Origin of the sequence: Pseudomonas sp. BMW13 (genome assembly GCF_013357275.1) — a bacterium.
GTDB lineage: Bacteria > Pseudomonadota > Gammaproteobacteria > Pseudomonadales > Pseudomonadaceae > Aquipseudomonas > Aquipseudomonas khazarica.
In genome coordinates, this window is sequence record NZ_SUKD01000015.1 from 1 (window position 1) to 165,037 (window position 165,037).

At 66.0% G+C, this 165,037-nt stretch carries 155 protein-coding genes, 3 tRNA genes, 2 pseudogenes and 1 riboswitch; of the genes and pseudogenes, 103 read left to right on the forward strand and 57 right to left on the reverse strand.

Translation table 11 applies throughout. The features are described from left to right. Positions 1–120: 120 nt before the first annotated feature. Positions 121–609, reverse strand: a complete 489-nt coding sequence (locus E4487_RS24540; RefSeq protein ID WP_037057118.1) for a hypothetical protein — start codon at positions 607–609, stop codon at positions 121–123. Positions 610–931: 322 nt separating this feature from the next. Here E4487_RS24540 and mgtE point away from each other — a divergent pair, with 322 nt between their 5' ends. From mgtE to E4487_RS12655, 4 genes are all read left to right on the forward strand, one after another. After that, positions 932–2,374, forward strand: coding sequence for a magnesium transporter (mgtE, locus tag E4487_RS12640; RefSeq protein WP_037057120.1), 1,443 nt, complete (start codon positions 932–934; stop codon positions 2,372–2,374). A gap of 482 nt (positions 2,375–2,856) precedes the next feature. Beyond that, positions 2,857–3,108, forward strand: a complete 252-nt coding sequence (locus E4487_RS12645; protein ID WP_047589573.1) for an OadG family protein — start codon at positions 2,857–2,859, stop codon at positions 3,106–3,108. Between the two features lie 23 nt (positions 3,109–3,131). Next, on the forward strand, positions 3,132–4,910 hold the full coding sequence (gene oadA / locus E4487_RS12650; protein WP_037057126.1) for a sodium-extruding oxaloacetate decarboxylase subunit alpha: 1,779 nt from the start codon (positions 3,132–3,134) through the stop codon (positions 4,908–4,910). A gap of 10 nt (positions 4,911–4,920) precedes the next feature. Further along, positions 4,921–6,057 carry a sodium ion-translocating decarboxylase subunit beta gene (locus E4487_RS12655; protein ID WP_037057128.1) on the forward strand — a complete coding sequence of 379 codons (1,137 nt, stop codon included), beginning with the start codon at positions 4,921–4,923 and terminating at the stop codon, positions 6,055–6,057. Between the two features lie 70 nt (positions 6,058–6,127). On the opposite strand, the gene E4487_RS12660 is transcribed toward E4487_RS12655, so the two are convergent. Continuing rightward, positions 6,128–6,454 carry an Arc family DNA-binding protein gene (locus E4487_RS12660; protein ID WP_037057131.1) on the reverse strand — a complete coding sequence of 109 codons (327 nt, stop codon included), beginning with the start codon at positions 6,452–6,454 and terminating at the stop codon, positions 6,128–6,130. Between the two features lie 386 nt (positions 6,455–6,840). Here E4487_RS12660 and phnC point away from each other — a divergent pair, with 386 nt between their 5' ends. From phnC to phnP, 13 genes are all read left to right on the forward strand, one after another. Continuing rightward, positions 6,841–7,665 (forward strand): phosphonate ABC transporter ATP-binding protein, encoded by an 825-nt coding sequence (gene phnC / locus E4487_RS12665; protein WP_037057134.1) that lies wholly within the window; start codon positions 6,841–6,843, stop codon positions 7,663–7,665. A 54-nt stretch (positions 7,666–7,719) separates the two neighbouring features. Beyond that, positions 7,720–8,721 (forward strand): phosphonate ABC transporter substrate-binding protein, encoded by a 1,002-nt coding sequence (gene phnD / locus E4487_RS12670; protein WP_175253513.1) that lies wholly within the window; start codon positions 7,720–7,722, stop codon positions 8,719–8,721. A gap of 194 nt (positions 8,722–8,915) precedes the next feature. Next, on the forward strand, positions 8,916–9,707 hold the full coding sequence (gene phnE / locus E4487_RS12675) for a phosphonate ABC transporter, permease protein PhnE (protein ID WP_037057140.1): 792 nt from the start codon (positions 8,916–8,918) through the stop codon (positions 9,705–9,707). A gap of 20 nt (positions 9,708–9,727) precedes the next feature. Further along, positions 9,728–10,450 (forward strand): phosphonate metabolism transcriptional regulator PhnF, encoded by a 723-nt coding sequence (gene phnF, locus E4487_RS12680; protein ID WP_080757062.1) that lies wholly within the window; start codon positions 9,728–9,730, stop codon positions 10,448–10,450. 11 nt (positions 10,451–10,461) lie between these two features. Further along, positions 10,462–10,911 (forward strand): phosphonate C-P lyase system protein PhnG, encoded by a 450-nt coding sequence (gene phnG / locus E4487_RS12685; protein ID WP_150609000.1) that lies wholly within the window; start codon positions 10,462–10,464, stop codon positions 10,909–10,911. After that, positions 10,911–11,522 carry a phosphonate C-P lyase system protein PhnH gene (gene phnH / locus E4487_RS12690; protein ID WP_037057147.1) on the forward strand — a complete coding sequence of 204 codons (612 nt, stop codon included), beginning with the start codon at positions 10,911–10,913 and terminating at the stop codon, positions 11,520–11,522. Before phnG ends, phnH begins: the two co-directional genes overlap by 1 nt. Next, on the forward strand, positions 11,522–12,598 hold the full coding sequence (locus E4487_RS12695) for a carbon-phosphorus lyase complex subunit PhnI (RefSeq protein WP_175253514.1): 1,077 nt from the start codon (positions 11,522–11,524) through the stop codon (positions 12,596–12,598). Before phnH ends, E4487_RS12695 begins: the two co-directional genes overlap by 1 nt. After that, the gene (locus E4487_RS12700) at positions 12,598–13,467 is read left to right on the forward strand and encodes an alpha-D-ribose 1-methylphosphonate 5-phosphate C-P-lyase PhnJ (RefSeq protein ID WP_037057161.1); all 870 of its coding nucleotides are present in this window, start codon (positions 12,598–12,600) and stop codon (positions 13,465–13,467) included. The genes E4487_RS12695 and E4487_RS12700 overlap by 1 nt, the downstream gene beginning before the upstream one ends. Continuing rightward, entirely contained in the window at positions 13,464–14,273 is an 810-nt protein-coding gene (gene phnK, locus E4487_RS12705; protein ID WP_037057164.1) for a phosphonate C-P lyase system protein PhnK, read from the forward strand. Before E4487_RS12700 ends, phnK begins: the two co-directional genes overlap by 4 nt. A gap of 170 nt (positions 14,274–14,443) precedes the next feature. Next, entirely contained in the window at positions 14,444–15,160 is a 717-nt protein-coding gene (gene phnL, locus E4487_RS12710) for a phosphonate C-P lyase system protein PhnL (protein WP_047587856.1), read from the forward strand. Beyond that, entirely contained in the window at positions 15,150–16,295 is a 1,146-nt protein-coding gene (locus tag E4487_RS12715; RefSeq protein ID WP_047587854.1) for an alpha-D-ribose 1-methylphosphonate 5-triphosphate diphosphatase, read from the forward strand. The genes phnL and E4487_RS12715 overlap by 11 nt, the downstream gene beginning before the upstream one ends. Beyond that, complete coding sequence (gene phnN, locus E4487_RS12720) at positions 16,295–16,891, forward strand: phosphonate metabolism protein/1,5-bisphosphokinase (PRPP-forming) PhnN (protein ID WP_175253515.1); 597 nt, start codon at positions 16,295–16,297, stop codon at positions 16,889–16,891. The genes E4487_RS12715 and phnN overlap by 1 nt, the downstream gene beginning before the upstream one ends. Further along, a complete protein-coding gene (gene phnP / locus E4487_RS12725; protein ID WP_175253516.1) occupies positions 16,882–17,631 on the forward strand; it encodes a phosphonate metabolism protein PhnP in 750 nt (249 codons plus the stop codon). The genes phnN and phnP overlap by 10 nt, the downstream gene beginning before the upstream one ends. 81 nt (positions 17,632–17,712) lie before the next feature. Here the strand turns inward: phnP and E4487_RS12730 are convergent, their stop codons facing one another. The 3 genes from E4487_RS12730 to E4487_RS12740 form a co-directional block, all read right to left on the reverse strand. After that, a complete protein-coding gene (locus E4487_RS12730; RefSeq protein WP_175253517.1) occupies positions 17,713–18,330 on the reverse strand; it encodes an NAD(P)H-dependent oxidoreductase in 618 nt (205 codons plus the stop codon). Further along, the gene (locus E4487_RS12735) at positions 18,323–19,717 is read right to left on the reverse strand and encodes a class II fumarate hydratase (RefSeq protein WP_175253518.1); all 1,395 of its coding nucleotides are present in this window, start codon (positions 19,715–19,717) and stop codon (positions 18,323–18,325) included. Before E4487_RS12735 ends, E4487_RS12730 begins: the two co-directional genes overlap by 8 nt. An 85-nt stretch (positions 19,718–19,802) precedes the next feature. Beyond that, positions 19,803–20,813, reverse strand: coding sequence for a DUF2804 domain-containing protein (locus E4487_RS12740; RefSeq protein ID WP_047587846.1), 1,011 nt, complete (start codon positions 20,811–20,813; stop codon positions 19,803–19,805). 277 nt (positions 20,814–21,090) lie between these two features. Between E4487_RS12740 and E4487_RS12745 the strand changes: the two genes are divergently transcribed. The 5 genes from E4487_RS12745 (at position 21,091) to E4487_RS12765 (ending at position 25,515) form a co-directional block, all read left to right on the forward strand. Further along, positions 21,091–21,588, forward strand: a complete 498-nt coding sequence (locus E4487_RS12745) for a DUF2059 domain-containing protein (RefSeq protein ID WP_047587844.1) — start codon at positions 21,091–21,093, stop codon at positions 21,586–21,588. A gap of 11 nt (positions 21,589–21,599) precedes the next feature. Next, the gene (locus E4487_RS12750; protein WP_037056937.1) at positions 21,600–21,893 is read left to right on the forward strand and encodes a BolA family transcriptional regulator; all 294 of its coding nucleotides are present in this window, start codon (positions 21,600–21,602) and stop codon (positions 21,891–21,893) included. Positions 21,894–22,166: 273 nt separating this feature from the next. After that, the gene (locus E4487_RS12755; RefSeq protein ID WP_047587840.1) at positions 22,167–23,105 is read left to right on the forward strand and encodes a rhodanese-related sulfurtransferase; all 939 of its coding nucleotides are present in this window, start codon (positions 22,167–22,169) and stop codon (positions 23,103–23,105) included. Between the two features lie 3 nt (positions 23,106–23,108). Then, positions 23,109–23,741 carry a DsbA family protein gene (locus E4487_RS12760; protein WP_175253519.1) on the forward strand — a complete coding sequence of 211 codons (633 nt, stop codon included), beginning with the start codon at positions 23,109–23,111 and terminating at the stop codon, positions 23,739–23,741. Further along, entirely contained in the window at positions 23,734–25,515 is a 1,782-nt protein-coding gene (locus tag E4487_RS12765) for an ABC transporter ATP-binding protein (protein ID WP_152488380.1), read from the forward strand. Before E4487_RS12760 ends, E4487_RS12765 begins: the two co-directional genes overlap by 8 nt. 455 nt (positions 25,516–25,970) lie before the next feature. Here E4487_RS12765 and E4487_RS12770 read toward each other — a convergent pair whose 3' ends face one another. Next, positions 25,971–26,834, reverse strand: a complete 864-nt coding sequence (locus E4487_RS12770; RefSeq protein WP_175253520.1) for a LysR family transcriptional regulator — start codon at positions 26,832–26,834, stop codon at positions 25,971–25,973. 95 nt (positions 26,835–26,929) lie between these two features. Here E4487_RS12770 and E4487_RS12775 point away from each other — a divergent pair, with 95 nt between their 5' ends. From E4487_RS12775 to E4487_RS24870, 9 genes and pseudogenes are all read left to right on the forward strand, one after another. After that, positions 26,930–27,667: a CTP synthase gene (locus tag E4487_RS12775; RefSeq protein ID WP_047587861.1), complete on the forward strand. Its 738-nt coding sequence runs from the start codon at positions 26,930–26,932 to the stop codon at positions 27,665–27,667. After that, entirely contained in the window at positions 27,664–27,990 is a 327-nt protein-coding gene (locus tag E4487_RS12780) for an antibiotic biosynthesis monooxygenase (protein WP_175253521.1), read from the forward strand. The genes E4487_RS12775 and E4487_RS12780 overlap by 4 nt, the downstream gene beginning before the upstream one ends. Before the next feature lie 233 nt (positions 27,991–28,223). Then, positions 28,224–29,309, forward strand: coding sequence for a 4-hydroxyphenylpyruvate dioxygenase (gene hppD / locus E4487_RS12785; RefSeq protein ID WP_175253522.1), 1,086 nt, complete (start codon positions 28,224–28,226; stop codon positions 29,307–29,309). 4 nt (positions 29,310–29,313) lie between these two features. Beyond that, complete coding sequence (locus E4487_RS12790; protein ID WP_175253523.1) at positions 29,314–30,453, forward strand: homogentisate 1,2-dioxygenase; 1,140 nt, start codon at positions 29,314–29,316, stop codon at positions 30,451–30,453. A gap of 78 nt (positions 30,454–30,531) precedes the next feature. Continuing rightward, positions 30,532–31,518: a fumarylacetoacetate hydrolase family protein gene (locus E4487_RS12795; protein WP_175253524.1), complete on the forward strand. Its 987-nt coding sequence runs from the start codon at positions 30,532–30,534 to the stop codon at positions 31,516–31,518. A 99-nt stretch (positions 31,519–31,617) separates the two neighbouring features. Next, complete coding sequence (maiA, locus tag E4487_RS12800) at positions 31,618–32,268, forward strand: maleylacetoacetate isomerase (protein ID WP_037056904.1); 651 nt, start codon at positions 31,618–31,620, stop codon at positions 32,266–32,268. Between the two features lie 91 nt (positions 32,269–32,359). Next, positions 32,360–33,820: a sodium-dependent transporter gene (locus tag E4487_RS12805; RefSeq protein WP_047587824.1), complete on the forward strand. Its 1,461-nt coding sequence runs from the start codon at positions 32,360–32,362 to the stop codon at positions 33,818–33,820. Positions 33,821–35,045: 1,225 nt separating this feature from the next. Beyond that, positions 35,046–35,231: pseudogene (locus tag E4487_RS24865) on the forward strand (HAMP domain-containing protein); the annotation flags it as partial. Further along, the gene (locus tag E4487_RS24870; protein ID WP_373921525.1) at positions 35,226–36,089 is read left to right on the forward strand and encodes a methyl-accepting chemotaxis protein; all 864 of its coding nucleotides are present in this window, start codon (positions 35,226–35,228) and stop codon (positions 36,087–36,089) included. The pseudogene E4487_RS24865 and the gene E4487_RS24870, both read left to right, overlap by 6 nt. 23 nt (positions 36,090–36,112) lie before the next feature. On the opposite strand, the gene E4487_RS12815 is transcribed toward E4487_RS24870, so the two are convergent. Continuing rightward, a complete protein-coding gene (locus tag E4487_RS12815; RefSeq protein ID WP_150609028.1) occupies positions 36,113–36,526 on the reverse strand; it encodes a VOC family protein in 414 nt (137 codons plus the stop codon). 61 nt (positions 36,527–36,587) lie between these two features. On the opposite strand from E4487_RS12815, the gene E4487_RS12820 reads away from it, so the two are divergent. Further along, positions 36,588–36,890 carry a putative quinol monooxygenase gene (locus tag E4487_RS12820; RefSeq protein ID WP_175253526.1) on the forward strand — a complete coding sequence of 101 codons (303 nt, stop codon included), beginning with the start codon at positions 36,588–36,590 and terminating at the stop codon, positions 36,888–36,890. 54 nt (positions 36,891–36,944) lie between these two features. On the opposite strand, the gene E4487_RS12825 is transcribed toward E4487_RS12820, so the two are convergent. From E4487_RS12825 to E4487_RS12860, 8 genes are all read right to left on the reverse strand, one after another. Further along, entirely contained in the window at positions 36,945–37,718 is a 774-nt protein-coding gene (locus E4487_RS12825; RefSeq protein WP_037056891.1) for an SDR family oxidoreductase, read from the reverse strand. A 97-nt stretch (positions 37,719–37,815) separates the two neighbouring features. Next, the gene (tsaA, locus tag E4487_RS12830; RefSeq protein ID WP_175253527.1) at positions 37,816–38,514 is read right to left on the reverse strand and encodes a tRNA (N6-threonylcarbamoyladenosine(37)-N6)-methyltransferase TrmO; all 699 of its coding nucleotides are present in this window, start codon (positions 38,512–38,514) and stop codon (positions 37,816–37,818) included. A 10-nt stretch (positions 38,515–38,524) separates the two neighbouring features. After that, entirely contained in the window at positions 38,525–38,740 is a 216-nt protein-coding gene (locus E4487_RS12835) for a hypothetical protein (RefSeq protein ID WP_175253528.1), read from the reverse strand. Between the two features lie 43 nt (positions 38,741–38,783). Next, positions 38,784–39,497, reverse strand: coding sequence for an rRNA pseudouridine synthase (locus E4487_RS12840; protein WP_037056883.1), 714 nt, complete (start codon positions 39,495–39,497; stop codon positions 38,784–38,786). A 75-nt stretch (positions 39,498–39,572) separates the two neighbouring features. Further along, on the reverse strand, positions 39,573–40,895 hold the full coding sequence (gene rimO, locus E4487_RS12845; RefSeq protein WP_037056882.1) for a 30S ribosomal protein S12 methylthiotransferase RimO: 1,323 nt from the start codon (positions 40,893–40,895) through the stop codon (positions 39,573–39,575). 95 nt (positions 40,896–40,990) lie between these two features. After that, the gene (locus tag E4487_RS12850) at positions 40,991–41,539 is read right to left on the reverse strand and encodes a cytochrome b (protein ID WP_047587813.1); all 549 of its coding nucleotides are present in this window, start codon (positions 41,537–41,539) and stop codon (positions 40,991–40,993) included. 134 nt (positions 41,540–41,673) lie between these two features. Continuing rightward, a tRNA-Met gene (locus E4487_RS12855) sits at positions 41,674–41,750 on the reverse strand. 115 nt (positions 41,751–41,865) lie between these two features. Next, a tRNA-Met gene (locus E4487_RS12860) sits at positions 41,866–41,942 on the reverse strand. Positions 41,943–42,534: 592 nt separating this feature from the next. On the opposite strand from E4487_RS12860, the gene E4487_RS12865 reads away from it, so the two are divergent. From E4487_RS12865 to E4487_RS12885, 5 genes are all read left to right on the forward strand, one after another. After that, a complete protein-coding gene (locus E4487_RS12865; RefSeq protein WP_175253529.1) occupies positions 42,535–43,755 on the forward strand; it encodes an EAL domain-containing protein in 1,221 nt (406 codons plus the stop codon). Between the two features lie 215 nt (positions 43,756–43,970). Next, complete coding sequence (locus E4487_RS12870; RefSeq protein ID WP_175253530.1) at positions 43,971–47,156, forward strand: YadA-like family protein; 3,186 nt, start codon at positions 43,971–43,973, stop codon at positions 47,154–47,156. A gap of 62 nt (positions 47,157–47,218) precedes the next feature. Next, positions 47,219–48,145, forward strand: a complete 927-nt coding sequence (locus tag E4487_RS12875; protein ID WP_175253531.1) for a hypothetical protein — start codon at positions 47,219–47,221, stop codon at positions 48,143–48,145. A 207-nt stretch (positions 48,146–48,352) separates the two neighbouring features. Continuing rightward, on the forward strand, positions 48,353–49,306 hold the full coding sequence (locus E4487_RS12880; protein ID WP_175253532.1) for a LysR family transcriptional regulator: 954 nt from the start codon (positions 48,353–48,355) through the stop codon (positions 49,304–49,306). Between the two features lie 46 nt (positions 49,307–49,352). After that, positions 49,353–50,315, forward strand: a complete 963-nt coding sequence (locus tag E4487_RS12885; RefSeq protein ID WP_150609042.1) for a LysR family transcriptional regulator — start codon at positions 49,353–49,355, stop codon at positions 50,313–50,315. A gap of 13 nt (positions 50,316–50,328) precedes the next feature. Here E4487_RS12885 and E4487_RS12890 read toward each other — a convergent pair whose 3' ends face one another. Further along, entirely contained in the window at positions 50,329–51,276 is a 948-nt protein-coding gene (locus E4487_RS12890) for an AraC family transcriptional regulator ligand-binding domain-containing protein (protein WP_175253533.1), read from the reverse strand. A gap of 285 nt (positions 51,277–51,561) precedes the next feature. Between E4487_RS12890 and E4487_RS12895 the strand changes: the two genes are divergently transcribed. Genes E4487_RS12895 through E4487_RS12910 form a run of 4 tightly spaced genes read left to right on the forward strand, consistent with a single transcriptional unit; the run spans position 51,562 to position 57,624 of the window. Further along, positions 51,562–53,424 carry a DUF1302 domain-containing protein gene (locus E4487_RS12895; protein WP_175253534.1) on the forward strand — a complete coding sequence of 621 codons (1,863 nt, stop codon included), beginning with the start codon at positions 51,562–51,564 and terminating at the stop codon, positions 53,422–53,424. Positions 53,425–53,437: 13 nt separating this feature from the next. Next, positions 53,438–54,796 carry a DUF1329 domain-containing protein gene (locus E4487_RS12900; protein WP_175253535.1) on the forward strand — a complete coding sequence of 453 codons (1,359 nt, stop codon included), beginning with the start codon at positions 53,438–53,440 and terminating at the stop codon, positions 54,794–54,796. A 13-nt stretch (positions 54,797–54,809) separates the two neighbouring features. Further along, entirely contained in the window at positions 54,810–56,201 is a 1,392-nt protein-coding gene (locus tag E4487_RS12905) for a DUF1254 domain-containing protein (RefSeq protein WP_175253536.1), read from the forward strand. A 25-nt stretch (positions 56,202–56,226) separates the two neighbouring features. Next, positions 56,227–57,624: a DUF1254 domain-containing protein gene (locus E4487_RS12910; protein WP_175253537.1), complete on the forward strand. Its 1,398-nt coding sequence runs from the start codon at positions 56,227–56,229 to the stop codon at positions 57,622–57,624. A gap of 47 nt (positions 57,625–57,671) precedes the next feature. Here E4487_RS12910 and E4487_RS12915 read toward each other — a convergent pair whose 3' ends face one another. After that, a complete protein-coding gene (locus E4487_RS12915) occupies positions 57,672–58,586 on the reverse strand; it encodes a LysR family transcriptional regulator (RefSeq protein ID WP_175253538.1) in 915 nt (304 codons plus the stop codon). Positions 58,587–58,794: 208 nt separating this feature from the next. Between E4487_RS12915 and E4487_RS12920 the strand changes: the two genes are divergently transcribed. The 4 genes from E4487_RS12920 (at position 58,795) to maiA (E4487_RS12935) (ending at position 63,541) form a co-directional block, all read left to right on the forward strand. Then, the gene (locus E4487_RS12920; protein WP_175253539.1) at positions 58,795–60,156 is read left to right on the forward strand and encodes an aromatic acid/H+ symport family MFS transporter; all 1,362 of its coding nucleotides are present in this window, start codon (positions 58,795–58,797) and stop codon (positions 60,154–60,156) included. 82 nt (positions 60,157–60,238) lie between these two features. Further along, entirely contained in the window at positions 60,239–61,546 is a 1,308-nt protein-coding gene (gene hmgA / locus E4487_RS12925) for a homogentisate 1,2-dioxygenase (protein WP_150609059.1), read from the forward strand. A gap of 18 nt (positions 61,547–61,564) precedes the next feature. Continuing rightward, on the forward strand, positions 61,565–62,875 hold the full coding sequence (gene fahA, locus E4487_RS12930; protein WP_175253540.1) for a fumarylacetoacetase: 1,311 nt from the start codon (positions 61,565–61,567) through the stop codon (positions 62,873–62,875). Between the two features lie 18 nt (positions 62,876–62,893). Then, positions 62,894–63,541: a maleylacetoacetate isomerase gene (maiA, locus tag E4487_RS12935; RefSeq protein ID WP_175253541.1), complete on the forward strand. Its 648-nt coding sequence runs from the start codon at positions 62,894–62,896 to the stop codon at positions 63,539–63,541. A gap of 100 nt (positions 63,542–63,641) precedes the next feature. On the opposite strand, the gene E4487_RS12940 is transcribed toward maiA (E4487_RS12935), so the two are convergent. From E4487_RS12940 to E4487_RS12950, 3 genes are read right to left on the reverse strand one after another with little or no spacing between them, the layout of a single operon-like run. Then, positions 63,642–65,189, reverse strand: coding sequence for a DHA2 family efflux MFS transporter permease subunit (locus E4487_RS12940; protein ID WP_175253542.1), 1,548 nt, complete (start codon positions 65,187–65,189; stop codon positions 63,642–63,644). Positions 65,190–65,191: 2 nt separating this feature from the next. Next, positions 65,192–66,340, reverse strand: coding sequence for an HlyD family efflux transporter periplasmic adaptor subunit (locus E4487_RS12945; protein WP_175253543.1), 1,149 nt, complete (start codon positions 66,338–66,340; stop codon positions 65,192–65,194). Then, a complete protein-coding gene (locus tag E4487_RS12950; RefSeq protein WP_175253544.1) occupies positions 66,340–67,797 on the reverse strand; it encodes an efflux transporter outer membrane subunit in 1,458 nt (485 codons plus the stop codon). Before E4487_RS12950 ends, E4487_RS12945 begins: the two co-directional genes overlap by 1 nt. Before the next feature lie 194 nt (positions 67,798–67,991). Between E4487_RS12950 and E4487_RS12955 the strand changes: the two genes are divergently transcribed. Then, positions 67,992–68,588: a TetR/AcrR family transcriptional regulator gene (locus tag E4487_RS12955; protein ID WP_175253545.1), complete on the forward strand. Its 597-nt coding sequence runs from the start codon at positions 67,992–67,994 to the stop codon at positions 68,586–68,588. 81 nt (positions 68,589–68,669) lie between these two features. After that, a complete protein-coding gene (gene dinB, locus E4487_RS12960; RefSeq protein ID WP_037053613.1) occupies positions 68,670–69,728 on the forward strand; it encodes a DNA polymerase IV in 1,059 nt (352 codons plus the stop codon). Positions 69,729–69,786: 58 nt separating this feature from the next. On the opposite strand, the gene E4487_RS12965 is transcribed toward dinB, so the two are convergent. The 4 genes from E4487_RS12965 to E4487_RS12980 are packed head-to-tail and all read right to left on the reverse strand — an operon-like array spanning position 69,787 to position 74,402. Then, positions 69,787–70,185 carry an META domain-containing protein gene (locus tag E4487_RS12965; RefSeq protein WP_037053611.1) on the reverse strand — a complete coding sequence of 133 codons (399 nt, stop codon included), beginning with the start codon at positions 70,183–70,185 and terminating at the stop codon, positions 69,787–69,789. A gap of 2 nt (positions 70,186–70,187) precedes the next feature. After that, positions 70,188–70,619, reverse strand: coding sequence for a hypothetical protein (locus E4487_RS12970; RefSeq protein ID WP_175253546.1), 432 nt, complete (start codon positions 70,617–70,619; stop codon positions 70,188–70,190). Between the two features lie 27 nt (positions 70,620–70,646). Further along, on the reverse strand, positions 70,647–71,642 hold the full coding sequence (locus E4487_RS12975; RefSeq protein ID WP_175253547.1) for a 2-hydroxyacid dehydrogenase: 996 nt from the start codon (positions 71,640–71,642) through the stop codon (positions 70,647–70,649). Positions 71,643–71,651: 9 nt separating this feature from the next. After that, positions 71,652–74,402 (reverse strand): response regulator, encoded by a 2,751-nt coding sequence (locus tag E4487_RS12980; protein WP_175253548.1) that lies wholly within the window; start codon positions 74,400–74,402, stop codon positions 71,652–71,654. Between the two features lie 115 nt (positions 74,403–74,517). Between E4487_RS12980 and E4487_RS12985 the strand changes: the two genes are divergently transcribed. Further along, entirely contained in the window at positions 74,518–75,228 is a 711-nt protein-coding gene (locus E4487_RS12985) for a response regulator transcription factor (RefSeq protein WP_175253549.1), read from the forward strand. After that, the gene (locus E4487_RS12990) at positions 75,225–76,625 is read left to right on the forward strand and encodes a sensor histidine kinase (RefSeq protein ID WP_175253550.1); all 1,401 of its coding nucleotides are present in this window, start codon (positions 75,225–75,227) and stop codon (positions 76,623–76,625) included. Before E4487_RS12985 ends, E4487_RS12990 begins: the two co-directional genes overlap by 4 nt. A gap of 129 nt (positions 76,626–76,754) precedes the next feature. Here the strand turns inward: E4487_RS12990 and E4487_RS12995 are convergent, their stop codons facing one another. Then, complete coding sequence (locus tag E4487_RS12995; protein WP_175253551.1) at positions 76,755–78,839, reverse strand: TonB-dependent receptor domain-containing protein; 2,085 nt, start codon at positions 78,837–78,839, stop codon at positions 76,755–76,757. Positions 78,840–79,306: 467 nt separating this feature from the next. On the opposite strand from E4487_RS12995, the gene E4487_RS13000 reads away from it, so the two are divergent. The 6 genes from E4487_RS13000 to E4487_RS13025 all read left to right on the forward strand — a co-directional run bounded on the left by E4487_RS13000 (position 79,307) and on the right by E4487_RS13025 (position 86,622). Continuing rightward, positions 79,307–80,269 carry a siderophore ABC transporter substrate-binding protein gene (locus tag E4487_RS13000; protein WP_175253552.1) on the forward strand — a complete coding sequence of 321 codons (963 nt, stop codon included), beginning with the start codon at positions 79,307–79,309 and terminating at the stop codon, positions 80,267–80,269. A gap of 122 nt (positions 80,270–80,391) precedes the next feature. Further along, positions 80,392–81,297 (forward strand): cysteine synthase CysM, encoded by a 906-nt coding sequence (gene cysM / locus E4487_RS13005; RefSeq protein WP_037053597.1) that lies wholly within the window; start codon positions 80,392–80,394, stop codon positions 81,295–81,297. Continuing rightward, positions 81,297–82,655 (forward strand): 23S rRNA (uracil(1939)-C(5))-methyltransferase RlmD, encoded by a 1,359-nt coding sequence (rlmD, locus tag E4487_RS13010; protein WP_175253553.1) that lies wholly within the window; start codon positions 81,297–81,299, stop codon positions 82,653–82,655. Before cysM ends, rlmD begins: the two co-directional genes overlap by 1 nt. 133 nt (positions 82,656–82,788) lie before the next feature. Beyond that, positions 82,789–85,032 carry a GTP diphosphokinase gene (relA, locus tag E4487_RS13015; RefSeq protein ID WP_037053592.1) on the forward strand — a complete coding sequence of 748 codons (2,244 nt, stop codon included), beginning with the start codon at positions 82,789–82,791 and terminating at the stop codon, positions 85,030–85,032. A gap of 93 nt (positions 85,033–85,125) precedes the next feature. Then, the gene (gene mazG, locus E4487_RS13020; RefSeq protein ID WP_175253554.1) at positions 85,126–85,956 is read left to right on the forward strand and encodes a nucleoside triphosphate pyrophosphohydrolase; all 831 of its coding nucleotides are present in this window, start codon (positions 85,126–85,128) and stop codon (positions 85,954–85,956) included. A 126-nt stretch (positions 85,957–86,082) separates the two neighbouring features. Beyond that, positions 86,083–86,622 carry a DUF2058 domain-containing protein gene (locus tag E4487_RS13025; protein ID WP_047592844.1) on the forward strand — a complete coding sequence of 180 codons (540 nt, stop codon included), beginning with the start codon at positions 86,083–86,085 and terminating at the stop codon, positions 86,620–86,622. Between the two features lie 18 nt (positions 86,623–86,640). On the opposite strand, the gene E4487_RS13030 is transcribed toward E4487_RS13025, so the two are convergent. Next, complete coding sequence (locus tag E4487_RS13030) at positions 86,641–86,913, reverse strand: Rho-binding antiterminator (protein ID WP_175253555.1); 273 nt, start codon at positions 86,911–86,913, stop codon at positions 86,641–86,643. A 129-nt stretch (positions 86,914–87,042) separates the two neighbouring features. Beyond that, complete coding sequence (locus E4487_RS13035; protein WP_037053585.1) at positions 87,043–88,290, reverse strand: OprD family porin; 1,248 nt, start codon at positions 88,288–88,290, stop codon at positions 87,043–87,045. Positions 88,291–88,611: 321 nt separating this feature from the next. Here E4487_RS13035 and E4487_RS13040 point away from each other — a divergent pair, with 321 nt between their 5' ends. Both E4487_RS13040 and E4487_RS13045 read left to right on the forward strand, forming a co-directional pair. Then, on the forward strand, positions 88,612–89,754 hold the full coding sequence (locus tag E4487_RS13040; protein ID WP_037053584.1) for a DUF5610 domain-containing protein: 1,143 nt from the start codon (positions 88,612–88,614) through the stop codon (positions 89,752–89,754). Positions 89,755–89,802: 48 nt separating this feature from the next. Then, complete coding sequence (locus tag E4487_RS13045; protein ID WP_037053582.1) at positions 89,803–90,039, forward strand: glutaredoxin family protein; 237 nt, start codon at positions 89,803–89,805, stop codon at positions 90,037–90,039. Positions 90,040–90,133: 94 nt separating this feature from the next. On the opposite strand, the gene E4487_RS13050 is transcribed toward E4487_RS13045, so the two are convergent. From E4487_RS13050 to mobA, 3 genes are all read right to left on the reverse strand, one after another. Beyond that, positions 90,134–90,210 (reverse strand) — tRNA-Pro (locus E4487_RS13050). Positions 90,211–90,332: 122 nt separating this feature from the next. Further along, on the reverse strand, positions 90,333–90,554 hold the full coding sequence (locus E4487_RS13055; protein ID WP_037053581.1) for a YgdI/YgdR family lipoprotein: 222 nt from the start codon (positions 90,552–90,554) through the stop codon (positions 90,333–90,335). A gap of 91 nt (positions 90,555–90,645) precedes the next feature. Further along, a complete protein-coding gene (gene mobA, locus E4487_RS13060) occupies positions 90,646–91,230 on the reverse strand; it encodes a molybdenum cofactor guanylyltransferase MobA (RefSeq protein ID WP_175253556.1) in 585 nt (194 codons plus the stop codon). A gap of 66 nt (positions 91,231–91,296) precedes the next feature. Between mobA and moaB the strand changes: the two genes are divergently transcribed. From moaB to E4487_RS13165, 22 genes are all read left to right on the forward strand, one after another. Next, a complete protein-coding gene (gene moaB, locus E4487_RS13065; RefSeq protein WP_037053578.1) occupies positions 91,297–91,836 on the forward strand; it encodes a molybdenum cofactor biosynthesis protein B in 540 nt (179 codons plus the stop codon). Next, positions 91,833–93,047: a gephyrin-like molybdotransferase Glp gene (gene glp, locus E4487_RS13070; RefSeq protein ID WP_175253557.1), complete on the forward strand. Its 1,215-nt coding sequence runs from the start codon at positions 91,833–91,835 to the stop codon at positions 93,045–93,047. Before moaB ends, glp begins: the two co-directional genes overlap by 4 nt. A gap of 149 nt (positions 93,048–93,196) precedes the next feature. Continuing rightward, positions 93,197–93,820 carry a C40 family peptidase gene (locus tag E4487_RS13075; protein WP_175253558.1) on the forward strand — a complete coding sequence of 208 codons (624 nt, stop codon included), beginning with the start codon at positions 93,197–93,199 and terminating at the stop codon, positions 93,818–93,820. 82 nt (positions 93,821–93,902) lie between these two features. Further along, on the forward strand, positions 93,903–94,427 hold the full coding sequence (locus E4487_RS13080; RefSeq protein ID WP_150609100.1) for a C40 family peptidase: 525 nt from the start codon (positions 93,903–93,905) through the stop codon (positions 94,425–94,427). Between the two features lie 9 nt (positions 94,428–94,436). Next, positions 94,437–94,757: a hypothetical protein gene (locus tag E4487_RS13085; protein ID WP_037053569.1), complete on the forward strand. Its 321-nt coding sequence runs from the start codon at positions 94,437–94,439 to the stop codon at positions 94,755–94,757. Positions 94,758–94,796: 39 nt separating this feature from the next. Then, a riboswitch (cobalamin riboswitch) is annotated at positions 94,797–95,007 on the forward strand. A 179-nt stretch (positions 95,008–95,186) separates the two neighbouring features. After that, complete coding sequence (cobO, locus tag E4487_RS13090) at positions 95,187–95,798, forward strand: cob(I)yrinic acid a,c-diamide adenosyltransferase (protein ID WP_047592834.1); 612 nt, start codon at positions 95,187–95,189, stop codon at positions 95,796–95,798. Beyond that, complete coding sequence (locus E4487_RS13095) at positions 95,798–97,090, forward strand: cobyrinate a,c-diamide synthase (protein WP_175253559.1); 1,293 nt, start codon at positions 95,798–95,800, stop codon at positions 97,088–97,090. The genes cobO and E4487_RS13095 overlap by 1 nt, the downstream gene beginning before the upstream one ends. After that, the gene (bluB, locus tag E4487_RS13100; protein ID WP_175253560.1) at positions 97,087–97,740 is read left to right on the forward strand and encodes a 5,6-dimethylbenzimidazole synthase; all 654 of its coding nucleotides are present in this window, start codon (positions 97,087–97,089) and stop codon (positions 97,738–97,740) included. Before E4487_RS13095 ends, bluB begins: the two co-directional genes overlap by 4 nt. Positions 97,741–97,743: 3 nt before the next feature. After that, positions 97,744–98,652: an adenosylcobinamide-phosphate synthase CbiB gene (cbiB, locus tag E4487_RS13105; RefSeq protein WP_175253561.1), complete on the forward strand. Its 909-nt coding sequence runs from the start codon at positions 97,744–97,746 to the stop codon at positions 98,650–98,652. Next, the gene (cobD, locus tag E4487_RS13110; protein WP_150609114.1) at positions 98,645–99,655 is read left to right on the forward strand and encodes a threonine-phosphate decarboxylase CobD; all 1,011 of its coding nucleotides are present in this window, start codon (positions 98,645–98,647) and stop codon (positions 99,653–99,655) included. The genes cbiB and cobD overlap by 8 nt, the downstream gene beginning before the upstream one ends. Beyond that, a complete protein-coding gene (locus E4487_RS13115) occupies positions 99,655–101,106 on the forward strand; it encodes a cobyric acid synthase (RefSeq protein ID WP_175253562.1) in 1,452 nt (483 codons plus the stop codon). The genes cobD and E4487_RS13115 overlap by 1 nt, the downstream gene beginning before the upstream one ends. Positions 101,107–101,160: 54 nt before the next feature. After that, positions 101,161–101,682 (forward strand): bifunctional adenosylcobinamide kinase/adenosylcobinamide-phosphate guanylyltransferase, encoded by a 522-nt coding sequence (cobU, locus tag E4487_RS13120; RefSeq protein WP_150609118.1) that lies wholly within the window; start codon positions 101,161–101,163, stop codon positions 101,680–101,682. Next, positions 101,679–102,734: a nicotinate-nucleotide--dimethylbenzimidazole phosphoribosyltransferase gene (gene cobT, locus E4487_RS13125; protein WP_175253563.1), complete on the forward strand. Its 1,056-nt coding sequence runs from the start codon at positions 101,679–101,681 to the stop codon at positions 102,732–102,734. Before cobU ends, cobT begins: the two co-directional genes overlap by 4 nt. Then, complete coding sequence (locus tag E4487_RS13130) at positions 102,734–103,306, forward strand: histidine phosphatase family protein (RefSeq protein WP_175253564.1); 573 nt, start codon at positions 102,734–102,736, stop codon at positions 103,304–103,306. The genes cobT and E4487_RS13130 overlap by 1 nt, the downstream gene beginning before the upstream one ends. Then, a complete protein-coding gene (locus E4487_RS13135; RefSeq protein ID WP_175253565.1) occupies positions 103,303–104,034 on the forward strand; it encodes an adenosylcobinamide-GDP ribazoletransferase in 732 nt (243 codons plus the stop codon). The genes E4487_RS13130 and E4487_RS13135 overlap by 4 nt, the downstream gene beginning before the upstream one ends. Before the next feature lie 73 nt (positions 104,035–104,107). Then, a complete protein-coding gene (locus E4487_RS13140; protein WP_037053548.1) occupies positions 104,108–104,512 on the forward strand; it encodes a MarR family winged helix-turn-helix transcriptional regulator in 405 nt (134 codons plus the stop codon). A 58-nt stretch (positions 104,513–104,570) separates the two neighbouring features. Further along, the gene (locus E4487_RS13145) at positions 104,571–105,776 is read left to right on the forward strand and encodes an MFS transporter (RefSeq protein ID WP_037053546.1); all 1,206 of its coding nucleotides are present in this window, start codon (positions 104,571–104,573) and stop codon (positions 105,774–105,776) included. Beyond that, entirely contained in the window at positions 105,773–105,898 is a 126-nt protein-coding gene (locus E4487_RS24545; protein ID WP_256663111.1) for a hypothetical protein, read from the forward strand. Before E4487_RS13145 ends, E4487_RS24545 begins: the two co-directional genes overlap by 4 nt. 62 nt (positions 105,899–105,960) lie before the next feature. Beyond that, positions 105,961–106,512 (forward strand): glutathione peroxidase, encoded by a 552-nt coding sequence (locus tag E4487_RS13150; RefSeq protein WP_037053543.1) that lies wholly within the window; start codon positions 105,961–105,963, stop codon positions 106,510–106,512. A gap of 126 nt (positions 106,513–106,638) precedes the next feature. Next, on the forward strand, positions 106,639–107,568 hold the full coding sequence (locus E4487_RS13155; protein WP_037053541.1) for a triacylglycerol lipase: 930 nt from the start codon (positions 106,639–106,641) through the stop codon (positions 107,566–107,568). Between the two features lie 45 nt (positions 107,569–107,613). Beyond that, complete coding sequence (locus E4487_RS13160; RefSeq protein ID WP_175253566.1) at positions 107,614–108,675, forward strand: lipase secretion chaperone; 1,062 nt, start codon at positions 107,614–107,616, stop codon at positions 108,673–108,675. A gap of 12 nt (positions 108,676–108,687) precedes the next feature. After that, on the forward strand, positions 108,688–110,436 hold the full coding sequence (locus E4487_RS13165; protein ID WP_175253567.1) for a hybrid sensor histidine kinase/response regulator: 1,749 nt from the start codon (positions 108,688–108,690) through the stop codon (positions 110,434–110,436). Here the strand turns inward: E4487_RS13165 and E4487_RS13170 are convergent, their stop codons facing one another. The 5 genes from E4487_RS13170 to E4487_RS13190 form a co-directional block, all read right to left on the reverse strand. After that, entirely contained in the window at positions 110,437–111,048 is a 612-nt protein-coding gene (locus E4487_RS13170) for a response regulator (protein ID WP_175253568.1), read from the reverse strand. It abuts the gene before it with no gap. A gap of 63 nt (positions 111,049–111,111) precedes the next feature. Then, positions 111,112–112,386 carry an OmpP1/FadL family transporter gene (locus E4487_RS13175; protein ID WP_037053532.1) on the reverse strand — a complete coding sequence of 425 codons (1,275 nt, stop codon included), beginning with the start codon at positions 112,384–112,386 and terminating at the stop codon, positions 111,112–111,114. A 153-nt stretch (positions 112,387–112,539) separates the two neighbouring features. After that, entirely contained in the window at positions 112,540–113,019 is a 480-nt protein-coding gene (locus E4487_RS13180) for a hypothetical protein (RefSeq protein WP_037053528.1), read from the reverse strand. A 199-nt stretch (positions 113,020–113,218) separates the two neighbouring features. After that, positions 113,219–114,073, reverse strand: coding sequence for a sulfurtransferase (locus E4487_RS13185; RefSeq protein WP_175253569.1), 855 nt, complete (start codon positions 114,071–114,073; stop codon positions 113,219–113,221). Next, entirely contained in the window at positions 114,055–114,312 is a 258-nt protein-coding gene (locus E4487_RS13190) for a hypothetical protein (RefSeq protein WP_175253570.1), read from the reverse strand. The genes E4487_RS13185 and E4487_RS13190 overlap by 19 nt, the downstream gene beginning before the upstream one ends. Before the next feature lie 119 nt (positions 114,313–114,431). Here E4487_RS13190 and gdhA point away from each other — a divergent pair, with 119 nt between their 5' ends. Together gdhA and E4487_RS13200 are read left to right on the forward strand one after the other, a co-directional pair. After that, entirely contained in the window at positions 114,432–115,769 is a 1,338-nt protein-coding gene (gene gdhA, locus E4487_RS13195; RefSeq protein ID WP_037053524.1) for an NADP-specific glutamate dehydrogenase, read from the forward strand. A 92-nt stretch (positions 115,770–115,861) separates the two neighbouring features. Continuing rightward, the gene (locus E4487_RS13200) at positions 115,862–116,542 is read left to right on the forward strand and encodes a spermidine synthase (protein ID WP_175253571.1); all 681 of its coding nucleotides are present in this window, start codon (positions 115,862–115,864) and stop codon (positions 116,540–116,542) included. Positions 116,543–116,584: 42 nt separating this feature from the next. Here the strand turns inward: E4487_RS13200 and E4487_RS13205 are convergent, their stop codons facing one another. Further along, positions 116,585–117,646, reverse strand: coding sequence for an SMP-30/gluconolactonase/LRE family protein (locus E4487_RS13205; RefSeq protein ID WP_175253593.1), 1,062 nt, complete (start codon positions 117,644–117,646; stop codon positions 116,585–116,587). 131 nt (positions 117,647–117,777) lie between these two features. Here E4487_RS13205 and rnd point away from each other — a divergent pair, with 131 nt between their 5' ends. The 8 genes from rnd (at position 117,778) to E4487_RS13245 (ending at position 126,234) form a co-directional block, all read left to right on the forward strand. Continuing rightward, on the forward strand, positions 117,778–118,911 hold the full coding sequence (rnd, locus tag E4487_RS13210) for a ribonuclease D (protein WP_134677964.1): 1,134 nt from the start codon (positions 117,778–117,780) through the stop codon (positions 118,909–118,911). Then, complete coding sequence (locus E4487_RS13215; protein ID WP_047589720.1) at positions 118,908–119,201, forward strand: YcgL domain-containing protein; 294 nt, start codon at positions 118,908–118,910, stop codon at positions 119,199–119,201. The genes rnd and E4487_RS13215 overlap by 4 nt, the downstream gene beginning before the upstream one ends. A 3-nt stretch (positions 119,202–119,204) precedes the next feature. Beyond that, positions 119,205–120,137, forward strand: a complete 933-nt coding sequence (locus tag E4487_RS13220; protein WP_175253572.1) for a D-2-hydroxyacid dehydrogenase — start codon at positions 119,205–119,207, stop codon at positions 120,135–120,137. Between the two features lie 86 nt (positions 120,138–120,223). Then, positions 120,224–120,673 carry a YcgN family cysteine cluster protein gene (locus tag E4487_RS13225; RefSeq protein ID WP_175253573.1) on the forward strand — a complete coding sequence of 150 codons (450 nt, stop codon included), beginning with the start codon at positions 120,224–120,226 and terminating at the stop codon, positions 120,671–120,673. A gap of 100 nt (positions 120,674–120,773) precedes the next feature. After that, positions 120,774–122,000 (forward strand): hypothetical protein, encoded by a 1,227-nt coding sequence (locus E4487_RS13230; protein WP_175253574.1) that lies wholly within the window; start codon positions 120,774–120,776, stop codon positions 121,998–122,000. A 127-nt stretch (positions 122,001–122,127) separates the two neighbouring features. Then, positions 122,128–122,652, forward strand: coding sequence for a sigma-70 family RNA polymerase sigma factor (locus E4487_RS13235; protein WP_175253575.1), 525 nt, complete (start codon positions 122,128–122,130; stop codon positions 122,650–122,652). Next, complete coding sequence (locus tag E4487_RS13240; RefSeq protein WP_175253576.1) at positions 122,649–123,599, forward strand: FecR domain-containing protein; 951 nt, start codon at positions 122,649–122,651, stop codon at positions 123,597–123,599. Before E4487_RS13235 ends, E4487_RS13240 begins: the two co-directional genes overlap by 4 nt. A gap of 97 nt (positions 123,600–123,696) precedes the next feature. Beyond that, positions 123,697–126,234, forward strand: coding sequence for a TonB-dependent receptor (locus E4487_RS13245; RefSeq protein WP_175253577.1), 2,538 nt, complete (start codon positions 123,697–123,699; stop codon positions 126,232–126,234). 3 nt (positions 126,235–126,237) lie between these two features. Here E4487_RS13245 and E4487_RS13250 read toward each other — a convergent pair whose 3' ends face one another. Beyond that, complete coding sequence (locus tag E4487_RS13250) at positions 126,238–126,588, reverse strand: YajD family HNH nuclease (RefSeq protein WP_037053485.1); 351 nt, start codon at positions 126,586–126,588, stop codon at positions 126,238–126,240. Between the two features lie 75 nt (positions 126,589–126,663). Here E4487_RS13250 and E4487_RS13255 point away from each other — a divergent pair, with 75 nt between their 5' ends. Further along, positions 126,664–126,972 (forward strand): hypothetical protein, encoded by a 309-nt coding sequence (locus E4487_RS13255; RefSeq protein ID WP_152488436.1) that lies wholly within the window; start codon positions 126,664–126,666, stop codon positions 126,970–126,972. Here the strand turns inward: E4487_RS13255 and E4487_RS13260 are convergent. From E4487_RS13260 to E4487_RS13275, 4 genes are all read right to left on the reverse strand, one after another. Then, on the reverse strand, positions 126,969–127,439 hold the full coding sequence (locus E4487_RS13260) for a Crp/Fnr family transcriptional regulator (protein ID WP_037053474.1): 471 nt from the start codon (positions 127,437–127,439) through the stop codon (positions 126,969–126,971). The genes E4487_RS13255 and E4487_RS13260 overlap by 4 nt on opposite strands. A 142-nt stretch (positions 127,440–127,581) precedes the next feature. Beyond that, entirely contained in the window at positions 127,582–129,204 is a 1,623-nt protein-coding gene (locus tag E4487_RS13265; RefSeq protein WP_037053473.1) for a methyl-accepting chemotaxis protein, read from the reverse strand. Positions 129,205–129,444: 240 nt separating this feature from the next. Beyond that, positions 129,445–130,809 (reverse strand): TIGR01777 family oxidoreductase, encoded by a 1,365-nt coding sequence (locus E4487_RS13270; protein ID WP_175253578.1) that lies wholly within the window; start codon positions 130,807–130,809, stop codon positions 129,445–129,447. After that, complete coding sequence (locus E4487_RS13275; protein ID WP_175253579.1) at positions 130,809–132,845, reverse strand: S9 family peptidase; 2,037 nt, start codon at positions 132,843–132,845, stop codon at positions 130,809–130,811. Before E4487_RS13275 ends, E4487_RS13270 begins: the two co-directional genes overlap by 1 nt. A gap of 101 nt (positions 132,846–132,946) precedes the next feature. Here E4487_RS13275 and E4487_RS13280 point away from each other — a divergent pair, with 101 nt between their 5' ends. The 5 genes from E4487_RS13280 to E4487_RS13300 all read left to right on the forward strand — a co-directional run bounded on the left by E4487_RS13280 (position 132,947) and on the right by E4487_RS13300 (position 136,424). After that, the gene (locus E4487_RS13280) at positions 132,947–133,420 is read left to right on the forward strand and encodes a hypothetical protein (RefSeq protein WP_037053471.1); all 474 of its coding nucleotides are present in this window, start codon (positions 132,947–132,949) and stop codon (positions 133,418–133,420) included. Positions 133,421–133,482: 62 nt separating this feature from the next. Beyond that, positions 133,483–133,929 (forward strand): HIT family protein, encoded by a 447-nt coding sequence (locus tag E4487_RS13285; protein ID WP_175253580.1) that lies wholly within the window; start codon positions 133,483–133,485, stop codon positions 133,927–133,929. A gap of 4 nt (positions 133,930–133,933) precedes the next feature. Continuing rightward, complete coding sequence (locus E4487_RS13290) at positions 133,934–134,707, forward strand: class II glutamine amidotransferase (RefSeq protein ID WP_037053469.1); 774 nt, start codon at positions 133,934–133,936, stop codon at positions 134,705–134,707. A 16-nt stretch (positions 134,708–134,723) separates the two neighbouring features. Then, positions 134,724–135,248 carry a DUF2937 family protein gene (locus E4487_RS13295; RefSeq protein WP_175253581.1) on the forward strand — a complete coding sequence of 175 codons (525 nt, stop codon included), beginning with the start codon at positions 134,724–134,726 and terminating at the stop codon, positions 135,246–135,248. 120 nt (positions 135,249–135,368) lie between these two features. After that, positions 135,369–136,424, forward strand: a complete 1,056-nt coding sequence (locus E4487_RS13300; RefSeq protein ID WP_150609146.1) for a DUF2167 domain-containing protein — start codon at positions 135,369–135,371, stop codon at positions 136,422–136,424. A gap of 87 nt (positions 136,425–136,511) precedes the next feature. Here the strand turns inward: E4487_RS13300 and E4487_RS13305 are convergent, their stop codons facing one another. Further along, positions 136,512–137,690: a VWA domain-containing protein gene (locus E4487_RS13305; protein ID WP_037053464.1), complete on the reverse strand. Its 1,179-nt coding sequence runs from the start codon at positions 137,688–137,690 to the stop codon at positions 136,512–136,514. Between the two features lie 165 nt (positions 137,691–137,855). Next, positions 137,856–138,701 (reverse strand): MoxR family ATPase, encoded by an 846-nt coding sequence (locus E4487_RS13310; RefSeq protein ID WP_037053463.1) that lies wholly within the window; start codon positions 138,699–138,701, stop codon positions 137,856–137,858. A gap of 204 nt (positions 138,702–138,905) precedes the next feature. On the opposite strand from E4487_RS13310, the gene cysK reads away from it, so the two are divergent. Further along, complete coding sequence (cysK, locus tag E4487_RS13315; RefSeq protein WP_037053461.1) at positions 138,906–139,877, forward strand: cysteine synthase A; 972 nt, start codon at positions 138,906–138,908, stop codon at positions 139,875–139,877. 171 nt (positions 139,878–140,048) lie between these two features. Here cysK and E4487_RS13320 read toward each other — a convergent pair whose 3' ends face one another. Continuing rightward, complete coding sequence (locus tag E4487_RS13320) at positions 140,049–140,939, reverse strand: DMT family transporter (RefSeq protein WP_047586597.1); 891 nt, start codon at positions 140,937–140,939, stop codon at positions 140,049–140,051. 194 nt (positions 140,940–141,133) lie between these two features. On the opposite strand from E4487_RS13320, the gene aceK reads away from it, so the two are divergent. Both aceK and E4487_RS24550 read left to right on the forward strand, forming a co-directional pair. Further along, the gene (aceK, locus tag E4487_RS13325) at positions 141,134–142,852 is read left to right on the forward strand and encodes a bifunctional isocitrate dehydrogenase kinase/phosphatase (RefSeq protein WP_175253582.1); all 1,719 of its coding nucleotides are present in this window, start codon (positions 141,134–141,136) and stop codon (positions 142,850–142,852) included. 92 nt (positions 142,853–142,944) lie between these two features. Further along, complete coding sequence (locus tag E4487_RS24550) at positions 142,945–143,076, forward strand: PA1414 family protein (RefSeq protein WP_256663112.1); 132 nt, start codon at positions 142,945–142,947, stop codon at positions 143,074–143,076. A gap of 18 nt (positions 143,077–143,094) precedes the next feature. Here the strand turns inward: E4487_RS24550 and E4487_RS13330 are convergent, their stop codons facing one another. The 10 genes from E4487_RS13330 to E4487_RS13375 all read right to left on the reverse strand — a co-directional run bounded on the left by E4487_RS13330 (position 143,095) and on the right by E4487_RS13375 (position 154,706). After that, on the reverse strand, positions 143,095–143,826 hold the full coding sequence (locus tag E4487_RS13330) for an MBL fold metallo-hydrolase (protein WP_175253583.1): 732 nt from the start codon (positions 143,824–143,826) through the stop codon (positions 143,095–143,097). Positions 143,827–143,918: 92 nt separating this feature from the next. Next, positions 143,919–145,259: a cytosine permease gene (locus E4487_RS13335; RefSeq protein WP_175253584.1), complete on the reverse strand. Its 1,341-nt coding sequence runs from the start codon at positions 145,257–145,259 to the stop codon at positions 143,919–143,921. A gap of 237 nt (positions 145,260–145,496) precedes the next feature. Beyond that, on the reverse strand, positions 145,497–147,098 hold the full coding sequence (locus tag E4487_RS13340; RefSeq protein WP_175253585.1) for a 5-guanidino-2-oxopentanoate decarboxylase: 1,602 nt from the start codon (positions 147,096–147,098) through the stop codon (positions 145,497–145,499). 16 nt (positions 147,099–147,114) lie between these two features. Further along, entirely contained in the window at positions 147,115–148,509 is a 1,395-nt protein-coding gene (locus E4487_RS13345) for a YjiH family protein (RefSeq protein WP_150609176.1), read from the reverse strand. Between the two features lie 66 nt (positions 148,510–148,575). Further along, on the reverse strand, positions 148,576–149,535 hold the full coding sequence (speB, locus tag E4487_RS13350) for an agmatinase (protein ID WP_150609178.1): 960 nt from the start codon (positions 149,533–149,535) through the stop codon (positions 148,576–148,578). Between the two features lie 159 nt (positions 149,536–149,694). Further along, positions 149,695–150,417: a class II aldolase/adducin family protein gene (locus E4487_RS13355; protein ID WP_218952942.1), complete on the reverse strand. Its 723-nt coding sequence runs from the start codon at positions 150,415–150,417 to the stop codon at positions 149,695–149,697. Continuing rightward, positions 150,414–151,928 (reverse strand): amino acid ABC transporter permease/ATP-binding protein, encoded by a 1,515-nt coding sequence (locus E4487_RS13360; protein ID WP_175253586.1) that lies wholly within the window; start codon positions 151,926–151,928, stop codon positions 150,414–150,416. Before E4487_RS13360 ends, E4487_RS13355 begins: the two co-directional genes overlap by 4 nt. 48 nt (positions 151,929–151,976) lie before the next feature. Further along, positions 151,977–152,777 (reverse strand): ABC transporter substrate-binding protein, encoded by an 801-nt coding sequence (locus E4487_RS13365; RefSeq protein ID WP_175253587.1) that lies wholly within the window; start codon positions 152,775–152,777, stop codon positions 151,977–151,979. Between the two features lie 42 nt (positions 152,778–152,819). After that, a complete protein-coding gene (locus E4487_RS13370; protein WP_175253588.1) occupies positions 152,820–153,854 on the reverse strand; it encodes an isopenicillin N synthase family oxygenase in 1,035 nt (344 codons plus the stop codon). A gap of 9 nt (positions 153,855–153,863) precedes the next feature. Continuing rightward, the gene (locus E4487_RS13375) at positions 153,864–154,706 is read right to left on the reverse strand and encodes a sugar phosphate isomerase/epimerase (protein WP_037053427.1); all 843 of its coding nucleotides are present in this window, start codon (positions 154,704–154,706) and stop codon (positions 153,864–153,866) included. A 246-nt stretch (positions 154,707–154,952) separates the two neighbouring features. Between E4487_RS13375 and E4487_RS13380 the strand changes: the two genes are divergently transcribed. From E4487_RS13380 to E4487_RS13390, 4 genes and pseudogenes are all read left to right on the forward strand, one after another. Then, entirely contained in the window at positions 154,953–155,846 is an 894-nt protein-coding gene (locus E4487_RS13380) for a LysR family transcriptional regulator (RefSeq protein WP_175253589.1), read from the forward strand. Between the two features lie 118 nt (positions 155,847–155,964). Further along, positions 155,965–156,246: pseudogene (locus E4487_RS24875) on the forward strand (PAS domain-containing protein); the annotation flags it as partial. Positions 156,247–156,489: 243 nt separating this feature from the next. Then, entirely contained in the window at positions 156,490–157,530 is a 1,041-nt protein-coding gene (locus E4487_RS13385) for a methyl-accepting chemotaxis protein (protein ID WP_373921526.1), read from the forward strand. Between the two features lie 72 nt (positions 157,531–157,602). Next, positions 157,603–158,196, forward strand: a complete 594-nt coding sequence (locus E4487_RS13390; protein ID WP_150609188.1) for a tRNA-uridine aminocarboxypropyltransferase — start codon at positions 157,603–157,605, stop codon at positions 158,194–158,196. A gap of 87 nt (positions 158,197–158,283) precedes the next feature. On the opposite strand, the gene E4487_RS13395 is transcribed toward E4487_RS13390, so the two are convergent. The 3 genes from E4487_RS13395 to E4487_RS13405 are packed head-to-tail and all read right to left on the reverse strand — an operon-like array spanning position 158,284 to position 163,192. Then, positions 158,284–159,642: an HlyD family type I secretion periplasmic adaptor subunit gene (locus E4487_RS13395; protein ID WP_175253590.1), complete on the reverse strand. Its 1,359-nt coding sequence runs from the start codon at positions 159,640–159,642 to the stop codon at positions 158,284–158,286. A gap of 12 nt (positions 159,643–159,654) precedes the next feature. Next, positions 159,655–161,814, reverse strand: coding sequence for a type I secretion system permease/ATPase (locus E4487_RS13400; protein WP_134677990.1), 2,160 nt, complete (start codon positions 161,812–161,814; stop codon positions 159,655–159,657). A gap of 22 nt (positions 161,815–161,836) precedes the next feature. Continuing rightward, positions 161,837–163,192 (reverse strand): TolC family outer membrane protein, encoded by a 1,356-nt coding sequence (locus tag E4487_RS13405; RefSeq protein ID WP_037053415.1) that lies wholly within the window; start codon positions 163,190–163,192, stop codon positions 161,837–161,839. A gap of 447 nt (positions 163,193–163,639) precedes the next feature. Between E4487_RS13405 and E4487_RS13410 the strand changes: the two genes are divergently transcribed. After that, on the forward strand, positions 163,640–165,037 hold a 1,398-nt coding region (locus E4487_RS13410), incomplete at its 3' end, for a retention module-containing protein (RefSeq protein ID WP_175253591.1).

The following is a 165,037-nucleotide window of genomic DNA, read 5'->3' on the forward strand; positions in this document are numbered from 1 at the left end:
GACTCATAGCTCAGCTGGATAGAGTACTCGGCTACGAACCGAGCGGTCGGAGGTTCGAATCCTCCTGAGTCCGCCATACCAAAAGGGCCTGCAGCGATGCAGGCCCTTTTTCTTTGCGCGTCATTTCTTCACGCAGCCGGCCTCGTCGAAGCTGATCAGCTGGTTGTCGCCGCGCTTGTCGCGGTAGTGATAGCGCTGCCTGCCGTTCTGCCGGGTGATCCTGTCCGGCTTGCCCAGGCTGCTTTCCACGTCGGCGCTGCTCATGCCGCTGCGCACCTCGCGGCGGATGATCGCCTGGCGCTTTTCGCTGCTGCTGAGCAGGTTGCCGCAGCCGTCATCCTGCTCGCCGACGATCACGGGCGCCCTGGAGCGCGTCGTGGGTGTCGCGGTGCGCGCCCTGGGGACGGCCAGGGGGATGGGTTTGCCGCTGCCGGGGGAGTGGTTGCGCACCTCCTGCCTGTACTGCGTCTGCTCGGGGGCGCAGCCGTGGCGGGTGAAGGTGATCTGCCCGTTGCTGTCTTCGCAGCGGAACACGCTGGTGGCCGAGCTGTCTTGAATAGGGTGGAGCAGGGCGGCAGCGCACAGCGCCGCGATGTGCAGTCCTCGCATGATTCGTCCTCCTTGACGTTCACCGGGCCAGCTTAAGCGGTTATTTCTCTTTCGTCAGGGTGTCCTGGGCCTAGTGACTGGCGTCACTGACTCAGGTTTTCACGCGGGATCGAAGTTTGCGATGCAAGCAATTGTTCTTGCCGCGCTTTTGTCACGTACAAAGCGGTTCTGCGGTGTTATCATTCGCCGCGTCAGCCCCGCCGGGGCTTGTGGAATACCACCATGGACTTACCCAGTAGTTACTCAATACTCCCATCGCACAATCGTGTAACACCTGATTGATCCCCTTTGGCGTGCCCGCCAACTGGGGGTGGAGCGCGCTATGACTGAAGTAGAAGCCAAAAAGCCGCAGGAAAGCTTGCAGGATCGCCTGGCACAGGTGGTCGAACTGCTGCATCGGCACAAGCTGGTCGAGGACCTGACCCACCGTCAGGAAGGCCAGCACCATGACCGGGTCGAGAGCCTGGTACACCGACAGAATCTCGCCGAGCTGCAGCGCAAGCTCGACGATGTGCACCCCGCCGACATCGCCCACATTCTCGAGGCCCTGCCGCTCGACGACCGTCTGACCGTCTGGCAGCTGGTCAAGGCCGAGCGCGATGGCGACATCCTGCTGGAAGTCTCCGACGCCGTACGGGAAACCCTGATCGCCGACATGGACGATCACGAGATTCTCGCGGCGGCCAAGGATCTGGATGCCGATGAGCTGGCCGACCTGGCCCCCGAACTGCCGCGCGATGTCGTCCATGAACTCATGGAATCGCTCGATGCGCAGCAGCGTGAGCGCGTGCGTTCGGCCCTGTCCTACGAAGAGGATCAGGTCGGCGCGCTGATGGACTTCGAGATGGTCACCATCCGCGAGGACGTCAGCCTGGAGGTGGTGCTGCGCTACCTGCGTCGTCTCAAGGAGCTGCCAGGCCATACCGACAAGCTGTTCGTGGTCGACTACGACGGCGTGCTCAAGGGCGTCCTGCCGATCAAGCGCCTGCTGGTCAATGATCCGGAGAAGCAGGTCGGCGAAGTCATGGCCGACGATCCGGTGAGCTTCCACCCGGACGAGGACGGCTACGACGCCGCTCAGGCCTTCGAACGCTACGATCTGATTTCCGCGCCCGTGGTGGACAAGAACGGCAAGCTGATCGGTCGTCTGACCATCGACGAGATGGTCGACCTGATCCGTGAGGAAAGCGAAAGCGAAGTGCTGAACATGGCCGGTCTGCGCGAGGAGGAAGACATCTTCGCCTCGGTGTGGAAGTCGGTCCGCAACCGTTGGGCCTGGCTGGCGATCAACCTGGTGACGGCTTTCCTCGCCTCGCGGGTGATCGGCCTGTTCGAGGGCTCCATCGAGAAGCTGGTGGCGCTGGCGGCGCTGATGCCCATCGTGGCCGGCATCGGCGGCAACTCCGGTAACCAGACCATCACCATGATCGTGCGCGCCATGGCGCTGGGGCAGATCAGCACCGGCAACACCGCGCGGCTGGTGCGCAAGGAGCTGGGGGTTTCCCTGATCAACGGCATCCTCTGGGGTGGGGTGATCGGCGGCGTCGCCTACTCCCTCTACGGCAGTTGGTCGCTGGGTGTGGTGATGACGGCGGCGATGACGCTCAACCTGTTGCTGGCGGCGCTGATGGGGGTGCTGATCCCCATGACTCTGGCGCGCCTCGGGCGCGACCCGGCCATGGGCGCCAGCGTGATGATCACCGCCATGACCGACAGCGGCGGTTTCTTCATCTTCCTGGGCATGGCGTCGATCTTCCTGCTGTAGATCGCGCCACCGCCCGGCCATTCGGACGGTTCGTGTGCTGCGAGCCGTCTGCCCCTGCCGCGATTGCCGTTCCTGGCAGTCGCTTGCCACTCCCATCGAGCGATGACCTGAGGCACTGGCTGCCCCTGGCAGCCTGACATGGGCCGTCGCCGGCAGTGGCGCCCGGCGTCAGATTGTCGCTGCCTGGATGCGCGGCGATGCACTGCCCGGGTTGCGCGTCGGTCATGCGCTTCCGCTCGTCCATCCCCGGCGTGGCGCGGGAGGCGGGGTGGCCTGGTTCAGGCGGCGTTTCGGGGCGCTTCTCCTCCTTTGGTAGTGCTTGTGAGAAAAACACTACATATCAGGCATTTCAGGCCGGCTGGAGGTTTGCCTCAAACGCGCGTTTCAGGCTAAGGTTCGGCAGCTCTGTCCAGGCGCTGACCCCGGACGCTCCTAATCGATAACGAATGCAGCCCATGAGCTGCTGGCCAAAAGGAGCCAAGATGACCCCCAGTGAACTTCTTCTCGAGGGTGTCGAGCTCATGCTGTTCGGCATGGGTTTCGTGTTTGCCTTTCTGGTACTGCTGGTCGGCGTGGTCAGCCTGATGTCACGCATGATCGGCGTCTTCGCAGCGCCCGCTGCTGCAGCCCCCACCCCGGTATCCGTTGCCAGGCCGGCCAGTCACGAGCCGGATGCGCAGACGCTGGCCGCCATTCAATCCGCCATTGCCCAGCACCGCGCGCGTCGCGGTTGATCAGGTTCAGAGGGAGTACCTGTATGACAGCCGTAAAACAAGCACTCGGCATTACCGATGTGGTGCTGCGTGACGCCCATCAGTCGATCCTCGCGACCCGCCTGCGCCTCGAAGACATGCTGCCGATCGCGCCCAAGCTGGATCAGGTCGGCTTCTGGTCGGTGGAGTCCTGGGGCGGCGCGACCTTCGATGCCTGCATTCGTTACCTCGGCGAAGACCCCTGGGAGCGCATCCGCGAGCTGAAGAAGGCGATGCCCAATACGCGTCAGCAGATGCTGCTGCGTGGGCAGAACCTGCTGGGCTACCGGCACTATGCCGACGACGTGGTGGAGAAGTTCGTCGAACGTGCGGCGGTCAATGGCGTCGATGTGTTCCGTGTCTTCGATGCGATGAACGACCCGCGCAACCTGGAAACGGCCCTCAAGGCCGTGAAGCAGCAGGGGCGGCATGCCCAGGGGACCATCTCCTACACCACCAGTCCGGTGCACACCCTGCAGATGTGGGTCGACCTGGCCAAGCAGATCGAGGACATGGGCGCCGACTCGGTGGCCATCAAGGACATGGCCGGCATTCTCACGCCCTACACCGCGTTCGAGCTGGTGTCGCGCCTGAAGAGCAGCCTGGCGATCCCGATCCACATGCAGTGCCACGCCACGGCGGGGCTGTCCTCGGTGGCCATTCTCAAGGCGGTGGAGGCCGGTATCGACAACGTCGACACGGCAATCTCCTCGCTGTCGATGACCTACGGTCATTCGCCTACCGAATCGGTGGTGGCGATGTTCCAGGGCACCGAGCGCGATACCGGGCTCGACCTGGAGCTGCTCGAGGAAATCGCCGCCTACTTCCGTGAGGTGCGCAAGAAATACGCGAAGTTCGAGGGCAACCTCAAGGGTGTCGACTCGCGCATCCTGGTCGCCCAGGTGCCGGGTGGCATGCTCACCAACATGGAGAGCCAGCTCAAGGAGCAGGGCGCCCAGGACAAGTTCGACCAGGTGCTGGCCGAGATCCCCCGGGTTCGCGAAGACCTCGGTTTCATTCCGCTGGTGACGCCGACCTCGCAGATCGTCGGCACCCAGGCGGTGATCAACGTGCTCACCGGCGAGCGCTACAAGTCCGTGACCAAGGAAACCGCCGGTGTGCTCAAGGGCGAGTACGGCGCGGCGCCGGCCGCCTTCAATGCCGAGTTGCAGGCGCGTGTGCTCGATGGCGCCGAGGCGATCACTTGCCGTCCCGCCGACCTGCTCGACGCCGAGATGGACAAGCTCACCGCCGAGCTCAAGGGCATCGCTGAGGAGAAGGGCATCAAGCTCGCCGCCGACGCCATCGACGATGTGCTGACCTACGCCCTGTTCCCGCAGATCGGCCTGAAGTTCCTGGAAAACCGTGGCAATCCGGCCGCCTTCGAGCCGGTGCCGACCGGCAAGGAAAGCCTGGCCCGCGAGCCGGGCAAGCCCGAGGTCTACACCGTCGAGGTGAACGGCAAGGCCTTCGTCGTGCAGGTCAACGAAGGCGGCGACATCGAGGGGCTCAAGCCCGTCGGTGGCGCGTCGAGCGCCGCGCCGGCAGCAGCAGCGGTGACTGCCGGCGCCGGCGAGCCGCAGGCGGCGCCACTGGCCGGCAACATCTTCAAGGTGCTGGTGCAGCCAGGCCAGGCCGTGGAGGAGGGGCAGCTGGTGATCATCCTCGAAGCGATGAAGATGGAAACCGAAATCCGCGCCTTCAAGGCCGGCACGGTCGGGGCGGTCAACGTCAAGGTCGGTGATGCGGTGGCGGTGGGCGACAGCCTGCTGACCATCGGCTGAGGGGCGCGCCATGGAAAAGCTGCTCAAGCTCTGGCAGAGCACCGGCCTGTACCATCTGGAACCTGGCCAGGCCTTCATGATCGCGGTGTGTCTGCTGCTGATCTACCTGGCCGTGAAGAAGGGCTTCGAACCGCTGTTGCTGGTGCCTATCGGCTTCGGCGGGCTGCTGTCGAACATCCCGGTGGCCAACATGGCCGAAGGCGCGGGGTTCCTGCACCTGATCTACGAAGTGGGCCTGCCGACCAGCATCTTCCCGCTGCTGATCTTCCTCGGTGTCGGCGCCATGACCGACTTCGGACCGATGCTGGCCAACCCCAAGACCCTGCTGCTCGGCGCCGCGGCGCAGTTCGGTATCTTCGGCACCCTGATGGGGGCGCTGGCGATCACTGCGCTGGGTATTCCGGGCATGGAGTTCACCCTCAAGGAGGCTGCGTCCATCGCCATCATCGGCGGGGCGGACGGGCCTACCTCGATCTTCGTCACCTCCAAGCTGGCGCCTGACCTGCTCGGCCCCATTGCCGTCGCGGCATACGCCTACATGGCCCTGGTGCCGCTGTTGCAGCCACCGATCATGCGCGCCCTGACCACCAAGGAAGAGCGCTCGATCGTGATGCAGCAGCTGCGTCCGGTGGGGCAGACCGAGAAGATCATCTTCCCCATCGTGCTGTGCATCCTGATCGGCATGCTGCTGCCGGACGCAGCGCCGCTGATCGGCATGTTCGCCCTCGGTAACCTGCTGCGTGAATGCGGTGTGGTCGAACGCCTGGCCGATACTTCGCGCAACGCACTGATCAACATCGTCACCATCTTCCTTGGCCTGACCGTGGGCTCCAAGCTGTCGGCGGAAGCCTTCCTGCAGCTCAAGACCCTGGGCATCCTGCTGCTGGGCATGGTCGCCTTCTGTGCCGGTACCGCGGCCGGTGTGCTGATGGCCAAGCTGATGAATCTGTTCAGCAGCAACAAGGTCAATCCGTTGATCGGTTCGGCCGGGGTATCCGCGGTACCGATGGCTGCGCGGGTCTCGAACAAGGTCGGGCTGGAGTCCAACCCGCAGAACTTCCTGCTGATGCACGCCATGGGGCCGAACGTGGCGGGGGTGATCGGTTCGGCGGTGGCGGCGGGGGTGCTGCTCAGCTTCGTCGGCTGACCGACAGGCGACCGGCGTGTCGCAGGCATAAAAAAACCGGCTCAAGGCCGGTTTTTTTCATGGGTTCGCTTCAGGCTTCTTCGGCGGCCATTTCCACGTCATGGGCGATCAGCGCGACCAGGGCGTTCTGCTGACGGCGCGACAGCTGGCGGAAGCGCTGCAGCAGCTCACGCTCGTGCAGGCTCAGCTCGGGGCTGTCGAGACGCAGGCTGAGATCCTCATCCAGAGCGCCTTCCTGAAGCATGCTCTGCTCCAGACGGGCGATGATTTCAGAGTTCATGCTGCGGTGATGGTTGCGTGCTACGTCAGCGATACGCTCACGCATGCCATCTGGCAAGCGAACGACGAATTTGTCAGCCGTGCGGCTGGAATAAGTAGCCTGTTTCATAGGGCGCATACATTACCGGTTAGTTCAGGGAGCGATACTGGTGGTCAGTGTCGAGATTGTCACCGGTTTGACAGTGTTTCGCACTAGCCGTTCAACCGGTACCGCGTTCTGCGTCATTATGACCATTCGGTCATCTGAACAGTTCCTTGACGCCAAATACGTGTCGCATTGTGGTGCAGGTGGAGGCTTTATGCCAGCACCGACTGTCAGAATTGCGCAGTATTCGGCAGAAGTCGCGTTCGTGCTGTGCTCGGTATTTGAAATTTAAAGTTTCGGTCACTCAATTGTCATCCCCGGTTCACTGGGCTGACACAGGCTCTGGCTACCTTGGTCTACACCAGATGGCAGCCGGGTGCTGCCTTCTCATATCGACAATGATAGTAGAGAGCCAGCATATGAGCGCAGCCATTCGAGTCGACCGTCTCAACAAGACCTTCGGGCGCAAGCAGGCCCTGTTCGACCTGGCGCTTTCCGTGCAGCCAGGGGAGATGGTCGCCCTGATCGGGGCGTCCGGCTCGGGCAAGTCGACCCTGCTGCGGCACCTGGCCGGCCTGGCGCGTGGCGACGATGGTTGCATCGAGGTGCTCGGCCGCCAGGTACAGGCCGAAGGTCGCCTGAGCGGCGATGTGCGCCGTCTGCGTGCTGACATCGGCTACATCTTCCAGCAGTTCAATCTGGTCGGGCGCCTCAGCGTGCTGCAGAACGTGCTGCTCGGCGGCCTGGGGCGCATGCCGCGCTGGCGTGGCAGCCTCAGCCTGTTCAGCGCCGAGGAGAAGCAGCGGGCCATGGACGCGCTGGAGCGCGTCGGCCTCGCCGAATTCGCCGCGCAGCGGGCTTCGACCCTGTCCGGCGGCCAGCAGCAGCGGGTGGCGATCGCCCGAGCGCTGTGCCAGCAGGCCGAGGTGATTCTCGCCGACGAACCCATCGCCTCGCTCGACCCCGAGTCGGCGCGCAAGGTGATGGAGATTCTCGCTGACATCAATCGCCGCGACGGCAAGACCGTGGTGGTGACCCTGCATCAAGTCGACTACGCCGTGCGCTATTGCCAGCGCGCGGTGGCCCTCAAGGGCGGGCGCATTCATTTCGACGGCCCGACCCAGGACTTCAATCCCGATTTCCTCAACGACCTCTACGGCGGCGACCTCGACATCAGTCTGCTGCTGCCGCAAGGCCAGCGCCCGCGTGCGCTGGAGCGTCCCCTGGCACTGGCCAAGGCCTGACGCCGCTGCCTCCATCCGAAACAACAACGCCAACCCGCAACAGGAGTGTGCTCCATGTTCAAACGCATCGGCCAGGTGCTGGCTGCCTCTGCGCTCGTAACCGGTTCCCTGCTGGGCTCGGCCCAGGCTGCTGAGGAACTCAACTTCGGCATCATCTCCACCGAGTCCTCGCAGAACCTGAAATCCATGTGGGATCCCTTCCTGGCCGACATGAGCAAGCAGACTGGCGTGAAGATCAACGCCTTCTTCGCTCCTGACTACGCCGGGATCATCCAGGGCATGCGCTTCGACAAGGTCGACGTGGCCTGGTACGGCAACAAGTCGGCCATGGAAGCGGTGGACCGTGCCGGTGGCGAGATCTTCGCCCAGACCGTCGCGGCCAATGGCGCCCAGGGCTACTACAGCCTGCTGGTGGCGCACAAGGACAGCCCGATCAGATCGGTCGAGGACATGCTCAAGAATGCCGCGAACCTGACCTTCGCCAACGGTGATCCGAACTCCACCTCTGGCTACCTGGTGCCGGGCTACTACGTGTTCGCCCAGAACAACGCCGACGCCGGCAAGATCTTCAAGCGCTCGCTCAACGGCAGCCATGAGGTCAATGCCCTGTCGGTCGCCAACAAGCAGGTCGATGTCGGCACCTTCAACAGCGAAGGGATGGAGCGCCTGGAAGTCACCGCGCCGGACAAGGCCGCACAGCTGAAGGTCATCTGGAAGTCGCCGCTGATTCCGTCCGACCCCATCGTCTGGCGCAAGAACCTGCCTCAGGAAACCCGCGACAAACTGCGCAATTTCTTCATGACCTACGGCGCCAAGCCGGAGGAGAAGAAGGTGCTCGCCGGTCTGCAGTGGGGCCAGTTCCGCGCTTCGGATAACGACCAGTTGCTGCCGATCCGTCAGCTCGAGCTGTTCAAGAAGCGCACCGAAGTGGCCAACAGCACCACGCTCAACGAGGCCGACAAGCAGGCTCAGCTCAAGGAGCTGGATGCCGAGCTGGCCAAGCTGCAGCAACGCATGGCCGAACTCGAGAAGAAGAGTGGCGCCAGCGCCGGCTGACCCCGAGAGCCGTCCCGCCCTGGCGGGGCGGCTCGTTCCGTGAACCTGTCCATCACCTCGCGAGCTGAAACCCTGCAACACCGATGGCGGCCCCGCAGATACAGGCGAGAGCACTCCGAGCCAGGTTTTGCAGCAACAGGGCCGACGCGCAGCAGGTTGTGAACAGGTTCTGAATGAGTGATCGAGAGTTACCCATGACTACATTGACCACCGCCACCCCGATCGCCGATGGCAAGCGCAGCTGGCTGCAGCTGATCGGCTGGGGGCTGTTCTTCGCCGTGCTTGCCTGGTCCTGGCAGGGCGCGGAAATGAACCCGCTGGCGCTGGTGCGCGATGCTGGCAACATGTCCACCTTCGCCGCCGATTTCTTCCCGCCGGACTTCAGCAACTGGCGGCACTATCTCAAGGAGATGGTGGTCACCGTACAGATCGCCCTGTGGGGCACCGTACTGGCCATCGTCTGCGCCATCCCGCTGGGCATCCTCTGTTCCGAGAACATCGTGCCCTGGTGGGTCTACCAGCCGGTACGCCGGGTGATGGATGCCTGCCGTTCGATCAACGAAATGGTCTTCGCCATGCTCTTCGTCGTCGCGGTCGGCCTCGGCCCCTTCGCCGGCGTGCTGGCGCTGTTCATCAGCACCACCGGGGTGCTGGCCAAGCTCTTCGCCGAGGCGGTCGAGGCCATCGACCCGGGCCCGGTGGAAGGCGTGCGTGCCACTGGCGCCAGCGCGCTGCAGGAGGTGATCTTCGGGGTCATCCCGCAGGTCCTGCCGCTGTGGATCTCCTACTCGCTGTACCGCTTCGAGTCCAACGTGCGCTCGGCCACGGTGGTCGGCATGGTCGGCGCCGGTGGTATCGGCGTGATCCTCTGGGAGGCCATCCGCGGCTTCCAGTTCGGCCAGACCTGCGCCGTGCTGATCGTGATCATCCTGGTGGTGAGCTCCATCGACATCCTCTCTCAACGCCTGCGCAAGCTCTTTATCTGAAGGAGAAGGAGGGCGCCTGCGTGCGCCCTTTTCGAACGATGAACTTGTCTAGACAAAACGAGCCGCTGTACCGCGAACTGGCTGGCGTGCTGCGCGAGGAACTGCAGCGCATGAGCCCGGGCGACTACCTGCCGGGTGAGATGCAACTGGCCGCGCGCTTTTCCGTCAACCGCCACACCCTGCGCCGGGCGGTGGACGAACTGGTCCTCGAAGGCCGCCTGTTGCGCCGTCAGGGCAAGGGCACCCAGGTGCTGGCCAGGCCGCTGGTCTATCCCGTGGAGGCGGGCAGCGCCTTCAGCCAGTCGCTGTCGGCCCTCGGGCACCGGGTCGAGGCACGCCTGATCGAGCGCCTGTGCCGTACCGGCAGCAGCGAGGAGTGCCGTCATCTGCAGTTGCCCGATGGCAGCGAGCTGATCGAACTGGCCACCCTGCGCCTGCTCGACGGCCAGCCGCTGAGCCTGATTCGCCACCGCTTCTGCGCCAGCCTGGCGCCGCTGCTGGCGGACTACCAGGGTGGCTCGCTGCGCCAGTACCTGGCCGAACGCGACCTGCCGCTGGTGCGCACCTTCAGCCTGATCGGCGCGCGTCTGCCCAGCCGCGAGGAGGCCGCGCACCTGCTGATGCCGCGCCATGCGCCGCTGCTCAGCGTGCTCACCCTGTCCCGCGATCCTTCTGGTCGAGCGGTGGAGCTGGCGCAGTCCAGCAGCCGCGCCGACCGCTTCCAGTACCAGGTAGCGACCTGATGGAGACCCGCATGAACGACCTTGACTCGAACACCGTCGCGCGCCAGCGCTGGATGGGGGTGTTGGCCCGCGCCGGCCAGGCCCTCGATGCCCATGAAGCGGCGCTCAGGGATAGCGCCTACCAACTGATCCGCGCGCCCGAGGTGGGCATGACCCTGGTGCGCGGGCGCATGGGCGGCACCGGCAGCGCCTTCAACCTGGGCGAGATGACCGTCACGCGCTGCGTGGTGCGCCTGGCTGACGGGCGTACCGGCTACAGCTACCTGGCCGGTCGCGACAAGCGCCGCGCCGAGCTGGCGGCCCTGGCCGATGCCCATCTGCAGGGCAGCGACCAGGCCCGCTGGCTCAGCGACCTGATCGAACCCCTGGCCCGCCAGCAGCGCGAACAGCGCCTGGCCCGGGCCGCCCGCACCGCCACCACCCAGGTGGAGTTCTTCACCCTGGTCAGAGGAGAGGATTGATGAACACGCCGCACAGCTCGCACTGGCTGCAACCGGCTTTCGATGACCCGGTGCTGGATGCCCAGGTCAGTTTTCGCGCCGCACTCAATGCCCTGGCCGAGCCAGGACAGCCGCGCACCATGGATCGCGCTCACCCACTCGGTGATCTGGCACCGGCCACCTATGGCCTGTGCCTGGCCTTTCTCGACAGCGACACGCCGCTGTGGCTGGCGCCGCGTTTCGATACGCCACTGATTCGCGCCAACCTGGCCTTTCACTGCGGCTGCCCGATCGTCGACGACCGCGAGATCGCCCTGTTCGCCCTGCTCGACGAGAGCGAGCTGGTCGATCTGTCCGACTTCGACAACGGCAGCGAGCGTTACCCCGACCAGTCCTGCACGCTGCTGATCCAGCTCGATGACCTGCACGCCGGCGCAGCCCTGCGCTGGCGCGGGCCGGGCATCAAGGACGTGCGCAGCGTCAGCCTGCAGCTGCCGGCCGGCTTCTGGCCGCAGCGCCAGGCCCGTAGCGCATTCCCGCGCGGGCTGGACTGCTTCTTCGCTGCAGGCGCCGAGGTCATCGGCCTGCCGCGCAGCACCCATGTGCTGATCGAAACCGAGGAGGCAGCCTGATGTATGTCGCCGTCAAAGGTGGCGAACGCGCCATCGACAACGCCCACCAGCTCCTGGCCAGCCGCCGTCGCGGCGATAGCAGCATCGCCGAGCTGGAGGTGGAGCAGATTCGCCAGCAACTGCCACTGGCCGTCGCCCGTGTGATGAGCGAAGGCTCGCTGTACGACGAAGAGCTGGCCGCGCTGGCCATCAAGCAGGCCGCAGGTGACCTGATGGAAGCCATCTTCCTGCTGCGCGCCTACCGCACCACCTTGCCGCGCTTCGGTGCCAGCGAGCCGCTGAACACCACGCAGATGCAGCTGGAGCGACGCATCTCCGCGACCTTCAAGGACCTGCCCGGCGGCCAGCTGCTCGGCCCGACCTTCGATTACACCCATCGCCTGCTGGACTTCGCGCTGCTGGCCGAGGGCGAGTATCCGCCGCCGCCGGCCGGCGCGCAGGACGAGCCGAGGCCCTGCCCGCGGGTGCTGGATTTCCTCGCCGAGGAGGGGCTGATGGCACGCGAACAGGACAATGCCGCGCCGGTGCCGGACATCACCCGCGAGCCGCTGGCGTTCCCCTCCAGCCGCGCCGAGCGCCTGCAGGCACTGGCGCGGGGTGACGAGGGCTTCCTCCTGGCGCTGGGCTATTCCACCCAGCGCGGCTACGGGCGCAACCACCCCTTCGCCGGGGAGATCCGCATCGGTGACATCGAGGTGTGGATGACGCCGGGCGAGCTGGGCTTCGCCGTGCCGCTGGGCGACATCGAAGTGACCGAGTGCGAGATGGTCAACCAGTTCGTCGGCGAGAGCGCCGAGCAGGCGCAGTTCACCCGTGGCTATGGCCTGGCCTTCGGCTACGCCGAACGCAAGGCCATGGGCATGGCGCTGGTCGACCGTGCCCTGCGCGCCGGCGAGTACGGCGAAGAGGTGCAGGGCCCCGCGCAGGAAGAGGAATTCGTGCTGATGCACTGCGACAACGTCGAGGCCGCCGGCTTCGTCTCGCACCTGAAGTTGCCGCACTACGTCGACTTCCAGGCCGAACTGGAACTGATCCGCAAGCTGCGTCGCCAGGCGCCGGCAGAGGAGAACCGCTGATGAACCCTTCGACCACCAGCGGCGCCCGCGAGGCGTCCGCGTACAACTTCGCCTACCTGGACGAACAGACCAAGCGCATGATCCGTCGCGGCCTGCTCAAGGCCGTGGCGATCCCCGGCTACCAGGTGCCGTTCGGCGGCCGCGAGATGCCGCTGCCCTATGGCTGGGGCACCGGTGGCATGCAGCTGACCGCCGCCATTCTCGGTCGTGACGACGTGCTCAAGGTCATCGACCAGGGCGCCGACGACACCACCAACGCAGTCTCGATCCGTCGCTTCTTCGCGCGTACCGCAGGCGTCGCCACCACCGAGCGCACGCGGGAGGCCAGCGTCATCCAGACCCGCCACCGCATTCCGGAAACGCCGCTCGCAGCCGGGCAGATCATGGTCTACCAGGTGCCGATTCCCGAGCCGCTGCGCTTCATCGAGCCGTCGGAGAGCGAAACGCGCACCATGCATGCGCTGGAGGACTACGGGGTGATGCACGTGAAGCTGTACGAGGACATCGCCACGTTCGGCCACATCGCCACGGCCTACGCCTACCCGGTGACGGTGGACGAGCGCTACGTGATGGATCCGTCGCCGATCCCCAAGTTCGACAACCCCAAGCTGGACATGAGCCCGGCACTGATGCTGTTCGGTGCCGGCCGTGAGAAGCGCCTGTACGCGGTGCCGCCCTATACCCGTGTCGTCAGCCTGGACTTCGAGGATCACCCTTTCGCCGTGCAGCAGTGGGACGAGTGCTGCGCGTTCTGTGGCAGCAGCGAGTCGTTCCTCGACGAGCTGATCGTCGACGACGCCGGCAGCAAGCGCTACGTCTGCTCCGACACCGACTACTGCCGCCAGCGCACCGAGGAGAGCCTGCAATGAGCGCCGCCGAACGTCTGCAACCTGCCCTGGAAACGGCCGAGCCGCTGTTCTCGGCGCGTGACCTGACCCGCCTGTACGGCCCGGAGAAGGGCTGCCAGGGCGTGAGCTTCGACCTCTATCCCGGCGAAGTGCTGGGCATCGTCGGCGAGTCCGGTTCGGGCAAGTCCACCTTGCTCAGCCTGCTGTCCGGGCGCTGCCTGCCGGATCGCGGCGCGGTGCGCTATCGCGGTCACACGGGGCAATGGCTCGACCTCTACAGCGCCAGCGAAGCCGAGCGGCGTACCCTGCTGCGCACCGAGTGGGGCTTCGTCGAGCAGAACCCGCGTGACGGCCTGCGCATGGCGGTGTCGGCTGGCGCCAACATCGGCGAACGGCTGATGGCCCAGGGCGTGCGCCACTACGGCGAGCTGCGCGCCGCCGGGCTCGACTGGCTGAGCCAGGTGGAGATCGACCCGGCACGCATCGATGACCTGCCGCGCACCTTCTCCGGCGGCATGCAGCAGCGCCTGCAGATCGCCCGCAACCTGGTCTCCGCGCCGCGCCTGGTGTTCATGGACGAGCCGACCGGCGGGCTGGACGTGTCGGTGCAGGCTCGCCTGCTCGACCTGCTGCGCGGCCTGGTACGCGAGCTGGACCTGGCGGTGGTGATCGTCACCCACGACCTGGCGGTGGCGCGGCTGCTCGCCGACCGACTGATGGTGATGCGCCGCTCGCATGTGGTGGAGGCGGGGCTGACCGACCAGATCCTCGACGATCCGCAGCATCCCTATTCGCAACTGCTGGTGTCGTCGGTGCTGCAGCCCTGAACGTACCGCGCACTGGGGAAACGTAGGGTGGATGACGCTCTTCTCATCCACCAGCGAATCACCACCGGTGGATGGATAAAGCGCCATCCACCCTACGACAGATGGGCGTTTCTCCCCTCTCCCGCGACTGGGGGAGGGGGCAGACCGTGCCTAGCGTATTCGAGGTGTGTATGAACAACCTGATCGAGGTCACCGGCCTCAGCAAGACCTTCACCCTGCACCAGCAGAACGGCGTCGTCCTGCAGGTGCTGCGTGACCTGAACTTCAGCGTGCGTGGTGGCGAGTGCCTGGTGCTGCACGGCCAGTCCGGCGCGGGCAAGTCGACCCTGCTGCGCACCCTGTACGGCAACTACCTGGCTGCCGGCGGCAGCATCCGCATCCGTCACCAGGGCGAAGCGGTGGAGCTGGTCGGCGCCGAGCCGCGCCAGGTGCTGGCGGTACGCCGGCAGAGCCTGGGCTACGTCAGCCAGTTCCTGCGGGTCATCCCGCGGGTCTCGACCCTGGACGTGGTGATGGAGCCGGCCCTGTCGCGCGGCTGGGCGCGCAGCGATGCCGAGGCGCGGGCCAAGGCGCTGCTGAGCCGGCTGAACATCCCCGAGGCGCTCTGGCAACTGGCGCCGGGCACCTTCTCCGGCGGCGAGCAGCAGCGCGTCAACATCGCCCGCGGCTTCATGGTCGAGTGGCCGCTGCTGCTGCTCGACGAGCCCACCGCCTCGCTGGACGAGACCAACCGCCAGGTGGTGCTGCAGCTGATCGCAGAGGCCAAGGCCGCTGGCAGCGCACTGATCGGCATCTTCCACGACCGTGCTGCCCGCGAGGCGGTGGCCGATCGTTACCTGGACATGAGCGCCGCTGCGGCGCAACCGGAGTACGTGTATGTCGTCTGAACAGATTCTCAGCAATGCCCGCATCGTCACCGCCGATCGCGAGTTCCTCGGCTCCGTGCTGCTGCGCGACGGGCTGATCGCCGCCGTCGACGAGGGCGCCAGCCAGCTGGCGCAGGCCCAGGACCTGGGGGGGGACTACCTGTTGCCGGGGTTGGTGGAACTGCACACCGACAACCTGGAGAAACACATGAGCCCGCGCCCTGGGGTGGACTGGCCATCGGCGTCGGCGGTGCTCACCCACGACGCCCAGATCGTGGCCGCCGGCATCACCACGGTGTTCGATGCGCTGTCCATCGGTGACATCAACCCGCGTGGTCGACGCATGCAGCAATTGCCGGCGATGATCGAGGCCATCGCCGCCGCCGAGGCGGCCGGGCAGACCCGCGCCGAGCACCGCCTGCACCTGCGCTGCGAGCTGTGCCACCCCGATGCGCTGAGCCTCTATCGCGATCTGGTGGAGCACCCGCTGGTGTCGCTGGTGTCGGTGATGGATCACTCGCCGGGCCAGCGCCAGTTCGCCAAGGTGGAGAAGTATCGCGAGTACTACATGGGCAAGTACCACCTGAGCCCGGCGGAGATGGAGGAGTTCCTCCAGGAACAGATCGCCAATTCGCGCCAGTACAGCGACCGCCAGCGCCGCGCCATCGTCGAGGACTGCCATGGCCGGGGCATCTCGGTGGCCAGCCATGACGACGCCACCCTGGCCCATGTGCAGGAGTCGGCCGACTTCGGCATGGCCATCGCCGAGTTCCCGACCACCCTGGAGGCGGCCGAGGCCAGCCACCAACTGGGCCTGAAGGTGCTGATGGGGGCGCCGAACGTGGTGCGAGGCGGTTCGCACTCCGGCAATATCGCCGCCGCCGAACTGGCGCGTCACGGTGTGCTGGATATCCTTTCCAGTGACTACTATCCGGCCAGCCTGCTGCACGCCGCCTGGCTGCTGGCGGGGCAGGACAACGACTATGATCTGCCTGCGGCCATCGCCACCGTGAGCCGCGCACCGGCCAGGGCGGCCGGCCTGGACGACCGTGGCGAGATTCGCGTAGGGTTGCGCGCCGACCTGCTGCAGGCCAGGGCGCATGGCGAACAGCCGGTGATCCAGCAGGTATGGCGGCAAGCACGAAGGGTGTTCTGATGCAGGGCAGGTTGATCTATCTGATGGGGCCTTCGGGCTCGGGCAAGGACAGCCTGTTGCAGGCCGCCCGTGCGCCGCTGGAGGCGCACGGCTGCCGTTTCGCCAGGCGGGTGATCACCCGTAGCGCCGAGTCGGTGGGCGAGGACGCCGTGGGCGTGACCCCGGCCGAATTCGAGCGCCTGGAAGGCGAGGGCGCCTTCGCCCTGAGCTGGCGTGCCAACGGCCTGGCCTATGGCATCCCGAGCGAGATCGACGCCTGGCTGAACAGCGGGCAGGACGTGCTGATCAACGGTTCGCGCGGCCATCTCGAGGCCGCCCGTCAGCGCTACCCGCAACTGCTGGCGATCCTCCTGCGGGTCGATGAGTCGGTACTGCGCCAACGCCTGCTGGCCCGTGGCCGGGAGACGCCGGAGCAGATCGAGCAGCGCCTGGCGCGCAGCCGCGGATTTGCCCTTGTGGGAGGGGATTTAGCCGCGACTGTCGCCGCTGAAGCGCCTCCCACGGAGTCCTTTGCAATCGTGGACAACTCCGGCCCCTTGCCACAAACCGTCAAGCGCCTGCTGCAACTGCTCGACGAGGCGCGCCAATGCGCCTGACCCTGCTCGGCACCGGCGATGCCCGCCAGGTGCCGGTGTACAACTGCAGCTGCGCGGCCTGCGACGCGGCGCAGGTCTACCCGTCACGCCGCCGCCGGCCCTGCTCGGCATTGATCGAATGCGGGACGCAGCGCTGGCTGATCGACAGCGGCCTGAGCGACCTGACCGAGCGTTTTCCGCCGCACAGCTTCAACGGCATCCTGCAGACGCATTACCACGCCGACCACGCCCAGGGGCTGCTGCACCTGCGCTGGGGCCAGGGCCTGGTGATCCCGGTGCATGGCCCGGATGACCCGGAGGGGCTGGCCGACCTGTACAAGCACCCCGGCATTCTCGATTTCAGCCAGCCCTTCGCGGCCTTCGAGCGTCGCCAGCTGGGCGAATTGACCGTCACCGCCGTGCCACTGACCCACTCCAGGCCGACCTTCGGCTACCTGTTGCAGGGGCAGGGCAGGCGCATCGCCTACCTCACCGACACCGTCGGAGTGCCCGAAGCCAGTTGCGCCGAGCTGCAGCGGGCGCCGCTGGATCTGCTGGTGCTCGATTGCTCCACCGCGCCGCAACCGGTGGCGCCGCGCAATCACAACGACCTGACCCGCGCCTTGGAGATCATCGCTCGCCTGCAGCCGGCCCATGCGGTGCTGACGCACATCGGTCACAGCTTCGATGCCTGGCTGCTGGACCACCCCGATGCCTTGCCGGCAGGTGTCAGCCTGGCCAGCGACGGCCTGGTGCTGTAGCCCGGATGCAATCCGGGGATGTGCGGGGTATGGGTGTCCGGCAGCGAATCGCTGTGGTGGATGGGTGGAGCGTCATCCACCCTAGGTTCGGGCGCCCAGCATTTCGGCCTTGCGCAGCCAGCCCTGGCGCTGCTCTTCGGTAGATGGCCGCACGGGGGCGAACTCGCTCAGGCGACGGGTCCTGATGCCGCAGAAACCGAGAATGGTGCGCACCATCTGCCGATGCGCCGGGGCGCCGTAGATCCAGCGGAAGTACCAGCGCGGCGTGTCCATGGTCACCAGCAGGTCGGCGCTGCGTCCGCTGAGCAGCTTGTCCCAGAGCTGCGAGCGATTGCGGTACTTGAAAGCGAAGCCGGGCAGGAACACGCGGTCGAAGAAGCCCTTGAGCAAGGCCGGCACGCCACCCCACCAGACGGGGTAGACGAACACCAGGTGCTCGGCCCAGTGGATCAGGCGCTGCGCTTCGAGCAGGTCCGGCTCCAGGTTCTGGCTCTGGTCATAGCCGTCGCGCAGTATCGGGTCGAACTGCATTTCCCCGAGCCTGAGCTGGCGCACCACGTGTCCCTTGCCGCGTGCGCCGTGGCTGAATGCCTCGGCCAGGGCGTGGCAGAGGCTGTCCTGCTTCGGCGAGCCGAGAACCAGCAGGATGCGCTTGCCGTCTCCTTCCAGCGGCGTTGCGCCGCTCTTGCCCTCACTCATGCCTGCCGGCTCCGAGCATGTCCTGTGGGCGTACCCACTGGTCGAACTGCTCGTCGTTCAGGTAGCCGAGCTGCAGCGCGGCCTGGCGCAGCGTGCTGCCTTCGTTGTAGGCCTTCTTGGCGATCTCGGCGGCCTTGTCGTAGCCGATGTGCGGGTTGAGCGCGGTGACCAGCATCAGGCCGTTCTCCAGGTGGGCGGCCATCTGCGCGGCGTCCGGCTGCAGGTCGGCGACGCAGTGCTGCTGGAAGTTGCGGCAGCCGTCGGCCAGCAGGCGGATCGACTGCAGCAGGTTGTGGATGATCACCGGCTTGAACACGTTGAGCTGCAGATGACCCTGGCTGGCAGCGAAGCTGATGGTGCTGTCGTTGCCCAGCACCTGGCAGGCGAGCATCGACAGCGCTTCGCACTGGGTCGGGTTGACCTTGCCGGGCATGATCGAGCTGCCCGGTTCGTTGGCGGGCAGGCGCACCTCGGCGAGACCGGCGCGCGGCCCGGAACCCAGCAGGCGCAGGTCGTTGGCCAGTTTCATCAGGGCCACGGCCAGGGTCTTCAGCGCGCCGGAAAGCTGCACCAGCGGCTCATGGCCGGCGAGGGCGGCGAACTTGTTCGGGGCGCTGGTCAGCGGCATGCCGGACAGCGCCGCCAGTTCGGCGGCCATCGCCTCGGCGAAGCCGGCCGGGGCATTCAGGCCGGTGCCGACGGCGGTGCCGCCCTGGGCCAGTTCGCACACCGCAGGCAGCGCCGCGCGGATGGCAGCCTCGGCGTGGCCGAGCTGGGCGACGAAGGCGGACAGCTCCTGGCCGAAGGTGATCGGCGTGGCGTCCATCATGTGCGTGCGCCCGGTCTTGACCAGGCTGGCGTGGCGCTGCGCCTGCTCCTGCAGGCCGTCGCGCAGTTCGGCCAGGGCCGGCAGCAGGCAATGGCGAACGTCCTGCACCGCGGCGATGTGCATGGCGGTGGGGAAGCAGTCGTTGGAACTCTGCGCGCGATTGACGTGATCGTTGGGGTGCACCGGGGTCTTGCCGCCGCGCTGGCCGCCAGCCAGTTCGTTGGCGCGGCCGGCGATCACCTCGTTGACGTTCATGTTGCTCTGCGTGCCGCTGCCGGTCTGCCAGACCACCAGCGGGAACTGCGCGTCGTGCTGGCCTTCGAGCACTTCGTCGGCGGCCTGCTCGATCAGCCGGGCGATGTCGGCTGGCAGTTCGCCGTTGCGGCTGTTGACCCGCGCAGCAGCCTTCTTGATCAGGGCCAGGGCGTGCAGCACGGCCAGCGGCATGCGTTCCTGGCCAATGGCGAAGTTGATCAGCGAGCGTTGGGTCTGCGCGCCCCAGTAGGCGTCGGTGGGGACTTCGATGGGGCCGATGCTGTCGGTTTCGGTGCGGCTCATGGCGTTCTCCGGGGCAAATGCGAGGGTGCTGGCAGTTTAGGTCGCGCTGCCGGAGACTGGTTCCGCAACTTCTCTATCGCCCCGATTACCAGCGGGCGTGAGTCTCTCCCAGCCAGCCCAGTGCGCCGTCCACCGGTACCCGCTCGCCCTTGGGCCCGCGCAGTACGCCGGTGAAATGACCGAAGTGCTGGACGGTGTTGGCATGGAACGGGCCGATCTTGGGGCAGGCCTTGTGCAGCTGGCGTGGAGCGAAGCGCAGGGATACGCGGTCGTCTTCGCTGTCCAGGCGCCAGGGGGTGAGGGGCGCGTGCGAGGTCCGCTCGATATGCATCGGGCTGCCCAGTTGCTGCACTTCGCCGCCGAACCACAGCGAGTTTTCCGACAGGCCGCTGTGGTCCAGCCAGCCCGAGCCGAAGTTGCCGGCGATGCCGCCAGCGGCGGCGAACGCGGCGCGTTGCCAGTAGCTGTTCAACGGCCAGACGCCACGGCCGAAATCGAGGGCGGCAAAACTCTGCCCCGGCGTGCAGCTATAGTGCTTGCGCCCCAGCTGCAGGCTGCCGGCGGTGGGCAGTCCCAGTTGCCGGCTGGTGGCGTGGAAGCCGCCATTCTGCATGGGCGCGACCAGGTTGACCGATTCCAGGTGGGCCGGGCGCTGGATATCCAGCGCCACCTGCATGGGCTGGCCACCGATATCGGGCGCCGCAGCCGTCAGGCGCAGGCGGCCGGAGTGCTCATCGATGCGCAGCTGCAGCCGGGAGTGGCTGAAGGAGTGGCTTTCCAGGGGCAGGTCGGGCAGTTGGCAACCGAGGGCGAAGGGGCGGAGCTGGGTGTGGGCCACTGCCTGGCCGCTTTCCAGGTCGAGGAAGTAGGCGGCGCCGTAGCCGAGGTAGTCGAGATCGGCCAGGGTCAGCGAGAGCATCCACTGCGGGGTGGTGATGCACCAGTGATTCCAGCGCTTGCGCCGTCCGGCGTGACCCCGCAGGGCGCAGTCGACCAGGGGGCGATTGGACCAGCCAATGGCTTCGTCCAGCAGCTTGCCCTTGCTGTCGCAGAGCGGCTGGAGCCGAAAGGGCGCATGTGAGGCGAAGCTGTTCATCGAGCACATCCATGTTTGTGCGCGGGCTGGCGATCAATTGCCGTGTCGAGGAGTGCGCACGCCTTGCTGGAGATAATGGCTGGAGGCAGACAGAATGCCGAGCCTGCCCAAGCATGAGCAAGTACTGGCACTTTGGCAACTGACCAGTGGGTGCGCCGGTGGGCAACACGGCTGTGAGCCAGCGCACAGTTCGTGACGCTTGAGCGAAATCGGCGCAGGGCACAAAATGCCGGCACCGTAGTCTACCCAGACTCATTCATCACCGTTGGAACCTCTCATGCCCCGTTTCCACCAGTTGTGTGCCGCCGTACTGCTCGCCGCCGGCTCGTCCCTGGCCATGGCCGATGCCGCCAGCCATGCCGCCGATGCCGAGCGCTTCCTCAAGCTGGCCCACGCTGACAAGCTGACCGTGCCGGTGTATGGCCAGGTGCAGCAGATGTTCGCCCAGCGTTTCGCCCAGGCGCCGGAAGGCAAGCAGGCCGTGCTGGAGAGCTACCAGGCCAAGGCCAATGCCGCACTGGACAAGGCCGTGGGCTGGGACAAGCTGAAGCCGGACATGGTCAAGCTCTACACCAGCAACTTCGACGAGAAGGAGCTCAAGGAGCTGATCCGCTTCTACGAGTCGCCGCTGGGGCAGAAGGTGTTGCAGAAGATGCCGATGCTGACGGCGCAATCGGCACAGATCACCCAGGGCAAGCTGGAAACCGCCGTGCCTGAGGTGAACAAGCTGCTGGCCGACATGAGCAACGAGCTCGGCCTGCCGAAACAGCCCTGATGGAGCCCAAGATGTCCAAGCAAGACCTGATCGTCACCGCCCTGGCCGGGTTGCAGCCCGAGCACCTCGAGGTGCTGGACGAGAGCCACATGCACAGCCGTGGCCTGGAAACCCACTACAAGGCGGTGATCGTCAGCCCGGCGTTCGCTGGGTTGAACGCGGTCAAGCGGCATCAGAAGGTCTATGCCACGGTCGGTGAGCTGATGGGCCAGATCCACGCCCTGGCGCTGCACACCTACACCCCGGAGGAGTGGGCCGCGCAGGGCACGGCGCCCGCTTCGCCGACCTGCCGCGGCGGGCATTGACCTGGCCCGGATGAAACCTGCAGCAGCATTGCCGCAGATTTCTCGGGCGGCGCTGCGCTCAATCAGGTCAATGCCGGGCTAGCCGAAGACGCAATCCGGGGCGGCGAGCATTTCCGGATTGCATCCGGCTACGCGGCAGGCTGTCGCGCCCTGTCGCCAACTTGCCCCGCTGATTGGCCGCTTTGCTACAATCGCCCCCGCGCCGGCCCATGCCGGCGTTTTTCATGTCACCCGGTCCGCCCTTTACGTGGGCGACTACTGAGAGAACTGTTCATGACTGACAAGATCGTCGTGGCGGCGCTGTATAAATTCGTCTCCCTGGCGGATTATCAGGCGCTGCGCGAACCCCTGCTGCAAACCCTGCTCGACAACGGCATCAAGGGCACCCTGCTGCTCGCCGAAGAGGGCATCAACGGCACCGTTTCCGGCACCCGCGCGGCCATCGACGCGCTGCTCGCCTGGTTCCGCCAGGATGCCCGTCTGGCCGATATCGATCACAAGGAATCCTACTGCGACGAACAGCCGTTCTATCGCACCAAGGTCAAGCTGAAGAAGGAGATCGTCACCCTCGGTGTGCCGGGCGTCGATCCCAACCAGCGTGTCGGTACCTACGTCGAGGCCAAGGACTGGAATGCCCTGATCAGCGACCCCGAGGTACTGCTGATCGATACGCGCAACGACTACGAGGTGTCGATCGGTACCTTCGAGGGCGCGATCGACCCCAGGACCAAGACGTTCCGCGAGTTTCCCGAGTACATCCGCCAGCACTTCGACCCGAGCAAGCACAAGAAGGTGGCGATGTTCTGCACCGGCGGCATCCGCTGCGAGAAGGCCTCCAGCTACATGCTCGGCGAAGGTTTCGAGGAGGTGTACCACCTCAAGGGCGGCATCCTCAAATACCTCGAGGACGTACCGCAGGAAGAGACCAAGTGGCAGGGCGACTGCTTCGTCTTCGACAACCGCGTGACCGTGCGCCACGACCTGTCGGAAGGCGACTACGATCAGTGCCATGCCTGCCGCACGCCGATTTCCGTGGAAGAGCGCCAGTCCGAGTTCTACAGCCCGGGCGTCAGTTGCCCGCATTGCTGGGACTCGCTGCCGGAGAAGACCCGTGAAGGCGCGCGCGAGCGGCAGAAGCAGATCGAGCTGGCGCGTCAGCGTAACCAGCCACACCCGATTGGCCGAGACCCCCGCCAACTGAACGAGGCCTGAAGCATGACCAGCCGCCTGCTCTACGTGATGGACCCGATGTGTTCCTGGTGCTGGGGCTTTGCGCCCGTCGCCGAAGCGCTTGCCGAGCAGGCCGCCGCAGCCGGTGTTGCGCTGCAGATCGTGGTAGGTGGCCTGCGGCGCGACCAGATTGCGGTCGATACGGCAGCGCGGGTGCGTTACCTGGGGTACTGGCAGGCGGTCAATGCCAGCACCGGGCAGCTGTTCGACTTCGAGCGCGGCCTGCCGGAGGGCCTGGTGTACGACACCGAGCCGGCCTGTCGCGCCCTGGTCACCGCACGCAGCCTGGATGCGGACAGTGCCTGGACACTGCTCAAGCTGATCCAGCAGGCCTTCTACACCGAGGGTGCCGATGTCACCCAGGCCGGCGTGCTGGTGCAACTGGCGGAGCAGGCGGGCATCCCGCGCATCGAGTTCGCCGAGGCGTTCGACAGCCAGGCGATGCACGATGCCACGCTGGCCGACTTCACCTGGGTGCAGGACCTCGGCATCGCCGGCTTTCCCACCCTGCTCGCCGAGCGCGACGGCCAGCTGGCGCTGCTGACCAACGGCTATCAGCCGCTGGAAGCCCTGTCACCCCTGCTGGGACGCTGGCTGGAGCGTGCCGGCCATGCCTGATAGGTTGAGCTGGGCGCAGATTCGGCGCCTGGCCCTGCGTCACAAGAAGGCGCTGCTGCTGGCCAACCTGGTGGCGGTGCTGGCGACCCTGTGCAGCGTACCGATTCCCCTGTTGTTGCCGCTGCTGGTCGACGAAGTGCTGCTGCATGATGGCAACGCCGCGCTCCAGGTGATGGACCGTTTCCTGCCGGCCGGCTGGGAAACGGCGGCCGGCTACATCGGCCTGATGCTGTTGCTGACCCTGCTGCTGCGCAGCTCCGCGCTGATCTTCAACGTGTTGCAGGCGCGCCTGTTCGCCAGGTTGTCGAAGGACATTGTCTATCGCATCCGCGTGCGCCTGATCGAGCGCCTCAAGCGCATTTCCCTCGGCGAGTACGAGAGTCTGGGCGGCGGCACCGTGACCACCCACCTGGTCACCGACCTGGACACCCTGGACAAGTTCGTCGGCGAGACCCTGAGCCGCTTTCTGGTGGCGATGCTGACCCTGCTCGGCACGTCGGCCATCCTCATCTGGATGCACTGGCAGCTGGCGCTGCTGATCCTCCTGTTCAACCCGCTGGTGATCTACGCCACGGTGCTGCTGGGCAAGCGCGTCAAGCACCTGAAGAAGCTGGAGAACGACAGCACCTCGCGCTTCACCCAGGCGCTGACCGAAACCCTGGAAGCGATTCAGGAAGTGCGCGCCGGCAACCGCCAGGGGTATTTCCTCGGGCGTCTCGGCGGCCGTGCCCGCGAGGTGCGTGACTATGCCGTGGCCTCGCAGTGGAAGAGCGATGCGTCCAGCCGCGCCAGTGGCCTGCTGTTCCAGTTCGGCATCGATGTGTTCCGCGCGGCGGCGATGCTCACCGTGCTGTTCTCCGACCTGTCCATCGGCCAGATGCTCGCCGTGTTCAGCTACCTGTGGTTCATGATCGGCCCGGTCGAGCAGCTGCTCAGCCTGCAGTACGCCTTCTATGCCGCGGGCGGTGCGCTGACGCGCATCAACGAGCTGCTGGCGCGCCAGGACGAGCCGCAGTACGTCGGCCAGGTCGACCCGTTCAAGGGCCGCGACACCGTCGGCATCGAGGTACAGGGGCTGACCTTCGCCTATGGTGACGAACCGGTGCTGGACCGTCTCGACCTGTCCATCGGCCCCGGCGAGAAGGTGGCCATCGTCGGCGCCTCGGGCGGCGGCAAGAGCACCCTGGTGCAGCTGCTGCTCGGCCTGTACACGGCGCAGGCCGGCACCATTCGCTTCGGCGGCAGCAGCCTGGAGGAAATCGGTCTGGACTGCGTGCGCGACAACGTCGCCGTGGTGCTGCAGCATCCGGCGCTGTTCAACGATACGGTGCGCGCCAACCTGACGATGGGTCGCGAGCGCAGCGACGAAGCCTGCTGGCAGGCGCTGCGTATCGCCCAGCTGGCCGACACCATCGCGCTGCTGCCGCAGGGCCTCGACAGCGTGGTCGGGCGCAGCGGCGTGCGCCTGTCCGGCGGGCAGCGCCAGCGCCTGGCGATTGCCCGCATGGTGCTGGCCGAGCCCAAGGTGGTGATCCTCGACGAAGCCACCTCGGCGCTGGACGCCGCGACCGAATATGCCCTGCACGAAGCCCTGGCGCAGTTCCTCGAGGGGCGCACCACGCTGATCATTGCCCACCGCCTGAGTGCGGTGAAGCAGGCCGACCGCGTGCTGGTGTTCGATGGCGGCAGCATCGCCGAGGATGGCGACCACCAGCAGCTGATCGCCGAGGGCGGGCTGTACGCCAAGCTGTACGGGCACCTGCAGCAGGGCTGAGCCGGCAGGGGCTTTGGCGCGGCGCTGCAAGCAGGTTTTCGTGGCTGCAGCGGAATGCCGCCCAGCCGCTCCTGCAGGTGGGCGATGTTGACTGAGCGCTGCCACTGAGGCCCCGGATTTCATCCGGGCTACAGCGCGGCTCGAATCAGGTAGCCCGGATGCAATCCGGGGCGCCGTGCAGGCGGATACCCGCGGGCGCTGGCCTGTCGCGGCTGAATCCCCTCCCACGTGGGGTGTCCGGCTGCTCTGTTTCGTTCAGTAGCGTCGTAGGAGCGGCTTCAGCCGCGATGCTCTTTTGCACACCCGGTCCCCGCAGATTGCATCCGGGCTACCGCTTCGTAGCCCGGATGCAATCCGGGGCGCTGTGCAGGCAGATACCCGCGGGCACTGGCCTGTCGCGGCTGAAGCCCCTCCCACGTGGGGGGCCGTGAGGCGGGTATCTGCGAGTGCTTGTCTCAGGCGCTGGTCTTCAGCGCCTTGCCCAGTTCCTCGAACAGCGTCTGCACCGAGCGCAAGGCGCGGCAGTCGGGGCGGGTCAGCAGCCAGAGTTCGGTGTCGCAGCCGGCCAGGGGTTCGCTGAGCGCCCGCAGGTCGGGCTGGCTGCGCAGGACGAAGTCGGGCAGGGCGGCAACGCCGAGCCCGGCACGGGTCAGCTGAGACACGGCGTACATGCTGCTGCAGCGGTAGCTGGGCATGACCCCCGGCAATTCGCGCAGGCGCCAGAGCACGGTGGTGTGGTCCGGCATCGACTCGTCCGGGGCGATCCAGCTCTGCCGCGCCAGGTCGCTGCGGTCCTGCCGGTCGTCACGTGCGCAGACCACGTAGGACACCTGCGCCAGCCGCCGGCCAACCAGGTGCTCCGGTGGCTGGTTGGTCAGGCGCAGCGCCAGGTCGGCATCGCGCCTGCTCAGGTTGGCGAAGTCGTTGGAGGTCACCAGCTCCAGCGACAGCGCCGGGTAGTTGGGCATGAAGCGCGCCAGTGCCGGCAGCAGCAGGCTGCTCAGGACCGCGTCGGTGCAGGTCAGGCGCACCGTGCCGCTGACCACGTGCTTGCCCTGTTCCAGGGCCACGCGGGCGGCGTCCAGTGCCTGTTCGGCGTGCTCGGCCTGCTCGGCCAGGGCCCGCGCGGTCTCGCTGGGCTCGTAGCCGCGCCGGCTTTTCTCGAACAGCGCCACGCCCAGTGCGGCCTCCAGCCGCCGTACGGCGCGAAACACCGTCGAGACGTCCACCTGCAGCAGTTCGGCGGCACGGGCCAGGGAGCGGCCACGCACCAGGGCGAGTACCAGGGAAAGGTCGGCGTGGTCGATCTGATATTGCATCGCTGCAATTCCTGCTTGTCAGTTTGCCAATTATTATTGCGTAAGCGCCCTCTTATAGTGGCAGGTAAACCGCCATGCAAGAGGGGGAGATGCGCATGTACAGCAAGTGTCGAGTCAGGGTCGCCCTGGTGGGTGAATTCAATGCGGCGATCACCGCGCACCGGGCCATTCCCGAGGCGCTGCGGCTAGCTGCCGAAGCCCTGGGCGTGGCGGTCGAACACGACTGGCTGGGCACCGACAGCATCGTCGACGATGCGGCCCTGATGGCCTATGACGGCATCTGGTGCGTACCGGGCAGCCCCTATGTCAGTGCCGACGGGGCATTGCGTGCGATCCGCTTCGCCCGTGAGCAGGGCGTACCGTTCCTCGGCACCTGCGGCGGTTTCCAGCATGCGCTGCTCGAATACGCGCGCAATCGCCTGGGCTGGGCGGATGCCGAACACGCCGAGCTGTCGCCGCAGGCGCAGACGCCGTTGATCGCGCCGCTGGCCTGTGCCCTGCAGGATGTCAGCGAGCGTGTGCACCTGGTTTCGGGATCGCGTATCGCCGAGCTGTACGGTGTGCGCGAAATCAGCGAGCAGTACCTGTGCCGTTATGGCCTGGTCGATGCTTTCGTCGAGCCACTGATGGCGCAGGCGCTGAAGGCCTCCGGGCATGACGAGGCGGGTGCGGTGCGCGCCATCGAGCTGGAGGACCATCCGTTCTTCATCGCGACCCTGTTCCAGCCCGAGCGGGCCGCACTGCAAGGTCGCCTGCCGCCGCTGGTGGCCGGGCTGGTCGGGGCCTGCGCGGTGCAATCGGTGCACGAGGCCCATCTGGAGCAGGCTTCGTGATCGCGGCCACGCCGGAGCCTCCCTATTACGTGGTGATGTTCACCTCGCAGCGGACGCCGGTCGATGCCGGCTACGCCGAGGCGGCGCAGCGCATGCTCGAACTGGCCGCCCGGCAACCTGGCTTTCTCGGCGTGGAGTCGGCGCGCAGCGACGGGCTGGGGATCACCCTGTCGTACTGGCAGAGCGAGGAGGCCATTCGCGCCTGGCGCGAGCATGCCGAACACACGCAGGTCCGCGAGCATGGACGCAGCACCTGGTACACGGCTTTCGTCACGCGCGTGGCCAAGGTGGAGCGCGCCTACGCTTTCGCGCGCCCGGACTGACGGCCGCGGCAAGCCCACTCGCCAGGCTGTAAAGAAAAGCTTACGTTTTACGGGGCTGTGGATGCTCCGCCCGCCAGGTTTTCAGGGCTGTAAGGAATAATTGCCATTGCTGCACCCGGCCACCGCGGCGAGATGCCGCAAGCCATCTTGAGAGCGGCTCTGCGCTCGGTTGTCATGAGGTTGTCCGCAACGCATTCGTGCGCTTGCCATAACAATGACAATCAGGAGGCAGAATGAACGCCGTGGCCAAGATCGAGCAGCACAACCCCATCGGGACCGACGGTTTCGAGTTCGTCGAATTCACCGCGCCGAGCGCCGAAGGCATCGAGCAACTGCGTCAGTTGTTCACGGCCATGGGCTTTACCGAAACCGCCAAGCATCGTTCGAAGGAAGTCTGGCTGTTCCAGCAGAACGACATCAACATCGTCCTCAATGGCAGCCCTACCGGCCATGTCCGTGCCTTCGGCGAGAAACACGGGCCGAGTGCCTGCGCCATGGCGTTCCGCGTGAAGAATGCGGCTCAGGCGGCTACCTACGTCGAGCAGCAGGGCGCCACGCTGGTCGGCAGTCACGCCAACTTCGGCGAACTGAACATCCCCTGTGTCGAGGGTATCGGCGGCTCCTTGCTGTACCTCGTGGATCGCTATGGCGACAAGAACATCTACGACGTCGACTTCGAGTACATCGAAGGCCGTAGCCCCAACGACAATGCTGTCGGCCTGCAGTGCATCGACCACCTGACCCACAACGTGCGTCGCGGCCAGATGGACGTGTGGTCCGGCTTCTACGAGCGCATCGCCAACTTCCGCGAGATTCGCTACTTCGATATCGAGGGCAAGCTCACCGGCCTGTTCTCCCGCGCCATGACCGCGCCTTGCGGCAAGATCCGCATCCCGATCAACGAGTCGGCCGACGACAAGTCGCAGATCGAGGAATTCATCCGCGAATACCATGGCGAGGGTATCCAGCACATCGCCCTGAGCACCGACGACATCTACGCCACCGTGCGCCAGCTGCGCGCCAATGGCGTGGACTTCATGACCACCCCGGAGACCTACTACGAGAAGGTCGACAGCCGCGTCGCCGGTCATGGCGAGCCACTGGACCAGCTGCGCGAGCTGAACCTGCTGATCGATGGCGCACCGGGCGATGACGGCATCCTGCTGCAGATCTTCACCAACACGGTGATCGGCCCGATCTTCTTCGAGATCATCCAGCGCAAGGGTAACCAGGGCTTCGGCGAGGGCAACTTCAAGGCGCTGTTCGAATCCATCGAAGAGGACCAGCTGCGGCGCGGCGTGATCAAGGCCGAGGAGTGATCCCATGAGCCGCAAATGGATCAGCTTTCCCCTGCGTGAGGGTGATTGTTCGCGGCAGGCGCATTGCGACCTGCCGCAGGACACCTACGAGCGCGAGATGGGCCGCGAGGGGTTCTTCGGCCCCACCGCACACCTGCATCACAAGCATGCGCCGACGGGCTGGATCGACTGGGAAGGGCCGCTGCGCCCGCACGCCTTCGACTTCAACGAGGTGCCCTGCGAGCGAGACTGCCCGCTGGCTGCGCCGCTGACCCTGCACAATGCCGACGTCAAGTTGCGCGTCTGGCGTACCCACGGCGCCATGCGCCACCTGGTGCGCAACGCCGATGGCGACGAGCTGCTGTTCGTCCATGAAGGGGCCGGGCACCTGTATTGCGACTTCGGCCATCTGCCGTACCGTGACGGCGATTACCTGCTGATCCCGCGCGGTACCGCCTGGCGCATCGAGGCGAGCACGCCGAGCTACTTCCTGCTGATCGAGAACACCGACGGTGCCTACCAGCTGCCGGACAAGGGCCTGCTCGGCCCGCAGGCGATCTTCGACCCGGCGGTGCTGGAGCATCCGCACATCGACGATGCCTTCAAGGCGCAGCAGGACGAGAACACCTGGCAGATCCGCATCAAGCGGCGCGACCAGATCAGTACCGTGACCTATCCCTACAACCCGCTGGACGTGGTCGGCTGGCATGGCGACAACACCGTGGTGCGTCTCAACTGGCGCGACATACGCCCGCTGATCAGCCATCGCTACCACCTGCCTCCGTCGGTGCACACCACCTTCGTGGCCAACGGTTTCGTGATCTGCACCTTCACCCCACGCCCGGTGGAGTCCGATGCGGGCGCGCTCAAGGTGCCGTTCTTCCACAACAACGACGACTACGACGAGGTGCTGTTCTACCACCGTGGCAACTTCTTCAGCCGCGACAACATCGAGCAGGGCATGGTCACGCTGCACCCGTGCGGCTTCCCCCATGGCCCGCATCCCAAGGCGCTGAAGAAAAGCCAGGTCGATCCGGCGACCTTCATCGACGAGGTGGCGGTGATGATCGACACCCGTCGTGCGCTGGAGGTGGGCGAGGCCGCCGCAGCCGTGGACGTGCCCGAGTACGTCAATTCCTGGCGCGCGCCGGGTACCCAGGGTTAAGGGGCGGGCATCGATCGCCCCGCTCCCACGAGAGGGAGCGGGGCTGCCCGCACGCCAACAGACGAATAGGTAGCAAGCATGAAACTCGCATCACTGAATCAGGGTCGCGACGGTGTTCTCGTCGTGGTCTCCCGTGACCTGAGCCGCGCTGTGCGCGTGCCGCAGGTCGCCGCCACCCTGCAGGCCGCACTGGACGACTGGAACGCGCTGCGGCCCAGGCTGGAGGCGGTCTATCAGCGTCTCAACGACGGTATGGAGGAGGGCGCCTTCGCCTTCGACCAGGCGGCCTGTCACAGCCCGCTGCCGCGTGCCTACCACTGGGCCGATGGCAGTGCCTACGTCAATCACGTGGAGCTGGTACGCAAGGCCCGCGGCGCCGAGATGCCGGAAAGCTTCTGGCATGACCCGCTGATGTACCAGGGCGGTGCCGATGCCTTCATCCCACCGCACAGCCCGATTCGCCTGGCCGACGCAGCCTGGGGCATCGATCTGGAGGCCGAACTGGCGGTGGTCACCGACGACGTGCCGATGGGTGCCACGCCGGCCGAAGCGGCGGGCCACATCCGCCTGCTGATGCTGGTCAACGACGTGTCGCTGCGCAACCTGATCCCCGGCGAACTGGCCAAGGGCTTCGGTTTCTACCAGAGCAAGCCGTCGTCGAGCTTCTCGCCGGTGGCCGTGACCCCGGACGAACTGGGCGACAGCTGGAGGGATGGCAAGGTGCATCGGCCGCTGGTGTCGCACATCAACGACGCGCTGTTCGGCCAGCCGAACGCCGGCGTGGACATGACCTTCAACTTCCCGACCCTGGTCGCCCATGCCGCCAAGACCCGTCCGCTGGGGGCCGGCAGCATCATCGGCTCGGGCACCGTGTCGAACTACGACCGCAGCGCCGGTTCTTCCTGCCTGGCGGAAAAACGCATGCTGGAGATCGTCGAGCAGGGCGAGGCGAAGACGCCTTTCCTGGCCTTCGGTGACCGGGTACGTATCGAGATGTTCGACGCCAGCGGCCAGAGCATCTTCGGTGCCATCGATCAGGTGGTGGAGCGTTACGACGCCCGCTGATCCGTCGGCGCGACTGCAGGAGCGGCTTTCGCCGCGATGTTCGGTTGAATCGCGGCTGCAGCCGCTCCCACGCAGGTTGCGTTTCGAAAGGAATTCGCAATGTTGAAACTCTATGGCTACTGGCGCTCCAGCGCCGCCTACCGCGTGCGTATCGCCCTCAATCTCAAGGGCCTGGCCTATCAGCAGTTGCCGGTGCACCTGCTGCGTGACGGTGGCGAGCAGCATGCCGCCGAATACCGCGCACTGAACCCGCAAGGCCTGCTGCCGCTGCTGGTCGACGAACAGAATGGTGGCGTGCGCATCGCCCAGTCGCTGGCGATCCTCGAGTACCTGGAAGAGATCTTCCCGGTACCCTCGCTGTTGCCCGCCGATCCGGCCGAACGTGCGCAGGTCAGGGCGCTGGCCCTGCACATCGCCTGCGACGTGCATCCGCTGAACAACCTGCGCGTGCTGCAATACCTGGGCAACCAGCTGGGCGCCGACGACGCGGCGAAGAACGCCTGGTACCGGCACTGGGTCGCGCTGGGCCTGGCCGCGGTGGAGGAAGGGCTGGCGCCGTTCGACGGGCGCCTGTCGCTCGGCGCGCATCCGGGTTATCTGGAAGCCTGTCTGATCCCGCAGCTGTATAATGCGCGGCGTTTTAACTGTGACCTTGCCGCGTACCCACGCATTGTCGCCATGGCGGCGCGCTGCGAACCCCTGGAGGCCTTCCGACTGGCCGCCCCGGAGGTGCAGCCCGACGCTCAGTGACACCTCCGGCTTTCATCCAAGCCTTGCATTCCGCCGTGCCACAAGCACGGCGGGTCCGATCCCGTCACAGATAAAAACAAACAGGTGACGCATGACTCGTGAAAAACCGAAGAATCTCTGGCTCTCGCGCTGGGGCTTCATCCTCGCAGCAACCGGCTCGGCCGTCGGCCTGGGCAATATCTGGAAATTCCCCTATATCACCGGTGAGTACGGCGGCGGTGCCTTCGTGCTGATGTACCTGGCGTGCATCCTGGCCATCGGCATTCCGGTGATGATGACCGAGATCGCCATCGGCCGGCGTGGCCGTGGCAGCCCCATCGACGCCATCGGCCGCGTGGTGCGCGAGAACAACGGCAGCCCGCTGTGGAAGGCCGTCGGCGGCATGTCCATGCTCGCCGGCTTCATGATCCTGTGTTTCTACGTGGTCGTCGCCGGCTGGGCCTTCGCCTACACCTGGAAGATGCTCGACGGCTCCCTGGCGGCCACCAGCGTGGAAGCGCTCGGTGGGGTGTTCGAGGCGCATAACGCCAACCCCTGGCAGCTGGGTGGCTGGAGCGTGCTGGTGGCGCTGCTGACCCTGTGGATCGTGGCCAAGGGCGTGCAGAAGGGCATCGAGAATGCGGTGCGCTGGATGATGCCGGGCCTGGCCCTGATGCTCATCGTGCTGGTCGGCTATGCCCTGACCAGCGGCAGCTTCAGCGCCGGCTTCGGCTTCCTGTTCCATTTCGATGCCTCGAAGATCACGGGCGAAGCGCTGCTGGCGGCGCTGGGCCATGCCTTCTTCACCCTGAGCCTGGCCTCCGGGGCGATCCTCACCTACGGCTCCTACATCCCCGACGGCCAGTCCATCGCCCGCACCACCTTCATGGTGGCCATCTGCGACACCTGCGTGGCGCTGCTCGCCGGCCTGGCGATCTTCCCGATCATCTTCGCCAACGGCATGAGCCCGAGCGCGGGCCCGGGGCTGATCTTCATGAGCCTGCCGCTGGCGTTCCAGCAGATGCCGTTCGGCACAGCCTTCGGCGTGCTGTTCTTCGCCATGGTGTCGATCGCTGCGCTGACCTCGGCGATCTCCATGATCGAGGCCACCGTGGCCTACCTGAACGAGAAGCACGGCGTCAGTCGCCTGCGTGCCGCGATGGTGTCCGGGGCGGTGCTGCTGCTGATCAGCCTGCTGGCGATGCTGTCGTTCAACCTGCTGTCCGGCTGGACGCCGCTGGGCAAGAACTTCTTCGACTGGCTGGACTACCTGACCTCGCGCTGGATGATGCCCCTGGGCGGTATCTTCATGGTGATTCTCGCGGGCTATGCGCTGCGTGGCGAGATCATGCGCGATGAGCTCGACCTGCCGCCGGCCGGCTATGCGCTGTGGCTGTTCATGGTGCGCTACGTCAGCCCCGTGCTGATCATGGTGGTGTTCCTGCATGCGCTGGGCTGGCTGCTGTTCGACCCGGTCGCGCAGTGGTACTGGATCGCCGGTGCCATCGGCGCTCTGGCCGTGGTGGGTGAGGTATTGCGTCCACGCGTGATGCCGGTGCTTGCCGGCCGCTGAACACGGACAGGCAGGGTGTCAGCCAAGGCGCAGCTTCTGATGGAGCTGCGCCTTTTTCATTTGCCGCATGGCGCGCGGCAGGGGGCGGGAAGTCGCCAGTTATACGGCGCCAGTAAGCGGATATTTGCCGAAATGCGCCTGCCGGCGAGCGGGCAGTGGCTATCCTCAGACTGTGCGTTTGGCCAATTGCCAGCACTCAAGCGGTGCCAGGTACCTGCCGATACGTTGTTCTCGGCATGGCACAGCAGTTGCCTGTTCAGTCGATCAGGTCGCACCCACGAGGTGCGGCTGCAATAAGAAGAACTGGAGCGACCCCCATATGTTCAAGCCTGCCGCGCGTCTGTTTGCCAACCTTGCCGTGGGCAAGAAACTCCTCATCGGTTTCGGCCTCGTGCTGCTGCTCACCGCCGCCATGACCGGCAGTGGTTATCTCGCCGTCCAGGCGGTGCTCCAGGGGCACGCGCAGGTCGGCCAGCTGGCGCAGGTCAATCAGGAAATCCTCCAGGCGCGTCGTCTGGAGCGCAACTTCGCCATCGAGCAGAGCCCGGAGAGCGCCGAGCGTGTGCGCGAGAGCCTGCGCAAGGTGCAGGGTATGCTCGAGCAACTGGCGCAGCAGAGCGTGGAAAGCAGCCGCGTACAGACCATGCAGCAGGCCACCGCCGAATACCTCAAGCAGTTCGACAACTACGTCGAGCAGCAGGGCAAGGCGCGCGAAGCCCGCCAGGACATGCGCACCGCTGCCGCCGAGGCGCGCGACCAGTTCGAAGTGATCGAACTGGACATGTATGACGCCGTGCGCGAACTGCGCCTGCAAGGTGACCGGCTGCGCGGCAGCGATCCGCTGACCCTGGCGGAAACCGCCTCCGGCCTGAGCAAGCGCATGCTCGATCTGCGCGGCCAGGAAAGCCTCTACATCATCGACGGCTCACCCAAGGCGCTGGAAGAGTGGGAGTACGTCAGCGAAGACCTGCAGACCGTCGCCCGCAGCCTCACCGTCTGGCTCAACGACGATCAGAAGGCGGCCATCGATACCGCCTTGCAGGCACTGACCCTGTACCAGCGCTCCTTCCTCTACTACCAGCAGCTGCGCGAACAGAACCATACGACTGAGAAGGCCATGATCGAGCGCGCGCGCTCGGTGGTCGACCTGGCGGACTCGGCCCAGGTCAGCGCTGAGCAGAGCATGCTCGGTGGCAGCCAGCGCGCCTTGCTGATGCTCGGCGTCATGGGCGCTGCGGCCATCGTGCTGGGTATCTGTGCCGCTTTGCTGATCACCCGCCTGATCGTCGGCCCGCTGCGCCAGAGCGTGAGCTTCGCCCAGCGTATCGCCTCCGGTGATCTCAGCCAGGACATCCCGCAGGACCGCCGCGACGAGGTCGGGCAACTGCTCGCGGCGATGCAGGACATGACCCTGAGCCTGCGCAACCTGGTGGGCCGCATCGGCGGTGGCGTCGGGCAGATCGCTGCAGCGGCCGATCAGCTGTCGGCGATCACCGCGCAGACCAGCGCCGGTGTGCAGACGCAGAAGCTGGAAACCGAGCAGACCGCCACGGCCATGCACCAGATGGCCGCCACCGTGCAGGAAGTGGCGCAGAACGCCGAGCAGGCTTCGCTGGCCGCGCGTGACGCGGACCTGGAGGCGCAGCAGGGCAATCGCGTGGTGCAGCAGGCCGTCGAGCAGATCGACAGCCTGGCCGGTGAAGTGGAGCACTCCGCTGAGGCCATCGCCGCGCTGAACAAGGAGAGCGCACGCATCGGCAGCGTGCTGGAAGTGATCCGCAACGTCGCCGAGCAGACCAACCTGCTGGCGCTCAATGCCGCCATCGAGGCGGCGCGTGCCGGCGAGCAGGGGCGCGGCTTCGCGGTGGTCGCCGATGAGGTACGGGCGCTGGCCAAGCGTGCGCAGGACAGCACCGAGGAAATCGAGACCCTGATCGCCAGCCTGCAGCGCATGGCCAAGGACGCCGTGCAGCAGATGGACAGCAGCCGCGACCTGACCCGCCGCACCGTGGAGCTGGCCGGCGAGGCGGGGGATGCCCTGGGGCGCATCACGCAGGCGGTCAGCACCATCGAGCAGATGAACCAGCAGATCGCCGCGGCTGCCGAAGAGCAGAGCGCGGTGGCCGAGGCGATCAACGAGAGCGTCACCCGGGTGCGCGACATCGGCGAGCAGAGCGCCACGGCGACCGAGCAGACCGCTTCCTCCAGTGCCGAGCTGGCGCGTCTGGGCGTGGAACTGCAGGGCCTGGTCGGGCAGTTCCGTACCTGAGTGACCCGCTTGCGGCTGCCTGATCAGGCAGCCGGGCTGAAGCGCTGGCCCGATATCGCCGGGTGATAGAGCGGCTGGACCTTGTTGCCGGCAGGGTCCAGCAGGTGAAAGCTGCGCGCGCCGTCGCCATGCTCGAACGGGCTGTCCAGCAGCGTCACGCCGCAGGCCTTGAGGTAGTGGTACCAGGCATCCAGCTCCTCGACGCTGTCGACGATGAACCCGTAATGATCGACCAGCGGCACGCCATGGCTCTCGGCGTAGGCGCGGCCGAGCGAAAGGTTGTCGTTGCCACAGGTCAGGTAGACCAGGTCCTCGTTGGCGCGATGCAGCAGTTGCATGCCCAGCACATCCACATAGAAACGCTCGCAGGCTTCCAGGTTGGGTACCAGCAGGGCCAGGTGGCGCAGGCCATTGAGGCGGGACGGGCGTTCGAGCATTTCTTTGCACTCCGTTATGTATACAATAATTATTCAAATATAAAACATATTGGAGGGTGCAGTGTACGTGCTATTGCTCAAGACCAGACTCAAGCCTGGCCGGTTCGACACGTTCATGTCTGCCATGCAGGTCAACGCCGCCGCCTCGGTGCGTGATGAGCCGGGCTGCCTGACCTTCGACCTGATGCGTGACCGCAGCGATCCCGATCTGGTCTGGCTGTACGAGGTGTATGTCGACGAGGCGGCTTTCCAGGCACATACGCACACTGCGCATTTCCTGGCCAGCCGCCCGCTGGTGGAGCCACTGATCGAGCGTCAGGACGCTATCGAGGCCGATATGCTGGCGCTCAATCCGTCGCGCTGAAGGGCGCACGGCCAGCCGCGGGCGTGATGCGCAGCGCGACCGCCGGCACAGCCTTCAGCCCAGGTGAAATCCGCCGTCGATGGGGATGACCGTACCGGTCATGTAGGCACCTGCGCTGCCGGCCAGGGTCAGGGCCAGGGCGGCCATCTCTTCCTCACGGCCCCAGCGCTGCATCGGAATCACGGCGGTATCGGCGGCCAGGGCGGCTTCATCCTCGGCGATGAAGCGGGTCATCTTGCTCGGGAAGCGCCCCGGAGCGATCACGTTGACGTTGATATGCTCGCTCACCAGTTCCTTGGCCAGCATGCGTGACAGCTGATGCAGGGCGGCCTTGCTCGGTCCGTAGGCATAGGCCTGTTCGCCCATGGCGCTGATGCCGGCCACCGAACCGATGTTGATCACCCGCGCCGGGCACGCTGCCGAGCCAGCCTCGCGCAGCAGGGGCAGCATCTGCTGGATGCAGCCGAACACCGAGGTAACGTTGAGCTGCATGACCTTCTCCCAGCCCTTGGCCGGGTAGCTCTCCAGCGGCGCGCCCCAGGTGGTGCCGGCATTGTTGACCAGGATATCCAGACGCTGGATGCGTTCGCCCAGCTCCCGCGCCAGCGCCTGCACGCCTTCTTCGCTGGCCAGGTTGGCGGCGATGCCGGTGCACTGGCCGAGCTGCGACAGCTCGGCGGCGGTCTGTGCGCAGGCCTCGCCGTCACGTGCGCAGACATAGACATGGGCGCCGGCTTCGACGAAGGCCTTGGCGATCATCAGGCCGATGCCGCGGGTGCCGCCGGTGACCAGGGCGGTACGCCCGGCAAGAGAAAAGTACGGATGCATGAAAAGGCCTCGCAGGATATTGAGGCCTTCACCCTAGGGCGTTGCAGCAGGTAAAGCAGGCATCATTGCCAACCGAAATGCCTGCTCATGTGTCTGATCAGGTGGCGGCCGTCTGCACATCGAGTACCCGAATTCGCCCCGGCTCCGGGTAGTGCCAGTGCACGTCCAGGTCCCAGAAGCGCGCGCCGTAGCGCCGGTCCGGCTGGGGTTGCTGGTAGGCCGGGCGCGGGTCCTGGGCCAGGCACTGTTCGATCAGCTGCACCAGGGGTTCGCCAAGGCGCAGGGCATGCTGCTGTGCCTGCCGCAGGGCGGCGTCCTGCCAGTCCACCGGAATCAGTGGCGGTGGCGCGTCGGCCATGCCGTTGTGCGCCTCGGCCACGCTGTCGGCGTAGGGCACGTAGGGCTTGATATCCAGCACCGGTGTGCCGTCGAGCAGGTCGATGCCGGACAGGTGCAGGCGCCCTGGTTCGACCCGTTCCAGGCGCACCACCGACTGACCGATACCATTCGGGCGGTGGGTGGCGCGGGTGCTGAACACGCCCACCGACTGGTTGCCGCCCAGGCGCGGTGGGCGCACCTTCAGGCGCGGCTTGTCTTCCAGTGCCTGGTGAAAGAGAAACAGCAGCCAGACATGGCTGACCTGTTCCAGCCCCTGCACGGCATCACCCTGATCGAAGGGCGGCAGCAGCTCCAGCACGCCGCGCGCAGCGGGGGCCAGATGCGGTTGGCGCGGGATGGCAAACTTTTCCTTGAAGCAGGAGTGGACGATACCGACCGGGGAAACCAGATGCTGCATGGCCCGACTCTCAGCGCCTGCTGACCGGGGCGTCGTATGCCACCCGGCAGCCCGCATCGCGGAACGGCCCGGTGAAGCGGATCCAGCCTTCGCCCGGGCTGGTCTGGGCGCAGGTCAGGTGGCCGTCGCTCTTGCTCTGCCAGAGGAAGAACGGCGCTGGCGCAGCGAAGCCGGGCAGGCTCAGGGCGAGCAGGGCGAGCAGGGCGATGAGGAGCAGGGTACGCATGATGGTGGTCTCCAGAGCGTGATGGGCACAGCCTAACACGGCCTCAGAAGCGTTCCTTGTCGCCCAGGTAGCGCCACTGCCCGAGCGGCAGCTTGGCCATCGGCACGCCGCCGATGCGGATGCGCTTCATCTCCCGTACCTGCAGGCCAAGCGCGGTGCACAGCGTGCGCAGCAGATCCGGCGCCGGGTTCTTCAGGGCGAAGCGCAGGCGTTGCTCGCTCTGCCAGCTGGCCTTGCACGGCGGGTATTGCACGCCCTTGTGCAGCAGGCCTTTCTTCAGGCGTTCCAGGCCGTTGGCGGGCATCTCGCCGCTGACCTCGACCAGGTATTCCTGTTCCAGTCTGGCGCCGTCCTCGCGCAGCTTGCGCTGGGCACGCCAGTCCTGGCTGAGCACTACCAGGCCGCTGGCGCCGTTCTGCAGCGGCAGGCTCTGTTCCTGGCGCAGGAAGTGACCGTGCAGGATGCGCTGGGCATGCGGGTCGTCCGCCCAGTGCTGGGCGGCACCGAGCTGGTGTTGCAGTGCGGCGGCGCTGCTACCGGCCGGCACATGTAGCAGCAGGCTGACCGGGTCGACCGGATCGAGGCTGGCACCGGGCAGCAGTTCCACCCGCTGCTGCTCGTCCACCTTGTGTTGCGGCGCCTCGATTACCTGGCCGTCGACGCTGACCCAGCCGCCGGTGATGTACAGGTCGGCTTCGCGGCGCGAGCAGCCGAACAGTTCGATGACGCGTTTGGACAGGCGGGTAGGTTCGCTCATGGCAGGGCTCTGGCAGGGAGGGGGGACAGATAGAAAGAAAAAGCCCCGCCGGAGCGGGGCTTGCAGGCAGTAGGCTCAGACCAGCTCGCCCCACATGTCGTATTCATCGGCATCGACGATGCGCACGCGCACCTTGTCACCGGGCTTCACGTTGGTGGCGTCGATGAACACGCTGCCGTCGATCTCCGGAGCGTCGGCCCAGGAACGGGCGACGGCGCCTTCGCCGTCCACTTCGTCGACCAGCACGTCCATCTCCAGGCCGATCTTGGCCTGCAGGCGTGCCGAGCTGATGGCCTGCTGGTGCGCCATGAAGCGCTCCCAGCGCTCCTGCTTGACGTCGTCCGGCACCGGCTCCAGGCCCAGGTCGTTGGCCGGGGCGCCTTCCACCGGCGAGTACTGGAAGCAGCCGACGCGGTCGAGCTGGGCTTCGCTCAGCCAGTCGAGCAGGTACTGGAAGTCTTCCTCGGTCTCGCCCGGGAAGCCGACGATGAAGGTGGAGCGGATGGTCAGCTCGGGGCAGATCTCGCGCCACTTCTTGATACGGGCCAGGGTCTTGTCTTCGAAGGCCGGGCGCTTCATCGACTTGAGCACTTTCGGGCTGGCGTGCTGGAAAGGAATGTCGAGGTAGGGCAACAGCTTGCCGGCCGCCATCAGCGGGATCACGTCGTCAACGTTGGGGTAGGGGTAGACGTAGTGCAGGCGCACCCATACACCCATGGCCGACAGGGCCTCGCACAGTTCGAGCATGCGGGTCTTGACCGGCTGCCCGTTCCAGAAGTCCAGCTTGTACTTCAGGTCCACACCGTAGGCGCTGGTGTCCTGGCTGATCACCAGCAGCTCCTTCACGCCAGCCTTGACCAGGCGCTCGGCTTCGCTGAGCACGTCACCGACCGGGCGGCTGACCAGCTTGCCGCGCATCGACGGGATGATGCAGAAGCTGCAGCTGTGGTTGCAGCCTTCGGAAATCTTCAGGTACGCATAATGACGCGGTGTGAGCTTGATGCCCTGCGGCGGCACCAGATCGATCAGCGGGTTGTGCTCGGTCTTCGGTGGAATCACCTCGTGCACCGCACTGACCACCTGCTCGTACTGCTGCGGGCCGGTCACGGCCAGCACGCTGGGGTGCACGTCACGGATGCTGTTCTCGGCCACGCCCATGCAGCCGGTGACGATCACCTTGCCGTTCTCGGCGATCGCCTCGCCGATGGCATCCAGGGATTCGGCCTTGGCGCTATCGATGAAGCCGCAGGTGTTGACCACCACCACGTCGGCATCCTGGTAGGTCGGCACGATCTCGTAACCTTCCATGCGCAGCTGGGTCAGGATGCGTTCGGAGTCGACGGTCGCCTTGGGGCAGCCAAGAGAGACGAAACCGACTTTGGGTGTGGCGGTGGACATGCGGGCTAACCTCTACGGGCGCCTGCGGGCGCCTCTGATCAAAAAGTGCGCAATTCTAGCGGCGCTCAGGGCGCTTGACCAGAGGCGTCTTCACCTCAATTGCGTCCGGGCAGCATGCGGGTCAGGGTGTTGTCGCGCATCACATAGTGATGGTACAGACCCGCGACGGCATGCAGGCCGATCAGCCAGTAGCCGGCGGTGCCGGCCAGCTCGTGCAGCTCCTTGATCTGCCCGGCCAGTGCCTTGTCCGGGCCGATCAGTGCGGGGAGCTCGAGGCCGAAGAAAGGGATGGGCTTGCCGGCGGCGCTGAGGATCAGCCAGCCGGCCAGCGGGGCGCCGATCATCAGGGCGTACAGCGCCAGGTGCATCAGCTTGGCGGCCAGTGCCTGCCAGGATGGCTGCGGCGGTACGATCGCCGGCGTGCTGCCCAGGGCCCGGGCCAGCAGGCGCAGCCAGACCAGAGCGAAAACGCCGAGGCCGAGCATGAAGTGCCATTGCTTGAGCAGTTCGCGGGTATCGCTGCCCTTGGGAAAGTTGCCCTTGAGTTCGATGCAGGCGTAGACGGCGGCGATCAGGATCAGCATCAGCCAGTGCAGGCCGATGGACAGGCTTCCATAGCGTGGTGGGGTGTTCTTCCAGTTCATTCAGGCTTTCCTCGGTCAATGTCCTGCGTCTGTGGCAGGTACGCCAAGAATAGGCCGATTGCCTTAAGCGAAGCTGAGGGAGGTCAATGCCGGAAACGAAAAAGGCCACTCGATGAGTGGCCTTTTTCTGAAGGTGGTTGCGGGAGCAGGATTTGAACCTACGACCTTCGGGTTATGAGCCCGACGAGCTACCAGACTGCTCCATCCCGCGCCGGCAATTCTACGCTTGCTTGAAACGTTGTCAATCGATTTGTTGCTTTTGATCGAAAAAGTTAATTTTTCGCCAAAGCAAAAAGGCCACTCATTGAGTGGCCTTTTCGTGAAGCTGGTTGCGGGAGCAGGATTTGAACCTACGACCTTCGGGTTATGAGCCCGACGAGCTACCAGACTGCTCCATCCCGCGTCTGTGGGTCGGCATTCTACCGACAGATATCTTCCTGTCAACCGCTATTTGCTAGAAAACTGTTTTCAACTCAGATGCTTAGCGTCAAACGCTCGTTGGACTTCAGGGGCCAGGCCAGGCTGGGCAAGGCCGCGAGGGGGGGCTGCGCAGCGAATCCATGGGGTTGCTCGACCCCGATGCGTGGGCCCCCCAGTCTACGGTCGGCAGCCCCCGGTGACGCTGAAGTCAAAAGGTGGCTTGCCGGTGCGGATCACCAGAACCTTGCCGAGGCGCTTCTGGCTCCAAGTCCTCTCGCGGTGGGGCAGCAAACCCGTTCAACGCAGTACGAAGTCAAACTTGGCGCAAACGCTGGTCGTTTGTTCAAGAATGTTTAACGGTGATTCTCGATTTTCGATATTGATGGTGAATTTGAAAATAATTACCGTGAGCTGAAACAAGTTTTAGTGATGCCTGGCTGAATATCGAGTGTCGCCACTCATGTTTTGCCGGCCGTGGAAGGTATTGCCCTGTATGAGCGAAAGTTTGCAGCGGGTGGTAATGACGAGTCGAACTTCAAAGGGAGAAGACACCGGCGCAGCCACGGAGGCCGTGTATGTCAAAGTTGGGTGATACTTGCATCGAGACTGGTTTTGCCGGGTTTACACATATCTTCGTCATGTTGCGAAATCTCGAACATGTTCGCACGGTCTATGGTGACGATTTCGTACATGCGCTGGTTAAGGAGATTTCGTTTCGGGGGCATAGTCGGGGCGCCATCATTTCCATGGTGGGTGAGGGCGCTTTTCTCATGCACATGCATGTGGGCTTTCCAACCAGTTACAACCTTGCCCAGCAGGAACTCGAGCGCTGGCAGTTGGTCTTGAGCGCACCACCCTTTGAGATAGAGGGTACTCCGATATTCCCGGTACTCTCGGTCGGTTTTGTCACGCTCGATCTGTTTGGTGCTCCATCTCTTGCGGAAATCAACCAGATAACTCCGCCCGCACCGATGCCGTTGCCGGAGGTGCATTGCTCCACCGACTGGCGCCTCTCCTATGAGAGTGACATGGAGTTTGCGGCTTGCTTCTACCGGGGCCTGGGCAGGCAGGATTTTGCGCTCGCCTTTCAGCCGATCGTGTCGCTTGGCGAGGCTGGGGAGACGCTGTACGAGGAGGGCCTGCTGCGTTCAGTCGAGAACCTGGCGCATAGAACGACTGCTGGGGAAGACACGATCAGCACGCTCGAGAAGCTGGGTTTGATTCGTCGTCTTGATCGCAGCGTGGTGCTGAGCCTGCTGGGCATGTTGCGGCAGGAACCTCAGGTGAAGCTTGGCTGCAACATATCTTCGAGCAGTGCAGTGGATGATGCCTGGTGGATATCCATTCTGGAGTTGCTGGCGCTGCGACCTGATCTGGCGTCCAGGCTGACGGTGGAAATTACCGAGTATCTGCCGATGCTCCATCCTGAGACGGCTGTTGATTTCGTTCGACGCCTGCAGACGCTGGGCTGCAGGATCGCAATAGATGATTTCGGTTCTGGATTCACGACGCTGGATTTCGTCAGGCGCGTTCAGCCGGACATCATAAAGATTCACGCGGGTTATCTCCATCGGGCGCGTGAAAGTGAACAATCCGTAGAGGTACTTAGTAACCTGGTCGGTATTTCATCACGGTTCGCCCCCAATGTTGTTATCGAGGGAGTCGAGAGCGAAGAAGACCTCGTCTTGGCCAGAGAAACTTCCGCGAACTGGGCGCAGGGGAACCTATTCAAGGCTCCCCAGTTGTGGCCGAGTTGGTCACGCCATCCTCTTTTTATTCGGAGTTCGTCGTTATGAGCGCCTCTGGAAGTTAGCAAATCCTGCGCGATACCGCCTGCACAACGTTCAAGTTTGCAGGCTGCTAGTTGATGGTGCTGCAAGTCGAATGGCTCGTCGTCATATGAATCAAGGTGCCTGTTCGCCTCGGGTTTCAATGCGCGCGTTCATGTTGGTTGGAGTGACCCTTATTGGTGTTGCAGATTGATAGAGAGTTTCTCTCGATAAGGGAACTTATGAGTCCGATTGATTGCTTAGTCCGGGATATCTTTCGCGGCCCCGTCAGGGTTGTATCCGTGTGGAGAACGCGTTACGGCACGTCCCGTTCGGTTGTTGTGCGGCGTGGCCTGCTGGCCGTCGGGCTGATTGGCGGCGTCGCATCGCTCTCTTCGGTTGAGGCCTATGAGGTGGCCGGTGGTACCGATTGCGTGGTCGCTGCCGATGACCGCATCGCGATCGGGGACGGCGCCAGCGCTTGCGAGAACGCGGCCATCGCCATTGGCAGCGCCGCTACGGTCACCGGTATGGACGGCATCGCCATCGGTTCGCAGTCCCAGGCCAGCGATATCAATGCGATCAATATCGGGGGCAACTTCAGCCTGTCTTCTGGTGCCAACTCGATTGGCATCGGCATGCAAGGCCAGGCGGCGGCTGGCAACGCCATCTACCTCGGGACCAACGCTCAGGCCATGGCGCTGAACGCAATGGCCCTGGGGGGCGAGTCCCAGGCATTGGGCGAGTCTTCCGTGGCCCTTGGTGCCTACGCCAATGCCGTTGGTTCCTACAGCCTGGCGCTGGGGGGCGGCGCGCAAGCTCAGTCGAGCGGCATGATCGTCATCGGCTCACTGGCCGGATCGGGGGCGATGGGCGAGCGGAACCTGATGGTTGGACAGAGCGCGGGCCAACAGATACAGGGGATCGACAATGCGTTCGTCGGCTTCGACGCGGGCTCCTACAGCGAAGGACAAAGCAATACCGGCATGGGGCATTTCACCTCGAACAATGTGCAGGGTGATTACAACTCGGCGTTCGGGGCCTGGGCGGGGCACAACGTCACAGGCACTGCCAATACGGCCATCGGTCTGGACGCCGGAATCGATCTGACGGGGTCTTACAACTTTGCCGGGGGAGCCGATGCCGGCAGGGATTCCAGTGGCAGTGCCAACGTCGCGACGGGCTATCAGGCGGGGCGGACCGTGAATGGCGACAACAACGTTGCCATCGGGTTATCTGCTGGCAGCAGTGTCATCGGTGCCGCCAATATCGCGCTGGGCGTTCGGGCTGGCTCGACTATCGAGACGTCGAACTCCGTCTCGATCGGCTATCAGGCCAGGGCATCCGCGACGGATGCCATTGCCATCGGCAGCAATGCCCAGGCGTCAGGCATTCAAGCGATCAGTATCGGCTTCGGCAACAGGGTCAGTGGCAACAAGTCCGGCGCCATTGGTGACCCGACGACCGTTTCCGGGACGGGGTCCTATTCGCTGGGCAACGACAACAGCATCAGCGCCGACGATGCGGGGGTGTTTGGCAACGGCAGTACGTTGCGGGCAACGGCTACCGGCAGTCGCATCATCGGTAACGGTAACGACCTGGATGTGGCTGATGCTTTCGTGATCGGCAACGTGGCGGATGTCACTGTGGCCGGAGGCGTGGCACTGGGTAATGGCTCCATCGCCGATACCGGCATGGGGATGGCGGGCTACAACCCGGCCAGCAATGCCATCGACCGCCTGGATGCGCGCATCGTCGCGACCGAAAGCACCACGGGGGCGTTGGCGGTGGGGGATGCCGGGAGTGCGGTCTTTCGTCAGATCACCGGTGTGGCTGCCGGTACCGAAGACAGCGACGCGGTCAACGTGGCGCAGTTGCGCAGTGTGAGTACGGCGGCCTATGCGGGATGGGGACTGAGTACCGGAGGCGGCGGGGCGATTAACCTGGCCCCGGGTGGTGAGGTCAATCTGCGCAACGCCGATGGCAACCTGGTCATCGGCCAGGCGACCCGCAACGGCCGTGAGGAGGTGACCTTCGACCTGAGCGATGACCTTGCGGTGACATCGCTGTCCGCCGGGAACGCCCTGCTCAATGGCAATGGCCTGACCATCGTGGGGGGGCCGAGCCTCACCGCCAGCGGCATCGACGCTGCCGGCACCCGCATCCTGAACGTCGCGGCAGGCGTGAATGGCGGCGATGCGGTGAACCTGTTCCAGCTCAACGAGACCAACGAACAGGTCACCCTGATCGATGGTCGGGTCAGCACGCTCGAGGGATCGCTGGCCACGCTCAACAATGGCGGCGGTATCAAGTACTTTCGCGCCAGCTCGAACAAGGCCGACGCGGTGGCGAGCGGTACGGACTCGGTCGCTGTGGGGCCCGATGCCCGGGCCAGCGGTTCCAGCGCCGTGGCGATGGGGAATGAGGCCGAGGCGTCGGGCCAGGGTGCGACAGCCGTGGGCAGCGCTGCCCAGGCGACTGGCGACAGCAGCGTGGCCATTGGCGCCAATGCCAGTGCCAGCCAGGCCAATTCGGTGGCGCTGGGCGCAGACTCGGTGGCCGATCGCGGGGCACAGGCGAACTACGCCGCCTTCGCGCTGAGCGGGACGCAGACTTCCGTGGGTGAGGTCGGTGTCGGCACTGCCGCAGGGAATCGGCAGATCACCGGGGTGGCTGCCGGCTCCGGGGACAGTGATGCCGTGAACGTCGCCCAGCTCAAGGGTGTCGACCAGAAGATCGCCGCGGTCAGCGGCGATGTGAGCCAGGTGACGAACGAGGTGAAGGTCGTCGATGCGCGTGTCACCCAGGTCGAGCGTGGTGATGCTGGCATGTTTCGGGTCAATCAGGGCAATGCACCGGTCGCGCCCCAGGCTGGGGGGCTGGACTCGGTCGCTGGTGGCTCGGGAGCCGTGGCCTCGGCTGGCAGCAGCGTGGCCATCGGCACCAGAGCCAGTGCCAGCCGGGAAAACTCCGTCGCCCTGGGGGCCAACGCGGTAGCGGATCGTGACAACAGCGTCTCGGTCGGCAGTGCCGGCGCGGAGCGCCAGATCACCAATGTCGCGGCGGGCACTCAGGACACCGATGCAGTCAACCTCGCTCAGCTGAACAGCAGCGTCAACGGCATCACCAGCAACGCCAACAGTTACACCGACCAACGTTTTGCCGAACTGAAGAACGACCTGCACGAGCAGGACGACATCCTCAGCGCCGGGATTGCCGGTGCCATGGCGATGGCCAGTCTGCCGCAGCCCTATGCCCCGGGCGCCAGCATGACTGCGGCGGGGCTGAGCAGCTATCGCGGCCAGTCCGCCCTGGCCATTGGTGTGTCACGCATTTCCGACAGCGGCAGGTGGGTGACCAAGCTGCAGGGCAACACCAACAGCCAGGGCGACCTGGGGCTGTCGGTCGGTATCGGCTACCAGTGGTGACCCTTGTTTCCCGAGAGCAGATGTAGCCGGCATTTCCAACATTCGAAGAACCAGAGGCACCTATGCTGAACATGACCGTTCCGAGCGGGAAAAAACCGCTGCTGCGCCCCTTCGGCATCACCCTTTTCGTGATGCTGACAAGTCTGGCTGGCTGCCGGAGCGAGCAACCCGCCACGCCGACCGTTCCGCGCAACTGGGTGAACATTCCGGCGCTGCCGATCATTCAGGATGCCGTGTTTTCGTTGTCGCCGACCTTCGCGGGGCAGCGCAACCACGCCGTGATGATGCAGGTGTGCGGACTGGCGCGTGGACAGGCCAAGCAGGAGCAGGTCAACGCATTTCTCGTTCAACAGAATGTCGATGTGGCCCATGTTCCCAAGCACGGTCACGACCTGTCGTTGCTGGTCAATTCTGACCGCTCTGCGCAGGCCACTGCCTGTGCCGCATACCTGGCGACCACGGTGCTGTCGCCGGTGGACGTGTCCGAGCTGACGGTGGCCGTCCCTCAGGGTGAGACGCAGAGCAAGGCGCCCGAACAGGGTAAGCAGCCGGTCTTGCAGGTCGACAATGCCCGCCTTGCCAACGTGTTGCCGCTCAAGCTGGCAGCAGCACGCGCCAACGCCGATGTGTTTGTTCTGATCGCTGCCGAGTTGCAGCGTCGTCCCGGTCTCACGGTCAACGAGTACCGCGAGCAGGCGACGCAGTTGTTCGAGAAGCTCGCGTCGGTCTATCTCGAGTGCATCGAGGCGCAGCTGCCGCCGGCAGGCTCCACGTACAAGCTGCTGCAGATGGACACTGATCGCTTCGCCTTCAGCAGCTCGGTGGGCAGTCTGTTCGAGTACGGCCGTGACGGCATGACCCTGCGCCAGAATGGCGTGATCTGGTACGGCCAGGGTGAGCTGATGGGGCAGGCCTATCCGTTGCAGGTGGCCTATTTCGAGCCGGCGATCGACGGTTTGCTGGCCCCGAGTGTCGAGCAACAGCCTTGAGATACTCCTGTGTGGTGCCTTGTCCCGAGATGAGCCGGTGTCACCGCGGAAATCATCAGGCAGCTGCGTATCCAGGCCGTACCTGACACGCCTCGCTCCGCTTGTCATCCCCGCTTTGCACCTGGACTACGCTTGACCTGAGGAAGTATCACCCCACTGTAGGCAAGGCCGCCTAACCCTGACCCTTGAGCGCGTGGAGTGGCTTCTATGGATAAGTTTGGCGCGATGCGAATCCTCTGCCGGGTGGTGGACCTGGGGTCGTTCAGTCAGGCCGCCAACTCCCTCGGCGTGCCCAGTACGCGGATTTCACAGCTCGTATCCGACCTGGAGAGCGAGCTGGGAGTACGGCTTCTGCAGCGAAGTACGCGGGTCATGAAGCTGACCGTCGACGGAGCGGCTTACGTGGAGCGCTGCCGGCAGATCCTGGACGATGTCGATGAACTCGAAGCGAGCATGAGCGGTGCGGTCAGTGCACCGAAAGGCTACCTGCGGGTGGATGCCCAGACCTCGATCTGCCGCTGGATTCTCGCGCCCCGCCTGACCGAGTTTCGCCGTCGCTACCCCATGATCCAGCTTCATCTGGGTGTCTATGACCGGGCTCGGCATCTGCTGGAAAACGGCATCGACTGCGCCATACGCAGTGGTCATCTCAATGACTCATCGCTCATCGCCCGTCACCTCATGGATGTGTCGTTCCAGCTGTATGCAAGCCCGGGATACCTGGAGCGCTTCGGTGTGCTGGATTCACCGGGGTGCCTCGAACAGGCCGATTTGCTCGGCTGGTTCAACTCCGAGTCGAATGCTGCGAAGCCCTGGTGTCTGTACTCGGAAGACGTCGAGTACGACCTGAAGAAGTCCCCCGGGCTGGTGTTCGACGACCCCGAGTCTGCGGTTTCTGCGGCGCTGGAGGGGGGCGGGATAACCCTTTCTCCGCGCTTTGCCGTGGACAGCCATATCGCCCAGGGACAGCTGGTCCCCGTGCTTCCGGCATGGCATTTCATGGCGCAGCCGGTGCATATCGTCTACCCGACCAGCCGCCACCTTTCGGCCCGGGTTCGGGCGTTCGTCGATTGGGCCGTTGAAGTGATGTGCCCGGACGGGGCATTTCCCCGGCCCGCCCTGGCGCGCTCCCAGCAGGCACCGGACCGGCGCCCTGGATGATGCGGCGTCCCTGGCCTGTCTATCGTTGTCGTTCAAGGTGACTCATATGGACAAGTTGAGTGCGATGAGGACCTTCAGTTGCGTGGTCGAGCATGGATCGTTCAGCCGGGCTGCCGATGTGCTGGGTATACCCAAGGCCCGGGTATCCCAACGGGTCGCCGATCTGGAGAAAGTGCTGGGTGTGCGCTTGCTGCACCGTACCACCCGTGCCGTCAGCCTGACTGCCGATGGCCTGGTGTATGCCGAACAGTGCCGGCAGGTCCTGGACAGCATCGAGGAACTCGAGGCGCGCCTCGCTGGGGGGACGAGCTCGCCCAGGGGGCGCTTGCGAGTGGAGACGCAGACGGCGTTCAGCCGATGGATACTGTCTCCGAAACTGATCGAGTTTCGCGATCGCTATCCGCAGATCCAGGTATTGCTCGGTGCCCACCATCAGGTGAGAAACCTGCTCGAGGACGGAATAGATTGTGCCATCCGCGGAGGCCCTGTTGATGACTCTTCGCTCAGTGCGCTCCACGTGATGGATGTGCATGCCGGCCTTTATGCCAGCCCGGGCTACCTGCAGGATTTCGGGCCCACTGCAGAGCCAGAGATGCTCGAGCGGGCCGACCTGGTGGGCTGGTTCGACCCGAGAACCAACACGCCGAGGCCCTGGTTCCTGCGTTCGGGCGCATCCGCGTACGATCTGAAGCGTCCGCCGAGGCTGCTGCTGGATGACCCTGAGTCCGCGGTTGCCGCCGCCACGATGGGCGCAGGCATCACGCCTGCTTCCCCGTTTGCCGTGGAACACCTGGTGAGGCAAGGTCGGCTGGTTCCGGTATTGCCTCAGTGGCACCTGCGACCGCAGCCCGTGCACATCGTCTATCCGGCCAACCGCTTCCTGTCGGCCAGGGTCCGGGCCTTTGTCGATTGGGCCTTTCAGATGATGAGCAACGACGCCAAGCTGCACCTGCGTCCGCACGACCTCGTGGTGATCAGCCATGCCGGGGCAGCTGCCTCGACCCCTTAGGCCGGTGCTGGCCTCAGTCATCCCCTCGCCAACGCCGCCGCGCATGCTGGTAGGCATCGAGATCGCTGTAGCCCAGACGGGTGGCAATCTCCGCAGGCACCACGCCCTGCAACTGCAGCTGCTGCTCCAGCTCCAGACGTACCAGATCGAGCAACTGGCGGAAACTCAGTCCCTGCTCCTCCAGGCGCCGACGCAATGTCCGCGAGCTCAGGTGCAAGGCGCTGGCTTGCTCCTCCAGCCCGGGTACGCGCCCCTCACTCAGCACACGGCGCATGCCCTGGGCTGCCTTTCCCGCCCAGCCACTGAGCTGATGTTGACGAGCCAGGCAGCGATCCAGCTCCTGGCAGACCACCTCGAACATCCCGGCATGACGAGTCTGCAACGGTACCTTGCGGTCGGCATGTGAATAGACCAGCCGGTTGCTTGGGCAGCCGAAACGCACGGATTCACCGAAGACCCTCCCGTAGTGTTCGTGGTAGCTCGGGCGAGGGTGGGCGAAGTCGATCCGCATGGGTTGCAGCTGGCCCGAGTTGGCCTCGTTGGTCAGCGTCATGCACATGGTGAAATAGTGCTCGATGATGAAGCGTGCCAGCATTTCCGGCGCCTCCACCCACACCTCTATCGCGGCGCCGGCCTGCTCCTCGACATAGTTCACATGGTCCATGTCCGACGCCAGACGCGCATAGCGGGCCCAGAAACGCAGCGCCTCGTCGACGTTCGCGCAGTACTTGCTGGCGTGCGCCAGCATGTGGCGATCCTGTGCGCTGAAGTGGGCGAACAGGTTCAGGCCGATGGCGGGGTCGTGCTGCTGCGCTTCGGTCAGCAGTTGCTCCAGGCTGAACATGCTGTAGTCGCCCTCGCGGCAGCGCTGAGTGCCACGCAGGTAGCGTTCCAGTACCTCCCCCAGAGCGCCGCGGTGATAGCGCTGCAGATTGGCCACTCCTAAGGGGATTCTGTCCATTTCGCGCCTGCCACTGAGTGAGCTCTACAGGCTTTCATTATCCGTGTATCGCCCAGTTGGGCAAACCGACAAGAGCAGCCAGGAGCGCGCACCTACTCACCGACAACTCAACACGTGTCGTCGTGGCCCAGCCTCCCGACGACAGCAATGGCGACGTTCTTCAGTCGGGCGAAGTCGTCGGGGCGTCACGGCTTGCGGGTCGAGCGATCGAGCACAGCTCGAGCTGCGATCCGCAAAAAACCGTCTGTTGCAACCTACAAGAACAAGAGAAGAGGTACTCATCCCATGAACGCCCATCATCTGCCCTGGCGGCAGGCACGCCTTGCCGTTGCCGCCAGCCTTGCCAGTTTCGCTTGTGTGCCGTCATCGGCGCTGACCTTCCAGCTCGGCGAAATCGAAGGCCAGTTAGACTCGAACCTCTCGGTCGGCGCGGCTTGGGCGCTGCGCAACCCCAAGCCAGAGCTGATCGTCTACCACAGCGGCGACGATGGTCGGCGCAACTTCGAGCAGGGCAAGACCTTCTCGAAGATCTTCAAGGGCATTCACGACCTGGAGCTCAGGTACGGCGACAGCGGCGTGTTCCTGCGCGGCAAGTACTGGTACGACGTCGAGCTCAAGGACGAGCATCGTGAGTACAAGGCGATCGACGACCGCGAAGCGAAGGAGGGGGCCAAGTCCGCCGGCGCCCAGGCGCTCGATGCCTTCATCTATCACAACTACCTGATCGGTGAGCTGCCAGGCGCCGTGCGCCTTGGCAAGCAGGTGGTGAGCTGGGGCGAGAGCACCTTCATCCAGGGCGGCATCAACAGCATCAATCCGCTGGACGTTGCCGCCCTCCGCCGCCCGGGCGCGGAAATCAAGGAAGGCCTGATACCGGTGAACCTGTTCTACCTGTCGCAGAACATCACCGACGACCTCTCCGTGGAGGGCTTCTATCAGCTGGAGTGGGATCAGACGGTGGTCGACAACTGCGGCACCTTCTTCTCCCAGACCGATGTGATCGCCGAGGGCTGCGATCAACTGCGCACGGGGCCGGCTCTCGATCGGAGCGCTACCGCCCAGACGGCGCTTGCCCCGTTCGGCATCGAGCTGACGGGGGAGGGCGTCAAGGTGCCGCGCAGTGCCGACCGCGATGCGCGTGACAGCGGTCAGTGGGGAGTGGCGTTGCGCTGGTTCGCCCCGCAGTTGAACAGTGAATTCGCCGGCTACTTCATCAATTACCACAGCCGTCAGCCTTATTTCAGTACCACGACCGGGCCGAATACCCGCAATCTCGATTTCGCTCCGCAGCTGTGCGCCCACCTCGGCATTCCCAGGCCGGGTTGCGCCGGTTTCATCGGCAGTGCTGCCGGGCAGGGCCTGGTGCAGGCATACCGTCTGGGAAGCGCGCGTTACTTCGCCGCCTTTCCGGAGGACATCCGCCTCTATGGCCTGAGCTTCAATACCAGCCTGGACAGCGGTACCACGCTGGCGGGCGAGATCAGCTACCGGCCGAACATGCCGGTGCAGATCAACCCGCTGGACCAGGTGCTGGCAGTGCTCGGGAGGGGAGCTGCCACGCCGCTGGTGAGTTCCGGCGACACGGCACTGGGCAACGACATGGACATCTATGGCTACCGCCGCAAGGAGGTCACCCAGGCGCAGATCACGGCCACGCATTTCTTCGATCAGGTGATGGGTGCCGACCGGCTGATACTGGTCGGTGAGGTTGCCAGCTCCTGGGTCGGCGGACTGGAGGGCAAGGGAGGCGTGCGCTATGGCCGCAGCACGCTCTACGGGCCGGGCGAGCTGTACCCCGACAATGCCCTCTGCACCGGTGCCACCAACGCCAGTTCGCCAGGCAACTGCACCGACGAAGGCTTCACCACGCGCCATGCCTGGGGCTATCGGGTACGGGCGATCTGGGAGTTCAGCAACCTGATCCCCGGTGTACAGCTCAACCCCAATCTGGCCTGGTCCCACGATGTCAGCGGCTACGGCCCGGAGCCGGGGTTCAACGAAGGGGCCAAGGCCATCAGCCTGGGCCTCGATGCCAGCTACCTCAGCACCTACAGCGCCAGCCTGTCGTACACCGACTATTTCGGCGGTGATTACAACGTCAACGTGGACCGCGATTTCGTGGCGCTGAGCGTTGGCGTGTCATTCTGAGCGGAGAGCGAACATGCACAAGACACCTCTGATCCTTGCCGTCCTGGCCGCCCTGATCTGTGGCAACGCTCAGGCAGCCGTCTCCGCCGAAGCAGCCGCCACGCTCGGCACCCGCCTGACCCCGGTCGGCGCGGAGCGCGCCGGCAATGCCGACGGTTCGATTCCCGAATGGACGGGTGGCCTGCCGAAGGAAGCCGGCCGCCTCGATGCCGCCGGCTTCCTGAGCAATCCATTCGAGGCCGAGCAGCCGCTGTTGGTCATCACGGCGCAGAACGCCGAGCAGCATCGCGAGCAGTTGAGTGCGGGGCAGATGGCGATGCTCAAGCGCTACCCGGACAGCTATCGCCTGCGGGTTTTTCCCACCCACCGCAGTGCCGCGCTGCCGGACGAGGTCTACCAGGCCATCGCCCGCAACGCGCGCCTGGCCAGGCTGGTGGAGGGGGGCAATGGTCTGCAGGACCTCGACACCGCCTATCCCTTCCCGATCCCGCAGAGCGGGCTGGAAGTGCTGTGGAACCACATTACCCGCTACCGCGGTGGCAGTACCCGGCGCAGCCACGTGCAGGCCACTCCGCTGGCCAGTGGCACCTTCACCCCGGTGCACTTCCGGCAGCAGCTCAGCTACCGCGACAAGATCAAGGGCTATGACCCGCAGAACCCGGGCAACGTGCTGTTCTACTACAAGCAGACGGTGACCGCGCCGGCGCGTCTTTCCGGTGACGTGGTGCTGGTTCACGAGACCCTCGATCAGGTCAGGGAGCCGCGCATGGCCTGGCTTTACAGTGCCGGCCAACGGCGTGTGCGGCGTGCCCCGCAGGTGGCCTACGACGGCCCCTATCCGGCCTCCGAAGGCCAGCGCGTGGCGGACAACCTGGACATGTTCAACGGCGCGCCGGATCGCTACGACTGGAAGCTGCTGGGCAAGAAGGAAGTCTACATCCCCTACAACAACTACCAGCTCGAATCGCCGCAACTGAAGTACACCGACCTGGTCAAGCCCGGGCACATCAACTCCGACCTGACCCGCTACGAGAAGCACCGCGTCTGGGTGGTGCAGGCCACACTCAAGGACGGGCAGCGCCACATCTATGCCAAGCGCGAGCTGTATATCGACGAAGACACCTGGCAGATCGCCCTGGCCGACCATTACGACGCACGCGGTACGCTGTGGCGCGTCGGTGAGGGCTACAGCAGCTACCGCTACGACCAGCAGATTCCCTGGATGGGCGTCGAGGCGCTGTATGACCTGCTCAATGGCCGCTACATCGCCTCGGGCATGCGCAACGAGGAGCGTGGCGGCCTGGAGTTCGGTTTCGAAGCGCTGGCAGCCGAGTACACCCCCACCGCGCTGCGCAATGCCGGCGTCCGCTGAAGGAGAGCCTGACATGTCACTGAACAAGAAATGGCGCCTGGGCTTGGGCATCGCTGCCGCTGTGCTGGGGGGCTTGGGTCTGGCTGGCTACAACCTGATCCAGCAGGCCAGGGACACCGCGCAGGCCTACCTGTTCGGTTTCCCTCTGGTGATGATGGAGGTCACCAAGCAGCACCAGATGCTGATCGGCACCAGTGCGATGAACCGCTTCAACCACGCCAAGCGCTTCCCTGATCCGGAGTTCAATGGCGTGGTGTCGCCGAACATCGACACGCTCTACAGCATCAGCCACTTCGACCTGCGCCGCGAGCCGCTGGTGATGGAGATTCCCGACACCCGTGGGCATTTCTACATGATGCAGATCATGGATGCCTGGAGCAATGTGGTGACCAGTCCCGGGACCCGCACCATCGGCACGGCCGCCAGGCGCTATCTGGTGGCCGGGCCGGATTGGCAGGGCGAGACGCCCGCAGGGCTGGAACTGATCCGGGTGCCGACCCAGCTGGCCTGGCTGATCGGCCGCATCAGAAGCGCCAATCAGCAGGAGTACCAGGCGGTCACCCAGTTGCAGGAGCGCTTCAGGCTGATGCCGTTGAGCACCTGGCAGGGACAGCCGGCGGGAGCAGCGGCGCCGGTGGCCATGGTCGAGCTGCCGCGACTGGCGCTGAGCCCGTCACCGGATCGCCAGGTCGCCAGCTGGAGCCAGGACGAGTTCTTCGCCACCTTCTGCCAGTTGCTCAAGGACAACCCGGCGAGCGCCGCCGACGCGCCGATGATGCAGCGCATCCGGGCGACCGGTCTGCTCGGCCCGGGTTGCCTGGCGCGCCTGTCACCCTTGCAGCGGCTCGGCAGTGCCCTTGGTTACGAGAAGGTGCTGGAGGTGATGGCCAACAGCAAGCAAGTGCTGGAACAGTTGCCGACCTTCAACGGCTGGCGGATCGGTTATGACCTGGGCGACTACGGTACCCGCTACGAGCAGCGGGCGATCGTGGCGAAGGTCGCCCTGGGTGCCAACCTGGCGGCGGACGCGATCTACCCCAACCTGTGGAATGACCAGCAGGGCCAGCCCCTCACAGGCGCGCATCGCTACGTGCTGCACTTCGGCAAGGAGCAACTGCCGCCAGTGCGCGCCTTCTGGTCGCTGACCCTCTACAACGGTCAGCAGTTTCTCAGTGCCAATGCGCTGAAGCGCTATGCCCTCAGCGGTGACAGCGACCTGCACTACAACGCCGATGGCTCGCTCGACCTGTATGTGCAGCACGAGCAGCCCCAGGCGCCCGAGCAGCTGAGCAACTGGCTGCCGGCCCCGGCGGAGGACTTCAGCCTGTTCCTGCGCCTGTACTGGCCCAGGAAAGCGGTGCTGGACAAGCAGTGGGTGCCGCCGGCCATCCAGCGTTTGCCATGAGCAACCTGAATACGGAAAAACGTTCATGAACGACCTGAAGCTGTCCCCCTGCCTGCTGCGCAAACCGCGTACGCTGTGGCGTCGCCTGCTGCTTCTGGGCGTGCTGGCTGCGCTGCTGAGCGGCGGTCTGGCGTGGAGCCAGCGCGAAACCCTGGGCCTGGCGGCTCGGGGCTATGTGTTCGGCTATCCGCTGGTGCTGGCTGACCTTACCCGGCACGACTTCGTCAGCGACATCGCGCCGGCCAATCGCCTGGTGCACATGCCGGCCTTTCCCGACGCGGATTACCGCGTGTTCGTGCGGCCCAACGTGGACACCCTCTACACCCAGGCCTGGCTGGACCTGGATGCCGGGCCCTGGGTGTTCGAAGTGCCGGCCAGCCAGCGCTACCTGCTGATGCAGTTTCTCGATGCCTGGAGCAACGTCTTCGCCAGCCTTGGCAGTCGCACACTCGGCAGCCAGGGCGGAAGCTTCCTGCTGGTCGGCCCGCACTGGGACGGGCAGGTGCCGGCAGGGCTGACCCTGCTGCGTTCACCGACGCGTCTCGCCTGGTTGCTGGGACGTATCCAGACCAACGGCAAGGCCGACTACCCGACGGTGCACGCGATCCAGGCCGGCGTGCGCTTGCGCAGCCTGCAGGACTGGCAGCAGGGCAGCGCCAGCCCGGCGCTGCCATTCGCCATGCCGCAGAGTTCCAGGCCAGCTCCGCTGTACCAGATGCGGGGGCTGAGCGCGCAGGACTTCTTCGCTCGCCTGGCCACCCTGCTGCAGGACAACCCCGCCGCGCCTGCCGACAGCGCCGCCGTCGCCGAGCTGCGCCAGCTTGGCGTACGCGCTGGTGCAGCACCGCAGTGGAACTGGCTGCAGCGACAGACCGTGCGCCTGGGTATCTGGCTGGCCGGGCGCGAGATGCAGCGGGCGCTGCAGGACACGCAAGGGCTGGTCAACGGCTGGCGTGAGCCACCGCTGCATATCGGCGACTACGGCACGGATTACGGGCTGCGCGCGGTGGTGGCGATGGCGGGTTTCGGTGCGAACCTGGCAGCCGACGCGATCTACCCGAACGCCAATCTCGATGGCCAGGGCCAGCCGCTGCAGGGGGGACGACGCTACCGCCTGCATTTCGCCGCCGGCGAGCTGCCGCCGGCCAGGGCGTTCTGGTCGGTGACGGCCTATGACGGTGACGGTTACCTGATCGCCAACCCGCAGCGTCGCTATGCGCTGGGTGACCGCGACCCGCTGCGCTACAACGCCGACGGCTCGCTCGACCTGTGGTTGCAGCGCGAGGCACCGGCCGCCGAGCAGCAGGGCAACTGGTTGCCGATTCCACCCAGCGGGCCGTTCAGCCTGACCGGGCGCATCTACCTGCCGGAGCGGCGCCTGCTCGACGGTCAGTGGCACATGCCGGCTATCGAGCGCCTGTGAGGCCCGACACGCCGGCAGCGCCGCATCGCGCGGGCACAGTGGCGTCATTACTGCGCCATGGAGCCCCATTTCTGTTGCGCGACGTAGGCCAGCAGGTAGTCGAAAAAAGCCTGGGCGGCGGGTGAGATCACACGATCCTTGCGCACCAGCAGGTGGAACTTGCGGCGTACCGTGGGCTCGCTCAGGGTCCGGGTCTGCAGCTGGTAGAGGCTGAGCAGGGAGCGCGCATAGGGCAGGCATACCGTTACACCCAGGCCGGCGCTGGCCATGCTCAGCGCCGTGGTCATGAAGGAGACTTCCTTCGTCGGCGCGTAGTTGAGCTGGTCCGACGCCGCGTGCAGTTCCCGGCGGAGGATCTGCGTGTACTCGCCTTCCAGAGAGATGAGCGGGTGGCCCAGAAACTCCGCCCAGGTCAGGTGCTCATGCCGGGTCAGCGGATGCTGTTGTGGCAGCACGGCGACGAAGGGCATGTCGAACAGCAGGTGCGCCGCGATGTCCCGGTTTTCCGTGCGCTCCGGGCCGATCCCGAAATCCACTTCACCACCCTGTACCCTCGGCAGCACGTCCTCGACCAGGCTGTCGGACAGGCGCACGTCGACCCCTGGGTACAGCTGCGAGAACGAGCTGACGACATCGGTGAGCAGCGTGCAGGCCATCAGTTGCGGCGCAGCGACGCGCACGGTGCCCGACTTGAATTCCTTGATATCCGTGATGGCCCGAAGTGCTTCGTCGAGGTCCTGGAGGATGCGTGCGGTCAGCGGCAGGAACTCTTTGCCGACGCTGGACAGCTCTACCTTGCGCGTCGTGCGGTTGACGATCTGCACCCCCAGCGCCTGCTCGAGCTCCTTGATCAGGCCACTGAGCGTGGGTTGGGTGATGTGCAGGGCCGTGGCGGCTTCGGTGAAGCTCCCGAGCTTGGCCAGCGTGACGAAGGCGCGCAACTGGCGCAAGGTAACATTCATCGTTTGTTCCGATAAGTTGATCGAAAAATACCATTTGTTCAATAAGTGCATCGGTCATCCAATGTACACGTATCTCGGTCAAGCGGAGACAAGTCATGTTCAATGATCCAACGCCGGGCAATGCAGGGCGCGCACGCCCTGGTCGCCGTGACGCTGGCGGCCCATCGCCGTTCCTCGAGCACGCGCCATCTGCACAAGGACCTCGCGTATGAGCGCCGTGCAGACCATCGACATTCCTTCGGTCATCGACAGCAACAGGCTCAGCCGCAGCCAGCTCTGGATCCTGATCATGGTGGGGCTCACCGTGGTCATGGATGGCTTCGACGTGCAGTCGATGGGCTACGTGGCCCCGGCCATCATTGCCGACTGGGGCGTGAGCAAGGCCGAGCTGGGGCCGGTGTTCGGCGCAGGGCTCTTCGGCATGCTGGTGGGTTCGCTCACGCTGAGCGTGCTGGCCGACAAGATCGGCCGCCGCCCCGTACTCATCTGGGCCACGGTGTTCTTCTCGCTGTGCATGCTGGTGACGGCCCACGTGACGAGCATTGGCCAGTTGCAGGTGATCCGCTTCGTCACCGGCCTTGGCCTCGGCGCCATCATGCCGAACGCGCTGGCGCTGGTGGGTGAGTTCAGCCCCCGGAACAAGCGCGTCACCCTGATGATGCTGGTGTCCTGCGGTTACACCGTCGGCGCGGTGCTGGGAGGCCTGGTGTCGGCCTGGATGATTCCCCTGTGGGGTTGGCAGTCGGTGTTCTATCTCGGCGGCATTTTCCCGCTGCTGATCGCGGCGCTGATGTACGTGTACGTGCCCGAGTCCATGCAGTTTCTGGTGGTCAAGGGCCGACGCCTGGATGAAGTGGGCAGGACGCTGCGCAGGATCGACCCCTCGCTGAAAGTGGATGGCAGTACCCGCTATGCCCTGGCGGAGACCGCGCAGGGTGGCGCCCCGGTGGTGGAGCTTTTTCGCGAGGGACGCGGCGTGGCGACTGTCCTGCTGTGGGTGGTGAACTTCATGAACCTGCTGAACCTGTACTTCCTCTCGAGCTGGTTGCCGACCATCGCCACCAGTGCCGGCCTGTCCACCTCGACGGCCGTCATGGTGGGCACCACGCTGCAGGTCGGGGGTGTGCTCGGCACCTTGCTGATGGGGCCGGTGATCGACCGCATCGGCTTCTTCAAGGTACTGGTGCCGTGCTTCGCCCTTGCCGCACTCAGCATCGCGCTGATCGGGCAGCCGGGCATCGGCTTGCCCCTGCTGTTCCTCGTGGTGACGGTGACCGGTTTCTGCATCATCGGCGGCCAGCCGGCGGTCAACGCCCTGGCCGCGACCTACTACCCGACCGCGCTGCGTTCCACCGGCCTGGGCTGGAGCCTGGGCATCGGGCGCTGGGGCTCCATCGCCGGTCCCGTGCTCGGCGGCCTGCTGATCCAGTTCGAGTGGAGCAACAGCGAGATTTTCCTGGCGATGGCCGTCCCCACGGTGATCGCCGCGCTGATGCTGTTCCTGTTCGCCCATACGGGAGGTACTGCGTCTGCACCTGCAGCACGGGTCGACGGCGACATCGTGCACTGATGGCCGGAGCCAGCCTCTGCTCCACGTTCCTGACGGCCGCCTGGCGGGGCAGGTCGTCATCTCGCATTGAAGGAGTGAAATCATGACCGTCAAACCTGATTCCGCAACCCGTGACGACCTGTGCTACCTGCACGGCTTCGGCAACGAGTTCAGCAGCGAGGCGCTGGCAGGTGCATTGCCGAGCGAACAGAACTCGCCGCAGCAGTGCCCCTATGGGCTGTACGCCGAGCAGTTCTCGGGGACGGCATTCACGGCGCAGCGCCATCTCAACAGGCGCTCCTGGCTGTACCGCATCCGGCCGTCGTCGATGCACCAGCCATTCGAGCGCATCGACAACGGCCAGCTGGTCAGTGATTTCAGTGACACCGAGGCTTCGCCCAACCAGTTCCGCTGGAACCCGTTGCCGCTGCCGAGCGAGCCGACGGACTTCCTCCAGGGCATGGTCACGATGGCCGGCAACGTCGATATCGCGGTGCATCTGTATGCGGCGAACCAGTCCATGGGCCGGCGTGCCTTCTACAACGCGGATGCGCAGATGCTGATCGTGCCGGAGCAAGGCCGCCTGCACATCACCACGGAGTTCGGCCTGATCGACGCCGAGCCGCAGGAGGTCGTGCTGATCCCGCGCGGCGTCCGTTTTCGTGTCGGCCTGCCGGATGGCAGCGCGCGCGGCTACATTTGCGAGAACTTCGGCGCGGACCTGAGGCTGCCGGACCTGGGGGTGATCGGCTCCAATGGCCTGGCTGCGGCGCGGCATTTCCAGGCGCCTGTCGCCTGGTACGAGGACGTCGAGGGTGAGCACGAGCTGATCGCCAAGTTCAGCGGCAACCTGTGGCGCGCGAAGATGGGCCACTCGCCGTTCGATGTCGTGGCCTGGCAAGGCAGCCATGTACCGTACAAGTACGACCTGCGGCGCTTCAACGCAATCGGCTCGATCAGCTACGACCACCCGGACCCGAGCATCTTCCTGGTCCTGTCCGCGCCCACTGCCGTGCCGGGGCTGGGCACCCTGGACTTCGTGATCTTCCCGCCGCGTACCCTGGCGATGGCGCATACCTTCCGCGCCCCCTGGTTCCACCGCAATGTGGCGTCCGAGTTCATGGGCCTGATTCACGGTGTCTACGACGCCAAGGCCGGGGGCTTCGCCCCGGGCGGCAGCAGCCTGCACAACCGCTTCACCGGCCATGGGCCCGACGCCGAGACCTTCGAGAGCTCATCCACGCGCAATATCGATCAGCCGGACTACATCAAGGACACGATGGCCTTCATGTTCGAGACACCGATGCCCCTGATCCCCACGCCCTACGCCATGCAGTCACCGCACCTGCAGCGCGACTACGCACAGTGCTGGCAGGGCCTGAAAAAGCACTTCAACCCGGACCGCAAGTAAGCGCAGGACAATCGACACATGGCTACCTTGAACGAAACCCATGACCCTTCGCTCGTCAGCTGGGTCGAGTCCGCCAACCTGAAGGGCAGCGACTTCCCCATCCAGAATCTGCCGTTCGCGGTTTTCCGCCGCCGCGGCAGCGACGAACCCTGGCGCGGCGGCGTCGCCATCGGCGAGCAGATTCTCGATATGCACGCCGCCTTCGCTGCCGGCATCTTCAGCGGTGATGCGGCCGCCGCCGCAGGCGAGGCCAGCCTGAACCGCCTGATGGACATGGGGCCGGCGGCGTGGTCCGACCTGCGTCTGGCACTGTCGCGGGCGCTGCGCCCCGGAGCACGCGAGGCCGTTGTGCTGCATCGCTGCCTGGTCGCGCAGGCCGATGCCGAATACAGCCTGCCGGCGCAGGTTGGCGACTACACCGATTTCTATACCTCGGTGCACCATGCGACCAACATCGGGCGGCTGTTCCGCCCCGACAACCCGCTGATGCCCAACTACAAATGGATTCCCATCGGCTACCACGGGCGTGCCTCCAGCCTGATCGTGTCCGGCGAGAACTTCCATCGTCCCTGCGGGCAGATCCTGCCGCCAGGCGCCAGCGCACCGGTCTTCGCGGCCAGCAGGAAACTGGACATCGAACTGGAGCTGGCGGTGTACATCGGGCGGGGCAACACCCATGGCCAGGCCATTCCCCTGGCCGAGGCCGAGAGCCATGTGTTTGGCGTGTCGCTGCTCAACGACTGGTCGGCGCGTGACATCCAGGCCTGGGAATACCAGCCGCTCGGTCCGTTCCTGGCCAAGAACTTCGCGTCCACGCTGTCGCCATGGATCGTCACCCTGGAGGCGCTGGCCCCATACCGCACCGCACCACCGGTGCGTGACGCCGAGGACCCAGAGCTGCTGCCTTACCTGAACGCCCCTGGCGACCGTGAGGAAGGCGCGCTCGACATCCAGCTGGAAGTCCTCATGCAGACCGCGCGGATGCGCGCCGAAGAGCAGGCCGCCACGCGGCTGAGCGCCACCAACTACCGCCACGCTTACTGGACCCTGGGGCAGATGGTCGCGCATCACACGGTCAATGGCTGCAACCTGCGCGCGGGCGACATCCTGGGCACCGGCACGCTGTCCGGCCCGACGCTCGACCAGGCGGCCGCGCTGATCGAACTCACGGTGGGCGGCAAGCAGCCTGTCGTGTTGCCCAATGGTGAGCAGCGTACCTTCGTGGAGGATGGCGATCGCATGGAACTGCGCGGCTGGTGCGAGAGGGCTGGCGCTGCGCGCATCGGCTTTGGCGAGTGCGCGGCCACCTTGCTGCCGGCGCTGGCCTGAGCGAAGGGGGCCTGAAGCGTGCTCAAGCTCTACACCTATTTCCGCAGTTCGGCGTCGTACCGCGTGCGTATCGCGCTCAACCTCAAGGGGCTGGCCTGGGATGCCGTGCCGGTGCACCTGCTGAAGGACGGTGGCCAGCAGCATGTGCCCGATTTCGCTGCGCTCAACCCGAATGAGCTGGTGCCTGTCCTGAGTGATGGCGATGCGACCCTGGTGCAGTCGCTGGCCATCATCGAGTACCTGGACGAGTGCCATCCTCAGCCGCCACTGCTCCCGGCAGATCCGCTGGGCCGCGCGCGCGTGCGGGCGCTGGCCCAGACGATCGCCTGCGAGGTCCACCCGCTGAACAACCTGCGGGTGTTGCGCTATCTGGAGCGGCAGCTCGATATCGACGCCGACGGCCGCAACGCCTGGTATCGGCACTGGGTCGAGCGTGGCTTCAGCGCCGTGGAACGCATGCTGGCCGAGTCTCCCGACACCGGTCGCTTCTGCCATGGCGACACGCCCTCGCTGGCGGATTGCTGCCTGCTGCCGCAGGTCTTCAATGCCGAGCGTTTCAGGGTGCCGCTGAGCGCCTATCCGACGATACGGCGGATCGTCGAGCAGTGCCGGCAGCTGGAGCCCTTCCAGTCGGCCGCCCCCGAGGCGCAGCCGGACGCCGAGTGAGCGGCCATCCGGCGAGGGAAACGTGGCACCGGCACCATCGCCATGCCGGACCAACCTGAACATCGGTTACCACTTCTGACGCGACGCTCGGCGGCTTGCCTCAGTGGCCGCTGCCCAGTGTCACGCTCCTGGGCTTGGGCGCCAGCCACACCGCGATGGCGGCCAGCACGAAGCCGACGGCGGCGGCCATGGAGAGGTTGAGCACGCCCAGCGTCGCGGCCTGCACTTCGATCAGCTGTTCGAGTGCCACGCGTGCCTGTTCGAAGCTCAGCCCCGCCTGCTGCAGCAGACTCATCGCCCCTTCAGGGTCGTTCAGACTCGCAGTCAGTTCGGAGCGGGACGTGCGGCCCTGCCAATCCCAGGCGGTCATCGCCACTGCCGTGCCGATGGCACTGGCGAGCGTGCGGAGAAAACTGAGTAGACCTGCGGCGGATGTCTGCTCCCTTTCCGGAACGCTGCTGACGGCGAGGGCACTGAGCCCGACGAAGAACAGGGACATGCCCAGGCCATGCAGAAGGTGGGGCATGACCAGCGTCCAGTAGCCGACATCGGTGTTCCAGTCGGCCCGCAGGGTCGAGACGAACGCCATCCAGAGCAGGCCGATCGAGATCGTGACGCGTGGATCGACCTTGCCGATCAGACCGGCGGCGATGGGCGAGGTCAGAACGGCGAAGAAGCCCAGCCAACCGACGACATAGCCGGCATGCGTCGCGGTATAGCCTGCCGTCTGCTGCAGCCAGAGTGGCGTCAGCACCACCTGCGAGAAGAAGGCGGCGAACCCCAGCGACATGGCGAGCGCGGCGAAGGTGAAACCGCGATGGCGGAACACGCGCAGGTCGACCACCGGGTTGCTCGCGGTCAACTCCCAGAGTACGAACGCAGCGAAGGAGATGGCGGCGACGATGGCGAGCACGATGATCAGGTTCGAGCTGAACCAGTCCTGCAGGCGACCTTCATCGATCATGATCTGGAACGAGCCCACCGACAGGACGAGCAGGATCAGCCCGATGACGTCGATCCGTGCCTTGATGCGTCGGGTCTCGAACGGCTTCATGAACGCCAGGCAACCCATGACGACGATGGCGACCACCGGAAGGTTGATGAAGAAGATCCAGGGCCAGGACCAGTTGTCGCTGAGCGTGCCGCCGAGAATGGGCCCCAGAATCGGCGCGGTGGTGGTGGTCATCGCCCAGATGCCCAGGCCCGCTCCAGCCTTCTCCTTGGGAAATATCTGCATCAGCAGAATCTGCGAGAGCGGCATCAGCGGGCCCCCGGCAAACCCCTGCAGGACACGGAACGCGAGCAGTTGCTCGATCGACTGGGCAAGGCCGCACAACAGCGAGAAAAGGCCGAAGCCAATGATGGAGAACAGGAACCAGCGAACCGTGCCGAAGCGCATGGCGAGCCAGCCGGTGAGGGGAACGGCGATGGCATCGGCAACCGCGTAGCTGGTGATCACCCAGGTTCCCTGCGTCGCGGAGGCGGCCAGCCCACCGGCGATATGCGGCACCGCGACGTTGGCAACGGTGGTGTCGAGGACGACGACGAAGTTGGCCAGCCCGAGCGCGAAAGCTGCTGCCGCGAGGCGCATGCCTTGCAGCGGCTGGGGCGTGATGGCCATGGCTTCGGCAGATGCAGTGCTGCTCATGGCTACTCTCCGCGGGTATCGACAGTGACGTCCATCGACAGACCCACGCGCAGCGGATACGCCTTCAGGTCATCGGGTTCCAGGGCGATTCGCACGGGCAGGCGTTGCACCACCTTGATCCAGTTGCCGGTCGCATTCTGCGCCGGGATCAGCGCGAAGGCCGCTCCCGTGCCGCCGTTGAAGCCGACCACCGTACCGCGGTAGGTGACCCCGCTGCCGTGGTAGTCCGAGGTCAGCTCGGCGGGCTGTCCAATACGCAGGCGCTCGAACTGGCTTTCCTTGAAGTTGGCGTCGACATAGACGCTGGCCACCGGCACCACGATCATCAGCGGTGCGCCTGCAGCAACACGCTCGCCAACCTGCACCTGCTTGTTGGTGACGACGCCGTCGAACGGCGCGCGGATGACGGTCCGTGACAGATCGAGCTCCGCTCTGTCGAGCCGTGCTTTGGCCATGGCGACATTCGGCGAGGTGTCGATGGTCAGCCCGAGCGTGAGTACCTCGGCCGCACCGAAGTCGCCGTCGGCGGAGCCGCGAACCGCCTGGGCGGAATTGATCGCCGCCTCGGCAAGGTCACGTGCGGCCAGTGCCGACTGGTACGCCGTGCGCGCCGCCGTCAGGTCTTCGGCAGACACCGCGCCGGTTCCGGCGATGCTCTCTCGCCGGGCGAGTTCGGCGCGTGTACGCTCGACCGCCGCCTTGCTGTCGCGCAGCTGGGCTTTCGCCTGCAGTATCTCCGCATCCCTCGCCGTTACGCGGGCCTGCGCCGCACTGGTGCTGGCCTCCGCCTGCCGGTAGTGCTGGCGGGCCTGCGCCAGTGCCGCCCTGGCTTCAGCGACGGCCACCTGATATTCGGCATCGTCGAGAACCACCAGGATCTCGCCCTTCCTGACCTCCTGCGTATCCGCCACGGGAACGGCCTGGATGGGACCCGCGACCAGGGCGGTGATCTGCGCGGAGTCGGCACCCACATAGGCATTGTCGGTATGCACCCGTCCTTGCTGGGTGAGCACGTACCAGACGGCGAAGAGCCCGGCGATCAGCAGGATCACGAGCAGCAGCAGCGGGAACAGTTTCCTGCGCTTCGCCAGGTTCTGCGCGTCCAGCGCTGCCGATGCATCCTCAAGCGTGTTCGTCGTTTCATGAGTCATCATCTGTTTCCTACCGTCTGCGGTTCCTGGTATCCGCCGCCGAGTGCGCGGATCAGAGCGATATCGAGCTGTAACCTGCGGCCCTCGAGCTCGACCACCGAGCGGTCGAGGGCGACCATGCTGTCTTCTGCCGTCAGGTGGACGATCTGGTTGTCGAGCCCCGCCCGATAACGCAGTCCCGTGAGCCTGGCGGCTTCTCTTGCTGCCTGCGCCGCGTCGTGGCGCCTGGCGAGCTGGCGGTCGGTCGCCGCACGCACGGCGACGAGGTCGGCGACGCTGCGCAGGGCTGCGACCAGGGTGCCGTCGTAGCTTGCGACCGCCACGTCGTAGTCGGCACGGGCACCTCGGTAGCGCCCCTGCAATCGCCCGCCCTGGAAGATCGGCAGGCTGATCGCGAGCCCCGCATCGCCGTAGCTGGAACCCGAGCCGAACAGTGTCGAAATGCCCAGCGACTGGACGCCGACCAGGGCCGACAGGTTGACGTTTGGATAGAACTCGGTGCGCGCGACCTTGATCCGCTTCGCGGCCGCTTCGGCACGCAGACGTGCCGCAGTGATGTCGGGGCGGCGGCCGATCAGCTCGATCCCGGCGTCGGCGGGGAGGGCGAGTCGCGGTGACGCGAGGGTTGGTCGAGTGATGTGCCGGCCACGATCAGGTCCCGCGCCGAGCAGGGCGGCGAGGCGATTGCGCGTCGTCGCGAGTGCTTCGTTCAGGGTTTCCACGTCCGCATGCGCAGAAGCTTCGCGGCTTTCTGCCTGTTTCTCCGAAGCTCGGTTTTCGAGCCCGGTGCGCACGCGGTCCCTGGTCAGGGTCGCGCTGGCGGCGCGCACCTGGACGGCCCTGTTCGCGACGTCCAGCGCATTGTGATAGGCGGCGAGATCCGTATAGGCGGAGGCTATTTCGGTGCTCAGCATCAGCCGAGCCTGGGCCGCATCGATGCGCGTCGCTTCAGCTTCGGACGTTGCGGCGGCAAGTGCGGCGCGGTTGCGTCCCCACAGATCGATATCGAAACTGAAGGTCGCATTCACCTGGCCAACATCGTCGATGCCATTGGGGACGAATTGCGGCTGAGGCGACATGTTCTCGCTCTGCTGCACGCCTCCGGCGCTGGCCTCGGCCCCGACACTGGGCAGCAGTGCGGCCCCGACCTGTTGTGCCAGCGCGTCCGCCGCCCGCACTCGTGCAGCGGCGACGGCGATATCGGGTGATCCCGCCAGTCCCTCCGCAATCAGGGCATTCAACTGAGCGTCGTCGAAGCGTTTCCACCAGCCCTCCACGGGCCATTCGCCAGCGGCGTCGGGCAGGCTTGCGTTCGAGTCGAAGGCCGATGCGCTCGCCGGCGAGGGCTCGGGGCCCAGATCAGGAATGCTCTCGCAACCGGGCAGCACGGCCAGCCCGACCGTCAGGACTATCGATCCGCATGCCGTGCTCAGGGGATGCGAAGGGCGGCGGCTCATGAGTGCCTCCTATAAATGAACTGTACGGTATTAATATCGAGGCTGGTCTGGGCCGTCAATAAGAATGTACAGTTCGGTTCAGAAAAGGCGGGAAGGCCTTGCGCGACAGGTACCCGTCGCCAGGCAGCGATGCCTCAAGGGGAACATGAGCCCCGATGCTCGCGCAGGTTCAGCAGTTTGACGGTGAGGTGGTAATGAGGGTGAAAACCAACGAGCGGCGTCAGTCGATAATCGACGCGTCGCGGGAAATCTTCCAGGAGATCGGCTACGAGCGCACCAGCATGGCGATGATCTCGAACAAGGTCGGTGGCTCCAAGGCGACTCTCTACAGCTACTTCAAATCCAAGGAAGAGCTGTTCGCGGCGGTGATGCTCGAGTCGGTCGAGGCACAATGCGATGCGTTGCTGGGCATCCTGGATGATGGCAGTGCAGACGTCGCTGAGTCGTTGCAGCGCTTCGGCGAGGCCTACGTCGACATCATCACCTCCCCGGAGTGCCTGGCAGTCACCCGCTGCACCATCGTGGAGAACGGAAATCCCGAGCTGTACAAGGCGCTCTTCGACAATGGTCCGCGCCGTGCGGAAATCGCCATCAGTGCCTACCTGGTCCGTTTCATGGAACAGAAGGTTCTTCGCGCCGCCGACCCGGACCTGGCGGCCCTGCACCTGAAGGGGTTGCTCGAGGCGGGCATCAAGGACCCGCTGCTGTGTGGTGCGCAACCGGCCGTCGTTGACTTCAGGCAGGCGGTGGCGGCGGCGGTGGATACCTTCCTGCGCGCGTACCGAGCCTGATCCGGGGGCTGCTGCGCACGGATGAAGGGCGGTATTCAGCTGTCGTCTTTCATGGGGGCATGCACGTAAAATCGACGGCCTATGAGCCAGCGAAAAATTATCCACGTCGACTGCGACTGCTTCTACGCGGCAATCGAGATGCGCGACGACCCGAGCCTGGCCAGCCGCCCGCTGGCGGTGGGCGGTTCTGCGGATCGGCGTGGGGTGATCGCCACCTGCAACTACGAGGCGCGGGCGTATGGCGTGCGCTCGGCGATGTCCTCGCGACATGCGCTGAAGCTGTGTCCTGACCTGCTGATCGTCAAACCACGTTTCGAGGCCTATCGCGCGGTTTCCCGCGAGATCCACGCCATCTTTCGCCAGTTCACCGATCTGATCGAGCCGCTGTCGCTGGACGAGGCCTACCTCGATGTCAGCGACTCGCCGCATTTTTCCGGCAGTGCCACGCGTATCGCTCAGGAAATCCGTCGGCGCGTGGCGCAGGAGCTGCACATCACCGTATCGGCGGGCGTGGCGCCGAACAAGTTCCTGGCCAAGATCGCCAGTGACTGGCGTAAGCCCAACGGGCTGTTCGTCATCACGCCGGATCAGGTCGACGACTTCGTCGCCGAGTTGCCGGTGAACAAGCTGCACGGGGTCGGCAAGGTCACGGCGGACAAGCTGACGCGTCTGGGCATCCGTACCTGCATGGACCTGCGCGACTGGAACAAGCTGGCGCTGGTGCGTGAGTTCGGCAGTTTCGGCGAGCGCCTGTGGCGCCTGGCGCATGGCATCGACGAGCGCGCCGTGCAGGTGGACAGCCGACGCCAGTCATTGAGCGTCGAGCACACCTTCGATCAGGACCTGCCGGACCTGGAGAGTTGCCTGCAGAGGTTGCCGGCGCTGCTCGAGGAAATGCGCGGTCGCCTGCTGCGTCTGGATGCCAGCTATCGGCCGGACAAGCCCTTCGTCAAGGTCAAGTTCCATGACTTCACCCAGACCACCCTGGAGCAGGCGGGCGCCAGCCTCGATCTGGACAGTTACCGGCTGCTGCTGAGCAACGCCTTCGCCCGGGGCGAGAGGCCCGTACGTCTGCTTGGGGTCGGCGTTCGCCTGCACGACATGCGTGGGCGCCAGGAACAGCTGGATCTGTTCGCCTGACAGGAAGCGGGGCGCTCAGCGACAACGGCATTGTCGCTGAGCGCCGCCTACAGTGGCGTCACTCGGCCCAGAGGCGGATCGGCTTGCCGCTGGCCGGCCACAGTTGCAGCTGGCCGATGGCGTTGAAGTCCCAGCGCTGCACCTGGCCCAATGCGGCGAGGAAGCGCTGCTCCTGCTCCATCAGGGCCGGGGCGCACAGCTTGCGCGTGCTGCCGGGGGCCTCGAAGCGCAGGTGTTCGCCATCCAGCGTGTAACCGGCGAACCAGTGGTTGCAGCCCGCGTTGCCGTGGGCACGACCGTCGGCGGCGAAGGTGATGGTCAGGTGGCTGCGGTCGATCAGCGGGCGTTCACCGATCCATTCGACGCGGTAGCTGTGCTCGGTTTCCAGTTGCGGTGCATCGCTGGCGCAACCGACCAGCGTCGTTGTCAGCAGGGCGAGGGGCAGGGCGCGGTGCATGGTCAGGCCTCCTGGCAGGTGCGGCACAGATGACGACCGGCGTCGTTGCGCCAGCCCAGTTCGACGATGCGTGCCTCGGCAGCCGGGGCCTGGGCGGCCTTGCCAAGCGCCGCGTCGACGGCGAATTCGAAGTCCAGCTGCTTGCCACAGCCATCGCAGTTGACCTGCCAGTTGTGAATGGCCAGCTCCTTGAACTGCGGGCCTTTGCACACGGCCAGCCATTGGCCGGGCGGATTGATCAGGTGACGGACCTTCTCCACCTGCAGGCGCATGTGCAGGTCACGGCTGCCCTTGAGGGTGACCAGCAGGACGTCGTTGGCCTGGATCGAGCCGCCGTTGCCGGTGACCTGGTAGCGGCCCGGCGCCAGCGCGCGGCATTCGGTGAGGGTGTGTTGCGGGTTGAGCAGGGTGTAGCGGAAATCGTGTTCGGCCATGGGTCCTCCGGATCAGCCGGCATGCTATCACGCGCCGGCCTTGACCTCATTGCCCGGCGTGCCCGCGACCCAGGCGGCGATGTTGTCCAGCGTGGTGCGGGCGATGGCGCCGAGCGCTTCGCGGGTCAGAAAGGCCTGATGCGCGGTGATGATGACGTTGGGGAAGGTCAGCAGCCGGGCCAGGGTGTCGTCCTGCAGCGGGCGGTCGGAGTGATCCTCGAAGAACAGCTCGGATTCCTCTTCATAGACATCCAGCCCCAGGTAGCCGAGCTGGCCGCTCTTCAGCGCGGCGATCAGCGCGGGTGCGTCGACCAGCGCACCACGGCCGGTATTGATCAGCATCACGCCGGGTTTCATCTGTGCCAGGCGGACGCTGTCGATCAGGTGGTGGCTGGCCTCGGTCAGCGGGCAGTGCAGGCTGAGGATGTCGCTGCCGGCGATCACTTCATCGAGCGTGGCTTGACGGGCGCCGAGGGCCTCGAGCCCGGCCAGCGGGTAGGGGTCGTAGATCAGTACTTGGCAGCCGAAGCCGTGCATGATGCGGGCGAAGGCCTGGCCGATCTTGCCGCCCCCGACCACGCCCACGGTCTTGCCGTGGAGGTCGAAACCGGTCAGCCCATGCAGGGAGAAATCACCTTCGCGGGTACGGTTGAAGGCGCGATGGATGCGCCGGTTCAGGGCCAGCACCAGGGCAACGGCGTGTTCGGCCACCGCGTGCGGCGAATAGGCCGGCACCCGCACCACCGGCAGCCCCAGGCGTTGCGCTGCCTGCAGGTCGACATGGTTGTAGCCGGCCGAACGCAGGGCGATCAGGCGTGTGCCCTGGGCGGCCAGGCGCTCCAGCACCGGGGCGGACAGCTCGTCGTTGATGAAGGCGCAGACCACCTCGCTGCCAGCGGCCAGCGCCGAGCTGTCCAGGGTCAGGCGCGCCTCGTGAAAGTGCAGCTGCCAGTCGGATGGCGCGCCGGCCGCGAGGAAGGATTCCCGGTCGTAGGGCTTGCTGCTGAACAGACAGATACGCATGGCGGTTCCTCAGGCACTCTGCGCCGCGGCTTCGGTCAGGCGGGAGATGGCGGCATCCAGCTCGTCCAGGGCCTGCTGCGCTTCCGGGTCATCCTGTTTCAGCAGTGTCTCGCTGCGCTGGCAGGCCGCACGCAGTTGCGGTACGCCGCAGTAGCGTGTCGCGCCGTGCAGGCGGTGCACGCGCTCGATCAGCGCCGTGCGCTCGCCGGCCTCCCGGGCCTGGCGGATGGCCTGGCGATCACCCGGCAGGCCGGCCAGCAGCATGCTCAGCATGTCTGCGGCCAGGTCGGCCTTGCCGGCGGCCAGGCGCAGCCCTTCTTCGGCGTCGAGCACCTTGCTCTGGGATTGCGCCGGCGCCGGCGGGGCGGCCTTGCTGGCCGGCTGGTTGCGCAGGTTCAGGCCGGTCCATTTCAGCACCACCTGGGCCAACTGGCGTTCGTTGATCGGCTTGGTCAGGTAGTCGTCCATGCCGCTCTGCAGCAGGGCGCGTTTTTCGTTGGCCAGGGCATGGGCGGTCAGGGCGATGATCGGGGTGGCGCTGTGCCCCTGTTCGTTCTCCCAGTAGCGGATGGCTTCCGTGGCCTCGCGGCCGTCCATGCCGGGCATCTGCACGTCCATGAACACCAGGTCGAAATTACCGTGCTTGACCGCATCGATCGCCGCGTAGCCGCTGTCCACCGCCGTGACCTGAGCGCCCATGTCATCGAGCAGGGTGCGCACCAGCAGCAGGTTGGCCGGGTTGTCGTCGACGCAGAGGATGTGCGGCCGGCGCGTGTCGTTGACCAGCAGCGGTTCGTTGAGCGGGCGCTGCGGGTTGACCAGTTCGACCAGCGCCTTGTGCAGCTTGCGCGTGCAGGGCGGCTTGGCCTGCAACTGGGTGTAGGCATCCGGCAGCGTGCTGTGGAAGGTCCCCAGCTCGGTGGTCGGGCAGAGCACCAGGGCCTTGCAGCCAAGGCGGTCGAGCTCCTGGATGCGCTGGCCGAGGGTGTCGGGTGGCATCTGCCCGGCAGTGATGCCCAGGACGGCCAGGGTCAGTGGTCGCGTCTGATGCTGCTGGGTGCTGACGGCATCGAACAGCGCGCCGGCATCGGCGAAGCTCTCCACTTCCAGGCCGCAGTCCTCCAGCTGGTGGGCCAGGGCCTGACGCGCCAGTTCATGGCTTTCGAGAATGGCCACGCGATGACCGAGCAGCGCGGTGCGGGGCAGGTCCTCGGCATCGTCGCGTGCCTTGGGCAGCGCCAGGCTGATCCAGAACTCCGAGCCTTCGCCCGGGGTGCTGTCGACGCCGATCTCGCCGCCCATCTGTTCGATCAGGCGCTTGGATATCACCAGGCCGAGGCCGGTACCGCCGGTCTGCCGGGTCAGCGAGTTGTCGGCCTGGCTGAAGGCCTGGAACAGCGCGCGCAGCTCCTCGTCCGACAGGCCGATGCCGGTGTCCATCACGCTGATGCGCAGTTGCGCGCTGTCGGGGCTTTCGTCCTCGACCATCGCGCGCATGACGATGGTGCCTTCGCGGGTGAACTTGATCGCGTTGCTGACCAGGTTGGTGAGCACCTGCTTGAGGCGCTGCGGGTCGCCGCGCAGGGCCAGCGGGGTATCGCGATAGATCAGGCTGACCAGCTCCAGCTGCTTCTCGTGGGCGGCGGGCGCGAGGATGGTCAGGGTGTCCTGGAGCAGGTCACGGAGGTTGAAGGGAATCGACTCCAGCGCCAGTTTGCCCGCCTCGATCTTGGAGAAGTCGAGGACCTCGTTGATGATGCCGAGCAGGCTGTCGGCGGACTTCTCGATGGTCGTCAGGTAGTCCTGCTGGCGCGGACTGAGTTCGCTTTTCTGCAGCAGGTTGGTGAAGCCCAGGATGCCGTTGAGCGGCGTGCGGATCTCGTGGCTCATGTTGGCGAGGAATTCCGACTTGATGCGGCTGGCTTCCAGCGCCTCCTTGCGGGCGAAGTCCAGTTCGATGTTCTGGATCTCGATGGTCTCCAGGTTCTGCCGGACGTCTTCGGTGGCCTGTTCGATGCTGTGCTGCAGCTCTTCCTGGGCATTCTGCAGGGCTTCGGCCATGCGGTTGATGCCGGCGGCCAGCTCGTCCATCTCGTGGCTGCCCAGTGGCGGCAGGCGGGTTTCCAGGTTGCCGTCCTTGAGCTGGGCGACACCGGCCTTGATCGCACGCAGCGGTTCATTGATGGTGCGGCTCATGCGCAGGGCGAGCAGGGCGGTGACGGCCAGGCCGCCGACGATCAGCAGCAGGCTGGCGAACAGGCTGCGGTAGCCGCTGAGCAGCGTGCCCTGGTGCGACAGCTCCAGTTCCACCCAGCCGAGCAGCTGCGGAGGCTTTTCCGTTTCGCTCACGTCGCTGAGCACCAGGTGCTGATCGTAGACCGGAAGCAGGAACCGCGTGGCGTCCTGACCGCTGAGCAGGCTGATCTCGGTCTGGCTGTCGGGGGCGGGGTTGAGCATGCTGGGGCCGGCATGCGCCAGGGGCGTGCGCTCCGCTGCGAGGAAGCTGACCACGCGCACGTCGGGGTGGTCCAGCGCCTGCTGGGCGATGCGCTCGAGCAGGGCCTTGTTCTGTTGTTGCAGGGCCGGTGCGGCCAACGGCGCCAGGTGTTCGACCAGCATCTCGCCACGCTGCAGCAGTTGCGCCTGCAGGTTGGACAGCTGCACCCAGGTGAAATAGCCGCCCAGGACCAGAGCCAGCAGGCTGGTGGGAAGCAGGGTGAGCAGCAGTACACGCCCTTTGATGCCGAGATCCTTGAACACGATGTCTCTCCGTAATGACATCCGCGCAGTGTAGCGATTCGGCGCGACGGAATCTTCAGGTGAGCGGTTGTCGTTTAGGAGGTAGAATTATTCTCATTTTATTCCGTGGTCCCCGATGATGGCTCATTCTCTCGTGTCCGCCCGCATTCTCGCCGTCGAAGATGACCCCCTGCTGGCCAGCCACCTGCAGGCCGACCTGATGCGCCGCGGCTATGAGGTGACCCTGAGCCACGATGGCAGCGAGGGGCTGAGCCTGGCCGAGCGCGAGGACTTCGACCTGGTGCTGATGGACATCATGCTGCCGGGCACCAACGGCCTGGAGGCCCTGCAGCGTTTGCGCCAGCGTCGCCGGGTGCCGGTGTTGCTGATGTCGGCGCTGGGTGACGAGCAGAACCGCATCGCCGGCTTCAGCCAGGGGGCGGACGACTATTTGCCCAAGCCGTTCAGCCTGGGGGAGCTGAGCGTGCGGATCGAAGCGATCCTGCGCCGCGTGGCCTACGAACGGCACGAGCAGCAGGCCCCCAGGAGCGACGAGGGGCTGAGCTTCGACGAGGGGCGCAGTGATGTCTCGCATGCCGGGCAGTGGGCCGGGCTGACGCCCAGCGAGTACCGGGTGCTGGAACTGCTCTGGCGCAACCGCGAGGAAGTCCTGAGCAAGCCCTTCCTCTATCAGCAGGCGTTGCGTCGCGCCTATGCCCAGCATGATCGCAGCCTGGACATGCATGTCAGCCACGTGCGCCGCAAGCTGCAGGCCATCGGCTATGCCGATGCGCGGGTGGACACCGCCTGGGGCAAGGGCTACGTGATGGTGCAGGTCAGCCCATGAGCCTGCCGGGGCGGCACTCGCTGCTGTGGAAACTGAGCGGTGCACTGGCGCTGTTCTGCCTGTTGCTGGTGAGCCTGCATGTCGATATCGGTCGCCTCCTGCTGCAGAACACTTCCTACCTGTCTGACTCGACCAAGGCGGTGCTCGGCGCTTACGCGCACGCCGCCGAGCGTGCCTGGCGTGAGGACGGGGCCGAGGGCGTCGATGGCTTTCTGCGGGCATTGCGTGAACGCGAGCAGGTCTGGGCGGTGGTGGTCGACGCCGAGCTGCGTTCGCTGTCCTCGCAGCCGCTGGACGGGGAGGCGCGGCAGCGCCTGGATTTCGTGCGTGCGCTCGACTTCTCCGTCGGACGCCCCGGGGGCACTCCGGCGTTTTCCATCCCGTTCAGCGACGACCAGGCGCGCCTGATCATGGAGCTGCCGCAGCGTCTGAACCCGCGTCGCTACAACGACATCTGGGAAGTCCTGCTGCAGCGGGTGCTGCCGGCCGTGCTCGCGGTATTGCTCGGCCTGCTGTTGTACCGCGTGCTGATCGCGCCGCTGGCGATCCTGCGCCGCCAGGCGGTGGCACTGAGTGCCGGCGACCTGGAGGCCCGGGTGGGTCCCGGGGTGGGCGGGCGCCAGGACGAGCTGGGAGAGCTGGCGCGGACCTTCGATCACATGGCCGGGCGCCTGCAGAATACGCTGACCTTTCAGCGTCAGCTGCTGCGTGACCTGTCGCACGAGCTGCGCACGCCGCTGAGCCGGCTGCGTGTCGCCGGCGAGCACGAGCAGGATATCGTCGCCCTGCGCCAGCGCCTGGAGCGTGAGGTCGACGGCATGGAGAAGCTGATCGGCGACACCCTCGAGCTGGTCTGGCTGGATACCGAACGGCCCAGCCTGCCGCTGGAGCCGATCGATATCGGCCGGCTCTGGGAAGTGCTGCGCGAGAATGCCGGCTTCGAGTCGGGCTGGGACATCCAGCGCTTGCCCTGCGATCTGCCAGCCGACTGCGTCGTGCGCGGGCACCTCAACGGCCTGGCGCAGGCGCTGGAGAACGTGTTGCGCAACGCGATTCGCCACTCCCCCGAGGGTGGGGTGGTACGCCTGAGCGGCCGGCGCGAAGGGGATTATTGGTGGCTGTGCGTCGAGGACCAGGGGCCAGGCGTGCCGCAACAGGCGCTGGAAGCGATCTTTCGTCCCTTCACCCGCCTCAACGCGGCGCGCCCAGGTGGCGATGGCTACGGCCTCGGTCTGGCCATCGCGCGCAGCATGGTGCAACTGCAGGGCGGCCAGTTGTGGGCAAAGAGCCCGGAAGCGGGGTTGCGCATCCATCTGCGCCTGCCGGCGGACCCTGGCGAGTCCGCACCTCAGCAGCAGGCGCCAGTGGCGGCCCAGGCGGATTCGGCGCTCGGTTGACTCACCTGACTGGGCTGCGCCAGCCGGTTGTCGACCTGAATACGGCGACCGCCACGCGAACCCGGTGACGGCTTGACGATGCGTCTGTGCATGGACGTCCGCCCTGCGTGCAGGGCGGGTCCCGTCGCCTCAGAAGTTCTGCGTCAGGCCGAACACGTAGCGCCGGCCATCGAGGTTGTAGGCGAAGTCCTCTTCGGTGGTGACCTCTTTGTTGGTGACGTTGTAGATACCGAACTTGAGGCTCAGGTCGCGGCTGGGTTTGTACACCAGGCCGACGTCGGCGAAGGTGTAGGCGGGGTAGGTCACGCCGTTGCTGCTGGAGCCGCTGGTGCCGGTCTGCCAGCGACCGGAGGTCTCGCCACGGTAGTTGATCTGGGTCCACAGGTTCAGTTTCTCGCTCGCCTGCCAGTCCAGCGAGGCATTGAACATGTGCTTGGCCACGTCGTTGAGCGGCTCTCCCTTGTACTGCCCGGACTTCTGCTCGGTGCTGGTGTAGGTGTAGCTGTGGCGGTAGGTGAGGTTGTCGAGAATCTGGTAGTCGAGGGTGAACTCGACGCCTCTCAGTTCGGCCTCGTCGACGTTCTCGTAGGCGGTATACCCGTACTGGTGGGCGGGGTAGGTGGTGCCGTTGTAGGTACAGGCGACGTTCTGGGCGCAGATGCGGCCGGTGCGGTTGATCTTGTCCTCGTAGTCGATCTGGTAGACGGTCAGGGTGCTGCTGAGGCCCAGGTCGAAGTTCTCGTAGCCGATCCCCAGTTCGCGGTTGACGCTGGTTTCCGGGATCAGGTCGGGGTTGCCGATGATCACCCCGCCCCTCGAGGTGGCGCCGTAGTCGGTGGCGCTCTGGCGCAGGGCCGGCGCCTTGTAGCCGGTGGTCACGCCGCCCTTGAGGGTGAAGTTGTCATTCAGGCGATAGACCGCGTAGACCTTCGGGCTGAACTCGCTGCCATAGGCCTGGTTGTCATCGAAACGGCCGCTCAGGGTCAGGGTCAGGGCATCGGTCAGGCTCCAGTTGTCCTCCAGGAACAGCGAGTTCTGGTAGCGATCCATCTCCACCACCGCGTTGGCGTCCGCCACCACCGGCTCGCGCAGCCCGCTGCTGGCGCCGTCCTCGAGCTTCTCGTACTTGTGCGTCAGGCCCGCGGTGAGGGCGTGCGAGCCGGCGAAGTAGGTCGCCTGGGTATTGGCTGTCAGCACGCTGTACTCGATGCCTTCACCGGTCGTGGCGTTCAGGCGGCTGAGGTTCTCGGAGTGGTCGTAATTGATGTAGCTGTCGCTCAGCAGGTTGCCGTAGCGGCCTTCGTGGGTGATCGCGTACGTGCGCTGGATGGAGTCGGTGAAGGTGGCGTCGTCGGCCTGGGGCAGGCTCTTGCCGGGGTTGGCCCAGCGCCGCTGGCGGCCCTCGTTGTAGTTGAAGGTGACGAGGTTCTGTTCATCGATGTTCCAGCCCAGCTTGCCGCCAGCGTTGCTGCGTCTGTAGCGCGGGTCGGTGGCGCCGCTGTCATCCTCCCCGATGAGGTGGCTCTCATCCTGGTGCAGGAACGAGCCATTGAGCTGCAGGGACAGCACGTCGCGGATCAGCGGCGCATTCAGGTAGGCGCTGGTCTGGTAGCCATCCTCGTTGACGTCGTTCTTGCTGTCGGCCATCGAGTATTCGGCGGTGATGCTGCCACCGAACTCGTTGTGGATCCGCTTGGTGATGATGTTGACCACGCCGCCCATGGCGTCGGAGCCATAGAGCGAGGATGCCGGGCCGCGGATGACCTCGATACGCTCGATGGCCTCGATCGGCGGCAGGAAGTTGATCGGCGTGCCCGCCTGGGTGCCGTTCAGGCCGAAGGCGTCGTTGCCCTGCACCGGACGGCCATCGATCAGGAACAGGGTATAGCCGGCCGTCATGCCGCGGATCATGATCGAGCGCTCGACGCCGCCCCCGGCGATCTGCACGCCGGCGACATTCTTCAGCGCATCGGTGACATCGGTATAGGAGCGCTTCTTCAGTTCTTCGGCCGAGATCACGCTGATGCTGGCCGGCGCATCCTTGATGCTCTGCTCGAAGCCCGAGGCGGTCACCACCACGTCATTGAGCTTCACCTGATCGGATGCCTGCGCGGCGGCGGTCGTGCAGGTGACCGAGGTCAGTGCGACGGCCAGCAGGGTTTTCTGGAACTGTGGGTTGCGACGAGCAGTGAACGGGGGGCGTGTGCGTGACATGCGAATAGCTCCTACGGAAATCAGGAAGGCCCGGGTGTCGGCGTGCTTGCAGAGCGACGGCGCGTCTCCGGCGGCGCAGGGCAGATCGTCCAGGCAGCTGTTCGGAGGCGTGACGCGATACGGGCGAGTGCTGCTTGGGGCGCCCATGTCCGGGCAGGTCTTGCCACTGGCAATCTGCCGGTAAGCTGCGGACAGGCTGCAAATGATATAAATACTCATCTGCGAGTAAATGTTATTTACAAACTATACATTTGCACTTTGTAAATTCTGCGCACCCCGGCAGCCCCACACGGCAGAGGGGTCGTGGGCCTGGTTCCGGCGAGGTGTAAATCTGAATGCGGCTCAATATCAATTGCGCAATCGCTGCTGTACCCTCGACGGCGCCTGGGCGGGGCGCATGCAGCCGAGGCGACGCCCGCATGCGGCGTACGCGCCTGCTACCTGTCCATTGCAACGAGGAGAGTGAGATGTCGTCGCTTCGCTCCGCCGTGACCCACCTGGTCGCCGCGTTCGCCCTGCTGGCCCTGACGTCTGCCCATGGCGCCTACCCACTGACGGTCAATCATGCGCAGGGTGGCCTGACGCTGAACGAGGTTCCCAAACGGGTTGCCGTGTTCGACCTGGCCACCCTGGACACGCTGGATGCACTCGGCGTGTCGGCGGCCGGGGTGCCGAAGATGGCCGGCCCCGAGTACCTGAAAGACACCTACGCGGGGCGTGAGGTGGTCAATGTCGGCACCCTGTTCGAGCCGGACTATGCCGCGCTGGAAGCCCTCCGCCCGGACCTGATCATCATTGCCGGCCGTTCCAGTGGCGCTTACGCGAAACTCGCGCAGCTGGCGCCGACCCTCGACCTGAGCATCGCGCCGGATGCCTTCCTCGCCGGGGTGCGGCAGAACCTGCGGCTGCTGGGCGACATCTTCGACCGCCAGGCGCGGGCCGCCCGGCTGGATGCCGAGCTGCAACAGGCACTGGCGGCGACGCACGAGAAGAGTCAGGGGCTCGCTACGCTGACGCTGTTCACCGTCAACGATGCGCTGATGGTGCATGCGCCAGGCGAGCGTTTCGGCATGCTCGCCGAGGTGCTGGGCACGACGTCCGTTGCCCCGCCGGTCGACCCGGCATCCCTGCCGCAGGGCCGCCCGGCGCCCGGTTCGCCAGAGGCCATGCAGCTGCGCGAACGGCACAAGGCGCGCCTGGCTGCCGCCCTGCAGGCCGAGCCGGACTGGCTGGTGATCCTGGATCGCGGTGCCGCGACCGGTGGCGAGGGCAAGGCGGCGCAGACGCTCGCCGCGCACCCGGCTGTCGCCGCCAGCACGGCCTGGACCGAGGGCCGGGTGTTCTATCTCGATCCGGCCACCTGGTACATCGCCACGGGTGGTTATCAGGGACTGATGAAGACCCTGGAGGATTTCGCGGCGGTGCCGTGAAGCCGGCGCCTGCCGCTGCGGGCATCGGCTTCATCACGCCCTGACATGGATCATGGCGTGATGAAGCCACGGGTTCGGCGTATCATGACGCCCCTTTGCGTCAGTCTGGATTCGCACACCCCATGAGCCTGCAATTCCCCACCATCGCCGACTGCATCGGCAATACGCCTCTGGTGCGCCTGCAACGCCTGGCTGGTGAGACCAGCAACACCCTGCTGGTCAAGCTGGAAGGCAACAACCCGGCCGGGTCGGTCAAGGATCGTCCGGCGCTGTCGATGATCAACCGTGCCGAGCTGCGTGGCGACATCCAGCCAGGCGACACCCTGATCGAAGCCACCAGCGGCAACACCGGCATCGCCCTGGCGATGGCGGCGGCGATCAAGGGTTACAAGATGATCCTGATCATGCCCGACAACTCCACTGCCGAGCGCAAGTGGGCGATGACCGCCTACGGCGCCGAGCTGATTCTGGTCAGCAAGGAGGAGGGCATGGAGGGCGCGCGTGACCTGGCGGAGAAACTGCAGGCCGAAGGCCGTGGCAAGGTGCTCGACCAGTTCGCCAATGGTGACAACCCCGAGGCGCACTACAGCGGCACCGGCCCGGAAATCTGGCGCCAGACCGGCGGAACCATCACCCACTTCATCAGCTCGATGGGCACCACCGGCACCATCATGGGGACCTCGCGCTACCTCAAGGAGCAGAACCCGGCGATCCAGATCGTCGGCCTGCAACCGCAGGAAGGCTCGGCCATTCCCGGCATCCGTCGCTGGCCGCAGGAATACCTGCCGAAGATCTACCAGGCCGAGCGTGTCGATCAGGTGATGGACATGGGCCAGGCCGAGGCCGAGCACGTGATGCGGCGTCTGGCGCGTGAAGAAGGCATCTTCTGCGGCGTTTCCTCCGGCGGTTCGGTGGCCGGCATGCTGCGCCTGTCGCAGCAGGTGGAGAACGCCGTGCTGGTGGCGATCATCTGCGACCGCGGCGACCGCTACCTGTCCACTGGCGTTTACGAAGAACCGACGAACTGATGGCCAGACGCAGCTCCAACCTGCGCTTCCAGCCCAGCGGCGGCAGTCGGGCGACGCAGGTACCGGTCGGCAAGAAGCAGAAACTCACCATCGAGCGGCTGGCGGGTGACGGTCGCGGCATCGCCTTCGAGGCCGGGCGCACCTGGTTCGTCAGCGGTGCCCTGGCTGGCGAAGAGGTCGAGGCGCGGGTGCTGAGCGCGCGCAGCCAGACCGTCGAGGCACGTGCCGAACGCATCATCGCCGCCAGCAGCGAACGACGCGTCGCGCCCTGTGCGCATGCCGAGCGCTGCGGCGGCTGCAACCTGCAGCACCTGCCTCATGCCGAGCAGCTTGCCCTGAAACAGCGCACGCTGGCCGAGCAGCTGTCGCGCCTGGGTGGCGTGCAGCCGGAGGAGTGGGCGCCGCCGCTGGTCGGTCCCGAGCTGGGCTACCGGCGTCGGGCACGCGTTGCCGTGCGCTGGGATGCCAAGGCGCGTCAGCTGCAGGTCGGGTTCCGTGCCGAGGCCAGCCAGGAGATCGTCGCCATCGACGACTGTCCGGTACTGGTACAGCCCTTGCAACCCATTTTCCAGGCATTGCCGGGGCTGCTGCACAGCCTGGAGAGACCCCAGGCAGTCGGTCACGTCGAGCTGTTCAGTGGCACCGCCGAAGCCGTCCTGCTGCGGCATACCGCAGCGCTGACCGATGCCGATCTGGCCCGTCTGCGCCGCTTCTGTCACGAGCATGCCGCGCAGCTCTGGTTGCAGGGTGACGGGCAGCCACAGGCGGACGACGCGGCCGCCGAACTGGGCTTCGAACTGCCGCGCTGGCAGCTGCGACTGGCCTATCGCCCCGGGGATTTCGTGCAGGTCAACGGTCCGGTCAACGAGGCGATGGTCGCGCAGGCGCTAGACTGGTTGGCAGTGCAGGCGGATGAGCGCGTGCTGGATCTGTTCTGCGGGCTGGGCAATTTCGCCCTGCCGCTGGCGCGTCAGGCTGCCGAGGTGGTGGCCGTGGAAGGGGTCGAGGCGATGGTGGCGCGAGCCGCCGCCAACGCCGCGAACAATGGCCTGGGCAATGCGCACTTTTTCCGTGCCGACCTGTCCAAGCCGCTGGCCGACGAGGCCTGGGCGCGCGGCGGTTTCTCCGCGGTGCTGCTCGACCCGCCGCGCGACGGTGCGCTGCAGGTCGTGCGCGGCATGCGCGAGCTGGGCGCCCGGCGCCTGGTCTATGTATCCTGCAACCCGACCACCCTGGCGCGCGATGCCGCCGAACTGGTCCGGCAGGGATACCGCCTGCGACGTGCCGGGATTCTCGACATGTTCGCGCAGACCGCGCATGTCGAGGCGATGGCGTTATTCGAGATAGCCGAGCCTTAGGTTCGGGACAAGGCGGCACGTTCGGTGTCGCAGGGATGTGCAGGATGCACGTTCTTTCAGTTAATCCGACCGGCTCAGAGAAGGCCGGCGACTGCTCGGTGCGGCGTATGCGCACCGTAGGGAAGGTAAGACGATGGTTCAGGTGAGAGCGCATCAGCCAGTCAACGATGACGGCAGCATCAATCTCGAGGCCTGGTTGGATCATGTCACCAGCGTCGACCCGGCGCTGGATCGTCAGGCACTGCACGAGGCCTGCGAGTTCGCCCGCGATCTGGAGCAGCAGGCCAACACCACCCCGCATCACTGGAGCGAAGGCGGCTCGACCTTCCGTGCCGGCCTCGACATCGCGGAAATCCTCGCCGATCTCAAGCTCGATCAGGATTCCCTGGTCGCCGCGATCATCTATCGCGGCGTACGCGAGGGCAAGATCACCCTGGCCGCGGTGCACCAGCGCTTCGGCCCGGTGGTGGCCAAGCTGATCGAAGGCGTGCTGCGCATGGCGGCGATCAGCGCCAGTATCAACCCGCGCGAATCGGTGGTGGTCGGCTCGCAGACGCAGGTGGAGAACCTGCGCAAGATGCTCGTGGCCATGGTCGACGACGTGCGCGTGGCACTGATCAAGCTGGCCGAGCGCACCTGTGCGATTCGCGCGGTCAAGGAAGCCGACGAGGAGAAGCGCCAGCGGGTGGCGCGCGAGGTGTTCGACATCTATGCGCCGCTGGCCCACCGCCTCGGTATCGGCCATATCAAGTGGGAGCTGGAGGACCTGTCCTTCCGTTACCTGGAGCCCGAGCAGTACAAGCAGATCGCCAAGCTGCTGCACGAGCGTCGTCTGGATCGCGAGCAGTACATCAACGACGCCATGGATCACCTGCGCCAGGAGCTGGAAGCCACCGGCATCAAGGCCGACATCAGCGGCCGGGCGAAACATATCTATTCGATCTGGCGCAAGATGCAGCGCAAGGGCCTGCAGTTCAGCCAGATCTACGACGTGCGCGCGGTGCGCGTGCTGGTGCCTGAGGTGCGTGACTGCTACACCACGCTGGGTATCGTGCACACCCTGTGGCGGCACATTCCCAAGGAGTTCGACGACTACATCGCCAACCCCAAGGAGAACGGCTACCGCTCGCTGCACACCGCCGTGCTCGGCCCGGAAGGCAAGGTGCTGGAGGTGCAGATCCGCACCCACGCCATGCACGAGGAAGCCGAGCTGGGCGTCTGCGCGCACTGGCGCTACAAGGGCACCGACGTCAAGTCCGGCTCCAACCACTACGAAGAGAAGATTTCCTGGCTGCGTCAGGTCATCGAGTGGCACGAGGAACTGGGCGACATCGGCGGCCTGGCCGAGCAGCTGCGCGTCGACATCGAGCCGGACCGGGTCTACGTGTTCACGCCCGACGGCCATGCCATCGACCTGCCCAAGGGCGCCACGCCACTGGACTTCGCCTACCGCGTGCACACCGAGATCGGCCACAACTGCCGTGGCGCCAAGATCAACGGGCGCATCGTGCCGCTGACCTACAGCCTGCAGACCGGCGAGCAGGTGGAGATCATCACCAGCAAGCAGGGCTCGCCGAGCCGCGACTGGCTCAACCCCAACCTGGGCTACGTCACCACCAGCCGGGCGCGGGCGAAGATCGTGCACTGGTTCAAGCTGCAGGACCGCGACCAGAACGTCGCCGCCGGCAAGCAACTGCTCGAGCGCGAGCTGGCACGCCTGGCGCTGCTCGGCGTGGACTTCGACAAGCTGGCGGAAAAGGCCAACCTGAAGACCGCCGAGGACCTGTTCGCGGCCATGGGCGCAGGCGATGTGCGCCTGGCCCATGCGGTCAACCTGGCCCAGCAGCTGGTCGAGCCGGAGCGCAGCAGCGAGCAGCTCGAGCTGATCCCGCGCAAGGCCCAGGGCTTCAAGCCGGGCAAGCGTGGCGACATCCAGATCCAGGGGGTCGGCAACCTGCTGACGCAGATGGCCGGTTGCTGCCAGCCACTGCCGGGCGATCCCATCGTCGGCTACATCACCCTGGGGCGCGGCGTCACCATTCACCGCCAGGACTGCCCGACGGCGCTGCAACAGGCCGGGCGCGAGCCGGAACGGATGATCCAGGTGAGCTGGGGCCCGGTGCCGGTGCAGACCTACCCGGTGGAGATCGTCATCAAGGCCTACGACCGCTCCGGTCTGCTGCGTGACGTGACCCAGGTACTGCTCAACGAGAAGCTCAACGTGCTGGCGGTCAACACCCGCTCGAACAAGGAGGACAACACCGCCTCCATGTCGATCACCGTGGAGATCCCCGGGCTGGATGCGCTCGGCCGCCTGCTGGCGCGTATCGGCCAGTTGCCCAACATCATCGAGGCGCGCCGTCACCGCGCCAATTGAGCGGCAGGCCTCGAGCAACAAGCTGCAAGTGAAAGGTGGTCCGCCGCTTTCTCTTGTGGCTTGAAGCTTTCAGCTTGCCGCCCAGGAGTTTCCATGTACCAACTCGACGACCTGCTGCACCTCATGGCGCGCCTGCGTGACCCACAGCACGGCTGCCCCTGGGACCTCAAGCAGAGCTACGCGAGCATCGTGCCCTACACCCTGGAAGAGGCCTACGAGGTCGCCGATGCCATCGAGCGCGGCGACTTCGCGCATCTGCCGGGGGAACTCGGCGACCTGTTGTTCCAGGTGGTCTACTACAGCCAGCTGGCGCAGGAGGAGGGGCGTTTCGACTTCGCCAGGGTGGTCGATGGCATCACCGCCAAGCTGATCCGCCGGCATCCGCACGTGTTTCCCGACGGCGACCTGTATGGGGCGCCGGATGCAGCCAGGCTGCAGGAGGCGGCGGTCAAGCAGCGCTGGGAGGAGCTCAAGGCCGAGGAGCGCGCCGAGAAGGCCGCCGTGCCCGAGCAGCTGTCCCTGCTCGATGACGTGCCGACCGCGTTGCCGGCACTGAGCCGCGCGGCCAAGCTGCAGAAGCGTGCGGCGCAGGTCGGCTTCGACTGGCCCGAGGCCCTGCCGGTGGTGGACAAGGTGCGCGAGGAACTGGACGAAGTGCTGGAGGCCATGAGCGAGAACGATGCCGAGGCGGTGGCCGAGGAAGTCGGCGATCTGCTGTTCGTCGTCACCAACCTGGCGCGTCACCTCAAGGTCGATCCCGAGGCTGCGCTGCGCGCCGCCAACGGCAAGTTCGAGCGGCGCTTCCGCTTCATCGAGCAGAGCGTGCGCGAAGCCGGACGGCGTCTGGATGGCTGCTCGCTGGAGGAGCTGGACGCGCTCTGGGGCGAAGCGAAGAAGCTGGAGAAGCTGGCGCCCGGTTGCTGATCGGGTATCCCGGCATGCATCCGGCCCGTGCGGCTGGAGCCAGGGCCGGTTAGCCATTATGCTGGGCGCTTCGAAATGGCGGTGCCGCGCGCCGCTGCAACAACATCATGTTCGGGATCTTTAGTCATGGGTCTTTCCCTGCGCGACCAGCTGCTCAAAGCCGGGCTGGTCAATGAAAAACAGGCCAAGCAGGTTGGCAAGCAGCAGCAGAAGCAGAAACGTCTGGCGCACAAGGGGCAGGCCGAACTGGATGACAGCACCCGCCAGGCGGCCCTGCAGGCGCAGGCGGAGAAGGCGGCGCGCGACCAGGAGCTGAATCGTCAGCAGCAGGAGAAGGCCGAGCAGAAGGCCCGCGTGGCGCAGATCAAGCAACTGATCGAGCGCTCGCGCCTGCCCAAGCTCGATGGCGAGGACTACTACAACTTCGTCGACGACAAGAAGGTCAAGCGCCTGCCGGTCAACAACATGGTGCGCAACAAGCTGTCCAACGGCTGGCTGGCCATCGTGCGTCACGGCGGTGGTTATGAAGTCATCCCGCGCGAGGCGGCGCTGAAGATCCAGGAGCGCGATGCCTCGCGCATCGTCCTGCTCAATACCCATGTCGAAGAGCCGGATGCCGACGATCCCTACGCGGCCTACCAGATTCCTGACGACCTGATGTGGTGACGCTTCGGCGCGTAGCGCTCAGCAGCGCTTGCCGCCCAGCAGCACGCGGCCGAAGCTGGCACCTGCGTCCTGCGGTGTGATCGCCAGCAGGCGATCCATGCACAGGCGCTGTTCGCCGTCGGCCGTGCGCAGGAGCAGGAACTCTTCCTTGCTCGCCGCGGTTTCCGTGGTCAGCGCACGGCCTTGCAGGCGCGTGCCGTCGACCAGCTCCACGTCCAGCTGATAGCCATGCAGGCAGGCGATTTCCAGGTAGTCGTAGAGGTCGCAGGCCAGCGGTTGGTAGTCGTCCATCGCGTCACTCCTCGTGCTCTGCGCTGAGCCTAGTCGGGAACCGCTCGGGCGGCACGCTCTGCCGTCTTCTTCGCCATGAAAAACGCCGCGACCTGCAGCAGGTCGCGGCGCTCCGTCGGTGCCGGGCGGTTACAGCAGGGGAATGGTGTAGCTGACGATCAGGCGGTTCTCGTCGAGGTCGCCGATGCTCGCGTTGGAGCGCACCATCGCGTTACGCCAGCGCACGCCCAGGTTCTTCAGCGGACCTTCCTGGATGATGTAGCTGATGTCCACGTCGCGTTCCCATTCCTTGCCGCTCGCGCCACCCACGCCATCGAAGCCGTCGCCGGTCACGTAGCGAACGAACGCGCTCAGCCCCGGGACGCCATAGCTGGCGAAGTTGATGTCATAGCGGGCCTGCCAGGATTTCTCGTCCTTGCGGGTGAAGTCGAGGATCTGCAGGTAGTTGACGATGTAAGGATCGGTCTCGGAGAGGAAGGGGAAGGCGTTGTCGCCGCCGACCTTCTGGTAGCCCAGGCGGAAGGTGTGCGCACCGATGCCGGCCCAGAGGTTGACCGAGGTCAGGTCGTTGTCCACGTCGCCGCCAAGCTTGCGGCCGTTGTCCTGAGAATCGAAGTAGGCCAGGTTGGCGCCCAGCTTCCAGTCGCCGATGGGCTGCACGTGGATCAGGTTGTAGAGCTTCTGGTCGTAGATGTCTTCCAGCTCGCCGTACCACAGGCCGACGGTGGTATTGCCGCCGTTGAACTTGTAGTCACCGCCGGCGAAGTTGTAGCGGTCGCTCTTGCCGCCGACGTTGCTCGCGGTGATGTCCTGGCTGTCGGTGGAGTTGCGGAAGTTCACTTCACGCAGCTGGCCGCCGTTGAGGGTCAGTCCGGCGAGTTCCTGTGAGGTGATCATGCCACCGGTGAACACCTGCGGCAGCAGGCGCGAATCGCCGGAGGAGACGATCGGCAGCTTGGGCATCAGGCCGCCGACCTTGCCGATGGTCTTGGAGATGCGCACCTTGACCGCGCCGGTCGCCTCGGAATATTCGTCCGGGCCTTCATCGCCGAAACCGTTGGGCAGCAGGTTGGTGCCGGCACGTTCATCCGAGGAGTCGAGCTTCAGACCCAGGCCGGCATAAGCGTCCAGACCGAAACCCACGGTGCCTTCGGTAAAGCCTGACTCGGCCTTGAGAATGAAGCCTTGCGCCCATTCTTCGCGCTTGGACTGCTGAGCGGCGGTGGTGTCGCGCAGGTCGCGGTTCATGTAGAAGTTGCGCAGTTCGAGTGTGGCCTTGCTGTCACCGATGAAGTCGGCCTGTGCCAGGCCGGGGAGTGTGAGGCTGGCGCCCAGCGTGGCGAGGGCCACGGCGCGGGCGAGGGGAGTCTTGCTCATTATTGTTGTCTCCTCGTTGTTGTTATTAGCGGGCGGCCACTCTGTGACCGACCCGTTACGGCGCCATGAAATAAAGCACTTCGGTTATTCGGCGACTGTAAGACTTTAGTCTGGCGGGGCCTGGGGCCTGCCGGGGCTTTCAGGGCTGCGAGGCTCTAGCGCGTGGTGACGGGCGCCTTTCGCGCTTCGACCGCCGATCGGGAAAGCGCCGCTGAGTGCACGGGCAGCGAGAAAAAACCGCCAACCGTTGGTCGATCAGCCCTAAAGCTTGCTGCTGCGCGGCCGTTAAGTTCGGCAGATCACCTGCCTGGGTACCCGGCCATGAATCCTCTGAGCTCCTTCAACTCCGCCGCTTCACGCACCGCGCATGCCAGCCAGTCGGCCGCTGCGCGCAACAACGCCGCCGATGCACAGGCGACGCTGGCCAACCGTCTTGCCGACAAGCTGGGGCTGCAGCCCGGGGCGCTCAATGGCAAGCGTGACGACTACACGCCGGAGAAGGTAGCGGGGCGCGTGCTTGGCTTCGTCGAGCAGCGCCTGCAGAGCGAGGCCGCGGCCGGGGCTGATCCGGCCCGGCTGGAGCAACTGCTGGCGCAGGCGCGCGAAGGTATCGAGAAGGGTTTCGCCGATGCGCGCAAGATTCTCGACGGCATGGGCGTGCTGGGTGGCCAGGTGGCCAGTGACATCGATGACACCTACTCGCGTATCCAGGATGGCCTGGGCGATCTCGACAAGCGCTTTGGCGCGGCAACCCCGGGCACCGCGGATAGCGTTGCGGTCGCTGGATACAGCGAGCGTTTCAGCGCGCAGGCGGAAACCTTCGACCTGGCCATCACCACGCGCGATGGCGATCGCCTGCGTGTCTCCGTGGCACAGGCTTCGGCCAGCTGGTCGCAAAGCAGCTTCGCCGCGGCGAGCGACGGCAGTTCCAGCAGCCTGGTGGCCAGCAGTCAGTCCGGCAGCCTGCAGATCGGCGGCTGGCAGGTCAGTGTGGAAGGTGAGCTGGACGATGACGAGATCAAGGCCCTGGAAAAGCTGTTCAGCCAGGTGCAGGACCTCTCCGACAAGTTCTATGCCGGTGATCTGTCTGGGGCTTTCGACCGCGCCATGGCGCTGGACATGGACGGCGAGCAGCTGGCATCGATGTCGTTGCGCCTGACCCAGACCAGCGTGCGTCAGGCCACCGATGCCTACGGCGCCGTGGGCGGGCAGGGCGCCAGTGCGGTCAACAGCGGCTTGCAGGACTACGCCCAGGGCCTGCTCGATGCACTGCGCAGCGCTGGCGACCTGGCTCAGGATGCCGGTGGCATGCTCAAGGATCTGCTCAAGGGTGGTTTCTCGCTCGACGAGCGCTTCGATCTGCCGCGCCTGGAGAAGGCCGACAGTCTCAACCGCAACCTGCTCGACGGCCTGCAGTCGCTGCTCGCCGGCGAGGCTGGCGAGAGTGGCGACGACGCGAGCTGATGCCGCGCGGTGCTAGACTGCGCACCTTGCTGACAGTGAGGTGCGCTCATGAAGCCTGAATGCCAACTTTTCGGAACCCTGGGTTGCCATCTGTGTGAGGTGGCCGAGGCGCTGCTCATGCCGTTCGTCGAGAACGGCCTGCTGGTCGAGCTGATCGATATCGCCGAGCATGAAGGGCTGGTCGATTCGTACGGCCTGCGCATTCCGGTGCTGCGCCGCTGCGATACCGGCGCTGAGCTGAACTGGCCGTTCGATGCCGAGGAAGTGGTGGCCTTTCTGCGCTGAAGGCCCGCTGGCAGCGAGCTGGCACCGTGCCGATCTGCGGCGGGCAGGAATGCCAGGCATAAAAAAACCCGCCTTGACAGGCGGGTTTTTGATTTGGTCGGAGAGACAGGATTCGAACCTGCGACCTTCTCGTCCCGAACGAGACGCGCTACCAAGCTGCGCTACACTCCGAATGAGGCGTATTCTACCGAAAAACTTTTACTGCACAAGGGGTTAGCCTGAAAAAACTTCCGGCCGGCATGGCCATCATCCGTTCAGGCTTGGCGCCAGGTGCGCGTCGGTAGCGCCTCGCCTCAGAGTTCCTTGACCGTCTGAACCTGATCCTTGTTGATCGTGGCGCGCTTGCCATCGAGTTGTTCGAACTCGTAGAAGCCCGACTCTTCGTCATATGTCGGCTTGTCCACGGTCTGGATCTCACGGCCATCGTTGAGGGTGATCACCGACGGCGAAGCGCAACCGGCGAGGGCCGCGAAACCGATCACCAGCAGCAGGGCGGGAAGGGTCCGTTTGGTCATGGTCTGTCTCCTTGGGTACGAATGGGGTGCCATACCTTCGCTCTGACGTGAAACGGCCGCATGAGTTCCGCTGAGGGCGTCGGTTTCAGCGTCAGCGTGCGGTGGCGGCAAGAATTTCCGGCGTGTTGAGGTTGGCCAGGCGTGGGTCGTCCAGCGGGCAGTCGACGGCAATGGGGTCGAGCCTGCCGAACCAGCGCTGGGGACTGCGCTCACCCGACTGCCAGGCGCGCTCGAGGTCGTCCCGCAGGTGAGTGGGGAGCAGGCAGAACAGCGGTTGCCAGTACGCGCCCTGGCGGACGACCACTGGCCGGCTGCCCGCCTGCGCGAGCAGGGCGTCGAGCAGCGCTGCGTCGACGAGGGGGGCGTCGCAGGGCAGTACCAGCATCTGTGGATGGCGAGCGGCGGCCATGCCGGCGCGGATGCCCGCCAGGGGACCCTGGAAATCCTGCTCCTGATCGGCCACCAGCTGGTCGGCATAGGGGGCATAGCGCTCGTTGTTGCGGTTGCAGGAAATGATCAGGTCGTCGCTGAGCGGCCTGGTCAGTTCATGCAGCCAGGCGATCAGCGGGCGGCCGTGCCAGTGCAGCAGGCCTTTGTCCTGCCCGCCCATGCGTTGCCCGCGACCACCGGAGAGCAACAGCACCGAACAGTTGGCAAGGGCATTGGGCGTAGGCATGCGGCGGTCTCCGGGGCGGGCGGTGTGATATAACGTCGCCCATTGTCTACCAATTGGATGCCTGCCATGAACCACAAGGCCGACGCGGTTTTCGTGCCGCTGAACATTGCCGTACTGACTGTCAGCGACACGCGCACGCTGGATACCGATACCTCCGGGCAATTGCTGGTCGATCGCCTGAGCGCTGCCGGACACCAGCTGGCGGCGCGCGTCCTGCTCAAGGACGATCTGTACCGCATCCGCGCCCAGGTCGCGACCTGGATCGCCGAGGATCAGGTGCAGGTCGTGGTGATCACCGGCGGCACCGGTTTCACTGGGCGTGACAGTACTCCCGAGGCCGTCGCCTGTCTGCTGGACAAGCAGGTCGATGGTTTTGGCGAACTGTTCCGGCAGATTTCCGTGGCCGATATCGGCACCTCCACCATCCAGTCGCGCGCGCTGGCCGGCCTGGCCAACGGTACACTGGTCTGCTGCCTGCCGGGTTCGACCAACGCCTGTCGTACCGCATGGGACGGCATCCTCGCCGAGCAGCTGGATGCGCGTCATCGTCCGTGCAACTTCGTGCCGCACCTGAAAGAGGTCGGCGCCTGCGAGACGCGCGGATGAGTGCTGGCGACAAGCCCGGCCTGCTGCCCATGGAGGCGGCACTGGAGCGCCTTCTGGCGCTGGCCGACGCGGCGCCGGTGGAACAGATCGAGTCGGTCGCGCTGGCCGAGGCGGATGGCCGCGTGCTGGCCGAGCCGCTGATCGCGGCGCTGGATCTGCCGCCCTGGGCCAACAGCGCCATGGACGGTTATGCCCTGTGTCTGGCCGACTGGAATGGCCAGGCGCTGCCCGTGAGTCAACGCATTCAGGCCGGGTCGGCGCCCGCGCCGCTGCAGCCGGGCAGCTGTGCGCGGATCTTCACCGGTGCGCCGCTGCCGCATGGCGCCGACACGGTGGAAATGCAGGAGAACGTCGACCTGGACGATGCCGGGCGGGCCGTGTTCCGCGAGACGCTTAGGGTCGGCCAGAACGTGCGTGCGCAAGGCCAGGAGACGCGCAGGGGCGAGTGCGTGCTGCCGGCAGGTACCCGCCTGGGCCCGGTCGAACTGGGGCTGGCGGCATCGCTTGGCGTGGCGCAACTGCCGGTGCGCCGGCGTCTGCGCGTGGCGGTGCTCTCCACCGGCGATGAGCTGGTGGAGCCAGGCCAGGCGCTGGGGCCGGGGCAGATCTACAACAGCAACCGACGCCTGTTGATCGCCTGGTTGCAGCGCCTGGGCTGTGCGGTGACAGACGCCGGGATTCTGCCGGACGACCTGCCGCGTACCCGCGCGGCGCTGGCTGCCCTGGGCGAGGTCGACCTGATCCTGTCCACCGGTGGCGTTTCCGTCGGGGAGGCTGACTTCCTCGGCCTGGCCCTGCGCGAGGCGGGCGAGCTGGCGCTGTGGAAGCTGGCGATCAAACCGGGCAAGCCGCTGACCTTCGGTCATTACCAGGGCGTGCCGGTAATTGGTCTGCCGGGCAATCCGGCCTCGACGCTGGTCACCTTCGGCCTGCTCGCGCGCCCCTACATGCTGCGCCGCCTTGGCGTTCAGCGGGTCGAGCCGCTGGGCTTCCCGCTGCCGGCGGGCTTCACCTGGAGCAAACCGGGCATGCGCCGCGAGTACCTGCGGGCGCGGTTGGAGCACGGCCGGGTGGTGCCTTACGCCAATCAGAGTTCCGGCGTGCTGCGCAGTGCGGCCTGGGCCGAGGGCCTGGCGGAAGTCATGGAGGGCAGCACCCTCGCCGAAGGGGACATGCTGCGTTTCATCCCGCTGAGCGAGATTCTGGGCTGAGCGACACGCGCCCGGCCATTGCCTGGCTGGGCGCGTTAGATGGTGTGGCGAGACTACGGAGTCACAATTGCAACGATAGAATTTGCAAATGGGTCATATAGAGGGCATAGTCGCGCACTTATATGAATTCCCTCGACACGGTCGTGCCCATGCTGAAGCGCTTCGCACCCCTCGTGCCTGTTGCACTCACCCTGTTTCTCGCCGCCTGCGCGGGCCATGCGCCGCAGCCGCAGAGCGGCGAAACCTCGGCCCGGCCCGCCGCCCCTGTACAGGCTCAGCAGAGCGAGCCGGCAGAGGATGACGTCGCCGCACTGGTCGACGACAAACCCTATGAAATGCCGCAGTTGGCCGACAGCCTGCTCGATCTCGGGCGTTCGCTGATCGGCACCCGCTATCGCTACGGCGGCACCTCGGTGCAGTCCGGTTTCGATTGCAGCGGCTTCGTCGGCTACCTGTTCCGCGAAGAAGTGGGTCTGGAGCTGCCGCGCTCCACCCGCGAGCTGATCAAGCTGGATGCGCCCAAGGTGGCGCGTGCCGACCTGGAACCGGGTGACCTGATCCTGTTCAACAACCGGGGGCGTGGTCGCGTCAGCCATGCCGGCATCTACCTGGGCGATGACCAGTTCATCCATTCCAGCAGCAGCCGCAGCGGTGGCGTGCGCATCGACAGCCTGGACGACAGCTACTGGAAGCGCAGCTACATGGAGGCCAAGCGCGTGCTGGCGCTGGCTTCGACAGAAGACGAACAGGCCTCGGCCAAGGCCCATCCCTGAGGGGGCGGCGTAACCGCAGGGTTGCGCCACCACGCCCGAGGCGGCAGAGTAGAGCCTGTCCAGGCTCAGGATCGCCTCGCTCATGCCCGTCACGACCCGTGTTGCCCTCGTTTCCCTCGCGCTGCTGCTGAGTGCCTGCAGCAGCCACGCTCCCGCTCCCCAGCCCGTCTACATACCGCCAAGCGCTTCCTCGGCCTATCAGGGCGGAACCGAGGATGTCCTGTTTCGTGCGCTCGGCCTGGTCGGTACTCCTTACCGTTATGGCGGCAACACACCCGAGGGCGGCTTCGATTGCAGTGGCCTGATCGGCTATGTCTACCGCGACGCCGCCGGTATCAGCCTGCCTCGCTCGACGCGTGAGCTCAGTGCCATGCGCACCCCGGATGTCCGTCGTGATGCCCTGCAAAGTGGCGACCTGGTGTTCTTCGCCACCAGCGGCGGGCGCAGCGTCAGTCACGCCGGCATCTATGTCGGCGAGGGTCGCTTCGTGCATGCGCCGTCCAGCGGCGGCACCGTGCGCCTGGACAGCCTCGACAACGTCTACTGGCAGCGTGTCTATCTCGATGCCAAGCGGGTCATCACGCCGGAGCTGGCGCACAACCCCTGACCCCTGCCAATGGCCGATCCCATTCGTCTGCCGCCGCAGCCTGAAGCGTGCGAGCTTTGCGCTCGCCCTGTGGCCTTGACGCGCCATCATCTGATTCCCCGGGCGCTGCATGACAAGGCCTACGTACAGAAGCGCTATCCCCGGCATGAGCGCATCAGCGCCACGCTGTGGGTCTGTCGCGCCTGCCATAACCAGATTCACCGCCTGTTCAGCGAAAAGGAGCTGGCACTGACCTATAACACTCGGGAAGCGTTGCTGGGCGACGAGCGCTTGCGCACCTTCGTCGAGTGGTTGGCGCGCAAGCCGGCAGGCTTCACGCCCAGGCACTGAGCAGCTTCGGCGTTGACGCGCAGGGTGGCCAGCCTCTACTCTGCGCGCCTTGCTTCAGGTGCCCTGAATCGCCGCCAGCGGCGGTCGAGAGGGTGAAACAGGGAAGCCGGTTCCAATGCCGGCGCTGCCCCCGCAACGGTAGGTGAGTCGTACGCCGCCATAGGCCACTGTGCAGTGCACGGGAAGGCGCGGCGTTGAACCTTTGGTTCGCTCACGAGCCCGGAGACCGGCCTGTCGCAGTTTCACGGCATCGCGGAGGGCGTTGTCCGGCCAGCGCTCCGGTTGCACCGGGGCGTTCGTGTTTTCTGTCTTCCGCATGCCCGACCAGCCATTGGCGCCTGGATGGGACGTGCGCATCGTCGTCTCTTCTTCTGGTTGCCGTTCGCGCCGCGCACGACCTTGCCGGCGCGTGATGTACAGGAGCAGAGCATGAGCGAGTCCGTCGAACGTGATGAGCGCCACAAGGCGCGCATGCAGCGCAAGAAAGCCCTGATCGACGAGAAGATCGCCCAGGCCCAGGACGAGTACGGCCTGCTGCTGGTGCACAGCGGCAACGGCAAGGGCAAGAGCAGCAGCGCCTTCGGCATGGTCGCCCGGGCCCTCGGGCATGGCATCAGGGTCGGCGTGGTGCAGTTCATCAAGGGCGCAGCCAGCACCGGGGAGGAAAGCTTCTTCCGCCGTTTCCCCGAGGAAGTCAGCTACCACGTGATGGGCGAGGGGTTCACCTGGGAGACCCAGGACCGTCAGCGTGACATCGCCAAGGCGCAGGACGCCTGGAACGTGGCGCGGCGCCTGCTCGCCGACGAGTCCGTCGGCCTGGTGGTGCTGGACGAGCTGAACATCGCCCTCAAGCACGGTTATCTCGATCTGCCCACGGTACTGGCCGATATCGAAGCCCGGCCACTGCTGCAGCATGTGGTGGTGACGGGGCGGGGCGCCTTGCCGGAGATGATCGAGGCCGCCGATACGGTCACCGAGATGAACCTGGTCAAGCATGCGTTCAAGGCCGGGGTGAAGGCGCAGAAGGGCATCGAATTCTGATGAGCGCACGTCAATGTCCGGCGCTGTTGATCGCCGCGCCGGCCTCCGGTCAGGGCAAGACCACCGTCACCGCTGCGCTGGCGCGCCTGCATACGCGTCAGGGGCGGCGGGTGCGGGTGTTCAAGTGCGGCCCGGACTTCCTCGACCCGATGATCCATTCCCGTGCCAGCGGCGCGCCGGTGTACCAGCTCGACCTGGCCATGGTCGGCGAGGCCGAGAGTCGCCGCCTGTTGTGGCAGGCCGCTGGCGAGGCCGACCTGATCCTGATCGAAGGGGTGATGGGGCTGTTCGACGGCAAGCCCTCGGCGGCCGACCTGGCGCGTCACTTCGGCGTAGCGGTGCTGGCGGTGATCGATGGCGCCGCCATGGCGCAGACCTTCGGCGCGCTGGCCCATGGCCTGGCCACCTTCCAACCGGACCTGCCGTTTGCCGGCGTGCTCGGCAACCGCGTCGCCAGCACGCGCCACGGCGAAATCCTGCGTGATGCCCTGCCGGAGACGATCCGCTGGTTCGGTGCGTTGCCACGCAGCGCGGCGGTGGAGCTGCCCAGCCGCCACCTGGGGTTGGTGCAGGCGGCCGAACTGGCCGACCTAGATGCCCGGCTGGATGCCGCCGCCGATGCCCTGGCGGCCAGTGCCGACGTCGATCTGCCGCCGTCAGTGAGCTTCGCCGCACCAGTGATCGATGAGCCAGGCTCCCTGCTTGCCGGCGTGCGCATCGGCGTAGCGCGGGACGCGGCATTCGCCTTCCTCTACCAGGCCAACCTCGACCTGTTGCAGGCGCTGGGCGCCGAGCTGCACTACTTCTCGCCGCTCGCCGACAGCGCCTTGCCCGAGGTGGACAGCCTCTACCTGCCGGGTGGCTACCCCGAGCTGTACCTGGCCGAGCTGGAAGCCAACCAGGCCATGGCGGCGGCGATTCGCGCCCATCACCAGGCCGGCAAGCCGCTGCTCGCCGAATGCGGCGGCATGCTCTACCTGCTCGACGAGCTGCGTGACAAGCAGGGTGCCAGTGGCCGCATGCTCGGCCTGCTTGCCGGCAGCGCGACCCTGCAGCCGCGCCTGACCGCGCTGGCGTTGCAGGAAGTCGAGCTGGCGGAAGGCCTGCTGCGCGGCCACACCTACCACCACTCACGACTGGACAGCCCGCTCACGCCGCACGCGCAGGCGCGCTGCCCGAATGGCAAACCGGTGGCCGAGGCGGTCTATCGGCTCGGCCGGCTCACCGCCAGCTACATCCATTTCTACCTGCCATCCAATCCGGGGGCGGCCGCCGCGCTGTTGCGTCCATGAGCGATCACGCCTTCTCTGCGCTGGAGCGTGCGGCGGTGTACCGCGCCATTGGCGAGCGCCGTGACATGCGTCACTTTGCCGGTGGCCAGGTGCCGCCCGAGGTGCTGGCACGCCTGCTGGAGGCCGCGCACCATGCACCCAGCGTCGGCCTGATGCAGCCCTGGCGCTTCCTGCGCATCAGCGATCCGCAGCTGCGTCAGCAGGCGCATGAGCTGGTGGAGGCGGAGCGGGTGCGTACCGCCGAAGCCTTGGGCGAGCGCTCGGACGCGTTCATGCGCCTGAAGGTCGAGGGCATTCGTGACTGTGCCGAGCTGCTCGCGGTGGCGCTGATGGACGGCCGCGAGAAGCACATCTTCGGGCGGCGCACCTTGCCGGAGATGGACATGGCCTCGGTCGCCTGCGCCATTCAGAACCTGTGGCTGGCGGCACGCGCCGAGGGCCTGGGGCTGGGCTGGGTGTCGCTGTTCGATCCCGCTGCGCTGGCCGAGCTGCTGGGCATGCCCGCAGGCAGCAAGCCGGTCGCGCTGCTGTGCCTGGGACCGGTCGAGGCGTTCTATGAAAAGCCCATGCTGGTGGAGCAGGGCTGGGCGACGCCACGACCACTGACGGAGCTGTTGTTCGAGAACCGTTGGGGTGTCCGTGGTGACTGAGCGATGAGCCTGGCCCTGATCACCTGCGCGGGCGTTGCTCTGGATGCCGCCCTGGGCGAGCCACGCCGGGCGCATCCGCTGGTTGCCTTCGGGCGCCTGGCCAGCCGCCTCGAACAGCGTTTCAATCCGGCCGGCGGTGGCTGGCGCAGTCACGGTGTCACGGCCTGGTGCCTGGCGGTGCTGCCGTTGACACTGCTCACCTGGCTGCTGACCCAGGTGACCTCCCTGGTCTGGGCGGTGGATATCTTCGCGCTGTACTTCGCCCTCGGGCTGCGCAGCCTGTACGAGCATGCGCTGCCGGTGGCGCAGGCGCTGCGCCTGGGTAACCTGCCGCTCGCGCGTGAACGCGTGGGCTGGATGGTCAGCCGCAACACCGCCGCGCTGGATGCGACGGGCGTGGCGCGCGCCGGTACCGAATCGGTCCTGGAGAATGGTTCCGACGCAGTCTTCGCCGCCCTGTTCTGGTTCATCGTCGCGGGGGCGCCCGGCGTTGTGCTGTATCGCCTGAGCAATACGCTCGATGCCATGTGGGGCTATCGCAACGAGCGCTTCGAGCGTTTCGGCTGGGCCGCCGCGAAGATCGACGATGTCCTCAACTACATCCCGGCGCGCCTGGTGGCGCTGACCTATGCACTGCTCGGCAACGTGGCCCTGGCGCTGCGCTGCTGGCGTCGACAGGCGCCGATGTGGGACAGTCCCAATGCTGGCCCGGTGATGGCGTCGGGGGCCGGCAGCCTGGGCGTCAGCCTGGGTGGTGCGGCGGAGTATCACGGCGAGGTGCACGAGCGTCCACGACTGGGCGAGGGGCCGGCTCCGCGAGCGCGAGATATCGAGCGGGCGATGAATCGGGTCGTTGCCGGCGTAGCGCTGTGGCTGCTGTGCCTGACGCTGTGGGAGGTAGGGATTGCTTGAGCATGGTGGTCGGCTGCGCGCCGCGGCGCAGCGTTACGGGATTGCCCTGGAAGACTGGCTGGACCTGTCGACCGGTGTGGCGCCCTACGGCTGGGAGCTGCCCGCCGTGCCCGGTTCTGCCTGGGCGCGGCTGCCTGAGGTGAACGATGGCCTGGAGCAGGCGGCGCGCGACTACTACGGTGCCGCCAGCCTGCTGCCGGTGGCGGGGTCGCAGGCGGCGATCCAGGCCCTGCCGCGTCTGCGCAAGCCAGGCAATGTCGGCATTCTGGCCCCCACCTATGCCGAGCATGCGGCGGCCTGGCGACGCGAAGGGCATCGCATCACCAGGCTCAGCGAGGGTTCGGTGCACCGTGCTCTGCCGCAGCTCGATGTGCTGCTGCTGGTCAACCCGAACAACCCGACGGGGCGCCTGATCGAACCGGCGCGCCTGCTCGACTGGCATGACCAACTGGCCGAGCGCGGCGGCTGGCTGGTGGTCGACGAAGCCTTCATGGATTGCACCCCGCAGCACAGCCTGGCGGCATACAGCGACATGCCGGGGCTGATCCTGTTGCGCTCGTTCGGCAAGTTCTTCGGCCTGGCCGGCCTGCGCCTGGGGTTCGTGCTCGCGGCACAGGCGCTGCTGGACGAGCTGGAAAGCCTGCTCGGCCCCTGGGCGGTCAGCGGCCCGGCGCGCAGCGTGGCCCTGACGCTGCTCAACGACCATGAGGGCCAGCGCCGCCAGCGCGAACGCCTGCAGGTTGACGGCGAGCGCCTGGCCGCGTTGCTGCGCGATTGCGGCATGCCGCCAACCGGCGGCTCGGCGCTGTTCCAGTTCTGCTGCACGCGGCGGGCGGTGCCCTGTGCCGAGCTGCTGGCGCGGCGCGGCATCCTGGTGCGTCTGTTCGCCGAGCTGGACAGCCTGCGCTTCGGTCTGCCGGCGGACGAGTGTGGCTGGCAGCGCCTGGAGCAGGGCCTGCTGGAGTGCGCGCCGATGCTGGCCAATCTCGAGGAGACGCCCTGATGACCACGCTGATGGTGCAGGGCACCACGTCCGATGCCGGCAAGAGCACGCTGGTCACCGCCCTGTGCCGCTGGGCGCGGCGTCAGGGCGTCGCCGTGGTGCCGTTCAAGCCGCAGAACATGGCGCTCAACTCGGCGGTGACCGCCGACGGTGGCGAGATCGGCCGGGCGCAGGCCGTGCAGGCCCAGGCCGCCGGGTTGGCGCCGCATACCGACATGAATCCGGTGTTGCTCAAGCCCAACAGCGACATGGGCGCCCAGGTGATCATCCACGGGCGTGCCATCGGCAACATGCAGGCGCTGAGCTACCACGGCTACAAGCCAGTGGCCATGGCGGCGGTACTGGAGTCCCACGCGCGGCTGGCCGAGGGCTACCGACTGGTACTGGTCGAGGGCGCCGGCTCGCCGGCGGAAATCAACCTGCGTGCCGGCGACATCGCCAACATGGGCTTCGCCGAAGCGGTGGATTGCCCGGTGATCCTCATCGCCGATATCGACAAGGGCGGCGTGTTCGCCCATCTGGTCGGCACCCTGGAGCTGCTCAGTGCCAGCGAGAAGGCGCGGGTCAAGGGCTTCGTGATCAATCGTTTCCGTGGCGACATCGCCTTGCTCAAGCCGGGGCTGGACTGGCTGGAGCAGCGCACCGGCAAACCGGTGCTCGGCGTGCTGCCGTACCTGATGGACTTCCACCTGGAAGCCGAGGACGCCGTCGACACCCGCCAGCAGCGCAAGGACGAACAGGCCCTGCGCGTCGTGGTGCCGGTGCTGCCGCGCATCAGCAATCACACCGATTTCGATCCGTTGCGCCTGCATCCGCAGGTGCAGCTGAGCTTCGTCGGGCCGGGGCAGGCGATACCGCCGGCCGACCTGATCATCCTGCCCGGCTCCAAGAGCGTGCGCGCCGATCTGGCGCGGTTGCGCGAGCAGGGTTGGGATGCGGCCATCGCCCGGCACCTGCGCTACGGCGGCAAGCTGCTGGGCATCTGCGGCGGGTTGCAGATGCTCGGCCGGCAGATCCATGACCCGCATGGCCTCGAGGGCGCCGCTGGCAGCAGCGGCGGCCTTGCCCTGCTGGATTTCGAGACGCTGCTGGAGCCGGAGAAACAGCTGCGCAACGTACGTGGCCAGCTGTGCCTGGAGCAGGCCGAGGTCAGCGGTTACGAAATCCATGCCGGGGTCAGCCGGGGGCCGGGACTCAACGGCGCCGTGCGGCTCGAGGACGGGCGCGACGACGGGGGCCTGAGTGCCGATGGACAAGTCCTCGGCACCTACCTGCATGGCCTGTTCGAACAGCCGGCGGCATTCGCGGCGCTGTTGCGCTGGGCCGGCCTGCGCGAGGTGCAGCACGTGGATTACCAGGCCCTGCGCGAGCGTGACATCGAACGCCTGGCCGACCAGGTGGAGCAGCACCTGGATACTGCCAGGCTCAGGGCATTGTGCGGCCTGGAGTAGGGCCGCGCGGCAGAGCTATTGAACGGTGCGCAGCGCGCACCTTACGGAGTGGAAATGCTTGAACTGATCCTCGGCGGCGCCCGGTCCGGCAAGAGCCGCCTGGCCGAGAAACTGGCCGACGAGTCGGGCCTGGAGGTGGTCTACGTCGCCACCAGCCAGGCGCTCGATGGCGAGATGACGGCGCGCGTCGCCGAGCACCGGGCGCGTCGGCCTGGGCACTGGGCCCTGGTCGAGGAGCCGCTGGCGCTGGCCCGCGTGCTGCGCGAGCAGGCGGCGCCGAATCGTTGCCTGCTGGTGGATTGCCTGACGCTGTGGCTGACCAACCTGCTGCTGCTCGAGGATACGCAGCGGCTGACGGCCGAGCGCGAGGCGCTGCTGGCCTGCGTCGGGCAGTTGCCTGGGCGCATCCTGCTGGTCAGCAACGAAAGCGGATTGGGGGTGGTGCCGCTGGGTGAGCTGACCCGCCGTTATGTCGATGAGGCCGGCTGGTTGCATCAGGCGTTGGCCGAGCGCAGCCAGCGCGTGGTCTTCACCGTGGCTGGCCTGCCCATGGTTCTGAAGGGGGAAGCGCTATGAGTCTGCACTGGTGGCAGGGGCCTTGTCAGCCCAGTGATCGGGTTGCGCGAAGCAAGGCCGAAGCACGGCAACAGCAATTGACCAAGCCCACGGGCTCGCTGGGTCGGCTGGAACACATCGCCATTCATCTGGCCGCGTTGCAGGGCCGCGAGCGGCCGGGCCTGGAAAAACTGTGGATCGCCATCTTCGCCGGCGACCATGGCGTGGTGGCAGAAGGGGTTTCCGCCTATCCGCAGGCGGTGACCGGGCAGATGCTGGCCAACTTCGTCGGCGGCGGCGCAGCGATCAGCGTGCTGGCGCGTGAGCTGGACGCGGCGCTGGAGGTGATCGACCTGGGCACCGCCGAGCCGCTGACGCAATTGCCGGGCGTGCGCCACCTGCATGTCGGCGCCGGCACGCAGAACTTCGCGCGTGAACCGGCGATGACCCTGGCCCAGGCGCTGATCTGCCTGGAGGCCGGCCGAGACAGCATCGAGCGTGCGCGCAGCGCCGGCTGCGACCTGTTCGTCGGTGGCGAGATGGGCATCGGCAACACCACGGCGGCGGCGGCGCTGGCCTGCTGGCTGCTGGAGTGCCCGGCGAGCGAACTGGCCGGCCCCGGTACCGGGCTGGACCCTGCCGGTGTGGCGCACAAGGCGCGGGTCATCGATGCGGCGCTGGCGCTGCATCGGCAGCGACTCGACGGGCCGCTGGAGGCCCTGCTGCACCTCGGCGGTTTCGAGATCGCTGCGCTGGTCGGTGCCTATGTCGCGGCGGCGCAGCAGGGCGTGGTGGTACTGGTCGACGGTTTCATCTGCAGCGTCGCAGCCCTGCTGGCGGTGCGCCTGAATCCGGGGTGCCGTGACTGGCTGCTGTTCGCCCACCATGGCGCCGAGCCGGGGCATGTGCGTGTGCTGCAGGCACTGGGCGCCGAGCCCCTGCTGGAGCTGGGCCTGCGTCTCGGCGAGGGCAGTGGTGCAGCGCTGGCGGTGCCGCTGCTGCGCATGGCCTGCGCGCTGCATGGCCAGATGGCCACCTTCGCCGAGGCGGCCGTGGCGGAGAAACCGGCCTGATGCTGTACCTGGAACTGTTGCGCCACGGCGAGACCGAACAGGGCGGCGGGCTGCGTGGCAGCCTCGACGATGCCCTGACCGAGCAGGGCTGGGCGCAGTTGCGCAGGTCCGTGCAGGACGCGGGCCCCTGGGATCGCCTGATCAGTTCGCCGCTGCAACGCTGTGCGCGTTTCGCCGAAGAGCTGGCGGCGGCCCGGGCGCTGCCGTTGGACTACGAGCGCGACCTGCAGGAGCTGCACTTCGGCGACTGGGAAGGGCGCAGTGCCGCCGAGCTGATGCACAGCGACGCCGAGGCTCTCGGGCAGTTCTGGGCCGACCCCTATGCCTTCACGCCGCCCAATGGTGAACCCCTGTCGCGCTTCGAGGCGCGGGTGCTGGGCAGCCTGCAGCGCCTGGCGCAGGCGCATGACGGTCAGCGCCTGCTGCTGGTGACCCACGGCGGGGTGATGCGCCTGCTGCTGGCGCAGGCGCGTGGCCTGCCCAGAAAGGACCTGCTGCAGGTCAACGTCGGCTATGCCGAGCGTTTCCGCCTGCGCCTCGCTGCCGATGGCCAGTGGCTGGAGTTGCCATGAGCGCATTCCTGATCGCGCTGCAGTTCCTGACCCGCCTGCCGGTCAGCCTTCCCGGCATGCCGACGCCCGCGCAGGTGGGGCGCTCGCTGCTCTGGTATCCACTGGTGGGGCTGCTCCTCGGCGTGTTGCTGTGGGGCGCGCACCTGCTGCTGGGGCAGACCTCGATGGCGTTGCAGGCTGCGATCATTCTGGCCCTTTGGGTCGGCCTCAGTGGCGGGCTGCACCTGGACGGCCTGGCCGATACCGCTGACGCCTGGGTGGGTGGTTTCGGCGACCGCGAGCGGACCCTGGCGATCATGAAGGACCCGCGCAGCGGACCGATTGCCGTGGTCGTGCTGGTGCTGCTGCTGTTGCTCAAGTACGCCGCGCTGCTGACGCTGTTGCAGGCCGGGCAGGGCGCCTGCCTGATTCTGCTGCCCTGGCTGGGGCGCAGCCTGCTGCCGCTGCTGCTGGTGACCACGCCCTACGTGCGCGCCGGCGGCCTGGGGCAGGCGCTGGTCGAGCATGCACCGCGCCGGCAACTGCCCTGGGTGCTGGCCGTGCATCTGCTGCTGATGCTGGCATTCGGCTGGCCGGCGCTGCTTGCCTTGACCAGCGCCCTGCTGCTGTTCGCCTGGACGCGTCGCGCGTTGCTGCGTCGCCTGGGCGGCACGACGGGGGACACCGCCGGCGCACTGGTCGAGCTGGCCGAGTGCGGCATGCTGCTGGTCCTCGCGTTGAGCCTCTGAGCGCAACTGTTATGCCGACACGCCCTGTAACTGTATGAGTGCGAATCGGTGATGCGGGTATATACCTGTATCCATGTTGCCGACCTCTTGCCTCTGTACCCAATTACGCCGCGCCAGTCGCGGCGTGACCCGCCGCTATGACGACGCACTCGCTGCCGTCGGCCTGGGCGCCGCACAGTTTTCCCTGCTGCGGCATGTCCAGCGCCTCGGCCAGCCGAGCATTTCCGCATTGGCCGAGGCCATGGGGCTGGACCGCAGCACCCTGGGGCGCAACCTGCGGGTGCTCGAGGAGCAGGCGTTGCTGCAACTGAGCGAGGCGCGCGATCTGCGTGCCCGTGAGGTCAGCCTCACCGATGCCGGAGAGCGACGCATCGCCCAGGCGCTGCCGCTCTGGGAGCAGGTGCAGCAGGAGTTGAACCTGCAGCTGGGTGAGGGCCGGCGTGCCGAACTGATGCAACTGCTGGAAGCCCTGGCCTGAGGGTCGACTGATTTTTACTGCCCATGCGGCCACTGACGGCCGCTCGCTGGAGATAACAATGACAACTGCATGGCGTTCTTCCACCTGGCTGTTGCTCGGCGCATCGCTGATTCTCGCGTTGTCGCTCGGCACCCGGCATGGCTTCGGCCTGTTCCTGCCGCCGATGAGCGCCGAGTTCGGCTGGGGACGTGAAGTGTTCGCCTTCGCCATCGCCCTGCAGAACCTGATCTGGGGCCTGGCGCAGCCGATCACCGGGGCGCTGGCCGATCGCTTTGGGGCACGCAAGGCCGTAGTCATCGGCGGTGTGCTGTACATGCTCGGGCTGATATTCATGGGCATGGCCGATTCGCCGCTGAGCCTGTCGCTCAGCGCCGGCCTGCTGATCGGTATCGGCCTGTCCGGCACCTCGTTCTCGGTGATTCTCGGCGTGGTGGGCCGCGCCGTACCGGTGGAAAAACGCAGCATGGCCATGGGCATTGCCGCCGCGGCCGGCTCCTTCGGCCAGTTCGCCATGCTGCCGGGCTCCCTGGGCTTGATCGGCTGGCTGGGCTGGTCGTCCGCCCTGCTGGCGCTGGGGCTGCTGGTGGCGTTGATGATTCCGCTGGCGGCCATGATCCGGGAGACCCCGCCGCCGGCCAGCAATGGTCCGGAGCAGACGCTGGTCGAGGCGCTGCGTGAAGCCACCAGCCACTCCGGCTTCTGGCTGCTGGCACTGGGCTTCTTCGTCTGCGGCTTCCAGGTGGTGTTCGTCGCCGTGCACCTGCCGGCCTATCTGGTGGATCACGGCCTGCCGGCGCTGACTGGCACCACCGTGCTGGCCCTGGTCGGGCTGTTCAACATCTTCGGTACCTACATCGCCGGCTGGCTCGGCGGGCGCATGGCCAAGCCGCGTCTGCTCAGTGCCCTGTACCTGCTGCGCGGCGTGGTCATCAGCCTGTTCCTGGTGGCACCGCTGACGCAGTGGAGCGCCTACCTGTTCGGCATCGCGATGGGCCTGCTGTGGCTGTCGACAGTGCCGCTGACCAACGGCACCGTGGCGACGCTGTTCGGTGTGCGCAACCTGTCGATGCTGGGCGGTATCGTCTTCCTGTTCCACCAGATCGGCTCGTTCCTGGGCGGCTGGCTGGGGGGCTATCTGTACGACCATACCGGCAGCTACGACCTGGTCTGGCAGATTTCCATCGGCCTGAGCGTGATGGCTGCCGCGCTGAACTGGCCGGTGCGCGAGGTGCCGGTGGCCCGCCTGCAGGCGGTGCCGGCGTGAGCAGCAAGGTCACGCTCTGCGCGGCCGTGGCTCTGGGCCTGGGGGCGCTCCTGGCCCTGGCCTGGTGGGGCTGGCGCCAGGGTGGCCTGGCCCTGCTGCAACTGGGCGTCGGCATCTGCTAGTTGCCTGAGGCGTGGCCTGCGAGTAGCGTGAGCGGATCGCATCATCGTCCGAGATTCCTGCCATGTCACTGCGTCACATCGCCTGTTCCCTGCTGCTCTCCAGCCTCGCGCTGCCCCTGCTGGCCGCCGAATGCCCGGCGCTGCTGCAGGGCGAACTGCCCAAGCTGCGCAGCAAGGGCGCCAGCGTCGATCTCTGCCAGTTCGCCGGCAAGCCACTGGTGGTGGTCAACACCGCCAGCTTCTGCGGTTTCACGCCGCAGTTCAAAGGTCTCGAAGCGCTGTACCAGCGTTACCAGGACCAGGGCCTGGAAGTGCTCGGCGTGCCCTCCGATGACTTCCGCCAGGAGTCGGACGATAGCGCGGAAACCGCCACCGTCTGCTACGTCAACTACGGCGTCACCTTCACCATGACCGAACCGCAGCCGGTGTCCGGTGATGACGCCATCGCCCTGTTCAAGGGCCTCGCCGAGCAGAGCCGGCAGCCACGCTGGAACTTCTTCAAGTACGTGGTCGACCGTCAGGGCAAGGTGGTGGCAAGTTTCTCCAGCCTGACCAAGCCGGATGATCCCGAGCTGATCGCCGCCGTGGAAAAGGCCATCGCCTCGCAACCCTGAGCCCACTCTTCGCTGTACGGCCCTTCACCCATCTGGGCGATGGGCCGCATCCGCTCGCCTGCCTAGACTGGCCAGGCGCCGGACGCAGTTCCCCGGCGTGCCCACAAGAACAATAAGGAGGCACCCATGCGTCGCGTCTATACCGCTGCCATCGCCACCCTCGCTCTGCTCGGCGCCGTCGAGGCCCAGGCGGGCGACTACACCAGGACCAGGTACCCGATCGTGCTGGTGCACGGCGTGACCGGCTTCAACACCATCGGCGGCCTGGTCAACTACTTCCACACCATCCCCTGGAACCTCGAACGTGACGGTGCCCGGGTCTATGTCGCCAGCGTCGCCGCGTTCAACGACAGCGAGCAACGTGGCGCCGAGCTGGCGCGGCAGATCGTGCCCTGGGCGGCGGCCGGTGGTGGCAAGGTCAACCTGATCGGCCACAGCCAGGGCTCGCCGACCTCACGGGTGGCGGCGTCGCTGCGCCCGGACCTGGTGGCGTCGGTCACCTCGGTCAACGGGGTCAACAAGGGCTCCAAGGTGGCCGATGTGGTGCGTGGCGTGATCCCGCCTGGCAGCGGCATCGAAGGTGGCGCCAATGCCATCGCCAACGCGCTGGGCGCCCTGATCAACCTGCTCTCCGGCTCGAGCAACCCGCAGAGCGGTATCGACGCCCTGGCCACGCTGACCACGGCCGGGACCAACGCGCTCAATGCGCGCCATCCCTGGGGCGTGAACAGCAGCAGCTACTGCGCCAAGTCCAGTGAGGTGCAGAACGTTCGTGGCCACAGCATCCGCTACTACTCGTGGACGGGGAACTCGGCCTACACCAACGTGTTCGACGCGGCCGACCCGTTCCTGGCGTTCACCGGCCTGGTCTTCGGCAGCGAGAAGAACGACGGCCTGGTCGGCGTCTGCTCGACCTACCTGGGGCAGGTGATCGGCGACAGCTACAACATGAATCACGTCGACGCGATCAACCACCTGTTCGGGATTCGCGGCTGGACCGAACCGGTGTCGCTGTATCGCCAGCACGCCAACCGCCTGAAGAACAAGGGCGTCTGATCCTGAAGAGTGCGGCGGGGCCTGGCCCCGCCGCAGCGAGGCGACATGTCCAGATTCCTCGGTTTTTCCCTGGCTGCCGTGCTCCTGGCCGGCGGCCTCACGTTCTACTGGCGCTGGCCCGCCCCGTTGCCGCCAGCAACACCTGCCGCGCGCGCTGAGCCCGGCGCTGTGCCGGTGCAGTCGCCTGAGGTGCCGGTGGCGCCCGCGCGGGGTTCCGGCATGGCCCAGGCACCTGCCGCCACGGCGCTGCCGAGCCTGGCCGGCACCACGGTGGATGGTCAGCTGCGCAGCGACGCGGCCGGCAACCTGGTGCTGGACCTGGCCGTGCGCGATTACTTCGACTACTTCCTCAGTGCCGTCGACCAGTCCGGTCTCGATGCGGTGATCGAGGTGCTGCTGGCCGACGCCGGCGCTCGCCTGGAGGAACCGGCCCTCGGTCAGCTGATCGGCCTGCTGGGTGACTACCTGGACTACAAGCGCGCCAGCATGGCGTTGCTGCAGCAGCCGCTGGAGAGCAGGCAGCAAGCCGATCCGCAGGCGCAGTTGCAGGTGCTGCAGGCGGCCCTCGCTCAGCTCGACGAGCTGCGCCGCGGCCATTTTTCCGCGGCGGCGCAGGAGGCGCTGTTCGGTGCGGAGCAGGCCTACGCCCGCTACACTCTGGACAGCCTGGCCCTGCAGCAGCGCGACGACCTCGACGCCGGGCAGCGTGCGCAACTGCTCGAGCAGTTGCGCGAGCGCCTGCCGACGGCGCTGCGCGAGAGCGAACAGCGCCAGCAACTGGCGTTGCAGCAGCTGCAGCACAGCGAGCAGCTGTGGCGCGATGGGGCGGACGAGCAACAGGTGCGCGAGTTCCTGGCGATGACCTATGATCCGGATACCGTGCAGCGCCTGCTGGCCGAGCAGCGTCGCGAGCGTGACTGGCAGCAGCGCTACCAGGCCTACCGCAGCGAACTGGCTGGCCTGCAGGGCCAGGGGCTGAGTGCGACGGATGGCAAGCAACTGCAGCGCCAGTTGCGTGAGCGGCTGTTCGCCAGTGAAGACCGATACCGTGTGGAAACCTATGACGCCATCGCCGCCAAACAGCTGGAGTCGCCGGGCGCGCCCTGAGGAGCGCCTGCGTTGAGCGAGCAGCAGCTGCTGGCCCAGCAGCGCCGTGGCTATCGTTCGCTGCGCTTCGTCGCACCGCTGGAGGCGGGCTTCGCCGAACACCGGGTGCAGCGCATTCGCCGGCGCCTGCCGCTGATCGCCGCCACTGCCGCGCTGTTCCAGGTGATCTATGCGCTGCTGGACTTCCTGCTCATGCCGCTGTCGGTCAGCCTGTCGGTCCTGCCGTTGCGGGTGCTGGCGCTGACGGCGGTCCTGCTGTCGTTTCTCTACTGCCGTCGTGCCGCTGCGCCACTCGCCCGGGTGCCGCCGGTCTATGCGGCGGCTTACTGGGTCAATGGCGTCAGCGTCGCGCTGATCGTGCACCTGTGCTGGCTGCAGGGCGTGGCGATGCCCTATGACGGGCTGTTTCTCATCCTGCTGTTCGGCTATGCACTGCTGGGGCTGTCGTTTCGCGCGATCAGCCTGTACAGCTGGAGCTTCTGCCTGCTGTTCGTCGGCCTTGGCGCGGTGTTCGGCGAAAGCGGTGGCGCACTGGCCTATCAGGGGCTGTTCCTGTTCTGCGCCAACCTGATCGGTACGGTCGGCGCCTACATGCAGGAACATGGCCAGCGCGGTGCCTGGCTCAACCTGCGTCTGCTGGATCTGGCGCGCCAGCGGGCAGAGGCCGATGACGCACGCAAGCTGCGGCTGCTGGCGGCGGCCAGTCACGATCTACGCCAGCCACTCAATGCCATGGGCCTGTATGCCGAACACCTGGTGGAGCAGGGCGGTGACCAGCAGACCCGGCGCATCAGTGCGCGCCTGGCCGCATCGGTGGAGCAGCTCGGGCGCCTGCTGCAGTCGTTGCTCGACTACACCCGGCTGACCTTGCCAGGTGGTGTGCAGGCGCGGCCACATGCCTTCGCGCTGCGCCCGCTGCTCGAACGTCTGCTCGCCGAGGTGGCCCCGGAGGCACGCCAGCAGGGGCTGCAACTCGATCTGCAGTGCGCTGAGCTGGGGGTGTGCAGTGACCCGCTGCTGCTGGAACGCCTGCTGCGCAACCTGCTCAACAACGCGCTGCTGCACGCGCAGGCCCGGCACCTGCAGGTGACCGCACGGGCTGACGGCGATGCCGTGGCGCTGCAGATAGCGGACGATGGTCGGGGCCTGAGCGAGGCCGAGCAGGCGCTGGTGTTCGAAGAGTTTCGTCAGCTGGACAACCCCGGGCGCAACGCCGAGCGCGGGCTGGGGCTTGGCCTGGCGATCGTCAGGCAGCTGGCGCAGGTACTGGATCACCCGCTGCGCCTGGATTCACGGCCTGGCGCTGGGGCGCGTTTCGTTCTGCGCCTGCCGCTTGCCGGGATCCCGCTGCCGGTCGCGCGCGGTGAGGGGACGACGGCGTTGCGCGGGCGGGTCCTGCTGCTCGAGGACGACGCCACCGGGCGCGAGGCGCTGGCCGGCCTGCTGCGCCGCTGGGGCTGCGAGGTACAGGCCTGTGCCGACCTGACGACGGCGTTGCAGGCGGCAAGCCGGGAAGTGCCGCATCTGGTGATCAGCGACTACCGCCTTGGCGGCGGGGAGGATGGCTTGCAGGCCATCGAGCGCTTGCGCGAGGCGGCCGGGCAGATGCTGCCGGCCTTGCTGATCAGCGCCGACCTGAGCCCCGAGCTGCATGAGCGCTGCCTGCCGGCGCATGTCATGCCACTGGCCAAGCCGCTGCTGCCGGCTCGCCTGCGTCAGGTGCTGGCGACCCAGTTGCAGGTGCGCCAGGCCGTCAGCTGATCACAGCCAGCCGCGCTGCCGGGCGGCGCTGACGCAGGCGGTACGGGTGTGCACGGCGAAGGTTTCGAACAGCGTCTTGAGGTGGGTCTTCACCGTGTCTTCGGCCAGCCCCAGCTGGCGGCTGATGGCCTTGTTCGGCAGGCCTTCGGCCAGCAGCTGGAGGATTTCCAGCTGGCGCGGGGTGAGCGGAGAGGCATTGCTCGGCGCCGGCAGCGTTTCACCGAGCAGAACGCGCGTCACCGCCTGGCGCAGGGCGTTGCCGTCGGCACTCTTGGGAATGAAACCGAGGGCGCCGGCGGCCAGGGCGGCCTGGGCATCCAGTGACGAGTCGCTGGCACTGAGGATGGCCACCGGTGTGCTTTCGCCTCGAGACAGCCAGCGCTGCAACAGCTCCAGGCCCGGCTCGTCAGGCAGGCGCAGGTCGAGCAGGATCAGGTCGTATGCATGCTGGCGCAGGCACTGTTCCGCCTCCGCGGCGCTGTGCGCAGTGTGGATCAGCAGGTTCTGGCTGAGGGGCGACAGGGCCAGGGACAGGCCGTCGAGGAAGATGCAGTGGTCGTCGACCAGCAATAGGCGGAGGTGTTCGGGCAGGGTGGTGCAGAGGGCAGTCATGATGTACTCACGCGGCTTTTCTTGTTGTTCTGCCGCGTGAGTGTAGCCAATGCCGGGCGTCGATTAGAAGCGGTAGCTGAGCGATGCCCCCAGGCCGTGAGCGCTGTTCTTGTAGCGCGCGCTGTAGCTGCCGCGGGTCGAGCTCTGGTGGTTCACGTCCACCGTCTCTTCCTGCAGGTAGGAATAGGCCACGTCGATGGTCATGTCCTGGGTCGGGCTCCAGCCGGCGCCAAGGCTGAAGATGGTGCGGTCGCCGGACGGCACGCGCGGCGAGCGGTCGGTGTTGTTGATCGGCGACTGGTCGACGGCGATACCGGTGCGCAGCGTCCATTGCGGGCTGACCCGGTACGACAGGCCGATCGCGTGGGCCCAGGTGTCGTGCCAGTTCTGCTCCTCGACGATGGTGGAGAGGTTCGCCGGCAGCGTGGCGGCATCGTTCTCCACACGGATTTCCTTGAAGCGGCTCCAACGCGTCCAGGTACTGCCCAGGTGCAGCGTCAGGGCGTCGGTGAGGTCATGGGTGATCGACAGGTCCACCGACTCGGGCGTGGTCAGGTCAAGGCTGGCGTCGTACTTGCCGGACAGCCCGGCCAGCGCGCCGCTGGCGGAGACCCGGGTGTCGCCTTCCAGCTCGTACTTCACGCGCGAGTGATAGGTCAGGCCGGCGCGGGTGCGCGGGCTGAACTCGTAGAGCACGCCGGCATTGAAGCCGACGGCGGTATCGTCGCCCTTGACCCTCACCTCGCCATCGTTGCGGCCGGGGCTCAGCGGGTTGAGCAGGGAAGAGCTGAGTTCGCCTTCGATATGGTTGAAGGTCGGGCCGAAACCGACCGACAGCTGGTCGTTGAAGCGATAGCTCAGCGTCGGCTGGATGGTGATCACGCGCACGTAGCTCTTGTTGGCGTAGTAGCGCCCCTGGAAGCCGTTCTCGTAGTCGGTCATCAGGCCGAAGGGCGCATAGATGCCGAGGCCGAATGCGACCTTGTCGTCCAGTGGCTTGACGAAGTAACCCATGGGTACGCCGGTGGTCGGCACCATGTCGCCGTCGTTGCTGCCCGACAGGGAGAGCGGGCCGGCGCTGGCGCTGGCATGGCTGATATCGGTCTTGGCATGAATGGCTGCGGCGCCGAAGTACACCTCGCTGCGCTTGAGGCGCGACATGCCGGCCGGGTTGCCGAATACGGTGCTGGCGTCATCGGCGGACGACGAGCGCCCTGCGAACGAGGTGCCCATACCGGAAATGCTTTGCTCGTTGAGGGTGAAGCCACTGGCGAAGCCATGGCTCGACGTGGCGGTGATGGCGACGGCCAGGCCTGTCTTGAGAAGGCGTTTGCTCACGGGGGGAAGCTCCTGTGGTGGGGCGAGGGGGGCGCACGCTACAGTTTTTCCTGACCTGTGCCAAGGCGCTTAAGTTCCCGAAATAGAGCGTATTGTCGGACAATTGTCTGAATTTTGCGCAGATATGGGCGCAATGCTTTCATGTCCGATCGGTCAGGCTACCTGGCTGACCTGGTCGATGTGCCGGTGCCAGGCATCGAGAAAGTCGGTCTGGCGCCCGCAGGGCTGGAACACCTTGCACCAGATCCGCCCCAGGGCGGGGACGTCGTCGGCCGCCGGCAGCTCCAGTTGCTCGGCTTCCACCAGCAGCCAGGCGATGGCCGTGGCGTAGCGCAGGTTGACCGTCAGTTCCAGGTGCGGGGCTTCGAGGAAGGCGTGCTGGCTGGCCAGGCCGCGTACCCGGCTGGCCAGCTCCGGGTCACGGGCCAGGTGCTGGTCCCAGAGCGCCAGGTGGCGTTGCTCGCTGATGCGATAGAGACCATGACCGTGCGGGGTATCGAGTGCGCTGCCGAGGTCCGACTGACAGGCCGCGGCACCCAGCAGCAGGGCTTCGGCCGTTGCGCTGTGACGTTGCAGGTAGAGCAGGGTAGGGCGGATCACATGCTGGCTGAGGTCGCAGGCGGCTATTCCCATGGCATCCTCGCGAAAGGTGCCGGTGGGGCCGGGCGCGTGGCAGCTGTTCTAGTGGCTCTTCGATAAAGGCCCCACCGGGAGCGGGGTTAGCCGCTCATTTTCAAGTCTAGTGCGATATTTCAGCCGTAAAGGGCTGTTTTTAAATTGATTCCGGATTTCAGTTATTGGGCATATTTCCTTTGGTGCTTAGCGCCATTGCTCAGTCGCCGGTGGCGATCGGATTCGCCGGATTGGTGATCCACTCGCTCCAGGAGCCGGCATACAGCGCAGCCAGCGGGTAGCCGGCGAGGCTCATGGCGAACAGGTTGTGGCAGGCGGTGACGCCGGAACCGCAGTAGGCCACCAGGTCGTCCAGCGGGCGCTCGCCGCGCAGCGCGTCGAAGCGTTCGCGCAGCGCCGCGGCGGGCAGGAAGCGGCCATCGGCCCCGAGGTTGTCGGTGAAGGCCGCGCACTGGGCCCGTGGAATGTGCCCGGCAACCGGGTCGAGCGGCTCGACTTCACCGCGAAAGCGCGGCAGCGCGCGGGCATCGAGCAGGGTCAGGTCGGGACTGTCCAGGCGTGCCGCCAGTTGTTCGGCGCTCAGCAGCAAGCTGCTGTCGGGTTGCGCGGGGAAATCGCCGGGGGTGCTGTCCGGCTGCGCCGTGGTCAGCTCGAAGCCGGCCTCGCGCCAGGCCTTGAGACCGCCATCGAGCAGGTACAGGTGATCGCGCTTGCCGAGCCAGAGCAGCAGCCACCAGGCGCGTGCGGCGTAGGCACCGGGGCCATCGTCATACAGCACCACCTGGCTGTCGCTGCGCAGGCCACAGGCGCGCAGGCGTTCGACCAGGGTGCTGGGGTCCGGCAGCGGATGGCGACCGGTGACGCCCTTGACCACCGGTGCGGACAGGTCCTGCTCCAGGTCGACGAAATGCGCCTCGGGCAGATGCCCGTCGAGGTAGCTGCGGCGCCCGTAGCTCGGGTCTTCGAGGGCGAAGCGGCAGTCCAGGAGCAGCAGGTTCTCCTGGTCCAGACGTTGGCGAAGCTGTTGTGCGCTGATCAGTTGAGCGAGTGGCATGGAGCCTCCGGTGTCGTGTACGCGTTTGCCGGCATCATACCGCCTGGCCAATCCGGCGCACGCAGTTCGATGCCCCGCCAGGAAGGAGCCATTTCATGCCGGGCCTGCAACCCATCGCGCAAGGCGCGAACCTGCTCCGTCACGCCGCCTTGTGAGCCTTCGGGCAAAAATAGTGCAACCTGATGTGTATTTTTGGTGCGTATCAGGGCGCTGCAGGCCTCTGTAAACCAGCGATTCATTGCCGTTTCATGTCGCCGTGCACCTGAAAGTTTCATCAAGGCGACATTTTGATCTGTTTTGGTGCCTTTTCGCCTGATAGAGTGCCGGCCACTTTGTCTGCGTGGCGTCGAGGTGCCGCATGTCGTTGTCCGTCGATTCTTTCCTGGCGCGCCTGAAGCAGCGCGATCCTGATCAGCCAGAATTCCATCAGGCGGTGGAGGAGGTGGTGCGCAGCCTGTGGCCCTTCCTCGAAGCCAACCCGCGTTATCGCGATGCCGGCATTCTCGAGCGCATGGTCGAGCCGGAGCGGGCCATCCTGTTCCGTGTGCCCTGGGTGGATGATCGCGGCCAGGTGCAGGTCAATCGCGGCTTCCGCATCCAGATGAGCAGCGCCATCGGGCCCTACAAGGGTGGCCTGCGCTTTCACCCTTCGGTGAACCTCGGCGTGCTCAAGTTCCTCGCGTTCGAGCAGGTGTTCAAGAACTCCCTGACCTCGCTGCCCATGGGCGGCGGCAAGGGCGGTGCGGACTTCGACCCCAAGGGCCGCAGCGAAGGCGAGGTGATGCGCTTCTGCCAGTCGTTCATGAGCGAGCTGTACCGCCACATCGGCGCCGACCTGGATGTGCCGGCCGGTGACATCGGTGTCGGCGCTCGTGAGATCGGCTATCTGTTCGGCCAGTACAAGCGTCTCTCCAACCAGTTCAGCTCGGTGCTGACGGGCAAGGGCCTGAGCTACGGCGGCAGCCTGATCCGCCCGGAGGCCACGGGCTATGGCTGCGTGTACTTCGCCCAGGAGATGCTCAAGCGCGTCGGGCAGGGTTTCGCCGACAAGCGGGTGGCCATCTCCGGCTCCGGCAACGTCGCCCAGTACGCGGCGCAGAAAGTCATGGACCTGGGCGGTCGGGTCATTTCGCTGTCCGATTCCGAGGGCACGCTGTATGCCGAGGCCGGCCTGAGCGCCGAGCAGTGGCACTACCTGATGGAGCTGAAGAACGTGCGTCGCGGTCGGCTGCGCGAGATGGCCGAGCACTATGGTCTGCAGTTCCTCGCGGGGCAGCGCCCATGGAACCTGGCGTGCGACATCGCGCTGCCCTGTGCGACGCAGAACGAGCTGAACGGCACGGATGCCCGTGCGCTGCTGGGCAACGGCTGCATCTGCGTGGCCGAAGGCGCCAACATGCCCTCGACCCTGGAGGCCGTGGACCTGTTCGTCGAGGCCGGCATCTGCTACGCGCCGGGCAAGGCCTCCAACGCCGGCGGCGTGGCCACCAGCGGCCTGGAAATGAGCCAGAACGCCATGCGCCTGCACTGGAGTGCCGGTGAGGTGGACGAGCGCCTGCACGGCATCATGCAGAACATCCACCACGCCTGCGTGCACCACGGCGAGGAGAATGGCCGGATCAACTACGTCAAGGGCGCCAATGTCGCCGGCTTCGTCAAGGTCGCCGACGCCATGCTGGCGCAGGGTGTGGTCTGAGCGACCCTCGCTGCAGATGACGTTGCTGTGTCGGGCGGGCGATTCAGGCATGCTGCCTGCCTTATCGCTCGTCACGCAGGTTTGCGCTCCGCATGAAACGCTTCGTTTTGCTCGACACCGCTCCGATCCCGGGTACGGACGGTGCATTGAACCTGTTCGAATACGGGGACGATTTCGTCATCAAGATTGCCGGCGGTGATGGCGGGCAACTGATGAGTACACGCATGCACGGCTCGGAAGATGCCCTGGCCGCGATTCCCTGCAAGCAGATTGCCGGGCGCCCGCAGGCGCGGGTGCTGATTGGCGGCCTGGGCATGGGGTTTACCCTGGCCTCGGCTCTGCAGCACCTGGGGGCTGACGCCGAGGTCGAGGTCGCCGAGCTGGTGCCGGGAGTGGTCGAGTGGAACCGTGGCGCGCTGGGCGCGAAAGCCGGTCATCCGCTGCGCGACCCGCGTGCGCTGATCATTCAGGAGGACGTCGCCAAGGTGCTGCAGGCTGCCGAGCAACGCTACGACGCGATCATGCTGGATGTCGACAACGGCCCGGAAGGGCTGACCCAGAAGGGCAATGACTGGCTGTACAGCATGCCCGGACTGCATCAGTGCGCCAGGGCGCTGCGCCCCGGGGGCATGCTGGCGGTGTGGTCGTCCAGCGCTGACCGGGCCTTCTCGGAGAGGGTGCGCAAGGCGGGCTTCAAGGGGGAGGCGGTGCAGGTCTATGCCCACGGCAATCGCGGCACGCGGCACACCATCTGGATCGCCCGGAAGGTCTGAACAAGCGGCCGGTGCCTGCAACGGGCAGGGCCGCTGCGTCGCTCAGTGAAGCGGCAGCTTGCCGATGCGGTCGTTGTCCAGGCTGCCGAAGTACAGGTAGTCACCCACCGGTTTCACCGACGTGACCATGCGCAGGTGCGTGCCGCTGGTGTCATGCAGGCTGCGGACGATCTTGCCGTTCTCGTCGAGGGCGATGGCGAAGCCATAGGGAATCGCCTTCGGCCACAGTGCGCGCGGCAGCTTGGCCAGTTGCGCCTTGAGCCAGGGGTGGCGATGGAGGAAGTCGGCGTCCGCCTTGCGCGGCGTCGGCAGGGCCACCCAGAAGGTGCCCTTGCGGTCGCCTTGCAGGTTGTCCGGCAGGCCCGGCAGGTTGTCGATGAACACCTCATGCTGACCGGCCCGCTCGCCCTTGAGCCAGTAACGGGTGATGCGATAGCGATAGGTTTCGTTGACCAGCACGAAGTCCTCGTTGGCCGACAGCGCCACGCCGTTGGCGAAGTACAGGCCATCGAGCAGCACGCGGGTCTCGCCGGTGCTCGGGTCATAGCTGAGCAGGCGTCCATGCGGGCGTGCTTCGAGCAGGTCGAGCAGGTAGTCCGGTTGCTGGAAGCGCGATGAGGCGTCGCTGAAGTAGATGATGCCGTCGCTGGCGATGTCCAGGTCGTCGGTGAAGGCGAAGGGCAGGCCGTCGGCCTCTGTGCTCAGCACCTCGATGCGGCCCTGCGGATCGATGCGCAGCAGGCCCTTGTAGGCATCCGCGAGGATCAGGTTGCCGGCGGCATCGAAGTCCATGCCCAGCGGGCGGCCTCCGGTATCGGCGAAGGTTTCCACGCTGTCGTCGGCCAGCACGCGGACGACGCGGCCATCATGCAGGCCTGCGTACACCCGGCCCTGCGCATCGACTGCGGTGTCCTCCGGGCCGTGGATCTGACCGCGCGCCAGCAGCTCGGCTTTCATCAGGGTGTCGTTGGGTTCCAGCACAGCGGTCATCGGTGGTGCCTCGGGCGCTTCCCAGGGCAGGGGGTCGATGGGGCTGGGCGTGAGCGCCAGGTAGAGCGCTGCCGCGAGCAACAGCAGGACGGGCAGGGCGAGCAGTTTCTTCAGCATTGTTGTTCTTCCGTGTCGGAGGGCGATGCGCGGCACAGATTACACAGATCGAGCCTCCGGCGGCAGCTCGCTGCCCGTCGAGTGGCCAGGCCATATATACTGCGCGCCATTGTTCATGGGAGAGCCGCGTGGCTAACGACATACACTGGATTCTCGACGACGCCAGCCTGGCCGAGCACTGCGCCGTCTGGCAGACGCTGCCCTTCGTTGCGCTGGACACCGAGTTCATGCGCGTCGACACCTTCTATCCCATCGCCGGGCTGCTGCAGGTCAGCGGCGGCGACGGCGCCTACCTGATCGACCCGCTGCGCATCAGCGACTGGGCGCCATTCGCCGCGCTGCTCGAAGCGCCCAGCGTGGTCAAGGTGCTGCATTCGTGCAGCGAGGACCTGGAGGTGTTCCTGCGCCTGACCGGCAGCCTGCCGGCGCCGCTGTTCGACACGCAACTGGCGGCCGGTTACCTCAACCTCGGTTTCTCCATGGGCTATTCACGCCTGGTCCTGGCCTTGCTCGACATCGAGCTGCCCAAGGGCGAGACCCGTTCCGACTGGTTGCAGCGGCCGCTGTCGGCGTTGCAGGTGCGCTATGCCGCCGAGGATGTGCTGCATCTGGTGGAGGTATACCGCGCCCTGTCCGCCCGCCTGGCGCCGCAGAAGGTCGAGTGGGTTCTGGAGGACGGTGCCGAACTGGTGGGCAACCTGCACCGCGAAGTCGATCCGGAAGACGCCTGGCGCGATGCCAAGCTGGCCTGGAAGCTTTCCCGTCAGCAGCAGGCGGTGCTGCGCGCCCTGTGTGCCTGGCGCGAGCGGCAGGCGCGTGCGCGCAACCAGCCGCGCAACCGGGTGCTGCGCGAGCATTCGCTGTGGCCGCTGGCGCGTACGCAGCCAGACAACCTGGTCGCCCTGGCGCGCATCGAGGACATGCACCCGAAGACCGTGCGTCAGGATGGTGAAACCCTGCTGCAGCTGATCCGCGATGCGGCGGCACTGCCGCCCGAGCAATGGCCCGAGGCGTTGCCCGAGCCGCTGCCGATCGAGGCCTCGGCACTGCTGAAGAAACTGCGCGCCGTCGGCCAGCGCGAGGGCGAGCGCCTGGATATCGTGCCGGAGCTGATGCTGCGCAAGAAAACCCTGGAAGCCCTGCTGAAAACGGGTTTCCCCAACGGTCCGTACCAACTGCCCGATTCCCTGCGCGGCTGGCGCCGGGAGTTGATGGGCCAGGCGCTGCTCGACTGCCTGGCCAGCGAAGGAGAATCCGCGTGAAACGCATCTGCTCGATCTACAAAAGCCCGCGCAAGAACGAGATGTACCTCTACGTGCTCAAGGCCGATGCCCTGACCCGCGTGCCCGAAGGTCTGCTCGCCGTGTTCGGCCCGCCCGCGCATGCCTTCGACCTGGTGCTCAGCCCCGAGCGTCAGCTGGCGCGCGAGGACATCGCCCAGGTGCTGGAGAACCTCGAGAAGCAGGGCTATCACCTGCAGATGCCGCCGCCCGAAGAGGATTACATCCAGCACCTGCCCGATGAGCTGCTGTGCCGTAACGATCCGGTCTGAGTCATGCGCCTGCTGATCGCCGAAGACAAGCACGCGCTGTATGCCGAGCAGGTCCGCAGTGCGTACCCCGATCTGCAGCTGGTGGCGAGCGCCGAGCCGGCGCGCTTGCGCGAGGCCGCCGGGCAGTGCGAAGTCTGGCTGGGCCAGCCGGACCTGCTCACGCCGCTGCTGCGCGAGGGTTTGCGCCCGCACTGGTTGCAGTCGACCTGGGCCGGCATCACGCCGCTGCTGGCGACCGACCTGCCACGTGATTACCGCCTGACCCGCGCCGTCGGCATCTTCGGCCAGGTCATGGCCGAGTACGTGCTCGGGCACATGCTGGCGCATGAGCGCCGCTTGTTCGCCCGGCTGGCGGCGCAGGTCGCGCAGCAGTGGGACAACGGCCAGCCACGCAGCCTGCGCGGGCGCCGGGTGCTGGTGGTCGGCTGCGGTGACATCGGCCAGGCCGTGGCCGAGTTCCTCGCGCCGTTCGGCGTGGAGCTGCGTGGCCTGGCCAGTCAGGCGCGCGAGCAGACACCCTTCCTCGAGGTGGCGGCGCTGGACGAGCTGCCCCGCTTGAGCGCCTGGGCCGACTACGTGGTCAATCTGCTGCCGGACACGCCCGCGACCCGTGACCTCTACGACGCCTCGCTGTTCGCCCGTTTCCGCCCGCAGGCGCTGCTGATCAACGCCGGGCGCGGCACGGCGGTGGTCGATGCCGACCTGGTGGCCGCGCTGGAACGGCAGCAGCTGGCGGGGGCGGTGATCGACGTGTGCCGCGAGGAGCCCTTGCCGGCCGGGCATCCGTTCTGGGCGGCACCGCGCCTGTTGCTGACCGGGCACAGTTCGGCACCGACCGACCCGTTGCTGATGAGCGCGCTGTTCCTCGACAACCTGTCGCGCTGGCAGGCCGCAGCGCCCCTGCGCGGTGAGGTGGACTTCAGTCGCGGCTATTGACCTGCCGTTCGCCCCGCGCGGCTTGGCCCGGGCGGGCGCACGAGCTAGACTGCCGCGCTTTTCTCCGCCGAGTCCATACTGCCGTCATGGCCGCCAAAGTCGAACCCTTCTGGAAACGCAAGACCCTCGCCCAACTCGACCAGGACGAGTGGGAATCGCTGTGCGACGGTTGCGGCCTGTGCTGCCTGCAGAAACTCGAGGATGAAGACGACGGCGCCGTCTACTACACGCGCATCGCCTGCAAGTTGCTGGACCTGCAGACCTGCCGCTGCAGCGACTACGCCAATCGGGTCAAGCACGTGCCCGATTGCATCCAGCTCACGCCGGCGCAGGCCGACCAGTTCCAGTGGCTGCCACCGACCTGCGCCTATCGCCTGGTCAGCGAGGGCAAGGACCTGCCCCTGTGGCATCACCTGGTATGCGGTGACCCGGAGGCGGTGCATATCGAGCGCATCTCCCAGGCTGGACGCATGCTCAGCGAGAACAGCGTCGCCGAGGACGACTGGGAAGAGCACCTGATTTTCCGCGCGGGTTGATTGCCTCGCCACTTCGTGGCAAATCTGTCGGGCGCCCATGGAATTGCCCTGGGGCGTCGCGGTCATATGCCGCCAGTTCCCGCACCAGGAGTGTTGCTCGATGTCCCTTCGCTTGCCGTTGTTATCGTCTCTGCTGCTTCTGAGCCTGCCGGCCTTCGCCGCGACCCAGAAGGTCGATCTGGATTATCGCGTGCGCTTTCTGCCGGACAGCGATCAGGCCGAGGTCAGCATCACCCTGGAGAAGGGGGAGCGCGTCCGCAGCCTGGATTTCAACCTGGGTGACGACGGGCGCTACAGCGACTTCGAGACCGACGGCCAGTGGTCACAGGAGGTCGCCGGGCGCGGCAAGTGGCAGCCGGGCAAGGGTAAGAGCGTGCTCAGCTACCGGGTGCAGATCGACCATGAGCGCAAGTCGGGGCGCTATGACGCACGGATGACCAAGGACTGGGTGCTGCTGCGTGGCGACGACCTGGTGCCGGCGGCCAAGCTCGATCAGCAGGACAAGACCGAACTGGTGTCGCGCCTGCAGTTCGACCTGCCCAAGGGCTGGAAGAGCGTGGAAACCGGCTGGCCACGCATCGGCAAGAACCGCTTTCGCGTCGACAATGCGCAGCGCAAGTTCGACCGCCCGACCGGCTGGATGCTCGCCGGCAAGCTCGGCACCCGGCGCACGCGCCTGGGCGATACCGAAGTCGCCATCTCCGCGCCGGTGGGCGAGGGCATGCGGCGCATGGATATCATGACCTTCCTCACCTTCGTCTGGCCGCAGTTGCAGCGGGTATTCCCGCGTGATCCGAACAAGCTGCTGATCGTCGGGGCCGGCGATCCGATGTGGCGTGGCGGCCTGTCGGCGGCCAATTCCTACTACATGCACGCCGGTCGTCCGCTGGTCAGCGAGAACGGCACCAGTTCCCTGGTGCACGAGCTGGTGCATGTCTTCGGGCGCATCTACGGGCGCGAGCGCAGCGACTGGATCGCCGAGGGCCTGGCCGAGTACTACGCCATCGAGCTGGTGCGCCGCGCGGGCGGCATCAGCGAGGAGCGTTACCAGAAGATCCGCGAGCAGCTGATCGACTGGAGCAAGCCGGTCAACAGCCTGCGCACCGATCACGCCACCGGGCCGGTAACGGCGCGTGCGGTGCTGCTGCTGCAGGAACTGGACCGCGAGATTCGGCAGAAGACCAAGGACAAGGGCAACCTGTCACTGGACGACGTGACCCGCGGGCTCATGCGCCTGGACCGGGTCAGTACCCAGGATTTCATCGACATCACCGAGAATGTCATCGGTGGTCCGTCGAAAACGCTGGATACGCGCCTGCTGCGTTGAGTTGACCTGCATACGACAACTGCTATTAAATGATAGTTATTATCATTAATTGGCGCCTTCGGGCGCCTCATGCAGTTAGGGGGCCTCGTGCAGGCAGTCTGTTGCACCGCGCCCGCTGGTGCCGCCCGTGGATGAGCAGTTTCGCGGCACCTTCTCGTCGGTCTACCGCAGCGTCCACACGGAACTGACGCGCTTCTTCCGCAAGCGCCTGGAAAGCCAGGCCGATGCCGCCGATCTGGCTCAGGACGCATTCGCCCAGTGGCTGAGCTGGCGGGATCGCGCTGGCGTCGAGCAGCCGCGCGCCTTTCTCTTTCACATCGCCCGCAACCTGCTGCGTGACCACTGGCGTCGCCAGCAGCGCCAGGGCCAGCGCGAGCCGCTGGAAGCGATCGCGGATACCGCCGCCACGCAAGCGAGCCCACTGGAACGCCTCGACCAGCAGCAGCGCCTGCGACAGCTGGCCCGTGCCCTGGAGGGCCTGCCACCGCGACGGCGCGAGGCGCTGATCCTGCACCGCTTCGAGGGCCTGTCGCAGAGCCAGGTGGCTGAGCGCATGGGCATCTCGCTGAGCATGGTGGAAAAACACATCGCCGCCGCCCTGCTGCATTGCCGGCAGCAACTGACGCCTGATACAGGGAAGGATGAGCAATGAGCGAGCATCGAGTCGACCCGACGTCGCCTGACGAGCAGGCCGCCCTCTGGTTCGCCCGGCGCCATGGCGATGCCTTCGGCGCCCGCGACGAAGCCGACCTGCAGGCCTGGCTGGCGGCCGACTCCGCCCATGCCGAGGCGTACGCCGACCTGCAGCTGCTCTGGCAGGACATGGCCCAGCTGCCCAGGCCGCCGATTCCGGCTGAACGCCCGGCGCCCCGGCGGCGCTGGCGTTCGCTGGCGGCAGCCGCCTGCCTGGTGCTGCTGGCGCTGCTGCCGGCCTGGCTGGATGTCTCGCCGGATGGGGCACTTACCCTGGTCAGCGGGCCGCAGACGCCCCGCGAGGTGACCCTGGAAGATGGCAGCCGTATCCATCTCAATCGCAACACGCGCCTGGAGGTGCGCCTGCTGGCGGAGCGGCGCGAGGTCGAACTGGTGCAGGGGCAGGCGTTCTTCGAGGTGGCCAGGGATGTGCAACGGCCGTTTCGGGTGCAGGCCGGGGAGGGGAGCGTGCAGGTGCTCGGTACGCGCTTCGACGTGCGCCGTGGCCGCGAGCTGCTGGCCGTGAGCGTGGAGAGCGGGCGGGTCGCCCTGCAGCCACGCGCCGATGCCCCGCTGGTCGAGCTGCTGGCAGGGGATCGTGCGGTCTACGACGGCAGCCGGGGCACCTTGCTGCGCTCGCGGGTCGCCGACGGTGAAGTGGCCAGCTGGCGCTCCGGGCGGCTGGTCTTCCAGCAATGGCCACTGGCACAGCTGCTCGATGAGCTGTCGCAGTACGGCGCGACGCCGGTGTCGTTCGGCGATGCCGCGCTGGCCGCCAGGCAGGTGTCCGGCAGCGTCGATCTGGCGCGGCCCGACGACTTCCTCAGCGCCTTGCCGGTGCTCCTGCCGGTGAAGGTCGAGCCGCTGGACGATGGCAGCGTTCGGCTCATCAGTGCACCTGAGTAAAAATATTTTCATTCTCATATGCGGATATTTTTCATTTAAGCGTCTTCCATGCCAACCACCTCATGCCGTGGTGGTGTTGCAAGCAGTGGAGACCCGCATGAAAACCCGCATTTCGCCCAGTGCCTGGTGGCGTTCCCGCACCGGTGCTGCCCTGATGATCGGTTGCCTGATGGGGGCAACCGCCCAGGCGCAGCCACGTGATTTCGATCTGGCCGCGCAGCCCCTGGGCAGCGCGCTGACGGCCCTGGCCCGGCAAGGGCAGCTGCAGATCTTCTTCGAGAGCGATCAGGTCCAGGGGCTGCAGGGGCCCGCGCTGCGCGGGCGCTACGAACCCGTCGAGGCGCTGCGGCAGTTGCTGCGCGGCAGCGGCCTGGAACTGGTGGAGGCCGCGGGGAGTTTCGTGGTGCGCCGCATGCCGGTCTCGACGACCGAGGCCAACGCCATCGAACTGGGCTCCGTCAGCATCGTGGGCGACGGCCGCCAGGTCGACTCGGCCAGCGTCGGGCGCTCGACGCTGACGCGCAAGGAGATCGAGCGTCAGCAGGCGGAGAACATTCCCAGCCTGCTGCAGACGCTGCCGGGCGTGAGCATGGGCGGGTCGTCCAAGCAGGGCGGGCAGACGGTCAACATCTGGGGGCTGGGTGATGCCGAGGACGTTCCGTTCAGCCTCGACGGCGCGTCCAAGAGCGGCTTCGAGCGCTACCAGCAGGGTACGGTGTTCATCGAACCCGAGCTGATCAAGCGCATCGAGGTCGAGAAGGGGCCTTATTCGGTGTTCACCGGCAACGGCGGCTTCGGCGGTACCGTGCACATGGAGACCAAGGACGCCCCGGACCTGCTCGAGGAGGGGCGTGACCTGGGCGCCATGCTCAAGTACGGCTATCACAGCAACGACCAGCAGAAACTCTACAGCGGCGCGGTCTACGGCCGCAGCGAGGATGCCCGCTTCGACGGCCTGGCCTACCTGACCACACGCGATGGCCGCGACATGAAGCTGGCCGGGAACATCCAGCTCGAACCCGAGTACGAGTACCCGCAGCGCTATCCGTTCACCGACAAGAAACTCGATGGCGCCTTGCTCAAGGGCAACTTCCGGCCGAACGACGAGCACAGCTTCGGCCTGACGTTCATGCGTTCGCGCAGTGACGAGTTCGTCCCCTTCAGCGCGGCCAGCTTCCTGCTGCCGAGCAAGTACAGTATCGACCGCTACGGCAGCCTGGAGGCAGCCATGCGCCGGCTGATGGCCGATCGCGAGGTGACCGACACCACCTGGGCCGGCCGCTATCGCTACCAGCCACTGGACAACCCCTGGATCGACCTCGAGCTGAAGGCTTCGTGGTCCGAAACCGAGCAGATCGACGAGCGCGGCGAGGATGCCAGCTACTCGCTGGCCACCGGTGGCAAGTGGATGCGCACGGACTATCAGGACCGGGTCGTCGAGCTGCGCAACACCAGCCGCTTCGACACCGGCGCACTCGGCCACGAGCTGACCGCAGGGGTGGCCTGGCACGGCCACAAGCGGGACGTGCTGATGTACCTGCCGGGTTCCACCTACAACCGTCCGCAGTACAACTATGGCTGGTTCCAGCCTTACTTCATGCCGCGCGGCTCGCAGACGTCGCGCAGCGCCTACCTGCAGGACGCGATCACCCTGGGCGACCTTACCATCACTCCGTCATTGCGCTTCGACACGGTGCGCAACCAGGGCAAGGAGAACCTGGCGTCGAACTACAACAACCCCGAGCGCGGGCATGACTATCGGGCGCAGACCTACACGGGCTGGTCGCCGCGTCTGTCGCTGTTCTGGCGGGTCACCGACGAGTTCGCCCTGTTCGCCGACTACGCCCGGACCTGGCGCGCGCCGGTGATCGACGAGCAGTACGAACTGCAGAACAGCACGACCATCGGCGGAACCAGTCGCGGCCTGGACGCCGAGCGTATCCGCGCCTTGCGTGCAGGCAGCGTGGTCAGCCTCGGCAACCTGCTGCGCGAGGGCGACAGCCTGCAGGTCCGCACGACGGTGTTCCACCACCGGATCGAGGACGAGATCTTCAAGCTGCGCAGCATCGCCTGCGAGCGCCAGGCCGCGGAGGGGGGCTCCATTTCCGCGAAGTGCGGCGAATACCTGCCGTTGTCCAACTACCGCAACCTGCCAGGCGTGACGCTCAAGGGGTTCGAGGTGGAGACCTACTACGACAGCGACCGCCTGTTCGGCAGCCTCACCTATGCCTGGGTCAGCGGCAAGCACGACGGTGCCTACAGCAATCCCTGGGGGCCGGACGTCTGGGCCCGCGACGTGCCGCCGGCGAAGTGGGTCGCGACGCTGGGCCTGAAGGTGCCCGAGGCGGACCTGCTGATGGGCTGGCAGGGCGAGTTCGTGCGCAAGACCGACCGCTTGCCCAGCGACTTCTACGATGTCTCCGGCGAGAGCGTGTGGGATCAGCACGACAACGACAGCTACGACACCCACCGGCTGTTCGCGGAGTGGGCGCCGACGATGAAGGGGCTCAAGGGCACGCGGGTCAACCTGACCGTGGACAACCTGTTCAACCGCTTCTATCGACCGGCGCTGAGCGGCGACGGTGCCTACAGCCAGGGGCGCAATGCCAAGATCAGCGTGACGCGCTTCTTCTGACGATCAGGACTTCTTCAGCAGATCCGCCAGGCCGGCCAGGCCCTTGTGCGTGACCTTGCTGCCAGAGCCGGCGCTGGCCGCTTCCTCTTTCTGGTAGTGCAGGTCGACCTGGCGCTGGTGCTCGTTGTCGTGGCAGTACAGACACAGCAGCTCCCAGTTGGAGCCGTCTTCCGGGTTGTTGTCGTGATTGTGGTCGCGGTGGTGCACGGTCAGCTCGCTCAGGCGCTTGCCGCTGAACTCGCGACCGCAACGGCCACAGAAGTGCGGGTACATGCGCAGCGCCTTTTCCCGGTAGCTGGTTTCGCGGCGCTGCTGGGCCTCGGCGAGAATCTTGTCGAGCTTGCTGGTGGTCATGAGTCGTTTCACTGGAACGTTCGTGGGTGGGTGTTGCCAGAATAGAACGAAAGCGCATCGCGCAGGAGGTCTTCGATGAAGCATGTCAGGCCCTGGCTGGCCACTCTGCTGTTGCTCGCGGGGCAGGCCCTGGCGGAGGGGCAATCCGCACCGCTGCTGCGCATGCCGGAAACGTCGACGCAGCCCACCACCAGCCAGCCTTATGCCCGGCCGGCACAGACGCCTGCCGGGCGCTCGGGGTTGGCGCCGCTGTTGCCGGCGCCGCGCTCCGCACCGGCGAAGGACCTGCCGCTGGAGTCGCTGCAGCAGCAGTTGCAGCGCAATCAGCAGGGTGGCAACGAGCGCCGCAGCCCAGGCGCGAGCGAGACGCGGAAGACCGACTAGGGCTGGTTGACCAGGCGCCCGTCGGCCATGCGCAGGCGCCTGGACATGCCGACGGCGATGGCGCGGATCACCTGGGCGGCCGTCCTCGGGCTTTCCTGCAGCATCTTGTCCAGCGCGTCCTTGCCCAGCGACAGCAGCACGCAGTCGCAGGTGGCCACGCAACTGGCCGAGCGGCGTTCACCGTCGAGCACGGCCATCTCGCCGAAGGCGCGGCCACGGCGCAGGCGGGTCACCTCGACCTCGTCGCCGCTGGCATTGCTCTTGCGGATCGAGACGCTGCCCTGGACCAGGATGCACATGAAGGTGCCGGCGTCGCCTTCGCTGAAGATCGCCGTCCCCTCGTTGATGCGATTGAGGTTGAAGTAGCCGGCGGCGGTCTGCACGTCGCTGCGATCCAGGGTGTCGAACAGGCCGCAGTCGAGCAGCATGTCGCGGATCGCGTCGATCAGGTGGGAGGTATCGGACATTGGGGCGTCACGCTGAAAGAACGAGCTGGCGACCTTAGCGTCTGCGCTCGGCGTTGCCAATCCCGTCTTCCTGCCGATGTGACGGGCAGCAGGCAAACCCGGCAGGGCGGCGTCGCGTTCACCGGCGCCGCCCGCTGACACCCTAGAAACTGAAGCGGCGCATCACCCCCTGCAAGCGCTCGGACATGCCCTGCAAGGCACGAATGGCCTGGACGATGCCGCCTTGCGCGGCGGAGTTCTCCTCGACGATCTGCGCGACCTGTTCGACGTTCTGCGCCACCTGTTCGCTGGCGGCGCGTTGTTGCTGCAGGGCGGTGGCGATGAGCCCCACCGACTGCAGCGACTCGTCCAGCGCCACGCGGATCTCGCCCATGGTGGTGGCGCTGTTCTCCACCAGTTGCAGGCCGGTGTCCACCCGCGAGCAGGTGGCGGACATGCTGTCGCGGGCCTGGCAGACGCCATTGTGGATGGCCTCGACCAGGGCGACGATCTCGGTGGTGGACTGTGCGGTGCGCGCGGCCAGGCTGCGCACCTCGTCGGCCACCACGGCGAAGCCACGGCCCTGTTCACCGGCGCGGGCGGCCTCGATGGCGGCGTTGAGGGCGAGCAGGTTGGTCTGTTCGGCGATGCCACGGATCACGTCGACGATGGCGCCGATGTTGCCGGACTGTGCGGCGAGTTGCTCGACATCGCCGGAGCACTGCGTCACCAGCGAGGCGATGCGGCGGATTTCCTCGATGGCCTGGGTGGTCACCTGCAGGCCGCTGTCGGTCAGCTCGCCGGCCTGGCGGGCGCGGTCGTGGGTGTGCTGGGCGCTCTCCGCGATGTGGTTGATGCTCACCGCCAGTTGCTCGACCGTGGCGGCCATCGCCGCTGCGGTGTCGCTCTGGATATTGGCGCTGTTGAGCACCTGTTCGGAGGAAGCGGCCAGCTGCAGGGTGGCGCACTCGATTTCCTCGGAGGCTTCGCCGATGTTGCCGATCACGTCGTGCAGGCCGTGGCGCATCGCCTGCACCGATTTCATCACGCCGCTGCTGCCACCGCCGTCCTGCTGCGCGCCGTCGAGGCGGCCGGAGGCGATGCGGGCGCTGATCGCCTCCAGCTCACCGGGTTCGGCACCCAGCTGGCGGCCGAGCAGGCGGCTGAAGTAGAGCACGTGCACGCTGCCCAGCAGCAGCGCGACCACCAGCAGCAACAGGCTCAGGCGCAGGCTCCTGGCGTAGGCCGCCTCACCCAGCAGGTACTGGCGCTTGGCCTCGCCGAGCTGGACTTCGATCAGCTCGGAAAACTTGGCCGACAGCGGGTCGATCAACGGGTACAGGTCGTTGCTGGCGAAGCGCTCGATTTCGCCCCGGTCACCCCGGATGAGCTGGCTCTGCAGCTGCTCAAGGGGCTGCTGTGCCTTGCTCATCAGAGGGGTGATCTCGTCGATCAGGCGCCGCTCGTCGGCGATCAGCTGGGTGGCCAGGTAGGCTTTCCAGATCTCGGCGATACGCTGCTGGGCCTGCTCGATCATCTGTTGCGCGGCGTTGCCGCTGAGGGTGCCGCTGCGCGCCTTCTGCGTGGCGTCGACGATGTTCACCGCGTAGAGGTCGGCAATCTGCTTGAGGTCGCGCAGCGGTACCACGCGGTCCAGGTAGACGGTCTGCAGGCCGCCGACGGTGGTCTTGAGGCCATGCAGGCCGAGCAGGCCGACGGCCAGCAGCGCGGTGAGCAGAACGCCGGCGAGCAGCAACAGGTGAGTGCGTATCTTCCAACTCTTCATGGCAGGGTCTTCCTTGGCAGCAGGAAAGGGTGGCTCATGGCCATCGCCAAGCGCCGTGCGTTCAGCCTAGATCAGATTTCGCCGCCAGCGCGGCGAGTTGGTCGAACGGTCAGGTTTGTTACCGTTCGTCGCTGAAAAGTGGCAGCAGGCCAGGTGTGGCGGGGCTTTGACGCCAGAGAGAGTGCCGCGCCAGCACCCGCTTCAGGGTGCTGGCCGAGCCTTGGCCGCCGCTGCGCGCGGCTAGCGCCTGGCGAGCAGTTGCTGGAGTGCGGGTTGCAGCTGCGGGTAGCGGAAACGGTAGCCGCTCTGCAGCAGGCGGGCCGGCACCACGCGCTGGCCGGTGAGCAGGACTTCGTCGGCCATCTCGCCGAGCAGCAGGCGTACCAGCGCGGCCGGCACCTTCAGTCGCAGGCGCGCCCAGGGCACCTGGCGCTGCAACGCCTGGCAGAAGTCCCGGTGGCTGACCGGCTCGGGGGCGGTGAGGTTGATCGGGCCGCTGAGCGGCGTGTGCATCAGGTAGCTGCAGATATCCAGAACATCGTCCAGGTGTATCCAGGGCATCCATTGCCGGCCATCGCCCAGCTGGCTGGCCATACCCAGTTCGAAGGGGCGCTTGAACTCGGCCAGCGGTCCGCCATCGCGACCCAGGACGATGCCGATACGCAGCAGGCACACGCGCAGGCCAAGCGCCTGCATCTGCAGAGCCCTGGCCTCCCATTGAGCGCACAGCCGATGGGAGAAACCATCGTGCGCCTCGCTGTCTTCATCGAGCGGCTCGTCCTGCCAGTGCCCGTAGTAACCGACGGCGGAGCCGCTGAGCAGCACCTCGGGCTTGTGCTCCAGGCGCTGCACCAGTTGCAGCAGTGCGTCGGTGGTGTCGAGCCGGCTGCTCAGGAAGCGTTGCTTGCGCGCAGGGTTCCAGCGCTGCCCGGCCAATGGCTCGCCGGCCAGGTTGATCAGGCAGTCGATGCGCTCATCGCTGGCGATCTGCGCCAGGTCGGTCAGCGCACTGATGCGCCCGCGCATCTGGCCGAGACTGGCCAGGTCGCGGGTCAGGATCAGTACCTCATGGCCGGCCTGGCTCAGCGCCGTGGCCAGCGGGCTGCCGATGAAACCACTGCCGCCGGTGATCAGCACACGCAGGCGACGCCCGCTGTCATGGCGCAGTGTCAGCGCCGGCGAATGTGGCCGGGTGGCGGGCCTCAGGGCCAGCAGCGGGATGCCCATGGCCAGAGCGGCCGCGCCGTTGAGGTAGGCGTGCAGGGTGAAGCCGAAGGCGATGGAGAAGGCGCTGTCGAGCAGGCTCCACAGCAGCAGGGCGGCGATCAGCACGGGTTTGATCAGGCCCAGGCCGTGGCGGCGGTAGATCACCAGCAGTGTGCAGAACAGCAGGCCCCAGCTGGCCACGGTGGGCCCGAACAGGCCGACCAGGGTGCGCAGCGGCACCTGCTGCTCGGGGCTCGGCAGGGGCAGGCCACGGGCGGCGTACAGGTAGTCGAAGTAACCCTGGGTCAGCGGCAGGTGGGCGGCAAAGGCCAGCACGATGCCCAGCAGCACGTGCCCCGCGCCCATCAGCAACAGCCAGCGATACAGCAGGCCCTGCATCAGCGGATATCCAGTACGCGCAAGAGGAAGGCGTACTCCAGCGCCACGTCGCGGATCCCCTGATAGCGACCGCTCATGCCGCCGTGGCCGGCGTCCAGGTCGGTCTTGAGCAGCAGCAGGTTGTCGTCGGTCTTGCGCTCGCGCAGCCTGGCCACCCATTTGGCGGCTTCCCAGTACTGCACGCGGCTGTCGTTGTAGCCAGCGACGGCGAGGATGGCCGGGTAGGCCTGGGCGCGGACGTTCTCGTAGGGGGCATAGCCCTGCAGCCGGGCGAAGACCTCGGGCTGGTTGGGGTCGCCCCATTCGTCGTACTCGGTGACGGTCAGCGGCAGGTCCGGGTTGAGCATGGTGTTGAGCACGTCGACGAAGGGCACCTCGGCGATGGCGGCGGCGAACAGCTCTGGGCGCTGGTTGAGCACCGCGCCGATCAGCAGGCCACCGGCGCTGCCGCCGCTGATCGCCAGGCGTGCGGGGCTGGTCAGGCCCTCGGCGATCAGGCGTTCGGCGCAGGCGATGAAGTCGTCGAAGGTGTTCTGCTTGTGCTCGAGCTTGCCGGCACGGTACCAGGCTTCGCCCATCTCGCCGCCGCCGCGCACGTGGGCGATGGCGAAGATGAAGCCGCGCTCCAGCAGGCTCAGGCGGGCGTGGGAGAACCAGGGGTCGAGGCTCGCGCCGTAGGCGCCGTAGCCATAGAGATAGAGCGGCGCCGGCTGGCCGGCGGCGAAGACCTCGCGGCGCGCCACCAGGCTGATCGGCACCAATGTACCGTCACCAGCGGTGGCCCAGAGGCGGCGACTCTCGTAGGCGTCGGCGTCGAACGGACCTTCCACCGGCGTTTGCTTGAGCACCTGCTGCTCGCCGCTGGCCAGTTCCAGCTGGCGTACCTGGGCAGGGCGGCCGAGGGCCTCGTAGCGCAGGCGGATCACCGTGCTGTGGAACTCCAGGCCGTCTTGCACGTAGAGGCTGTAGGCGGCATCCGGCAGGGCGACGCGGTAGCTGGCCGCTCCCTGCGGCTGCACGTCGAGCACGGGCAGGCCGCCTTCGCGCAAGGCGAGGACGATGGCGCTCTGATTCAGGGTCGCGCCTTCGAGCATCACCTGCGCATCGTGCGCGCGAATCTGCCGCCAGTGCGGGCGTTGCGGCTGGTCTTCGGCGGCGCGGTACAGGGCGAAGTTGATGCCGCTCTGGTTGCTGCGGATCAGCCAGCACCACTGGCCGTCGAGCATGCCGTGGTCGGCGTCGTACTCGTGGCCTTCCTCGCGCGGCGCCAGGCAGGCGAATGCTGCTTGCGGCGTGTCGGCGTCCAGCACCCAGACTTCGCTGGTGGTCTTGCTGCCCAGTTGCAGGATCAGCTGACGTTCGGAGCTGGACCGGTAGCAGTGCAGGAAGAAGCGACCGTCGGCTTCCTCGAACACCGCTTCGGCGGCTTCATCGCCGAGGCGGTGGCGGTGCAGCCTGTACGGGCGGTGGGTGTCGTCCAGTTCGGTGAAGAACAGGGTCTGGCTGTCGTTCGCCCAGGTCATGCTGCCGTCGCAGTCGTCGAAGGGCAGCTCGCGTATCGCGCCGCTGTCGAGCTCCTTCACGAACAGGCGGTAGATTTCGTCACCGCTGCTATCCAGGCTGTAGGCCAGGCGCCGCTGGTCGGGGCTGATGCTGAACGCGCCCACCGAGAGAAAACCGCCGGCGGCCAGTTCGTTGGGGTCCAGCAGCAGCGTCTCGCTGGCCGCGTCGACCTCGAGCGAAGCGCCCGCCGGGCGGGCGCAGCGGTAGTGGCGCGGGTACTCGTCGCCTGCCGTGGTGCGCTGGTAATAGAGATAGTCCCCCCAGGGCGTGGGCAGCGACAGATCGGTTTCGCGGATGCGCCCCTTGATCTCCTCGAACAGCTGCTCGCGCAGGGCATGCTGCGGAGCCAGGGTGCTTTCCAGGTAGGCGTTTTCCGCTTGCAGGTAGGCCAGCACCTCCTCGCTGTCGCGGTTTTCCAGCCAGCGGTAGGGATCTGTGCCGGCTTCCTGGCGGGCACGAGGGGCAGTGGACATGCTGAAACTCCAGAACTGGGTGCCCGACAGGGGCGCCGGGGCGAGCAAAAGCCGTTATCATAAGCGCCCCTTTGCCACACCTGCCACGCCGGCGACTGCTTATGATGAACGAAAACGACTACCTCATGGCCTGGGCCGCATACGGTGTTGCCGCCCTGGGCTGCCTGCTGGTGTGGATGCGCATGACCACCTGGATGTGGCGCTATGCGCGTGAGCCGCTGCGGGTGCTGGTGGCCGTGCTGCTGTTCAGTCCGACCATCGTCGACCCGGCGCGTGAGCTGTTCGCCCCGGCGATTGCCGTCACCGCCATGGACCTGTTGCTCAAGGTCGGCAACAACGCCTGGCGTGCGGTGGCCGACCTGTCGCTTTATGGATTGATCGCCTTCGCCCTGTACCTGCTCTTCGTCGCCATTCGCTGGCCCATCGAACGCTGGTGGCAAGGTCGTCGCGAGGAGCAGGTGAGCGAGGTCGACGAAGATTCGCGTACGCTGCGCGAGCGGATGGAAGAGGACGACGACCTGCCGCTGCGTGACTACGGTCACGACCGCTCCGGTCGTCTGGAACCGCGTATCTGATCTGCCGCCTGCGCCTGTCGCTGCAGGCGCAAGGCCGGCTGGCCCAGTGCAAGGGAGGCTCGATGGATTGCGTGTTCTGCGCCATTGCCGAGCGACGGCTGCCGGCTCACCGCCTGTACGAGGACGATGATTTCATCGTGCTGCTGGATATCTTCCCCATGCGTCCGGCTCATGTGTTGATCGTCAGTCGCCGGCATGCACCTTTTCTGCACGATCTGCCGCCTGCGCTCGCTGAGCGCCTGCTGCCCCTGGCCGAGCGGGTGGCTGCAGCGCTGCGTCAGGCAGGCTACGGTGGCCAGGGCATCAACCTGTTGATCAACGACGGCCCGGACGCCAATCAGCACGTCCCCCATCTTCATCTGCACCTGATTCCGCGCCGGCCGGGTGACCTGCCGGCTTTGCTCTGGCGGCTGCTGACGCGTTTTCTGCCGCTGGGGCGCAAGCGCATCGAAGCGCGCCTGCAGGATGAAGCCGATCGCCTGCGCCTGATCCTCGCCAAGGAGAATTGATTCGATGTGCGAATTGCTCGGCATGAGCGCCAACGTTCCGACCGATATCGTGTTCAGCTTCACCGGCCTCATGCAGCGCGGTGGCCGTACCGGGCCGCATCGCGATGGCTGGGGCATCGGCTTCTACGAGGGCCGGGGCCTGCGCATCTTCCAGGACCCGCAGGCGAGCAGCGAGTCGGAGGTGGCGCAGCTGGTGCAGCGCTATCCGATCAAGAGCGAAGTGGTGATTGGCCACATTCGCCAGGCCAACGTCGGCAAGGTGTGCCTGGTCAACACCCATCCGTTCAGTCGCGAGTTGTGGGGGCGCAACTGGTGCTTCGCGCACAATGGCCAACTGGCTGGGCTCACCGGCTCCAGCAGTTTCTACCGTCCGGTCGGTGATACCGACAGCGAGGCGGCCTTCTGCGACCTGCTCAATCGTGTGCGCCGGGCCTTTCCCGAGCCGGTGTCGGTCGAGGTGCTGCTGCCCGTGCTGGTCGCGGCCTGTTCCAGCTATCGTCAGCTCGGCGTGTTCAACTGCCTGCTCAGCGATGGCGACTGGCTGTTCAGCTTCTGTTCGAGCAAGCTGGCGCACATCACCCGGCGTGCGCCCTTCGGCCCTGCGCAGCTCAAGGATGCCGATCTGAAGGTGGATTTCCAGGCGGAAACCACGCCTGACGACGTGGTCACGGTGATCGCTACCGAACCGCTGACCGACAATGAGCAATGGTCACGCTACGAACCGGGCGAGTGGCGGTTGTGGCGTCGTGGCGAGTGCGTCGCCAGCGGCAAGGCCTGAGAGAGGGGAACGAGGCATGTTGAGAAGCTATCTGCGGCTGACGCTGTTCGCCTTCGGCCTGCTGCTGGGCGTGCAGGTACCGGGGTTCGTCGATGATTACGCCAAGCGCGTCGAGGCGCATCGCCTGGAGTCGCAACAGAGTCTCAAGGGCTTTCAGGACACCGCCAGCAAGTTCTTCAAGGGCGACATGGACGCGCTGGTGGCGCACTACCGCGTGAGTGACGACCCGGTGATGCGCAGCGATGCGCAGAGCGTCGCCCACTTGGTAGAGCGCGCGGCCCTGCTCGAGCGCGAATGGCAGGCCATGCAGGGGGCCTGGTACCAACAGGCCTGGCACCTGGCCACGGGGGCCGACCGCGGGCTGTTCGAGGAGACGCTGCAGGCGTACCGCTACCAGGTGCTGTTCACCCCGGAGGCGATTCTCTGGGGCCTGGTCTGCGCCTTGCTGCTGGCCTGGCTGGTCGAGTTGCTGATCCTCACGCTCGGCTGGATGTCCGGCGCTGGACGAACCCGGCAGACGCAGCAGCGACACTGGCGCTGATCGGCTGTCTCTGGCTGGCATCGCGCAGAAATTTGCACTGGTTCGCCTGCGCGGCGGGTGGCGCGTGTTAATGTAATACGGCGTTACATTTAATCGCCTCAGTGTATCTCTGGAGTTTCCATGCCGATCAAGGATTCGATCCTGGCAGCCGCGCTGGCTGCCGTCCTGCCTTTCCTGTCCGTTGCTCATGCCGATTCCACGGCTGAGCCGGAGCCTGCCGCTGCGGTTGCCGAAGTCGATGAAGACGGGCAATGGAGCAGTCCCGAAGCGTTCGTCGCCAGCCTGGAGTTCAAGAGCGGTCGCGTGGTGCTGGGTGATGACCTGGCGACGCTGAACCTGCCCGATTCGCTGGTGTTTCTCGACAGTGACAATGCCCAGCGCCTGCTGGTGGACGGCTGGGGCAATCCGCCGGACGACGTGCCGCCACTGGGGATGATCCTGCCGGCTGGCATCTCGCCGCTGGCCGATGAGTCCTGGGGTGTGACGGTCGAGTACGAGGACAGTGGCTACGTCTCCGACGAGGACGCCGCCGATATCGACTACGGCGACATGCTCGAAGACATGCAGTCCGACATGCGCGAATCCAACGCCTGGCGCGAGGAAAACGGCTACGAGACGGTGCAGCTGGTCGGCTGGGCCGCCGAGCCGCGCTACGACGCCGAAGGCAAGAAACTGCACTGGGCCAAGGAGCTGAAGTTCGGCGACAGCGACATCAACACCCTCAACTACAACATCCGTGTGCTGGGTCGCAAGGGCGTGCTGGTGCTGAACTTCGTCGCCAACATGGACCAGCTGGCGGAGATCGAAGCCAACGTACCGGCGGTGCTGGCGGCTACCGAGTTCAATCCGGGCCAGCGTTACGCCGAGTTCAACCCGGACCTGGATACCGTTGCGGCCTACGGCCTGGGTGCGCTGGTGGCGGGCAAGGTGGCGGCCAAGACCGGCCTGCTGGCCATGTTGCTGGTGCTGCTGAAGAAGTTCTGGTTCATCCCGGTGGTGCTGTTCGGCTGGCTGGGCAAGCGCCTGGGCCTGCGCAAGAAAGACCCTGCGCCGAGCGCGGAGGAGAGCGCCCCGGCCGCGCCTGCGGCTGCCGAGCGCAAGCCGGAGGAACCGCCGCAGACACCAGCGCAGACGGTGATGGATCTGAACAAGCCGGACGATGCCGACAAACGCTGACTCCGACGCCGGGCCCGGAGGTACTCCGGGCAAGGAAAAACGCCGCGACACCTGTGAAGGGGTCGCGGCGTTTTCGTTGCGGCCGGGCTATTTGGACAGGTACTTCATGCCGTCTTCCAGGCCCTGCAGGGTCAGCGGGTACATGCGTTCTTCGATCAGCTCGCGTACCAGGCCGGTGGAGGCGGTGTAGTTCCAGGTGTCCTTGGGGTAGGGGTTGATCCAGATGATCTTCTTGAACTTCTCGGTGAAGCGCTTCATCCAGACGTAGCCGGCTTCCTCGTTCCAGTGCTCGACGCTGCCGCCCGCCTGGGTGATCTCGTAGGGCGCCATGGCCGCATCGCCGACGAACACCACCTTGTAGTCGGCGCCGTACTTGTGCAGCAGGTCCAGGGTCGAGGTGCGTTCGCTGGTGCGGCGCATGTTGTTCTTCCACACGCTCTCGTAGATGAAGTTGTGGAAGTAGAAATACTCCAGGTGCTTGAACTCGGTCTTGCACGCCGAGAACAGCTCCTCGCAGACCTTGACGTGGGCGTCCATCGAGCCACCGATGTCCAGCAGCAGGAGGAGCTTCACCGTGTTGCGGCGCTCCGGGCGCATCTGGATGTTGAGCAGGCCGCCGTCCTTCGCGGTGTGGTCGATGGTGCCGTCCAGGTCCAGCTCTTCGGCCGCACCCTGGCGGGCGAACTTGCGCAGGCGGCGCAGCGCCACCTTGATGTTGCGCGTACCTAGTTCGACCTGGTCGTCGAGGTTCTTGTACTCGCGCTGGTCCCACACCTTGGCGGCCTTGCCCTGGCGCTTGCCGGCATCGCCGACGCGGATGCCTTCCGGGTTGTAGCCACCGGAGCCGAACGGGCTGGTGCCGCCGGTACCGATCCACTTGTTGCCGCCGGCGTGCTTTTCCTTCTGCTCTTCGAGGCGCTTCTTGAACTCCTCGATGAGCTTGTCGAGGCCGCCGAGGCTCTGGATCTGCGCCTTCTCCTCGTCGCTCAGCAGGCGTTCGAATTCCTTGCGCAGCCACTCCTCGGGGATCATCGCCTCGATGTGTTCGTTGAGGTTTTCCAGGCCCTTGAAGTAGGCCCCGAAGGCGCGGTCGAACTTGTCGAAGTGACGCTCGTCCTTCACCAGGATCGCCCGCGCCAGGTAATAGAACTCGTCCATGTCGGCGAACACGACGTTGTGCTTGAGCGCGTTGATCAGGTCGAGCAACTCACGCACCGACACCGGCACCTTGGCCGCGCGCATTTCGTTGAATAGGTTGAGCAGCATTGTCTGTGCCCTCGGGATAATCCGTAGGGTGGGTTAGTCGCGTAGCGGCGTAACCCACCGTTGATGCCATCGGCATCATGCTTGCCAGCCTGACGGCTGGGCGGTGGGTTACGCTTCGCTAACCCACCCTACAAAGGCGCTGGCCGACGCGCAGCAGCCCGATTCTCAGCGAGAAGCGCGGCGCGCCATGAAGGCCAGGCGCTCGAGCAACTGCACGTCCTGCTCGTTCTTCACCAGGGCGCCGGCCAGTGGCGGGATGGCCTTGGTCGGATCGCGCTCGCGCAGTACGGCTTCGCCGATGTTGTCGGCCATCAGCAGTTTCAGCCAGTCCACCAGTTCGCTGGTCGAGGGCTTCTTCTTCAGGCCCGGCACCTTGCGCACGTCGAAGAACACGTCCAGCGCTTCGGCCACCAGCTCGCCGCTGATGCTGGGGTAGTGCACGTCGACGATCTTCTTCAGGGTGTCGCGATCGGGGAAGGCGATGTAGTGGAAGAAGCAGCGACGCAGGAAGGCGTCCGGCAGCTCCTTCTCGTTGTTCGAGGTGATGATGATGATCGGGCGCTGCTTGGCCTTGATCGTCTCGTCGGTCTCGTAAACGTAGAACTCCATCTTGTCGAGTTCCTGCAACAGGTCGTTGGGGAACTCGATGTCGGCCTTGTCGATCTCGTCGATCAGCAGGATCACGCGCTCGTCGGACTCGAACGCCTCCCACAGCTTGCCTTTCTTGATGTAGTTGCGAACGTCGTGGACCTTGTCGGAGTCGAGCTGCGAGTCACGCAGGCGGCTGACCGCGTCGTACTCGTAGAGGCCCTGATGCGCCTTGGTGGTCGACTTGATGTGCCAGGTGATGAGGCGGGCGCCGAAGGCTTCGGCCAGTTGCTCGGCGAGCATGGTCTTGCCGGTGCCCGGCTCACCCTTGACCAGCAACGGGCGCTGCAAGGTGATGGCGGCGTTGACCGCCAGCTTGAGGTCGTCGGTGGCGACGTAGGACTGGGTACCTTCGAACTTCATCGGAAAATCCTCGGAGCGATAGCGCGGGGCGGCCCGCAGCAGAAATTCAGAGCGCGACTATAACGCGCAGCCTTGGTGGCTGTGAACGCAGACGCAGTATTCAGTCACTGAATGGCGGGTCACCCGGCTTTCGGTCTGCCTGCTGGACGGCCAGCGGGCGGCGGCATAGGCTTGGGGTTTTTCCTGCCCGCAAGGACTTCCATCATGAGTCGTATCTTCGCAGACAACGCCCAGGCCATCGGCAATACGCCGCTGGTGATGATCAACCGCCTGGGCCCGAAAGGCGTGACCATCCTGGCCAAGATCGAAGGGCGTAACCCGGCGTACTCGGTCAAGTGCCGCATCGGCGCCAACATGATCTGGGATGCCGAGGAGCGCGGCGTGCTCAAGCCGGGCATGACCATCGTCGAGCCGACTTCCGGCAACACCGGTATCGGCCTGGCCTTCGTCGCGGCGGCGCGCGGCTACAAGCTGGTGCTGACCATGCCCGCCTCGATGAGCCTGGAGCGACGCAAGGTGCTCAAGGCGCTTGGCGCCGAGTTGGTGCTGACCGAACCGGCCAAGGGCATGAAGGGCGCGATCGAGAAGGCCAACGAGCTGGCCGCCGCCAACCCCGACTACTACCTGCCGCAGCAGTTCGAGAACCCGGCCAACCCGGCCATCCATGAAAAGACCACCGGCCCGGAAATCTGGCGGGACACCGACGGCGCCATCGACGTGCTGGTGGCCGGTGTCGGTACGGGTGGCACCATCACCGGGGTATCGCGCTACATCAAGCAGACCCAGGGCAAGCCGATCCTCTCGGTGGCGGTGGAACCGGTGGGCTCGCCGGTCATCAGCCAGACCCTGGCCGGTGACGAGGTCAAGCCGGCTCCGCACAAGATCCAGGGCATCGGTGCCGGTTTCGTGCCGAAGAACCTCGATCTGGCCATGGTCGATCAGGTCGAGCAGGTCGCCGATGACGATGCCAAGGCCATGGCCCTGCGCCTGATGCGCGAAGAAGGCATTCTCTGCGGCATCTCCTGCGGTGCGGCGATGGTGGCTGCCGTGCGCCTGGCGCAGAAGCCGGACATGCAGGGCAAGACCATCGTGGTGATTCTGCCGGACTCCGGTGAACGCTACCTGACCTCGATGCTGTTCGACGGCCTGTTCACCGAGCAGGAACTGCAGCAGTAACGCGTCATGCAAGGGCCGTTGCCGTGGCTGCGCATGGATGATTGGCGCAGCCTGCGCTGATGGCCACGGTGTTTCATGCGGCTGAATCCGCTCGCTCAGGCTGTGCGCTCAGGCGCTTCCACGTCTGTGCTCTGAGCTGCCGGGTGCTGGACCGCTGAGGCGCGAGCCACGCTAGGCCCTGGCAGTAGTTGGCCGTACCACCAGCCACAGGGCCAGTGCGATCAGCAGGCAGCCCGGCAGGTAGTCCCAGCTCAGTGGCTCGTCCAGCAGCAGCGCCCCCCAGAGCACGCCGAACGGCGGGATCAGGAAGGTGGTGGTGCTGGCCTTGATCGGCCCGATATCGCTGAGCAGGCGGAAATACAGCACATAGGCGAAGGCGGTGCAGAGCAGGCCGAGACCGGCCAGGGACAGCCATACCTCGATGCCGCCCCAGCTCGCCGGTGCCTGCAGCGCGAGGCTGCCGGCGAACAGCGGCAACAGGAACAGGCTGGCCCCGACCAGGCTGGCGAAGGCGGTCAGGCGATTGTCCAGGCCGCCTTGCTGGCCGATCCAGCGTCGCGTGAGGAAGCCGGCGAAGCCGTAGCAGGTCGTGGCCACCAGGCAGGCGCCTGCACCCAGCAGCAATTGCATGTCGAAGGCGACCGGGCCGGTGCGGGTCAGCACCGCCACGCCGAGCAGGCCGAGAAACACGCCGGCGGCCTTGCTCGGGGTGATGCCCTCGTGGAAGAACAGCGCGCCGATCAGCACGCCCATCAGGGGGGTCGTGGCATTGAAGATCGCCGAGTAGCCAGCGGGCAGGATCAGCGCCGCCAGGCAGTACATGGCCGATGGCAAGCCGGCGTTGATCATTCCCAACACCAGGCAGATGCGGAATTTGCCACGAAAGTCCCAGTCGGTGCGCAGCAGCAACAGCAGGGCCAGCAGTCCCAGGGTGCCGAAGCTGGCACGGAAGAAGGCGGTCGGCATGCTGCCCAGCACGGGGGCGGCGACCCGCATGAACAGGAAGCTGGCGCCCCAGATGGCGGCGAGCAGCAGCAGGCGAAGCAGGTCGGCGGTGCGCACGATGGACTATCCGGCAGGGGTGGGGGCGAGAGTGTTGCCGCTGGACGGCGTTCTGGCAATCCGCATCGCGCTTTCGAAGTGCGCCGTAGCTGGTCGGCTGCAAGCGGCAAACGCCTTGCCGGCATGGCGACTTGCATCCGGGCCGGGTTTGTCGGCTAAGCTCGGCTCATTCACCGCATTGACAGGGCATGCGCATGGGGCAGCAATGGCCGGCCGACGGGATCGCCCGCCTGATCCTCGATGGCTTCGACGATTATCGCGAGCAGTTCCGCCAGATCACCGATGGCGCGCGTGCCCGCTTCGAGCAGGCGCTGTGGCAGGAGGCGCAACAGGCCTCGGCCGCGCGCATCAACCTCTACGAGGACAAGGTGGCGCAGACCCGCGAGCGTCTGCAGCAGGGCTTCGATGCCACGCTGCTGGAGGCCAGCCAGTGGCCGCTGGTGAAGAGTGCCTATATCGCGCTGATCGACCTGCGCCTCGACGACGAGCTGGCGGAGACCTGGTTCAACTCGATCTTCTGCAGCCTGTTCAGCCATGATCTGATCAGCGATGGCTGCATGTTCATCCACACCACGCGACCATCGCTGCGCAGCCGCTCGGGCGCCGCGCAGACCCGCCGCTACCGGCCCGACGGCGCGCTGGACGAGGCGCTGCGGGCGATCTTCGAGGACTACGCCTTCGATGCCGCCTACGAAGACCTGCCGCGTGACCTGCAGCGCCTGGAGGAGCAGCTGCGGGCGAGCCTGCCGGACTGGATCTGCAAGGACCCGGAGCTGTGCATCGAGCTGTTTTCCTCGGTGCTGTATCGCAACAAGGGCGCCTACCTGGTCGGGCGCATCTACACCCGCGACGAGCAATGGCCGCTGGCGATTCCCCTGCTGCATCGCGAAGGGCAGGGCATTCAGGTCGATGCGGCGATCACCGACGAAGCGGAGGTGTCGATCATCTTCTCCTTCACCCGCAGCTACTTCATGGTCGACGTCGCCATCCCGGCCGACTTCATCGGGTTCCTGCGGCGCATCCTGCCGGGCAAGCACATTGCCGAGCTGTACACCTCGATCGGCTTCTACAAGCACGGCAAGAGCGAGTTCTACCGCTCGCTCATCGGTCATCTGGCCAGCAGCGACGACCGCTTCGTGATGGCGCCTGGCGTGCGCGGCATGGTCATGAGCGTGTTCACCCTGCCGGGCTTCAACACGGTGTTCAAGATCATCAAGGACCGCTTCGCCCACGCCAAGACGGTGGATCGCAACACGGTGATCGAGAAGTATCGCCTGGTGAAGAGCGTCGACCGTGTCGGGCGCATGGCCGATACCCAGGAGTTCGCCGATTTTCGCTTTCCCAGGGCCAAGTTCGAGCCGCAGTGCCTGGCCGAGTTGCTCGAGGTGGCACCCTCGACCGTGGTGCTGGAAGGTGACAGCGTGCTGGTGCGCCACTGCTGGACCGAGCGGCGCATGACACCGCTCAATCTCTATCTGGAGAATGCCAGCGAGGCGCAGGTGCGCGAGGCGCTGGACGATTACGGCCTGGCCATCAAGCAACTGGCGGCGGCGAACATCTTCCCCGGTGACATGCTGCTGAAGAACTTCGGCGTGACCCGTCATGGCCGGGTGGTGTTCTACGACTACGACGAGATCTGCTTTCTCACCGAGGTGAACTTCCGCAGGATTCCACCGCCGCGCTTTCCCGAGGACGAGATGAGCGCCGAACCCTGGTACTCGGTGGCGCCCAACGATGTGTTTCCCGAGGAGTTTCCGCCCTTCCTGTTCGCCGATATCAAGCAGCGCCAGCTGTTCAGCAGGCTGCACGGCAACCTGTATGACGCCGACTACTGGAAGCAGCTGCAGGACGCGATCCGTGCCGGCAAGGTGATCGATGTGTTCCCCTATCGGCGCAAAAGTCCGGTGATTTGATCGGCCCTGGTTGAAATCCACCTTGCCAGGCCTAATCTCATAGGAGAGCACGCCAGCGTGCTCTCCCATCTACTTGGCAGGAGGTCGTACCCATGCTCGCCAAGCTGCAAGAACAACTGCATACCTTGCTGCAGGCCCTTGGCCTCATCCCGCAACCTCAGCCGATTCGCATCAGCGAGGCCGAGCAGGAGCGCCTGCGTCGCGAGGCACGTCAGCGCCGCTGATTGCGGCGTCCGAGCGCATCAGGCGAGCCGGTGGGCGTCGAACCAGGCGTCGATCAGCTCGCGCATGCGTTCGCCGGAGAAACTCGCGAAATGCCCGCCATGCACGCTGCGCACCGGTAGGTCGCGCAGGCGCATCAGGCTGTGTGCGTAGTCTTCCAGGTTGGAATGGTAGGCATCCTCGATCAGCGGGCCGTCGTAGAGGATGTCGCCGGAAAACAGCGTCTGCGTCCTCGCTTCCCACAGGCTGATGCCGCCCGGCGAATGACCGGGCGTATGCAGCACCTGCAACACCCTGTCGCCCAGATCCACAACGTCGCCATCCTCGATCAGACGAGTAGCCGGCGCGGCGCGCACACGGTACTCGGCGTAGCACAGCGGGCAATCCGGATGCGCCTCGAACATGTCGTCGCCGACGAAGTCGGTGGCCAGCGTGTTGGCGCCGTCCGGTGCGGCGAGGATGTCCGCCTCGGCCGGATGCACCAGACGCTCGCTGAACTCGTGATGTCCGGCGATATGGTCGAAGTGGCAGTGACTGGCCACCGCCAGCAGCGGCTTCTCGGTCAGCCAGGGCAGCTGCTCGCGCAGGCTGACCAGGCCGGAGCCGGAGTCGATCAGCACATCAAGCTCGCGCCCCTGCACGTGCCACATGTTGCAGCGGTAGAAGGGACGCACGTAGGGTTCGTGGATCAGGCAGATGCCGTCGTGGCGGTGTTCCACCTCGAACCAGCGGTCGCGACTGACGATTTTCATGGCGGGAAACGTGCCTCGTTGGCGGGTTGCACCCGCCCTACAGGTTGGTATGACGAGTAGGGCGGGTGCAACCCGCCACGACATTCATCACGCTACGCCAGTTGCGTGCGAGGCACCAGCAGCCAGCGGCGCAGCACGGCATAGCTGGCGGCGGTGATCAGGAACACCGGCAGCGATGCCCCCCAGGCCAGCGGCGAGACCCAGCCCCAGTAGTAGGCCAGCATGGCGCCGAAGCCGTAGGCGACGAAGGCGGCGGGGTTGAAACCCGCCAGGTAACGGTAGCGGCCGCCATCCTCGCTGAGCAGTTCGTCCACCGCGTAGTCGCCCTTGTGGATCAGGAAGTAGTCGGCGATCAGCACGGCGAAGGCGGGGATGAACACACTGCCGATCACCAGCAGGAAGTTCTGGAAGTTGTCGAGAATGCCGGGGATCTGCGAGCCGAGGATCGACAGCACGCCGATGCACAGCGCCGGTTTCCAGAACGGGGTCTTCGGGCTGATGTTGAGGTACGACAGCGAGGCGCTGTAGACGCACATGACGTTGGTGGTCATCACCGAGAGGAACACCACGATGGCCGCCGGCAGCCCGAAGCCGAAGCCGGCGAGCAGCACGGCGGGGTCGTAGGTCTGTTCCATGCCGGTCATCACCGAGAAGCCCGATACGGTGGCGCCCAGGCCCATGGCCAGCAGGGTGGCGAGCACGTAGCCGACCCAGGTGCCGACACCGGCCACGCCCTGGCTGCGGCAATTGCGGTTGTAGTCGGCTGCCAGCGGAATCCAGGAGAAGGCGGTGGCGATGACGATATCGAAGGCGATCCCCGGGGTGATGTCGTTGCGCGGCTCGGCCGGCATGGCCAGGAGACTGGCGAACTCGAACTTCTGCCCCATCACGTAGAACACCGCGCCTGCCAGCAACAGCATGCCGATGGCCGCCCAGCGCTCGACCCGCTCGATGCCCAGGTGGCCGCGCAGGGCGATCAGCAGCACCAGGGTTTCACAGAGGATGGTGAACAGCGGCAGGTTGGAGTAGCCGGTCAGGTGCTCCACGGCGTAGTTCAGGCTCATGCCTGCCAGCAGTGCCTGGATCCAGCTCCAGGCCAGCAGGGTCAGCAGATTGACCAGCGAGGGTAGCTTGGCGCCCTGCGAGCCATAGCTGCCGCGCGCCAGGACCATGGTGGTGAGGCCGCTGCGCTGGCCCATCAGGCCGACCAGTACCAGCGGCAGAATGCCAAGCCCCGAGCCGACCAGCACGATCAGCATGGCCTGGCTGAACGGCAGGTCGGGCACCAGCAGCATGCCGGTGAGGATGGTGGTGACCACGACGTTGGCGCCCAGCCACAAGGCGATGGTGCCACCGAGGCCGAGGCTGCGATGGCTGGCGTCGGTGGGGGCGAGGCCATCCTGGCCGAAATGCTGGCTTAGGTTCTTGAACATGGAATGACTCCCCGGTGCTTGATTATTGGTGTTGGTAGGGTGGCAGTCAGTGAGGAAACGCAATCTTCTTGTTATGTCCGTGGCTCGGATGCAAGCGGGGCCACGGGTTGGCTCAATCGGGCAGGGTGGGGTGAGGCCTTTTTCATCCACCGTTGCAGTGGGTGGATGGATAAGGCGTCATCCACCCCACGCAGCGGTCGCATTCTGCAGGAGCGGCTTCAGCCGTGATCGATCCGCTCAGGGGTGAAAGGGCGCGGCCTCCTGCACTTCGATGATCAGCGGGCGGTCTGCCGGCGCGCTGCGCAGCAGCTCGGCCAGGTGCGCGTGGTCACGGGCGCGCTCGGCGGCGCAACCGAAGCCCCGGGCAATGGCCAGCAGGTCCGGGGTGTAGATGTCCACACCGATCAGCTCGATGTCACGGCGCTCCATGTAGCGCTTGATCTCGCCGTAACCGGCGTTGTTCCACAGCAGCACGATGATGCCGACGCCGGCTTCCACGGCGCTGGCCAGTTCGGGCAGGGTGAACTGGATGCCACCATCGCCCATCAGGCTGATCACCGGGCGGCTCGGCTCGGCCAGCTTGGCGCCGATGGCTGCCGGCAGGCCGTAGCCCAGGGTGCCGTAGCCGGTGGAGGAGTTGAACCAGCGCCGCGCCCCGTCCAGTTCCACCAGGTGGTTGCCGCTGTACACCGTCTGCGTCGAGTCGCCGACGAAGCGTGCCTCGGGCAGGGCCTGCAGCAGCGTCGCGAACAGCTGGCGGTAGTGCGTCCAGCCGCTGAAGTCTTCGTTCAGGCGAGCCTGCACGGCCAGGGTGCGGCGAGCGCCGGGGCTGCCGGGGTCGGCCTCGCGTGGGTTGAACTCGGCCAGCAGCATGCGCATGGCCACTCGCGCATCGCCCTGAATGGCCAGGTGCGGGGTGAAGTTGCGGTGCAGCTGCTGGGCGTCGATGTCGATGCGGATCAGGCGGCCCGGCAGGCGGAAGTCGCCATCGAACACCACGTCGTAGTCGGTTTCGCCCAGCTCGGTGCCGATGGCCACGACCACGTCGGCTTCCAGCGCCAGGTCGCGTACCGGACGCAGCGACTGGTTGCTGCCGAGCAGCAGCGGATGGCCAGGCGGCAGCAGACCCTTGGCGTTGATGGTCAGGGCCGTCGGTGCATCCAGGGCGGCGGCCAGGGCGCGGGCCTCGGCCTCGGCGGCGACGCAGCCGCCACCGAGCAGCAGCAGCGGACGCTCGGCTTGCTTGAGCAACCCGGCGGCTTCGCGGATCAGCGTGCGGTTGGGCGCCGGGCGACGCACCACCGGACGTGGGGCCAGGGCCATGTGCGAGGCGTCGGCGGTGATGATGTCCAGTGGCAGCTCGATGTGTACCGGGCGTGGCCGCTCGCCCTCGAACACCGAGAAGGCCCGGGCCAGTACACCGGGCAGTTCCTCGACGCTCATCAGCGTGTGGCTGAAGGCGCTGACACCCGCGGTCATCGCCTGCTGGTCGGGCAGCTCGTGCAGGTAGCCCTTGCCCAGGCCGAGGCGCTCGCGCTCGTTGACGCTGGAAATCACCAGCATCGGAATCGAGTCGGCATAGGCCTGGCCCATGGCGGTGAGGATGTTGGTCATCCCCGGACCGGTGATGATGAAGCACACCCCCGGCTTGCCCGAGACGCGCGCATAGCCGTCGGCCATGAAGCCCGCGCCCTGTTCGTGGCGCGGCGTGATGTGGCGGATGCCGCTGCCGGGCAGGCCGCGATACAGCTCGACGGTGTGAACACCGGGGATGCCGAACACGGTGTCGACACCCCAGGCCTGGAGCTGCTTGACGAGAAACTCACCGCAGGTGGTCATGCTCTCTCCTTGTGGCTTAGCCGACGATCCAGTGCGCCATCAGGGCGATGATCGGCAGGGTGATCAGGGTACGCAGGACGAAGATGACGAACAGCTCCAGCAGGCTCAGCGGCAGCTTGGCCTTGAGGATCAGCACGCCGACCTCGGACATGTAGATCAGCTGGGTCAGCGAGATGCAGGCGACCACGAAGCGGGTCAGCTCGCTCTCGATACCCTTGCCCAGCACCGCCGGCAGGAACATGTCGGCGAAGCCTACCAGCAGGGCCGGCGCGGCCTTGGCCGCTTCCGGCAGTTGCAGGGCTTCGAGCAGCGGTACCAGCGGGTAGGACAGCCAGTTGAAGATCGGAGTGAACTCGGCGATGGCCAGCGACAGGGTGCCGATGGCCATCACCAGCGGCAGCAGGCCGAGCCAGATGTCGACCACGTTGTGCACGCCGATGCGCACCATCTGCAGCGGCGACGGGTTGGCGTTGGCGCGACGCACGGCCTGGGCCAGACCCCAGCGCAGCAGCGAGGTGCCCGCCGGGACTTCCTCGCGGATCTGCTTGCCGACACCGGCGACGTACTCTTCCTTCTTCCACGACAGCGGCGGAATGCGCGGGGTGATGATCGCCGCCGCCAGGCCGGCCACCACCACGGTGAGGTAGAAGGGCACGAACAGGTGGTCGAGCTTCATGAAACTGGTGATCAGCAGGCTGAAGGCGATCGAGGCGATGGAGAAGTTGGTGGCGATCACCGCCGCTTCGCGAGCGCTGTAGAAGCCCTTCTGGTACTGCTGCGCGGTGATCAGCACGCCGACGGTGCCGGAACCGAGCCAGCTGGCGATGGCGTCGATGGCCGAGCGCCCCGGCAGACCGAAGACCTTGCGGAACACGTTGCGCACCAGGGTGCCGCAGAATTCCATCAGGCCGTAGTCGGTAAGCAGCGGCAGGATCAGCCCGGCCACCAGGAAGAAGGTGATCAGCACCGGCGCCAGGTCCTTGAGCACCACGCCCCCGGTGTTGGCACCCCAGATCCATTCAGGGCCGAACTGCCAGAAGGTCATCGCCGCGAACAGCGCACCGAGCACACGCAGGCCGAGCCACAGCGGCGGCAGGTTGAACAGTTCGTTGAGCGCCGGGCGCTGGGTCAGCCAGCGTGGCTTGAACAGGCTGCCGAGCAGGCCGAGCGCGGCGGATGCCAGCAGCAGGGCGGTGGCGATGGCCGGCAGGTGGTCGTTGAACGCCGCCTTGAGCGCATCGGCCATCACGCCGAGGCCGATGGTGACCTTTTCCTCGTAGACGATGGGGGTGAGAAACAGCAGTACGCCAAGCAGCGAGGGGATCAGGAAGATCAGCAGCTGACGCAGGCTGAAGGGCGTGCTCGCGCCGGGTTGGTCGTCGAGCAGGGGCATGGATTCATCATGATTCATGGCAGGCATCCGAATTGTTGTTGTATGGATGTTCCGGGTGCCGTCGAGGGCACCCGGATTCGGCGATCAGCGTTTTATGACGCCGGGCATCACGCAGAGCATTTCGTAAAGCAGGTTGGCACCGAGCAGCGAGGTGTTGCCGGTGGTGTCGTAAGGCGGGGAGACCTCCACCAGGTCCGCGCCGATCAGCTCCAGGCCCTCGCAGCCACGGATGATTTCCATGGCCTGGATGGTGGTCAGGCCGCCGATTTCCGGGGTGCCGGTGCCCGGCGCCCAGGCCGGGTCGATGCCATCGATATCGAACGACAGGTAGACCGGGCCGCCGCCGACCTTTTCCCGTACTTCGGCCATCAGCGGAGCCAGCGACTGGTGCCAGCATTCTTCGGCCTGCACCACGCGGAAGCCCTGCTTGCGGCTCCAGTTGAAGTCCTCGGCGGTGTAGCCCTGGGCACGCAGGCCGATCTGCACCACGCGCTGGCTGTCGAGTAGGCCTTCTTCCTGGGCGCGGCGGAAGGTGGTGCCATGGGCGATCTTCTCGCCGAACATGTGGTCGTTGACATCGGCATGGGCGTCGATGTGGACCAGGCCGATCTTGCCGTACTTCTTGTGCAGCGCCCGCAGGATCGGCAGGGTGATGGTGTGGTCGCCGCCAAGGGTCAGCGGCGTGATGCCGAGCTCGACGATCTCGTCGTAGGCCTCTTCGATGATGCGCACGGCGTCGAGCAGGTTGAAGGTGTTGATCGCCACGTCACCGATATCGGCCACGTTGATCGAGTCGAACGGTGCGGCACCGGTGGCCATGTTGTACGGGCGGATCATCACCGACTGGGCGCGGATCTCGCGCGGGCCGAAGCGGGTGCCGGAGCGCAGCGAGGTGCCGATGTCCAGCGGTACGCCGATGAAGGCGGCGTCCAGCTGGCGCTTTTCCTCGACGCTCTGGATGTGCGGCAGACGCATCATGGTGGCGATGCCGCCGAAGCGTGGCATTTCGTTGCCACCCAGGGGCTGGTGGAGTTTCTTGTCCATGGGAGGGCCTCAGGCTTGTTCTGGTTGTGGCGGGATTCTTGGCCGGCCAGGTGTCGGGAAGAATCGGCAGGGGCAAAAACTTACTTCAGGATTGTCTGAAGTAAGTGCCTGATCCCCCGATTCATGAGGGTTTGGCTGTACCCGGACGACGGTGGTGCGTCAGTCGCGGTATCCGGGATCGAGGCGATCGAGCTTGCGCAGCCAGGCCTGCCACAGCAGCTGGCGCTGCCATTCGGCACCTTGCAGCTGTTCACAGGCGTGGCGTGACAGCGGCTCCGCGATCTCGCTGCAGGCCTGGCCGCCGCCGGTGCTGGCGAGCTGGATTTCGCAGGCACGGTTCAGGTAGTACATGACATAGAAGGCATCGGCGACGCTGGCACCGACGCTGAGCAGGCCGTGGTGGCGCAGCACCAGGGCGATGTTGTCGCCCAGCGAGCGCTGGATGCGACTGCGTTCGTCCAGGTCCAGCGCCACGCCTTCGTAGGCGTGGTAGCCCAGGCGCTGGTGGAATTCGGTGCTGATCTGGTTGAGTTGCAGCAGGCCGGCATCCTGCGCGGCAACGGCCATGCCCGCCAGGGTGTGGGTGTGGATCACGCAATGGGCGTCGTCACGGGCCATGTGCACGGCACTGTGAATGGTGAAACCGGCGACGTTGTAGTCGGCGTTGCCCTCGACCACCTTGCCCTGCATGTCCACCACGATCAGGTCGCTGGCGCGGACCTCCTCGAAGAACAGGCCGAAGGGATTGATCAGAAAGCGCGGTTCTCCGCTGCCGGGCAGGCGTACGGAAAAGTGCGTGTAGAGGGTGTCGTCCCAGCCAAACAGGGCAGCCAGGCGATAGGCCGCGGCGAGGTCGCGGCGCAGGGTGGCGATATCGTTCATGCGTTCTCCAGGCCGATGAATCGGCGTACGCGCGGGTGGTCGCCGGTGCGGATGGCAGCGGGCGAGGCGTCGAGCTGAACGTGACCGTCTTCCATGAACAGCACGCGGTCGGAGATGGACAGGGCGAAGTCCATCTCGTGGGTGACGATGAGCATGGTCATGCCTTCGCGGGCCAGGTCGCGGATCACCGCCAGCACGTCACCGACCAGCTCCGGGTCGAGTGCCGAGGTGGGTTCGTCGAAGAGCATCACCTGCGGTTTCATCGCCAGCGCGCGGGCGATGGCCACACGTTGCTGCTGGCCGCCGGACAACTGGTGCGGGTACTTGTCGGCATGGGCCAGCAGGCCGACCTTGTCGAGCAGGGCCAGCGCCTGCCTGCGCAGTTCGACGCGAGTGCCCAGACCGTGATGGAGCGGGGCGAGCATGACGTTGTCGGCGATGGTGCGGTGCGGGAACAGGTTGAAGTTCTGGAACACCATGCCGATGCGTCGCACGCCTGCGCGCTGGCGACGATTGTCCGGGCGGTCGCCGGCCTGGATGAAGCTCTCGCCGAACACCACGATTTCGCCTTCATCGATGCTTTCCAGGCCGTTGATGGTGCGGATCAGCGAGGTCTTGCCGGAGCCGGAGGGGCCGATGATGGAGAGGACCTCGCCAGGCTGGACGCTCAGGTCGATGCCCTTGAGCACATGATGATTGCCGTAGTGCTTGTGGATGTTGCTCAGGTGCAGCGCCGCCGGAGTACCGGGTGTCCGGGCCTGGACCTCGCGGCTGGCGGCCGCCGGCAGGTCGCGACGCAGGCCGGCCAGCTGCTCGTCGCCGAGGGTGCCCGGCTTGCGTCTGGCGAGGTCGAGATGCCGCTCGAGGTACTGCAGGCCCCAGCCGAACAGGCTGACGATCAGCACGTAGTACACGGCTACCGCGCCCAGGGTTTCCAGCACCAGGAAGTTCTGCGCATAGAGGCGCTGGCCGACCAGCAGCAATTCGCTGAGCGAGATCACCGAGACCAGCGAGGTCAGTTTGACGATGGTGACGTACTCGTTGGTCAGGGTCGGCAGGGCGATACGGAACGCCTGCGGCACCACGATCAGACGCTGTGCGCCGAGACGACCGATGCCCAGTGCACGAGCCGCTTCGCGTTGGCCCTTGGCCACCGAGAGCAGGCCGCCCCGGTGGATTTCCGCCATGTAGGCTGCCTCGGTCAGGACCAGGGCGATCAGGCCGGCATAGAAGGGGTTGGACAACAGCTTGCCGCTGGCGGGCACCAGCTGTGGCAGGTTGTAGACGAAGATCAGCAGCACCAGCAGCGGCACGCTGCGAAAGAACCAGACGTAGAGCGATGCCGGTGCGCTGAGCCAGCGGCTGGCAGCCTGTTTGGCACTGGCCAGGGCGAAGCCCAGCAGCAGGCCGATCAGCCAGGCCAGGCTGCTGAGTTTCACCACCGTCCAGCATGCCGCCCAGAAGGCCGGCATGGAAAACAGGGAGAAGAAATAGCTCCATTCGAACGGCATGTGTCATCTCCGGTGCGCCACAGGCGGCTTGCCGCCTGTGGCTGTTTCTCAGGCTTCTTCCAGGTTGTATTTCTTCAGCAGCGCGCTGTACTCGCCACTGGCCTTGAAGTCGTCTAGCGCGGCTTTCAGCGCGTCGAGCAGCTGGGCGTTGCCCTTTTTCACGTAGATGCCCAGCACCTGCGGATAGATCGCACTGCTGGAGCTGATGGCGATGCGGCCCTTGGCGCGCTCGACGATGCGCAAGGAGGCTGCGTCGATCTCCAGGTGCGCCTGGATGTGGCCGGAGAGCAGGGCCTGGGTGGTTTCCGCGGTGGTCGGGTACTGGTTGATGGTGATGGCGGCGGCGCCTTGCGCCTTGCAGTAACCGTCGGAGACCTTCTGCAGTGCCGGAATCCACGAGGTGCCCTGCTGCAGGCCGACGGTCAGGCCGCACAGGTCCTCTGGGGTGGCCGGCTTCTTCTCGGCGTCGCTGCGCACCATGATCGCCGCGCCGGTCTTGGCGTAGGGAATGGCGTCGGCCTTTTCCAGGCGTTCTGGAAGGATGTACATGCCGGAGATGATGGTGTCGAAGCGGCCCGCGTCTAGGCCGAGGATCAGGTTGGGGAAGCTGATGTCACTGAAGCTCGCTTCCAGGCCCAGGTGTCTGGCGAGGGCAGCGGACACTTCCGGGTCGAAGCCCAGTACCTTGTCGCCTTCGTAGTACTCGAACGGTGGGTAGGAAATCTCCATGCCTACCTTCAGTTCGCCACTGGACAGGGTCTTGGGTGCTTCGGCGGCCTGGCTCAGGCCGCTGGCGAGGGTGCACGCGAGGGCCAGGAGGGTGGTGCGCAGCGGGTTGCGGATTGCCATTGTGGTTATCTCCGGATCAGGTGTTGGGTTGGCAGGGGGAAATCACAGCGCGCTCGGCTGGTGCTTCAGATGGCCGAAGCTGGACGGGCGACGGGCGCGTTCGGGCAGTTGCAGCTGGCCGTCCTCGACGCGCTTCTTCAGGTATTGGTAGGTCTGTAGCGCCTGGCTCCACATGTGCTCACCGATGCTGATGGTCTCGTAGGCCTGGCCGGCTGCCTCGAACTGCGGCAACGGGCGAATCTGCGTGTGGTAGTCGCAGGCATAGAAGAAGGGGAAGGAGTAGCGTTCCTGGCTGACCTTGCGCACGCGGTGCGAGGTGGCGACGAAGGTGCCGGCACTCATGACTTCGAGCATGTCGCCGATGTTGACCACGAAGGTGCCCGGCTTCGGCGGGGCGTCGATCCACTGGCCGAGGTCGTTCATCACTTCCAGCCCCGGACGGTCGGCGAGCAGGATGGTGAAGCACTCGTAATCGGTATGCGCACCGATACCGGGAGCGTCCTGCGCTTCGCCATCGTAGGGATAGTGGATCAGGCGCAGCTTCGATGGTGGGAAGCTGGCCATCTCGTCGAAGGTGTTCTCCGGCAGGCCCAGGGCCAGGGCGAAACCGCGGAACAGGGTGCGGCCAAGCTGGAAGATGCGCGCATAGTAGGCCTGCACGGCCTGCCTGAAACCGGGCAGGGCGGGCCAGTGGTTCGGCCCCAGCAGCGGCGTGCCGGCCAGTACCAGCGGGTTGTCGGCCGGGACTTCGAAGCCGATGTCGAAGGCTTCCTTGTGGTCGGGCTTGCCGACGCTGTAGCGCTCCTCGCCCTCGGGCACGAAGCCCTTGTGACTGTCCGAGGCGCCGATGTAATGGCGCATCTTGTCGTCCAGGCTCTGCGCGAAGTAGGCCTCGGCCGCCTGGTGCAGGCCATCGATGAGCGACTGCTCGATGCCGTGCCCGCTGATGTAGAGGAAGCCCACCTGGCGTGCCGCACGGCCCAGTTCTGCGGCCACGGCGTTGCGCTCGGCAGGGTCGCCGCTGAACAGGCCGGCGATGTCGACCACGGGAATTTCGGTGAAGTGCTTGCTGGTCATGGTGAGCCCTCAGCGGCTGGTGAAACGGTGGAAGTGCTGGCGCTCGCAGCGCGCCATCCACTGGTTGAGCTGCCACAGGTCGGCCACCGGCACGTCGGTGAACGGCAGGTGGTGCAGGTAGCCGTCGGGGCCGAATTCGGGGGTCAGCGTGGTGACCTGGCGGCCGCGCTGCTCCTGGCTGCGCCAGATGCGCTCCCAGTGGCGCTGATGGAAGGCGAGGTGCTCGGCGTATTCCGGTGCGCCCGGATGCGGCACCTGCGGCCCCTGGTCGTAGCCGACGCGGGCCTGGATATGGTCGACCCGCTCGACGAAGGCCGAGAGGTCATCGGCGGGGTCGTCGAGCAGACGCTCGCAGGTCACCAGCCAGTGGCTGATGTCGCTGGTGAAGCGCAGTTCGGGGACCTGGCGAATCACTTCGAGGGTGACCCAGGGGCTGTACAGCGAGCGCCCCCGGTGAATCTCGAAGCAGACATGCAGGTCGCTGGCGTCTGCCAGTTCGACGGCGCGGGCGAAGAAGTCGACCTGTTCGCCGAGTGCCCAGCGGTCGTTGCCGGGCAGCACGTTGACCAGGCGCGGGCCGAGTTCGGCGGCCCAGTCGAGCTTCATGCGCAGGTCTTCCAGGTGCACCTGCGGGCTGTCGCTCTGCCGCGGCAGTACGGGCGTGGAGGTGAACAGGGTGGCGATGTAGGGGGCGTCGTTGTCCCGCAGGATGCGGGCATTGGCGCTGCGCTGCGCGGCGGTTTCGGGAATTCGCGCCTCGAGGCCGTCGAAGCCGGCGCTGAACGCTTCGTCGAGCGCTTGTTGCCAACTGCCGCGATAGCCCCAGAGGGAGCGGAAGATATCCAGTCGCATGGCCGTCTCCTGGAGAGGGCGAGGGTCTGCGGCAGATTGGCAAGGGGCGTGAGTCGTGCCCGGTGGCGTCCGATTCGAGCCGGCGCCTGGTTATGGGCCGCATTGTTTGCCCAGGGTTCGGCTCGGTTAAATCGTTGCGAGCAAAAAATCAGTTCAGCAATCGCTGAACTAATGGGCTGTCATCGCGGATGTGTCTGGACGGCGCAGGACGCTACACTGTCCGCCCACCGACTGCCGTAGCCGCCCATGTCCTTCGCCTTGCCCGACCTGAAACTGCTGAAGATCTTCGTCGCCGTGGTCCGTCACCAGGGCTTCGCTGCCGCGCAGCAGGAGCTGAATCTGTCCACGTCGGCCATCAGCACTTACATGAGTCAGCTGGAAAGTCAGCTGGGCATCGTGCTCTGTCATCGTGGGCGTGGTGGTTTCAGCCTGACCAGCAAGGGCGAGCTGTTCCATCAGGAGACCTTGCGCCTGCTCGGGGAACTGGAAGGGTTCGAGCGCTACTCGGCGGCGCTCAAGGGCGAGCTGCGCGGCACCCTCAATCTCGGCGTGCTGGACTCCACCGTCAGCGATCCGGCACTGCCGCTGGCCGAGGTGATCGGGGCCTACAGCCAGGAGCACCCCGCCGTGCACCTGCACCTGTCGGTGATGAGTCCGTACGAGCTGCAGCTGGCGGTGCTGGACAACCGCCTCGACCTGGCCATCGGTGCCTTCTCCACACGCATGAACGGGCTGGTCTACCAGCCGCTGTACCGCGAGCAGCACTGGCTGTATTGCAGCGAGCGGCATGCGCTGTTCGGCCAGCGGCGCATTCCGGTGGAGCTGATCACCCAGCAGCGCATGGTGGGCCGTGGCTACTGGAGCCAGGCCGAGCTGGCGCGGCATGGCTTCAAGCACAGTGCCGCGACGGTGGAGTCGATGGAGGCGCAGCTGATCCTGGTGTTGTCCGGGGCCTATATCGGCTACCTGCCGGAGCACTATGCCCAGCACTGGGTCGAGCAGAACCAGCTGCGGGTTCTGTCACCGGCGACCTTCGGCTATCAGGCACCTTTCTCGCTGATCCTGCGCCGGGGTCGTACGCGCGAGCCGCTGATCCAGACGTTTCGTGATCTGTTGAAGACGCAACTGAATCAGATCTGAAACAGGGTCGCCTCTATTCTCCGAAAGACGTAGAAACCATACCTGGCGCAGGGATTTCGCTGTGCTAGTACTTATTCATACGTCTGTACCAACTTCCAACTCGAACAGGGATGCCTCGATGCGCCAGAACCTACCCGTGACCCAGCGGGAAAGAACTTTCCCTGCTGAAGAACGCCTGATTTCCACGACCGATCTCAGCAGCAAGATCACCTATTGCAACGATGCCTTCGTCGAGATCAGCGGTTTCACCCGGGAGGAGCTGATCGGTCAGCCGCACAACCTGGTGCGCCATCCGGACATGCCGCCAGGCGTCTTCGGGCACATGTGGGACACCATCAAGCAGGGCAAGCCGTGGATGGGCATCGTCAAGAATCGGGCGAAGAACGGCGATTACTACTGGGTCAGTGCCTATGTCACGCCGATCTACGAGAACGGTCGGGTGTCCGGTTACGAGTCGGTGCGTTCGGTGCCGAGCGAGATGCAGAAGCGCCGGGCGGAGAAGCTCTATGCCCGTCTGCGCTCGGGCAAGCCGCCGGTTTCCGCGCTCGAGTACTGGACCTACGACCTGGTGCGTTCCTGGCCGCTGATCCTGGCTGCGGCCCTGATGCTGGCGGCTCACTGGGTGCTGTCGGGTTTCTGGCTGATGGGCTTCGTCATCGTCACCCTGTTCGCCCTCGGCGCCTATCAGCTGTACAGCAAGCGGCAGTTGATCCGGCGCACGCTGGCCGAGCATCCCAAGGCCTTCACCAGTGCCCTGGTGGCGCTGACCTACAGCGACAACCGCGGTGCCCAGGCGTTGCTGGACATGGCGATGATCAGCGAGGAAGCGCGCCTGCAGACGGCGCTCACGCGGCTGGAAGACGCCGGGGTGAACGTCAAGAAGCGGGCGTCGCAGTCGGCCGAACTGTCGCGCTCCAGCTCGCAGCTGCTCGACCAGCAGCGGGCCGAGACGGATCAGTCGGCGACCGCCATCAACCAGATGGCCGCGACCATCCAGGAGGTCGCGCACAACGTGCAGAGCACCTCGCATGCCGCCGAGGAGGCCGATCGCCTGGCGCGCGAGGGGCGTGATCTGGCGGTGGGGAGCCTGGAGTCCATGCGCCAGATGGCCAAGGCGGTGAGCGATATCGGCCAGGCGGTCAACGAACTGGCCAACTCCACTCAGTCCATTGGCAGCGTGGCCGATGTGATCACGTCGATCGCCGAACAGACCAACCTGCTGGCGCTCAACGCGGCCATCGAGGCGGCCCGGGCCGGGGAGCAGGGGCGCGGGTTCGCCGTGGTGGCCGATGAGGTGCGTTCGCTGGCCTCGCGCACGCGGCAGTCCACCGAGCAGATCCACCAGATCATTTCCGACTTGCGTGCGGGGGCCGAGCGCGCGGTGGTGACGGCGGGCAAGGGCGAAGACATTTCCCGTGGCAGCGTGCAGAGCGTGGAGTCGGTGCGCGATGCGCTGGAGGGCATCAGCTCCGCCGTCACGCGCATCACCGGGATGAGCCAACAGATGGCCGCCGCGTCCGAGCAACAGAGCCACGTCGCCGACGATATCAGCCGACAGATCACGCGGATCGCGCAGCTGTCGGATCACAGTGCCGGCCAGGCCCACCAGGGCGCGTCCATCAGCCTCGAGCTGGAGCAGATGGCCGACTACCTGCACAGCCTGGCGGAGCGCTTCAACCGCTGAGCGAGAGGCCGCGCGCAGCCCGGTGTGCATCCGGGCTGCGCGGCGCGTGGCGTTCATGGCACACTGCGCGGCATGCCCCGTCCAACCTGCTCCCGCTGCCAGCGCCCGCTCGGCCATTGCCTGTGCGCGCTGATTCCTGATCTCGACAGCCGTACGCGCGTGCTCATCCTGCAGCACCCGAGCGAGGCTGGCCACGCCCTCAACACTGCACGCCTGGCGGCACTCGGCCTGGCCAATGCCGAACTGCGCGTGGGCGAGGTCTTCGACGATCTGCCGCAGTGGCTGGCACAGCCCGGTTACCGGACCTGCCTGCTGTTTCCCGGCGACGATGCCGTGGCGCTGACCGCCTATGCACCCGCTGAGCAGCCGCTGCTGCTGGTGGTGCCCGACGGCACCTGGCGCAAGGCGCGCAAGCTGCTGCACCTCAATCCGCTGCTGGCCGGCTTGCCACGGGTGAGCCTGGGCAGCGTCGCGCCGTCACGCTATCGCCTGCGCAAGGCTCCGGGAGAGGGGGCGTTGTCGACCGTGGAGGCGATCGTCGCGGCGCTGGACGCATTGGAGGCACCGCAGCGTTTCGAGGCGCTGCTGAAGCCCTTCGATGCGCTGATCGACGGGCAGATCGCCGCGATGGGCGACGAGGTCTTTACCCGCAACCATCTGCGTTAGGCCTGAGCGGTTAGCCTCTGCCCGGATGCTGTCGGGGGACGTTGCCGCTCGGCCCCGGATTGCATCCGGGCTACGTGAATGTGGGGCTCAGCGCTCGCGCATGGCTTCGGAGCGGGCCTTCAGCACCGGTTTGAGCAGGTAGGCCAGCACGCTTTTCTCGCCGGTGATGATGTCCACGCTGGCAACCATGCCAGGGATGATCAGCAGCGGGTTCTCGTCGCTGCCCAGGTGGCTCTTCTCGGTACGTACCTGGATCAGGTAGAAGCTGTTGCCTTCCTCGTCGGTGATGGTGTCGGCGCTGATCAGCTCCAGGTTGGCCTTGAGCCCGCCGTAGATGGTGTAGTCGTAGGCCGTGAACTTGACCATGGCCTTCTGCCCCGGGTGGAGGAAGGCGACATCCTGCGGCCGTACCTTGGCCTCGATCAGCAGGCTGTCGTCCAGCGGCACGATCTCCAGCATGTCGCTGCCGGGCTGCACCACGCCGCCGATGGTGTTGACCTTGAGCTGCTTGATCACCCCGCGCACCGGTGAGGTCACCGTGGTGCGGGTGACCTTGTCCTGGATCGCGACGCTGGTGGCATTGATCTTCTGCAGCTCGGTGCGCACCTCGTTGAGCTCCTTGAACGCCTCGGAGCGAAAGGCCAGCTGCGACTCCTGCATCTTGCTCTTGATCTCCGCCATGGCCGCTTCGGCGCGTGGAATGGCCAGGTTGGTCGCTTCCAGGGCGCCACGTTGCTCCACCAGGCTGCGGCGCAGGCGCAGCAGCTCCACCTGCGAGATGGCGCCCGAGGCCACCAGTGGCTGCGACATGTTCAGTTCCTGTTGCAGCAGGCCCAGGCTGGAGCGGTACTGCTGGGCCTTGGAGCGGAACTCGGCAAGCTCCTGCTCCTTCTGCCGATACTGCTCGCCGAGCGTGCGCTGCTCGCTCTCCAGGCGCTGCTGGCGCGAGCGGTACAGCGCCAGTTCGTCCTCGGCGAGCTGCGGAGCGTCGCGGCTGACCTCTTCCGGCAGTGCCGGGGCGCGGCCCTCGGCTTCGGCGGTGAGGCGTTCGATGCGTGCGATCAGGGCCAGGCGGTCGGCTTCGGTCTCGCCCTGGTTGGAGAGAAACCGGGTGTCATCGAGGCGCAGCAGCGTGTCGCCCTTGTTCACCACCTGGCCTTCGCGGACGAATATCTCGCTGACGATGCCGCCTTCCAGGTTCTGGATCACCTGCACCTTGCTCGACGGGATGGCCTTGCCCTGACCGGTGGTGACTTCCTCCAGCACGGCGAAGTGTGCCCAGACCAGTGCCGCCAGCACGCAGGCGCAGACCGACCACACGGTGAGCCGCGTCAGCCAGGGCGAGTCCTCGAGAATGGCGCCTTCCACTTCCGGCATGAACTCGGTGTCCTGGCGCTTTTCGCGCAGGCTGCCGAGATAGTTGCCGAGATTCTGTGTCGCTTGCATCGCGGGTCGCTCCTACAGGCTGGCCGGGCCGACGCGGCCCTTGCGCAGGGCTTCGATCACCGACTCCTTCGGTCCATCCGCCACGACCCGGCCGTTGTCCAGGACCGCGAGGCGTTCGACCAGGCTGAGCATGGAGGCACGGTGGGTGATGATGATCAGCGTCTTGCCCTGCACATAGGGCTGCAGACGCTGGCGCAGCAGGTCTTCGCTGGTGTTGTCCATGGCGCTGGTGGGCTCGTCCAGTACCAGGATCGGCGGATCGAGGAGCAGGGCGCGAGCCAGCAGCACCGCCTGGCGCTGGCCGCCGGAGAGCAGTTGCCCGCGCTCGCCGACGGGGCGGTCGAAGCCCTGGGGATGCTGGCGGGCGAGTTCGACCACGCCGGTCAGCTCCGCCACTTCGAGCATGCGCGAATCGTCGACGTAGCGCGCGCCCAGGGTCAGGTTGTCACGCAGGCTGCCAGCCAGCAGCGGCAGGTCATGGGACACGTAGCCGATCTGGTGGCGCAGGTCGGCGACATCGAGCTGGCGCAGGTCGAGGTTGTCCAGGAGGATCTGCCCCTCGTCCGCGCTGTAGAAGGCCATCAGCAGACGGGCGAGGGTGCTCTTGCCCGAACCGCTGCGGCCGATGATGCCGAGGCGCTCGCCGGCGCCGAGGCGCAGGCTGACGTTGTTCAGGGCCGGCGCACTCTGCCCCGGGTAGGTGAAGCTGATCTGGCGCAGCTCCAGTGCCCCCTTGAGCTGGGTGCGGTCCAGCGGGCGCTGCTTCTCCTGGCGTTCCTGCGGCAGGGCCATCAGCGCGTCGGTGCTGGTCATGGTCAGGCGCGCCTGCTGGTAGCGGGTGATCAGCCCGGCGATCTGCCCCAGCGGCGAGAGAATGCGACTGCCGAGCATGTAGCAGGCCACCAGCGCACCGACGCTGAGGTTGCCGGCGATGATCAGGTACACCCCGCCAACTATGGTGGCCATGCCGGCGAACTGTTGCAGGAACAGCGTACCGTTGGTGGCCAGCGCGGCGAGGAACTTGGCGTGAGCGTCCAGACGGGTGAGGGCGCCGTGGGTCTGCTCCCACTGATGCTGGCGTTCGCTCTCGGCGCTGCAGGCCTTGAGCATCTCCAGGCCGCCCAGGGTCTCGATCAGCAGCGCCTGGCGCTGCGAGCCGAGTTGCAGGCTCTTCTGCACCGTGTCGCGCAGGCGTGCCTGGATGATGAAGGCGAACAGCGCGGTCAGCGGGAACGCCAGCATCGGGATGAATACCAGGGGGCCGCCGATCAGACCGATCACCAGCAGCATCAGCAGGGAGAAGGGCAGGTCGATCAGGCTGGTCAGCGTCACGGCGGTGAGGAAGTCGCGCAGCCCCTGGAAGTCGTGGATGCTCTGGGCGAAGCCGCCGACGGTGGCCGGCCTGGCTTTCATCGACATGCCGGTGATGCGCTCGAACAGGGTAGCCGAGAGCACCACGTCGGTCTTCTTGCCCGCGGTGTCCAGCAGGTGGGCGCGCAACACCTTGAGCAACAGCTCGAAGCCGGTGCCGATCAACAGGCCGATGGCCAGGACCCAGAGCGTCGCGGTGGCCTGGTTGGGCACCACGCGATCGTAGGTCTGCATGACGAACAGCGGCACCATCAGGCCCAGCAGGTTGATCAGCAGACTGGCCAGCACGGCGTCCGTATAGAGCCAGCGTGACAGTTTCAGGGTGTCGCGGAACCAGGCCTCGATGCGCGGCACCAGCGGGGTGCGGGCTTCTTCCAGCTCATGCCGCGGGCGGGCGAAGAACGCCTGGCCGCTGTACTCGGCGGCCAGTTGTTCGCGGCTGACCCACTGTTCGCCGCCATCCGTCTCGCAGGGCAGGATCTGCGCCTGCTGCTTCGGCCCCCACTGGCGCAGCACGGCGCTGCGGCCGTCCTTGAGCAACAGCAGCACCGGCAGGCTGAGCGGCGAGATGCTGGCCAGCTTGCGCTGCAGCAGGCGCCCCTGCAGGCCGGCCCGCGCCGCAGCGCGCGGCAGCAGGTCGGCACTCAGGCGCTGTTCCGGCAGGGGCAAGCCTGCACTCAGCGTGCCGCGGCTGACGGAGCAGCCATGCAGCCTGCAGAGAATCAGCAGGCCATCGAGCAGGGGATCATCGTGGCTGAGCCGCGGATCGCTGGCCGGTCCTGGCCGTTCCATGGTGGTCATCTACTACTCCTGCCGGTACGGCTTACTTCATTTCTGGCAGGCGCGCCTCGCTCTTCACCTCGGTGAGGGCTACCGCTTCCGCCGGGACCACGACCTGCTGCTGACGCAGCAGATCACCCATCGCTGCAACGACGCGATACATCGAGAACTCTTCGCCATAGCGCACTTCCGTGTAGCGGCGGTTGGCCGTGAACAGTTCGTTCTCGCTGTCGAGCAGGTCGAGCAAGGTGCGCTGTCCCAGGCTGAACTGTTGTTGATAGGCCTCGCGCACACGTGCAGTGTAATCGGCGTAGTCACGTGCCTTGGGGGTTTGCAGGCGCGCGTTTTCCATGGCGTTCCAGGCCAGCGAGAGGTTCTCGTTGAGCACCCGCAGCGCGTTGTTGCGAATGTCCATCGACTCGTTGATCTGGTGCGCGGCGGATTGCAGGCGGGCCTTGTCGCGCATGCCGTTGAACAGGTTGTAATTCATCACCACGGCGGCCCGCCAGGTGCTGTAGTGGCCTTCGTCACCCTGCACGTTGTCGTCGGCCGAGGTGGCCAGCTCCACGTCGAAGCGCGGGTAGAACGGCGACTTGGCGACTTCGTACTGCTTCTCGGCGGCCTGGACGTCGGCTTGTGCCGATTTCAGGAAGGGGTTGTTGTCCATCACCGTCTGCCGGGCTGCGAGCAGGTCTTCCGGCATGTTGCCCTTGATCGTGGCGGGCGACTCTAGCTGATCCGGCAGACGACCGACCGCGCTGAAGAAGTTGGCTTCGGCGTCGGCCAGGTTGACCTCCTCGGTATAGAGGTTGTTCTGCGCCAGAGCCAGACGGGCTTCGGACTGGTCGAGGTCGGCGGTGCTGCCGACACCCTGACGGCTGCGCAGCCCGATCTGGTCGTTGATGCGCTGGTGCGCCTGCAGGTTGTTGCGCGCCAGGGAGACCATCTCGCGGCGCATCAGCACATCCAGGTAGACCTCGACGGTACGCAGGGCGAGGCTTTCGGAGGTGCCCAGCAAGCGATAGGCGCGGGAGTTGACCACGGCCTCGGTACGGGCGACTTCATTGGGCGTGTTGAAACCGTCGAACAGCATCTGCCGCAGGCGCAGCTCCGCGTTGCGGTAGTTGAGGGTTTCCGTGTTGTGGTCGCCCAGGTCACGGGTGCTGGGACTGTCGGTGTTCTGCCGGCCGTAGCCGACCAGCAGATCGACGGTCGGCAGGTAGCCACCCTTGGCGAATTTCACATCCTCATCCGATGCCAGGCGGCTGTTGGTCGCGGCGTGAATCTCCGGATGGTTGTCTAGCGTGCTCTGGATCGCTTCCGTGAGGTTCATGGCGTATGCCTGACTGCAGACCGTCGCCAAAAGCATGGCGCTCCATAGAGGGGATAGGGTGCGCATTGGCGTTTCTCCTTACTGAAGTTCTTATCCTGTCGCCATAAAAATGGCGTTTTGTCCTGTCAAACCGTTTCAGGCTTGTAACATCAGAGCTAAGAACAACTTTCGGAGGACCTAAGATGAATTTTTCACAACCCCTATTCGGAAAAAGTCTTATGAAGTCTGCGAAAAGCAGCACATTGTTTGAAGGTGCTAGCTGCGCAAGTGCTCATTTTTCGTGGGTTGCGCAGCTGCAGTGAGCAGTCAGGCATCAAAAATCGGGGATTCATCTGATGGAGTAGTTCGACGCATGCTGTGGTGACATTTTATTGTCAGTCGCGTTTTTCTGGATTTTGCGCCGTTCCATTTCAATCAGCTGTCAGGGCTTGTCCCCCGACTTCGAAAAGGTGTTCTGACCCTTTCGGTAGGTACGTGTCGGCGGTGGTCGGCAGCTGTAGTGAGGATGGAATCATGGCTACTCTCATCGGTATCGTCAGTCAGGTTGTCGGCGAGGTTTTCGCGGTAGCGAGCGACGGATCGCGCCGGCCTGTCAGCGAGGGCGATCGCGTCTACGCAGGAGAGCAACTGGTGACCGGAGCAACCGGCGCCGTGGCAGTCTCCATGACCAACGGTCAGCAACTGACCCTTGGCCGCGATAGCAGCATCACGCTCGACGCACAGATGCTCGCGTACCGGGGTGAAACCCAGGCACCGGTGGTCGAGGCGCCACAGCCTCCCACCGACGATGACCTGACCGACGTCGAGCGCTTGCAGGCCGCGATCGAGGCTGGCGATGACCCGACCCTGCAGGGCGAGGCGACTGCCGCCGGTCCGGGTGCCGGTGCAGGTGGCGCGGGTGGTGCCGGCGGTGGCAACTCCTTCGTGCTGCTGACCGAAGTGGGCGGCGCACTCGATCCGGTCATCGGTTATCCAACCGAGGGGCTCAACAGCGGCCCTGAATTCCCCGAAGCCGAACCCATTGCGCTGGCCGACCCGGCAGTCGATGGCATTCCCACTGGCGGCACCGCCTCCAACCAGGTGGATGAAGAAGGCCTGCCCGACGGCATCGTCGGCGGCGTGAACGACCTGGATGGCGAGGCCACCCAGGTCACAGGTGTGCTGGGTTACAGCTTCGGCCCCGACGGCCCTGGCGCGTTCGTCTGGTCCACTGCCGGTCTGGCTGCGATGGGCATCAGCTCGGGCGGGGTTCCGCTCACCTATGAAGTGAGTGCTGACGGCCTGACGCTCACGGCGTACGCCGGGGCTACCGTGGTATTCGTCGCTCAGGTCACCGACCTGGCGACCGGCTCTTACCAGTTCGACCTGCTGGCCGCACTGGACCATGCGGCCCCGGAGGAAGGGGGGAGCGACGAGAACGACATCGTCTACCTGTTCAACTACACCATCACCGACGGCAACGGCACCCCGGCGACGGGCAGCCTGAGCATTCTGGTGGACGATGACAGCCCGACGCTGACCGTCGGGCTCAACGAAGAGATAGAGGGCCGCGGCCTTAACCTGCAGCTGGATGAGACCGTGGGCGTCGACCGCGAAGCCCCGGGTGAAACGGCCGATGGCAACGACGATGATGGCGCCGGCTACCTGGGCCGTGCGACCACCGAGCTGGGTGGTGGCGGCCTGGTCAGTCTGTTCACCGTTGGTGGTGGCTACGGCCAGGATGGTCCTGGCAGCCTGACCGGGAACTTCTACTTCACCGGCATCCCGGCGGGTGGCGAGCTGAGCACCAACCTGGAAGCCACCGATGGCGGCGCCATCGTGCTGCAGATGGATGGTGACGATGTGGTGGGTGTGGACGGCGATGGCCACGTGGTCTTCCGCCTGGAAATCATCGACACGCTCGACGGTCCG

Excerpts from the sequence above, each read along its gene's own strand:
- E4487_RS24540 (WP_037057118.1), bottom strand. The coding sequence starts at position 609 with ATGCGAGGACTGCACATCGCGGCGCTGTGCGCTGCCGCCCTGCTCCAC.
- mgtE (WP_037057120.1), top strand. The coding sequence starts at position 932 with ATGACTGAAGTAGAAGCCAAAAAGCCGCAGGAAAGCTTGCAGGATCGC.
- E4487_RS12645 (WP_047589573.1), top strand. The coding sequence starts at position 2,857 with ATGACCCCCAGTGAACTTCTTCTCGAGGGTGTCGAGCTCATGCTGTTC.
- oadA (WP_037057126.1), top strand. The coding sequence starts at position 3,132 with ATGACAGCCGTAAAACAAGCACTCGGCATTACCGATGTGGTGCTGCGT.
- E4487_RS12655 (WP_037057128.1), top strand. The coding sequence starts at position 4,921 with ATGGAAAAGCTGCTCAAGCTCTGGCAGAGCACCGGCCTGTACCATCTG.
- E4487_RS12660 (WP_037057131.1), bottom strand. The coding sequence starts at position 6,454 with ATGCGCCCTATGAAACAGGCTACTTATTCCAGCCGCACGGCTGACAAA.
- phnC (WP_037057134.1), top strand. The coding sequence starts at position 6,841 with ATGAGCGCAGCCATTCGAGTCGACCGTCTCAACAAGACCTTCGGGCGC.
- phnD (WP_175253513.1), top strand. The coding sequence starts at position 7,720 with ATGTTCAAACGCATCGGCCAGGTGCTGGCTGCCTCTGCGCTCGTAACC.
- phnE (WP_037057140.1), top strand. The coding sequence starts at position 8,916 with ATGACTACATTGACCACCGCCACCCCGATCGCCGATGGCAAGCGCAGC.
- phnG (WP_150609000.1), top strand. The coding sequence starts at position 10,462 with ATGAACGACCTTGACTCGAACACCGTCGCGCGCCAGCGCTGGATGGGG.
- phnH (WP_037057147.1), top strand. The coding sequence starts at position 10,911 with ATGAACACGCCGCACAGCTCGCACTGGCTGCAACCGGCTTTCGATGAC.
- E4487_RS12695 (WP_175253514.1), top strand. The coding sequence starts at position 11,522 with ATGTATGTCGCCGTCAAAGGTGGCGAACGCGCCATCGACAACGCCCAC.
- E4487_RS12700 (WP_037057161.1), top strand. The coding sequence starts at position 12,598 with ATGAACCCTTCGACCACCAGCGGCGCCCGCGAGGCGTCCGCGTACAAC.
- phnK (WP_037057164.1), top strand. The coding sequence starts at position 13,464 with ATGAGCGCCGCCGAACGTCTGCAACCTGCCCTGGAAACGGCCGAGCCG.
- phnL (WP_047587856.1), top strand. The coding sequence starts at position 14,444 with ATGAACAACCTGATCGAGGTCACCGGCCTCAGCAAGACCTTCACCCTG.
- E4487_RS12715 (WP_047587854.1), top strand. The coding sequence starts at position 15,150 with ATGTCGTCTGAACAGATTCTCAGCAATGCCCGCATCGTCACCGCCGAT.
- phnN (WP_175253515.1), top strand. The coding sequence starts at position 16,295 with ATGCAGGGCAGGTTGATCTATCTGATGGGGCCTTCGGGCTCGGGCAAG.
- phnP (WP_175253516.1), top strand. The coding sequence starts at position 16,882 with ATGCGCCTGACCCTGCTCGGCACCGGCGATGCCCGCCAGGTGCCGGTG.
- E4487_RS12730 (WP_175253517.1), bottom strand. The coding sequence starts at position 18,330 with ATGAGTGAGGGCAAGAGCGGCGCAACGCCGCTGGAAGGAGACGGCAAG.
- E4487_RS12735 (WP_175253518.1), bottom strand. The coding sequence starts at position 19,717 with ATGAGCCGCACCGAAACCGACAGCATCGGCCCCATCGAAGTCCCCACC.
- E4487_RS12740 (WP_047587846.1), bottom strand. The coding sequence starts at position 20,813 with ATGAACAGCTTCGCCTCACATGCGCCCTTTCGGCTCCAGCCGCTCTGC.
- E4487_RS12745 (WP_047587844.1), top strand. The coding sequence starts at position 21,091 with ATGCCCCGTTTCCACCAGTTGTGTGCCGCCGTACTGCTCGCCGCCGGC.
- E4487_RS12750 (WP_037056937.1), top strand. The coding sequence starts at position 21,600 with ATGTCCAAGCAAGACCTGATCGTCACCGCCCTGGCCGGGTTGCAGCCC.
- E4487_RS12755 (WP_047587840.1), top strand. The coding sequence starts at position 22,167 with ATGACTGACAAGATCGTCGTGGCGGCGCTGTATAAATTCGTCTCCCTG.
- E4487_RS12760 (WP_175253519.1), top strand. The coding sequence starts at position 23,109 with ATGACCAGCCGCCTGCTCTACGTGATGGACCCGATGTGTTCCTGGTGC.
- E4487_RS12765 (WP_152488380.1), top strand. The coding sequence starts at position 23,734 with ATGCCTGATAGGTTGAGCTGGGCGCAGATTCGGCGCCTGGCCCTGCGT.
- E4487_RS12770 (WP_175253520.1), bottom strand. The coding sequence starts at position 26,834 with ATGCAATATCAGATCGACCACGCCGACCTTTCCCTGGTACTCGCCCTG.
- E4487_RS12775 (WP_047587861.1), top strand. The coding sequence starts at position 26,930 with ATGTACAGCAAGTGTCGAGTCAGGGTCGCCCTGGTGGGTGAATTCAAT.
- hppD (WP_175253522.1), top strand. The coding sequence starts at position 28,224 with ATGAACGCCGTGGCCAAGATCGAGCAGCACAACCCCATCGGGACCGAC.
- E4487_RS12790 (WP_175253523.1), top strand. The coding sequence starts at position 29,314 with ATGAGCCGCAAATGGATCAGCTTTCCCCTGCGTGAGGGTGATTGTTCG.
- E4487_RS12795 (WP_175253524.1), top strand. The coding sequence starts at position 30,532 with ATGAAACTCGCATCACTGAATCAGGGTCGCGACGGTGTTCTCGTCGTG.
- maiA (WP_037056904.1), top strand. The coding sequence starts at position 31,618 with ATGTTGAAACTCTATGGCTACTGGCGCTCCAGCGCCGCCTACCGCGTG.
- E4487_RS12805 (WP_047587824.1), top strand. The coding sequence starts at position 32,360 with ATGACTCGTGAAAAACCGAAGAATCTCTGGCTCTCGCGCTGGGGCTTC.
- E4487_RS24870 (WP_373921525.1), top strand. The coding sequence starts at position 35,226 with ATGACCCTGAGCCTGCGCAACCTGGTGGGCCGCATCGGCGGTGGCGTC.
- E4487_RS12815 (WP_150609028.1), bottom strand. The coding sequence starts at position 36,526 with ATGCTCGAACGCCCGTCCCGCCTCAATGGCCTGCGCCACCTGGCCCTG.
- E4487_RS12825 (WP_037056891.1), bottom strand. The coding sequence starts at position 37,718 with ATGCATCCGTACTTTTCTCTTGCCGGGCGTACCGCCCTGGTCACCGGC.
- tsaA (WP_175253527.1), bottom strand. The coding sequence starts at position 38,514 with ATGCAGCATCTGGTTTCCCCGGTCGGTATCGTCCACTCCTGCTTCAAG.
- E4487_RS12835 (WP_175253528.1), bottom strand. The coding sequence starts at position 38,740 with ATGCGTACCCTGCTCCTCATCGCCCTGCTCGCCCTGCTCGCCCTGAGC.
- E4487_RS12840 (WP_037056883.1), bottom strand. The coding sequence starts at position 39,497 with ATGAGCGAACCTACCCGCCTGTCCAAACGCGTCATCGAACTGTTCGGC.
- rimO (WP_037056882.1), bottom strand. The coding sequence starts at position 40,895 with ATGTCCACCGCCACACCCAAAGTCGGTTTCGTCTCTCTTGGCTGCCCC.
- E4487_RS12850 (WP_047587813.1), bottom strand. The coding sequence starts at position 41,539 with ATGAACTGGAAGAACACCCCACCACGCTATGGAAGCCTGTCCATCGGC.
- E4487_RS12865 (WP_175253529.1), top strand. The coding sequence starts at position 42,535 with ATGTCAAAGTTGGGTGATACTTGCATCGAGACTGGTTTTGCCGGGTTT.
- E4487_RS12870 (WP_175253530.1), top strand. The coding sequence starts at position 43,971 with ATGAGTCCGATTGATTGCTTAGTCCGGGATATCTTTCGCGGCCCCGTC.
- E4487_RS12875 (WP_175253531.1), top strand. The coding sequence starts at position 47,219 with ATGCTGAACATGACCGTTCCGAGCGGGAAAAAACCGCTGCTGCGCCCC.
- E4487_RS12880 (WP_175253532.1), top strand. The coding sequence starts at position 48,353 with ATGGATAAGTTTGGCGCGATGCGAATCCTCTGCCGGGTGGTGGACCTG.
- E4487_RS12885 (WP_150609042.1), top strand. The coding sequence starts at position 49,353 with ATGGACAAGTTGAGTGCGATGAGGACCTTCAGTTGCGTGGTCGAGCAT.
- E4487_RS12890 (WP_175253533.1), bottom strand. The coding sequence starts at position 51,276 with ATGGACAGAATCCCCTTAGGAGTGGCCAATCTGCAGCGCTATCACCGC.
- E4487_RS12895 (WP_175253534.1), top strand. The coding sequence starts at position 51,562 with ATGAACGCCCATCATCTGCCCTGGCGGCAGGCACGCCTTGCCGTTGCC.
- E4487_RS12900 (WP_175253535.1), top strand. The coding sequence starts at position 53,438 with ATGCACAAGACACCTCTGATCCTTGCCGTCCTGGCCGCCCTGATCTGT.
- E4487_RS12905 (WP_175253536.1), top strand. The coding sequence starts at position 54,810 with ATGTCACTGAACAAGAAATGGCGCCTGGGCTTGGGCATCGCTGCCGCT.
- E4487_RS12910 (WP_175253537.1), top strand. The coding sequence starts at position 56,227 with ATGAACGACCTGAAGCTGTCCCCCTGCCTGCTGCGCAAACCGCGTACG.
- E4487_RS12915 (WP_175253538.1), bottom strand. The coding sequence starts at position 58,586 with ATGAATGTTACCTTGCGCCAGTTGCGCGCCTTCGTCACGCTGGCCAAG.
- E4487_RS12920 (WP_175253539.1), top strand. The coding sequence starts at position 58,795 with ATGAGCGCCGTGCAGACCATCGACATTCCTTCGGTCATCGACAGCAAC.
- hmgA (WP_150609059.1), top strand. The coding sequence starts at position 60,239 with ATGACCGTCAAACCTGATTCCGCAACCCGTGACGACCTGTGCTACCTG.
- fahA (WP_175253540.1), top strand. The coding sequence starts at position 61,565 with ATGGCTACCTTGAACGAAACCCATGACCCTTCGCTCGTCAGCTGGGTC.
- E4487_RS12940 (WP_175253542.1), bottom strand. The coding sequence starts at position 65,189 with ATGAGCAGCACTGCATCTGCCGAAGCCATGGCCATCACGCCCCAGCCG.
- E4487_RS12945 (WP_175253543.1), bottom strand. The coding sequence starts at position 66,340 with ATGACTCATGAAACGACGAACACGCTTGAGGATGCATCGGCAGCGCTG.
- E4487_RS12950 (WP_175253544.1), bottom strand. The coding sequence starts at position 67,797 with ATGAGCCGCCGCCCTTCGCATCCCCTGAGCACGGCATGCGGATCGATA.
- E4487_RS12955 (WP_175253545.1), top strand. The coding sequence starts at position 67,992 with ATGAGGGTGAAAACCAACGAGCGGCGTCAGTCGATAATCGACGCGTCG.
- dinB (WP_037053613.1), top strand. The coding sequence starts at position 68,670 with ATGAGCCAGCGAAAAATTATCCACGTCGACTGCGACTGCTTCTACGCG.
- E4487_RS12965 (WP_037053611.1), bottom strand. The coding sequence starts at position 70,185 with ATGCACCGCGCCCTGCCCCTCGCCCTGCTGACAACGACGCTGGTCGGT.
- E4487_RS12970 (WP_175253546.1), bottom strand. The coding sequence starts at position 70,619 with ATGGCCGAACACGATTTCCGCTACACCCTGCTCAACCCGCAACACACC.
- E4487_RS12975 (WP_175253547.1), bottom strand. The coding sequence starts at position 71,642 with ATGCGTATCTGTCTGTTCAGCAGCAAGCCCTACGACCGGGAATCCTTC.
- E4487_RS12985 (WP_175253549.1), top strand. The coding sequence starts at position 74,518 with ATGATGGCTCATTCTCTCGTGTCCGCCCGCATTCTCGCCGTCGAAGAT.
- E4487_RS12990 (WP_175253550.1), top strand. The coding sequence starts at position 75,225 with ATGAGCCTGCCGGGGCGGCACTCGCTGCTGTGGAAACTGAGCGGTGCA.
- E4487_RS12995 (WP_175253551.1), bottom strand. The coding sequence starts at position 78,839 with ATGTCACGCACACGCCCCCCGTTCACTGCTCGTCGCAACCCACAGTTC.
- E4487_RS13000 (WP_175253552.1), top strand. The coding sequence starts at position 79,307 with ATGTCGTCGCTTCGCTCCGCCGTGACCCACCTGGTCGCCGCGTTCGCC.
- cysM (WP_037053597.1), top strand. The coding sequence starts at position 80,392 with ATGAGCCTGCAATTCCCCACCATCGCCGACTGCATCGGCAATACGCCT.
- rlmD (WP_175253553.1), top strand. The coding sequence starts at position 81,297 with ATGGCCAGACGCAGCTCCAACCTGCGCTTCCAGCCCAGCGGCGGCAGT.
- relA (WP_037053592.1), top strand. The coding sequence starts at position 82,789 with ATGGTTCAGGTGAGAGCGCATCAGCCAGTCAACGATGACGGCAGCATC.
- mazG (WP_175253554.1), top strand. The coding sequence starts at position 85,126 with ATGTACCAACTCGACGACCTGCTGCACCTCATGGCGCGCCTGCGTGAC.
- E4487_RS13025 (WP_047592844.1), top strand. The coding sequence starts at position 86,083 with ATGGGTCTTTCCCTGCGCGACCAGCTGCTCAAAGCCGGGCTGGTCAAT.
- E4487_RS13030 (WP_175253555.1), bottom strand. The coding sequence starts at position 86,913 with ATGGACGACTACCAACCGCTGGCCTGCGACCTCTACGACTACCTGGAA.
- E4487_RS13035 (WP_037053585.1), bottom strand. The coding sequence starts at position 88,290 with ATGAGCAAGACTCCCCTCGCCCGCGCCGTGGCCCTCGCCACGCTGGGC.
- E4487_RS13040 (WP_037053584.1), top strand. The coding sequence starts at position 88,612 with ATGAATCCTCTGAGCTCCTTCAACTCCGCCGCTTCACGCACCGCGCAT.
- E4487_RS13045 (WP_037053582.1), top strand. The coding sequence starts at position 89,803 with ATGAAGCCTGAATGCCAACTTTTCGGAACCCTGGGTTGCCATCTGTGT.
- E4487_RS13055 (WP_037053581.1), bottom strand. The coding sequence starts at position 90,554 with ATGACCAAACGGACCCTTCCCGCCCTGCTGCTGGTGATCGGTTTCGCG.
- mobA (WP_175253556.1), bottom strand. The coding sequence starts at position 91,230 with ATGCCTACGCCCAATGCCCTTGCCAACTGTTCGGTGCTGTTGCTCTCC.
- moaB (WP_037053578.1), top strand. The coding sequence starts at position 91,297 with ATGAACCACAAGGCCGACGCGGTTTTCGTGCCGCTGAACATTGCCGTA.
- glp (WP_175253557.1), top strand. The coding sequence starts at position 91,833 with ATGAGTGCTGGCGACAAGCCCGGCCTGCTGCCCATGGAGGCGGCACTG.
- E4487_RS13075 (WP_175253558.1), top strand. The coding sequence starts at position 93,197 with ATGCTGAAGCGCTTCGCACCCCTCGTGCCTGTTGCACTCACCCTGTTT.
- E4487_RS13080 (WP_150609100.1), top strand. The coding sequence starts at position 93,903 with ATGCCCGTCACGACCCGTGTTGCCCTCGTTTCCCTCGCGCTGCTGCTG.
- E4487_RS13085 (WP_037053569.1), top strand. The coding sequence starts at position 94,437 with ATGGCCGATCCCATTCGTCTGCCGCCGCAGCCTGAAGCGTGCGAGCTT.
- cobO (WP_047592834.1), top strand. The coding sequence starts at position 95,187 with ATGAGCGAGTCCGTCGAACGTGATGAGCGCCACAAGGCGCGCATGCAG.
- E4487_RS13095 (WP_175253559.1), top strand. The coding sequence starts at position 95,798 with ATGAGCGCACGTCAATGTCCGGCGCTGTTGATCGCCGCGCCGGCCTCC.
- bluB (WP_175253560.1), top strand. The coding sequence starts at position 97,087 with ATGAGCGATCACGCCTTCTCTGCGCTGGAGCGTGCGGCGGTGTACCGC.
- cbiB (WP_175253561.1), top strand. The coding sequence starts at position 97,744 with ATGAGCCTGGCCCTGATCACCTGCGCGGGCGTTGCTCTGGATGCCGCC.
- E4487_RS13115 (WP_175253562.1), top strand. The coding sequence starts at position 99,655 with ATGACCACGCTGATGGTGCAGGGCACCACGTCCGATGCCGGCAAGAGC.
- cobU (WP_150609118.1), top strand. The coding sequence starts at position 101,161 with ATGCTTGAACTGATCCTCGGCGGCGCCCGGTCCGGCAAGAGCCGCCTG.
- cobT (WP_175253563.1), top strand. The coding sequence starts at position 101,679 with ATGAGTCTGCACTGGTGGCAGGGGCCTTGTCAGCCCAGTGATCGGGTT.
- E4487_RS13130 (WP_175253564.1), top strand. The coding sequence starts at position 102,734 with ATGCTGTACCTGGAACTGTTGCGCCACGGCGAGACCGAACAGGGCGGC.
- E4487_RS13135 (WP_175253565.1), top strand. The coding sequence starts at position 103,303 with ATGAGCGCATTCCTGATCGCGCTGCAGTTCCTGACCCGCCTGCCGGTC.
- E4487_RS13140 (WP_037053548.1), top strand. The coding sequence starts at position 104,108 with ATGTTGCCGACCTCTTGCCTCTGTACCCAATTACGCCGCGCCAGTCGC.
- E4487_RS13145 (WP_037053546.1), top strand. The coding sequence starts at position 104,571 with ATGACAACTGCATGGCGTTCTTCCACCTGGCTGTTGCTCGGCGCATCG.
- E4487_RS13150 (WP_037053543.1), top strand. The coding sequence starts at position 105,961 with ATGTCACTGCGTCACATCGCCTGTTCCCTGCTGCTCTCCAGCCTCGCG.
- E4487_RS13155 (WP_037053541.1), top strand. The coding sequence starts at position 106,639 with ATGCGTCGCGTCTATACCGCTGCCATCGCCACCCTCGCTCTGCTCGGC.
- E4487_RS13160 (WP_175253566.1), top strand. The coding sequence starts at position 107,614 with ATGTCCAGATTCCTCGGTTTTTCCCTGGCTGCCGTGCTCCTGGCCGGC.
- E4487_RS13170 (WP_175253568.1), bottom strand. The coding sequence starts at position 111,048 with ATGACTGCCCTCTGCACCACCCTGCCCGAACACCTCCGCCTATTGCTG.
- E4487_RS13180 (WP_037053528.1), bottom strand. The coding sequence starts at position 113,019 with ATGGGAATAGCCGCCTGCGACCTCAGCCAGCATGTGATCCGCCCTACC.
- E4487_RS13185 (WP_175253569.1), bottom strand. The coding sequence starts at position 114,073 with ATGCCACTCGCTCAACTGATCAGCGCACAACAGCTTCGCCAACGTCTG.
- E4487_RS13190 (WP_175253570.1), bottom strand. The coding sequence starts at position 114,312 with ATGAATCGCTGGTTTACAGAGGCCTGCAGCGCCCTGATACGCACCAAA.
- gdhA (WP_037053524.1), top strand. The coding sequence starts at position 114,432 with ATGTCGTTGTCCGTCGATTCTTTCCTGGCGCGCCTGAAGCAGCGCGAT.
- E4487_RS13200 (WP_175253571.1), top strand. The coding sequence starts at position 115,862 with ATGAAACGCTTCGTTTTGCTCGACACCGCTCCGATCCCGGGTACGGAC.
- E4487_RS13220 (WP_175253572.1), top strand. The coding sequence starts at position 119,205 with ATGCGCCTGCTGATCGCCGAAGACAAGCACGCGCTGTATGCCGAGCAG.
- E4487_RS13225 (WP_175253573.1), top strand. The coding sequence starts at position 120,224 with ATGGCCGCCAAAGTCGAACCCTTCTGGAAACGCAAGACCCTCGCCCAA.
- E4487_RS13230 (WP_175253574.1), top strand. The coding sequence starts at position 120,774 with ATGTCCCTTCGCTTGCCGTTGTTATCGTCTCTGCTGCTTCTGAGCCTG.
- E4487_RS13240 (WP_175253576.1), top strand. The coding sequence starts at position 122,649 with ATGAGCGAGCATCGAGTCGACCCGACGTCGCCTGACGAGCAGGCCGCC.
- E4487_RS13245 (WP_175253577.1), top strand. The coding sequence starts at position 123,697 with ATGAAAACCCGCATTTCGCCCAGTGCCTGGTGGCGTTCCCGCACCGGT.
- E4487_RS13250 (WP_037053485.1), bottom strand. The coding sequence starts at position 126,588 with ATGACCACCAGCAAGCTCGACAAGATTCTCGCCGAGGCCCAGCAGCGC.
- E4487_RS13255 (WP_152488436.1), top strand. The coding sequence starts at position 126,664 with ATGAAGCATGTCAGGCCCTGGCTGGCCACTCTGCTGTTGCTCGCGGGG.
- E4487_RS13260 (WP_037053474.1), bottom strand. The coding sequence starts at position 127,439 with ATGTCCGATACCTCCCACCTGATCGACGCGATCCGCGACATGCTGCTC.
- E4487_RS13265 (WP_037053473.1), bottom strand. The coding sequence starts at position 129,204 with ATGAAGAGTTGGAAGATACGCACTCACCTGTTGCTGCTCGCCGGCGTT.
- E4487_RS13270 (WP_175253578.1), bottom strand. The coding sequence starts at position 130,809 with ATGCAGGGCCTGCTGTATCGCTGGCTGTTGCTGATGGGCGCGGGGCAC.
- E4487_RS13275 (WP_175253579.1), bottom strand. The coding sequence starts at position 132,845 with ATGTCCACTGCCCCTCGTGCCCGCCAGGAAGCCGGCACAGATCCCTAC.
- E4487_RS13280 (WP_037053471.1), top strand. The coding sequence starts at position 132,947 with ATGATGAACGAAAACGACTACCTCATGGCCTGGGCCGCATACGGTGTT.
- E4487_RS13285 (WP_175253580.1), top strand. The coding sequence starts at position 133,483 with ATGGATTGCGTGTTCTGCGCCATTGCCGAGCGACGGCTGCCGGCTCAC.
- E4487_RS13290 (WP_037053469.1), top strand. The coding sequence starts at position 133,934 with ATGTGCGAATTGCTCGGCATGAGCGCCAACGTTCCGACCGATATCGTG.
- E4487_RS13295 (WP_175253581.1), top strand. The coding sequence starts at position 134,724 with ATGTTGAGAAGCTATCTGCGGCTGACGCTGTTCGCCTTCGGCCTGCTG.
- E4487_RS13300 (WP_150609146.1), top strand. The coding sequence starts at position 135,369 with ATGCCGATCAAGGATTCGATCCTGGCAGCCGCGCTGGCTGCCGTCCTG.
- E4487_RS13305 (WP_037053464.1), bottom strand. The coding sequence starts at position 137,690 with ATGCTGCTCAACCTATTCAACGAAATGCGCGCGGCCAAGGTGCCGGTG.
- E4487_RS13310 (WP_037053463.1), bottom strand. The coding sequence starts at position 138,701 with ATGAAGTTCGAAGGTACCCAGTCCTACGTCGCCACCGACGACCTCAAG.
- cysK (WP_037053461.1), top strand. The coding sequence starts at position 138,906 with ATGAGTCGTATCTTCGCAGACAACGCCCAGGCCATCGGCAATACGCCG.
- aceK (WP_175253582.1), top strand. The coding sequence starts at position 141,134 with ATGGGGCAGCAATGGCCGGCCGACGGGATCGCCCGCCTGATCCTCGAT.
- E4487_RS24550 (WP_256663112.1), top strand. The coding sequence starts at position 142,945 with ATGCTCGCCAAGCTGCAAGAACAACTGCATACCTTGCTGCAGGCCCTT.
- E4487_RS13330 (WP_175253583.1), bottom strand. The coding sequence starts at position 143,826 with ATGAAAATCGTCAGTCGCGACCGCTGGTTCGAGGTGGAACACCGCCAC.
- E4487_RS13335 (WP_175253584.1), bottom strand. The coding sequence starts at position 145,259 with ATGTTCAAGAACCTAAGCCAGCATTTCGGCCAGGATGGCCTCGCCCCC.
- E4487_RS13340 (WP_175253585.1), bottom strand. The coding sequence starts at position 147,098 with ATGACCACCTGCGGTGAGTTTCTCGTCAAGCAGCTCCAGGCCTGGGGT.
- E4487_RS13345 (WP_150609176.1), bottom strand. The coding sequence starts at position 148,509 with ATGAATCATGATGAATCCATGCCCCTGCTCGACGACCAACCCGGCGCG.
- speB (WP_150609178.1), bottom strand. The coding sequence starts at position 149,535 with ATGGACAAGAAACTCCACCAGCCCCTGGGTGGCAACGAAATGCCACGC.
- E4487_RS13355 (WP_218952942.1), bottom strand. The coding sequence starts at position 150,417 with ATGAACGATATCGCCACCCTGCGCCGCGACCTCGCCGCGGCCTATCGC.
- E4487_RS13360 (WP_175253586.1), bottom strand. The coding sequence starts at position 151,928 with ATGCCGTTCGAATGGAGCTATTTCTTCTCCCTGTTTTCCATGCCGGCC.
- E4487_RS13365 (WP_175253587.1), bottom strand. The coding sequence starts at position 152,777 with ATGGCAATCCGCAACCCGCTGCGCACCACCCTCCTGGCCCTCGCGTGC.
- E4487_RS13370 (WP_175253588.1), bottom strand. The coding sequence starts at position 153,854 with ATGACCAGCAAGCACTTCACCGAAATTCCCGTGGTCGACATCGCCGGC.
- E4487_RS13375 (WP_037053427.1), bottom strand. The coding sequence starts at position 154,706 with ATGCGACTGGATATCTTCCGCTCCCTCTGGGGCTATCGCGGCAGTTGG.
- E4487_RS13380 (WP_175253589.1), top strand. The coding sequence starts at position 154,953 with ATGTCCTTCGCCTTGCCCGACCTGAAACTGCTGAAGATCTTCGTCGCC.
- E4487_RS13385 (WP_373921526.1), top strand. The coding sequence starts at position 156,490 with ATGGGCTTCGTCATCGTCACCCTGTTCGCCCTCGGCGCCTATCAGCTG.
- E4487_RS13390 (WP_150609188.1), top strand. The coding sequence starts at position 157,603 with ATGCCCCGTCCAACCTGCTCCCGCTGCCAGCGCCCGCTCGGCCATTGC.
- E4487_RS13395 (WP_175253590.1), bottom strand. The coding sequence starts at position 159,642 with ATGCAAGCGACACAGAATCTCGGCAACTATCTCGGCAGCCTGCGCGAA.
- E4487_RS13400 (WP_134677990.1), bottom strand. The coding sequence starts at position 161,814 with ATGACCACCATGGAACGGCCAGGACCGGCCAGCGATCCGCGGCTCAGC.
- E4487_RS13405 (WP_037053415.1), bottom strand. The coding sequence starts at position 163,192 with ATGCGCACCCTATCCCCTCTATGGAGCGCCATGCTTTTGGCGACGGTC.